Annotated in this window: 194 protein-coding genes, 1 tRNA gene, 2 pseudogenes and 3 riboswitches (1 of these 200 only partly in view); of the genes and pseudogenes, 130 read left to right on the top strand and 67 right to left on the bottom strand. The window is 73.3% G+C overall.

The features are described from left to right. Positions 1-940: the 5' portion of a LacI family DNA-binding transcriptional regulator gene (locus tag M8C17_RS06995; protein WP_252415568.1), read on the bottom strand. Its footprint begins 53 nt before the window's first position; 940 of the gene's 993 nt are visible here — the first part of the coding sequence; it begins with the start codon at positions 938-940; its stop codon lies off the left edge, out of view. A 161-nt stretch (positions 941-1101) separates the two neighbouring features. Between M8C17_RS06995 and M8C17_RS07000 the strand changes: the two genes are divergently transcribed. Further along, complete coding sequence (locus M8C17_RS07000) at positions 1102-2367, top strand: MFS transporter (protein ID WP_374557440.1); 1266 nt, start codon at positions 1102-1104, stop codon at positions 2365-2367. A 74-nt stretch (positions 2368-2441) separates the two neighbouring features. Next, a complete protein-coding gene (locus M8C17_RS07005; protein WP_252415569.1) occupies positions 2442-3338 on the top strand; it encodes an aldo/keto reductase in 897 nt (298 codons plus the stop codon). Positions 3339-3417: 79 nt separating this feature from the next. Here M8C17_RS07005 and M8C17_RS07010 read toward each other — a convergent pair whose 3' ends face one another. From M8C17_RS07010 to M8C17_RS07030, 5 genes are all read right to left on the bottom strand, one after another. Continuing rightward, entirely contained in the window at positions 3418-4101 is a 684-nt protein-coding gene (locus tag M8C17_RS07010) for a hypothetical protein (protein WP_252415570.1), read from the bottom strand. 18 nt (positions 4102-4119) lie between these two features. Next, positions 4120-6273: an RNA polymerase recycling motor ATPase HelR gene (gene helR / locus M8C17_RS07015; protein ID WP_252415571.1), complete on the bottom strand. Its 2154-nt coding sequence runs from the start codon at positions 6271-6273 to the stop codon at positions 4120-4122. A gap of 181 nt (positions 6274-6454) precedes the next feature. Continuing rightward, entirely contained in the window at positions 6455-6955 is a 501-nt protein-coding gene (locus M8C17_RS07020) for a hypothetical protein (RefSeq protein ID WP_252415572.1), read from the bottom strand. Between the two features lie 98 nt (positions 6956-7053). After that, positions 7054-7773, bottom strand: a complete 720-nt coding sequence (locus M8C17_RS07025) for a hypothetical protein (RefSeq protein ID WP_252415573.1) — start codon at positions 7771-7773, stop codon at positions 7054-7056. Beyond that, positions 7766-8347 carry an RNA polymerase sigma factor gene (locus M8C17_RS07030; RefSeq protein WP_252415574.1) on the bottom strand — a complete coding sequence of 194 codons (582 nt, stop codon included), beginning with the start codon at positions 8345-8347 and terminating at the stop codon, positions 7766-7768. The genes M8C17_RS07025 and M8C17_RS07030 overlap by 8 nt, the downstream gene beginning before the upstream one ends. Before the next feature lie 121 nt (positions 8348-8468). Here M8C17_RS07030 and M8C17_RS07035 point away from each other — a divergent pair, with 121 nt between their 5' ends. The 14 genes from M8C17_RS07035 (at position 8469) to cobA (ending at position 26902) form a co-directional block, all read left to right on the top strand. Continuing rightward, entirely contained in the window at positions 8469-8804 is a 336-nt protein-coding gene (locus tag M8C17_RS07035; RefSeq protein WP_252415575.1) for a hypothetical protein, read from the top strand. Positions 8805-9261: 457 nt separating this feature from the next. Continuing rightward, positions 9262-9391, top strand: a riboswitch (cobalamin riboswitch). A gap of 329 nt (positions 9392-9720) precedes the next feature. Continuing rightward, positions 9721-13389: a cobaltochelatase subunit CobN gene (cobN, locus tag M8C17_RS07040; RefSeq protein ID WP_252415576.1), complete on the top strand. Its 3669-nt coding sequence runs from the start codon at positions 9721-9723 to the stop codon at positions 13387-13389. Next, entirely contained in the window at positions 13386-15626 is a 2241-nt protein-coding gene (locus tag M8C17_RS07045) for a magnesium chelatase subunit D family protein (protein WP_308209374.1), read from the top strand. The genes cobN and M8C17_RS07045 overlap by 4 nt, the downstream gene beginning before the upstream one ends. 72 nt (positions 15627-15698) lie before the next feature. Next, positions 15699-16310 carry a cob(I)yrinic acid a,c-diamide adenosyltransferase gene (cobO, locus tag M8C17_RS07050; RefSeq protein WP_252415754.1) on the top strand — a complete coding sequence of 204 codons (612 nt, stop codon included), beginning with the start codon at positions 15699-15701 and terminating at the stop codon, positions 16308-16310. Further along, a complete protein-coding gene (locus M8C17_RS07055; RefSeq protein WP_374557449.1) occupies positions 16307-17665 on the top strand; it encodes a cobyrinate a,c-diamide synthase in 1359 nt (452 codons plus the stop codon). The genes cobO and M8C17_RS07055 overlap by 4 nt, the downstream gene beginning before the upstream one ends. Before the next feature lie 29 nt (positions 17666-17694). Beyond that, positions 17695-18441: a precorrin-2 C(20)-methyltransferase gene (cobI, locus tag M8C17_RS07060; protein ID WP_252415755.1), complete on the top strand. Its 747-nt coding sequence runs from the start codon at positions 17695-17697 to the stop codon at positions 18439-18441. After that, a complete protein-coding gene (gene cobM / locus M8C17_RS07065) occupies positions 18438-19283 on the top strand; it encodes a precorrin-4 C(11)-methyltransferase (protein ID WP_252415578.1) in 846 nt (281 codons plus the stop codon). The genes cobI and cobM overlap by 4 nt, the downstream gene beginning before the upstream one ends. Further along, positions 19280-20431: a cobalt-precorrin-5B (C(1))-methyltransferase gene (locus M8C17_RS07070; protein ID WP_252415579.1), complete on the top strand. Its 1152-nt coding sequence runs from the start codon at positions 19280-19282 to the stop codon at positions 20429-20431. The genes cobM and M8C17_RS07070 overlap by 4 nt, the downstream gene beginning before the upstream one ends. Then, complete coding sequence (cbiE, locus tag M8C17_RS07075) at positions 20419-21660, top strand: precorrin-6y C5,15-methyltransferase (decarboxylating) subunit CbiE (RefSeq protein ID WP_374557453.1); 1242 nt, start codon at positions 20419-20421, stop codon at positions 21658-21660. Before M8C17_RS07070 ends, cbiE begins: the two co-directional genes overlap by 13 nt. After that, on the top strand, positions 21648-23387 hold the full coding sequence (gene cobJ / locus M8C17_RS07080) for a precorrin-3B C(17)-methyltransferase (RefSeq protein ID WP_252415580.1): 1740 nt from the start codon (positions 21648-21650) through the stop codon (positions 23385-23387). Before cbiE ends, cobJ begins: the two co-directional genes overlap by 13 nt. Beyond that, complete coding sequence (locus M8C17_RS07085) at positions 23375-23572, top strand: DUF362 domain-containing protein (protein WP_252415581.1); 198 nt, start codon at positions 23375-23377, stop codon at positions 23570-23572. Before cobJ ends, M8C17_RS07085 begins: the two co-directional genes overlap by 13 nt. Further along, a complete protein-coding gene (locus tag M8C17_RS07090) occupies positions 23569-24675 on the top strand; it encodes a HoxN/HupN/NixA family nickel/cobalt transporter (protein WP_252415582.1) in 1107 nt (368 codons plus the stop codon). The genes M8C17_RS07085 and M8C17_RS07090 overlap by 4 nt, the downstream gene beginning before the upstream one ends. After that, entirely contained in the window at positions 24672-25268 is a 597-nt protein-coding gene (locus M8C17_RS07095) for a precorrin-8X methylmutase (RefSeq protein ID WP_252415583.1), read from the top strand. The genes M8C17_RS07090 and M8C17_RS07095 overlap by 4 nt, the downstream gene beginning before the upstream one ends. After that, a complete protein-coding gene (gene cobA / locus M8C17_RS07100; RefSeq protein ID WP_252415584.1) occupies positions 25265-26902 on the top strand; it encodes a uroporphyrinogen-III C-methyltransferase in 1638 nt (545 codons plus the stop codon). The genes M8C17_RS07095 and cobA overlap by 4 nt, the downstream gene beginning before the upstream one ends. Before the next feature lie 3 nt (positions 26903-26905). On the opposite strand, the gene M8C17_RS07105 is transcribed toward cobA, so the two are convergent. From M8C17_RS07105 to M8C17_RS07135, 7 genes are all read right to left on the bottom strand, one after another. After that, positions 26906-29062: an FtsX-like permease family protein gene (locus M8C17_RS07105; RefSeq protein ID WP_252415585.1), complete on the bottom strand. Its 2157-nt coding sequence runs from the start codon at positions 29060-29062 to the stop codon at positions 26906-26908. After that, positions 29059-29739 (bottom strand): ABC transporter ATP-binding protein, encoded by a 681-nt coding sequence (locus M8C17_RS07110; protein ID WP_252415586.1) that lies wholly within the window; start codon positions 29737-29739, stop codon positions 29059-29061. Before M8C17_RS07110 ends, M8C17_RS07105 begins: the two co-directional genes overlap by 4 nt. Further along, the gene (locus tag M8C17_RS07115; RefSeq protein WP_252415587.1) at positions 29736-30260 is read right to left on the bottom strand and encodes a PadR family transcriptional regulator; all 525 of its coding nucleotides are present in this window, start codon (positions 30258-30260) and stop codon (positions 29736-29738) included. Before M8C17_RS07115 ends, M8C17_RS07110 begins: the two co-directional genes overlap by 4 nt. Before the next feature lie 109 nt (positions 30261-30369). Continuing rightward, positions 30370-30732 (bottom strand): fluoride efflux transporter CrcB, encoded by a 363-nt coding sequence (gene crcB, locus M8C17_RS07120; protein ID WP_252415588.1) that lies wholly within the window; start codon positions 30730-30732, stop codon positions 30370-30372. Further along, positions 30729-31205: a CrcB family protein gene (locus M8C17_RS07125; protein ID WP_252415589.1), complete on the bottom strand. Its 477-nt coding sequence runs from the start codon at positions 31203-31205 to the stop codon at positions 30729-30731. Before M8C17_RS07125 ends, crcB begins: the two co-directional genes overlap by 4 nt. 173 nt (positions 31206-31378) lie before the next feature. Then, positions 31379-32137, bottom strand: coding sequence for a trans-aconitate 2-methyltransferase (locus tag M8C17_RS07130; RefSeq protein ID WP_252415590.1), 759 nt, complete (start codon positions 32135-32137; stop codon positions 31379-31381). Between the two features lie 153 nt (positions 32138-32290). Further along, positions 32291-33511: an MFS transporter gene (locus M8C17_RS07135; RefSeq protein ID WP_252415591.1), complete on the bottom strand. Its 1221-nt coding sequence runs from the start codon at positions 33509-33511 to the stop codon at positions 32291-32293. Between the two features lie 93 nt (positions 33512-33604). Here M8C17_RS07135 and M8C17_RS07140 point away from each other — a divergent pair, with 93 nt between their 5' ends. From M8C17_RS07140 to M8C17_RS07155, 4 genes are all read left to right on the top strand, one after another. Beyond that, positions 33605-34096, top strand: coding sequence for a MarR family winged helix-turn-helix transcriptional regulator (locus M8C17_RS07140; RefSeq protein ID WP_252415592.1), 492 nt, complete (start codon positions 33605-33607; stop codon positions 34094-34096). 82 nt (positions 34097-34178) lie between these two features. Beyond that, entirely contained in the window at positions 34179-35486 is a 1308-nt protein-coding gene (gene paaK, locus M8C17_RS07145) for a phenylacetate--CoA ligase PaaK (RefSeq protein ID WP_252415593.1), read from the top strand. A 31-nt stretch (positions 35487-35517) separates the two neighbouring features. Next, positions 35518-35901 carry a hydroxyphenylacetyl-CoA thioesterase PaaI gene (gene paaI / locus M8C17_RS07150; protein ID WP_252415756.1) on the top strand — a complete coding sequence of 128 codons (384 nt, stop codon included), beginning with the start codon at positions 35518-35520 and terminating at the stop codon, positions 35899-35901. Between the two features lie 59 nt (positions 35902-35960). Continuing rightward, the gene (locus M8C17_RS07155; RefSeq protein ID WP_252415594.1) at positions 35961-36521 is read left to right on the top strand and encodes a dienelactone hydrolase family protein; all 561 of its coding nucleotides are present in this window, start codon (positions 35961-35963) and stop codon (positions 36519-36521) included. 46 nt (positions 36522-36567) lie between these two features. Here M8C17_RS07155 and M8C17_RS07160 read toward each other — a convergent pair whose 3' ends face one another. The 3 genes from M8C17_RS07160 to M8C17_RS07175 all read right to left on the bottom strand — a co-directional run bounded on the left by M8C17_RS07160 (position 36568) and on the right by M8C17_RS07175 (position 43000). Continuing rightward, positions 36568-37260, bottom strand: coding sequence for a hemerythrin domain-containing protein (locus M8C17_RS07160; protein ID WP_252415595.1), 693 nt, complete (start codon positions 37258-37260; stop codon positions 36568-36570). Between the two features lie 91 nt (positions 37261-37351). Further along, on the bottom strand, positions 37352-40642 hold the full coding sequence (locus M8C17_RS07165) for a BTAD domain-containing putative transcriptional regulator (RefSeq protein ID WP_305884675.1): 3291 nt from the start codon (positions 40640-40642) through the stop codon (positions 37352-37354). Between the two features lie 99 nt (positions 40643-40741). Next, positions 40742-43000 (bottom strand): AAA family ATPase, encoded by a 2259-nt coding sequence (locus tag M8C17_RS07175; protein ID WP_252415596.1) that lies wholly within the window; start codon positions 42998-43000, stop codon positions 40742-40744. 196 nt (positions 43001-43196) lie between these two features. On the opposite strand from M8C17_RS07175, the gene M8C17_RS07180 reads away from it, so the two are divergent. From M8C17_RS07180 to M8C17_RS07200, 5 genes are all read left to right on the top strand, one after another. Then, positions 43197-46097: a LuxR family transcriptional regulator gene (locus tag M8C17_RS07180; RefSeq protein ID WP_252415597.1), complete on the top strand. Its 2901-nt coding sequence runs from the start codon at positions 43197-43199 to the stop codon at positions 46095-46097. 134 nt (positions 46098-46231) lie between these two features. Next, on the top strand, positions 46232-47002 hold the full coding sequence (locus tag M8C17_RS07185) for a DUF5995 family protein (RefSeq protein ID WP_252415598.1): 771 nt from the start codon (positions 46232-46234) through the stop codon (positions 47000-47002). 361 nt (positions 47003-47363) lie between these two features. Beyond that, complete coding sequence (locus M8C17_RS07190) at positions 47364-47765, top strand: hypothetical protein (RefSeq protein WP_252415599.1); 402 nt, start codon at positions 47364-47366, stop codon at positions 47763-47765. 87 nt (positions 47766-47852) lie between these two features. Further along, positions 47853-49949 carry an amino acid transporter gene (locus M8C17_RS07195; RefSeq protein ID WP_374557468.1) on the top strand — a complete coding sequence of 699 codons (2097 nt, stop codon included), beginning with the start codon at positions 47853-47855 and terminating at the stop codon, positions 49947-49949. A 180-nt stretch (positions 49950-50129) separates the two neighbouring features. Continuing rightward, positions 50130-51641 carry a hypothetical protein gene (locus M8C17_RS07200; RefSeq protein WP_252415600.1) on the top strand — a complete coding sequence of 504 codons (1512 nt, stop codon included), beginning with the start codon at positions 50130-50132 and terminating at the stop codon, positions 51639-51641. A gap of 125 nt (positions 51642-51766) precedes the next feature. Here M8C17_RS07200 and M8C17_RS07205 read toward each other — a convergent pair. Both M8C17_RS07205 and M8C17_RS07210 read right to left on the bottom strand, forming a co-directional pair. Continuing rightward, positions 51767-52678 (bottom strand): annotated as a pseudogene (locus tag M8C17_RS07205) (TIGR03557 family F420-dependent LLM class oxidoreductase); the annotation flags it as partial. A gap of 221 nt (positions 52679-52899) precedes the next feature. After that, complete coding sequence (locus M8C17_RS07210) at positions 52900-53106, bottom strand: hypothetical protein (protein WP_252415601.1); 207 nt, start codon at positions 53104-53106, stop codon at positions 52900-52902. Positions 53107-53356: 250 nt separating this feature from the next. Here M8C17_RS07210 and M8C17_RS07215 point away from each other — a divergent pair, with 250 nt between their 5' ends. Together M8C17_RS07215 and M8C17_RS07220 are read left to right on the top strand one after the other, a co-directional pair. Beyond that, a complete protein-coding gene (locus M8C17_RS07215) occupies positions 53357-54184 on the top strand; it encodes a hypothetical protein (protein ID WP_252415602.1) in 828 nt (275 codons plus the stop codon). Continuing rightward, positions 54181-54933 carry an Asp/Glu racemase gene (locus tag M8C17_RS07220; RefSeq protein ID WP_252415603.1) on the top strand — a complete coding sequence of 251 codons (753 nt, stop codon included), beginning with the start codon at positions 54181-54183 and terminating at the stop codon, positions 54931-54933. Before M8C17_RS07215 ends, M8C17_RS07220 begins: the two co-directional genes overlap by 4 nt. Before the next feature lie 46 nt (positions 54934-54979). Here the strand turns inward: M8C17_RS07220 and M8C17_RS07225 are convergent, their stop codons facing one another. The 5 genes from M8C17_RS07225 to M8C17_RS07245 form a co-directional block, all read right to left on the bottom strand. After that, the gene (locus M8C17_RS07225; RefSeq protein WP_252415604.1) at positions 54980-56224 is read right to left on the bottom strand and encodes a low temperature requirement protein A; all 1245 of its coding nucleotides are present in this window, start codon (positions 56222-56224) and stop codon (positions 54980-54982) included. A 144-nt stretch (positions 56225-56368) separates the two neighbouring features. Beyond that, on the bottom strand, positions 56369-57367 hold the full coding sequence (locus tag M8C17_RS32130) for a hypothetical protein (protein ID WP_308209376.1): 999 nt from the start codon (positions 57365-57367) through the stop codon (positions 56369-56371). 243 nt (positions 57368-57610) lie between these two features. Then, positions 57611-58960 carry an FAD-dependent monooxygenase gene (locus M8C17_RS07235; protein WP_252415605.1) on the bottom strand — a complete coding sequence of 450 codons (1350 nt, stop codon included), beginning with the start codon at positions 58958-58960 and terminating at the stop codon, positions 57611-57613. A gap of 13 nt (positions 58961-58973) precedes the next feature. Then, positions 58974-59321, bottom strand: a complete 348-nt coding sequence (locus tag M8C17_RS07240) for a TcmI family type II polyketide cyclase (RefSeq protein WP_252415606.1) — start codon at positions 59319-59321, stop codon at positions 58974-58976. 92 nt (positions 59322-59413) lie between these two features. Beyond that, positions 59414-60208, bottom strand: coding sequence for a BTAD domain-containing putative transcriptional regulator (locus tag M8C17_RS07245; protein ID WP_374557476.1), 795 nt, complete (start codon positions 60206-60208; stop codon positions 59414-59416). A gap of 447 nt (positions 60209-60655) precedes the next feature. Here M8C17_RS07245 and M8C17_RS07250 point away from each other — a divergent pair, with 447 nt between their 5' ends. The 10 genes from M8C17_RS07250 (at position 60656) to M8C17_RS07295 (ending at position 69488) form a co-directional block, all read left to right on the top strand. Beyond that, a complete protein-coding gene (locus M8C17_RS07250; protein WP_252415607.1) occupies positions 60656-60994 on the top strand; it encodes a TcmI family type II polyketide cyclase in 339 nt (112 codons plus the stop codon). Next, complete coding sequence (locus M8C17_RS07255) at positions 60991-62769, top strand: acetyl-CoA carboxylase carboxyltransferase subunit alpha (RefSeq protein ID WP_252415608.1); 1779 nt, start codon at positions 60991-60993, stop codon at positions 62767-62769. Before M8C17_RS07250 ends, M8C17_RS07255 begins: the two co-directional genes overlap by 4 nt. Positions 62770-62879: 110 nt before the next feature. Further along, positions 62880-63446: an acetyl-CoA carboxylase biotin carboxyl carrier protein gene (accB, locus tag M8C17_RS07260; RefSeq protein WP_256482307.1), complete on the top strand. Its 567-nt coding sequence runs from the start codon at positions 62880-62882 to the stop codon at positions 63444-63446. Between the two features lie 20 nt (positions 63447-63466). Then, positions 63467-64909, top strand: coding sequence for an acetyl/propionyl/methylcrotonyl-CoA carboxylase subunit alpha (locus M8C17_RS07265; RefSeq protein ID WP_252415610.1), 1443 nt, complete (start codon positions 63467-63469; stop codon positions 64907-64909). Continuing rightward, entirely contained in the window at positions 64906-65661 is a 756-nt protein-coding gene (locus M8C17_RS07270; RefSeq protein WP_252415611.1) for an SRPBCC family protein, read from the top strand. The genes M8C17_RS07265 and M8C17_RS07270 overlap by 4 nt, the downstream gene beginning before the upstream one ends. Next, positions 65654-66058 carry a cupin domain-containing protein gene (locus M8C17_RS07275; protein WP_252415612.1) on the top strand — a complete coding sequence of 135 codons (405 nt, stop codon included), beginning with the start codon at positions 65654-65656 and terminating at the stop codon, positions 66056-66058. Before M8C17_RS07270 ends, M8C17_RS07275 begins: the two co-directional genes overlap by 8 nt. Positions 66059-66233: 175 nt before the next feature. Continuing rightward, positions 66234-67511: a beta-ketoacyl synthase gene (locus M8C17_RS07280; protein WP_252415613.1), complete on the top strand. Its 1278-nt coding sequence runs from the start codon at positions 66234-66236 to the stop codon at positions 67509-67511. Continuing rightward, positions 67508-68755: a beta-ketoacyl synthase N-terminal-like domain-containing protein gene (locus tag M8C17_RS07285; RefSeq protein ID WP_252415614.1), complete on the top strand. Its 1248-nt coding sequence runs from the start codon at positions 67508-67510 to the stop codon at positions 68753-68755. The genes M8C17_RS07280 and M8C17_RS07285 overlap by 4 nt, the downstream gene beginning before the upstream one ends. Next, complete coding sequence (locus tag M8C17_RS07290; RefSeq protein WP_252415615.1) at positions 68752-69090, top strand: antibiotic biosynthesis monooxygenase; 339 nt, start codon at positions 68752-68754, stop codon at positions 69088-69090. Before M8C17_RS07285 ends, M8C17_RS07290 begins: the two co-directional genes overlap by 4 nt. Positions 69091-69299: 209 nt before the next feature. Further along, the gene (locus M8C17_RS07295) at positions 69300-69488 is read left to right on the top strand and encodes a hypothetical protein (RefSeq protein ID WP_252415616.1); all 189 of its coding nucleotides are present in this window, start codon (positions 69300-69302) and stop codon (positions 69486-69488) included. Positions 69489-69550: 62 nt separating this feature from the next. On the opposite strand, the gene M8C17_RS07300 is transcribed toward M8C17_RS07295, so the two are convergent. Further along, positions 69551-70489, bottom strand: coding sequence for an exo-alpha-sialidase (locus M8C17_RS07300; RefSeq protein ID WP_252415617.1), 939 nt, complete (start codon positions 70487-70489; stop codon positions 69551-69553). Between the two features lie 330 nt (positions 70490-70819). Here M8C17_RS07300 and M8C17_RS07305 point away from each other — a divergent pair, with 330 nt between their 5' ends. Beyond that, positions 70820-71389, top strand: coding sequence for a hypothetical protein (locus tag M8C17_RS07305; RefSeq protein WP_252415618.1), 570 nt, complete (start codon positions 70820-70822; stop codon positions 71387-71389). Positions 71390-71438: 49 nt separating this feature from the next. Here M8C17_RS07305 and M8C17_RS07310 read toward each other — a convergent pair whose 3' ends face one another. Both M8C17_RS07310 and M8C17_RS07315 read right to left on the bottom strand, forming a co-directional pair. Next, positions 71439-71846, bottom strand: a complete 408-nt coding sequence (locus M8C17_RS07310; RefSeq protein ID WP_252415619.1) for an MmcQ/YjbR family DNA-binding protein — start codon at positions 71844-71846, stop codon at positions 71439-71441. Between the two features lie 19 nt (positions 71847-71865). Further along, positions 71866-72789: an aminoglycoside phosphotransferase family protein gene (locus M8C17_RS07315; protein ID WP_252415620.1), complete on the bottom strand. Its 924-nt coding sequence runs from the start codon at positions 72787-72789 to the stop codon at positions 71866-71868. A 191-nt stretch (positions 72790-72980) separates the two neighbouring features. Between M8C17_RS07315 and M8C17_RS07320 the strand changes: the two genes are divergently transcribed. Together M8C17_RS07320 and M8C17_RS07325 are read left to right on the top strand one after the other, a co-directional pair. Beyond that, entirely contained in the window at positions 72981-74048 is a 1068-nt protein-coding gene (locus M8C17_RS07320; protein ID WP_252415621.1) for an alpha-hydroxy acid oxidase, read from the top strand. A 98-nt stretch (positions 74049-74146) separates the two neighbouring features. Further along, a complete protein-coding gene (locus tag M8C17_RS07325) occupies positions 74147-74407 on the top strand; it encodes a hypothetical protein (RefSeq protein ID WP_109820013.1) in 261 nt (86 codons plus the stop codon). Positions 74408-74519: 112 nt separating this feature from the next. Here the strand turns inward: M8C17_RS07325 and M8C17_RS07330 are convergent, their stop codons facing one another. After that, entirely contained in the window at positions 74520-75956 is a 1437-nt protein-coding gene (locus tag M8C17_RS07330) for a glycine hydroxymethyltransferase (protein ID WP_252415622.1), read from the bottom strand. 18 nt (positions 75957-75974) lie between these two features. Then, positions 75975-76064, bottom strand: a riboswitch (ZMP/ZTP riboswitch). 152 nt (positions 76065-76216) lie between these two features. On the opposite strand from M8C17_RS07330, the gene M8C17_RS07335 reads away from it, so the two are divergent. Continuing rightward, entirely contained in the window at positions 76217-77023 is an 807-nt protein-coding gene (locus M8C17_RS07335) for an SDR family oxidoreductase (protein ID WP_252415623.1), read from the top strand. A gap of 69 nt (positions 77024-77092) precedes the next feature. Here M8C17_RS07335 and M8C17_RS07340 read toward each other — a convergent pair whose 3' ends face one another. From M8C17_RS07340 to M8C17_RS07355, 4 genes are all read right to left on the bottom strand, one after another. Then, positions 77093-77593 carry a hemerythrin domain-containing protein gene (locus tag M8C17_RS07340; RefSeq protein WP_252415624.1) on the bottom strand — a complete coding sequence of 167 codons (501 nt, stop codon included), beginning with the start codon at positions 77591-77593 and terminating at the stop codon, positions 77093-77095. Between the two features lie 127 nt (positions 77594-77720). Beyond that, positions 77721-79193 carry a S8 family serine peptidase gene (locus M8C17_RS07345; RefSeq protein WP_252415625.1) on the bottom strand — a complete coding sequence of 491 codons (1473 nt, stop codon included), beginning with the start codon at positions 79191-79193 and terminating at the stop codon, positions 77721-77723. Positions 79194-79338: 145 nt separating this feature from the next. Next, positions 79339-80208, bottom strand: coding sequence for an NAD(P)H-hydrate dehydratase (locus M8C17_RS07350; protein WP_252415626.1), 870 nt, complete (start codon positions 80206-80208; stop codon positions 79339-79341). Beyond that, on the bottom strand, positions 80192-80923 hold the full coding sequence (locus M8C17_RS07355; protein ID WP_252415627.1) for a histidine phosphatase family protein: 732 nt from the start codon (positions 80921-80923) through the stop codon (positions 80192-80194). The genes M8C17_RS07350 and M8C17_RS07355 overlap by 17 nt, the downstream gene beginning before the upstream one ends. Before the next feature lie 115 nt (positions 80924-81038). Between M8C17_RS07355 and M8C17_RS07360 the strand changes: the two genes are divergently transcribed. The 3 genes from M8C17_RS07360 (at position 81039) to M8C17_RS07370 (ending at position 82853) form a co-directional block, all read left to right on the top strand. Beyond that, the gene (locus M8C17_RS07360; RefSeq protein ID WP_201749190.1) at positions 81039-81278 is read left to right on the top strand and encodes a hypothetical protein; all 240 of its coding nucleotides are present in this window, start codon (positions 81039-81041) and stop codon (positions 81276-81278) included. Between the two features lie 174 nt (positions 81279-81452). Beyond that, the gene (locus M8C17_RS07365; RefSeq protein ID WP_252415628.1) at positions 81453-81779 is read left to right on the top strand and encodes a hypothetical protein; all 327 of its coding nucleotides are present in this window, start codon (positions 81453-81455) and stop codon (positions 81777-81779) included. 102 nt (positions 81780-81881) lie between these two features. Beyond that, positions 81882-82853: a DNA polymerase domain-containing protein gene (locus tag M8C17_RS07370; RefSeq protein ID WP_252415629.1), complete on the top strand. Its 972-nt coding sequence runs from the start codon at positions 81882-81884 to the stop codon at positions 82851-82853. A gap of 30 nt (positions 82854-82883) precedes the next feature. On the opposite strand, the gene M8C17_RS07375 is transcribed toward M8C17_RS07370, so the two are convergent. Both M8C17_RS07375 and M8C17_RS07380 read right to left on the bottom strand, forming a co-directional pair. Then, positions 82884-85052 (bottom strand): acyltransferase family protein, encoded by a 2169-nt coding sequence (locus M8C17_RS07375; protein ID WP_305884679.1) that lies wholly within the window; start codon positions 85050-85052, stop codon positions 82884-82886. A gap of 57 nt (positions 85053-85109) precedes the next feature. Further along, positions 85110-85622: an Lrp/AsnC family transcriptional regulator gene (locus M8C17_RS07380; RefSeq protein ID WP_374557494.1), complete on the bottom strand. Its 513-nt coding sequence runs from the start codon at positions 85620-85622 to the stop codon at positions 85110-85112. A gap of 106 nt (positions 85623-85728) precedes the next feature. On the opposite strand from M8C17_RS07380, the gene pdhA reads away from it, so the two are divergent. The 4 genes from pdhA (at position 85729) to M8C17_RS07400 (ending at position 91082) form a co-directional block, all read left to right on the top strand. Continuing rightward, complete coding sequence (gene pdhA, locus M8C17_RS07385) at positions 85729-86895, top strand: pyruvate dehydrogenase (acetyl-transferring) E1 component subunit alpha (RefSeq protein WP_252415632.1); 1167 nt, start codon at positions 85729-85731, stop codon at positions 86893-86895. Continuing rightward, complete coding sequence (locus M8C17_RS07390) at positions 86892-87908, top strand: alpha-ketoacid dehydrogenase subunit beta (RefSeq protein ID WP_252415759.1); 1017 nt, start codon at positions 86892-86894, stop codon at positions 87906-87908. The genes pdhA and M8C17_RS07390 overlap by 4 nt, the downstream gene beginning before the upstream one ends. Beyond that, positions 87905-89287 carry a dihydrolipoamide acetyltransferase family protein gene (locus M8C17_RS07395; RefSeq protein WP_252415633.1) on the top strand — a complete coding sequence of 461 codons (1383 nt, stop codon included), beginning with the start codon at positions 87905-87907 and terminating at the stop codon, positions 89285-89287. The genes M8C17_RS07390 and M8C17_RS07395 overlap by 4 nt, the downstream gene beginning before the upstream one ends. Before the next feature lie 121 nt (positions 89288-89408). Beyond that, positions 89409-91082 (top strand): right-handed parallel beta-helix repeat-containing protein, encoded by a 1674-nt coding sequence (locus tag M8C17_RS07400; RefSeq protein ID WP_252415634.1) that lies wholly within the window; start codon positions 89409-89411, stop codon positions 91080-91082. Between the two features lie 66 nt (positions 91083-91148). Here the strand turns inward: M8C17_RS07400 and M8C17_RS07405 are convergent, their stop codons facing one another. Together M8C17_RS07405 and M8C17_RS07410 are read right to left on the bottom strand one after the other, a co-directional pair. After that, entirely contained in the window at positions 91149-93248 is a 2100-nt protein-coding gene (locus M8C17_RS07405; RefSeq protein ID WP_252415635.1) for a PQQ-dependent sugar dehydrogenase, read from the bottom strand. Positions 93249-93271: 23 nt separating this feature from the next. Next, positions 93272-94228, bottom strand: a complete 957-nt coding sequence (locus M8C17_RS07410) for a sugar phosphate isomerase/epimerase (protein WP_252415636.1) — start codon at positions 94226-94228, stop codon at positions 93272-93274. Between the two features lie 646 nt (positions 94229-94874). Here M8C17_RS07410 and M8C17_RS07415 point away from each other — a divergent pair. Continuing rightward, a complete protein-coding gene (locus tag M8C17_RS07415; protein WP_252415637.1) occupies positions 94875-96137 on the top strand; it encodes an Ig-like domain-containing protein in 1263 nt (420 codons plus the stop codon). 79 nt (positions 96138-96216) lie between these two features. On the opposite strand, the gene M8C17_RS07420 is transcribed toward M8C17_RS07415, so the two are convergent. Continuing rightward, positions 96217-97233, bottom strand: coding sequence for an SMP-30/gluconolactonase/LRE family protein (locus tag M8C17_RS07420; RefSeq protein ID WP_252415638.1), 1017 nt, complete (start codon positions 97231-97233; stop codon positions 96217-96219). 260 nt (positions 97234-97493) lie between these two features. Here M8C17_RS07420 and M8C17_RS07425 point away from each other — a divergent pair, with 260 nt between their 5' ends. Then, positions 97494-97880, top strand: coding sequence for an STAS domain-containing protein (locus M8C17_RS07425; protein ID WP_252415639.1), 387 nt, complete (start codon positions 97494-97496; stop codon positions 97878-97880). Between the two features lie 48 nt (positions 97881-97928). Here M8C17_RS07425 and M8C17_RS07430 read toward each other — a convergent pair whose 3' ends face one another. Together M8C17_RS07430 and M8C17_RS07435 are read right to left on the bottom strand one after the other, a co-directional pair. Then, the gene (locus tag M8C17_RS07430) at positions 97929-98321 is read right to left on the bottom strand and encodes an FKBP-type peptidyl-prolyl cis-trans isomerase (protein ID WP_252415640.1); all 393 of its coding nucleotides are present in this window, start codon (positions 98319-98321) and stop codon (positions 97929-97931) included. 228 nt (positions 98322-98549) lie between these two features. Beyond that, the gene (locus M8C17_RS07435; protein ID WP_252415641.1) at positions 98550-99104 is read right to left on the bottom strand and encodes a DoxX family membrane protein; all 555 of its coding nucleotides are present in this window, start codon (positions 99102-99104) and stop codon (positions 98550-98552) included. 208 nt (positions 99105-99312) lie between these two features. Here M8C17_RS07435 and M8C17_RS07440 point away from each other — a divergent pair, with 208 nt between their 5' ends. Both M8C17_RS07440 and M8C17_RS07445 read left to right on the top strand, forming a co-directional pair. Continuing rightward, positions 99313-99822, top strand: a complete 510-nt coding sequence (locus M8C17_RS07440) for a CBS domain-containing protein (protein WP_252415642.1) — start codon at positions 99313-99315, stop codon at positions 99820-99822. Then, entirely contained in the window at positions 99815-100759 is a 945-nt protein-coding gene (locus tag M8C17_RS07445) for a TerC family protein (RefSeq protein WP_308209378.1), read from the top strand. Before M8C17_RS07440 ends, M8C17_RS07445 begins: the two co-directional genes overlap by 8 nt. A gap of 10 nt (positions 100760-100769) precedes the next feature. Here the strand turns inward: M8C17_RS07445 and M8C17_RS07450 are convergent, their stop codons facing one another. From M8C17_RS07450 to M8C17_RS07465, 4 genes are read right to left on the bottom strand one after another with little or no spacing between them, the layout of a single operon-like run. After that, positions 100770-101495: a helical backbone metal receptor gene (locus M8C17_RS07450; RefSeq protein WP_252415643.1), complete on the bottom strand. Its 726-nt coding sequence runs from the start codon at positions 101493-101495 to the stop codon at positions 100770-100772. Positions 101496-101553: 58 nt separating this feature from the next. Further along, entirely contained in the window at positions 101554-102114 is a 561-nt protein-coding gene (locus tag M8C17_RS07455; RefSeq protein WP_252415644.1) for an alkaline shock response membrane anchor protein AmaP, read from the bottom strand. Continuing rightward, positions 102111-102635 (bottom strand): hypothetical protein, encoded by a 525-nt coding sequence (locus tag M8C17_RS07460; RefSeq protein WP_252415645.1) that lies wholly within the window; start codon positions 102633-102635, stop codon positions 102111-102113. The genes M8C17_RS07455 and M8C17_RS07460 overlap by 4 nt, the downstream gene beginning before the upstream one ends. Positions 102636-102637: 2 nt before the next feature. After that, positions 102638-103231 carry an Asp23/Gls24 family envelope stress response protein gene (locus tag M8C17_RS07465; RefSeq protein ID WP_252415646.1) on the bottom strand — a complete coding sequence of 198 codons (594 nt, stop codon included), beginning with the start codon at positions 103229-103231 and terminating at the stop codon, positions 102638-102640. Between the two features lie 182 nt (positions 103232-103413). On the opposite strand from M8C17_RS07465, the gene M8C17_RS07470 reads away from it, so the two are divergent. The 3 genes from M8C17_RS07470 to M8C17_RS07480 all read left to right on the top strand — a co-directional run bounded on the left by M8C17_RS07470 (position 103414) and on the right by M8C17_RS07480 (position 106843). Further along, positions 103414-104277 (top strand): phytanoyl-CoA dioxygenase family protein, encoded by an 864-nt coding sequence (locus M8C17_RS07470; RefSeq protein ID WP_252415647.1) that lies wholly within the window; start codon positions 103414-103416, stop codon positions 104275-104277. Between the two features lie 106 nt (positions 104278-104383). Continuing rightward, positions 104384-105253, top strand: coding sequence for a DUF2726 domain-containing protein (locus M8C17_RS07475; RefSeq protein ID WP_252415648.1), 870 nt, complete (start codon positions 104384-104386; stop codon positions 105251-105253). Positions 105254-105544: 291 nt separating this feature from the next. Next, the gene (locus M8C17_RS07480; protein ID WP_252415649.1) at positions 105545-106843 is read left to right on the top strand and encodes a hypothetical protein; all 1299 of its coding nucleotides are present in this window, start codon (positions 105545-105547) and stop codon (positions 106841-106843) included. Between the two features lie 171 nt (positions 106844-107014). Here M8C17_RS07480 and M8C17_RS07485 read toward each other — a convergent pair whose 3' ends face one another. After that, positions 107015-107365, bottom strand: coding sequence for an Lsr2 family protein (locus M8C17_RS07485; protein WP_252415650.1), 351 nt, complete (start codon positions 107363-107365; stop codon positions 107015-107017). Between the two features lie 152 nt (positions 107366-107517). Continuing rightward, positions 107518-108126: a response regulator transcription factor gene (locus tag M8C17_RS07490; protein WP_252415651.1), complete on the bottom strand. Its 609-nt coding sequence runs from the start codon at positions 108124-108126 to the stop codon at positions 107518-107520. Positions 108127-108359: 233 nt separating this feature from the next. Here M8C17_RS07490 and M8C17_RS07495 point away from each other — a divergent pair, with 233 nt between their 5' ends. The 6 genes from M8C17_RS07495 (at position 108360) to M8C17_RS07520 (ending at position 114373) form a co-directional block, all read left to right on the top strand. Then, positions 108360-108956 (top strand): sensor histidine kinase KdpD, encoded by a 597-nt coding sequence (locus M8C17_RS07495; protein ID WP_252415652.1) that lies wholly within the window; start codon positions 108360-108362, stop codon positions 108954-108956. Between the two features lie 84 nt (positions 108957-109040). Continuing rightward, complete coding sequence (locus tag M8C17_RS07500) at positions 109041-109910, top strand: manganese catalase family protein (protein WP_252415653.1); 870 nt, start codon at positions 109041-109043, stop codon at positions 109908-109910. Between the two features lie 67 nt (positions 109911-109977). Continuing rightward, positions 109978-111150, top strand: a complete 1173-nt coding sequence (locus M8C17_RS07505; RefSeq protein WP_252415654.1) for a putative manganese transporter — start codon at positions 109978-109980, stop codon at positions 111148-111150. 27 nt (positions 111151-111177) lie between these two features. Further along, a complete protein-coding gene (locus M8C17_RS07510) occupies positions 111178-111462 on the top strand; it encodes a hypothetical protein (RefSeq protein WP_252415655.1) in 285 nt (94 codons plus the stop codon). 38 nt (positions 111463-111500) lie between these two features. Beyond that, on the top strand, positions 111501-113831 hold the full coding sequence (lon, locus tag M8C17_RS07515) for an endopeptidase La (protein ID WP_252415656.1): 2331 nt from the start codon (positions 111501-111503) through the stop codon (positions 113829-113831). Positions 113832-113968: 137 nt separating this feature from the next. After that, on the top strand, positions 113969-114373 hold the full coding sequence (locus M8C17_RS07520) for a DoxX family protein (RefSeq protein WP_252415657.1): 405 nt from the start codon (positions 113969-113971) through the stop codon (positions 114371-114373). Positions 114374-114419: 46 nt separating this feature from the next. On the opposite strand, the gene M8C17_RS07525 is transcribed toward M8C17_RS07520, so the two are convergent. Next, the gene (locus M8C17_RS07525) at positions 114420-116147 is read right to left on the bottom strand and encodes a DEAD/DEAH box helicase (protein ID WP_252415658.1); all 1728 of its coding nucleotides are present in this window, start codon (positions 116145-116147) and stop codon (positions 114420-114422) included. Positions 116148-116222: 75 nt separating this feature from the next. Further along, on the bottom strand, positions 116223-117080 hold the full coding sequence (locus M8C17_RS07530; RefSeq protein ID WP_252415659.1) for a hypothetical protein: 858 nt from the start codon (positions 117078-117080) through the stop codon (positions 116223-116225). Positions 117081-117211: 131 nt separating this feature from the next. Between M8C17_RS07530 and M8C17_RS07535 the strand changes: the two genes are divergently transcribed. From M8C17_RS07535 to M8C17_RS07550, 4 genes are all read left to right on the top strand, one after another. Then, positions 117212-118366: a sensor histidine kinase gene (locus M8C17_RS07535; RefSeq protein WP_252415660.1), complete on the top strand. Its 1155-nt coding sequence runs from the start codon at positions 117212-117214 to the stop codon at positions 118364-118366. Beyond that, positions 118363-118968: a DNA-binding response regulator gene (locus tag M8C17_RS07540; protein WP_252415661.1), complete on the top strand. Its 606-nt coding sequence runs from the start codon at positions 118363-118365 to the stop codon at positions 118966-118968. Before M8C17_RS07535 ends, M8C17_RS07540 begins: the two co-directional genes overlap by 4 nt. A 75-nt stretch (positions 118969-119043) precedes the next feature. Then, a complete protein-coding gene (locus M8C17_RS07545) occupies positions 119044-119643 on the top strand; it encodes an SMI1/KNR4 family protein (protein WP_252415662.1) in 600 nt (199 codons plus the stop codon). 72 nt (positions 119644-119715) lie between these two features. Beyond that, a complete protein-coding gene (locus M8C17_RS07550; RefSeq protein WP_252415663.1) occupies positions 119716-120237 on the top strand; it encodes a 2'-5' RNA ligase family protein in 522 nt (173 codons plus the stop codon). Positions 120238-120350: 113 nt separating this feature from the next. Here the strand turns inward: M8C17_RS07550 and M8C17_RS07555 are convergent, their stop codons facing one another. Further along, a complete protein-coding gene (locus M8C17_RS07555; RefSeq protein WP_252415664.1) occupies positions 120351-121037 on the bottom strand; it encodes a hypothetical protein in 687 nt (228 codons plus the stop codon). Between the two features lie 209 nt (positions 121038-121246). Next, positions 121247-123232 carry a family 43 glycosylhydrolase gene (locus M8C17_RS07560; protein ID WP_252415665.1) on the bottom strand — a complete coding sequence of 662 codons (1986 nt, stop codon included), beginning with the start codon at positions 123230-123232 and terminating at the stop codon, positions 121247-121249. Between the two features lie 395 nt (positions 123233-123627). Between M8C17_RS07560 and M8C17_RS07565 the strand changes: the two genes are divergently transcribed. From M8C17_RS07565 to M8C17_RS07595, 7 genes are all read left to right on the top strand, one after another. Further along, positions 123628-124368, top strand: coding sequence for a helix-turn-helix transcriptional regulator (locus M8C17_RS07565; protein ID WP_252415666.1), 741 nt, complete (start codon positions 123628-123630; stop codon positions 124366-124368). Between the two features lie 171 nt (positions 124369-124539). Further along, positions 124540-125526 carry a cytochrome P450 gene (locus tag M8C17_RS07570; protein WP_252415667.1) on the top strand — a complete coding sequence of 329 codons (987 nt, stop codon included), beginning with the start codon at positions 124540-124542 and terminating at the stop codon, positions 125524-125526. Then, positions 125523-126320, top strand: a complete 798-nt coding sequence (locus M8C17_RS07575; protein WP_252415668.1) for an isocitrate lyase/phosphoenolpyruvate mutase family protein — start codon at positions 125523-125525, stop codon at positions 126318-126320. Before M8C17_RS07570 ends, M8C17_RS07575 begins: the two co-directional genes overlap by 4 nt. 171 nt (positions 126321-126491) lie before the next feature. Continuing rightward, entirely contained in the window at positions 126492-127460 is a 969-nt protein-coding gene (locus M8C17_RS07580; RefSeq protein WP_252415669.1) for a DUF5715 family protein, read from the top strand. 4 nt (positions 127461-127464) lie between these two features. Continuing rightward, positions 127465-129054 carry an asparagine synthetase B gene (locus M8C17_RS07585; RefSeq protein ID WP_252415670.1) on the top strand — a complete coding sequence of 530 codons (1590 nt, stop codon included), beginning with the start codon at positions 127465-127467 and terminating at the stop codon, positions 129052-129054. Between the two features lie 84 nt (positions 129055-129138). After that, the gene (locus tag M8C17_RS07590; protein WP_252415671.1) at positions 129139-129615 is read left to right on the top strand and encodes a DUF1203 domain-containing protein; all 477 of its coding nucleotides are present in this window, start codon (positions 129139-129141) and stop codon (positions 129613-129615) included. 239 nt (positions 129616-129854) lie between these two features. Beyond that, positions 129855-130853 (top strand): carcinine hydrolase/isopenicillin-N N-acyltransferase family protein, encoded by a 999-nt coding sequence (locus M8C17_RS07595; RefSeq protein ID WP_252415672.1) that lies wholly within the window; start codon positions 129855-129857, stop codon positions 130851-130853. Between the two features lie 102 nt (positions 130854-130955). Here the strand turns inward: M8C17_RS07595 and M8C17_RS07600 are convergent, their stop codons facing one another. Next, positions 130956-132398, bottom strand: a complete 1443-nt coding sequence (locus M8C17_RS07600) for an LVIVD repeat-containing protein (protein ID WP_252415673.1) — start codon at positions 132396-132398, stop codon at positions 130956-130958. Positions 132399-132537: 139 nt separating this feature from the next. On the opposite strand from M8C17_RS07600, the gene M8C17_RS07605 reads away from it, so the two are divergent. From M8C17_RS07605 to M8C17_RS07625, 5 genes are all read left to right on the top strand, one after another. Then, positions 132538-133239 (top strand): DUF305 domain-containing protein, encoded by a 702-nt coding sequence (locus tag M8C17_RS07605; protein WP_252415674.1) that lies wholly within the window; start codon positions 132538-132540, stop codon positions 133237-133239. A 94-nt stretch (positions 133240-133333) separates the two neighbouring features. Then, a complete protein-coding gene (locus M8C17_RS07610; RefSeq protein WP_252415675.1) occupies positions 133334-134542 on the top strand; it encodes a sensor histidine kinase in 1209 nt (402 codons plus the stop codon). Then, positions 134539-135204, top strand: coding sequence for a response regulator transcription factor (locus tag M8C17_RS07615; protein ID WP_252415676.1), 666 nt, complete (start codon positions 134539-134541; stop codon positions 135202-135204). Before M8C17_RS07610 ends, M8C17_RS07615 begins: the two co-directional genes overlap by 4 nt. A 146-nt stretch (positions 135205-135350) precedes the next feature. Further along, positions 135351-136190 carry an ABC transporter ATP-binding protein gene (locus tag M8C17_RS07620; RefSeq protein ID WP_252415677.1) on the top strand — a complete coding sequence of 280 codons (840 nt, stop codon included), beginning with the start codon at positions 135351-135353 and terminating at the stop codon, positions 136188-136190. A gap of 5 nt (positions 136191-136195) precedes the next feature. Then, on the top strand, positions 136196-138679 hold the full coding sequence (locus tag M8C17_RS07625) for an ABC transporter permease (protein ID WP_252415678.1): 2484 nt from the start codon (positions 136196-136198) through the stop codon (positions 138677-138679). Positions 138680-138757: 78 nt separating this feature from the next. On the opposite strand, the gene M8C17_RS07630 is transcribed toward M8C17_RS07625, so the two are convergent. Both M8C17_RS07630 and M8C17_RS07635 read right to left on the bottom strand, forming a co-directional pair. Further along, the gene (locus M8C17_RS07630) at positions 138758-140020 is read right to left on the bottom strand and encodes a nucleotide sugar dehydrogenase (RefSeq protein ID WP_252415679.1); all 1263 of its coding nucleotides are present in this window, start codon (positions 140018-140020) and stop codon (positions 138758-138760) included. Positions 140021-140144: 124 nt separating this feature from the next. Then, entirely contained in the window at positions 140145-141509 is a 1365-nt protein-coding gene (locus tag M8C17_RS07635) for a serine/threonine-protein kinase (protein ID WP_252415680.1), read from the bottom strand. A gap of 533 nt (positions 141510-142042) precedes the next feature. On the opposite strand from M8C17_RS07635, the gene M8C17_RS07640 reads away from it, so the two are divergent. The 10 genes from M8C17_RS07640 to M8C17_RS07685 all read left to right on the top strand — a co-directional run bounded on the left by M8C17_RS07640 (position 142043) and on the right by M8C17_RS07685 (position 149711). Next, complete coding sequence (locus tag M8C17_RS07640; RefSeq protein WP_252415681.1) at positions 142043-142708, top strand: RNA polymerase sigma factor; 666 nt, start codon at positions 142043-142045, stop codon at positions 142706-142708. Positions 142709-142724: 16 nt separating this feature from the next. After that, positions 142725-143462, top strand: a complete 738-nt coding sequence (locus M8C17_RS07645; RefSeq protein WP_252415682.1) for a hypothetical protein — start codon at positions 142725-142727, stop codon at positions 143460-143462. 157 nt (positions 143463-143619) lie between these two features. After that, complete coding sequence (egtA, locus tag M8C17_RS07650; protein WP_252415683.1) at positions 143620-144855, top strand: ergothioneine biosynthesis glutamate--cysteine ligase EgtA; 1236 nt, start codon at positions 143620-143622, stop codon at positions 144853-144855. Then, entirely contained in the window at positions 144852-146189 is a 1338-nt protein-coding gene (gene egtB / locus M8C17_RS07655; RefSeq protein WP_252415684.1) for an ergothioneine biosynthesis protein EgtB, read from the top strand. The genes egtA and egtB overlap by 4 nt, the downstream gene beginning before the upstream one ends. A 31-nt stretch (positions 146190-146220) precedes the next feature. Beyond that, positions 146221-146967, top strand: coding sequence for an ergothioneine biosynthesis protein EgtC (egtC, locus tag M8C17_RS07660; protein WP_252415685.1), 747 nt, complete (start codon positions 146221-146223; stop codon positions 146965-146967). A 49-nt stretch (positions 146968-147016) separates the two neighbouring features. Further along, the gene (gene egtD, locus M8C17_RS07665; protein WP_252415686.1) at positions 147017-147982 is read left to right on the top strand and encodes an L-histidine N(alpha)-methyltransferase; all 966 of its coding nucleotides are present in this window, start codon (positions 147017-147019) and stop codon (positions 147980-147982) included. Between the two features lie 216 nt (positions 147983-148198). Then, entirely contained in the window at positions 148199-148786 is a 588-nt protein-coding gene (locus M8C17_RS07670; protein WP_252415687.1) for a TMEM165/GDT1 family protein, read from the top strand. A 39-nt stretch (positions 148787-148825) separates the two neighbouring features. Beyond that, on the top strand, positions 148826-149188 hold the full coding sequence (locus M8C17_RS07675; RefSeq protein WP_252415688.1) for a DUF1622 domain-containing protein: 363 nt from the start codon (positions 148826-148828) through the stop codon (positions 149186-149188). Beyond that, entirely contained in the window at positions 149185-149517 is a 333-nt protein-coding gene (locus M8C17_RS07680) for a hypothetical protein (RefSeq protein ID WP_252415689.1), read from the top strand. The genes M8C17_RS07675 and M8C17_RS07680 overlap by 4 nt, the downstream gene beginning before the upstream one ends. After that, positions 149514-149711: a hypothetical protein gene (locus M8C17_RS07685; RefSeq protein ID WP_252415690.1), complete on the top strand. Its 198-nt coding sequence runs from the start codon at positions 149514-149516 to the stop codon at positions 149709-149711. The genes M8C17_RS07680 and M8C17_RS07685 overlap by 4 nt, the downstream gene beginning before the upstream one ends. 14 nt (positions 149712-149725) lie before the next feature. Here the strand turns inward: M8C17_RS07685 and nhaA are convergent, their stop codons facing one another. After that, on the bottom strand, positions 149726-151093 hold the full coding sequence (gene nhaA / locus M8C17_RS07690) for a Na+/H+ antiporter NhaA (protein WP_252415691.1): 1368 nt from the start codon (positions 151091-151093) through the stop codon (positions 149726-149728). A 337-nt stretch (positions 151094-151430) separates the two neighbouring features. Here nhaA and M8C17_RS07695 point away from each other — a divergent pair, with 337 nt between their 5' ends. After that, positions 151431-152891, top strand: a complete 1461-nt coding sequence (locus M8C17_RS07695; RefSeq protein ID WP_252415692.1) for a polysaccharide biosynthesis tyrosine autokinase — start codon at positions 151431-151433, stop codon at positions 152889-152891. Here the strand turns inward: M8C17_RS07695 and M8C17_RS07700 are convergent. Beyond that, positions 152872-153426 carry a low molecular weight phosphatase family protein gene (locus M8C17_RS07700; protein ID WP_252415693.1) on the bottom strand — a complete coding sequence of 185 codons (555 nt, stop codon included), beginning with the start codon at positions 153424-153426 and terminating at the stop codon, positions 152872-152874. The genes M8C17_RS07695 and M8C17_RS07700 overlap by 20 nt on opposite strands. Before the next feature lie 168 nt (positions 153427-153594). Here M8C17_RS07700 and M8C17_RS07705 point away from each other — a divergent pair, with 168 nt between their 5' ends. The 4 genes from M8C17_RS07705 (at position 153595) to M8C17_RS07720 (ending at position 159025) form a co-directional block, all read left to right on the top strand. Continuing rightward, positions 153595-154842: a glycosyltransferase family 4 protein gene (locus M8C17_RS07705; protein ID WP_252415694.1), complete on the top strand. Its 1248-nt coding sequence runs from the start codon at positions 153595-153597 to the stop codon at positions 154840-154842. Between the two features lie 100 nt (positions 154843-154942). After that, positions 154943-156730, top strand: coding sequence for a DUF4012 domain-containing protein (locus M8C17_RS07710; protein ID WP_252415695.1), 1788 nt, complete (start codon positions 154943-154945; stop codon positions 156728-156730). Between the two features lie 13 nt (positions 156731-156743). After that, the gene (locus M8C17_RS07715; protein ID WP_252415696.1) at positions 156744-157376 is read left to right on the top strand and encodes a hypothetical protein; all 633 of its coding nucleotides are present in this window, start codon (positions 156744-156746) and stop codon (positions 157374-157376) included. 1091 nt (positions 157377-158467) lie between these two features. After that, positions 158468-159025 carry a hypothetical protein gene (locus M8C17_RS07720; protein WP_252415697.1) on the top strand — a complete coding sequence of 186 codons (558 nt, stop codon included), beginning with the start codon at positions 158468-158470 and terminating at the stop codon, positions 159023-159025. A gap of 91 nt (positions 159026-159116) precedes the next feature. Here the strand turns inward: M8C17_RS07720 and M8C17_RS07725 are convergent, their stop codons facing one another. Then, positions 159117-160589, bottom strand: a complete 1473-nt coding sequence (locus M8C17_RS07725) for an MFS transporter (RefSeq protein WP_252415698.1) — start codon at positions 160587-160589, stop codon at positions 159117-159119. 55 nt (positions 160590-160644) lie between these two features. Then, on the bottom strand, positions 160645-160881 hold the full coding sequence (locus M8C17_RS07730) for a hypothetical protein (protein WP_252415699.1): 237 nt from the start codon (positions 160879-160881) through the stop codon (positions 160645-160647). Positions 160882-161036: 155 nt separating this feature from the next. Here M8C17_RS07730 and M8C17_RS07735 point away from each other — a divergent pair, with 155 nt between their 5' ends. Continuing rightward, a complete protein-coding gene (locus tag M8C17_RS07735) occupies positions 161037-162191 on the top strand; it encodes a geranylgeranyl reductase family protein (protein ID WP_252415700.1) in 1155 nt (384 codons plus the stop codon). 150 nt (positions 162192-162341) lie between these two features. Further along, the gene (locus tag M8C17_RS07740; protein WP_252415701.1) at positions 162342-162521 is read left to right on the top strand and encodes a hypothetical protein; all 180 of its coding nucleotides are present in this window, start codon (positions 162342-162344) and stop codon (positions 162519-162521) included. Positions 162522-162581: 60 nt separating this feature from the next. Here the strand turns inward: M8C17_RS07740 and M8C17_RS07745 are convergent, their stop codons facing one another. After that, entirely contained in the window at positions 162582-164375 is a 1794-nt protein-coding gene (locus M8C17_RS07745; protein ID WP_252415702.1) for a bifunctional UDP-sugar hydrolase/5'-nucleotidase, read from the bottom strand. A gap of 179 nt (positions 164376-164554) precedes the next feature. On the opposite strand from M8C17_RS07745, the pseudogene M8C17_RS07750 reads away from it, so the two are divergent. Next, positions 164555-165442 (top strand): annotated as a pseudogene (locus tag M8C17_RS07750) (SDR family oxidoreductase); the annotation flags it as partial. A gap of 39 nt (positions 165443-165481) precedes the next feature. On the opposite strand, the gene M8C17_RS07755 reads toward M8C17_RS07750, so the two are convergent. Both M8C17_RS07755 and M8C17_RS07760 read right to left on the bottom strand, forming a co-directional pair. After that, a complete protein-coding gene (locus M8C17_RS07755) occupies positions 165482-166141 on the bottom strand; it encodes a nucleotidyl transferase AbiEii/AbiGii toxin family protein (protein WP_308209384.1) in 660 nt (219 codons plus the stop codon). Further along, complete coding sequence (locus M8C17_RS07760) at positions 166138-166479, bottom strand: hypothetical protein (protein ID WP_252415762.1); 342 nt, start codon at positions 166477-166479, stop codon at positions 166138-166140. The genes M8C17_RS07755 and M8C17_RS07760 overlap by 4 nt, the downstream gene beginning before the upstream one ends. Positions 166480-167459: 980 nt before the next feature. On the opposite strand from M8C17_RS07760, the gene M8C17_RS07765 reads away from it, so the two are divergent. The 10 genes from M8C17_RS07765 to M8C17_RS07810 all read left to right on the top strand — a co-directional run bounded on the left by M8C17_RS07765 (position 167460) and on the right by M8C17_RS07810 (position 179028). After that, positions 167460-168023: a hypothetical protein gene (locus M8C17_RS07765; RefSeq protein WP_252415703.1), complete on the top strand. Its 564-nt coding sequence runs from the start codon at positions 167460-167462 to the stop codon at positions 168021-168023. Positions 168024-168397: 374 nt separating this feature from the next. Next, positions 168398-171670: a formate dehydrogenase gene (gene fdh, locus M8C17_RS07770; protein WP_252415704.1), complete on the top strand. Its 3273-nt coding sequence runs from the start codon at positions 168398-168400 to the stop codon at positions 171668-171670. Continuing rightward, positions 171663-172790, top strand: coding sequence for a 4Fe-4S dicluster domain-containing protein (locus M8C17_RS07775; RefSeq protein WP_252415763.1), 1128 nt, complete (start codon positions 171663-171665; stop codon positions 172788-172790). Before fdh ends, M8C17_RS07775 begins: the two co-directional genes overlap by 8 nt. Further along, the gene (gene nrfD / locus M8C17_RS07780) at positions 172787-173932 is read left to right on the top strand and encodes an NrfD/PsrC family molybdoenzyme membrane anchor subunit (RefSeq protein ID WP_252415705.1); all 1146 of its coding nucleotides are present in this window, start codon (positions 172787-172789) and stop codon (positions 173930-173932) included. Before M8C17_RS07775 ends, nrfD begins: the two co-directional genes overlap by 4 nt. A 13-nt stretch (positions 173933-173945) precedes the next feature. Beyond that, positions 173946-174041: transfer RNA gene (locus M8C17_RS07785), tRNA-Sec, on the top strand. 22 nt (positions 174042-174063) lie between these two features. Then, positions 174064-175368, top strand: coding sequence for an L-seryl-tRNA(Sec) selenium transferase (selA, locus tag M8C17_RS07790; protein ID WP_252415706.1), 1305 nt, complete (start codon positions 174064-174066; stop codon positions 175366-175368). Positions 175369-175370: 2 nt separating this feature from the next. Next, a complete protein-coding gene (gene selB, locus M8C17_RS07795; RefSeq protein ID WP_252415707.1) occupies positions 175371-177125 on the top strand; it encodes a selenocysteine-specific translation elongation factor in 1755 nt (584 codons plus the stop codon). Positions 177126-177192: 67 nt separating this feature from the next. Beyond that, a complete protein-coding gene (locus tag M8C17_RS07800) occupies positions 177193-177390 on the top strand; it encodes a hypothetical protein (protein WP_089022155.1) in 198 nt (65 codons plus the stop codon). A gap of 86 nt (positions 177391-177476) precedes the next feature. Then, complete coding sequence (locus M8C17_RS07805; protein WP_252415708.1) at positions 177477-178754, top strand: hemolysin family protein; 1278 nt, start codon at positions 177477-177479, stop codon at positions 178752-178754. An 88-nt stretch (positions 178755-178842) separates the two neighbouring features. After that, the gene (locus tag M8C17_RS07810) at positions 178843-179028 is read left to right on the top strand and encodes a hypothetical protein (RefSeq protein ID WP_252415767.1); all 186 of its coding nucleotides are present in this window, start codon (positions 178843-178845) and stop codon (positions 179026-179028) included. 5 nt (positions 179029-179033) lie between these two features. Here M8C17_RS07810 and M8C17_RS07815 read toward each other — a convergent pair whose 3' ends face one another. Beyond that, on the bottom strand, positions 179034-179681 hold the full coding sequence (locus tag M8C17_RS07815; RefSeq protein ID WP_252415709.1) for a hypothetical protein: 648 nt from the start codon (positions 179679-179681) through the stop codon (positions 179034-179036). Positions 179682-179814: 133 nt separating this feature from the next. On the opposite strand from M8C17_RS07815, the gene M8C17_RS07820 reads away from it, so the two are divergent. Further along, on the top strand, positions 179815-180021 hold the full coding sequence (locus tag M8C17_RS07820; protein ID WP_252415710.1) for a hypothetical protein: 207 nt from the start codon (positions 179815-179817) through the stop codon (positions 180019-180021). On the opposite strand, the gene M8C17_RS07825 is transcribed toward M8C17_RS07820, so the two are convergent. The 3 genes from M8C17_RS07825 to M8C17_RS07835 form a co-directional block, all read right to left on the bottom strand. Continuing rightward, the gene (locus tag M8C17_RS07825) at positions 180018-180494 is read right to left on the bottom strand and encodes a hypothetical protein (protein ID WP_252415711.1); all 477 of its coding nucleotides are present in this window, start codon (positions 180492-180494) and stop codon (positions 180018-180020) included. The genes M8C17_RS07820 and M8C17_RS07825 overlap by 4 nt on opposite strands. Then, on the bottom strand, positions 180491-180703 hold the full coding sequence (locus tag M8C17_RS07830) for a phosphatidylethanolamine-binding protein (RefSeq protein WP_252415712.1): 213 nt from the start codon (positions 180701-180703) through the stop codon (positions 180491-180493). The genes M8C17_RS07825 and M8C17_RS07830 overlap by 4 nt, the downstream gene beginning before the upstream one ends. Before the next feature lie 69 nt (positions 180704-180772). Beyond that, positions 180773-181654 carry a universal stress protein gene (locus M8C17_RS07835; RefSeq protein ID WP_252415713.1) on the bottom strand — a complete coding sequence of 294 codons (882 nt, stop codon included), beginning with the start codon at positions 181652-181654 and terminating at the stop codon, positions 180773-180775. A gap of 116 nt (positions 181655-181770) precedes the next feature. Here M8C17_RS07835 and M8C17_RS07840 point away from each other — a divergent pair, with 116 nt between their 5' ends. The 16 genes from M8C17_RS07840 to M8C17_RS07915 all read left to right on the top strand — a co-directional run bounded on the left by M8C17_RS07840 (position 181771) and on the right by M8C17_RS07915 (position 194577). Continuing rightward, a complete protein-coding gene (locus M8C17_RS07840; RefSeq protein WP_252415714.1) occupies positions 181771-182517 on the top strand; it encodes an SAM-dependent methyltransferase in 747 nt (248 codons plus the stop codon). Between the two features lie 82 nt (positions 182518-182599). Further along, positions 182600-183778 carry a PP2C family protein-serine/threonine phosphatase gene (locus tag M8C17_RS07845; protein WP_252415715.1) on the top strand — a complete coding sequence of 393 codons (1179 nt, stop codon included), beginning with the start codon at positions 182600-182602 and terminating at the stop codon, positions 183776-183778. 56 nt (positions 183779-183834) lie between these two features. After that, positions 183835-184299 (top strand): MarR family transcriptional regulator, encoded by a 465-nt coding sequence (locus M8C17_RS07850; RefSeq protein WP_252415716.1) that lies wholly within the window; start codon positions 183835-183837, stop codon positions 184297-184299. Positions 184300-184586: 287 nt separating this feature from the next. Next, positions 184587-185219 (top strand): CDP-alcohol phosphatidyltransferase family protein, encoded by a 633-nt coding sequence (locus M8C17_RS07855; RefSeq protein ID WP_252415717.1) that lies wholly within the window; start codon positions 184587-184589, stop codon positions 185217-185219. Continuing rightward, the gene (locus M8C17_RS07860) at positions 185216-186169 is read left to right on the top strand and encodes a DUF881 domain-containing protein (RefSeq protein WP_252415718.1); all 954 of its coding nucleotides are present in this window, start codon (positions 185216-185218) and stop codon (positions 186167-186169) included. Before M8C17_RS07855 ends, M8C17_RS07860 begins: the two co-directional genes overlap by 4 nt. Next, positions 186166-186498, top strand: a complete 333-nt coding sequence (locus M8C17_RS07865) for a small basic family protein (RefSeq protein WP_030327710.1) — start codon at positions 186166-186168, stop codon at positions 186496-186498. Before M8C17_RS07860 ends, M8C17_RS07865 begins: the two co-directional genes overlap by 4 nt. Positions 186499-186509: 11 nt before the next feature. Further along, the gene (locus tag M8C17_RS07870) at positions 186510-187496 is read left to right on the top strand and encodes a DUF881 domain-containing protein (RefSeq protein WP_252415719.1); all 987 of its coding nucleotides are present in this window, start codon (positions 186510-186512) and stop codon (positions 187494-187496) included. Between the two features lie 59 nt (positions 187497-187555). Further along, the gene (gcvH, locus tag M8C17_RS07875; protein WP_252415720.1) at positions 187556-187936 is read left to right on the top strand and encodes a glycine cleavage system protein GcvH; all 381 of its coding nucleotides are present in this window, start codon (positions 187556-187558) and stop codon (positions 187934-187936) included. 214 nt (positions 187937-188150) lie between these two features. Further along, entirely contained in the window at positions 188151-188603 is a 453-nt protein-coding gene (locus tag M8C17_RS07880; protein WP_252415721.1) for an FHA domain-containing protein, read from the top strand. A gap of 50 nt (positions 188604-188653) precedes the next feature. Continuing rightward, positions 188654-189355, top strand: a complete 702-nt coding sequence (locus M8C17_RS07885; RefSeq protein ID WP_252415764.1) for a MerR family transcriptional regulator — start codon at positions 188654-188656, stop codon at positions 189353-189355. Positions 189356-189539: 184 nt separating this feature from the next. Continuing rightward, entirely contained in the window at positions 189540-190004 is a 465-nt protein-coding gene (locus M8C17_RS07890) for a bifunctional nuclease family protein (protein WP_007460347.1), read from the top strand. A 194-nt stretch (positions 190005-190198) separates the two neighbouring features. Next, entirely contained in the window at positions 190199-190780 is a 582-nt protein-coding gene (locus tag M8C17_RS07895; RefSeq protein ID WP_252415722.1) for a MerR family transcriptional regulator, read from the top strand. Positions 190781-191145: 365 nt separating this feature from the next. Next, positions 191146-191544 (top strand): group 1 truncated hemoglobin, encoded by a 399-nt coding sequence (locus M8C17_RS07900; protein ID WP_252415723.1) that lies wholly within the window; start codon positions 191146-191148, stop codon positions 191542-191544. 2 nt (positions 191545-191546) lie between these two features. Beyond that, on the top strand, positions 191547-192725 hold the full coding sequence (locus M8C17_RS07905; RefSeq protein ID WP_252415724.1) for a globin domain-containing protein: 1179 nt from the start codon (positions 191547-191549) through the stop codon (positions 192723-192725). A 52-nt stretch (positions 192726-192777) separates the two neighbouring features. Beyond that, positions 192778-193473, top strand: coding sequence for a DivIVA domain-containing protein (locus M8C17_RS32030; protein ID WP_308209380.1), 696 nt, complete (start codon positions 192778-192780; stop codon positions 193471-193473). A 129-nt stretch (positions 193474-193602) separates the two neighbouring features. Further along, complete coding sequence (locus M8C17_RS07915; protein WP_252415725.1) at positions 193603-194577, top strand: cyclopropane-fatty-acyl-phospholipid synthase family protein; 975 nt, start codon at positions 193603-193605, stop codon at positions 194575-194577. A gap of 24 nt (positions 194578-194601) precedes the next feature. Here the strand turns inward: M8C17_RS07915 and M8C17_RS07920 are convergent, their stop codons facing one another. Next, positions 194602-194880 carry a DUF1905 domain-containing protein gene (locus tag M8C17_RS07920; protein ID WP_252415726.1) on the bottom strand — a complete coding sequence of 93 codons (279 nt, stop codon included), beginning with the start codon at positions 194878-194880 and terminating at the stop codon, positions 194602-194604. A gap of 31 nt (positions 194881-194911) precedes the next feature. Beyond that, complete coding sequence (locus M8C17_RS07925) at positions 194912-195568, bottom strand: NAD(P)H-binding protein (RefSeq protein ID WP_252415727.1); 657 nt, start codon at positions 195566-195568, stop codon at positions 194912-194914. Positions 195569-195657: 89 nt separating this feature from the next. Here M8C17_RS07925 and M8C17_RS07930 point away from each other — a divergent pair, with 89 nt between their 5' ends. Together M8C17_RS07930 and gcvP are read left to right on the top strand one after the other, a co-directional pair. Further along, on the top strand, positions 195658-196521 hold the full coding sequence (locus M8C17_RS07930; protein ID WP_252415728.1) for an NAD-dependent protein deacetylase: 864 nt from the start codon (positions 195658-195660) through the stop codon (positions 196519-196521). 60 nt (positions 196522-196581) lie between these two features. Next, a riboswitch (glycine riboswitch) is annotated at positions 196582-196680 on the top strand. Between the two features lie 68 nt (positions 196681-196748). Next, entirely contained in the window at positions 196749-199571 is a 2823-nt protein-coding gene (gcvP, locus tag M8C17_RS07935; protein ID WP_252415729.1) for an aminomethyl-transferring glycine dehydrogenase, read from the top strand. A gap of 123 nt (positions 199572-199694) precedes the next feature. On the opposite strand, the gene M8C17_RS07940 is transcribed toward gcvP, so the two are convergent. Continuing rightward, the gene (locus M8C17_RS07940; RefSeq protein WP_089000314.1) at positions 199695-199895 is read right to left on the bottom strand and encodes a DUF5999 family protein; all 201 of its coding nucleotides are present in this window, start codon (positions 199893-199895) and stop codon (positions 199695-199697) included. 123 nt (positions 199896-200018) lie between these two features. Here M8C17_RS07940 and M8C17_RS07945 point away from each other — a divergent pair, with 123 nt between their 5' ends. After that, positions 200019-201215: a chorismate-binding protein gene (locus M8C17_RS07945; protein WP_374557568.1), complete on the top strand. Its 1197-nt coding sequence runs from the start codon at positions 200019-200021 to the stop codon at positions 201213-201215. 26 nt (positions 201216-201241) lie between these two features. Next, on the top strand, positions 201242-201751 hold the full coding sequence (def, locus tag M8C17_RS07950) for a peptide deformylase (protein ID WP_252415730.1): 510 nt from the start codon (positions 201242-201244) through the stop codon (positions 201749-201751). Positions 201752-201766: 15 nt separating this feature from the next. Here def and M8C17_RS07955 read toward each other — a convergent pair whose 3' ends face one another. Continuing rightward, entirely contained in the window at positions 201767-202570 is an 804-nt protein-coding gene (locus M8C17_RS07955) for a GNAT family N-acetyltransferase (protein WP_252415731.1), read from the bottom strand. Continuing rightward, positions 202548-203321, bottom strand: coding sequence for a TSUP family transporter (locus M8C17_RS07960; RefSeq protein WP_308209382.1), 774 nt, complete (start codon positions 203319-203321; stop codon positions 202548-202550). The genes M8C17_RS07955 and M8C17_RS07960 overlap by 23 nt, the downstream gene beginning before the upstream one ends. Before the next feature lie 195 nt (positions 203322-203516). On the opposite strand from M8C17_RS07960, the gene M8C17_RS07965 reads away from it, so the two are divergent. The 4 genes from M8C17_RS07965 to M8C17_RS07980 all read left to right on the top strand — a co-directional run bounded on the left by M8C17_RS07965 (position 203517) and on the right by M8C17_RS07980 (position 208231). Next, positions 203517-204296 carry an endonuclease/exonuclease/phosphatase family protein gene (locus tag M8C17_RS07965; protein WP_252415732.1) on the top strand — a complete coding sequence of 260 codons (780 nt, stop codon included), beginning with the start codon at positions 203517-203519 and terminating at the stop codon, positions 204294-204296. A 46-nt stretch (positions 204297-204342) separates the two neighbouring features. Beyond that, positions 204343-205203, top strand: coding sequence for a carboxylesterase (locus M8C17_RS07970; protein ID WP_252415733.1), 861 nt, complete (start codon positions 204343-204345; stop codon positions 205201-205203). Further along, positions 205200-206000 carry an MBL fold metallo-hydrolase gene (locus M8C17_RS07975; protein WP_252415734.1) on the top strand — a complete coding sequence of 267 codons (801 nt, stop codon included), beginning with the start codon at positions 205200-205202 and terminating at the stop codon, positions 205998-206000. Before M8C17_RS07970 ends, M8C17_RS07975 begins: the two co-directional genes overlap by 4 nt. 152 nt (positions 206001-206152) lie before the next feature. Further along, entirely contained in the window at positions 206153-208231 is a 2079-nt protein-coding gene (locus tag M8C17_RS07980; protein ID WP_252415735.1) for a M14 family zinc carboxypeptidase, read from the top strand. Positions 208232-208251: the final 20 nt, after the last annotated feature.

The raw sequence follows: 208251 nt of genomic DNA on the forward strand, positions 1-208251 counted from the left end.
TCGGGCGCCCGTCCAGCACGGCGGTGGCCGCCGCGACGGCGATCCGGCCCACCGGGTGGCTCGCGGTGGTCAGCGCCGGGGCGGTCATGCCGGCCAGCGGGATGTCGTCGAAACCGGCCACCGCGACGTCGCCGGGCACCCGGACCCCCGAGTCGCGCAGCGCCGCGATCACCCCGAGCGCGGTCTCGTCGCTGATCGCGTAGATGGCGTCGACGTCGGGCCAGCGCCGCAACGCCTCGCCGCCCGCGGCGCGGCCGCTCGCCGCCGTGAAGTCCCCGGGCAGCACCCGCTCCGGCAGGCCGGCCTGGCGCATCAACCGGCGGTACGCCGCCACCGGGCGCTGGGAGCACGGCAGCCACCGAGGGCCGGTCACCATGGCGATCCGGCGGCGGCCCGTGGCGTACAGGTGGCGCAGCACCTCGCTGGCGCCGGTGTCGTTGTCGACGTCGAACGACGGCACGGTGGCCGAGCCGATGCCGATCGACGCGACCCGGCCCCGCAGCGACCGAGGTACGGCGTCCAGCAGGTCCGTGGTGGTGTTGACCAGCACCACGCCGCACACGCTGCCGTCCCGGGCGAGCTGGTCGAGGCTGCTCGGCTGGCCCAGCGGCAGCCAGTGCAGCGCCACGCCGATGCCGGCCGGCGCGCAGACCTGGGCCGCCGAGCCGACCACCCGGTGGACGTACGGGTCGTCCAGCACCGCCGCGCTGGTCCCCGCGACCGCCACCACCAGCCGTACGCCCCCGCCGCCGCGGACCAGCGCCCGGGCGGCCGGGTTGGGCACGTAGCCGAGCTGGTCGACGGCCGCGCCGACCCGTTCCCGGGCCGCCGGCGAGGCGAACCCGGTCCCGGCTATCACCCGCGAGGCCGTCGACCGGGACACCCCGGCGACGCGCGCGACGTCCTCCAGAGTGGCCGGTCGCTGTGTCGCTGCCGTCATGGTCCCCTCCTCGGGTCACCCGTCCGGGCGGACGAACCCCTGCCGGGAATCATCCCCCGGCCGCAGCGTCGACGGTAAGGGGCGGTGGCCGGTTGTGGTGGTAGCGCTCTCAGGTGTGCGATCGTCGCAGGAGATCACCCCGAGAAAGAGGACCTGCCCTCGTGAGCGCCCCTACCAGCCCGCCCCTCTCCCCGGACACCGTGCCCACGCCGCCACGAATCGTGCGGCTCGCCCGCAACGGCGTCGCCGTCACCTTCACCCTCAACGGGCTGGCGGTGGGCAGCTGGTTCTCCCGGGTGCCGGCGGTCCGCGAGGCGTTGGACCTCTCCGCCGGCCGGCTCGGGCTGCTGCTGCTGGCGATGAGTGTCGGCGCGCTGCTCGCCATGCCCACCTCCGGTCTCCTCGCCCAGCGCCTCGGCGCCGCCCGCACCGTCACGCTGGCCACGGTGCTCGTCGCGGTCGGCCTGACCGTGGCCGGGCTGGGCGCCACGGTGGCCGGCTCGGCCGTCGTCGTCGCGGTGGGGCTGATCGCCTTCGGATACGGCTCCGGCGCCTGCGACGTCGCGATGAACGTCGAGGCGGCGGCCGTGGAACGGCGGTTGGGGCGTACCGTCATGCCCCGCTTCCACGCGGCGTGGAGCCTCGGGTCGGTGGCTGGCGCGGCGCTCGGCGCGGGGGCGGCCCGCTTCGACGTGCCCGTCGGCGCGCACCTCGCCGGGGTGGCGGTGGTGGTGCTGACCGGCACCGCGCTCAGTGCCCGGGCGTTCCTGCCCCGGCCGGTCGTCGACGCGGCCGACCGGCCGACCGACGCCAGCCCGGCGGCTGGCCGCCGGGCGCAGCTCGCCGCGTGGCGGGAGCCACGCACCCTCCTGATCGGGCTGTTCGTGCTGGTGATGGCGTTCACCGAGGGCAGTGCCAACGACTGGCTGGCGGTCGCCTTCGTCGACGGCAGGGATCTGAGCGAGGCGGCGGGCGCGGCGGTCTTCGGCGTCTTCGTCGTCGGCATGACCCTCGGGCGCACCGCCGGCACGATCGCGCTGGACCGGTGGGGCCGGGTGCCGGTGCTCACCGGCACGATCCTGCTCGCCGTGGTCGGCGCGGGTATGGCCGTGCTGGCCGGCTCGGGGCCGGTGGCCATCGTCGGCGTCGCTCTCTGGGGGCTCGGTGCGTCGCTGGGCTTCCCGGTCGGGATGAGCGCGGCGGCCGACGAGGAGGCGCACGCGCCGGTCCGGGTCAGCGTGGTCGCGGTGATCGGCTACACCGCGTTCCTGGCCGGGCCGCCGTTGCTGGGGCTGCTCGGCGACCGGGTCGGCACGCTCCGCGCGCTGCTGGTGGTGCCGCTGCTGCTGGTGCCGACGCTGGCGCTGGTGTCGGTGCTGCGCCCGCCGCGTGCCGTCGAACCGACCCCTTCGACACACAAAATCTAACCCGGACGGCCGCCGGGCGGTATCGGGTGCGCGGCCGACTGCGCCGCGCACCCCGCACTGGCTAGGGTCGCCCGATGCCAACCGACAAGATCACCGCCGCCGCGGCGGGCAGCTGGACCCTGGGCGACCGCACGGTGCACCGGATGGGCTTCGGGTCCATGCGGATCACCGCCAACCCCGACCGCGAGCCGGCGATCGCCCTGCTGCGCCGCGCCGTGGAGCTGGGCGTCAACCACATCGACACGGCCGCCTTCTACGTCTCGCCGGGCGGCACACTGAGGGTGGGTACCGGGCCGGCCCGGTACGCCACCGAGCTGATCCGGGCGGCGCTCGCCCCGTACCCGGAGGATCTGGTGATCGCCACGAAGGTCGGCTTCGGGTACGACCCGGAGACCGGCTTCAGCGAGGCGCTCACCCCGGCGCAGCTGCGGGACCAGGTCGAGGAGAACCTGCGCCGGCTCGGCCGTGACCAGCTGGACGTGGTGAACCTGCGGCTCGGTCGGGGACCCGGCCCGGTGCCACTGGCCGAGCGGTTCGGTGCCCTGGCCGAGCTGCGCGCCGCCGGGCTGATCCGGCACCTCGGGCTCTCGAACGTCCGGCCCGAGCAGTTGGCCGAGGTGGCGGACATCGCACCGGTGGTCTGCGTGCAGAACAACTACGGGGTGGACGCCTACCGCGAGCAGGACCCGTTCGTCCGGGCCTGCGGCGAGCGGGGCATCGCCTACGTGCCCTTCTTCGCGGTGGCCGGCACCGGCCGGGAGGCGGGCGCGAGCGTCGGGCAGAGCGAGGCCGTCGAGGCCGTCGCGCGGGCCCACGGCGTCACCCCGCACCAGGTACGCCTGGCCTGGACCCTGCACCAGGGCCCGCACGTGCTGGCCATCCCCGGCACCGCCAACCCGGAACACCTCACGGCGAACATCGCCGCCGCCTCCCTGAACCTGACCCCCGAAGACCTGACCCTCCTGAACTGACGCTCCCACCCCGCAACCGCCCCGGTGATCATGAAGTTGGCGTCCTCGACGCCGGCGTGTCGCGTCGCCAACTTCATGATCAACGGGGGTGGGGGGTCAGGTGCGGAGCCAGACTCGGAGGGGTCCGAGCGGGAGGAAGCCGGCGCTGAGGGCCGGGGCGAGGTCTGGGTCGGATTCGTAGCCGAGCAGTGGCAGGCGGGGCAGGGTGGCGAGCACTGCGTGCCAGATGTCGCCGGGGTCGCCGGTGCGGGCGAACAGGTTCGACACCCCGTACGGACCGTCGCCGCTGACCACCGCGCCGTACGACGACCGCGCCCCGGTCGTCGTAGCGGGCCAGCACCCGGACCCGGGGGTCGGCCAGCAGCGCCGGTCGGAACAGTTCCCCGCCGCCGTGCGCCGTCGCCCAGGCGGCCAGCCGTTCCGGTGTCGTGACGCGGTCCAGCGGAGGGCCGCCCGGTGGGTCCGCTGACGGCCGGTGGATCCACTGCGCGTCGAAGAGCACCCGGAAGCCGTGCCCGGACAGGTCGAGGTCGGCGAAGCTGTCCTTCACCGACGCACCGGACCCAGCGTCGATCCGGGCCAGCAGCGCCCCGGCGTCCACGCCGGGGCGCAGCGTGACCGCGTCCGGGTACCAGGGTGGGGAGCGACGGGGGACCGACCAGGCGTCGGCGTCGGTCCGGCCGGTCACCCCGTGGGTGTCGCAGACGACGGCGCACCAGTCGGCGTTGTTGCGGGCCGCCGCCTCCCGCACATCCTCGGACACGCCACGCAGCCTAGGACCTCAGGAACTGGTCAGGATGACCAGTTGCTGCGTCGCCCGGGTCATGGCGACGTAGCGGTCGACCGCTCCTTCGACGCCCTCGCCGAAAGCCTCCGGATCGACGAGGACGACCAGGTCGAACTCGAGCCCCTTCGACAGCTCCGGGGTCAGCGACCGGACGCGGGACGTCGCCTCGAAGGTGGTATCGCCGATGACGCAGGCGATGCCGTCGGCGTGCTCGGCGAGCCACCTGTCGAGGATCGCGCCCAGGTCCGACGCGCATCCGTGTACGACGGGGACGCCGCTGGCGCGGATCGAGGTCGGCACGTTGGCGTCCGGGAGCACGGCCCGGATAACCGGCTCGGCCTCCGCCATGACCTCCTCAGGCGTGCGGTAGTTGATGCTCAGGGAAGCCAGGGTGACCCGGTCCAGCCCGATCCGTTCGAGCCGTTCCTGCCACGACTCGGTGAACCCGTGCCGGGCCTGGGCCCGGTCCCCGACGATGGTGAAGCTGCGGGACGGGCAGCGCAGCAGCAGCATCTGCCACTCGGCGTCGGTCAGCTCCTGAGCCTCGTCCACGACGATGTGCGCGAACGGGCCGGCGAGCTGGTCCGGCTCGGTGCTGGGCAGCGCGGCCTCGTCGACCAGGGCATCCTGGAGATCCAGTTGGCGCAGGCTCGACAGCACACCTTCACCGTCGTCGTAGGCGTGGGCCTCGATCAGGTCGTCGATGACCGTGGCCATGCGCGCGCGTTCGACGGCGACGGTGGCGTCGTGCCGACGCTGACGCCCCGACGCCTCCCGGTCGCCGAGCCGCTGCCGTGCCGCGTCCAGCAGCGGCAGGTCGGACACGGTCCAGGCCCGGGCATCGTCGCGCTGTAGCTTCCGGACCTCGTCCGCGCTGAGCCAGGGCGCGCACCTGCGCAGGTAGGCGGGTACCGACCACAGGTCTCCGACGAGGTCGGCCGCGTCGAGCAGCGGCCAGGCACGGTTGAAAGCCGCGCGCAGCTCCCCGTTCCGCTCCAGCGCTCCGCGGACCAGGTCGTCCGGCTCGTCGCCGTCGTACTTGTTGATCAGGATCGTGAGCAGTTCCTCCCAGATCTCGTCACGCGCCTCGTTGTGCGGGGTGCCGGGCCCCGGCGCCTCGAACGCCTCGGCCCAGTCGTCGGCGCTCAGCCACAGGTCCGACTCGTCGGTCGCGACCGTCATCCCCTTGGCCGGCGGCTCCTCGTAGAACCGGACGGCCGCCTCGACCACCCTCACCACATCCGCGGACGACTTGAGCCGGGCCACGTCGGGGTCGGTCTCGATCGTCGCCGCGGCGCCCTCCGCGACGAGGTCCCGCAGGGTGCAGATCTGCACCTCCTCCTCGCCGAGGCTGGGCAGGACGTCGGCGACGTAGGATAGGTAGGGCTGGTGCGGGCCGACGAACAGCACCCCGCCCCGCCGGTGACCGAGGCGAGGATCGGCGTAGAGGAGGTAGGCGGTGCGGTGCAGGGCGACGACGGTCTTGCCCGTGCCCGGACCGCCGTCGACGACGAGCGCACCGCTGGATCCGGCGCGGATGATAGCGTCCTGGTCGGCCTGGATCGTGCTGAGCACGTCGCGCATCCGGTTCGACCGGCTGCTGCCCAGGCTGGCGATGAAGGCGGACTGGTCGTCGAGCGCGGCGTGCCCCTCCAGGCCGTCCGCGGCGAACACCTCGTCCCAGTAGTCGCTGATCCGGCCGAGGGTCCAGCGATACCGGCGGCGGCTGGCCAGACCCATCGGGTTGGCATGGGTCGCGCCGAAGAACGGCCCAGCCGCGGGGGAGCGCCAGTCGAGCAACAGCCGGCGGCCCTCGCTGTCCGTGAGGCCCTGGCGTCCGACGTACACGGGCTCGGGATCGTCGGCGCTCACCATGCGTCCGAGGCACAGGTCCAGACCGAAGCGACGCAGTCGGCGCAGGCGCGCGGTCAGCCGGCGGACCTCCTGGTCCCGGTCCACCGCCTGCCGGCCCTTGCCGCTGGGCGCCTTGCGGGCGGTGTCCAGGCGGTCGGACAGGTCGGCGTACGTCTGCTCCAGGCTCTCCGCGATGGCCGCGAAGTGCTGCTCGTCGCGGGCGATCAGCGCCGCGTCGGCCTTGGGGGAGAGGTGGTCGGGAAGGGCGAACACGCTGGTGGGCGCGGGGTTCAAGGGCACTCCCAATTCGGCAGAATCTGGCGTCGGCCGGCAATTCTGCGGCACAACTGGGGTCTTGCGGCAAGGCCCCCAGTGCGATATATGTTGAGAGTGGAAGGGAGGGGTTCCTCCCTTTTTTGCATGGTCCGCTCGGCGGACGCCTCCCCGCGATGGCCTCGGCACCTGCCCGCGTCGGTCAGGGCAGCCGGTCGGCGTACACCAGATCCATCGTGTCGGTGCGGCCGGCCCAGCGGAGTTCGAGGTGCCAGCAACCCGCCCGCGGCATGTCGATGATCGATGGCCCGGGGCCGCCGGCGACCTCCCTGGTCACCCTGGTGCCGGTGCCGTCCAGCGTCGCGGTGATCACCAGGCTGGCCGGCGACGTGCTCGCTGCGGACGACGTCGCGGGGCGGGACACCCAGAGGATCTTGTTGTTCGACCCGTCCTGCCGGACCTGCGCCAGCGGGTGGGCGAACAGCACCGCCACGATGTCGCCGTTGGCGCCGAAGACGTGCGGGACGCGTGCGTCCCCGCTGAAGCCGGCGTCCGCCCAGTCGGGCAGGGGGCCCGTCTCGACCCGGGAACCGCAGCCTGTCGCTGGGCTCGCCGTGACCGTGGTGGTCGGAGCGCCGGCCGGCGTGGCCGACTGGCCGGTGCCCGTGCACCCCGCCGCCAGCAGGACGACCGATCCCAGCATGAACCTGCCCCAGAAACCCATCTCGCCCCTTCCGGAACCCGCGCTTTCTGCGTCTCACCATCAGGACACCGGCCGGGACCGCCGGGTTCCCCGTCCCGCTAGTCGAGCGATCCAGCGATCGCGATCGCTTCGAGCTTGGTGAGGTCGCCCTCAAGCCGGTAGCTCACGTCGCCCTCCTGCCAGATCAGGGTCGAGGCGGCGAGCCGGGCCGTCTCCCGGCGAACCTCTCCCGAACGGTCCACATAGGCCAGGACGTGTGGACCGCCGACCCAGATGGCGAAGTCGCCGTCGACCTGGGTCCACTCCGCTCCGGGCCGGACCGTCTGCTTGTGGAAGGCCAGGTCGAGGTGGCCGTCGAAGGCGTCGATGCGCAAGGCACCCCCGTCGTAGAGCAACGTCGCCACCCGACAGGCGCCCGTGTCGTCGGGATCGGCGACCAACACCTGCTCGGGTGGGCCGAGCTTCGCCGGGAGGCGGATCGGGAAACGCACCGCCCGTTGCGCCTCGTCCAGCGCGGCGGCCCGCTGCGAGGGCAGCGGAGACGGAGTGCCGACGGGAAGCTCGGGTGCGGACGACGTGACAACGGTGACTCCGGCGAAGCGCAGCAACCCCGCCATGGCGTCGGCGAGCGCGGCCCGCCCCGGGGGCAGCACCGCCACCAGCAGCGCGACGAGTGCCGCGGCGACATAGGCGCCCCACCGGCGTCGGCGGGGCGCGGGCGCGGTCAACTGTGCGCGTACGCGGGCGGTCACGTCGGGTGGGTCGGGCGTCTCCAGCCAGGTCGAGAGATCGCGCAGCTCCCTTTCCAGGTCACCCATGCCGGACCTCCTCCCGGTCGAGCAGACCGCGGAGCTTCGCCAGCGCCCGGGACGTCCGCGACTTGACCGTGCCCCGGGGCCACCCCAACGTCGCCACCGTCTCCTCCTCGCTGAGATCGAGGAAGAACCGGCAGACGATCACCTCACGGTCCCGCTCCGGCAGTTGGCGCAGGGCCTCCACCAGCCGCGCGCGCCGCTCCCCGGCGAGGACCGCCCCGACCGCGCCGTCCTCGGCGATCTCCGACGCAGGGTTCGCCGCCGCGGCCCGCAGGGCGAGTCCGTCCCGCCGGCTGCGGGACCGGTGCAGGTTGCGGGTCTCGTTGGCGACGATCGCCAGCAGCCAGGACCGGAAGGACGAATCACCTCGATAGCGGGACAGGCTGCGGTAACCCTTCACAAACGCCTCCTGGATGACGTCCTCGGAATCCGAGCCCGCGCCGAGCAGCACCGCCGTCCGGTACGCGGACGCGGTGTGCCGGGCGACCAGGAGGTCGTACGCCTCCAGGTCACCTGCCCGAGCGCGGCTGACGAGCACGTCGTCGTCCAGGGGGACCTCCGGTTGCATCACACTCATGACACCGCCCGGGCGCTGCGGGTTCCACCCGCGGCCCGGCCAGCTCACTCCCACCCGGCGTGCAGCGTATTGCCAGGAATCGGTGGTGCACTGGTGGGAGCGTCGAGGAGAGGGGTGGGGCATGGGCTGGTTCAGTCGACGGGCACGGGGCACCGAGGCGACCCCGACGAAGCTGGACCGGGAGGCGACCCGGGACGACCTCGCGGCGCTGGAGGCGTTCATCGCCAGCCGGCAGGGGGTGGAGTTCTACCTGGAGCCGGAGACCACCGCCACGGACACGACGGTGGTGGCGATCGCCCACGACGGCGAGTGGATCCGCCGCCGGACCGGTACTCCGCGCGCGGCGGGCGCCATCGCCCGCAAGCACGCGGTGCCGCTGTACGAGGCGGCCCGCACCGGCTACCCGGAGCGGATGCGGGTGTGGAACCGGGCGCACCCGGAGCGCCACGCGCGCTGAGCGTCGCCCGTCACACTTTCCGCGCTCGTCGGCGGGCGTCACGATCAACACGTGGCTCGCCTCCGGTCTGTCTGGCCCGCCAAAGTGCCACCCGGCCGACGAGGTGACCCAACCGTGGGCGATGACGGCGGTCGACCTCGCGGATAGATGGCGTCCGCTGGTGCGGTCGCCTCGCCGGGCCCGGTCGAACGGAGGGTCACCCGCCGTCTGGCCAGGCAGTCCCGGTGCCCGCCCGTCCTTTGCTCTGCTTCAGCGGACGCAACAGTGCGGGCGTTTTTCGTTGCGTGGGTTGAAGCAGAGCAAAGGACGAGGACATCGACCCGGAGGTCCGCCCGCCGGCGTCCTCGGCGCCCACAAATCAGCAGATCTCGATCGCCGCCACCCGCCGGTGCGGGGGGCGGGGTGCCGTTGACCGGCGGCGGACGGGTGTGGCAGCATTCGCGGCCTGACGGCAGTGAAGGAAGTCGGTGTGATTCCGACGCGGTCCCGCCACTGTCACCGGGGAGTGATCCCCCCTCGTGCGTCACGGCCGTGTGTCTGCGGTTGGAAGGCCGGGGGAGAGCGTCGATCCGGAAGCCAGGATACTTCGGCCGTCGGGACGTACCCCAGGGCGTGGACACCCGAGGAGGACCCGATGACGCATGGCGTCTCTTTCACCGACGAGCACGGTCATGACCCGCACGGCGGGCGCTCCGCCGTGCCCGCACCCGGCCGCGCCAGCGTGCGCCAGGCCGGCCGTGCGCACGGTCGCGCCGGTCACCGGCACCGCTGAGTCGCGCACACGGCGATGACCGGCTCCCGACGCCCACGTCGGTGACCCGCTCGCCGGGCCGTCGTACCGGCTGACGCCGCACCCACCCCCGCTTCGTCCAGGTCGCCCCCGTGGCGGCCGGGGCGTCACTCTCCGGAGCCTTCCGTGCGCATCCTGCTGCTCTCCACCGCCGACACCGACCTGCTGGCCGCCCGGGCCAGCGGCGCCGACTACCGGCCGGCCAACCCCGCGCGGGTCGCCGCCGACGAGGTGCCCGCCCTGCTCGACGGGGTCGACCTCGCCGTCGTACGCCTGCTCGGGGGTCGGCAGGCGTGGCCGGACGGCCTCGCCGCGGTGCTCGCGAGCGGCCTGCCGACGGTCGTCCTCGGCGGCGAGGCGGTGCCCGACGCGGAGTTGATGGCCGTCTCCTCCGTGCCGTCCGGAGTGGCCACCCAGGCGCTGGCGTACCTGGTCGAGGGCGGCCCGGACAACCTGGGCCAGTTGGCCCGGTTCCTTTCCGACACGGTGCTGCTCACCGGCGAGGGCTTCGCCCCGCCCGCGCCCACCCCGGCGTACGGGGTGCACGGCGACCACCCGGTCGACCCGGACCGGCCCACCGTGGGGATCGTCTTCTACCGGGCGCACGCGCTGGCCGGCAACACCGGCTTCGTCGACGTGCTGGCCGACGCGGTACGGGCGGCCGGCGGCAACCCGCTGCCCATCTTCTGTGGCTCGCTGCGCGGGCTGACCGCCGGTGCCGGCCCGCTCGGCCTCTTCGCCCGCTGCGACGCGCTGCTGGTCACCGTGCTCGCGGCCGGCGGCGCGGTCGCCGCGAACGCCTCCGGTGGCGGCGACGAGGACGCCTGGGACGTCGGCGCCCTGGCCGCCCTGGACGTGCCGGTCATCCAGGCGCTCTGCCTGACCAGCACCCGCGAGCAGTGGGCCGGCAGCGACGCCGGACTGTCCCCCCTGGACGCGGCGATGCAGGTGGCCATCCCCGAGTTCGACGGCCGGATCGTCACCGTGCCGTTCTCGTTCAAGCGGATCGACGCCGACGGGCTCTCGGTCTACGCCGCCGACGCCGAGCGGGCCGCCCGGGTGGCCGCCATCGCGGTGCGCCACGCCCGGCTGCGCTACGTGCCGAACGCCGACAAGCGGATCGCCGTGGTGCTCAGCTCGTACCCCACCAAGCACTCGCGGGTCGGCAACGCCGTCGGGCTGGACACCCCGGTGTCGGCGGTCCGGTTGCTCGCGGCGCTCTCCGACGCCGGCTACCACCTCGGCGACGCACCGCTTCCCGACGACGGCGACGCACTCATCCACGCGCTGATCGCCGCCGGCGGGCACGACGTGGAGTGGCTCACCCCGGAGCAGTTGGCCGCCGCCGAGGCCCGGGTGCCCGGGCAGACGTACCGGCGCTGGTTCGAGGGCATCCCGGCCGAGCTGCGGGAGCGGATGCGGGAACACTGGGGTGAGCCTCCCGGCGAGCTGTACACCGACGGCGGCGACATCGTGCTCGCCGGGCTGCGCTTCGGCAACGTGGTGCTGCTGATCCAGCCGCCGCGCGGCTTCGGGGAGAACCCGATCGCCATCTACCACGACCCGGACCTGCCGCCCAGCCACCACTACCTGGCGGCGTACCGCTGGCTGGCCGCGCCGGTCGCCGACGGAGGCTTCGGCGCGGACGCCGTCGTGCACCTGGGCAAGCACGGCACCCTGGAATGGTTGCCCGGCAAGGGCCTGGGCCTCGCCGCCGACTGCGCGCCGGACGCGGTCCTCGGCGACCTGCCGCTGGTGTACCCGTTCATCGTCAACGACCCCGGCGAGGGCACCCAGGCCAAGCGGCGGGCGCACGCCGTCGTGATCGACCACCTGGTGCCGCCGATGGCCCGCGCCGAGACCTACGGCGACCTGGCCAAGCTGGAGCAACTGCTCGACGAGTACGCCACCGTGCAGGCGCTCGACCCGGCCAAGGTGCCGACCGTGCGCGCGCAGATCTGGGACCTGGTACGCGCCGCCGAGCTGCACCACGACCTGCACGCCGAGGCCATGCCGGACGCCGACGACTTCGACGACTTCGTGCTGCACCTCGACGGCTACCTCTGCGAGGTCAAGGACGTGCAGATCCGCGACGGGCTGCACATCCTCGCCGCCGCGCCGACCGGCGAACCCCGGGTCAACCTGGTGCTCGCCGTGCTGCGCGCCCCGCAGATCTGGGGCGGCGCCCGCGCCCTGCCCGGACTGCGACAGGCGCTCGCCGCCGCGTACGCCCTCGACGAGCAGGAACTGCTCGCGTCGCCGGGACAGCGGCTGGCGCTGCCGGCGGCGCTGACCGACGTCGTGGACGGGCCGGCCGCCACCGCCGCCGACGCCGTCGACCTGATCGAGGCACTCGCCCGGCGGCTGGTCATCGGGATGGAAACCCTCGGCTGGACCGTCGGGGCCGCCGACGCGGTCGTCGAGGAGGTGACCGGCCGAGCCATCCCGGAGGCCGCCGCCGTGCTGCGCTTCGCCGCCACCGAACTGGTGCCCCGGCTGGACCGGACCACCGACGAGCTGACCAACACCCTCGGCGCCCTCGACGGCCGGTTCGTGCCGCCCGGCCCGTCCGGTTCGCCCACCCGGGGTCTGGTCAACGTGCTGCCCACCGGCCGCAACTTCTACTCCGTCGACCCGAAGGCCATTCCCAGCCGCAACGCCTGGGACGTCGGGGTGGCCCTGGCCGACTCGCTGCTGGCCCGGCACCTCGCCGACACCGGGGCGTACCCCCGCTCGGTCGGGCTGACCGTGTGGGGCACCAGCGCGATGCGGACCCAGGGCGACGACATCGCCGAGGTGCTCGCGCTGCTGGGTTGCCGGCCGGTCTGGGACGACCGGTCGCGGCGGGTCACCGGCATCGAGGTGGTGCCGACGGCCGAGTTGGGTCGACCCCGCGTCGACGTCACCGTGCGCATCTCCGGCTTCTTCCGCGACGCCTTCCCGCACGTGGTGGCGCTGCTCGACGACGCCGTCCGGCGGGTCGCCGCCCTGGACGAGCCGGACGCCGAGAACTACGTCCGGGCGCACGTCACCGCCGACCTCGCCGAGCACGGCGACGAGCGGCGGGCCACCGCCCGGATCTTCGGCTCCAAGCCGGGGGCGTACGGCGCCGGGCTGCTGCCACTGATCGACGCCCGGACCTGGCGCAGCGACGCCGACCTGGCCGAGGTGTACGCCGTCTGGGGCGGCTACGCGTACGGCCGTGGCCTCGACGGGCGGGAGGCGCGCGCGGACATGGAGCGCTCGTTCGCCCGGATCGCGGTCGCGGTGAAGAACCAGGACACCCGCGAGCACGACATCGTCGACTCCGACGACTACTTCCAGTACCACGGCGGGATGGTGGCGATGGTCCGCCACCTCACCGGTACGTCGCCGCAGGCGTACGTGGGTGACTCGGCGATGCCGCACGACGTGCGTACCCGCACCCTGGGCGAGGAGACCCGGCGGGTGTTCCGGGCCCGGGTGGTGAATCCGAAGTGGATCGCCGCGATGCGCCGGCACGGCTACAAGGGCGCGTTCGAGCTGGCGGCCACCGTGGACTACCTGTTTGGCTACGACGCCACCGCCGGGGTCGTCGACGACTGGATGTACGAGCACCTGGCCGCCGCGTACCTCTTCGACGAGACCACCCGGGAGTTCCTGGAGCGGTCCAACCCGTGGGCGCTGCGCGGCATCACCGAGCGGCTGCTCGAGGCCGCCGACCGGGGGCTGTGGGTCAAACCCGAGCCGGCCACCCTCGACCGTCTCCGCGACACGTACCTGGCCAGTGAGGGTGACCTGGAGGAGCGCGCATGACCACCTACCCGTTCAGCGCCGTGCTCGGCATGGCCGACATGCGGCTGGCCCTGCTGCTCAACGCGGTCTCCCCGGCGATCGGCGGGGTGCTGGTGCGCGGCGAGAAGGGCACCGCCAAGTCGACCGCGGTACGCGCCCTGGCCGCGCTGCTGCCTCCCGTACCCCGGGTCGTGGGTTGTCGGTTCGGTTGTGACCCGGCCGAGCCCGACCCGGCCTGTCCGGACGGCCCGCACCCGGCCGACGCCTCGGCCGAGACCCGCCCGGCTCGCCTGGTGGAGCTGCCGGTCGGCGCCGCCGAGGACCGGGTGGTCGGTTCCCTCGACCTGGAGAAGGCCCTCGGCGAGGGGGTGCGCGCCTTCGAACCGGGCCTGCTGGCCGCCGCGCACCGGGGCGTGCTCTACGTCGACGAGGTCAACCTGCTGCACGACCACCTGGTCGACCTGCTGCTGGACGCGGCGGCGATGGGCCGCAGCCACGTCGAGCGGGAGGGCGTCTCGGTCAGCCACGCGGCCCGGTTCCTGCTGGTCGGCACCATGAACCCGGAGGAGGGTGAGCTGCGCCCGCAGTTGCTCGACCGGTTCGGGCTCACCGTCGAGGTCGGTGCCAGCCGCGACCCCGCGATCCGGGTCGAGGTGGTCCGCCGCCGGCTCGCCGCCGACGCCGACCCGGCCGGCTTCGCCGCCCGCTGGGCCGACGCCGACGCCGAGATCGCCGGCCAGGTGGCCGCCGCCCGCGACCGGCTTCCCGGGGTACGCCTGCCCGACGCCAGCCTGCGCCAGATCGCCGAGGTGTGCGCGGCGTTCGACGTGGACGGGATGCGCGCCGACATCGTCACGGCCCGCACCGCGCTGGCGCACGCCGCCTGGCACGGCCGGGACCGGGTCACCATCGACGACGTCCGGGTGGCCGCGCGGCTGGCCCTGCCGCACCGCCGCCGCCGCGACCCGTTCGACACGCCGGGCCTGGACGAGAAGCGCCTCGACGAGGCGTTGCAGCGGGCCCAGGACGCGCACCCCGACGACGACCCGGACGACGGCGGCCCCACCGATCGTGGCCCGGACGACGGCGGCCCGACCGATCGTGGCCCGGACGGCGGCGGTCCACGGGACACCGGCGGCCCGGGCGGCGGTGAGGGACGCGACACGGACGAGAGCGGCCCCGACGGGAGCGGCGCGGAGGGCGACCGGGATCGGACCGACCCCGGATCAGGTCGGGCCGGGCGGTCGGCCGTCGGCGACACGGGTCCGCAGGGACAGGCCGATCCGGACGGTGGGTGGCCGCAGCGCGGGGGCGACGACGACGGCTGGGGCAGACCCGATCAGGACGGCGGCCCGCGCGGCGACGGAGGCGACGGCATGGACAGCGGGCCGGCCGACGGCTACCCGAGTCGCGGCGGGGCGCACGCCACGGCGGGCGGTCAGCCGGTGGCCGTACCCCGGGGTGGGTTGACGGCCCGCCTGCTCACCGCCCCCGGCGTGGGTGACGGGGTGCCCGGCCGGCGCTCGCGTGCCCGCACCGGGCGGGGCCGCACCACCGGGTCCCGGGTGCCGGCGGGCCGGGTGGGTGCGCTGCACCTGCCCGCGACGGTCCGCGCCGCCGCCCCGCACCAGGCGGCCCGGGGCCGGCTGACCGGCCCGCTGCGGTTGCGCCCGGACGACGTACGCGAGGCCGTCCGCGAGGGCCGTGAGGGCAACCTGGTGCTGTTCGTGGTGGACGCGAGCGGCTCGATGGGTGCCCGGCAGCGGATGACCACCGTCAAGGACGCGGTGCTGGCCCTGCTCACGGACGCGTACCAGCGGCGGGACAAGGTCGCGGTGATCGCCTTCCGGGGCGCTGGCGCGCGGACGCTGCTGCCGGCGACCTCGTCGGTGCTGGCCGCGTCGACCCGGCTGGCCGAGCTGCCCACCGGTGGGCGTACGCCCCTGGCCGAGGGGCTGCTCGCCGCCGCCGACCTGCTGCGGGTGGAGCGCCTCCGTGACCCGAAGCGCCGCCCCCTGGTCCTCATCGTCACCGACGGCCGAGCCACCGCCGGCACCCGCCCGCTCGACCGGGCGGCCGGAGCCGCGGCGGTCCTGGCGGCGACGGGCGCTCCCTGCGTCGTCGTCGACTGCGAAACGGGACCCGTCCGCCTGAACCTGGCCCGCCGCCTGGCAACCCAACTGGGCGCCCCCCACACCCTCCTGGCCGCCCTGGCCCACCCCCAGCCCCGCGATCTTGCACTTTCTGTCGCGGCATAACGGACGAAGCGCGCATATGACAGACAGAGACTGCAAGATCGCGGGAGTGCCCGCGGGATGGGGGACGTGCTGATGCCGCAGGGGAAGCCGAGCGTTGTGCCCGTCGACGGGTTGACCACCCGGCAGCGCCGCCACCGGCCGTTGTTGATGGTCCACACGGGACAGATGAAGGGGAAGTCCACGGCCGCCTTCGGGTTGGCGCTGCGGGCGTGGACCGCCGGGCTGCCGGTCGGGGTGTTCCAGTTCGTCAAGAGCGCCAAGTGGCGGGTGGGCGAGGAGAACGCCTTCCGGGCGCTTGGCGAGGTGCACGAGCGCACCGGCCAGGGCGCACCGGTGGCCTGGCACAAGATGGGCGAGGGCTGGTCCTGGATCCAGCGCGGCGCCGACGCCGACCACGCCGCCGACGCCCTGGAGGGCTGGCGGCAGATCCAGCGGGACCTGGCCGCCGAGCGCTACGGGCTGTACGTGCTGGACGAGTTCACCTACCCGATGAAGTGGGGCTGGGTGGACGTCGACGAGGTGGTGGCCACGCTGGCCGACCGTCCCGGTTTCCAGCACGTGGTGATCACCGGCCGGGACGCCGACCCGAGGCTGGTGGCCGCCGCCGACCTGGTGGCCGAGCTGACCAAGGTCAAGCACCCGATGGACGCCGGCCAGAAGGGCCAGAAGGGCATCGAGTGGTGAGCGACGTCGAGCCGTGGGCGCTGCCCCGGGTGGTGGTCGCCGCACCGGCCAGCGGTCACGGCAAGACCACCGTGGCCACCGGTCTGCTCGCCGCGCTGCGCCGCCGGGGCCTGACGGTCAGCCCGCACAAGGTCGGGCCGGACTACATCGACCCCGGCTACCACGCCCTCGCCGCCGGCCGGCCCGGCCGCAACCTCGACCCGTTCCTGGTCGGCGCGCAGCGGATCGCCCCGCTGCTGCGCCACGGCGCCACCGTCCCGACGCCCGCCGACGTGGCCGTGGTGGAGGGCGTGATGGGTCTGCACGACGGCGCCGTCGGTCGCCGCGACTACGCCTCCACCGCGCACGTGGCCCGGCTGATCGGGGCACCTGTGCTGCTGGTGCTGGACACCACCGCGCAGGGCCGCTCGGCCGCCGCGCTGACGCTGGGCATGGCCGCCTTCGACCCGGCCGTACGGATCGGCGGGGTGATCCTCAACCGGGTCGGCTCGCCCCGGCACGAGACGCTGCTGCGCGACGCGCTGGCCGAGGTGGGCGTACCGGTGCTCGGTGCGGTCACCCGGGCCGCCGAGGTGGCCGCACCGGCGCGGCACCTGGGACTGGTCCCGGTCGCCGAGCGGGCGCCCGAGTCCCTGGCGATCGTGACGGCCCTGGCCGAGCTGGTCGAGTCCACCGTGGACCTCGACGCCGTGCTCGACCTGGCCCGGACCGCCCCGCCGCTGACCGCCCCGGCGTGGAACCCCGTTGCCGCCGTCGACGGACCGGTCGGCGCGGAGCGGCCACGCGTCGCGCTCGCCGGTGGTCCGGCCTTCACCTTCTCGTACGCGGAGACCGCCGAGCTGCTCACCGCGTCCGGCGCGGACGTCGTCACCGTCGATCCGCTGCGCGATCCGGCGCTGCCCGCCGGCACCCGCGCGGTGGTCGTCGGCGGCGGCTTCCCCGAGGCGTACGCGGAGGCGCTGGCCGGCAACACCGCGCTCCGCGCCGAGCTGGCCGCCTTCGACGGGCCGATCGTGGCCGAGTGCGCCGGGCTGCTCTACCTCGGGCGGACCCTGGACGGGGTGCCCATGTGCGGCCGGCTGGACCTGACCGCCCGGATGACCGGCCGGCTCACCCTCGGCTACCGGGAGGCGGTGGCCGTCACCGACTCCCCGGTGAACCGGGCCGGCGAGCCGGTACGCGGCCACGAGTTCCACCGCACCACCACCGACCCGGGGCACGGCGACCGGCCGGCGTGGCGTTGGGACGGCGCGGAGCACGGCTTCGTCGCCGGCCGGGTGCACGCCTCCTACCTGCACACCCACTGGGCCGGGCACCCCGGTGCCGCCCGCCGACTGGTGGAGGCGTGCCGATGAGCGCCGACGGCGGTGTCGACGCCCGGGCCGTGGATGCCACGCTGACCGGGGTCGGTGTCGGGCCGGGTGACCCGGAACTGCTGACGGTCAGGGCGGTACGGGTGCTGCGCGCGGCCGATCTGGTCTTCGTACCCGTGATGGCGGACCGACCTGGGTCCGACGCCGCCGCCGGGCGGGCCGAGCGCACCGTGCGGGAGTACGTGGCGGCGGACCGGCTGCGCCGGCTGCCGTTCGCGCTGGACGACCGGGGTGGGGTGACGGCCCGCCGGGCGGCGGCCTGGGACGACGCCGCGCGAGCCGTCGTCGAGGCGATCGACATCGGCGCGCGGTCGTTGGCCTTCGCCACCATCGGCGACCCGAACGTCTACTCCACCTTCGGCTACCTGGCGCAGAGCGTCCGTGACCTGCGCCCGGCGGTGCGGGTGGCCACCGTGCCCGGTGTCACCGCGCTGCAGGAGTTGGCCGCGCGCAGCGGCACCCCGCTCTGCGAGGGACGCGAACCGCTGACCCTGCTGCCGGCCACCGCCGGACTGGCGCTCTTCGCCGACGCGCTGGCCGGGCCGGGCACCGTGGCCGTCTACAAGGGCTGGCGGCGGCACCCGGAGCTGCTCGCCGAGCTGCGCCGACAGGGCCGGCTCGCCGACGCCGTGCTCGGGCGCAGCGTGGGGCTGCCCGGCGAACGCATCGGCCCGGTCGACGACACCGACCACGACCTGCCGTACCTGTCGACGCTGCTGGTCCCGGCCCGCCGCGAGCACCGAGGAGGAAAACTGTGACCAGCGACGGCAAGGTGTGGTTCGTCGGCGCGGGCCCCGGGGCGGCGGATCTGCTGACCCTGAGGGCCGCCCGGGTGATCGCCGAGGCGGACATCGTGGTCTGGGCGGCCAGCCTGGTGCACACCGACGTGCTCGCCCACGCCCGGGCCGGCGCCGAGATCGTCGACTCCTCGCAGCTGCCGATCGAGGGGGTGCTCCCGCTCTACCGGCGCGCCGCCGAGCAGGGGCTGACCGTGGCCCGGATCCACTCCGGAGACCCGGCGCTGTGGGGCGCGGTGCAGGAGCAGCTGGACCTGTGCCGGGCGCTCGACCTGGCCGTCGAGATCGTGCCCGGGGTGTCCTCGTTCACCGCCGTCGCGGCGATCGTCGGACGGGAGCTGACCGTGCCCGAGGTGGCCCAGTCGGTGATCCTCACCCGCCTGGAGGGTGGCAAGACGCCGATGCCGCCCGGTGAGCGGGTCCGCGACTTCGCCCGACACGGCACCACGATGGCGCTGTTCCTCTCCGCCGCCCGCTCCGGGCAGGTGCAGGCCGAGCTGCTGGCCGGTGGCTACCCGGAGGACACCCCGGCCGTGGTGGCGTACCAGGCGACCTGGCCGGACGAGCTGGTGGTGCGCTGCACGGTCGGCACCCTGGAGGCGACGGTCAAGCAGCACCGACTCTGGAAGCACACGCTCTTCCTGGTCGGGCCGGCCCTCGCTGCCGAGGGCACCCGCTCGCACCTCTACCACCCCGGGCACTTCCACACCTTCCGCCGGGCCGAGCCGGCCGCCCGCGCCGAACTTCGCCGCCAGGCGGGTGCCCGTGCCGGGGGCACAGCCGCACCTGGGGACACACCGTGACGTACGCCGAGCCGCCGCTGCGCGAGCCGGACCTGCCGCGTACCGCGAAGGTCCGGCCCACCGCGCTGCGCACCGGCTGGACCACCGGCGCCTGCGCGACGGCGGCGGCCAAGGCCGCGGTCACCGCGCTGGTCACCGGCGCCACCCAGCAGGAGGTGGAGATCGGCCTGCCCGCCGGACGCCGGGTGCGCTTCCCAGTCGAACGCTGCGTGGTGACCGGCACCCCACCGGTCCGCGCCGAAGCGGTGGTGGTCAAGGACGCCGGCGACGACCCGGACGTCACCCACGGCGCCGAGCTGACCGCCACCGTCGACTGGACAGACGTACCCGGGCTCCGGCTGGCCGGCGGAGCCGGCGTCGGCACGGTCACCAAGCCGGGTCTCGGGCTCGCGGTCGGCGGCCCGGCGATCAACGACACCCCACGTCGGATGATCAGCGAGGCGGTGGCCGAGGTGGTCGACCTCAGCGAGGTCGGTGTCCGGGTGGTGATCAGTGTGCCCCGGGGCGAGATCATGGCCCGCAAGACCACCAACCGGCGGCTCGGCATCCTCGGCGGCATCTCCATCCTCGGCACCACCGGGATCGTCCGGCCCTTCTCCACCGCCTCCTGGCGGGCCAGCGTCGTGCAGGCCGTGCACGTGATGGCCGCCCAGGGCGAGCGGACCGTGGTGCTCTGCACCGGTGGGCGCACCGAACGGGCCGCCCGCGCGCTGCTGCCCGAGCTGCCCGAGGTCTGCTTCGTCGAGGTCGGCGACTTCACCGGCGCCGCCGTGACCGCCGCCGTGGGCGACGCGATGACCGGGGTGGTCTTCGTCGGGATGGCCGGCAAGCTGGCGAAGCTCGCCGCCGGCATCCTGATGACCCACTACACCCGCTCCAGAGTGGACCTCTCCCTGCTCGGCGCGGTGACCGCCGAGGCCGGTGGCGACGCGTCGCTCGTCGCCGCGGTGACCGAGGCGAACACCGGCCGGCACGCGTACGAGCTGTGGGAGGCCGCCGGACTGCTCGCCCCGGCCGGCGACCTGCTCTGCCACCGGGTCCGCCAGGTGCTGCGGCGCTTCGCGGGGCCGACAGTCACCGTGGACGTGGCGATGGTCGACTTCGCCGGCGCGCGGGTGGTCGCCTCGTCGGGTCGGTGGAACCCGTGACCCCGGTGACCGTGGTCGGCCTAGACGCCGTCGGCGCCCCGCCGCACCCCGCGCTCGCGCCGGCGCTGGCCGCCGCCGGTCTGGTGGTCGGGGCCGCCCGGCACCTGGCCGCGGTGCCCGTACCGCCCGGCGCGGCCACCGCCGCCCTCGGGCCGCTGGATCCGGCCGTACGGCGGCTGGCCGCCGCCGTCGGCGACGGTGTGCCGGCCGTGGTGCTGGCCAGCGGAGATCCGGGCCTGTTCGGCATCGTGCGACGGCTGCGCGCGGCCGGGCTGCCGTTGCGGGTCGTTCCCGCCGTGTCCAGCGTGGCCGCCGCGTTCGCCCGTGCCGGGCTGCCCTGGGACGGCGCCGCCGTGGTCACCGCGCACGGCCGTGACCCGCGACCGGCGCTGAACGCCTGCCGGGCGCTGCCGCTGGTCGCCGTGCTCACCGCGCCCGGCGCCGGCGCCGCCGAGCTGGCCGCCGGGCTGGCCGGCTGGTCCCGCCGCCTGGTCGTCGCCGAGCACCTGGGCACCGACGCCGAACGGGTCAGCGAGGTGACCCCCGAGCAGGCTGCCGTCAGGACCTGGGACGACCCGCACGTGCTGCTCAGCATCGCCGCACCCGACCCGGCCGACCCCGTCGCGCCCGCCGGGATGCGGGCCGACAACCAACCTGCCGCCGCGCCGGTCGGCGGCTGGGCACTGCCGGAGAGCCGCTACGCCCACCGCGACTCAATGATCACCAAGTCGGAGGTACGCGCCCTCGTCGTCGCCCGGCTGCGCCCCCGGCTGGGCCGCCTGGTCTGGGACATCGGCGCGGGCAGCGGCTCGGTGGGCATCGAGTGCGCGCTGCTCGGGGCGGCTGTCCTCGCCGTCGAGCAGGACCCGGAAGGTGCCGCGACGATCCGGGCCAACGCCGCCGCGCACGCCGTCGACGTCCGGCTGGTCGTCGGGCGGGCCCCGGCGGCGCTGGCCGGCCTGCCCGAGCCGGACGCGGTCTTCGTCGGCGGCGGTGGCGGGGACGTCCTCGCCGCCGTGGTGGCCGGTCTACCCGAGCGGGTGGTGCTCACCCTGGCCGCCCTGGACCGGGTCGCGCCGGCCGTCGGGCTGCTGCGCGCCGCCGGCTACACCGTCGAGGGCAGTCAACTCTCCGCCGCCCGCCTCGCCGACCTGCCCGGCGGGTCGATCCGCCTCGCGGCCACCAACCCGGTGGTCGTCCTCACCGGGGAGCGCCCGTGCACAACCTGACCTCGCACACCCGGATCGGGCTGGTCGCGGCCACCGCCGCCGGTCGGCGGCACGCCCACACCGTCGCCGCCGCCTGGCCACACGCCCGACTGGTCGAGGGGGACAGCGTCGCCGACGCGCTGCGAGACGCCTGGGGGCGGTGCGACGCCGTGGTCGCCTTCCTGGCCACCGGCGCGGTGGTACGGATCCTCGCCCCGCTGCTCGGCGACAAGCGCACCGACCCGGCCGTGGTGGTCGTCGACGAGGCGGCCCGGCACGCCGTGGCGCTGCTGGGCGGGCACGCCGGCGGTGGCAACGACCTCGCCGAAGAGATCGGGGCTCTGCTGGACGCCCGACCGGTGGTCACCACCGCCACCGACGCGGTCGACCTGCCGGGGCTGGACACCCTCGGCTGGCCGGTGGAGGGCGCGGTCGCCGCGGTGTCCCGCGCCATCCTGGACGGTGAGCCCGTCCGCCTGATCGCCGACGCCGAGTGGCCGCTGCCCGCCCTGCCACCGAACGTCCGTCCGCGGACGGCCGACGAGCGCGGCGACGCTCCGGAGGACGGGTACCGGCTGCTGGTCACGGACCGGGTCGTGCCGCTGGACGGGCGGACGGCGGTGCTACGACCGCCGTCACTGGTCGCTGGCGTCGGTGCCAGTCGGGGCGTACCCGCCGCCGAGGTGGCGGAGCTGCTGCACCGGGTGCTGGCGCGGGCCGACCTCAGCCCGGCCAGCCTGCGCTGCCTGGCCAGCGCCGACGTCAAGGCCGACGAGGCGGGCATCCTCAGCACCGCCGACGCGTGCCGCGTACCCCTGGTGACCTGGACGGCGACGGAGCTGGCGGCGGTCGACGTGCCGCATCCCAGCGAGGTGGTCCGTGCCGCGGTCGGCACGCCGAGCGTGGCGGAGGCCGCCGCCCTGCTCGGCCATGCCGGTCGGCCGGGCGACGCCGCCCTGCTCGTGCCGAAGACCGCGTCGGCGATGGCCACCGTGGCGGTGGCGAGGCACGCGCCGCGCGGCCGGCTGGCCGTCGTCGGCCTCGGCCCGGGCGCTGCCGACCTGCGCACCCCCCGCGCGGTGGCCGAGCTGCGCCGCGCCGCCGTGGTCGTCGGCCTGGACCAGTACCTCGACCAGGTCCGCGACCTGCTCCGACCGGGCACCCGGGTGCTCTCCAGCGGGCTGGGCGCGGAGGAGGCACGGGCCCGCGCCGCCGTCGCCGAGGCCGCCGCCGGGAGGGCGGTCGCGCTGGTCGGGTCCGGCGACGCCGGGGTGTACGCGATGGCCAGCCCCGCCCTGGAGTACGCCGACGAGCGCATCGACGTGGTCGGCGTCCCCGGGGTGACCGCAGCGCTGGCCGCCGGCGCGCTGCTCGGCGCCCCGCTCGGCCACGACCACGCCTACGTGAGCCTGTCGGACCTGCACACCCCGTGGGAGGTCATCGAGCGGCGGGTGACCGCCGCCGCGGAGGGTGACTTCGTGACGCTGTTCTACAACCCGCGCAGCCGCAACCGGGACTGGCAGCTCGGCGCGGCCCTGACGATCCTCGCCGAGCACCGGCCGGCGGACACCCCGGTCGGCGTGGTGCGCAACGCCAGCCGCCCCGACGAGCGCGTACACCTGGCCACCCTGGCCACCGTCGACCCGGCTCTGGTCGACATGTACAGCGTCGTGGTCGTCGGCAGCAGCGACACCCGGCTGGTCGCCGGCCGCATGGTCACGCCCCGGGGGTACCGGTGGCGATCGTGACCATCGGCGCCTGCCAGGGCTGCGGCGCCTGCCTGCTCACCTGCCCCACCCACGCGATCCGTCCGGTGGCCGGGGGTCTGACGGTCCGCGTCGACCGCTGCACCGGCTGCCTGGAGTGCCTGGAGATCTGCCCGGTGGACGCGATCCGCGTCGCCGACCCCGACGAACGTGGAGGAGTCCGATGAGTTCGACCGCCGTCAGCACCGCACCCCCGGCCGGCCGATGGAGCCGTGCCGAGCGGGCCCGCCTCGGCGGCATCGTGCTCGCCGTCGCCGTGCTGCACGTCGCCGGCTGGAGCCTGTACCTGTACTGGAACCACCAGCCCGTTGCGGCCGGCGGGCTGGCCGGAGCCGGCGCCCTCGCGTACGTGCTCGGGGTCCGGCACGCCTTCGACGCCGACCACATCGCCGCCATCGACGACACCACCCGGCTGATGCTGCTGCGCGGCCGGCGGCCGGTGGGCGTCGGGTTCTTCTTCGCCCTCGGGCACAGCGCCGTGGTGCTGCTGCTCGCCCTGATCGTCGGGCTGGCCTCGGCCAACCTCACCGGCCCCGGGCTGGAGCAGGCCCGCGAACTGGGAGCCACCATCGCGATCGTCACCGCCACCCTCTTCCTGGCGCTGGTGGCCGCGCTCAACGCGGTGGTCCTCGGCGGGTTGGCCCGGCTGTGGCGACGGCTGCGCCACGGTGACCTCGACGAGCGGGAACTGGACCTGCAACTGCTCAACCGAGGGCTGATGCAGCGCGTGCTGGGTTCCCGGGCCCGCTCGCTGGTGCGTTCCTCCTGGCACATGGCGCCGGTCGGGTTCCTCTTCGGCCTCGGCCTGGAGACGGCCAGCGAGGTGACCCTGCTGGCGCTGTCGGCCAGCACCGCCGCCTCGGGCGGGCTGCCGGTGCTGGCCCTGCTGACGCTGCCACTGCTCTTCGCCGCCGGCATGTCCGCCATGGACACCGCGGACAGCCTGCTGATGAGCCGCGCCTACTCGTGGGCGTACCGGCAGCCGGCCCGGCGGCTCTACTACAACCTGGCCACCACGGCGATGACGGTGCTGGTCGGCGCGGTGGTGGCCAGCGTCTACCTGGCCGGCCTGCTGGTCGACCACCTGGGGATGACCGCGCTGGCCGGGTACGCGGCCGTCGCCGACCACTTCGAGCAACTCGGCTACGTGGTGGTGGGGCTCTTCGTCGCCTCCTGGGTGGGTGCGGTCGCGCTGTGGAAGGTGCGCGGCTACGACCGCCGCTACGGCACCGCCGCCGTGCCCACCGAAGTGGTGGGGGAGCGGCAGTGAGCCGGGTCGTGCACCCCATCGAGGCGGAGTCTTACCGAATCCTGCGCGACCGGGTCGACCTGTCCCACCTGCCGCCGCTGAGCCGCGCGGTGACTGAGCGGGTGGTGCACGCCAGCGCCGACCTGGCGTACGTCGACGAGCTGGTCTGCGACGAGGCGGCCCTGGAGTCCGGGCTGGCCGCGCTGCGCGCCGGCGCGCCGGTGGTCACCGACGTGGCCATGGTCGCCGCCGGCATCACCCGGGCCGGCCGGGAACTGGTCTGCCCGGTCGCCGAACCGGCCGCCGCCGAACTGGGCCGGACGGCCGGGATCACCCGGTCGGCGGCGGCGGTACGGATCGCACTGGACCGCGTCGGCCCGGGCGCCGTCTGGGTGGTCGGCTGCGCGCCGACGGCGCTGGTCGAACTGCTCACCCTGGACGCCGCGCCCGCGCTGGTCGTCGGCCTGCCGGTCGGCTTCGTGGGCGCGGCCGAGTCGAAGGCGGCGCTGCGGGCCAGCGGCCTGCCCGCAGTGTCCAACGTGGGGGAGAAGGGCGGCTCGGCGGTCGCCGCCGCCGCCCTCAACGCCCTGCTCTACGTCGAGGAGATGTCATGACCGGTCTGGTCATCGTCGGGCACGGTACGCGCAGCGCGGCCGGGGTCGACCAGTTCGCCGCGCTGGTCGAGCGGGTCCGCCGACGCGGTGTCGTCGGCGACGTGGAGGGCGGCTTCATCGAGCTGTCCCGGCCGCCGCTGACCGACGCGGTGACCGCGCTGGTCGAGCGGGGGCACCGGGCGCTGGTGGCGCTGCCGCTGGTGCTCACCGCGGCCGGCCACGGCAAGGGCGACATCCCCGCCGCCATGGGACGCGAGCAGGAGCGCCACCCGGGGCTGAGCTACCGCTACGGCCGTCCACTCGGGCCGCACCCACTGCTGCACGACGCCCTCGAACAGCGCATCGACGCGGCGCTGGCCGGCGCCGACCGGGCCGGCACCTGGGTCGCGCTGATCGGCCGGGGTTCCACCGACCCGGACGCCAACGCCGAGGTGGCCAAGGTGGCCCGGCTGCTCTGGGAGGGGCGCGGCTACGCCGGCGTCGAGCCGGGGTTCATCTCCCTGGCCGAGCCGTCGGTGCCGCAGGTGCTCGACCGGCTGCGTCGGCTCGGCGCGCGGCGGATCGTGGTCGCGCCGTACTTCCTGTTCGCCGGGGTGCTGCCGGACCGGATCGTCGCCCGGTCGGCGGAGTTCGCCGCCGCCCACCCCGAGCTGGACGTGCGGGTCGCCGGCCTGATCGGCGACTGCGACGCGTTGGCCGACCTGGTGCTGGAGCGCTACGCCGAGGCGCTGGGCGGGGACATCCGGATGAACTGCGACACCTGCGCGTACCGGGTGCTGATGCCCGGTTTCGCCGACAAGGTGGGGCGCCCGCAGCGCCCGCACGACCACCCCGACGACCCGGTCGGCGGCCACCACCATCACCACGGGCACGAGCACGGCCACGAGCACCACGGGCACGGCTCGGTGGCGGTGGTCGGCGGCGGGCCGGGGCCCGACGACCTGATCACGGTACGCGGCCGGGCGCTGCTCGACGCCGCCGACGTGGTGGTCGTCGACCGCCTGGCTCCACAGGGGCTGCTCGCCGGACTGCGCCCCGACGTGCTGGTGGTCGACGCCGCCAAGGTGCCCCGTGGCCCGTCCGTGGCCCAGGAGGCGATCAACGCGGCCCTGGTGTCGCACGCTCGCGCCGGCCGGCGGGTGGTCCGGCTCAAGGGCGGCGACCCGTACGTTTTCGGACGCGGGCACGAGGAGGTGCTGGCCTGCCGGGCGGCCGGCGTACCGGTGACCGTGGTCCCCGGAGTGAGCAGCGCGTTGGCCGCGCCGGCGCTGGCCGGCGTGCCGGTGACCCACCGGGGCGTGGCGCACGACGTCACCGTCGTCTCCGGGCACCTGCCGCCCGGCCACCCCGACTCGCTGGTCGACTGGGCGGCGCTGGCTCGGGCCCGGGGCACCGTCGTGCTGCTGATGGCCGTCGACACCATCGCCAAGATCGCGTCGGTGCTGATCGAGCACGGCCGTGCCCCGGAGACTCCGGTGCTCGCCGTGCAGGACGCCGGGCAGCCCGACCAGCGGTCGGTGCCCGCCCGGTTGGACGAGATCGGCGCGGTCGCCGCCCGGGAGGACATCCGTCCGCCCGCCGTCTTCGTTCTCGGCCCGGTGGTCGCTGTCGGGACCACCGGGCCCAGGGACTGACGACTACTCGCTGCGGGCGGTCTCCGGTCCGGTGATGCGTTCCAACAGCGGCAGCGTGGAGGCGATGACGCCGAGGCAGGTGGCCAACCCGACGACGACGATCACGTAGAAGCCCGGCTGCGGCGCGACGAGCGTGTAGTCCATCTGCGCCCGCAGGAACAGGTGGGCGGCGAGGAGGCCCATGCCGATGGCGACGGCGGCGACGGCGAGCATCGGTACGGCGCTCTCCAGCGCCACCACCCGGCGCAGGACCCGCACCGGCGCGCCGCTGAGGCGCAGCAGGCTGAACGGACGCCGGCGTTCGGTGAGGCCGCCGATCACGCTGACCGCGAGGCTGCACCCGCCGAGCGCCAGGCTGGCGATGATGATGACGTTGGCCAGTTGTTCCCAGCCGCGCAGCGTGTTGGCGAACGCCGACTCGAAGTCGCCGGGCACGTTCGGCGCCACCCGGAAGGCCGGAAAGGCGGTCTCGAGGACGGTGCGCGAGCGTTCGACGGCGGCGGCGGAACCATCCGTGCCGACGACGATCGACAGCACCGGCAGCCTCTGCAGGTCGCCGAGTGGGACCGAGGCGATCGGCCAGACCCTCGTGGACGACGCCGTTTCCCGGAAGGGGATGAAGCCCATCGCCACCTCGGCGACGCTCGCGCCGTCGGCGCACCGGCCGTAGGCGCTCGGGAACTCGGTGCAGGCGACCAGGCCGGGCTCGCTGGCGCTCATCATGTCTGGGTTCTCGCGGACCGCGGCCGCGAACCGTACGCCGGTGGTGGAGCGCAGTTCGGTGAACAGCGCGTCGGGCACCGAGGGTGACTTCTCGCCGAAGTCCATGGACAGGGTTCTCGCCTCGGTCGAGCCGATCGGCGCCGGGCCGCGGTTGGCGACGATCGTGGTGATCACGCCGACGGCAACGCTCGTGACGAAGAGCGCGAGCATGATGCCGCTGATCGCCCGGAAGCCGGCCTTCGGGTTGTCGGCGAGACGGCGCGCGGCGATGAGCGTGGCGGGGCGACTGGCGTACCGGGCCATCACCCGGGCGCCGACCATCGTCAACCAGGGGCCGGCGAAGACCAGGCCGGCCATGATGAGCAGCAGGGCGGGTAGGAACACCGCGGTCTGGCCGTCGGAGGTCTCGGGCCGGTAGCCGATGGCGTAGAACAACATGGCGACACCGAGCAGGATCGGGATCAGCCGGTACGCCCGCGGTGCGCGGGGGGTGACCCTCCGGGTGACACCCAGCGGAGAGATCCGCACGCGGCGTAGCGAGACCTGGGCCGCTACCGCCGCACCGGCCGGAACGCCGAGCGCCACGAGCAGGACGTCCAGCACGCCCAGTGACATGTCGCTGGGAAAGAACGGCATGCCGGTGAACGGGATGCCCGCCATCGGGCCGCGCAGGGCGTAGAAGAGGACGAAGCCGAGGGCGGTGCCGACGACGGCCGCGGCGGTCGCCTCCGCTGCCGCGACCACCGATATTTGCTTCGGTGTCGCGCCAACCAGGCGCATGGCGGCGAAGCGCTGCTCCCTGCGGGCGGCACTGAGCCGGGTCGCGGTGCCGATGAAGATCAGCACCGGAAACAGCAGCCCACCGGCGATCACGCCCAGGATGAGGTTCACTACCGTTTCGGGGATTGCGGGAGTGTCACCGACGCTGGTGACCTGCTGGGCGAGGGGCAGCCTGGCAACCTCGTCGGGGGTGCCACCCATGACGACGAGCAGGGTGTCCGGTGAGGTCAGTGCGGCCGGGCCGACGGTGCCGAGGTCACGCCCCGGGTAGCGCTCGGCCAGTTGGTCGGCGGGATGGGCTGCCAGCAGGTTCTGCAACGAGGGCGAGGCGTAGTACTCCCCGGGGCGCGGGATGGTCGGGATGCCGACCGGGGTGGGCGCGCTCGGGCCGGTCGCGGCGACGTCGATCCGGATGATCTGCTTGCCGTGGAAGTAGTCCTCCCGGGTCGACCACCACAGGGGATCGGCGTCGCCGCCCGTCGAGGCTTGGGGATACACCGACGCGGCCCGGGTGAGCTGGGCGTTGACGGCGTTGACCCCGGCGAGGGTGGTCAGCAGCAGCCCGCTGCCGATCGCGACGGCGGCGGCGATGACGACCAGGCGGGTGAGCGCCTCACGGCCACCGGCCACGGCGAGACGGAGCCCGAAGCCGATCATGAGGCGATCCGGTCCGGCGCGTTGACGCGCCCGTCGCGGACCATGACCTCGCGGTCGGCGTACGCGGCGATCCTGGCCTCGTGGGTGACCAGGATGACCGTGGTGCCCTGCTCGCGGGCGGCGCTGACCAGCAGGTCCATGACCTGTTCGCCGGTGAGCGAGTCGAGCGCGCCGGTCGGCTCGTCGGCGAAGAGGACCTGCGGCTCGGCGACCAGGCCCCGGGCGAGGGCGACGCGTTGCGCCTGCCCGCCGGACAGCTCACCGGAGCGGCGCTGCTCCATGCCGTCCAGGCCGAGGCGTTCGAACCAGGCGTACGCCCGGCGCAGCGCCTGCGTCCGGCGCACGCCGCTGAGCAACAGCGGCAGGGCGACGTTCTCCGCCGCGGTGAGCTCGGGGACGAGCTGACCGAACTGGAACACGAAGCCGAAGCGGTCGCGCCGCAGACTGCTGCGCTCGGGCTCGGACATGGTGTCGACGCGGACCCCGTCGAAAAGGATCTCGCCGGAGTCGGGCACGAGGATGCCGGCCAGGCAGTGCAGCAGGGTGGACTTGCCCGAGCCGCTGGGACCCATGATGGCGAGGATCTCGCCCGCGTCCACGGCGATGCTGGCGCCGCGCAGCGCCGGGGTCCGGCCGAACGCGAACTCCGCGTCGCGTGCTTCGATCACGACGCTCATGGCCGCACCGCCTTCCTCAGGGCGTCCAACCGGGCGCCGGTCATCTCGATCCATCGGAGGTCCGCCTCCAGGTGGTACAGGCCGTGGTCGGCGAGCAGTGCGTCGACCAGACTGCCGCCACGCTTGATCTCGGTGAGCTCGCGCATCCGGCGCAGGTGCGCGCTGCGCTGGGTGTCCAGGTATTCGTCGGCGGGGCGGTCCAGCATCAGCGCGAGCACGACCTTGGCGAAGAGCACCGTCTGCAGGTGCGGCTCCGGGTCGACCGGCTGGGTCAGCCACTGCTCGACCTCGGTCGCGCCCAGATCGGTGATGATGTAGCGCTTGCGGTCGGGGCCGGAGCCGGGTGCGACGTCGCTGATCACCACCTTGCCGTCCCGGGCCAGTCGACTGAGGGTGGAGTAGACCTGGCCGAACGGCAGCGGCTTGCCCCGCCCGAAGAAGGCGTCGTAGTCGCGTTTCAGGTCGTACCCGTGGCTGGGCTCCCGTTCGAGGAGGCCGAGAAGGGTCAGTGGCACGCTCATGCCAGGAGACTACTCTGAGGGTATACCCCGCGTATATACCGTCGGTATCTTCTCCGCAGGCGGCCGGGCAGACGTGGGCATTCGGCATGGGGGACCGACCGCCGCGCGGTCAGCCCAGCAGGGCGCGGGCCAGGGTGTAGCCGGCGGTGGCCGCGGCGAGCCCGGCGGCGACACTGCCCGCCACGTTGGCCAGCGCGAGGAGGCGGTGCCCGCCCTGCGCCAGTCGCAGCGTCTCGTAACCGAAGGTGGAGTAGGTGGTCAGCGCGCCGCAGAATCCGGTGCCGAGCAACGCGCCGACCACCGGGCCGGCCGGCATCCCGACGAGGGCGCCGAGCAGCAGCGACCCGATCACGTTGACGGTCAGCGTGCCCCAGGGAAACGCCGAGTCGTGCCGGGACTGCACGGCCCGGTCGGTGAGGTAGCGCAGGGGCGCGCCCACGGCCGCGCCCAGGGCGATGAGCAGCACGGTCATCGGGCTGCCCTCCGTCGCAGCAGTCCGGCGGTGACGGCATCGCCCAACCCGACCGCGACGAGTGCCCCGAGCACCGTCGCGGCCAGGTACGCCAGCGCGATGCCCGGAGCGCCCGCCACCAGCGCCTGCTGGACGTCCACCGCGTAGGTGGAGAAGGTGGTGAAACCGCCGAGCACCCCGACCCCGAGGAACGGGCGGACCAGCGGACGCCCGCCGCCGAGGTGCCCGAGCACCGCCATCAGGACGCCGATCAGCAGGCAGCCGGACAGGTTGATCCCGAACGTCGCCCACGGGAAGCCCGTCGGCGGGTGCGGGGCGGCGTGTTGCAGGCCGGCCCGGGACAGCGCGCCGAGCACCCCGCCAGCCGCGATGGTGAGGAGAGTCGTGGCAGGGCGCGCGGTCAGCTCGCCCCGGTCGGCGGGAACGCGGAGGTCGACGTCGGGGTCGGTGCGCGGCTCGAATGGCTCTGACACGTGTCCTCCCCACCAGCACGGGCGTCACTGGCAGGGACCGTTGGCGAGCGGCGTCGCGGTTCTCCCGGCGCGTACGCGGGACGGCGGGCCCCACCGCCGGGAAGCCGTCCGGCTCTTCAGGCCAGCATATCGCCGTCGAACCGTGCTCCCTCAGCGCGTCACGCGACGGCAGGTCAGCGCACGGCCGCGACGGCGGCGTCGGGACCGCCACGCCACAGGGTGCCGACCTCGCCGAAGCCGGCCGCGGTCAGGGTGGCCAGGTGCCAGGAGACCGGCGGGTTCCACTCCGGGCTGTGCCCGGTCGGGTAGATGGCGTGCCGCTGTGCGACCAGGGGGGCGAGCACCGGGTCGGCACCGGCCCGCTCCCACCAGTCCGACCAGGAGGGGACCGCTCCTGCCGCGTACCGGGCGGCGCGACGGTCCCGCGCCCGGTCGAGCAGCCGCTTGGTCAGCTCGGGAAGGGTGTCGTCGGGCATGTGGTCGGCGTTGACGAAGATCCCGCCGGGCCGCAGCACGTCGCGGATCTCGCCGTAGAGCAGTCCGAGGCGGTCCGCCGGCAGCCAGTGCAGCGCGGTGGCGGTGAGCACGGCGTCGTACTCGCGATGGGGCAGCGCGGACAGCCAGTCCGGGGTGCCGAGGTCGGCGGTGACGATGGTGGCCCGGTCGGTCAGCGAGGCGCCGGCGATGGCCAGCAGTGCCGGGTCGAGGTCCACGAGGGTCACCTCGGCGGTGGGGAAGCGCGCGAGGGTTCGCAGCGAGATGGTGCCGGTGCCGCCGGCCAGGTCGAGCAGGCGCGGCGGTCGGCCGTCGAGGATCGCGTCGACGGCGTCGAGCATCGTGGTGAACCGGTGTTCCCGATCCGGCAGGTACGCCTCCTGCTGGCGGTCCCAGCTCTCCTGCCACGCCGACGCATCCGTGATGTAAGGAGTCATGCCGATCAGGCTAGTTACCACTCGCGGAGCCTGTCCAGACCTTGTTGCACATAATTTGCAATTGCTGGATGATGGCAACGCGATGATCACGGTGGCGCCGGGTCGGGTCGTCCGCCCGACCCGGCGCCACCCGCGCCAGGGGCGCGGCAGGGGTCACGCCGCGCTGCCGACCAGGTCGGAGTCGGCCGTCGTCGGCCCACTCCGGCGGGCCAGTCGGATCGCCCCGAGCAGGACGACCAGGCCAGCCAGGGTGATCGCGGCGCCGGCCCAGATCGGCGCGGTGTAACCGAGCCCGGCGGCGATGGTCACCCCGCCGATCCAGGCGCCGAACGCGTTGCCGAGGTTGAACGCCGCGATGTTCGCCCCGGAGGCGAGGGTGGGCGCCTGGTGGGCGTACCGCATGATCCGCATCTGCAGTGGCGGCACGGTAGCGAAACCGAACGCTCCCATCAGCACCAGGGAGGCGATGGTCAGCGTCTGGCTCGTCGCGGTCAGGGCGAACCCGACGAGCACCACGGTGAGCGCCGCCAGGACGGTGACCAGGGTGCGCGACAGTGACACGTCCGCCGCCCGGCCGCCGAGCAGGTTGCCGGCGAACAGCCCCACTCCGAAGAGGACCAGCAGCCACGGCACCGTGCCGGTGGCGAAGCCGCTGACCTCGGTCAGCGTGTAGGCGATGTAGGTGAACGCGCCGAACATGCCGCCGAAGCCCAGGATCGTGACCACCAGGGAGAGCCAGACCTGCGGGTGGGCGAAGGCGCGCAGTTCGCCGCGCAGCCCACCGGTCGAGGTCTGGGCGTCGGCGGTGCCACGACCGGGAACCAGCAGCGCCAGTCCGATCAGTGCGACCACCCCGATGCCGGTGATCGCCCAGAACGTCGACCGCCAGCCGAAGTGCTGGCCGAGGAAGGTGCCGAAGGGCACGCCGAGCACGTTCGCGGTGGTGAGCCCCGCGAACATCATGGCGATCGCGCCCGCGCGGCGGGCCGGTGCGACGAGCCCGGCGGCCACCACGGCGCCGATCCCGAAGAACGCGCCGTGGCAGAGCGCGGCGACGATCCGGCCGGCCATCATCACGGCGTAGTCGCCGGCGACCGCGGAGAGCAGGTTGCCGATGATGAAGAGCACCATCAGGCCGAGGAGCACCGGCTTGCGCGGCAGTCGGGTGACCGCGGCGGTGAGGGCCACCCCGCCGACGGCCACGCTGAGCGCGTAGCCGGAGATCAGCCAGCCGGCCACCGGCTCGGTGACCGCGAAGTCGGCGGCCACGTCGGGCAGCAGCCCCATGATCACGAATTCGGTGAGCCCGATGCCGAAGGCGCCGAGGGCCAGGGCGATCAGGCCGGGCGGCATGGACTTTTGGCGTACGGACATGGTCGTCCCATCGGGGAGGGGTCAGATAGCTGGCGCGTGCAACTACCCGCGCCTACAACAAGATAGTTGCACGCGCTTTATATCGGCGCAAGCGTGGTAGCCTGGGCCTTCCAGGTCACACCCGAGGAGGCCGGCATGGGCATCGCCGACGACGCGGTCGAGATCCGCGCGCAGGGCTGGCGCACCCTCGCCGCCCTGCACGGGCTGATCGAGACGTCCCTGGAGCGGGCGTTGCAGGCCGGCCACGAACTGTCCGTCGTCGAGTACACCGTGCTCGACGCGCTCTCCCGGCAGGACGGCTGGCACATGCGCATGAGCCAGCTCGCCCGCGCGGCCGCGCTCTCCGGCAGCGCCACCACCCGCCTGGTCACCCGGCTGGAGCAACGCGGCCTGCTGACCCGGATCCTCTGCGCCGACGACCGGCGCGGCATCTACACCGAGCTGACCCCGGCCGGCTCCGACCTGCTCGCCCGGGCCCGACCCACCCACGACCGGGTGCTGGCCGACGCACTGGCCCAGGCGGAGGCCACCCCCGAGCTGGCACCACTGGTCGACGCGCTGCACCGCCTGCCGACCGCCCGCTGACAGCCCCCACCCCACCATCGGTGCGGCCGGGCGTACGGTACCGGCAGCCACGCCGGGACCGTCGCGCGAAGGAGACAGGGCGATGCAGGACCGCACCCCTCGTCCGGAGGAGCTGGAGCCGATCGAGCTGGCCGGCGTCGACGAGCTGCGCACCCTCCAGCACGAACGGCTGCGCTGGTCGTTGCGGCACGCGTACGACAACGTGCCGCACTACCGCCGGGCGTTCGACGCGGCCGGGGTGCACCCCGACGACTGCCGCGACCTCACCGACCTGGCCCGCTTCCCGTTCACCGGCAAGGCGGAGCTGCGGGAGAACTACCCGTTCGGCATGTTCGCCGTACCCCGGGAGCGGGTCGCCCGTCTGCACGCCTCCTCCGGCACCACCGGCCGGCCGACGGTCGTCGGCTACACCCGCGACGACCTGCGCACCTGGGCCCGGCTGATGGCCCGGTCGATCCGGGCCTCCGGCGGCCGTCCCGGCGACCGGGTGCACGTGGCGTACGGCTACGGGCTGTTCACCGGCGGGCTCGGCGCCCACTACGGCGCGGAGGAGCTGGGCTGCACCGTCATCCCCGTCTCCGGAGGCATGACCGAACGGCAGGTCATGCTGATCCGCGACTTCGAACCCGAGGTCATCATGGTCACGCCCAGCTACATGCTGGCGATCGTGGACGAGATGCAGCGCCAGGGCGTGGACCCGCGGGCCACCTCGCTGCGGGTCGGCATCTTCGGCGCGGAGCCGTGGACCGAGGACATGCGCCGCGAGATGGAGGACCGGCTGGACATCCACGCCGTCGACATCTACGGGCTCTCCGAGGTGATGGGCCCGGGCGTGGCCACCGAGTGCGTCGAGACCAAGGACGGGCTGCACCTCTGGGAGGACCACTTCTACCCGGAGATCATCGACCCGGTCACCGGGAAGGTCCTGCCCGACGGCGAGCAGGGTGAGCTGGTGCTCACCTCGCTCACCAAGGAGGCCATGCCGGTCGTCCGGTACCGCACCCGCGACCTGACCCGCCTGCTGCCCGGCACGGCCCGCCCGATGCGCCGCATCGAGAAGATCACCGGCCGGACGGACGACATGATGATCGTGCGCGGGGTGAACATCTTCCCGACCCAGATCGAGGAGCTGATCCTGCGGACCCCGCAGCTGTCGCCGCACTTCCAGTGCGTACTCGACCGGCAGGGCCGGCTGGACACCCTGACGGTGCGGGTGGAACGGCGGGCCGAGGTCGCCGTGGACGCCGCCGAGCGGGCCGGCGCGACCCTGGTCGAGCTGGTGAAGAACACCATCGGGGTGAGCGTGGCGGTCGACGTCCTGGCCCCGGACGGGGTGGAGCGCTCGGTGGGCAAGATGCGGCGCATCGTCGACCAGCGGCGGGCCGGCTGACGTGTCGGAACAGCGCAGTCCGGCGTACGCCATGTTCGACGCCGACGCGGCCTCGCGGGGCCTCGGCATCGAGTTGGTCGAGGCCGGCGACGGTACGGCGGTGGCCCGGATGCGGGTGACCGACCAGATGCTCAACGGCCACGCCATCGCCCACGGCGGCTTCGTCTTCCTGCTCGCCGACACCGCCTTCGCGCTGGCCTGCAACAGCCACGGCCCGGTCACCGTCGCCGCCGGCGGCGAGATCACGTTCGTCCGGCCCGCCCGCGCCGGCGACCTGCTCACCGCCCACGCCACCGAGCGCACCCGGTACGGCCGCAGCGGCATCTACGACGTCACCGTCACCCGCGACGACGGCGAGGTGGTCGCGGAGTTCCGGGGACGCAGCCGCACCCCGGCCGCACCACCGTCGAGCTAGGACCCCACCGCCCCGCGTGGCCGCACCGGATGGCTGCCCACCTGGGGCAGGATGACCGGATGCGACACGTCGTGCTGTTCCACTCCGTGTACGGGCTGCGGCCCGCCGTGCGCGCCGCCGCGGACCGGCTCCGCGCCGCCGGGCACCGGGTCGTCACCCCCGACCTGTACGGCGTCCCGGCCGCCGACACCGTCGAGGAGGGCTTCGCGCTGCTCGACAAGATCGGCCAGGAGGTGGTGCTCGACCGCGCCCGGACGGCCCTGCGGGAGCTGCCGGCCGAGACCGTGCTCGCCGGCTTCTCGATGGGCGCCGGCGTCGCCGGGGCGCTGCTGGCCGAGCGCCCCGACGCCGCCGGTCTGCTCCTGCTGCACGGCACCGGCGGCGCACCGGAGTCCGTCCGGCCCGGGTTGGCGGTGCAGGTGCACCTCGCCGACCCGGACCCGTACGACGCGCCGGACGAGGTCGACGAGTGGCAGCGGGCGATGACCGACGCCGGCGCCGACCTGACGGCGTTCCGCTATCCCGGAGTGGGGCACCTGTTCACCGACCCGGACCTGGCGGAGTACGCCCCGGACGCCGCCACGGCGGCCTGGCCCCGGGTGCTGGCCTTCCTCGACTGAGCGTCGACACCTGCCGGGCCGGCACCGGATTGTCCTGCTCCGGCGCTCAGCGGGTGCCGGCGCCGATGCGCGGGGGCGTGGCGGTGCCGTGGACGCGCTTGGCGTGCGCGGCATAGACCCGGGGTGCCATGACCGGCATGAGCAGCCGAGCCGGCAGCGGGGCGTGCGCGAGCACCGCCTTGATCACCTCGGGGTCTCCCTCGTACATCGCCATGCCGAAGCTCAGCGGCAGCCGCTTCTTCGGGGTGTCGCGCAACCCGTGCTCACCGAGCTTCGCCCACTCCGCCGCGGTGACGTGCCTCTTGGCCAGCGGGAGGATCTCGGCCTCCTCCATGGCCATGTGCTCGGTGGTCACGGCGCGGAGACGCTCCAGGGCGTCAGCCAGTTCGTTTCCCTCCCGCGCCGTCCGACGCCAGTCGGGAAGCATGGCGACCACCGCCGCGTAGGCCTCCTCGATGGCGTGGTGCTGTGCCCGCATGGTGGGGACGATGGCGGTCGCCTCCGCGCCACCGCGCTCGGCGAGCAGCGGCCACAGGAACATGTCCTCGCCCTCGTGGTGCAGGTGTAGCTGCTGGCACATGAGCGCGGCGTGGGCGCCGACGACCTCCGCGCGCTTCACGTCACCCGGCCGCACGTCGCGGACGAGCTGCGGAAGCAGGCCGAACTCGCGACGGAACATGATGTGCACCATGTACATGTCGCGGACGTCGGCCATGGCTTCCTGGTGTTTCTGGTTCACGGTGACCTTTCCAAGGGCTTCAGTGGGTCGAACACGTCGATCATGTGTGCTGTGACTTGTAGGCGGCTTGGAATCCCGCAACCGGGACGAGTCAGTCGGCCAGCGCCGCCGTCGCCTCGGCGAGCCAGTGCGGCGACTCCCACCGGCGGGCCACCGTGGCCGCCAGCGTGAAGTGCCGCGCGGCCTCCTCGGTGCGGCCCAGGAGTCGGAACAGCTCCCCGAGCGTCAGCGCGACCGGCCGCACCACGGCCGCGGTGGTGGAGAAACCGGCCAGTTGGTCACGCACCGGGAGCAGTGCGTCGATCACGGGCTGCGCCAGGTCCCGTCGACCCAGCGCCACGATCACCATCGCCCTCACGGAGAGCAGCGATGACTCGAAGTAGTCGGGGCGGTAGGTGTGCCGCCCGATCGGCATGGCCCGCGCCTCGTCCACCCGTCCGCTCTCGATCAGCGCCAGCGCCAGCAGGTCGTCCACGATCGGCCCCAACAACCCGCGCACCCGACGGGTCGGCTCCAGGTGCTCGCCGAAGCGCCGCTGGCTGATCAGCAGGGTCGCCGTGGAGAAATAGTGGAAGGCCTCGGCGTGCAGCGAGCCCTGTCGCCGCATCTGCTCGGCAACCTCGTCGTAGTGTCGCCGTGCGGCGACGAAGTCACCGGCGACGTGCGCGAGGGCGCCCAGTGCGCACAGGTGGATCACCTGCGCCTCGTTCAGCTGGTACGTCTCGGCCAGCCACCCCTGTCGGGCGACACTGACGCGCAGCTCGTCCGGCTCGTTGAGCGCGGCGGCGGCATGGCCGAGCACCTGCTCGGCGACCCAACGGTAGGTCACCAACCCGTGCTCGTCGGCGAGGTCGCGCAGCTCCAGGGCCAACTCCCGACGTTGCGACGCCTCCCGCTCGTAGCTCATGGTGCGGACCCGTGCGGCCAGCCCGAGGGCGCGCAGCTCGGGGTCGTCCAGCCGCCGCGAGATCGCCAGCGCCTCCCGTCCGGCCGCCACACCCCGAGGATCGGATTCGCCGTCCAGTTCCGTAGCCAGGGCGTCGAACAGCCGGCAGCGGTCGACCGGGTCCAGGCCGTCGGCGCGCAGCAGCCGGGTGAGCAGCTCGACGACCTTGTGGTCGACGACGCCGTACTCGTGCGTCAGCCACGGGGTGGGGACTGTCCACGCGGTGAACGCCGCGACCAGCAGGTCGTCCCGGCCCGACGCGGCGGCGACGTCGATGGCCCGGGCGCGGGTCCGCTGGGCGGCGGCCACCGCACCGGCCCGAGCCTGGGCGCGCAGCAGCCGGCCGAGCAGATCGACCCGCAGAGCATCGCGGTCCCCGGCGACCGTCTCGACGGCGTCGACGGCGTTGCTGAGCAGCTCGATCGCGGCGTCGTACGCGTACCGGCGCTCGGCCAGTTCGGCGGCCCGGACGGCGTAGTCGACGGCGAGTGGCGCGGTGTCGGCAGACGCGGCACGGGCGTAGTGGTGGGCCAGCGCCGGGTAGTCGTCGGGCGCCAGCCGGCGGGTGGCGGCGGCGATCCGCGCGTGCAGGCGGGTGCGGCGCAGCTGCGGCAGATCGGTGTAGATGGTGTCGCAGACCAGTCCGTGCACGAACCGCACCCGACCCGGCGCCGGTTCGGTGAGCAGACCGGCGGCCAGCCCAGCTTCCAACGCTTGCAGGACGGTGCCCTCGTCGCCGCCGGCGGCGTCGACGAGTGTGCGCACGTCAGCCTCCCGGCCGACGGCGGCGCAGAGGCGCAGCACCGATACCGCCGCCGACGGCAAGCGGGAGAGGCGCCGGCGCAGAACGTCGCGTACCCCCTCCGGCACGTCCGAGATGGCGACGAGCGTGCCCTCGGAGGCGAGCAGCCGGGCCGACTCCCGGACGTAGAACGGGTTCCCGCCGGTCCGCTCGGCCAGCGCGGCGACCGTGTCCCGGTCGACGGTGGTCCGGGCCAGCGCGCCGAGCAGCCGTTCGACCTCCGACGTCGTCAGACCGCCCAGCTGTATCCGGTGGGGTGACCGGCGGGCCAGGACGGCCATCGTGTCGGCGAGCCGCTCGGGGTTGTCGGCGGGTCGCAGCGCCGCGACGAACAGGACGGCGCCACGGGTCATCTCGGTGACGCTGTTCAACAGGAGCAGCGTCTCGGCGTCCGCGGCGTGCAGATCGTCGAGAACGACGGCGACCGGTCGGCCGACCGCGGCGGCGTCCAACCAGGCGGCGACGGCGCGGTGCAACCGGAACCGGCCGGCGGTGACGTCGCCGCCCGGCTCGCCGTCGCCCCCGCCGAGCAGCGGGGCGAGCGCCGGCGCGAGATCGCCCGGCGGTGCCTCCGTGGCGAGCTGCCGCAGCGCCTCTACCCACGCCCAGGCCGGCGGGGCGCCCTCGACCTCGGGGCAGCGGCCGACGGTGACCAGCCAGCCGCGGGCGGTGAGTTCCTCCTGGAGCCTGGCGAGCACACTCGTCTTGCCGGCCCCGGCCTCCCCGCTGACCAGCGCGACCCGCGGTCCGCTCACCACCGCCTCGGCGGCTGCCTGCCCAAGAGCCGCCAGCTCGGCCTCCCGCCCGACGAACACCTCCTCCGACACCGATCGCTCGGCGTGGACGCGCGCCGCCGTCGCGGCCACCGGTGGGAGCAGGTCGAGACGCTGGCCCAGGATCGCGGACTCCACCTCGACCAGCGCCGGACCCGGGTCCAGGCCGAGCTGATCGGCCAGGGTCGCCCGGGCCCGCCGTAGCGCCGCGAGCGCGTCGCCCTGCCGACCGGTACGCCACAACGCCAACGCCAGCAGTCGCCAGCTCTCCTCCCGCAACGGCGCCTGCCGGGTCAGCGCCTCCGCCTCCGGCACCGCCTCGGCCGCGTCGCCGCAGCGCACGGTCACGTCGAGCAGCAGCTCCCGGGCGGCGAGACGCAGCTCCTCCAGCCGCATCACCTCGGCCTGCGCCCACGGCTCGGCAGCGAATTCGGCGTACGCGGGACCGCGCCACAGGTCGAGCCCGGTGCGCAGCAGCAGGCGTGCGCGCCCTGGGTCGGCGGAGCTGACCGTGCGCGCCTCGGCCAGCAGCGTCTCGAACCGAGCGGCGTCCACGGCGTCGGCGGGCACCCTGATGGCGTAGCCGGGCGGCACGGTGACCAGGACCCGCGCCGGTGCGCGGCGCTCGCGGCCCGGCTCCAACACGCGGCGCAGATGCGAGACGTACGCCTGGAGGGAGACGATCGCCCGGGGTGGCGCGTCACCCCGCCACAGCTCGTCGATCATCCGACCGACGGAGACGACCTCGCCTCGGGCCGCCAGGAGGAGCGCGAGCACGGCGCGTTGGCGGGGGCCGCCGAGGTCGACCGGGCCGCGTGTGTCGACCTCGACCTCTAGCGGCCCGAGCACCCGTAGCAGCATGACTGCGCCAATCCTAGTCACGCGTGTGGGCGGCTTTCCGATCCCGGCGGAGACACCCTCGTCCGATGCGGTGGCAGTTCGGCGGGCGGTGGCGGACCCTCAGGCGGCGGCCAGGCCGTCCCGCCTACGGATCAACGGTGGGCGGGGTACGGCGCGCACCGTGCCCGGTCCAGCGCCGACGCCAGCAAGCGTCCGGTGTCCGGCTGGCCTCCCAGCCATCGGGCGGATCGGCGCCGAGGGTCGGTCTCCGACCGGGGGCTGGTGCTTCGTCCGGTCCGGTGACGCCGCTGCGGCCCGCGTCGGCGCCACGTCGCCCGCCGACGCGATGGCTCGGAGCCAGCGGGAGGCCGGGGGACGGTTGGTCGGTGGAGCCAGCGCGGCCGCTGTCGGGGTGCGGACGCGCCCGCGTGACGGCGCCGGACCAGCGGGGCCGGCCGGCCGTGCCGGAGTCAGTGCCGCGAAGGCGTCGTCGAGGCGGCCGGCTCGGGCCCGAACGGCGTCGAGGCGCACGACCTCGGCGGACGGCGCGACAGAGCCACCGACCTCGGTGCCGACGTGGACCGCGGCAGGTCGGCCCGCACCGGCGGGGGAGTCGGAGTGGACGGCGTCCGGGCGGACGGTGTGGGGGCGCGGGGCGTCGGTGGCCCGGTCGGCGAAGACGGCGCGCAGGGCACGGGGCAGCCGATCGGCGGCGACCCGGCGCAGCGCGGGCGCGGCGAACGCGTACCCGCCGGCACGGTGGGGGACCAGCAGCCCGGCGGCGACGAGCACACGCAGCGCCGGTTCGGCCCGCCCGGGCGTCCAGCCGAGGGCCCGGTCCAGCGCCGTGCCGGAGACCACGCCGCCGAGGGTGGCGGCGGCCATCAGCACCGCCCGGCGTTCGCCGTCGAACCGGTCCAGCTCCGCGCCGACCGCCCGGCGCACCGGCTCCGGCAGCGGGGGCGCCGCAGGGTCCGCGCCGTCCACGATCGATGCCACGTACGCCGCCGCGTGCCCCGGCCGACCGCCCACCAGCGGCAGCAGCCGGTCCACCAGGGCCACCGGTTGCCCGGCGCGGGCCAGCAGGTGGCGCAGCAGTCGCCCGGACTGCACCGTGGCCAGCGGCCGGATCGCCACCCGTCGGGCGGGACCCGGCCGGGTGTCGGCCCACTGCGGCTGGTGCAGGGTGACGAGGGCCAGCGGCAGCCGGCGCGCCGTGGCCGCGGTGAACAGCGCGTGCAGGAACCGGCTCACGGCGGGCGCGGCCCGGTCCACGTCGTCCACGGCGACGATGAGCGGCCGATGGGCGGCCAGGCGCAGCAGCGCGTCCCGGCAGATCGCCGCGCCGGACAGCGCCTCGGCCGAGGAGTCCGGGGCGGCCAGCAGCCGTTGCAGCGCCGGCACCGCCGCCGCGACGCGGGCTGGCGGGAGCAGCGGCGTGAGGGCTTCGGTCAGCCGGTCGCGGACCGTCTCCGGGCCGTCACCGTGACGGATCCCGGCGAGGTCGCGGAGCAGCTCGGCGACCGGCGCCAGAACCTGATCGGGGTACGGCTGACAGGTTGCCACGCACCAGCGCACCGCCACGCCGTCCACCGTGGTCAGTGACCGGGTCAGCTCGTGCAGCAGCCGGCTACGGCCGCTGCCGGTCGGGCCCACCAGGGACACCCAGCGGGGGCTGTGCTCGCGGACCGCCCGGTTCAGCTGGTCATGGACGGTGGCCAGCTCGCGGCGACGGCCGATCAACGGTCCGTCGTGCCGGTCGGCACTCGGGCGAACGGGGCCGACGGCGTGCCACACCGGCATCGGGGGCATCCGGCCGCCGACGGGTACCGGCACCAGCTGGCGCTGGGCGATCAGGCCGGCGGTGGCCCGGGCGGTGGCCGCGCAGAGCGCGACGGCGCCGGGTGGCGCGTACTCCTGCAGGCGGGCAGCGGTCGTGATCACGGCGCCGCTGGCCACGCCGTGGCCGCCGCTGACCGCGACGCCCAGGTCGACCACCACCTCGCCGGTGGCCACGCCGACGCGTACCCGCAGTTTGATGCCGCCGACCAACTGCCGGCGGTCCAGCGCGGCCTGGATCTCCAGTCCGGCGCGGACCGCGCGGTAGGCGTCGAACCCGTCGGAGTGTCGCGCGCCGAAGAGGGCCATCACCGCGTCACCGACGTACTTCTCGACCACGCCGTGCCAGCGGTGCAGCACGCCGGAGACGGTGTCGAAGTAGGCCCGTTGCAGCGCCCGGACGTCCTCCGGGTCCAGCCGCTCGACCAGCGCGGTGGAACCGACGATGTCGACGAAGAGAACGGTGACCGTGCGTCTCTCCTCCGGTACCGGCCAGTGTGGGCGAGTGGTCCGCTGCGTGTCGATGACGATGGTGGTCATGGGTATCGCACCGGCCTTTCCCCTCGCGGTGATGGTTGGCGACCTCCGGAGATTGGCATTGCTGGGCCGACAGGGGATCGGCAGAACGACGTATGTCGGCCACACGCAACCTTTAGTCGCAATGTCGACGCGAGGAGTACCACAAGCGGCAGATGGCCGTAGAACGTTACGGGGGCGTGTGATTAGGCTGCGTGCCATGGCCAGCGATGTGGACACCGCCCCGCTCGTGGGCCGAGCGGAGCTGGTGCAGACGGTTCGGTCCGCGCTGCTCGGTGACGGCGCGCACGGGCAGACCGCCGCCGTCTTCCTGACCGGTGAGAGCGGCGTGGGCAAGACCCGGCTGCTCGGCGAGATCGGCGCCCGGCTGCGCGACCAGGGCGCCCTGGTGCTCACCGGCAGCTGCCTGGACATCGGCGACGCCTCCCCACTGCACCCGCTGTTGCAGGCGTTGCGGCGCTTCGACGCCGATCTGTCCACCTCGCACGCCCGCACCTCGTCGGCGGTCCGCGGGCTGTTGCAGATGTTCGCCGACGAGACCGCCGGCCCGGACGGCGCGGGCGCCCTGCTGGAGCGGGTCTCCCGTGGGTTGCACCTGATCGCCGAGGGGCGGCCGCTGGTGCTGATCCTGGATGATCTCCAGTGGGTCGACCGGAGCACCCGGCAGTTGCTGCTGTACCTGCTGGCCGGGCTCGGTGACCTTCAGCTCTCGGTGCTGGCCGCGGTGCGTGCGGAGTCGTTGCAGGGCGCGCACCCACTGCGCCGGGTCCTCACCGAGCTGCGCCGACTGCGGACGGTGCGCGTGCTCGACCTGGCCCCGCTGGACCGGCCGGACACCGAACGGCTCGCCGCCGCCGTGGTGGGCAGGCCCCTGTCCGCCGACGCGGCCGAGCAGGTGTGGCAGCGCAGCGGCGGCAACCCGTTCGTCATCGAGGAGCTGGCCCGCGACCTGCGCGACGGTCGGGACGGGCTGTCCGAGACGCTGCGGGAGATCTTCCTCGACCGGGTCGACGCGCTGCCCCAGCACGCGCACGCGGTGGTGCACGCGGTGGCCGCCGGCGTCGAGCCGGTGCAGCACTGGCTGCTGGCCCAGGTGCTCCGGCTGCCCGAGGACGAGCTGATCGAGGCGGCCCGCGCCGCGGTGGCGCACCGGCTGCTGGTCGGCGACGACGACGGCTACCGGCTGCGGCACCGCCTCGTCGCCGAGGTGCTGGCGCACGAGCTGCTACCGGCCGAGCGCTCGGGGCTGCACCGCCGCTACGCCGAGGCGCTGACCTCGGCACCGGGCGAGCTGCACCAGGCCAGGCTGGCGCACCACTGGCGGCTGGCCGGCGAGCCGGCGCGGGCACTGCCGGCTGCCGTGGCCGCCGCGCAGGAGGCCGAGCGGCTGCACGGCTACGCCGAGGCGCACCGTCACTGGTCGGTGGCGTTGCAGCTGGCCGGCGACCCGGCCTCGGTGGCGGTGGACCGGGTCGAGTTGCTCGGGCACGCCGCCGAGGCGGCCCACCACTGCGGTGAGCACGCCCGGGCGTTGGCCCTGCTGGAGGAGTTGGCCTCGGTGCAGGGTGGTGAGCCGAGCTGCGCACTGCACATCCGTCGGGCCCGCTACCTGGCCGCCGCAGGGCGCTCGGCGTTGGCCGAGGAGGAGTACCAGCGGGCGCTGGAGGCGGCGGACTGCTCACCCCGCGACCGGGCCACCGCGGCCGCCCACCTGGCCGAGCTGCTGCTGCACCTGGGCCGGTACGCCGACGCCGGCCGGCGGGCCCGGGAGGCGCTGGAGTTGGCCGCCTCGGTGGAGGGCTCCGCCACCGAGGTGGTGCTGGCCAGTGCGGCGCTCGGTTTCAGCGACGCCTACCTGGAGGACCCGGACGCCGGGCTCGCCGTGATGCGCCAGGCCCTCGACACCGCCGAGCGGGCCGGCAAGCCGGAGGATGTGGCCTGCGCGTACCTGCACCTGGCGGAGCTGCTGACCGGGCCGCTGAACATCCTCGAAGAGGGCGTGGTGGTGGCCCGGCGGGGCGCCGAGCGGGTTGCCGAGTTGGGGCTGGGCCGCACCTGGGAGACCCGGCTGCTGGCCATCGCCACCAACGGCCTGTTCCGGGTGGGCCAGTGGGCCGAGGCGGAGAAGGTGGTCGCCGCCGCACTGCGGCACCGCCCGTCCGGCGCGGACGCCGTCGAGCTGCTGCTGGCCCGGTGCCGGCTCTCGGTGGGCTACGGCGACATCACCGCCGCCGACCGGGACCTCGACGCGGTTGCCACCGTGCTGGCCGGCGGCGGCGCACGGCACGTCATCCCGCTGCTCACCCTGCGCGCCGGGCTGGCCATGTGGGAGGGCCGGCACGATGTGGCGCGGCAGGCGGTGCAGCGCGGCCTGACCGAGAGCCGCTCCGACGACGTGACGATCCTGTCCGCGCTGGTCTGGCACGGCCTGCGGGCCGAGGCGGAGGCGCACGCCAGCCGCACCGTCGCGGTCGACCCGACGGCGGTACGCCGGCTGCGGGAGACCGCCGAGCGGGTGGCCCGCAAGAGCGCGTCCGCCGCCCGGCCGGTGCGCTCGGTGGTGGACGCCTTCCTGGCGCTGTGCGCCGCCGAGGTGAGCCGCCTGGACGGCAGCGACCCGGAGCTGTGGGCCAACTCGGTGACCGAGTGGGACCGCCGCAACCACCCCTATCCCGCGGCGTACTCGCGTCTGCGCCAGGCCGAGGCGCTCCTGGCCCGGCGCAGCCGGGTGGCCACCGCCGGCAAGCTGCTGCGCGAGGCGTACGCGGTGGCGCAGGGGTTGGGCGCGGTGCCGTTGACCTCGGAGATCCGGGAACTGGCCGGGCGTGCGCGGGTGCCGCTGGAGGAGCGCGAGGCCCCCAACGGTGCCCCGGGCGCGGCGGCGGCCGAGCCGGTCGACGACGAGCTGGCGGCGCTCACCGCGCGGGAGCGGGAGGTGCTCTCCCTGGTCGCCGAGGGCCTGACCAACAGGGAGATCGGGCAGCGGCTGTTCATCAGCGAGCGGACCATCGGCGTGCACGTGTCGCACATCTTCGACAAGCTCCAGGTCCGCACCCGCGTCCAGGCCAGCGCGATCCAACTGCGCAGCCGACGCGCCTGACCGACCGCTCGGTCAGCCTTCGCGTGTGCGCGCCGGGATACGTCGTTCTACTGATCCGACGTACGGGTGTCGGCTGAAAGGCTGAGCACCGTCGACGACGGCACGGGGGTGCCGCGGACCACCATGGAGGAGAGATGACCGAACCGGTCTGGGGGCCCGTGCACCGGGACATCGTCGACCTGCTCGCCGACCACCCCGCGGACGTCCCGGCGGTGGTCGACCACCTCACCAAGCTCCAGGACCTGCTGGTGCGGCTGCCTCCGTTGGAGGAGAGCTGCCCGTTGGCCGACTTCAACAAGCTGTACCTGACCATCACCAGCAGTGTCCTGGACGGGCTGTACGACGACCGTTTCGTCGACCCGGCGTTCCTCTCCCGGTTGGACGTCGAGTTCGCCGCGCGGTACTTCGACGCGATACGACTGTGGACCGACTCCAGCCCGGGCACCCCGAAGGCCTGGTCGTGTCTGTTCGAGCGGATGCGTGGGCCGGATGCCCGTCCACTGCCCTCGGCGGCCGCCGGCGTCAACGCGCACATCAACTTCGACCTGCCGTTCGCGCTGGTGACCACGTTCGATCACCTGGAGTCGGAGCCGGTCGACGGCAGCGACCAGCACCACGACTACCTCGAGATCAACAACATCTTCGCGGACAAGATCCCCGGCCTGCGCCGGGGCTACCTGGAGCGGTGGCAGCTGCTCATCGACATGCTCAACGGTGACATCGACGACTGGTACCAGGGGGAACTGGTCGAGTACACCCGCGATGTCGCCTGGCGTAACGCGCAGAAGATCTGGCGGTGCCGGCACGACCCGGACGCCCGCGAGTGTGAGCGCACGCGGTTGGACGACAACGCCGCGGCGCTCGGCCGGCTGCTGCTCTCGCCCCTGGGGGCGTTCCTGCAGTAGCCGGGACGGGGGGTTCCCGCGCTCCGCCCCGGGGGGTGGGCGGAGCGCGGGGACGCGTCCCGTCCGCCAGCCCGCGCATCCCGTACGGCCGCCCGGGGGTTTCGGGCGGCACCGGGGGAACGGTCGGTCGGCCCGGGGGGTGTCGACCGGCTGTCACCGCCGGCCGGCCCGCCCCGGGCCGGCCGGCGGTGGGGCCGGAAGATCCGGCGATCCGGGGGTGTCGCCCGGCCCGTTGCGGGTACGCCCGCGCCATGACCGTCCTGGCCCGGCGCCGGCCCGCCGCCCGCCCCCGGCCCGCGCGGCCCGGCCCTCTGCGGCCGGGTGGCCCGGTGTCGCGACCCGTGCTCCGACCGGGTGCCGGATGACCGGCGCCGTGACGCGGTTCCCGTTCCGCTTCGACCCGGTGTTCCGCCCGGCACTGGCGCTGCTGGGCGTGCGTCCGGGTACGGCGTGGGTCGCCGTCACCGACCGGGAGCTGCTGATCCGGTACGGGCCGTGGCGGTTGCGGACCGACCGGGACAACGTGACCGGCGTCGAGGTGAGCGGCCCGTACCGCTGGTGGCGGGCGATCGGTCCGCACGTGTCGCTGGCCGACCGTGGCGTGAGCTTCGGCAGCAGCACCGCCGCCGGGGTCTGCCTGCGCTTCCGGGTGCCGGTGCGGGCCATCGCGCCCGCGGGGTGGCCCCGGCATCCGGCAGCCACGGTGACGGTCGCCGATCCCCCCGCGCTGGCCCGGTTGTTCGCTCCTCCGGACCTGCCCTGAGCAGGCCATCCGCCTGCCCGGTTCCGCCGGTCGGGTCGCTGGGCACCGCCTACCGTCGGATCAGGACCTGCGAGGGTGGGACGGGCGATGGCTGAGGAGCACCGGGGGAAACCCCGACGCGGGGGCGGGCGTCGCCACCCGCCCACCGGTCTGGACCCGGCGCTGCGCGCCGCTCGCGACCCGGCCCGCCCGCACCGGGGCGGCCGGCAGGGCGTGGTGATGCCGGAACGGGTGGCCAGCCCGGTCCGGCCGGCGGCGCCGGCCAGCCCGCTGCGCCGGTGGCTCTTCCAGCACCGGGTGCAGCCACCCGGCCCGGAGGCCACCGAGGGGCAGAGCCGGGCGCACGCGTGGTGGCAGGTGATGTGCCTGACCGGCGTGGACTACTTCTCCACCCTGTCGTACCTGCCGGGCATCGCGGCGGTCGCGGCCGGGGCGCTCTCCCCGCTGGCGACCCTGCTCATCGTCGCGCTCACCCTGTTCGGGATGCTGCCGATGTACCGCCGGGTGGCCCAGGAGAGCCCGCACGGGCAGGGCTCGGTGGCGATGCTGGAGCGGCTGCTGCCGTTCTGGCGAGGCAAGGTCTTCGTGCTCGTGCTGCTCGGTTTCGTGGCCACCTCCTGGATCATCACGATCACCCTGTCCTCGGCCGACGCGACCGTGCACCTGTTGGAGAACCCGTACCTGCCGGACGCCCTGCACGGCCCGTGGGTCCCGGTCGTGGTGACCGTGGTGCTGCTGCTCATCCTCGGTGGGGTCTTCCTGCTCGGCTTCCGCGAGGCCGTGGTGGTCGCGATCCCGTTGGTCGCGGTTTTCCTGCTGCTCAACGCGGTGATCGTGGTGGTCGCGGTGATCCGGATCGCCACCGAGCCGGCCATCGTGTCGGACTGGACCGCCGCGCTGACGGCGGAGGGTGGCGGGCCGGGCCAGGTGCTGCTCACCGCCGTGCTGGCCTTTCCGCTGCTGGTGCTGGGCCTGTCCGGGTTCGAGACCGGGGTCAGCATGATGCCGCTGGTGGCGGCCGGGGGAGTGGACTCCCAGGCCCGGCTGGCGGCCCGGATCCGCAACACGCGGCGGCTGCTCACCACCGCCGCCTTGATCATGTCGGTCTACCTGATCTCGACCACCTTCGTGACCACGGCGCTCATCCCGGCGGAGGAGTTTCAGCCGGGTGGTGCCGCGAACGGCCGGGCGCTGGCCTTCCTGGCGCACGACTCACTGGGCGAGCTGTTCGGCACCGTCTACGACGTGAGCAGCGTGCTCATCCTCTGGTTCGCCGGCGCCTCGGCGATGGCCGGCCTGATCAACATCGTGCCCCGCTACCTGCCGTCGTACGGCATGGCCCCGGAGTGGGCACGGGCGGTCCGTCCGGTGGTGATCGTCTACACCGTGGTCAGCGTCGCCATCACGATCGCCTTCCGGGCCGACGTCAACGCCCAGGCCGGGGCGTACGCCACCGGGATCCTGGCGATGATGGTCTCCGGCGCGGTGGCGGTGACCATCTCCGCGGCCCGCCGCCACCGGCGCTCGGCCGCCATCGGCTTCACCGTGCTGACCCTGGTGCTGCTGTACGCGCTGCTGGAGAACGTCATCGAGCAGCCGGACGGCATCACCATCTCCGCGCTGTTCATTCTCGGCATCATCGTGGTCTCGCTGGTCTCGCGGGTCACCCGGACCACGGAGCTGCGCGCCGTACGGATCGAGTTCGACGAGCCGGCCCGCCGGTTCATCGCCGAGTCACTGGCCCACGACGGGCAGCTGCACCTGATCGCGAACAAGCGGCAGAGCGGCTCGGTGAAGGAGTACACGGTCAAGGAGCGGGCGCAGCGCGGGATGAACCCGGTGCCCGGGGCCGCCGACGTGCTGTTCCTGGAGATCGACGTGGTCGACCCGTCGGAGTTCAGCCAGGTGCTGCGCGTGCGCGGGGTGGAGGTGGGCGGTTTCCGGGTGCTGCGTGCCGACAGTCCCGCGGCGCCCAACGCGATCGCCGCGATCCTGCTGGCCCTGCGCGACGCCACCGGGGTTCGGCCACACGCGCACTTCGAGTGGTCGGAGGGGAGCCCCATCGCGCACCTGCTGCGCTACCTCATCCTCGGTCGGGGGGACACCCCGCCGGTGGTGCGGGAGATCATTCGCCGTACCGAGCCGGATCCGCTGCGGCGTCCCGGCATCCACGTCGGCGGCTGACGGGGGTACGCGCGGCGTACGCCTGGCGAATTTGAAGGTGAATGACAGCACTATTCACGTTCACACCTTCCTGTCCGGATTGCGGATTTATCGTGACGTCTGGTGGTCGGCGGCACGTCGAGCCCCCCGCGCCCGGATCGACGCGCGGTCACGTCACGCAGGCAGGAAGGTAGGCACCTCATGTCCACGTACCGAGGAGGAGACCGCCCGGCTCGACCAAGACGGCGGTCCCGATGGTTCTTAGCCGGTGGGTTCCTGGCCGGGAGCCTCGTGGTGGGAGCGGCCGGCGCGGCCGGGGTCGCCGCCGCCGCCGACCGGGACCTCTCCCTCCCGGGCCTGGGCAGGCTGACCGCCGCCGCACGGGATGACGACGACCGGCGGGCCGACGACCGGTCCGGACCGGAGCGCGACGGTGGCGAGCAAGGCCGACCGGGCACGCCGGGCACCGGCAAGCGGGGGGTCGTGTCGGTGCCCTGCGACGCGGCGAAGCTGGTGGCGGCGCTGGTGACTGCCAACGCCGAGGGCGGCGCGGAGCTGCGGCTGGCGCCCAAGTGCCGGTACACCCTCACCGAGGCGTTCCACGAGACCGACCGGTACGACGGCGGGATCCGGGACGCGCGGGAGGCGGCCGACGCCGCCGAGACCCCGGGCGACGCTGAGGCGCCACCGCGCAACCCGGCCGACGACACGGCCGGCCTGCCGGTGATCTACCAACCCATCACGATCGACGGCGCCGGAGCCACCATCGCCCGCGATGCCCATGCCGCGGCGTTCCGCTTCTTCACCGTCCGCGACGGTGGCGAGCTGACCCTGCGCGACGTGGAGCTGCACAACGGCCGGTCGGCCATCGAGGGCGGCAGCCTGCACGTGGTGCACGGTGCCACGGCCGTCGTGGAGCGGGTCACCGTCACCCAGAGCACCTCACTGTCCCCCGAGGGCGGCGGTGGCGGGATCTTCAACGACGGCAACATGGTGGTCACCGACTCCACCTTCATCGGCAACAGCGCCGCCGGCGCCGCGGGCAAGGGCGGGGGCCTGCTCAACGGTGGCGTGTTGACGCTGAAGCGCTCCGAGTTCCACCGCAACAGCGCGAACGCCTATGGCGGAGGGCTCGGCAACTACCGGGGCGCGGCCGAGGTGGAGAGCACCTCGTTCGCGCAGAACAGCGCCGTCCAGGGCGGCGGGCTGGCCAGCTTCTCGGCCCGGACCAAGGTGTACGACACCGAGCTGCTGAACAACACCGCGCAGGTCGGCGGCGGCGCCGCGAACTCCGACGCGGTGCTGGTGATGCGCAAGATGACCATCCGCGGCAACACCTCCACGGTCAACGGCGGCGGCATCTCCAGCGTGCAGGGCCTGCTGCCGCTCGACGACAGCGTGGTCGACGGCAACACCACCCACGGCATCGGCGCCGGCATCTACGCCGCCAGGTCGAACCTGCTGGTGCGTGGCAGTGACGTGACCGGTAACGAGGCGGTCGGCGCGGCGTCCAGGGGCGGTGGCATCTACGCCACCGCGGGCTCGGTGGCGATCTTCACGAGCAAGGTCACCCGGAACGCGGCCACGGTGAAGCCGGGCGGCATCTTCGGCGAGCACGCCCAGGTCAAGATCGACGACGAGAGCGTGGTCGTCGACAACGAGCCGACCAACTGCGAGGGCAGCGCGGTGCCGATCGCGCACTGCTTCCGCTGACCGGCGACCCGCGCACCATCCCGAGCGCGGCCGGCCGCCCCGACGATCGTCGGGGCGGCCGGTGTCGTCCCGGACGACGGCGTCAGCTCGACGCGCGCAGCCGCCCGGACAGTTCGCCGGCGGTCGAGGAAGCCGTCCGGGTCGGGGCCGGCGTTCTGCAGCACGATGTGGTCGAAGCCCGCCTCGACGTACGACCGGACCTTGGCCACGTGCGGCTCCGGGTCCGGTCCGACGGCGAAGAGTTGGCGGACGTGCTTCTCCTCCACGTACGAGCTGGCCGCGTCGAAGTTGACCGGGTTGGGAAGTTCGCTCATCACCTTCCAGCCGGTGACCATCCACCGGCTGGTCTGCAGCACCGCCTGGACCGCCTGCTGCTCGTCCGTGGCCCAGGCCAGTGGCACCTCGGCGTAGCGGGGGCCCGCCCCTCCGGCGCGCCGGTAGTGCTCGACGATCGACGCCTCCGGCTCGGTGGCGAACAGCCCGTCGCCGAGCTCGGCGGCGAGCCGGGCCGACGCCTCACCGCTGGCCGCGACGGCGATCACGGGCGGATTCTCCGGCAGGTCGAAGACCCGCGCGTCCTCCAGGTGCAGGTGCCGGCCCTCGTACGACTGGTAGCCGCCCTGCCACAGCAGCCGGATGATCTCCAGCGCCTCGCGCAGCCGTTCGTGCCGGCCTCGCACGCTGGGGAAGCCCTGCCCGACCACGTGCTCGTTGAGCCGCTCGCCGGCGCCGACGCCGAGGGTGAACCGTCCGTCGGAGATCAGTGCCATGGTGGCGGCGGCCTGCGCGATGATCGCCGGGTGGTAGCGGACGGTCGGGCAGGTGACGCCGGTGGCCAGGCGCAGGGTCGTGGTCTTCGCCGCGATGGCGCCCAGGACGCTCCAGGTGAACGACGAGTGGCCCTGGACGTCGAGCCAGGGGTGGAAGTGGTCGCTCATCTCCACGAAGTCGAAACCGACCTGCTCGGCCCGGACGGCCTGCCGGATGATCTCCTGTGGCCCGTAGCCCTCCGAGGCCAGCTTGTAGCCGATCTGCATGCCACACTCCCGTGTTCCGTCCCGCGGCTGACGCCGCGTCGTTCCCGGCCTCCAAGCCGACAAACGTGACCGAGGCCGGCGAGATAGCCTCCTAGGACGGCTTAGCCGCGGTGACGCTCGTCCCGGCGCTGGCAGGGGACCCCTGCTGTGGAGGCGCGGTTCTGGTCCGGGCAGCGAACGGCCCGCGCCCCGGAGGAGGGCGCGGGCCGGGCGTCTTCGTCCTACTTGGACGGCTCGGGCAGCTTGCAGTCGACCTTCGGATTGGCGCCGATGTAGTTCAGGGGCCCGGCCACGATGGTGACCAGGATGGTGCCGGCTTCGGCGCAGTTGGTGTCGTCGCCGCTGTAGTAGCCCCGCTGGCCGCCGGCGATCGCGCCGATAATCAGCCAGATCACGACGATGACTCCGAGTATCGAGGTGCCGCGCATCGCTGCCTCCTGAGGGAATGTGGTGGATCGAGGTGCAGGCGTTGTACCCAATCCCGTCTCGCGGCTAACGGTTGCCCGTGACGACCCCCCGGGGATCGTCCGTCCGGCCGGCGCTGTCCGCCGTCGGTACGGCCCGGGATCGGCCGCCCGCATCGCCCGCGGCCGGTCGGCTATCGGATCGACGACCAACCCGGCCGCGGTGCGGGCCGCCGGACGTAGAACTGCGTCAGGCCCCCGCCGAGGAGGACTCATGGACGCCCCGACACCGCCCCTGTACATCGACCGCCCCGAGGACGTCGCGGCCGCTGCCCGCGCGTTGGCCGGTGGCGCGGTTGTCGCGGCGGCGTTCGCCAACTTCTACGTCATCGTCACCCGACCGGACGCGGCCACCGTACGCCGGGTCAACGTGGCCAAGGGCCGGCCGGTCCATCAGGTCGGCAGCATCACCACCGCGGTCGACCGGATCCCCGCGATGTTCGACTGGTCCCGGATCTCGCCCCGGTTGCCGGTCGGGCGGGTGCGGGCGCTGATGGACGCCCTCTACGGTGCCGGGCCGTTCGGTTTCCGGGGCCCGGCGGCGGACCGGCTGCCCGAGCACCTCACCCAGCTCGACCGGGGGCTGCGCACCACTCAGGTGATCGCGCCCGGGTTGACCTGCCCGTCCAACGCCTTCTTCGAGCGGGCGCTCGTCGAGACCGGATCCGACCACCTCTACATCACCTCGGCGAACCGGTCGCGGCACCTCACCGGCGCGGCCGAGGAGCCGGCGCACTGGAAGGCCGACGGTCTCGCCGCCGACTTCGCCCACCTCGACGACCTCGTGGTGCTCGCCCACCCCGACGAGGCGGCCGCCCGCGCCGCCTACCCGGGCTACCTGACGACCTCCGTGACCCTGCTGTCCTTCCACGCCCCGGAGGGCGAGCTGGAGGAGCCGCCGGTGCTCACCGTGGACCGGCACGGCTCCCTGCACCTGGACGACGTGCGTCGCGCAGCCGCGCCGCTCGGCCTCCAGGTGCGCCTCGGCCGCACCGCCGGACAGCGCCTGCGGGTCCGGGGGTACGCCGGGGCGCTGGTGTGAGCGGCTACCGGATCGGCCTGGTGGTGCCCAGTTCGAACACCACCATGGAGACCGAGATCCCGGCGATGCTGCGCCGGCGTGAGACCGTCGACCCGACGGTCCACTTCACCACCCACGCCAGCCGGGTCCGGCTGCACCAGGTGACCCCCGACGAACTGGCCCGGATGAACCGCTCGGCCGTCCGGTGCGCCGCCGAGCTCGCCGACGCGCGCTGCGACGTGCTCGCCTACGCCTGCCTGGTGGCGGTGATGTGCGAGGGCGCCGGCGCGCACGAGAGAGCCGAGCGGCGGTTGGGCCGCGCTGCCGGGCGCGCCGGTCACGAGATGCCGGTGGTGACCAGTGCGGGCGCGCTGGTCGCCGGGCTGCGCGTCCTGCGTGCCCGCCGGGTGGCGCTCATCGCGCCGTACCTGCCGCCGCTGACCGCGACCGTCGCCGCCTACCTCGCCGAGTACGGCGTGCGGGTGACCGAGGCGGTGAGCCTCAGCGAACCGGACAACGTCGCGGTCGGCCGGATCCCCGCGCAGCGCCTCGTGGAGCTGGCCGACCGGCTGGACGTGACCGACGTGGACGCCGTGGTGCTCTCCGCCTGCGTACAGCTGCCGTCGCTGGCCGCGGTGCCGCAGGTGGAGGCCCGTGTCGCCCGTCCGGTGCTCACCGCGGCCACCGCCACCGTGCACCAACTGCTCACCGGTCTGGGCGTCGAGCCGTACGTGCCGGACGCCGGTCGGCTGCTGGCCGGCACGCGCTGAGCGCAGCGGTACGCCGTTCACGTCGTCGTGCCACAGCACACCGGTTTCAGTGTGGCGGTGCGGGCTCCTCCGGCGGCCTGCCGCGACTGCGCCGGTAATCGGCGTACGCGACACCGGTCAGCACCAGCAGGGCGCCCAGGGAGGCGAAGACCGGCGGGAGGTACAGCACAGCCGGGGCGATGGTCAGCAGCGCCAGCAGGCCGCCGGGGCGGGACAGCGACACCCGGCTGAACACCTCGTACTCGAAGGCGGCCCGGCCGGCCAGGAACAGTGCGGGGCCGCCGAGGATCACCGCGAGCCAGGCCGGCGGGGTTCGCCCGGTCGGCTCGTGCAGCACCAGGTGGAACCCGGCGGCTGTCGTCACCACCCCGGCGACCATCAGCAGGTGGGTGTACGGGGCGGTGAACAGGAACTTGCTCGGCTCCCTGGACGCCTGGATGGCCACCGGCAGCAGTTCTCCGGACTTGTGCACGTAGATCCGCCAGAGCACGAGGGTGGTCAGGAACGCGACCGCGAACGAGCCGATGTTCTCCGCCTCGGAGTGCGCCAGGCTGAACATGGTGCCGATGGTCAGGATGGCATCGCCGAGGGCGATGATGAAGAACTGCTGGTAACGCTCGGAGAGGTGCTCGGCCGTGACGTTGCGCTGCTTCTCCGGCACGACCCCGAGGCCGGGCACCGGGTACGCCAGCCGGAAACCGCCGTAGTCGATGGCGAGCGCGACGGCCCAGCAGATGATCCGGGCGTCGTCGCTGACATATCCACCGATGATCCAGGGAATCGCCGACACGGCGAACCAGACGAAGATCCGCGCCGCCCTGCGCTGGGTCTCCGGATGGCGGCGCACGATGGGCATCAGGAACAACCCACGGCCGAGGTGGATCGCCACGTAGGTGGCGGCGAAGACCAGCCCTCGGGCGCCGAACGCCTCGGGGATGGCGGTGGTCATCAGCAGCGCGCCGAACATCACCGCCGTGATCAGCAGCTTGATCTCGGTGCGTTCCGGGTCGTACATGTCGGTGACCAGGGTGGTGATGGCCCAGGTCCACCAGACGGCACCCAGCAGGATCAGCGCCTCGGCGGCCCGGTGCCAGTCGAGGCCGACGACCATGCCGCGGGAGATGAGCGCGAGCGCGACGACGTACACCAGGTCGAAGAAGAGTTCGAGCAGCGTCACCCGGCGCGGGGACTCCGGGTCGCGCACCGGGGGGCGGGACCCGGGCTCCGGCGCGGCGAAGTGCACGGGTTGCTCCTGCAGGGCCGGTCGAGGTTGGCGGGCCGTTCCGGCCACCTCGACCGACGGTAACGAGCGGCCGGCAGCCGTACCCCGGATTCGTCGCGTTTTCTCCCGACCGGGTCCGCCGCCGGTCCGCCGAACGGCCGAGCCCCCGGCCGGCCGTCGGGTGGACGGCCGCCGGGGGCTCGGAGTAGGACCTCAGCCCTGGCTGCCGTCGGGCAGTACGGCGACCATCTCGTCGCCGGCGCCGGCCAGGAGGCGGGCCTGCTGCGGCCAACTGGCCAGCCCGGGCGCGGCGCGCAGGCCGGCGGCCCGGATCAGGTCGCGCAGCGCGGGCTCGTCCAGCTCGCCGAGCTGGCCGTAGGTGCGCACGCCAGCGGCCTGCAACGCGGCGGCCATCTTCGGCCCGACGCCCTGGATCCGGCGGAAGTCGTCGGCCGGGCCCGTCGGGTCGGTGTCCGCGCCGGTCGGTGGGGTGGCGGCGGTCGGACGCACCGGCGGGGTGGCGGTGGCGGTCGGGCGGACCGGCGGCGTGGCCCGCACCGGCTCCGCGTCGACGTCAGCCGGCGTCGTGTCGGCCGAGGCGGTGTCGGCCGGCGTGGTGTGGGCGGGCGTGGTGTCGGCCGGCGTGGTGTCCACCGGCGTGGCCTCGACCGGCGCGACCTCCGTCGAGGTGGCCTCGATCGGCTCGGCATCGGCGTGCGGGGCGTCGCCCAGCGGCGCGTCCGTGGGCGTGCTGTCGTCCACCGGCTGGCGGGGGGCGACGACGACCGCCGGAGCTGGCTGCTCCTGCACCGCGACCGGCGCGGGTTCCGGGTCCGTGACCGGCACCGGCGGGAGGTCGTCCGCGTCGGACCGTTCGGCGGCGGGGCCGGCGGGCGGGGCGTCGGTCAGCGCCAGGTCGCCCGGGTCGACAGTGCTCGGCGCGGAACCGTCCGGCGTGGTGATCACCGCTGCCGGCGCGCTCACCGTGTCCACCGGGGTCGGCTCGTCGAGGACCGCGGTGGGCGCCGGGTCGACGGCTGCCTCCGGCCGGGCCTCGTCGGTGGTGGCCGCCGGCGCCGGGGTGGCGACCACGGCCAGGCCAGCGACGGGATCACCGTCCACGATCGACGGAGCGTGTCCGCTGGCCCGTACGCCCTGCCGGCCGCGCAGCAACCACCCGGCGGCCAGACCCAGCAGCAGTGCCAGTACCACTATCAGCGAGTGTCCGATAGACCACGCCACGGCGAACCTCCCTATCACCTCGTCGGAAAAGTCACGAGAAAAACTCGCCGCAGCTTTGCACACGCGCGTTGACGACGACAGGCAGGATGGGTCGGCTGTGGTACGGGTGGGACGGTCGCCGCACGCGGTGCGCGGCGGGTGACGCAGCGTCGCGCGGAACACGTCGAAACCCGGGCTCGGCGCGGCGCCGGGCCCGGGTTTCTCGAACCGCGATCAGTCCTGGTCGCCCTCGTAGGTGTGGAAGTCGTCGACGAACCGGCGCCGCAGTCGGGGCACCCGGCTGGTGACCCCGAAGTAGCCACGCGCGCCGAGCAGCGCGAGCCGACCCACCACCGGCCGGTACATCCGGTCGTCGCCGCTGGTGCCGCTGCGGTTGAGTGACTCGGTGACCCGGGCGAAGCCGTACGGGACCATCGCGGCCTCGTAGTCGGCGACCGCCTGCAGCAGTGTCTTGTCGCCGGCGACGGCGCGGGTGAGCTGCTGGCAGAGCAGGCGGGCGTCGCGCAGCGCGGTGTTCGCGCCCACCCCGCGACCCGGCGTCATGGTGTGGATGGCGTCGCCGAGCAGGGTGACCGTGCTGCTCTTCCACGGCGGCACCGGCTCGGACGTGGTCACCCTGATCGGTAGGGCGCTGTCCGGGTCGCTGAGGGTCAACAGCTCCCGCAGGTGCGGGTGCCAGTTCGGGGTGAGGTCCAGGGCGACCCGCACGAGATCCTCGCCCCGGCGCTGCATGACATCCGCCGGGAAGCGGCGGGACGCGCTCCAGACGATCAGGTTGATGTTGTCGGTGGTGGTGTCGTGGGCCAGGCCGGGCCAGTCACGCAACAGGGCTGCCTCGGCGTCGTCGACGCCGGGCTTGATCGCCCGCCCGGCGTCCCACCGGAACTCCATCACGTGCAGGACACCCATCATCCCGCCCGTGCCGAAGATCAGCGAGATGCCCTGACGGACCCGTTCGGGGACGAGGTCGCGGGTGTGCGAGGTCAGCGGGATGCGGGTGGCGATGTTGATGGTGCCGGCGTCCCGGGTGACCGCGTGCGGCAGATACTGGCGGCGCACCGCCGAGTGCGTGCCGTCCGCGGCCACCAGCAGGTCCCCGGTGGCGCTGGTGCCGTCGGCGAAGTACGCGGTGACCGTACCGTCGTCGCGCTGCTCGTAGCGGACGAAGGTCCGGTCGAAGTGCACCACGTCGTCCAGGCCGGTCAGCAGCACCTGGCGCAGCGCCATCCGGGCCACCGAGTGCTCGGTGTGCACCGGGTCGGCATCCGGTCGCAGCTCGAACGAGGCGGTCTGCCGCAGCCCCTGGGTGACCACGTTGAAGTAGCGCGGCGGCCGGGCGCAGGTGGCCAGGAACGTGGCGAACAGTTCCGGTGGCAGGCACTCCCGCAGGGCCCGGCTACCGGTCGGGCCGATGCCCACCCGGTAGCCGAGCAACCCCTCGGCGCGGTGGTGGTGTCGCTCGTAGACGGCGACGCTGATCCCGGCGCGACGCAGCCCGTGCGCCAGGCACAGCCCACCGGTGCCGGCGCCGATGATCAGGACGTGCGGTGGCGGGGCGGACACGTCGGCCGTCCGCTCAGCCGGCCGGGTGCGCCGCGGGCGCCTCGGCCGCGTCCCACCGGTAGAAGCAGCCGGCGATCGCGTCCCGGGGGGAGCGCCACGTCGGCAGGTACGGCGAGGTGTGCGCGGAGAGCCGCTCGTTGACCTGCCGGAAGAGCGGGTGGTTGCGGGCCGCGGCGAGCGCGTCCGGGTCGACGTCCGAGGTCTCCATGAGGTGCACGTACAGGTCGTGCAGGCAGTACAGGGACCGGTGGGTGACACCGGTGAGACCGGGCAGTTCGGTGGCGTCGGATTCGGCGAAGATCTGCGCGACCCGCCCCTCCGCGCCCGGGATGATCCGGCTGACGATCAGTAGACGACTCATGGGACCCCTTCCGCCGGTGGCTCCCCGACCCTCGCGTCGACGGCCACGTGCTCCTGGGTGCACACCGTGCCGCAGCGCCTGTCACGTCACCGTCACGTGCGCCGGCCGACCGGTGACGGCCGGCCGGCCGCCTCCCGGCTCGCCTCGCGGATCGGGGCGAGGGTGTCGTCGAGCAGGGCGCTCATCGCCGGGCTGGGTTCCAGGCGCAGCTCCCGGCGCAACAGGTCCCGGTAGACGTAGAAGGCGTGCACGGCCTCGAACGCGTTGCCCTCGGCGAGGTGGATGCGCACCACCAGACGGTGGGGCGTCTCGCGCAGCGGCTCGGCCGCCATCGCCTCCAGCGCGGCCTCCAGCGCCTGACCGTGCCGCCCCGCGACGAGGTGCTGCCCGGCCACCTGCTCCAGCATGTGCAGGCGCAGTTGGCGCAGTCGTTCCCGGTCCAGCAGGACCCAGTCGTCGTACCAGCCGGGCAGCAGGTCGTGCCGGCCGGCGGCGAGCGCTCCGGCGGCGGTACGGGGGTCGTCGCCGTCGCGGACGCGGGCCGCCGTGCCGACCAGGTCGTCGACGTCGAGCCGGACGGCCGGGCCGAGGCGCACGGTGTCACCGGCCACGGTCATCGGGCAGCACGGGTCCTGCCGCAGCCGCCACAGGGCGGTACGCAGCGACGACAGCGCCCGCTCCTCCGAGGCGTCGGGCCAGAGCAGCCCGGCCAGCTGGCTGCGGGTGGCGCCGGGGCGCAGCCCGATCAGGGCGATGACCCGTTGCAACCCGCGCGGCACCACGACCGGCGTCGCGCCGCGCAGTAGTCGGAAACCGCCGAGCAGGTGCAGTGAGACGCCAGCGTCGGGAGGACCTCCGGCGGTCGGCACGGACGGATCAGCGGCCACGGCGGCACCCCCTGCGGAACGCTCGTCCCGACTGTCTCCTGTGTCCCGGATGGCTGCCCGTGACGCCACTGTCGACCCCGACGTCGGGGCGCGACCACGGCTGTCGGGGCGGGGCCCCGCCCGCCGGAGCCGCCGGGCTGACCACGGTGAAGATTATCAATAGCGGTCACGGTGCGTCAACGGCGGCGTGGACCTTCTATCGGTGACGGTCAACCATGAGATCGCTTCTGAACTGGTCAAACTTACACGGGGATCCGTCGGTCGAGGGCAGCGCGGCACATAGCTGATACACAGGTTGCGTCAACGCAGCGTCACCAGCGAGCGTCGCAGAACGGCCCGTCACGGTGACGCCGCCGTGACGAGGACTGACGCATCGTGTCGGCAGTCGTCCAGCGCGTCCGGGGGTCACCCGCCGCCGGCCCGGACGCCGTGGGGGGAGGCCCAGCCATGGACCGATCGCTGATCGTCGCGAAGGTGGTCCCGACCGCCGAGGAGCGGGTCGCCGAGATCTTCGCCGAGTCCGACGCGACGGAACTGCCGCGCCTGGTCGGCGTCCGGCACCGTTCGCTGTACCGCCTGCACGACCTCTACGTGCACCTGCTCGAAACCGAGCAGCCGGCGCACGGCGCGGTGGAGGCCGCCCGCGGCCATCCCGAGTTCGTCCGGGTCAGCGACCGGTTGCGGCCGTACGTCTCGCCGTACCTGCCGACCTGGCGGGAGCCGCGCGACGCGATGGCGCGCTGCTTCTACCGGTTCGACGCCGCGGACGCCGGGCGGCGGTCGTGACGGCCACCGCGCCGCGCGAGGAGCAGCTCTGGTCCCGCTGCGCCGGCTGCGCGAGCCTGCTCTACCGCAAACGCCTGCGGCGCAACCTGGACGTCTGCCCCGAGTGCGGAGAACACGCCCGGCTCGGCGCCCCCGAACGCCTCCGCCAGCTCGTGGACCCGGGATCGTTGCGCCCGCTGTCCGGGCGACTGCCCGAGGCGGACCCGATCGACTTCGTCGACGTGCTGCCGTACCCGCACCGGCTCACCGCCGCCCGGGCCAGCACCGGGCTGGCCGAGGCGGTCGTCTGCGGCACCGCCACCATCGGCGGGCACCCGGCCGTACTGGCGGTCATGGACTTCCGGTTCCTCGGCGGGAGCCTGGGCTGCGCGGTGGGCGAGCTGATCACCCGGGCGGCCGAGCGGGCGCTGGACGACCGCACCGCGCTCATCCTGGTCACCGCCTCCGGTGGGGCGCGCATGCAGGAGGGCGCGCTGTCGCTGATGCAGATGGCCACGGTCAGCCAGGCCATCGCCGCCCTGCGCGAGGCGGGTCTGCTCACCGTCAGCGTCCTCACCGACCCGACCTACGGCGGCGTGGCGGCGTCGTTCGCCACCAACACCGACCTCGTACTGGCCGAGAGCGGCGCCCGGATGGGCTTCGCCGGCCCCCGCGTGATCCGCCAGGTCACCGGACGGGCGTTGCCGGAGGGCTTCCAGACCGCCGACTTCCTGCTGCGGCACGGTCAGGTCGACATGGTGGTGCAGCGCCGGTCGCTGCGCGGACGGTTGATGGCGCTGCTGGCCGCGACCCGCGCCGCCCGTCCGGTCCGTCCACCCGTACCCCGGCAGGAGCTGGCGCCGCGCCGCGAGCGCCTGGCCGGCGCCGAGTCGGCGCCTCCGCTGGCCGGCGACGGCCGGGACGCTTTCACCGGGCCGCCGGGCACCCCCGCGCCCGGCGGCGAGCCGGGGTCGACGGCGTGTGACGCGTGGGACACCGTGCGGGTGGCCCGCCACCCCGGACGGCCGACCACTCTGGACTACCTCGACTCCGTCTTCGACGGGTTCGTGGAGCTGCACGGCGACCGGCTCGGTGCGGACTGCCCGGCGGTCGTCGGCGGCGTGGCCCGGCTGGACGGCCGGCACGTGATGGTGATCGGTCACCAGAAGGGGCACACCACCGCCGAGCTGGTCGCCCGCAACTTCGGCATGGCCAGCCCCGCCGGGCACCGCAAGGCGCTGCGGCTGATGCGCCTCGCCGCCCGACTCGGTCTGCCCGTGGTGACCCTCGTCGACACCCCCGGCGCCGACCCGGGGGTGGACGCCGAGGAGCAGGGCCAGGCGGCCGCCATCGCGGAGAACATCCTCACCCTGACCGTGCTGCCCACCCCGGTGCTGGCCGTGATCACCGGCGAGGGCGGCAGCGGCGGCGCGCTGGCACTGGCGGTCGCCGACCGGGTGCTGATGCTCCAGCACGCCGTCTACTCGGTGATCAGCCCGGAAGGCTGCGCCGCCATCCTCTGGCCGGACCGGTCCGCCGCGCCGCAGGCGGCCCGGGCGTTGCGGTTGACCGCGCCCGACCTGCGGCGGCTCGGCGTGGTCGACGAGATCGTGCCGGAGCCGGCGCCTGCCGCGCACGACGACCCGGCGGAGACCGCCCGACGGCTGCGCGCCGCGTTGCTGGCCAACCTGCTGCCGCTGCTGGACGTACCGCCCGCGATGCTGGTCCGCCTCCGCCGGCAGCGGTTCCGGCGGTTCGGCGCGGCGCGCTTCGCTGCCCGGGCGGGTGCCCGGTGACCGCCGCCGAGCGAGTGTCGTCCGCTGTGGAGGACCCTGCCGACGACGCCGCGCCCGCCGCCGGGTCGCCGGGCGCCGACCGTCGGCCGGCCGGGCACGACGGCGCGTGCCTGCACGCCGATCCAGGCGACGGGGTCCGCCCCGGGGCGGGCCACCCGGCGGAGGGGAGTCGACCCGACGACGCCGGGGCGCGCGACGAGGAGGTGCTGGCCGGGCTGCGCCGGCAGGCGCGGCAGCTGGTCGCCGAGCTGACCGGGCCGGTGCGCCGGATCCGGCTGCGCAGCGGCCCGGCGGTGCTGGAGGTGGAGTGGCACCCCGGCGAGGCGGCGCGACCGGACGTACCCCCGGCTCCGCCGCCGGATGGGGAAGCGCCGGCGTCGCCGGCCGCGACGGTGCCCGGCCCCCCGGCGGCGCTCATCCGCCCGCCGGTGCCGGGACACGCCGCGGTGCGGGCGCCCATCGTCGGCACCTTCTACCGGGCGCCGGAGCCGGGAGCGGCGCCGTTCGTCGCGGTCGGCGACCTGGTCCGCCCGGGTCAACCGGTCGCCATCGTCGAGGCGATGAAGCTCATGAACGAGGTGGTCGCCGACCGCGCCGGTCGGGTGGTCGCGATCCTCGTCGACGACGGCCAGCCGGTGGAGTACGACCAGCCGCTGGTCGAGCTGGATCCGGCCTGATGGCGCGGGTGGGGTGACCGATGTTCGAGACCATGCTGATCGCCAACCGGGGTGAGATCGCGCTGCGTGTGCTGCGGGCGTGCCGGGAGCTCGGCATCCGGACGGCGGTGGTCTACTCCGCCGCGGACGCCGACTCGGCGGCGGTCCGCCTCGCCGACCAGGCCGTCCGGATCGGGCCGGCGTCGAGCCGCCGCAGTTACCTCAACGCCGCCGCGATCGTGGAGGCGGCGCGGCAGGTGGGCGCGCAGGCCGTGCACCCCGGCTACGGTTTCCTCTCCGAGGACGCCGACTTCGCCGAGATCTGCGCCGACAACGGTCTGGTCTTCATCGGCCCGCCGCCGGCGGTGATGGCGGCGCTGGCCGACAAGTCCTCGGCCCGGGCCCTGATGAGCCGGGCTGGCCTGCCCCTGCCGCCGGGCAGCGTCCAGCCGGTGCCGAGCGCCGCCGCGGCCGCCGAGGTGGCCGACGCCATCGGCTACCCGGTGATCGTGAAGGCCGCCGCGGGCGGCGGCGGCCGGGGAATGACCGTGGTACGCGCCCCGGGCGAGCTGGCCCGGGCGTACACCCGCACCCGGGCCGCCGCTCAGGCCGCCTTCGGCGACGACCGGGTGTACGTCGAGCGGTACCTCACCGAGGCCCGGCACGTGGAGGTGCAGGTGCTCTGCGACTCCCACGGCAACGGGGTGCACCTGGGCACCCGGGACTGCTCGGTGCAGCGCCGGCACCAGAAGCTGGTCGAGGAGGCGCCCGCGCCGGCGCTGCCCGCCAGCACCCTCGACGCCATCGCGGAGACCGCGTTGCGCGGCGCGCTGGAGGTCGGCTTCGTCGGCGCCGGGACGCTGGAGTTCCTCGTCGACGCGGAGGAGCGGTTCCACTTCCTGGAGATCAACTGCCGGATCCAGGTGGAGCACCCGGTCACCGAGATGGTCACCGGAATCGACCTGGTGCACGAGCAGCTGCACATCGCCGCCGGGGTGCCGCTGCGCTGGCGGCAGGAGGAGATCCGGCTGCACGGCGTCGCGGTGGAGTGCCGGGTCAACACCGAGGATCCCGAGCGCGGCTTCGCGCCGACCCCGGGCCGGCTGGAACGGTTCGTGCCGCCCGGCGGCCCGTTCACCCGCGTCGACACCCACGCCAGCACCGGCTACCTGGTCGGTCCCTGGTACGACTCACTGCTGGCCAAGGTGGTGGTCTGGGCGCCCGACCGGGAGCTGGCGCTCAACCGGCTGGAGCGCGCCCTGGAGGAGTTCGACATCGCCGGGCCGGGCGTGCGCACCACCATTCCGTTCGTCCGGCGGGTGCTCGACGACGCCGCATTCCGCAAGGGCCGCTACACCACCGGCCTGGTCGACCGCCTGCTCGCCGCGCCAGGTCCGGCGCCCGCGCAGCGGCCGGCGGCCATCCCCGCACCGAACCCCGCTCCCGTCGCGGAGCCCGACGTATCCCACAGGAGGACCCGATGACCGTCACCCATGGTCGCCCGTTGACCGCCGAGATCACCGACATCCTGGTGGCGCACTGCGGGTTGGACGCCGACGCCGCGGCCAGGGCGCCCGCCGCGTCGCTGGAGGAGCTGGGCATGGACTCGCTCGCCCTGCTGGAGCTGTCCGCCGTCGTCGCCGACCGGTGGCAGGTGAGCATCCCCGAGCAGGCCGGCGCGCTGAGCATCCCGGCGGTGGCCGACCTGGTCGCCCGCCGCGCCGACCCGCCCGGGCACACCGAGAACGGCGTGCTCATCGACGCGCCGCTGGCACTGGTCTGGGAGATCACCAACGACGTGGCGAACTGGACGGAGCTGTTCACCGAGTACGCCGTGGTGGAGATCCTGCACCGCGACGGGCACACGGTGCGGTTCCGGCTCACCATGCACCCGGACGAGAACGGGGTCTCCTGGAGCTGGGTCAGTGAACGCACCGCCGACCCGGTGAGCCGGCAGGTCCGGGCGCACCGGGTGGAGACCGGGCCGTTCGAGTACATGCGCATCCACTGGCGCTACACCGAGGAGGCCGGCGGCACCCGGATGACCTGGACGCAGGACTTCGCCATGAAGCCGACCGCGCCGGTCGACAACGCCGCGATGACCGAGCGGATCAACACCAACAGCGCCATCCAGCTCGCGGTGATCAAGGACCGGGTGGAGCGCATCGCCCGGCAGCACGCCGACCAGGGCCGCCCGGCGGCCGGCGACGAGGCGACGGAGGCCGACGATGAGTGACCTGAGCACCCGGCCGATCGCCGCCAAGGACGTACCCGCCGACCGGCGGCGCGGCGGTGAGCTGCGGGTGCTGCTCGGCCCCCGCACCGTCGGCAGCACCTCCGGCTTCCTCGGGGTGGCCGCGCTCGCACCGGGGGAGCGGATCGCCGAGCACTACCACCCGTACAGCGAGGAGTTCCTGTATGTGGCGCGCGGGTCGATCACCGTCGACCTGGACGACCAGCCGACGCTGCTGGCCGCCGGGGAGGCGCTGTTCGTGCCCGTCAACGTGCGACACCGCCTGCGCAACACCGGCGTCGAACCGGCCGAGGTGGTCTTCCACCTGGGTCCGCTGGCCCCCCGCCCGGAGCTGGGGCACGTCGACACCGAGCTCGTCGAACAGCGAGGCGGGTCGTGAGCGCGAGGAGTGAGCCGGGTTTGCGAGCCCCGCAGTCGCGAGCCAGAGCCGGCAGGGTGAGCGCGAGGAGTGAGCCGGGTTTGCGAGCCCCGCAGTCGCGAACAATAGGCGGCAGGGTGAGCGCGAGGAGTGAGCCGGGTTTGCGAGCCCCGCGGTCGCGAGCCGAGGTGGTGTCGTGACCGGGCGCCGCACGGTGGTGACCGGCATCGGGGTGGTCGCGCCCGGCGGTGCCAGCCGGGACCGCTTCTGGAAGACCATCACCGAGGGGCGGACCGCCACGCGGCGGATCAGCTTCTTCGACCCGTCGGCGTTCCGCTCGCAGATCGCCGCCGAGTGCGACTTCGACCCGGTCGCCGCCGGGCTCACCGAGGCGGAGCAGCTCCGGGCCGACCGGTACGTGCAGTTCGCGCTGGCGTGCTCCGCCGAGGCGGTCGCCGACGCCGGGCTGGTGCTCACCGATGCCGAGCGGGACCGGGCCGGGGTGGTCCTCGGCACCGCCGTGGGCGGCACGATGGCCCTGGAGCAGGAGTACGTGGCGGTCAGCGAGCACGGCCGGCGCTGGCTGGTCGACGCGGCGCGGGGCGGCCCGTACCTCTACCAGGCCCTGGTGCCCAGCAGCCTGGCCGCCGACGTGGCCTGCCGGCACGGGCTGCACGGCCCGGCGCAGGTGGTCTCCACCGGCTGCACCTCCGGCATCGACGCCATCGGCTACGCCCACCAGATGATCGTGGACGGTGAGGCCGACATCATGCTGGCCGGCGCCGCGGACTCGCCGATCTCGCCGGTCACGGTCGCCTCGTTCGACGCGATCAAGGCGACCAGCCCGGACAACGACGACCCGGCGCACGCCTCCCGCCCGTTCGACGCCGACCGGCACGGGTTCGTGCTGGCCGAGGGCGCGGCGGTCCTGGTGCTGGAGGAGGCCGGTCACGCCCGCCGGCGCGGCGCGCACGTCTACTGCGAGGTGGCCGGGTACGCCAGCCGCAGCAACGGCTACCACATGACCGGGCTGCGCCCGGACGGGCTGGAGATGGGATTGGCCGTCAGCGACGCGCTCAAGCAGGGGCGGATCGCGCCGGAGCACGTCTCCTACATCAGCGCGCACGGCTCGGGCACCCGGCAGAACGACCGGCACGAGACGGCCGCGTTCAAGCGGGCGCTGGGCCAGGCCGCGTACCGGGTGCCGATCAGCTCGATCAAGTCGATGGTCGGGCACTCGCTCGGCGCCATCGGGTCGATCGAGATGGCCGCGTGCGCCCTCGCCATCGAGTTCGGCGTGGTGCCGCCGACGGCCAACTGGACCACCCGGGACCCGGAGTGCGACCTGGACTACGTACCGAACGAGTCGCGGGAGGTGCCGGTGGACGTGGCGCTGTCGGTGGGTAGCGGCTTCGGCGGCTTCCAGTCGGCGATGGTGTTCCGCCGACTGTCCGGGACGGTGGTGGCCCGGTGACCGCCCGGGCGGTGGTGACCGGCATCGGTGTGGTCGCGCCCAGCGGCATCGGCGCGGACGCGCACTGGCGCACCGTGCTGGCCGGCACCCGACGGACCGGGCCGATCACCCTGTTCGACCCGACCGGCTACCCGACGCGCCTCGGCGGGGAGGTGCCCGACTTCACCGCCGACTCGTACGCCGACAGCCGGCAGTTGGTGCAGACCGACCGCTGGACGCACCTGGGTTTCGCCGCCACCCGGCTGGCGCTGGCCGACGCCGGCCTGCCCGAACGGGCACCGGATCCGTACGGCTACGCGGTGACCCTGGCCAGTTCGTCCGGCGGCAACCTGTTCGGGCAGCGCGAGTTGCAGCGGCTCTGGGGCGGCTCGTCGCGCACCGTCGGGGCGTACCAGTCGATCGCCTGGTTCTACGCGGCCAGCGTCGGGCAGCTCTCCATCCATCACCAGTTCAAGGGCCCGAGCGGGGTGCTGGTCGCGGAGGCCGCCGGTGGACTGGACAGCCTGGCGCACGCCGCCCGCGCGGTGCGCCGGGGCACCCCCGTGGTGATCGCCGGCGCGACCGAGTGCCCGCTGAGCCCGTACGCGCTGGCCTGCCAGCTGCGCTCCGGCCTGCTCAGCGACGTGGCCGACCCGCAGCGGGCGTACCAGCCGTTCGACACCGCCGCCAGCGGCTACCTGCCAGCCGAGGGTGGTGCGGTGTTCGTGGTGGAGGAGCTGGGGCACGCGCTGTCGCGGGGCGCCCGGATCTACGGCGAGGTCAGCGGTTGGGGCGCCACCCACGACGCCGCGCACACCACGGCGGAGAGCGCCGGCGACCCGGCCCAGTACGCCCGGGCGATGCGGCTGGCCCTGGACCGGGCCGGCGTCGCCGCGGCCGGGATCGACGTGGTGCTGCCCGACGCCCTCGGCGTCGCCCGCTACGACCGCAGCGAGGCCGAGGCGCTGCGGGCGGTCTTCGCCGACCGGACGCCCCCGGTGACGACTCAGAAGCCGCTGACCGGGCGGGCCCATCAGGGCGGGTCGGCGCTGGACGTGGCCACCGCGCTGCTGGCCTTCGCGCACGACACGTTGCCCGCCTCCGCCGGCCCGGACGAGGTGGCCGACGGGTGCGAGCTGGACTTCCTGCGCGAGCACCGCCGGCCGCGCAGCCGGCTCGCGCTGGTGTGCGCGCGGGGCTTCGACGGTTTCAACAGCGCGCTGGTCCTGCGCGGGGCCGCGCCGGTGAGGGGAGAGACGCCATGAGCGACCAGCGGGCACGGGTGGTGTTCCTTGTGCGGGTGCCGGAGCCGCGTACCGAGCAGTTCCTCGCCGCGTACGAGGCGGTCCGGCACCTGGTGGCCGGCGGGGTGCCGGGGCATCTCGTCGACCAGGTCTGTCGTTCGTCGACGGACCCGGAGCAGTGGCTGATCACCAGCGAGTGGGCGAGCCTGGCCGACTTCGAGAGCTGGGAGCGCAGCCCCGAGCACCGGGACCTGGTGCGCCCGATGCGGGAGTGCTTCACCGACGCCCGCTCGCTGCGCTTCCACATCCACGCCGAAACCCCCACTCCGGCGCTGGCTCCGGCGCCGCCGGGATGACCGGGTCGCTCCGCTGCGTCAACCGGCGGTGACGCGCTGTCGGCATACGCGGCCGATCCTGCCCGTCGAATGGCCTGCCGGCAACCGGCCAGCCGCCCCTTTGATCCACCCATTTGCACCTGGCGATGTGTTCGGTGGGCCTCGTAGGGTTCCGCGCAGAACCCCGACAGGTGTACGTGGCGGCCATCGATGATGGGTGGTGATCGGCAGTGGCGGCAGAGAGTCCAACAGCGACGGACGCCCGACGGGCCGGCGAGGGGGTGTTCACCGGCCATCCGCCGGTTGCCTGGCGCGCCGCGCCGCCGGGGATCCCGCGCCCGCCCGACCCGTCGCCCGGCACCACCACCGGCAGGGTGGTCCGCTCGGCTGACGCGCTGCCCTCGGCGGCCACGCCGTGACCGGCCCGCTGCACCGGGTGGACGTCGCCCCCGCGCCGACCGTCCGGCGGCCGTCCGGTCGCTCAGCCGGTCAGGCTGACCTCGGCCAGGTAGACGCAGGTCCGCTCCTCGTGGGAGGAGTAGTAGCTGACCCACAGCAGGTCGTCGTGCCAGACCAGGCCGGGGTAGCTGGTGTCGCCGCCGGAGGGCAGTGCGACCAGTTCGGTCAGCTCGCCCCGCTCCGGGTCCACGGCACAGACCGAGGTGCGCACCTCGCCGTCGAGCAGGCGCAACCCCGCTAGCAGTCGCCCGTCGGGCAGCCGGAGCAGCGCCGGCCCGCCGATCTGGACACCGAGGTCGGTCCAGCTCCAGTCCCGGTACGGCGGGCTGGCGCGGCCGAGCTGGGCGGTTGCGGCGTCACCGTCGCGGCGCAGCAGGCAGATGGCGGTGCCGTCCTGGTCGAAGACCAGCCCCGACTCGTTGGGGTAGCCGCCCTCGAAGAGCGTCGGCACCCACGGCTGGAGGTCGATGCCGTTCCCGCTGCGGTAGAGCCGGGCGAACCGTGGCTTCCGGGTGGCGTAGCCGACGCCGTACATCGCGCCGTCCTGCCAGGCTGCCCGCCACACCCAGACGTCCGGCTCGCCGACCGGGACAGGGTCGCCCCAGGCGTGCCCGTCGGCGGAGAGCCAGGCCAGTGTCTGGAACGCCTTGGTGGTCTCGCCGGTTGCCCCCGCTGCCAGCAGCTGTAGCCGCCCGTCGGGCCGCGGGACGAAGCGCGGGTCGCGCAGGTCGGTCCCGGCCTGGCGGACGACCGTCGCGGACGTCCACGACCGCCCGTCGGTGGAGGTCAGCACCCGGATCACGCCGTCCTCGGAGAGGTGGGTCCGGGCCTCCCGGAAGGCGCAGAACCAGCTCCCGGCGTACCGGACCAGGTCGGTGAACGCGCTGTGCGGCGCGCTGTCGCCGATCCGGTGGACGGCGGTGACCTCGGCCGTGGTGCGGCGGGTGGATGACGACGTCATGCGCGGCGGCCTCCTGGCGCTGGGGATCGGGGCGTCCCGGGCGCCGGCCAGTGCCCGGTGCCGAGCGTCGTCCGGCCGCCCGGGCCCGGGCGCGCGGTGACGACGGCCGACGCTAGTCGCCCCTGCCGACGCCCACCCGGCCAGGAGACGAACGCGCGACGAACTTCCCGGGCGGTGCGTGACCGGCGCTGTCGGATTGATGTCGCCCGCGTGGCGGCGTCGGCGCGCTGGGCCGGCCTGGTGGCGTCCGCCGGTCACGATGGCGACGGGCCGGGGACCGGCGTCCGGTCTGCGCGCCGGGCCGTCTGCGTGGGTGGGGAGGTGTCCGGCGTGCTCAGTTCGTTCCTTCAGTCCCTGGCGACGAAACTGGTCGAGGAGATCCTCAAGCGGCTCGTCGAGTGGCTCGCGCCGAAGGCACTGCGGTCCGTGCCGCACCGGGCTTCGCCGAACTGCCCGCGCTGCGGCGGGTACGGCGTGGCCCGCTGGGCGCCCGGTAAGGTGCGGGCGCTCTTCGTGCCGTCCCTACTGGTCTTCACGTGGGGCTTCGCGGGACTTCTGCTCGGCCTGCCGCTGGTGGTACTGACAGTGGTCGGCGGGGTGTTGTCCGACGGCATCGGCGCGGTGCTGCCCGCCCTCCTCGCGCTGCTGGGCCTGCCGTTCTCCGCCACCGTGATGATCGCGGGCGCGTTGGGGCTGGCCTACTACCACAGCTACCCGCCGAAACGGTGCAACCGCTGCCACGGCCGCTGGCCGCAGCGCGACCGCGACGAGTACCTGTGGGTGACCCGGCCGGTGTTCACCTGCGCGTGCGGTCAGCGGCTACGCGTACCACGGGCCGCCGGGGCCCGACTCCGCTGCCCGCGCTGCCGCACCGAACACGCCGCCCCGGCCGACCGCTGACGCCGTCGATGGTCGCCGGCACGCAGTGGGTGCCAACCACGGGGTCGGGTCACGACCCGGTGGTCCGGACCTGCCGGGCCCGGTGGGCGGCGGCGAGGCGTTTCGGGGCTCGGGCGTACCACCCCTCGGTGATCACCTCGGTCAGCTCGGGCAGGCTGATCCGGTCGAGCCGGACCAGCACGGCCGGGTAGCCGTCGAAGTGCGGGGTGGTGAGGTAGACCGACGGGTCGTCGGCGAGCAGGGCCTCCTTGACGCCCAGGTCGGGCACCCGCACGCCGAGGAGCGGCCCGTCGGGCGCGGCGGCGCCGAGGGCGGCGAGGTCGGCACGGCGCAGCGGTCGCTCCCAGACGAACGGCTTGTCCCGCACCCGCCAGGCGGGCAGCCCGTCGTACGAGGCCCGCTCGGTGGTCTCAGGCAGCGCGAGCGCGATCCGGCGGACGTCGTCCCAGCTGGCCATGTCCACACGGTACGGGGATTCAGCGGGACACGGTGCGCTCGGCGAGCAGTTGATCGAGCACGTGGTGAGCCTCGGCGGCCTTGGCCGGCTCGGGGTTGTCCAGGGTGATCAGCGCCTTCCACAGCGCCCAGCCGCGCCCCCGCGCCCAGGTGGCCACGTCGACGTCGAGCGCGTCACGGAACGCGGCCCGGCTGGGGCCGTGCAGCAGTGTCCAGGCGATCACGGTGTCGCAGGCGGGATCGCCGACACCGCAGCAACCGAAGTCGATGACGGCGGCGAGTCGGCCGTCGCGGACCAGCAGGTTGCCGTACGCGACGTCGCCGTGGAACCAGACCGGCGGCCCGGCCCAGGTGGCGTCGAGGGCGGCCTGCCAGATGCCGGTGACCGTGTCGACGGGGAGCCGGTCGCGGTGCGTCTCGATCGCCGCCCGGGTCTCCGCGTCGTAGGTGGACAGCGGCGCGCCCCGCCAGGCGCTGTGCGGGCCGGCCGCCGGCCCGCCGGTGGCGTCGACGCTCCGCAGGGCGCGCAGGAAGCCGGCGAGGTCGGTGGCGAACCGCGTCAGGTCGTGGATCCGCTCGGGCCGGGCCGTCTGGCCGTCGATCCACCGGTAGACCGACCAGGGGTACGGGTAGCCGGCACCGGCCCGGCCGTGGGCAAGCGGCGTGGGCACCTCCAGCGGCAGCCGTGGGCCGAGCACCGGCAGCCAGCGCTGTTCCTTGGCGACCTGCAGGGCGTACCCCTCGCCGCTGGGTAGCCGCACGGTCATCGTGTCGCCCAGGTGGAAGGTGCGGTTGTCCCAGCCGCCGACCTCCACCGCGCGTACCGGCAGGTCGGCCCAGTGCGGGAACTGCTCGGCGACCAGGCGGCGGACCAGCGCCACGTCGATCCGCGCGGCCACGGCGTCGTCGGTGTCGGGTACGTCGGGCAGATGTGGTGCGTCCATCCGCCTGAGCCTGCGGGGGCCGACCGGGGCCCGCAACCGGTTTTGCTCGCACGGCAGGGGTTGGTGACGGGCGGGTTGCGGGGCCCATCATCGACAGCGGCTAGGTTCTGCACCGTCGTCGGGCGGGCGCCGGCAGCGGACGGTGCGGGGCGGCCAGACGATGACGTTTCTGTCGACCCCGAGGAGATGGCATGTCACCGGTGTCGCTCGACGACTACGCCGAGCGGGCCCGCGCGGTGCTGCCGCCGGCCGTGTGGGACTACGTCGCCGGCGGCAGCGCGGCCGAGGTGACCCTGCGCGCCAACCGGTCCGCCCTGGACCGCGTCGCGGTGCTGCCCCGGGTACTGCGCGGGGTGAGCACGGCCAACCTGGGCACCCGGCTGCTCGGCCGCCCGTACGCGATGCCCGTCGGGGTGGCGCCGATGGCGTACCAACGGCTGGTGCACCCCAACGGGGAGCTGGCGCTCGCGGCGGCGGCCGGCGCGGCCGGGGTGCCGTACCTGGCCAGCACACTGGCCAGTACGCCGATCGAGCAGGTCGCCGCCACGGGCGCCGAGGTCTGGTTCCAGCTCTACTGGCTCCGTGAGCGCGCACTGGTCCGCGATCTGCTGGACCGGGTCGTCGCGGCGGGTTGCCGAGCGCTGGTCGTCACCGTGGACGTCCCGGTGCTCGGCCGGCGCCCCCGCGACCTGCGCAACGCGTTCCGGCTGCCGGTCGAGGTGATCGCCGCGAACCTGCCCGGCGGGCGGGACGCCCTGGCGCACGCCGGCGCCCCCGGGCTGTCCGCGACCGACGCGTCGTTCGCGCCGGCGCTGGGCTGGGCGGATCTGGCCTGGCTGCGCGAGCACGTCGACCTGCCGCTGGTGGTCAAGGGGGTGCTGGACCCCCGGGACGCGGTCGAGGCGGTACGGACCGGCGCGGACGCGGTTGTCGTCTCCAACCACGGCGGCCGGCAGTTGGACGGGGCGCCGGCCAGCGTCACCATGCTGCCGGAGGTGGTCGACGCGGTCGGCGACCGCTGCCAGGTGCTGCTGGACAGCGGCATCCGCGGTGGCACCGACGTGCTGCGGGCGCTCGCATTGGGTGCCGCCGGGGTGCTGGTCGGCCGTCCGCTGCTCTGGGCGCTGGCCGTCGGCGGTGAGCCCGCCGCACGGGACGCGCTGGCGCTGCTCGCCGTCGAACTGCGCGACGCGTTGACCCTCGCCGGCTGCCCCGACCCGGCGGCGGCCGGCGAGCTGCGCACGGTCGCGGTGAGCTGAGCGGTGGCCACGACCCCGCTCGGTGTGTTGACACACCGCGTTCATCGGATGGCAAAGCGCGACGACCCGCCTGCGGCCGTCCTGGTTGGACGGTCATAATGGGCCGCATGGTTGCCTGGGAGTACGCCTTGCTCGTCCGCCGCTATCAGGGACAGGGCCGCAATTTCCACGTCTCGTTCATCTGGTACGGCCCGGACGGGTCACGGAAGGACATCACTCCCTACGGTGACACCGCCATCGCGCACCTCAACCGGGCCGGCCGGGAAGGCTGGGAGTTGGTCTCCGCCGCGGAGGACGTGAACAACGTGCAGGGCAGCACCGAGGTCCACCGCTACCACCTCAAGCGCCCCCTGGCCTGAGGCGCGACCCCACCCGCGTCGATCATGGAGTTGTGGTGGTGGACGAAAGTCGTCCACCCGCCCGTACCGGGCACCACGACTCCATGATCGACGCGACTGGGTGAGTTGAGCGTCAGGCCAGGTCGATGGCGGGGTAGAGCGGGAACGGGGTCAGCAGGTCGGTGGCCTGGCGGGCGACCTTGTCGGCCAGCGCCGGGTCGACGGTGTACTTGGCCTTCGACGGGGTGCCGTCGGCGTTGGCGCCGGCGGTGGTCTGGGTGAGCACCGTGTGGATCAGCTCCGCCGTCTGGTCCATCTCGGCGGTGCCCAGCCCCCGGGTGGTCAGCGCCGGCGTGCCGATCCGGATGCCCGAGGTGTACCAGGCCCCGTTCGGGTCCTGCGGGACCGAGTTGCGGTTGGTGACGATGCCCGAGTCCAGCAGAGCCTGCTCGGCCTGCCGGCCGGTCAGCCCGTAGCCGGACACGTCGATCAGCACGAGGTGGTTGTCGGTGCCGCCGGTGACCAGCTTCGCGCCCCGGCTCAGCAGCCCCTCCGCGAGGGCCTGCGAGTTGTCCACGATCCGAGACGCGTAGTCGGCGAAATCGGGGCGGCGGGCCTCCGCGAGGGCGACCGCCTTGGCGGCCATCACGTGCGGCAGCGGACCACCGAGCACCATGGGGCAGCCCCGGTCCACCTGGTCGGCCAGCTCCGGCTGGCAGAGCACCATGCCGCCGCGCGGGCCGCGCAGCGACTTGTGCGTGGTGGTGGTGACGATGTGCGCGTGCGGCACCGGGTCGAAGTCGCCGGTGAAGACCTTGCCTGCCACCAGGCCGGCGAAGTGCGCCATGTCGACCATGAACGTGGCGCCGACGGAGTCGGCGATCTCCCGCAGGATCCGGAAGTTCACCTTCCGGGGGTACGCCGAGTAGCCACCGACCAGGATCAGCGGCTTGAACTCGCGGGCCGCCTCGGCCACCCGGTCGTAGTCGATCAGCCCGGTCTCCGGGTCGGTGCCGTAGCTGCGCTGGTCGAACATCTTGCCGGAGATGTTCGGCCGGAAGCCGTGGGTGAGGTGGCCGCCGGCGTCCAGCGACATGCCGAGCATCCGCTGGTTGCCCAGCTCGCGGCGCAGCGCGAACCAGTCGGCCTCGGTGAGGTCGTTGACCTGGCGGACCTGCGCCTTCTTCAGCGCGGGGGACTCCACCCGGTCGGCCAGCACCGCCCAGAACGCCACCAGGTTGGCGTCGATGCCCGAGTGCGGCTGGACGTAGGCGTGCGCGGCGCCGAACAGCTCGCGGGCGTGCTCGGCGGCGAGCGCCTCCACGGTGTCGACGTTCTGGCAGCCGGCGTAGAAGCGGCGCCCGACCGTGCCCTCGGCGTACTTGTCGCTGAACCAGTTGCCCATCGCCAGCAGCGTCGCCGGGGAGGCGTAGTTCTCGCTGGCGATGAGCTTCAGGGACTCCCGCTGATCGGTCAGCTCGGCGCCGATGGCGTCGGCCACCCGCGGCTCGACGGCCCGGATCACCTCAAGGGCACTCCGGAAAGCGGTGGACTCGGCGTTGCGCGACATGCGACCTCCTACAGACGTGCGGAAGGCCCAGGCGCTCGGCAAACGTCCTCGTGACGGGGCCGCTCCCCGATGGTTCTCCATCCCCACGCGCCAGTAACGGCCCGGGCCGATCCTACCGGGTCGGCCCGGAGCGACCCGGCCGACCTCCGCACGTCGTCGCCGGCCGCGTGGTTGAGCGCTCCGCGGCAGGGCACACCGTACGAAGGCGGGTCGCGCCGGTGCGGGTGCGGCCGCCGACAGAACGAGAGGAGTCAACCACCATGACCACACCGAGTACCGCCCGGCCGCTCGCCGTGGTGACCGGAGCCTCCAGCGGGATCGGGTACGAGCTGGCCGTGCAGTTCGCCGAGCACGGCTTCGACCTGGTCGTCGCCGCCGAGGACGACGGCATCACGGCGGCGGCGGAGAAGCTGCGCCGCGACGGTGGGCCGCAGGTCCAGCCGGTCCGTGTCGACCTGGCCCGTGAGCAGGGCGTGGAGGAGCTGGCGGCGGCGGTCGCCGCGACCGGCCGTCCGGTGGAGGCGCTGGCGCTCAACGCCGGTCGGGGTGCGGGCGGGGCCTTCGTGGGCGGCACCGACCTGCGCGACGAGCTGGAGGTCGTCGATCTCAACGTGCGCTCGACGGTGCACCTGGCCAAGCGGCTGCTGCCCGGGATGGTCGAGCGGGGCGCCGGCAGGGTGTTGTTCACCTCGTCGATCGCGTCCACCATGCCGGGGCCGTTCCAGGCGGTCTACAACGCGTCGAAGTCGTTCGTGCAGTCGTTCGCCGAGGCGCTGCGCAACGAGCTGAAGGACACCGGGGTCACGGTGACCTCGCTGATGCCCGGCCCGACCGACACGGAGTTCTTCGAGCGGGCCGACATGGAGGACACCCGGGTCGGCTCGGGAAAGAAGGACGACCCGGCGAAGGTCGCCGCGCAGGCCTTCACCGGCCTGATGAAGGGCGACCAGACGATCACCGCCGGTTCGCTGATGAACAAGGTGCAGACCGCCGCCGGCAAGATCGTGCCGGACAAGCTCAAGTCCGAGCAGCACCGCCGGATGGCCGAGCCGGGCTCGGGCGACTGACGGCGGTTGCGCCCCGACACGTGACGAGGGCCCGGCGAGGTGCCGGGCCCTTCGTCGTACGCGCACCGCTCAGGCGGTCACCGCGTCGATCGCCTTCTTGATCGCCTTCGGCTCGCTGGGGGTGCGCGGCGCGTCCGCGCGCATCTCGATCATCTTCTCGCCGATCTCCTGGAGCTGCTTACGGCCGAGCCCCTCGCGCACCTTGGGGAACCACTCCTGCTCCTCCTCCTCGACGTGGTGCGTGACGTTCTCGATCAGCACCGTCGTCTTGGCGTTGAAGTGCTCGTCGTCGGCGTCCATGCTGGCAAGCTCGAAGCAGAGCAGGTCGGCCACGTGGTGTTCCTCGTACGACTCGAGGATGTCGTCCTCCAGGTCGGGCAGGAGCCGCCGGACCTCCGGGTACATCACCTCGTTCTCCAGGTAGGTGTGCACGGTCAGGGCCTCCAGGATCTGGCCCACCAACTTCTGTCGCTGACTCGCCGGCCCCTCCTCGGCATCCTGGAAGGCCTTGAACAGGCGGCGCATCTCCTTGTGGTCCTCTTTGAGCAGAACGATGGCATCGGTGGACACCGGCACGACCTCCCTGGATCTCGTCTGGTGTCGATCCCGTACCCGGGCGATGAACTGCGGAAACAGGGTTCCCCCGAACGGGTGCGGCCCGGCGCCGAAGCGCCGGGCCGCAGTGTCGTACCGCTGGTCAGCGGACCACGTCGTACGCGCTCACCATGCCCGCGCCGTAGAACCCGTTCCGCGCCCCGCCGGAGCAGGTCGCGTCGTAGGCGGCACCCAGCAGCGGGACCGGGTTGTAGACACCCTCAGGGCAGCTCCGTGCCTGGGCGGTGCGCTCCAGGAACGACGCCAGCTGGCCCGGGGACATGTCCGGGTGGGCCGAGGCCGCCAGCGCCGCGACGCCGGCGACGTGCGGGCCGGACATCGAGGTGCCCTGCTTGTAGCCCCAGCCGTTGGTCCGCGTCGCCGTGTTGAAGGTGGTGGACAGGATGCCGTCGGTCAGGGTCGACCGGGCACCCTGGGTGCGGAACCGGGTGTCACCACCCGGAGCGGTGACGTCGACGACGCCCTGGCCGTACGAGGAGTAGTAGCTCTTCTCCCCGGTCGGGCCGACCGCGGAGACGGTCACCACGCCCGGCGCCTCGGCCGGCAGGTCGAGGCAGGCGCTGTTGATGTCGCGCACCTCGGGCGTGCCGTTGTTCGGGCTGCCCGCGTCGACCGTCTTGTGCGCCAGGTCGACGTTGGAGTTGCCCGCGGAGGCGACGTTGAGCACGCCCCTGCTGTTCGAGTAGCGGATGGCCCGCTGCACGGCCTGCCACACCGGGCGCTGGCGCGCGTCGTTGCGGCAGTTGAACTCCCACGGGTCGATGTAGTAGCTGTTGTTCGTGACCTTCATGCCGTGCTCGGCGGCCCAGATGAAGCCGCAGACCGCCGCCTCGGGGTAGATGAAGCCGTCGTTGTTGACCACCTTGACGGCGGCCACCTTGACGCCCGGGGCGACGCCGGTGACGCCGACGCCGTTGATGGCGGCGGCGATGGTGCCCGCCACGTGGGTGCCGTGGTCGGAGGTGGTCGGGTTCCAGGCCGCCTCGGTGGTGTCGACGACGCCGCCGAGACAGGACGTGCTCTTGTCCTTGGCGATCTGGCTGGCCAGGTCGGGGTGACTGGAGGAGATGCCGCTGTCGAGCACGCCCACCACCACGTCGGCGCTTCCGGTGGTGACGGCGTGGGCCTGCGGCACGCCGATCATCGGCATGTCCCACTGCTGGCCGAACAGCGGCTCGGCGGTCGGGTCGCCGGTGGCGCCGGCGACGGTGGCGGCGGAGACCTCCACGGTCTCGCCCTCGTCCAGTGCGGTGCCGAGCCCGGTGGTCGCGGCCACCGACTCGACCCCGGCACCGGCCACCTCGGTGGCGAAGTCGGGGTTGGTGGAGCGGGCGACGAGCACACCGATCTGGTCGTAGCTGGCCACCACGCTGCCCTTGGCGGCGGCCACCCGGGCGGCGGCCCTGTCGTTCGCCGCGCCCTGCGGGGCGAGGACCAGGAACGTGGTGTCCGGGCCGGCAGCCGTGGCCGGCGTCAGTGCGCCGGTGACGGCGAGACCGACCCCGAGGGTCACCGCGGACGCGGCGGCCAGTGTCTTGTTGCGGAGGTTCTTCACGCGGACTCCCAGGAGCGGGGGACCAACCGGTGCCTCCCGGGCGGGGAGGGACCGGCTGAGGGCGGGCGGGATGCCCATCTCTGGTAGTCGAGCGCGGACGATCGATGTGGCGTTACACACACCCCGGCGGTTCGGGCGAAAGGTGTCAGACCGTTGCCAGGGTGCGGGGGATCTCGTCGAGCAGTTCCCGGGCCAGGAAACCGATCCGGCCGTAGCGGGGGATCAGCCGCTGGCCGCTCACCGCGTGCGCGAACGCCGCCCAGCAGGCGGCCTGCGCGGGCTCGGCCCCCCGGGAGAGCAGCCCGGCGAGCAACCCGGCGAGCACGTCGCCGCTGCCCGAGGTGCCCAGCCCCGCGTCGCCGCTCTCCTCCCGCCAACGCTGCCCGTCCGGGGTGGCCACATGCCCGTAGAGCGAGACGACGGCCTCGTACCGGGCTGCCAGCTCGGCAGCCTCGGCGTCCAGGTCGTCGCCCGGGTCCCGACCCAGCAGGTGCCCCGCCTCGGTGACGTTGGGGGTCAGGACCACCGGCCGGCCCGAGCCGACCAGCAGCTTCGGCTCGTGGCTGAGCGCGCCGAGGGCGTACGCGTCGAGCACCAGCGGGGTGCGCGGCCCGGCCGCCTCCAGGACCAGCCGGAGCAGACGGCGGGTCTCGTCGATCCCCTTCAGCCCGGGGCCGAGGGTCACCACGTCGGCCCGTGCGACCAACTCGCCGAGCTGGCCGTTCTCGTCGGCGGCGACCGCGCCGTCCGGCGTCTCCGGCAGGCCCACCACCAGCGCCTCGGGCACCTGGATGCTCAGCGTGGCGGCGGTGGAGTCGGCGGCGGCGAGCTGGAGCACCCCGGCGCCGGCGCGCAGTGCGGCGACACCGGCGAGCAGGACCGCCCCGGGCGTGAAACGGGACCCGCCGATCACCACCACGGTGCCCCGGCTCTCCTTGCCGCCGGCCGGCACCGGCAGCGCCCAGTCCCGCAGCAGCCCAGGCGTGATCACCTTCACCTCAGACCGGCTCGGCATGGACCTCGTCCTCCCTGGTCGGCTCGGCGCCCTGCTGACGCAGGTGGCCGACCTCGTTGAAGCCGTCCAGCACCAGCCGGCCCTGCCCGTCGCCGGACCAGTACGTGATCGAACAGTTGGCGATGACATGTTGGCGGGTCAACTCCATCAGCTCCGCCTCGGTCATCCCCTCCACCAGATAACGCAGCAGAAAGACCAGAGCATCGTGACCGAACAGCAGCACCCGCTGGCCCTCGTGGTCCCGGCGCAGGTCGCCGAGGAGCGTCCGCAGCCGTAACGCCACGTCGGTCCAGGCCTCCCCGCCCGGCGGCCGGTAGTAGAACTTGCCCAGCCGGGCCCGGCGCTCGGCCTCGTCCGGAAACCGCCGCCGCACCCCGTGGCCGGTCAGGCCGTCGAGGACGCCCAGCTCCCGATCGCGTAGCCGCTCGTCCCGGCTCACCGGCACCCCGGTGCCGTGCAGGGCCAGCTCGGCGGTGGAGACCGCCCGCAGGTACGGCGACACCACCGCCACGTCCGGTCGCCGGTCCGGGGGCAGCCCGGCCAGCCAGCGGCCGGTGGCCCTGGCCTGCTCCTCGCCGGTGGGGGAGAGCGGCACGTCCGCGTCCCGGTGGGAGAGCCCGATCAGTTCCTCGCCCGACGCCTCGGCGTGGGTCGCCGCCACGTTCGCGGTGCTCTCCCCGTGCCGGATGATCCAGAGCGTCGCCAGTTCCGCCATGCGGCACCCCTACCCGGCCCGGCATGCCGGTAACCGCGCCCTGGCGCGCGGGGCGTGAACGCCGTCCGGCCGGGTAAGCGCGGGCTTCGTCGAGAGCCGACAGGGGAGGTGCGCCATGGCGACCATGGCCAAGGAGCAGACCAGTCCGGTGAAGGACAAGAACTACGACCTGATCCGCGCGCTGCAGATGTCGCTGGAGAACGTGTACCGGATGGACACGTACATCGCCGACGCCGAGCAGCGTGGCGACAGTGAGCTGGCCAACTGGTTCCGGATGATCCAGGACGGCAGTCGCAAGGCTGGTGATCAGGGCAAGCAGATGCTGATGTCGCGGATGCAGCAGGAGAAGCGCTGACCGCGGTGGACACCGCCCGGGCGGAGGCGGATGCCGGTCGATGACCGGCATCCGCCGGCGCGTACCGCAACCTCCACGGCCGGTCCGGTTCGGGACAGCGCCGCGACAGTTTGATGGTGAACAATGTCCGTCCGGGGCGGCCGGACCGCCCCGAGACGGAGGGGTGGGTCGACGATGACGGTCGTCCGGGGTCTGCGGGAAGCGCTGCTGCTGTTCCTGATCGCCGCTGTTCTGGTCGCCGTCGCCGCGGCGGTGTGGGTCGCGGTCGACGGGGGCGACTACATCGGCCGGCTGGGCATCGCGTTGATGGTGGTGGGTGCGCTGTTCGGGGTGACCGGCGACCTGACGCTGAGTCGCATCGGCATGCTGGGTCCGCGGGCCACGTTCGGGGTCGCACCGGAGCGCGAGGAGGCGGGCGGAGGCCGCGTGCTCACCGGGGTCGGCATCTTCCTCTTCGTCGGGCTGCCGCTGATCCTGGTCGGCGTCCTGCTGGTCACCTGACGCCGCAGCGGTGGTCGTCGAGCGCCCGTCCCGTGCACGCCGCGCCCGCTGGTCCGCGGTCGGTGCCCGCCAGACGGTCGCCGGCGTCGTACCCTCGGGGGCGTGGCCACCGCGGCGGAGGAGATCCAGGTGGGGGAGCGGCTGGTCCGCGTCTCCAGTCCCGACAAGCCCTACTTCCCGGAACGCGGGCTGACCAAGCTCGACGTGGTCCGCTACTTCCTGGCGGTCGGCGACGGCATCCTGCGTGCCCTGCGCGACCGGCCCACCATGCTGGAACGCTGGCCGCGCGGCGTCTTCGAGGGCGCGACCATCGCCACCCGGCAGACCAACCGGGGCGACGCGTTCTACCAGAAGCGGCTGCCGGCGGGCGCGCCAGACTGGGTGCGCACCGCCCACATCACCTTTCCCAGCGGCCGCACCGCCGACGAGGTCGCTCCGAGCGAGCTGGCCGTCGTGATCTGGGCGGCCAACCTGGGCACCCTGCGCTTTCACCCGTGGCCGGTCAGCGCCACCGACGTGGAGCGCCCCGACCAACTGCGCATCGACCTCGACCCCATGCCCGGCGTCGGTTTCGACCAGGTGGTGCCGGTGGCCCAGGAGGTACGGGCGTTCCTGGCCGAGCTGGGCATGACCGGCTACCCGAAGACCACCGGTGGGCGGGGTCTGCACGTCTACCTGTCGATCGAGCCGCGGTGGAGCTTCGGCGAGTGCCGCCGGGCGGTGCTCGCGCTGGGCCGCGAGATGCAGCGCCGGCTGCCGGAGCTGGTCACCACCACCTGGTGGCGCGAGCAGCGGGACCGGCCGGTCTTCGTCGACTACAACCAGATGTCGCGCGACCACACGATGGCCTCGGCGTACTCCATCCGGCCGACGCCCCAGGCGCTGGTGTCGGCGCCGCTGGACTGGGCGGAGCTGGACGACGCCCGGCCGGAGGACTTCGACGTGCTGTCCGTGCAGACCCGGTTCGCCGATCGGGGCGACCCCCACGCCGGCCTGGACGGCGACCGGCACTCGCTGGAGCCGCTGCTGGAGCTGGCCGACCGGGAGGGCCTGGAGGCGCCACCGGAGCGCTGACCCTGCGGTCGCCCGGACCTGGTGAACAGGTCAGAGCTTGGCGATCACGGGCTTGAGCGCGGCGCCCAGTTGGGGTGCGAGGGTCGTTGAGTACGTGGCGGTCAGGTGGTGGGCGTCGCGCCAGACGAGGACGCCACCGATGACGGGCGCGCAGCGGTCCGCGGGGCAGATCCAGTCGTTGAGGTTGATCAGGTGGGCGCCGGCGAGGTCCTTGACTGCCTCCTCCTGGGCGGGTCCGCCGCCGCGTCCGGTGGCCTCGGCCCGGGGTGTGGCGCACTTCGTCAGGCGGTTCGGGTTCTTGGAGACGCACTCGGCGACGTCCTTCAGGTGCAGCGGCGTGTCCCGCAGCACCACCACCGGAACGCCGCCGGTGATCATGGTGTTCCAGGTGTTGCGCAGCTCCCGGATCAACGCGGGCTGCCTGTTCGGCACCGACGCGCCCATGACGGGGTATTCGGCATGGGTGGTGATCACGATGTCGGGGCGGTCCTCGCCGAGCAGTGCCTCCCGAACCCTCGTGTTCCACTCGGTGCAGGACGAGTAGGGCCGGTCGTTCAGGGAGATCTCCGCCGCCAGGAACGGGCAGCCGGACTTGGTGTAGGAGACGAGGCGCCAGCCGTTCGCCTCCGCCGCCGCCTGGGCGGCTGGAAGCCAGTGGTGGGCGTGTGAGTCGCCGACGAGCGCGACCTTGGTCGTCGCATCCTGCTTCCCGTAGACACAGGTCCTCGGGGTCGAGGATTCCAGCTCCACATGACAGCTCTTCGACGTCTGGGACAGCGGCGTGTCCTTGGCCGCCGTCACCGGCTCTGGTGTGATCGAGGCGACCCGGTCGACGGGCACTCCGGCGCGACTGGTGCGGGGGGCGGAGCCGAGAGCCGCAGCGCCGGGCGCGGCGGGCGGTGCCGCCTGGGTGGTGGCTCCGGGCACCTGGCCCATGATGACCGTCGACGTCGGAGCCGGGCCTGTCGTCGACGGGACGACCAGGTGGAACGCCAGGCCGGCCAGGGCGGCGGCGCCGGTGCAGACGGCCCCGACCCGCAGCGCGGCGGGTGGCCGTGCGGCGAGAGTCGGCGACCGGCGGACCGGATTCTCGATGAAGTGGTAGGTGAGCGCGGCGGGGATCGCGGACACGGCCACGACCGCCAGACCGGCGCCGACGCTCAGGTCACCGAAGTGCGCCTGCGCGGCGATGAGCAACGGCCAGTGCCACAGGTACAGCGAGTACGAGATCCCACCGATGTAGAGCAGCGGCCGGCGGCCCAGCAGGAGGGCGGGCCCGGCGCGGCCGGCGGCCGGCCCGAAGGCGATCACCGCGGCCGTGCCGAGGGTGGGTCCGAGCGCGGCGTACCCCGGAAATCCGGCCTCCGTCCTGATGAGCGCGGCCGAGGCGCAGACGGCGATCAGTCCGCCCCAGGCAAGGGGGACGGCCACCAGGCGCGACGACCGGCTGAGCCAGGTCGCGGCGACGGCGACGGCACCGCCGAGGGCCAACTCCCACATCCGGGTGGTGGTGACGTAGTACGACGACGGGTCGGTCGGCGAGACGTGCAGCGCCCAGGCGAACGAGGGGATCGCGATCAACGCCAGCCCGGACAGATAGAGGCCACGGCCGCCTCGGCCCCTCCGGCGGGCGAACCAGCCGAGGGCGATCAGCAGCAGCGGCCAGACCAGGTAGAACTGCTCCTCGACGGCGAGGGACCAGAAGTGCTGGGCGATGCTCGGCGCGTCGTTGGCGGCGACGTAGTCGAGGGACTCCCCGGCCATGCGCCAGTTCATCGCGTAACACGCGCTGGCGATGACGTCCCAGGCGGTCGTGGACCAGCGGCCCCGCGGCAGGAGGAAGTAGGTCAGCAGCAGGGTCGCGACGAGGACCGTCGCGGCGGCGGGGAGGAGACGCTTCGCCCGTCGGGCATAGAAGTCCGTGAGCGAGAGCCGCCCGCGTTGGTCGAGTTCGTGGAGCAGCAGGCCGGTGATGAGGAAGCCGGAGATCACGAAGAACACGTCCACACCGACGAAGCCGCCGGGCAGGTGACGGACCCCGGCGTGGCCGAGGAGCACCAGCAGTACGGCCACCGCCCGCATGCCTTCGATGTCGCCACGGAAGGACCGCGAGTCGCCCGAGGTGGGCTTGGGGGGTCTCGGCGGTGCAGCGGCCCTGGCCTGTGTCCACAAATCGCTCGATATAGCCACGTGGCGCATAGTACGGATGTCTTGCACCGGAACGATCTATATCAGATATTTGTCAGCGTCTTCGTGTTATGACTGTTGCCAGGGGCTCTGCGTCCCGTCGAACTCCTCGAAGACCAGCCAGGATCGTGTCGACAGCACCCCGGCGATGTGCTGCACCCGGTCCAGCACCACGTCCCGCAGGGTGGCGTTGTCCGGCGCGCGGACCAGGGCCAGCACGTCGTGCTCGCCGCTGAGCAGCGCGACGTGCTCGACGTAGCGGACCTGGGCCAGCTCCGCCGACACCTCCCGCCAGGTGTTCTGCTCGATCGTCAACGCGATGTACGCCGAGGTGCCCAGCCCGGCGGCCTCCGGCGCCACCCGGGCGTGGAACCCGGTGATCACCCCGTCGCGCACCAGCCGCTCCACCCGGGCGTACGCGTTGGTGCGGGAGATGTGGATCCGCTCGGCCAGCGTGCGCACCGAGGTCCGCCCGTCGCGGACCAACTCGTCGAGGATCCGCCGGTCCACCTCATCCAGGTGCCGAGCCGATCGTCCCGAACGGGTCGTCCGACCCGACCCGTCTCCGGCCTCCTGGCTCACCGATGCGCCGTCCGCATGCCAACCGTCCCGCCTTCTGCCTGGATCTTGAGTCAATCATCCGACAGGCGGAAGCATAGGCCCACCACACGTCCCAGGAGGTTCCGCCGTGACGACCACTCCCCAGGCGGTCCGCAGGGCATCCCCGCGCACCCGTCGAGCGGCCACCCCGCCCGACCCGGCGCGCCCGCTGCTGCCGGACGCCGAGCCGGTCCGCCTGCTCGACCCGAGCGGTAAGCCACTGCCCGCCCGCACCGACTACCCGGAGCCGCCCGCCGAGGTGCTGCGCGAGCTGTACCGGCGGATGGTGCTCGGCCGCCGGTTCGACACCCAGGCGACCGCGCTGACCAAGCAGGGCCGGCTGGCGGTCTACCCGTCCTCCCGCGGCCAGGAGGCCTGCCAGGTCGGCGCCGTCCTCGCGGTCCGCGACACCGACTGGGTCTTCCCCACCTACCGCGAGTCGATGGCGCTGGTCGCCCGCGGCATCGACCCGGTCGAGGTGCTCACCCTGCTGCGCGGCGACTGGCACTGCGGGTACGACCCTGCCGCCGTGCGGACCGCACCACAGTGCACGCCCCTGGCCACCCAGTGCGTGCACGCCGCCGGGCTGGCGCACGGTGAGGCGTACCAGGGGCGCGACACCGTGGTGCTGGCGTTCATCGGCGACGGCGCGACCAGCGAGGGCGACTTCCACGAGGGGATCAACTTCGCCGCCGTGTTCAAGGCGCCGGTCGTCTACTTCGTGCAGAACAACCGGTACGCGATCAGCGTCCCGCTGTCCCGTCAGACCGCCGCGCCGTCACTGGCGTACAAGGGCGTCGGCTACGGCGTGCCCAGCGAGCAGGTCGACGGCAACGACCCGGTGGCGGTGCTCGCCGTCCTCACCCGCGCGGTGGAGCACGCCCGCGCCGGCAAGGGACCGTTCCTCGTCGAGGCGCACACCTACCGGATGGAACCGCACACCAACGCCGACGACGCCAGCCGCTACCGCGACGGCGCCGAGGTCGACGCCTGGCGCGACCGTGACCCGGTCACCCGCCTGGAGACCTACCTGCGGGCGCGCGGGGTGCTCGACGACGCGGCGGTCGCCGAGATCGCCGAGCAGGCCGAGGCGTACGCGGCGGACCTGCGGACCCGGATGAACGAGCAGCCGACCGTCGACCCGCTGAGCCTCTTCGACCACGTCTACGCCGAGCCCACCCCGCAACTGATCGAGCAGCGCGAACAGGTTCGCGCCGAAATGGCCGCCGCACGTGACGAGGAGGGTGTCGCCTGATGGCCACCACCATGGCGAAGGCGCTCAACACGGCGCTCGCCGACGCGCTGGCCGCCGACGACCGGGTGGTCGTCTTCGGGGAGGACGTCGGCCAGCTCGGCGGCGTCTTCCGGATCACCGACGGCCTGCAGGCGAGGTTCGGCGAGGACCGTTGCTTCGACACCCCGCTCGCCGAGGCCGGCATCGTCGGTTTCGCCGTCGGCCTGGCCATGTCCGGGCTGCGGCCGGTGGTCGAGATGCAGTTCGACGCGTTCGCGTATCCGGCGTTCGAGCAGATCGCCTCGCACGTGGCGAAGCTGCGCAACCGGACGCGGGGCGCGCTGAGCGTGCCGATCGTCATCCGGGTGCCGTACGCCGGCGGGATCGGCGGGGTGGAGCACCACTGCGACTCGTCCGAGGCGTACTACGCGCACACCCCGGGGCTGAAGGTGGTCACCCCGGCGACGGTGGCCGACGCGTACTCGTTGCTGCGCGAGGCGATCGACGACCCCGACCCGGTGGTCTTCATGGAGCCCAAGAAGCTCTACTTCGCCAGTGCGGAGGCGCAGTTGCCGGCGCGTACCGAGCCGTTCGGCCGGGCTGTCGTCCGTCGTCCCGGGCGCGACGCCACCCTGGTGGCGTACGGGCCGGCGGTGCCGGTGGCGCTGGAAGCCGCCGAGGCCGCCCGCGAGGAGGGCTGGGACCTGGAGGTGGTGGACGTCCGCACCATCGTGCCGTTCGACGACGCCACCATCACCGCCTCGGTCCGCCGCACCGGCCGGTGCGTGGTGATCCAGGAGGCGCCCGGCTTCGCCGGCGTGGGCGCGGAGATCGCCGCCCGGGTGCAGGAGCGGTGCTTCCACGCGCTGCACGCCCCGGTGCTGCGGGTGGCCGGGCTGGACATTCCGTACCCGGCGCCGATGCTGGAGCACACCCACCTGCCCGGGGTGGACCGGGTGCTCGACGCGGTGGCTCGGTTGCAGTGGGACGACCAGCCGGACCCGCGCTGGTCGGTGCAGGGCAGCGCGGCATGACCACGGTCGAGCGGACGCAGGTCTTCCTCCTGCCCGACCTGGGCGAGGGGCTGAGCGAGGCCGAGATCGTCGAGTGGCGGGTCGCCGTGGGCGACATCGTCACGGTCGACCAGAGCGTGGTCGAGGTGGAGACCGCCAAGGCTGTCGTCGACGTGCCCTGCCCGTACGCCGGCCGGGTCGTCACCCTGCACGGCGCGGCGGGTGAGGTCCGCCCGGTCGGCCAGCCGCTGATCACCATCGCGCCGCTGGACGGCGGCGACGAGCCGGCCGGGCACGCCACCTACCGCGAGGAGGAGCGGGCCGGCTCCGGCAACGTGCTGATCGGGTACGGCACCGGGCACGGCGGGGCGACCCGGCGCCGGCGTCGCCCTCGGCTGGTGCTGGCTCCCGAACCGACCGAGGTCACGCCGGCCGGTGTTCCCGTCGCGGCGGCCGACGGCGCGGCGGGTGACGCCGACCGGGCCGCCAGCGGTGCCGCGGCCGGCACTGCCGCACCGGCCGCCCTGGTCATCTCGCCGATCGTGCGGCGGCTGGCCCGGGAGCGCGGCGTCGACCTGAGCACGGTTCGCGGCACCGGACCCGGTGGGGTCATCCGCCGCGCCGACGTCGAGGCGACGCTGGCCGTGCCCGCCGCCCGGCTCGCCGCCGTGCCGGACGCGCACGTCGCGCTCGCCCCGAGCGGCGACGGCGACGTGGTCGTCCCGCTCACCGGCGTCCGCAAGGTGATCGCCGACAAGCTCTCCCGCAGCAGGCGGGAGATCCCCGAGGTGACCATCTGGGTCGACGTGGACGCCACCGGGCTGCTGGAGACCAGGGCGGCGATCAACGCGGCGACGCCGGACGCGCCGGTGAGCATCCTGGCCCTGCTGGCCCGGATCTGCCTCAGTGGGCTGCGCCGGTTCCCGCAGCTCAACTCCCGGGTCGACACCGAGGCCCAGCGGATCGTCCAGTCCGCCGGGGTGCACCTGGGCATCGCCGCGCAGACCGATCGGGGCCTGCTGGTGCCGGTGCTGCGCGACGCCCAGCGCCTCACCACCGCCGAGCTGGCCGCCGAACTGGCGGCCACCACCGCGGCGGCGCGGGCGGGCACCCTGGCGCCCGCCCGGCTGACCGGTGGCACCTTCACCCTGAACAACTACGGGGTGTTCGGTGTCGACGGTTCCACGCCGATCATCAACCACCCGGAGGCGGCGCTGCTCGGGGTGGGGCGGATCGTGGACAAGCCGTGGGTGGTCGACGGGCAGTTCGCCGTCCGCAAGGTGACGCAGTTGAGCCTCACCTTCGACCACCGGGTGTGCGACGGCGGGGTGGCCGGTGGCTTCCTGCGGCACGTGGCCGACTGCGTGGAGCGGCCCGCACTCCTGATCGCCGCCGTCTGACCCGCGTTCCCGGCCCCGGCCACCGCTCCGTGCGGTGCCGGGGCTGGCGCACGTTTCCGGGACCTGTCACCGGGAAGTCGGCCCCCGCGGAGCGCACCGTCGCGTCGGAGGGAGCCGGTTCGTGGCGTACCAGGTGCTACCCAGCGCCGTCCGGGAGCGGCGGCCCGCCTCGGCCGGTGCGCCGCTCTACTGCGACGCCCAGGAGTACGGGTTGCGCGGCGACGGTCAGACCAACGACCAGCCGGCGTTGGCCGCCCTCGTGGACCGGCTCGGCGACGGTTACGCGTCGGACGGGCGTGCCCGCGTCATCTACTGCCCGCCGGGCATCTACTCGATCCGGGACGCCGGCACGGTGTGGCGCAGCGGGGTCTCGCTGGTCGGTGCCGGGCCGGCGGCGACGCGGTTCCTGCTCAGCAACGAGGGCAACCGGGCCGACCCCACCCCGTTGGCCTTCTGGACCACCGTGCAGCACGGCGCCGACCGGGACCGGCACATCGCCGACTGCACCTTCGCCGACTTCGAGATCGACGGCTCCGGGGTGGCGATGGCGGAGTACAGCTATCTGGCCAAGGGCCTCGGCCTCCAGTACGTGGTGCGCGGCGTTTTCCGCAACCTCTACATCCACCACACGGCGGCCACCGGGCTGGGCTGCGACTTCCTCCAGGACAGCCTGATCGATGGCGTGGTCGTCGTCGGCTGTGGCCGGCTGGACAACGGCGAGCAGATGGGCGGCGCCGGCATCGGGGTGGGCATCGGTGGCTGGGGCGAGGTGGAGCGGCTCACCATCGCCCACTGCACCACCCTGGCCAACGGCACCAACGGGATCTTCCTGGAGCTGCAGAAGGACTACTGGCCTCAGCCCCGCGGCTACCGCATCATCGGTTGTCACAGCCAGGGGAACCGTTTCGGCATCTCCGACTGGGGTGCGGACGGGCTGATCGTGTCCGCCTGCACGATGACCGGCAACCTGGAGGCCGGCTTCGACGTGTCGGCCCAGGGCACCTCGTCGGTGGCCGGTCGGGGCGGGCTGCTCACCGACTGCGTCATCGACGGCAACCTCCGCGACGGGGTCAGCATCGGCAACAGCTCGGGCCCGTACACCATCCGGGGCAACCGGATCAGCGGTAACGGGCGGCACGGCTACCACGGGCAGGACCTGGGGCGCGGTTACCAGGGCCCGATCCGGGACGTGACGCTGGAGAGCAACGAGTTCTGGGACAACGGGCTGGACGCAGTCCGGATCGACCACCACATGTCCGACGCCATGCTGCTCAACAACCGGATCCGCAACAACGGCCGGCAGTTCGCGCGGGCGGCCGGAGGGGCCGGCGAGACGGTCCGCTACGGCGAACGCTCCGTGGTGGACCGGGGGGCCGACTGGCCGCCCGACGGGCACCGGGGCAAGGTGCTGCGGGTCGGGCGCTCCGTGGCGGTGGTCGCGTCGAACACCGGCGACGAGCTCACCCTCGCCCCGGTCCGTCCCGACGCGCTGAGCGCCTGGAGCGGCGACATCCCGCCACCGGGCTGCCGGTACGAGCTGTCGCCGGCCCCCGAACGCCGTGCCGGCATCACCATCGACGCGGCGTTCGACACGGCCACCATCCGGGGCAACCGGATCTGGGACAACCACGAGGACCGTACGCAGACCCACGGGTTGTGGATCACCGAGCGGGGCAGCTGTGTGGACTGCCGCGTCGAGGGCAACGACCTCGCCGGCAACGCCGAGAGCGCGCTGCGGCTGGACACCCCGCCGGTGGGCGGCCGCTGGCGCGACAACCACGACAACGCCGACTGAGGCTGAGCACCGACGGGCGGCGGCGGCCGGAGTGATCCGACCGCCGCCGCCGTCATCGTGAGCTCGTCAGCCGGCCAGGCCGGCCACCGGGTCGGGGTCCAGGACCACCGTCGCCGTGGCGGTCTGCGGCGGTACGCCCGGCTCGGTCGGCGCGTCGGTGTACTCCGCGACGAAGACCGCGGTGAGGTTGTCCGCCCCGCCGTGCCCGCCGTCGACGAAGGTGGGGATCGTCCCGGAGCAGCCGGTCGCCGTGGAGAGCGGGTGCCCGTGCTCGTCGTGGCCGAGCACGTAGGTGACCTTCACCCGGGAGCAGTCCACCGGCAGATCGTCGGTGACCTTCACCTCGTATGCGACCGTCTGCCCGAACTGGAAGGGCTGCCCGGCCACCGGGGTGACGAACTCGACGATCGGCGCGGTCGGCCCGACCACCAGCGGCAGGGTCGCCGAGGCGGACCGCCCGGTGCGGTCGGTCACCTTCAGCGTCGGGGTGTACGAGCCGTTCTCCTGGAACGTCCAGGTCGGGTTGGCGTCGGTGCTGTCGACCGAGCCGTCCGCGTTGAAGTCCCACGCGTAGCGCAGCGCGTCACCGTCCGGGTCGGTGGTGCCGGCGCTGGAGAACGCGACGGTCAGCGGGGCCTGCCCGACGGTCGGGGTGCCGCTGATCTTCGGGATCGGCGTCCGGTTGCCCCGGACGAAGTCGATCCGGGACAGCTGGGCGTCGGGGTTCTCGGCGAAGTAGCCGTCGCCGTACTCGAGCACGTAGAGCGCGCCGTCCGGGCCGAACTCCATGTCCATCGGGTTGTCCACCACCAGCGACGGGACCACCGGCCGGATGTCCGTTACGTCGCCGTCCTCGTCGAGGCGGAACTCCTTGATGTAGTCCCGGGTCCACTCGTAGAACAGCGGCACGCCGTCGTAGTAGGCCGGCCACCGGGTCCGCGAGGTGCTGGTCCCGTCGTAGTCGTACGCCGGGCCGCCCATCGGCCCGATACCGCCGGTGCCCAGCTGCGGGAACTCGCCGGAGGCCGCCGACGGGTACCAGACCTGCGGCTGCTCGACCGGCGGCAGTTGCCGCTTGCCGGTGTTGTGGGGCGAGTCGTTGACCGGGCGCTTGCAGTTGAACTTCGCGCCGGACTCACCCGTGGCGAAGTCGTAGTCGCGATAGGCCATAGTCGGCGTCACGCAGTACGGCCAGCCGTAGTTCGCCGGCTTGTCGATCAGCATCCAGCGGCCGTGCCCGGCCGGCCCCCGCTCCGGGTTCGAGTTGGAGGCGTCCGGGGAGTAGTCGCCCAGGTACACGTTGTCGGTCCGCCGGTCGACGGCGAACCGGAACGCGTTGCGCAGCCCCATCGCGTAGATCTCGGGGCGGGTCTTCGCGGTGCCCGGCTTGAACAGGTTGCCGGCCGGCACCGTGTAACCGCCACCGGGCTTCACCCGGATGCGCAGCAGCTTGCCGCGCAGGTCGTTGGTGTTGGCGGAGGTGCGCTGGGCGTCGAAGGCGGGGTTGCGGTCGGCCCGCTCGTCGATCGGGATGTAGCCGTCGGAGGCGAACGGGTTGGTGTCGTCACCGGTCGACAGGTACAGGTTGCCCTTGCTGTCGAAGTCGATCTGCCCGCCGACGTGGCAGCAGATGCCCCGGTCGGTCGGCACGTCGATGATCTGCTGCTCGCTGGCGAGGTTGAGCTTCATCCCGTCCAGCTTGAACCGGGACAGCCGCAGCGCGCCCTTGAACCGCTGCCAGTCCGCCTCGGTGCCGGTCTCCGGCGCGTCCCCCTCGTTGACGCCGGGAGTCGCCGGGTCGTCCACCGGGGTGTCCATCGGCGGCGAGTAGTAGAGGTACACCCACTTGTTCTGGGCGAAGTCCGGGTCGATGGCGACCCCCTGGAGCCCTTCCTCGTCGTGCTCGTAGACGGGAATGTCGGCGGCGAGGGTGTTCAGCCCGGTGCGCGGGTCGTGGATGCGGACCTCACCGGTGCGGGAGGTGTGCAGCACCCGCAGGTCGGGCAGGACGGCGAGGCTCATCGGCTCGCCCGGGAAGTCGTTCAGTGTCACTTTCTGGAAGCTGCTGTCCGGCGGCGCGGCCGGCGCTGCGGCCGCTGCCGACGGTGGTACGGCCAGACCGGCCGTCACCAGCAGCAGGGCGGACGCGAATGCGGTCCTGTTCATCAGGTGAGTCCCCCGGGGTGGTTTCAGTACCGAAGTGAAGCGAGATAGTCGAAGCCGACGCGAGCGGTGTCCAGGGCGTCGGCGGGGGAGCGCGGCGCGGTGCCCGCGTCGTCGCGTTCCACGATGTACTCCTCGATGCCAGCTTCCCGCTCGTGGGCGAAGATCCGACCGAAGTCGATGACGCCGTCCCCAAGGTCGGCGAAGCCGCCCTCGACGTCGAGGTCCTTGACGTGCACCTGGCGGATCCGGCCGCGGTTGGCCCGGATCACGTCGACCGGGTCGTGCGCGCCCCGCCAGGTCCAGTAGAGGTCGAGTTCGAAGTGGACCAGCCGCGGGTCGGTCTGCCCGGTGAGGATGTCGAAGCCGGTCGAGCCGTCGGTCAGCGGAACGAACTCCAGCTGGTGGTTGTGGTAACCGAAGTCCAGCCCGGCGCGCTCGGCGAGCCGGCCGGCCTGGTTGAGGTCGCGGGCCAGGGCACGGTAGACGGCCGGGTCGCGGATCGGCCGCCCGGCGGCGTCCCGACCGAAGTAGGGGTGGACGATCTTCTTACAGCCCACGACGTTCGCGTCGGCGAGGGCGCGTTCCCAGGCGCTGGCGTCGAACGGCTGTGGGATGCCGGTGTGCCCGGAGGTGGCCCGCAGCCCGGCCGCGTCCAGCGCGGCCCGGAACTCCGCGGCGGTACGCCCGACGAAGCCGGCGTGCTCCACCCGCCGGTAGCCGATCCGGCGCAGCGTGTCCAGGGTGCCGGGCAGGTCGGCGGCGAGCTGGTCGCGCAGCGTGTACAGCTGGATGCTGATCCGGTCCACCGGCACGCGGCGGCGCCCGTGGGAGTGCCCTGTTGGCGCGGCGGTGGCCGGGCCGGCGAGCAGGCCCGCGGTGCCGAGGGCGGCGGCGGAGACGGTCGCGGCGCGGAGAACCCCGCGCCGGCTGAGCGGCCCGGACCCCGGTAATGGTTCCGATGGGTTCGTCTGATGATCCATGGTGGTGGTCCCTTCCTGACGGCGGGGGACGCCGTCGGCAGCGGTCGACCGGCTGCCACCTCCGGGCGCGCCGAACCGGCCGGATGCGGGATCCGGCGGGACGATGTCGGACGACGCGCGGGTGCGGCCCGGACCTGTCGGGAGCGGAAAGCGGCCACCCGGCCGGGTGACGGCAGCTGATCGACGAATGGGCAACCTTCTATCTGAATCGCGACCTTACCTTTGCCTCCGGACGAAGGCAAAGGTTCGTCCCGATCGGCAGAAGTTTCGCTCCAGCCGACAAAAGTCCGCTCCCGTGCTGCGCCACGCGCCCCGACCTCCTGCTCCTCCGGCCGGGGGCGCTCCGACACGGTCCGACCAACGCCCGTCCCGCGGCCGAGCGATTCCGGCCCGGCTGTACCGGGGCGAAAGCCGCGCAACCACGTGGAAAGGTGCGAAGACCGACGTTGCGGGCCGGGCGGGGCGCGGCCGGTCGGAGTGGTGCGGGGTGCGCAGGACGGGCCAGTCGCGCCTTTCTCCGGTCAAGCGGAACAGCATCGGAAAATGCGCCGATAAATGCGCCGCTGATTATTTCCGAATGGGATGGGCACCCCGGTCGAGGCGGCGAGAATGTGGCAGAGGGACGTCGAAAATGGGGGGACTGAACATGACGTTGAGGCGGCGATTGACGCTGTTGGCGGTAACCATCGCGGCCGCACCGCTGGCTGTGGGCGGGTGCACCGCCGACCGGGACCCGGCGGCGAGCAAGGCACACGCCGCACCGCCGGAACTCACCGTGACACCGGGGGACAAGACACGGGAGGTGCCGATCAGCGCCGAGGTGGGCACTGCGGTCAAGGGCGGCCGGGTGACCGCCGTCCGGCTCACGGACGACAAGGGCAAGCAGGTCACGGCCGAGCCGCGTGAGGATGGCTCGGGCTGGGTGCCGAGCACGCCGCTGCAACCGAAGCGGACCTACACCGCCGAGGTGACAGCGACCGGTGACTCGGGCGCCACGACGACACGCACCACCACCTTCACCACCATGGCCAAATCCACCAAACCGCAGATCACCAGCACGCTCTATTTTGTCGGCAACCGGACGTACGGCACGGCCATGCCGGTAACCGTGGCGTTCGACCCGGGCATTCCGAAAGAGGCCAGGGCGGACGTTCAGCGCCGGTTGTTCGTAAAGACGAATCCACCCCAGCCGGGTGCGTGGTCGTGGCTGGAGGACGGAAGTCAGGTCTATTACCGGGCACCCGATTTCTGGCGGCCGGGGACCACGATCAGCGTCCGGGCCGGCCTGGAGGGCCTGCCGATTGGCAAGGACCGGGTCGGTGACGCCGAGCGGACCGCGACCTCCACGATCGGGAAGCAGGTCGCGCTGGAGATCGACAACGCCACCAAGCAGATGACGGTGCTGCGCGACGGCAAGCAGGTCCGCCGGATCCCGGTGAGCCTCGGCAAGCCGAGCACACCCACCTCCAGCGGCAAGATGGTGATCATGGAGAAGCACGAGCGGACCACGTTCGACACCCGGGGCGAACCCGACGGCGGCTACGTGGTGGACGTCGACGACGCCCAGCGACTCACCTGGGGTGGCGAGTTCATCCACTCGGCTCCGTGGTCGGAGGGCGACCAGGGCAGCACCAACGTCTCGCACGGGTGCACGAACGTCGCCGCCAACGCGGCGGACTGGTTGATGGGGGTGACCCAGGTCGGCGACCTGGTCACCGTCAAGGGCACCGAGGTGCAGTTGCAGGCGGGCAACGGCTGGACGGCGTGGAACGTGAGCTGGGACGAGTTCGTCCGCGGCAGCGCCCTGCCGGTGTCGCCCTCGCTGCGGCCCGCGCCGGTCGCCCCGGCACACCCGGGCGCGGTGGCCGGCGGGTCGCCCGCACCGGCGCCCTCGGTCAGCGGTCGCTGAGACACCGCCGACGCCTCGGGGCCGGCTCGCCATCCCGGCGGGCCGGCCCCGCCGGTCTCAGGTGCCGAGGGTCGGGGCGTCAGCCCAGCGACACCCGGGCCACTCCCGGCCCGATGAGGCTGCCCAGCCAGAGGTGGTCGCCGTGCTGGCGTACCCCGGTGATCATCCAGTAGTGCCCGGCCGGGCCGTGCAGCGTACGGCGGACCGCACCCGTGTCGTCGACCAGCGCGACCAGCCCGTAGCGCTTCGGTTGCGGCTGCATCGCGTCGGGCAGCAACGCGGCGACCTGACGCAGGCGAGGGTGCGGCAGCAGCCGCTCGGCGATCGGGACCCGGGGGCTGGGCAGCGCGATCCAGTACGTCCCGTCGCCCACCGCGGAGAGGTTGTCCGGATAGGCGGGCAGGTCGGCGAGGACCCGCACCGCGCCCCCCAGTTCGACGCGGAGCAGCCGGTGGGTGGAGGTCTCCACCAGCATCAGCGCCGACTCGTCCGGGGTCAGCGCGATCCCGTTGGGGAAGTACAGCCCGTCGGTCACCACCTCGGTGCGCCCGCTTCCCGGGTGGTACGCCAGCACCCGGCCGTTGGGGCGGTGCTCCAGCAGGTCCCGCTTCCAGTGCGAGACCGGAAAGCGGTCGGAGCTGTCGGTGAAGTAGATGGTGCCGTCGCGGGCCACCGTGGCGTTGTTGGCCAGGTGCACCGGCGGTGCCGTGCCGGTGAGCTCGCGGACGGCGCCGTCGGGTGTGACCCGCAGCAACCCGCGGTACGCGTCGCAGACCACCAGCGCCTCACCGGAGGGGTCCCACTCGATGCCGAGCGGCCGGCCGCCGGTCTCGGCCAGCAACCGTGGCTGGGTGCCGGGAGGCGCGTCGGCCGGCCACCACCAGAGCCGGCCCTCCTCGTCGCCGCTGATCACCCGTCCGGTCGGGTCGACCAGCACGTCCTCCGGACCGACGGCGCCCTCGGGGAGCGGCAGCAGGTCGACCTGGTCGAGCCGGCGGTCGGTGGCGGCCCACGCGCCGGTCAGCGGGGGAGGGACGGTGGCCGGCTCGCGGACGGGCCGGATGAGCCGGGGTGGCCGGGGCCGGGGGATCAGCATCGTCCCATTCTCCACCGCCGATGCCCGCCGGCCCGGAGCGCCGCCGTGCGCGGCGTGCCGGCCGTCGGCGTCCCGGCCGCGGGCTCGCGTCCGCCGGCGGCGTGGGGTGGCCGGTGAGCCGCATCTCGCGCCGGATCGACGGGCACCCCGGCCTCCCCCCTGAGGGGGATCCGGGTGGGCTCGGGGGATGACCCTGGGCGTACCCGGAATCACTCCCTGGAGGGGCGGAAATGTCGGGGGTGGGGGCTAGATTCAGCGGTATGGGAGAGCAGAGCGACCGGTTGGACGTGCAGGTCAGCGTGGGTGACCAGGTGGTCCAGGTGCGGGTGGCCGGCGAGGTCGACATCGCCACGGTGGCCGCGTTCCGGTCCGCGCTGTGGTCCGCGCCGGCCCGCCCGGTGCTCCGGCTGGAGTTGTCGCAGTTGCGGCTGCTCTCCGCCGCCGGGGTGCGCACCCTGCTCGCCGCGCACCTGCGCGTCCGGGCGCGGGGCGGGGAGCTGGTTCTGGTCGATCCCACCCCGGTGGTGGCCCGGGTCCTGCGTGCCACCGGCCTGCACCGGGTGATGCCGGTGCTGGAGCCGGCCCGGGTGGTCGAGGCAGAGCGACGCCGGGCACCCGCGCCCCCCGACCTGGCGCTGGCCGCCTGACCGTCGGGTGGGGTCGCCGGCGTCAACCGGCGACCCCCCGAGGATCGGTCAGCGCACGCCGAGCAGGTCGACGACGAAGACGAGCGTCTCGCCGGGCTTGATGACGCCGGCGGCGCCGCGGTCGCCGTACCCGAGGTGCGGCGGGATGGTGAGGCGGCGCCGGCCGCCGACACGCATGCCGACCACGCCCTGGTCCCAGCCGGCGATGACCTGGCCGCCGCCGAGCGGGAACTCGAACGCCTCGCCCCGGTTCCAGGACGAGTCGAACTCGGCACCGGTGGAGTGCGACACGCCCACGTAGTGCACGCTGGCCAGTTGGCCCGGCTCGGCCTGCGGGCCCTCGCCCACGGTGATGTCCTCGGTCACGAGGTCGGCCGGCGGCGCACCCTCGATCGGCCCCACCTCGGGCTTGCCGGATCGGGCGCCTGCTGCCTGGTTCATGCGGGGATCTCCTGCCGTCTTGGGTGATGTGTCCGGTCACCGTCGATCCTGCCGGATCGCACCCCACCGATGTGCGGCGGACCCGCCACCTGCCCCGGGCGATCCGGCGAAACCCGCTTCCCGGCCGCGGCGCCCCGCACGCGGCGCGGCAGCCGGGCGCAGGTCGGGCAGGCACGTTTCGGCGGGCGTCACCGGTGGTGACGCCCGCCGAAGGGGCAGCGGTGTGGGTCACCGCAGCCAGGGCACCCGCCGGACGATCGGCAGCCGCGCCCAGGCCCGGCCGAGGCCCCAGGTGTCGCCGGCGTCGACCAGCGCCAGCACCGCCAGTACCGCGGCGTAGACCAGGTGGTCGTCCATGACGGGGTTGTTCTCCGGAGGCAGGACGGCGGTCCACATCAGCACCAGCAGCAGCCCGCCCGCCACGGCGGCGACGCGCATGCCGACGCCGAGCAGCAGGGCGACACCGATTCCGGCCAGTCCGATCATGAACAGCCAGTCGGCCCAGGCGGCCCCGGCGATCCCGGCGTAGAGGTCCTTGAACGGCCCGGTCGCACCGAAGGTGAGGAAGCCCTTGGTGGGGCTGCCCCCGTTGATCCAGGCGTCCTTCGTCCCGGTGGCCCGCCCGAGGCCGAAGAGCTTGTCGACGAACGCCCAGAGGAAGATCCATCCGAGCGCCAGCCGGGTGCCGGCCAGGACGTACCGGACGGCCCTCTCCCGAGGGGTGCCCACCGCCGGAGCGGTGGTCCCGGTGTTCCGCTCGATCGTCGCGGTCATGGTCTCCACGTCCCTTCTGTGCCTCGCACCGCGCTTCCCGGTGGCATCTCCATTGGACGCCGGTGGCGTTGACGGCGGCAGGGCCGACGGACCGCAACGGCACGGGACCTTGGGCCCCCCACGGCGTGGTCCGGCGACCCTGACCACCGCCGTCATCGGCTCGTAGCGTCCGACGTGGACGTGCCAGAGGAGGCTGTGATGAGGACCTGGCAGGTGGGTGACGCTGCTGGATCGCGAGCAGGTCAAGCGGCTGCCCGTGCTGGACGACCTCGGCCGGCTGGTGGGCATCGTCAGCCGCGCCGACCTGCTGCGGGTGCACCTGCGCTCGGACGCCGAGATCCGCGAGGACGTGGTGCAGGAGGTGTTGCGTCGGGTCCTCGCCGTGCGGGACGGCCTGGTCACCGTCGAGGTCCGCCACGGCGAGGTCACCCTGGCCGGTCGGCTGGACCGCCGCTCCGTCGTCGATATCGCCGGCCGGCTCGCGGCCCCAGGTCAGTGGCGTCGTTCAGGTGACCAACGCGATCGGGTACGACGCCGACGACACCGTTCCCGATCCGGCGCAGGTGATGCCGGTCGCCTGAGCGCCGCCGCCGGCCGTCACGCCGCGGCACCGACTTCCCCGGAGCACCGACGCCGGATCGGCTGCTCGCCTAGGCTCGGGAGCGGCCGGCCGGCGCGGTGGCGGGGCGGTGCACGACGGTCGACGCGGGGGGCGCCGGGTGGGTGAGGCGACGGTCGCGGTGCCGCTGTGGGCCTGGGCGGCCGTCGGCGCGGTCATCGCCGTCATGCTCGCCATCGACGTGCTTCTGCACCGCGACAACCACGTCATCGAGCTGCGTGAGGCATTGGTCTGGAGCGGCGTCTGGATCGGCGCGGGCCTGCTGTTCGGGCTGGTCGTCTGGTTCGGCCTCGGCGGCGATCCCGCCATCGCCTACTACTCCGGCTATCTGCTGGAGAAGGCGCTCTCGGTGGACAACGTCTTCGTCTTCGCCCTCCTCTTCGGCTACTTCGGGGTCCCGCCCGGCCTCCAGCACAAGGTGCTGTTCTGGGGTGTGGTGGGCGCGCTCGTGTTCCGGCTGCTGTTCATCTTCGCCGGCGCCGAGCTGCTGGACCGGCTCGCCTGGGCAGCGTTCGTGCTGGGCGCCTTCCTCGTCTGGACCGGCTGGCGGCTGGCCGTACGCGGAGAGCCCGACGTGAACCCGGAGCGCAACGTGGTGGTGCGGTTGTTCCGGCGGGTGGTACCCACCGAGCCCCGGTACCACGGCGACCGGTTCACCGCCCGGGTCGACGGTCGGCGCCGGGCCACCCTGCTGCTGGTGACGCTGGTCGCCATCGAGGCCACCGACGTGGTCTTCGCCATCGACTCGGTGGCGGCGATCCTCGCCATCACCACCAACACCTTCCTGGTCTGGACGGCCACCGCCTTCGCCGTGCTCGGGCTGCGCAGTCTCTACTTCTGCCTCGCCGGTCTGCTGCGGCACTTCGGGTACCTGCGTTACGGGCTGGCCCTGCTGCTCGCCTTCGCGGGCGTGAAGCTGATGCTGGCCGAGACGCCGGTGGGCAAGCTGCCGATCTGGCTGACCCTCGCGGTGGTGGTGCTGACCCTGGCCGTGTCGGTCGGTGCCAGCGTCCTGGTTGCCCGGCGCGGCCGCGCCACCACCTGACCCGGCGCACTCAGACGGCCGTGACCGGCCGGGACAACTGGTCGGTCAGCAGGGCGGGCGCCTCGGCCAGGGACGGGCCGTACCAGGTGAGGTGTCGTCCGGAGAGCAGGGCGCACGGTACGCCCGCAAACGCCTCCGGCCCGTCGTCGGCCGTGAACCGGTACGGCTCGTCGGGCAGCACCACCAGCTCCGGCCTCTGCTCGCGCAGGTCGGCCAGGCTCGGGCGGGGATAGCGCTCGGGCTGCTGGTCGTACGCGTTGACGACCCCTAGCCGGCGCAGGACGTCGCCGGCGAAGGTGTCGCCGCCGAGCACGACCCAAGGCCGACGCCAGACCGGGACCACCGCCCGGCGGGGCGGCGCGAGCCGGGGCGGATCCGCCCACGCCCGCCGGGCCGCCCGCAGCCAGGCCGGCTCCGCCGGCGCACCCAGCTCGGCCAGCAGCTCGCCCAGCTCGGTCAGGGCCCCCGGGACGGTACGCGGATAGGTGACGCGTACCGGTACGCCGGCGGCGCGCAGCGCCTCCGCGTCGGCGCGACGGTTCTCCTCCACGTTCAGCAGCACCAGGTCGGGCCGCAGCGCCCGGACCCGGTCCAGGTCCGGGTACTTGCTGCCGCCGACCCGGGCGACGTCCAGCCCGGCCGGGTGGCTGCACCAGTCGGTGGCACCGACGAGCACTCCGGGCAGGGTCAGCGCCACCGCCTCGGTCAGCGACGGCACCAGCGACACCACCCGCACCCGCGTACCTCCCCGTCCGCCGTCTGTCCCGGTACCGATCATGCCGGCGTGGCGCGGATCAGGGTCGGGCGGGCTCGATCCGGGCGGTCACGTCGAGGTGCGCCGGTTGGCAGTCGGCGGTCGTCGCGAACCGGCGGACCGCGGCGTGGACGTGTTCGCGTACACCGGTGGCCCGGGCGTCGGAGGTCAGGTCCATCCGGATCCACACGTCCGGGCGTGGCGGGGGACCGGTGAGCACCACCCGCGCCCGGCGGACCCCGGGGTTGCCGGTCAGGTCGCGTTCCAGCGCGTGGGCGAGCACCTCGGTGGACAGCCGGGTCCGGCCGGGGTGGTGCCCGCGGCGGCTCAGCGTGCCCCGCAACTCCTCGCCGGGCCGGCGCAGCTCCCGGCTCAGCAGGCGCTGCCCGGCGAGGGCCACCAGCACTCCGGTGACCGCGGCGGCCAGGGTGCTCCACGGCGCCGCCAGCCGCCACGCGTCCCGCAGCCCTGCGCCCAGCAGCGCCGCGTCGGGGTCGCCGCCGGGCACCTGACCGAAGCTGACGACCAGCGCGGCCGCGCCGCCCAGCACCAGGAGCAGCGCGACGATGGTCCACAGCAGTCGGTGCGCGGCGTCGCTCATGCGGGCCGCCCCTGGGGCAGCAGCCGGATCTCGATCCGGCCGGCGTCGTGTGCGACGAGCCGACCCAGCTCGTGGCGCACCGCGAACTCGACTTCGGCGCGGGCGGTCGGGTCGCCGGTGGCGCGTACCCGGGGATGCCACTGGTCGCCGCGCCGGCGGACCCGCACCCGGGCCCGGCGTACGCCCGGCACGGCGCCCGCCGCGTCGGCCAGCCGGCGCTCCACACAGCGGCGCCGCAGGTACCAGCCGTCCCGCTCGTCGACACGCAGCCGCACCGGTGTCCAGCGGCGCAACTGGGCCGCCAGGACGACCAGGCCGAGAAGGACCGACCCGCCGGCCGCCGTGCGGATCTCCCGGTCGCTCCAGCGCAGGGTGGACAGCGCGTCGTACCAGCCGGTAGGGGTGAGCAGCGGCGCCGGGCGACCCACCGTGACCAGCAGCGCCTGCACGGCCAGCAGTGTGCCGCCGACGAGCAGGGCGGCGCCCAGCAGCAGCGATGCCAGCCGGTTGGCGGTCCGCATGTTCAGGCTCCGGCCGTCCGGTCGCTGGTCCGGTCCGTCACCTCGTCGTCGGTGACGTCGACGCCGGGGACGAGCAGGTCGTCCACCGTGACGGTCACCGTCTCCACCGTGAGCCGGGTGTCGGCGGCCACCCGGTCGGCGACCGCCGCCCGGACCGCGTCGGCGACGGCGGGCACGCTGTGGCCGTACCAGGTGATCAGTCGCAGGTCGAGGCTCACGGACCGGTCGTCCAGGCGGACCGTGGCCGGGTGGGCGCCGGAGACGCCGGGCACCGCGGCGGCCGCGTCGGCAGCGATGCGCGCGATGTCCGCCGCCCCGGCCGGGCCTCGTTCCCGCCGGTCCGGAGCGGTTGGCGCAGTCGGAGCCGGTCGGGCGGGGACGCCGACACCGGGGGCGGTGGTCGGTGTCGCCGGGCGGGCGGTGGTGGGCGCCGGGGCGAGGCGATGGTGCCGTCCCGCTCGACCGGCGCGCGGTCGCCGGAGGATGGTCGGGTCGCCCGCCAGCCGGGGTCGACCGGTACGTCGAGGAGGGTCACCCGGACGCCCGCTCGCGCCCGGGCCGCTTCCGGGAAGGACCCCGAACTGCTGTCGCGACATGCTGACCTCCCGGCCGGTCCACTACCGGCGACCCGGCTGGATACACCGGGCGGGGACCTCTGGAACACCGCCGAGCTGTGATACGGGTCACAGCGCCAGGTCGGTCGCTGGCGCGGTGGTGCGCGTCTTGGCACGCTTCTACAACGTTGTAAGGATCGCTCCGCCCCCGAGGAGGCCCCCCGATGCGCGCTACCCCGGCCGCGGCACCCGCCGCCCACCCGACACCCGACGGTGACGAGGTGCCCCTCGAGGCACTCGGCGATCTCTACCGCGACGGCATCACGGCCTGCCGTGGCGCCTTCGACCCGGCCTGGGTCGAGCAGGTGGGCGAGGACGTCGCCGCCGCCTTCGAGGAGGCGCGCTCCCGCCCCGACGGAGCCGTCGGTCGTGGCCCGCAGCGCTGGTACGTGGAGATCCATCCGGAGCAGCTGCGCGGCTTCGTCGACCTGGTCACCCATCCGTGGGTGGTGTCGGTCTGCCGGGCGGTGCTCGGCCCGGAGTACGAGATCGTCGAGCTGGGCTTCGACATCCCCTTCCCCGGGGCGGCGATGCAGCCCTGGCACCGGGACTTCCCGATGCCGGAGGAGACCCGGCGACAGCGGCGCCTCACCTCGCTGGCGTTCAACCTGACCACCGTCGACACGGTGGAGGAGATGGGGCCGTTCGAGATCGCCCCCGGCACCCAGTGGGACGACGGCGCCGACTTCGACCACGCGATGTTCCCGCCCCGGGAGCGCTACGCCCGCTACCAGCAGCGGGCGGTACGCAAGTACCCGCAACGCGGAGACATCTCGGCCCGGTCGGCGCTGACCATCCACCGCGGCACCCCGAACGTCTCCCAGTCGGCCCGCCCGGTCCTCGTGCTCGGCGTGGATGCGCCCGGCGCCGGCAACGCGGCCCACCACGACATGGCCGTCACCCACGGCTACTGGGAGCGCCTGCCCGAGCTGGTCCGGGAGCACCTGCCCTGCCCGGTGGTGGAGCGGTTGGAGCCGATCCGGCAGAAGCACACCATCGAGGGCCTGGTGATGGGCGCCGCCGAGTAACGGCCACCCGCCCCCGGGGCGGTGCCGGCCGCACCGCCGAGGCGCGGGCCATGATCGACCACCTAGACTCGGCGCGGCTCGACCGACCGGCGGATGGATCAGGCAGATGACGAGCACCGTCAGCGACGATCGCGGCTGGCTGCGGGCCGTGCCCGCCGACGGCGCGCTGTTCACCCGCGCCGGCCACCACGTCTACCCTGCGCGCCGGCTCAGCGAGCTGGTCCAGGGGCGTCCGCCGGGTGTCACCGGCAGCCAGTGGAGTACGGCCAGCCGGGCCGGCTTCGACTTCGTGATCTGCGCCGTAAACACCGGCCGCCCGATCGTCGCCGTGGAGATCGGCCCTGTCGCAGCGGCCGGCTCGGCGCAGCAGCGCGCCGAACGGCTCAAGGACGCGGTGAGCGCGGCGGTGGGCCTGCCGGTGCTGCGGATCGGGTCGCCGACGCTGCGGGCGGCCGAGCACGGCCGACGTCTGGTGGAGTACGTGCTCGACGCGCGCGCCTACGCGGCCGGGGCGAGCGGTGCCGGGGGCGAGGCCGCACCGGTGGGCTTCCGGGACATCCTCGGCCGGCTGCCGGACGGTCGCACGGGACCGGTCAACGACCTCGGCGCGCTGGCCCGCGCGGCGGCCGTCGAGGCGTACGTGGGACGGCAGTTGGCCGACCCGATCGTGCGCGGGTTGCACGTGCGGTGGGCGGACGGCCCGGCGCAGGGGTGGAGCTGGGTGCACGTCCGCCCCGACGCGTGCCTGGTGGAGCGGGTCTCGGTGACCGAACACCGGTTCTCCTGCGGCATCGACACGGCCCGGCTGGCCGAGGATCTCGCCACGGTCGCCGTCGGCGAGCGGCTGCGCGCCGCCGAGATCGGCGGTCCGGAACTGCTGCCGCGTGCCCAATTGACGGCTGAGATCGTCGCGCTGAGCCAGCGCCGGCACGAGCTGGCCGGTGGCTTCGCCTTCGACCACCTCTGTGCCGACTGACCGGCACCTTTTCACCTGCTGACGCTTCTTCCCACCGGCTGCCCCTGGGGCCGCGGCAATTTTCTGTGCGCCGGTTGAACCTTCCCGGGCGCCGTCCCGTACTCCTGCGCGAATGAACAGGATCTCCCATCCGCGTCGACCGGGCGCGGGAGACGGTGCGGAAAGGGCATCGTCGGCCATCGACACGTTACGGGGTAGGTCACGGTGGTCGCCGCCGTGCCGTGCCATCTCACATCCGTCGGTCCGCCGAGGGCAGGAATCCACTACCGGATCGAGAAGGAGAGCAATTCGATGCGCAGGTCCACTCGGGCGCGCCGGTCATCCGGCAACGCGCGGAGCAAGCGTCTGCTGGCCGTTGTCGGCACGCTCGTGGTCTTTGGCGGAGTCGTCGCCGTGACTCAGATCTCGTCGGCCCAGGACCGGCGGACGAACAAGCCGCGACCGGCTGCGGGGCAGTGCGTGGAACCGAGCCCGGGCGCCACCGCGCCGACCGGCGGCGGTTCGACCACCCGGACCTGGCAGAACGGTCGGTGGGTGCGCAACCACTGGGGTGACGGACAGCAGTCGGTCACTGAGTGTGAGGACGGCAAGGACGGTACGGCCGGCACCGGCTCGGCCGTCGCCTGCCCCGACGTGACGGCGAAGCTTCCGCAGGTGCCGGACCGGGCGCGGGCCGAGGTGGACCGCAACCTCGCGCAGTTGCAGTCCCAGATCGCCGAGGCCGACCGCCGGCTGGCCGCCGAGGGCAGCAAGGGTGAAGCCTTCATCCGCACCTCGATCCTCCAGCCGCTGGCCGCGAAGCGGCGTGCGGTGCTGGACCGGATCACGACGGCCATCGACCGGGTCGGGCCTCGCCCGCAGGGTCTGGCGCAACTCGCCGAGTGCCAGGTGCAGCCGACCGGCGGCAGCAACGGTGGAAACACCGGTGGCAACAATGGTGGGAGCACGGGTGGCGGCAACACCGGTGGCGGTAACACCGGTGGCGGTAACACCGGAGGCGGCAACACCGGAGGCGGCAACAACGGTGGCAACGCTCCCGGCGCCGGGCTCGGCGTGCTGGCCAACGACTGCGACGAGAGCCAGCTCCAGCCGCACGACGGCTTCCAGAACGGCAACCGCTGCGTGAGCACCGAATTCGGTGAGGTCGGCGCGGCTGCCAACAACCCGTCGCTGCTGATCACCCAGTTCCCCGGGCAGGTCGGCCGCAACCAGGCCTTCACCCTGCGGGTCAGCACCCGCAACCTGATCCGGGACCGCTTCCTCGCGGCGGGCCAGGGCGGCTACTACGTGGAGAGCTCGCTGCTCAACGAGCAGGGTCTGGTCCGCGGGCACTTCCACACCGCCTGCCGGATGCTGGACAGCCTGACCGCTCCGCCCGAGCCGCAGGAGGTGCCCGCGTTCTTCGTCGCCACCGAGGACGGGCGCGGAAGTGCCCAGCCGGACGAGGTGACCATCCAGATCCCGGGTCTGCCGGAGTCCGGCACCGCGCAGTGTGCGGTCTGGGCCGGCGACGGCTCGCACCGGTTGCCGATGATGGAACGCGCCAACCAGACCCCGGCGTTCGACGCGGTGCGTATCGAGGTCAACTGAATCTGAGTACCGGCGGCGACCGGTCGCCCGGGGCGGACAACCCGGGTGGCCGGCCGCCGCGCCGTGTGCCTACGGCGCGTAGCGGCGGGCAGTGACCCGGCCCGAAAGACGGCTGCGGACAATCCGACGGGGCCACGCCGTTTCCGGCGGGACCCCGTCTGTCGTTCGCGATCAGCGGTTCTTGTAGGCCTCGACCACCTCGACCGGGATGCGGCCCCGTTCGGAAATCTTGTAGCCGTTCTTGACGGCCCATTCCCGGATGGCCCGGTTCTGCTCCCGATCCATTCCGGCGCCGCTGGGTCGCCCCGGCCGCCGGACTGCCCGAGTGCTGTCCACCGGGCCGCCCCGCCCGATCCGCCGACCCGCATTGATGTACGGATCCAACGCCTTGCGCAGGACGCCGGCATTCTCGTCCGAGACATCGATCGTGTAGGCCACGCCGTCGAGGCTGAACTCGACCGTACGGTCTGCCTTCCCACCGTCGAGGTCGTCGGTCAGCACCGTGATTACTTTTCTCGCCATTGCCGATTACTCCCTGTGTGTGGCGGGATGTGTCCAAAGTCTGACCCACCACCCGGGGAAACCGCAACAATATGCGCCCTTTTCATTTCGGCGCGTCGCGATTCTGTCGTCGTATAACAGCGAACGGAGCCGAATCGGGAGCTGACCGGCCTTCATTCGCCGAGCAGGCCGGCGTGGCCGGCGACGGCGGCGGCCTCCGCCCGGGTGGATACCCGCAGCTTTCGCAGCAGCGTGGCGGTCATCCGTTTCACCGTCCGCTCCGAAACGTGCAGTTCCTCGGCGATGTCGACGGTGTTGCGGCCGGCGGCGATCGCCCGCAGCAGGCGGCGTTCCTCGTCGTCGAGGTCGACCGGCGCGGCCCGCGAGGGCCGCAGCACGGCCCGCAGCAGGTCCGCCGGCAGCACCGCCCAGCCGTCGAGGATGGCCAGCAGCGGGGGCAGCAGCTCCTCCGGCTCGCTGGTCTTCGGCAGGTACCCCTCGGCACCGGCCCGCAGAGCGTCCAGTGCGGGCGCCGGGTCCGTGGAACCGGACATCGCCACCACCCGTACCCGTGGTGTCGTCCGCCGGATGGCGGCCACCGCCCGGATGCCGCCCGGCGCGGGCATGTGCAGGTCGACCAGGGCGAGGTCGGGCATGCAACGGCTGACCATGGCGGCTGCGGCGGAGGCGTCGCCGGTCGAGCCGACCACCTCGGCCCGGTTGTCGGTGCTCAACGGGAGCAGCAGTTCCAGGCCGCGAACGAAGAGGGGGTGGTCGTCCACGACGGCGAGTCGGATAGTGGGGGTGCCCGGCATGTCTGGGCCGTTCCCCAGCGGGTACCGATCATGCGGCTACGCACCGAACGAGGGGAGTCGGTTGGATGCGCGCACGTCACGGTCTGCAGGGGCTGTTGCGAGGATTGCGACGGACGGAACCCGGACCGGGTGACAGACGGCTCTCGGACGCCGATTCCGACCTGCTGCTGCGCGTGCTGTGCCACGAGTTTCGTACCCCGGTGAGCACCCTGACCTCGCTGACCCGGGCCCTGGCCGACGAGCGCCGGGAGCTGACCGGCGCCGACCGGCGCGCGATCAGCGAGCTGGCCCGCGATCAGGCGGCCCACCTGCAGAACCTGCTGCGCGACGCGACCGCCGGCACCGGTGCACTGGCACTGGCCACCCAACCGGAGCCGACGGTGCCGTTGGCCGGGATCCTGCGGGAGGCGGCCGCCCTGGTGCCGGCACACCGTCGAACGGCCCGGGCCACCATGCGCGCCGGCTCCTGCCCGGTGCCGGCCGGCCGTACCCGGCAGGTGCTGGTGAACCTGGTGCAGAACGCGCTGCGGCACGGCCCGGCCGAGGGGCAGATCGGGCTCTACGCCGCGCTGCGCGGCGACGGCCTGAGCATCCTCGTCACCGACGAGGGGCGGGTGGACGACGCGCTGCTGACCGCGGTGCGCCGGCCGGCGCCCGGCGGCGGGATGTCCGGGCTGGGGCTGTGGATCGTGCGGCAGTTGGTCGCGGTGGACGCCGGAGCCGTCCGCGTGCACCGGGTGCGCCCACGAGGCGTGGCGCTCGAGGTGCTGCTGCCGAGCTGCCGTCCGGTGGTCTGACCCCGACGGGACACGACATGGCCCGGACGGGTCAGCGGCGTGGGAACCCCCTCGTTACCAGCTTCCCGGTGTCGAGGAGGACACATGTTCAGCCACGTCAAGGACCTGCAGTTCGAGGCCAAACCGGACGGCCCGGACGCTGCGTTCGCCCGACGCCTGCAGGAGATCCTGGGCGGCAAGTGGGGCGAGATGACCGTCGCCAACCAGTACCTCTACCAGGGGTGGAACTGCCGGCTGCCCGGCAAGTACAAGGACCTGCTGCTCGACGTCGGTACCGAGGAGATGGGCCACGTCGAGATGATCGCCACGATGATCACCCGACTGCTGGAGAACGCGCCGCTGTCACTCCAGGAGGCGGCGGACGACAACCCGATGGTCGGCGCCATCTACGCCGGATCGAATCCGGCGCACTTCATCCACGGCGGCGGCGGCGCGCTGCCGGCCGACTCCAACGGAGTGCCGTGGAGCGGCGCGTTCGTCACCGCCAGCGGCAACCTGATGGCCGACTTCCAGCTCAACGTCACCGCGGAGGCGCAGGGGCGGCTCCAGGTGTCGCGGCTGTTCAACATGACCGACGACCCGGGCGTGAAGCAGATGCTGCGTTTCCTGCTGGCCCGCGACACCATGCACCAGAACATGTGGCTGGCGGCCATCGAGCAGCTCAAGGAGGACGGCCTGGAGGAGATGCCGGTGCCGGACGCCTTCCCCGACTCGAAGGAGTTCACCAAGGAGTGGAGCTACACCTACCTGGACTTCTCACCGGGCACCGACGCGTCCGAGGGCCGCTGGGCCTCCGGGCCCAGCCCGGACGGCAAGGGCGAGTTCACCTACGACCACAGCCCGCGCGCCCACGCCCCCGAACCGGTCCTGGCCCCGGGTGATCCGCGTCTGTACGGCACCAACCCCGGCATCGCCGGTGGTGTCGTGACCAAGGTCAAGAGCAAGGTCACCTGACGCCGTCCCGCCGGGCCGCTCCCATGTGGTGGGCGGCCCGGCGCCTGCCGCTCTGTGGAGGTGTGCCGTGACCGATCTCGTGCTCCGTCCGCTCGCGGACGCGTTCATGCAGGTGGGCGTCTACGTGGCCGTGCTGGTCGCGCTCTTCGGCTGGCTGCGGTGGCGCTACGGCGACCGGGCGACCGACGGCCTGACCCGGCGCCCCCGACTCGGCCCGCTGGTCGGGGCGCTGCTCGGGGTGAGCCCCGGCTGTGGCGGGGCCATCGTCCTCATGCCGCTGTACGCCCGCGGAAAGGTCTCCTTCGGTACCGTGGTCGCCGCCCTGGCGGCCACCATGGGGGACTCGTCGTGGGTGGTGCTGGCCTGGAACCCCCTGTTCGCGCTGAAGATCCACCTGCTGCTCTTCGCGGTCGGCCTCGTCACCGGGTACGTCGTGGACGCGCTCGGCATCGATCCGGCCCGGACTCCGCGCCGGAGGTCCGCCACGGACGCCCCACGCGCCGAGGTTGTTCCCGTCGGCGCGGGCCCGGCCGTCCCGGCGTTTCCGGTCGGCGCGTCCGCCCCGGCCGGCCTCGTCGCCGCCGGCGGTCCGGACCTGGCCGGCGCGCGGCGGTTGCTCGCCGGGCTGCTGCCGCGGGTACCCGCGTCCACGGCGTTCTGGGGTCTGACCACCCCGGCGTTCCTGGTCTCCGTGCCGGTGGTCTTCCAGCTGGTCGACCCCGACGCGCTCACCCGCACCCTGGGTGGGCTCGACCCGTACCTGGCGCTCGGCGTGCTCGGCACGCTGACCGCCGTGCTGATCTTCGCGTCCGGCGGGGGCCGGTTGGCCGACGACAGCCTGGAGACCGCGCAACCCCGCTCGATCCGGGCCACGATGCGGCACAGCGCGCACGAGGCGTCCTTCGTCACCGTGTGGGTGGCGGTGGCCTACGTCAGCTGGCAGATCGTCACCACCACCACCGGCTTCGACGGCTCGCAGCTGGCCGTCACCGGGCTGGTCGGTGTGCTGATCGGCGCCACGATCGGCCTCATCCCGGGATGCGCGGTGCAGATCGTCTTCACCGGGCTGTACGTCAGCGGCGGGTTGCCGCTGCCCACCCTGGTCGCCAACGCGATCAGCCAGGACGGCGACGCGCTGATCCCGCTGGCCGCCATGCGGCGGCACTCCGCGGTGCTGGCCACCGTGATCACCACGATCCCGGCCGCGGCCGTCGGCGCCGCGCTGCTCGTCCTGCTCTGACCGACCCTCCGCACCAGAAGGAGAGAGATGTCTTCCGTCGTCGCACCCTCCCGGGAGACCGGTGTGGTCCCCCTGTCCCGTACGCGGGCGAAGCTGCTGGTCTTCGCCGCGCTGACCCTGGTCGCCGCCGCCGCCGGTCTGCCCGGCCGGATCGTGGTCGCCCTAGCCGCGATCAGCCTGGCTATCCCGCTGGCCGTGGCGGTGGCCGGCGGTGGCCGTCTGGTCCGTGAGCTGCTGCTTCCCGATCGCCACCTCACCCCGGACAGTGGTCTGGGTCACACCCCGGAACAAGGGGAACGCTTTGTTACTTGAGTGAGACACGCTCAAGTCAACGCGATAGCAGGTGTTCGATGGCAACTCTTCCGGTACTTCCCCTGACCGACGCCGTGCTGCTGCCCGGCATGGTCATCCCGGTGACCCTCGACCCGACCACTCAGGCCGCGGTCGACGCAGCCCGCGCGACCGGCGACCGCAAGCTGCTCGCCGTGCCCCGCATCGACGGTGAGTACGGCCCCGTCGGCACGGTCGCCACCATCGAGAAGGTGGGCCGGCTGCCCGATGGTGAGCCCGCCGCCGTCATCCGTGGCCTGTCCCGGGCCCGGATCGGCTCCGGCGTGCCCGGCCCCGGCGCCGCCCTCTGGGTCGAGGCGACCGAACTCGACGAACCCGCCCCCGCCGGACGGGCCCGGGAACTCGCCCGCGAGTACCGCGCCCTGACGACCTCCGTGCTCCAGCAGCGTGGGGCCTGGCAGGTCATCGACGCCATGGAGCGGATGACCGACCTCTCCGAGCTGGCCGACTCGGCCGGCTACGCGCCCTGGTTGAGTCTGGAGCAGAAGACCGAACTGCTCGTCGCGCCGGATGTCACCGCCCGGCTGGAGCTGCTGGTCGGCTGGGTCAAGGAGCACCTGGCCGAGCAGGAGGTCACTGAGCAGATCAACACCGACGTCCGGGAGGGGCTGGAGAAGTCCCAGCGGGAGTTCCTGCTCCGCCAGCAGCTCGCCGCGATCCGCAAGGAGCTGGGTGAGGACGAGCCGGACGGCTCGGCCGACTACCGCTCCCGGGTCGAGGGCGCCGACCTGCCGGAGAAGGTCCGCGAGGCGGCCATGCGCGAGGTCGGCAAGCTGGAGCGGGCCAGTGACGCCTCCCCGGAGGCGGGCTGGATCCGTACCTGGCTGGACACCGTCCTCGAGATGCCCTGGGGTACGCGTACCCAGGACAACACCGACCTCGGCGAGGCCCGGGCGGTGCTCGACGCCGACCACGCCGGCCTGGCCGACGTGAAGGACCGCATCCTGGAGTACCTCGCGGTGCGCAACCGCCGGGCCGAGCGCAACCTCGGCGTGGTCGGCGGTCGCGGCTCCGGCGCGGTGCTCGCCCTCGCCGGCCCGCCCGGGGTCGGCAAGACCAGCCTCGGTGAGTCCGTCGCCCGGGCGCTCGGGCGCAACTTCGTCCGGGTCTCGCTCGGCGGCGTGCGCGACGAGGCCGAGATCCGCGGCCACCGGCGCACCTACGTCGGCGCGCTGCCCGGTCGGATCGTGCGTGCCCTGCGAGAGGCCGGCTCGATGAACCCGGTCGTGCTCCTCGACGAGGTGGACAAGCTGGCCGCCGGCTACGCCGGCGACCCCGCCGCCGCCCTGCTGGAGGTGCTCGACCCGGCCCAGAACCACACCTTCCGGGACCACTACCTGGAGGTCGACCTCGACCTGTCCGACGTGCTCTTCCTGGCCACCGCCAACGTGGTGGAGTCCATCCCCGGTCCGCTGCTGGACCGGATGGAGCTGGTCACCCTGGACGGGTACACCGAGGACGAGAAGGTCGCCATCGCCCGGGACCACCTGCTGCCACGGCAGCGGGAGCGGGCGGGGCTGACCGTCGACGAGGTGAGCATCGCCGACGATGCCCTGGCGCTGATCGCGGGGGAGTACACGCGGGAGGCCGGGGTCCGGCAACTCGAGCGTGCTCTGGCCAAGATCCTGCGCAAGGTGGCGGTGGCGCTGGCGACCGACCCGACGCCGGTGCGCGTCGACACCGGGAACCTCGCCGGCTACCTGGGCCGGCCGAAGTTCACCCCGGAGTCGGCCGAGCGCACCGCGGTGCCCGGCGTGGCCACCGGCCTCGCCGTCACGGGCGCCGGCGGGGACGTCCTCTTCATCGAGGCGACCAGCATGGAGGGCGAGCCGGGGCTGACCCTGACCGGCCAGCTCGGTGACGTGATGAAGGAGTCGGCGCACATCGCCCTCTCCTACCTGCGCTCGAACGGGCGCCGGCTCGGCATCGACCCGAACGCCCTGGCCGGACGCAGGATCCACCTGCACGTCCCGGCGGGCGCGGTGCCCAAGGACGGTCCGAGCGCCGGCATCACCATGGTGACCGCGCTCGCCTCACTGGTCACCGGCCGTCCGGTCCGCCCGGAGTTCGGGATGACCGGCGAGGTGACGCTCTCCGGGCGGGTGCTGCCAATCGGCGGGGTGAAGCAGAAGCTGCTCGCCGCGCACCGGGCGGGCCTCACCGAGGTGATCATCCCGGCGCGCAACGAGCCGGACCTGGACGACCTGCCGACCGAGGTGCGCTCGGCGCTGACCGTGCACACCCTGGCCGACGTGGCCGACGTGCTCGCCCTGGCGCTGCGCCCGGCCGACGTCGAGTCGCTGGACGGCCCGGCGCTCGCCGCGGCCTGACGCTCGACAACGAAGCCCCCGCCGTCTCCGGACGGCGGGGGCTTCGTGCTGTACGAGTCGATCGAGGAACCGTACTGTCGCGCTTGAACCCTCAACTACCTCTCCGCCGTGAGGCGGTACCCCCGGAGGAAACCCCCGTGAACGTGCTGCTCTGGATCATCCAGATCCTGCTCGCCGCCGTGTTCGCCGGCGCTGGCGCGGCCAAACTGACCCAGCCCAAGGAGAAGCTCCGCGACCGGATGGGCTGGGTCGACCCGGTCCCGCCGTCCCAGGTCAAGGCACTCGGCGCCGTCGAACTGCTGGCCGCCCTCGGGCTCGTCCTGCCCGCCCTCACCGGCATCGCCACCGTGCTCACCCCGCTGGCCGCCGTCGGGCTGGTCATCGTCATGGTCGGCGGCATCCTGGTACACGTACGCCGGGCGAAGAGCCAGGACACGGCGGACAAGCGCCGCCTCGAGACGCAGGGCGCCGTGGTCTGCGCGGTGCTGCTCGTCCTCGCCGCCGTGGTGGCGTGGGGCCGGTTCGGCCCGTACCCCCTCTGATCCTCCCGCCGGCGACCGTCGGATCCGACGGCCGCCGGCGGCACGCTCAGCGGTCGCCGCCGCGATCCCGGCGCACCGTGGCCTTGCGGCCCTTGATGGTGCTGCCGCGCAGCCCCGCGATCACCTCGTCGGCCACGCCCTGCGGCACCTCCACCAGCGAGAACCGGTCGGCGATCTCGATCGAGCCGATGTCCCGACCGCTGATCCCGGTCTCACCGGTGATCGCCCCGACCAGGTCCTGCGGGCGGACGCCAGCGCGCCGGCCCAGCCCGATGAAGACCTGGGCGGTGTTACCGCCCCCACGCGGCCGGCCGCCACCGCGCCGGTCACCGCCCCGGCCGCCGGCCTCGGGCCGACCCTCGCGCGGGCCGCGCACGGGCACCTGCGGGATCTCCTCCTCGTCGTCCGAGCCCGGCGAGGTCACCTCGTGCGCCAACTTCACGGCGGCGAGCGCGACCTCCATCAGGTCGAACTCGTCGGTCAGCGTCTCCACGATCACCCGGAACGGGTCCAGGTCGTCCTCGAGCAGGCTCTCGCGCAGCGCCCCCTGGGTCAGCTCCAGCCGGCGGGTACGCATGTCCGCCACCGTCGGGATCTTGTCGATCGTGATCCGCTGCCCGGTCACCCGCTCGATGGTCTTCAGCATCCGGTGCTCGCGCGGCTCGGCGAGGGTGATCGCCACGCCCTCCCGCCCGGCCCGACCGACCCGGCCGATCCGGTGCACGTACGACTCCGGCGCCGACGGCACGTCGTAGTTGACCACGTGGGTGAGCTGCTCGACGTCCAGCCCGCGGGCCGCCACGTCGGTGGCCACCAGCAGGTCGGCGGTGCCCGCCCGCAGCCGTCCCATCACCCGGTCGCGCTGCTCCTGGCTCATCCCGCCGTGCAGCGCCTCGGACCGGTAGCCGCGGCCGTTCATCGTCTCGGTCAGCCGGTCGACCTCCTCCCGGCTGCGGCAGAACACGATCGCGGCGGTCGGTGACTCCACGTCCAGCACGCGGCCCAGCGCGGCCGGCTTGTGCGCCCGGGTCACGATGTACGCGCTCTGCCGCACCCGGGGCGCCTCGCCGGCCACCTGCTGCTCCCGGCCGATCTCGATCCGGACCGGCTCGCGCAGGTGCTGGCGGGCCATCCCGTCGATCCGGCCCGGCATGGTGGCCGAGAAGAGCACGGTCTGGCGCTGCGCGGGGGCGTGCTCCAGGATCGCCTCGATGTCCTCGGCGAAGCCCATGTCGAGCATCTCGTCGGCCTCGTCGAGCACCACCGTGGCCAGCCCGCCCAGCCGCAGGGTGCCCCGGGCGATGTGGTCCAGAGCCCGCCCCGGGGTGGCCACCACCACGTCGACCCCGCTGTCCAGCGCCCGCAGCTGCCTCCCGATCGGCTGCCCGCCGTAGATCGGCAGCACCCGCGCGCCCAGGTCCTTGCCGTAGCGGTGGAACGCCTCGGAGACCTGCACCGCCAGCTCTCGGGTCGGCACCAGCACCAGCGCCACCGGGTCCCCGCCCTGGCGGTGTGCCGGCATCCGGTTTAGCAGCGGCAGCGCGAACGCCGCCGTCTTGCCGGTGCCGGTGGCGGCCTGACCCAGCAGGTCCCGACCCTCCAGCAGCGGTGGGATCGCCTCCCGCTGGATGGGGGTGGGCTCCTCGTAACCGAGGGCGGCCAGCGCGCCCAGCAGTTCGGCGCGCAGCCCGAGCTCCGTGAAGGCGTGCGCCTCGTCGGAGCCGTCGGGGGTGGTGTCGGTAGGTGCGTCGTGCTGTGCAGGTGCGGAACTCATGCGCCAAGCCTTTCATCACGCCGTCGCACCCGCTGCGCCGACCGGCACAACACCGCCTGCCGATGGACGGCCGGGTCAGCCGCCGGTGGTCAGGATCGCCAGGATCACGGTACCGGCCACCGCCGCGTCCAGGACCCCGCACCACTCGGCGTAGCCGCGCGGCACCACCCGACCGCTGCGGTGGTGCACCAGGTCCCACATCCCGTGGGCCAGCCAGCCGAACGCCACCAGCCACGCGGCCGTTCGTCCGCCGGCCGCGACCGCCACCAGTGTCAGCGCGACCCAGGCGGCCAGGCCGAGCAGTTGGGTGGCGAGCACGCCCGTCCCGCGCAGCGTGCCGCGGACCACGCCGATCAGCAGGTAGCCGCCGGGAAGCACCAGCATCGTCCACGGGCTGACCACGCGCGGTTCGACCCACATGTCCGCGGTCATCAGCAGCGCCAACCCGGTCGGCCAGCGTCGGGCGAGCGCCACCACGGCCGGATGCCGACGCACCGACGCCGGTGCCTCGTGCCGGTGCCGCACCGCCACCAGCACCATCGCCGGCACCATCAGCAGGTGGCCGCCGAGCAGCAGCGCGTCGCCGTCCAGCAGGTCGGCCCAGAACGGCACGAGCAGCAGCAGGAACGGGACGTACATGGCGGCGGCCATCTCACCGACGGCCCCCCAGCGGTGCGCCCGGTAGCGCATCCACACCGTCATCCCGACGGTCATGTTCGTTGCCATCACCAGGGCGGCCACGTCCGGGCGGTCCAGTGGACCGGAGAACCCCAACGCGGCGCCGACGGCGTCCCACAGCGGGGCGAGCAGCAGCATGCCGGCGACCATGGCGAGCGCCATCTCGGCGAGGTGCCGCAGCAGGCGCCGCCCACCACCGGCCGACGGCGCGACCGGCGGTACGTCCCGGACATCATCGTTCGTCAGTGTCGTCATGGAATTCACCGTGCCGGTCGGGCGCCGCCATTGGCAGGTTCGTCCGTCACCGGAAAACCGTGCGGAACGCACGGTCGAACCGTGACATCGCGCAGGGGCGGGCCTGGTGCGGGCGGTCCTAGGATCGGTCCGTGGTCAGCGTGGTGGTGTCCCCGGCGGCGGACCGGCGGCTGCGTCGCGCCCGCCAGGCGACCCTGCTGTCGTTGGCCACCGGCATCTGGGCGAGCCTGCTCCTGCCCGCGGTCGGTCTGACCCGCGAGCCGGACCGGGTACGGGTGGCGCTCGGCGCCATCGGCATCCTGGCCTTCGCGGTGACGCAGACCGCCGTGCTGTACGCCGCCGTGACGCCGTGGCTCGACCAGCGCTGGCGGCGTCGCGCCCAGGTGGGCCTGGCCGGCGTCGCGGTGCTGACCGTTCCTCTGGTGGGTCCGGTGGCGGCCGGTGTCTGGCCCACCTGGGCGTGGCTGGGCGCATCGCTGATCGGCATCGCTCCGCTGCTGGTCCGGCCGCCGGCCGCGCTGGCGGTGGCCGCCGGCGTCCTGCTGGTGGCGGTGGGGGTGGCCGGCTGGACCGGCGGTTCCGTCGTGCACCACCTGGCCGTGACCGGCGGGGTCGGGGTGGCCGTCGCCGCCGTCAACGGGTTCCAGGTCTGGTTCTGGGACCTGCTCGTGCAGGCCCGGCAGGGTCAGGCCGCCCAGGCCCGGCTGGCCGCCGCCGAGGAGCGGCTGCGCTTCGCCCGCGACGTGCATGACGTGCTGGGACACAGCCTCACCGTGATCGCGGTGAAGGCCGAGCTCGCCGCCCGGCTGGCGCCGGTCGACCCGGAGCGGGCCGGCCGGGAGGCCACTGAGGTGCAGCGGCTCGCCGCCTCGGCGTTGACCGAGGTCCGCGAGACGGTGCACGGTTACCGCGCGGTCGACCTCGGCGAACAGTTGGCCGCCGTGGCGGAGGTGCTGCGCTCCTGCGGGGTGCGCTGCACCGTGCCGCCGCCGCCGGCCGACCTGCCGCAGCGCGTTGCCACCGAACTGGCGGCGGTGCTGCGCGAGGCGGGGACGAACGTGCTGCGGCACAGCCGGGCCGACTGGTGCCGGATCCGCATCGACCGGGAGAGGGACGTGGTCAGGATGACGGTGGCCAACGACGGCGCCGACGACCGGGGCCCGGACGCGCACAGCCACGGCCTGCGTGGGCTGGCCGACCGGCTGGCCGCCACCGGCGGGGAGCTGCGGGTCCACCGTGAGGACTCGGTGTTCACCCTGGAGGCCACCGTGCCGGTGATCGCGTGATCCGCGTCCTGCTCGCCGACGACGAGGAGCTGATGCGGGTCGCCGTGGCCGCGTTGCTGGGGCTGGAGCCGGACATCGAGGTGGTGGCCCAGGCCGCCGACGGCCGGGCGGCGGTCGACGCGACGCTGGCGCACCGCCCGGATGTGGCCGTGGTGGACCTGGAGATGCCGGGCCTGGACGGCATCGCCGTCGCCGCCGAGCTGACCCGGGCGCTGCCGACCTGTGCGGTGGTGGTGCTGACCGGGCACGGCCGCCCGGGTCACCTGCGGCAGGCGTTGACCGCCGGCGCACGGGGGTTCATCCCGAAGGGATCGCCCGGCGGCGCGCTCGCCGACGTGATCCGCAGGGTGCACGGCGGCGGCCGGTACGTCGACCCGTCGCTGGCCGCCGACGCGCTGACGCTGCCAACGTGCCCGTTGACCCCCCGCGAGTTGGAGACCCTGCGGCTGGCGGAGTTCGGCGCCCCGGTGGCGGTGATCGCACGCCGGGTGCACCTGTCGACCGGCACCGTGCGCAACCACCTCTCCGCCGCGGTGCAGAAGCTCGGCGCGGCCGACCGTGCCGAGGCGGTGCGCACCGCCCGCGACAACGGCTGGCTGTGACGCCACCCCGCCCGGCGAGGATCGCGGGCTCGGTGCGGCCTCGTAGGCTCTCGGCACGTCGTCGAAGGGATTGCCGTGGAAGACCCGACGGGCATCGCAGCGTTGGCCGCGATCATGCCTGCAGATCACGGAGCGGACGAGGAGATCGACTGGTCGACAGCAGAGGCTCGGTGGGGCACGTGGTTCCCGCGCGACTACATGGCCTTCATGTCCATCTACGGCGCCGGCTCGTTCGCCGGCGTCGGCATCCTCATGCCGTTGCCCAAGCCGTACATCCAGTGGGACCCCGGGACCTTCGAGGAGGAGACGGAGAACGCCCGGGACACCTGGGACATGCTGGGCGGTCAGGAAGGTCTCGACGTCGACCCGAAACACATCCTCGCGTGGGGCGTCACCTCGGGTGCCGACATTCTGTGCTGGCTGACCACCGACCCCGACCCCGACCGGTGGCCCGTCCTGGTCTGCGGCCGACATACCCGCGACGACTTCACGCTCTTTCCCACGGGGATGGTCCAGTTCCTCCGCAGGCTGCTCCTGGACGAGTTCGAGCCCTACCCCCTCAGCATCGACCTGCGCGACGCCTCCCCGCGCTACGTGCACTGGCTCGAACGGCAGAAGCGCTGGAAGGCGGGCCTGGACCCCGACTCCGGGGTACCACGGTCAACCGGCCACTAGGTCTGCCGCGACCTGTCGTGTCTCGTGGCCACTGCCCGGTGTCACGGTCGGCGTTCCCGCTAGCGTGGGCGGGTGCGTACGGTGGAACTGGTCTGCTCGGGCGGTTTGGACGGCGAGGTCCGGGCGGTCTGGGACCGGTTGGCCGAGGCTGGTCTGCCCAGCCTGGCCCGCAACACCCATCCGACCAACCGGCCGCACCTGACCCTCGCGGCGGTGGACGAGTTCCCGCCCGGGGCTGAGCACCGCCTGGCCGAGCTGTTCGACGCCGCGCTCCCGGTGCCGGTCACGCTCGACCGCGTCGTCGTCCTCGACGGCAGTGCGCCGTTGGTCTGGCTCGTGCGACCCACGCCGGTGCTGACCGCGCTGCACGCCGCGGCCTGGGACGTGCTCGCCGACGCCGCCGGGCATCGTCCGTGGCACGCGCCGGGGGCGTGGGTGCCGCACCTGAGCCTGGCGCTGCGGTTCCGCAACGCGGACCTGCGGCTGGCCCGGGCGGTCGCCGGCGGTCAGCGGCCGACGGGTGCGTTCGTCGCGGCTCGCAGCTACGACGGCACGGCCCGGTCGGTGACGCCGCTGACCGGTCAGCGGCCCTGACATCCCGCGGCCCGTCCCATTCCCCTCAGCGGCTCGCGGAGATCTCCGAAGAGCTGCCCGACTGAGCCTCTCCCATGTCGAGGCTCAGCCAGGAACAGCAGGGACGACGATGGTCAGTTGCTGCCCCCACCGCCATCGCCGCCTCCGCCGTCGCCCCCGCCACTCAACTCGCCGCCACCACCACCGCCTGCACCGCCGGCGTAGCCGTGGCGGCCGTCGTTGAAGGGGAGATCGCCGCGAATGCCGCGTGGCTTGGGCCGCTTGCCCCACCCTCCGAGGTGTTGCAGGCAGACCAGGCCGGTACCCGGGAAGCATTCGCCACGCCCTCCGCAGTCGGCCAGGTAGCGGTTGCCATCTCGGATGCGGAGCTCCTGGTCCACCCGGAACAGCAATGGGAGACCGGTTGGGCCGCAATCCTCGTCCCGGCGGCCACAGCTCAGAGTGGCCAGCAGCAGAGGGTTGCGATTGACGGTGCCGGCGCTCGTCGCAGACCTCGGCTGGTGGTGCAGAAGGCGCCCGAACGCGGCGTCGCAGAAGGTGGCGTAGTCCCGCGCGTGCAGGGTCAGCTCCTGCCATAGATCGTCCACGACCACCGACGGCATCGAGAGCTTCGCGCTGGAGTGGCGGACGACGAGCCTGAACCACTGGCGGGTCGCGGCTTCGACCAGACGGATGTCGTCGCCGCTGAGATGGGAATGCTGATTCAGGAGACGTTCACGCCCGCTGGCAGGAAACTGCAGGTCGTCAACAGCGTGAAGTCGGTGAGCGGCGCGATCGTTCCGGAGCCTCGTCCAGATCATACGGCTACTTCTATCCGCCCGGCGTGCGAGCGCTAGGGCCCCGACTCGCCACAGTGGCGTCGCGGCCCCTTCAGAGTACGGCCGCCGGCAAGCACGGCACTCGACGCCGACAGGTGCCGGCCCCGCCGGCCTGATCCCCGGGGCGACGTCGCCGGCCCGGGGCCTCCGTCCATGCGGCGGAGCCCCCGGGCTTCTGTTCGTCGACGGCCTCAGCGGTAGAAGCGCAGGTAGTCGAACCCGGCCGTCACCGGCGGCTCGGCGCCGCCGTGCGCGACCAGCCCGATCCGGGGAGTCGTGTCGGCCGGGAAGGTCCACACCGCACCCCAGGTCCAGCTGCGGCCGTCGCGGCTGGAGCCCGCCCGGAACTCGTGCTCCCCGGTGACCGGGTCGACGTGGTGCGCCAGGCGCAGCCACGTGGTGGTGGCCGGCGTGCCGACGATGCTGCCGCCGTAGACCGGCTGGCCGGCGAAGGGCACCTCGTAGCCGTACTCCACCTGCCGGGTGTTCCAGATCGCCACCTGGGCCAACCGGGCGAACCGGTCGTCGTCCACGTAGGCGACCAGCCCGGCCTGCTGGTAGTTGCGGACCGTCTCCTCGCCCAGATCCAGCGTCACCTTCGTTTCGACGATGTAGTCGCCGCGCGGCGCGTCGCGCAGCAACACCCCCGCGGTGTTTCCGGTGCCGGTCAGGTCGGCGGCCTGCACCGGCCACCGCAGCTCACCGCCGGCGACGCTGACCGCCGGATCCTCGCGCACCCACCGCCAGTCGCCGTCGATCCCGTCGCTGAACTCGTCGGAGTACGCCGGCAGCACCGCGCCGGCCCTGGGCTCGGGTACCGCCCGCCTCGCCGGCTGGTACAGCCGGGCGACGCTGACGTTGTCGAACTCGGCCGGGCCACCCGACGCGGTCAACCCGGGTCGGCCGGCGGCCGGGCGGTCCAGCCGCAGCGACACCACGGCGAGCTGGTCACCGAGCCGGGCCTGGCTCAACTCGGCGACCAGGTTCCGGCCGCGTACCTCGACGGCCAGGTTGTGCCGGTCGGCCGGCGCGAAGCCGGCCGGCAGCGGCGCGCTGGCACGCCGGTCGCCGTCGCGGGCGACCAGCCGGCCGGCGGCCGCGTCCACCCGCACCTCGACCCGGTCGCCGAGGGTGATTCCGGCGGCGGCCGCGCCGGTCAGCCGCAGGTCGGCCTCCGCGCGGACGTCGCCGCCCACGTTGGTACGGCTGGTCAGCGCGCCGGTGCCGGTGAGTCGGCCGTCGGCGACCCGCCAGTCGCCGGAGGCGCGTCGCCAACCGGCGAGCCCGGCGGTGTCGAACCGGTCGTCGATCCGGCCGGTGGTCACCGGTGCAGGCCGGGTGCCCTCGGACGGGCCGGCGCCGGCGTTCACCGTGGGCCAGCCGTCGATCCAGTCCAGTCGGTCCAGCAGCATCGGCCGCTCGTTGATGCCGAACGCCTCGTCCAGGTACGGGTCGGCCCGGTCGATGGCGTGGTAGACGATCCAGTCCTGCCCGGACAGGTCGGTGAGGAACCCGTTGTGCCCGGTGCCGATCCACCGGTTGCCGTTCTGGGTGAGCACCGGCGTGCCGCCGGCCCGGGACGCGGTCAGCGCCACGCCGTCGCGGTCGGTGAACGGGCCGCGCGGGCCGCGGGCGCGTCCGACCTGGACGGAGTAGCCGGTGGCCGGGCCGGCGCAGCAGTTCGCGGTGGAGGCGAACAGGTAGTACCAACCGTCGTGGCGCAGCACGTAGCTGCCCTCGAACTTGTTGTCGACGGCCACCAGGGTCGGCGTGCCGACCGCGGTCAATCCGTCGGGGCTCAGTTCGGTGACCGAGATGCCGCCGTAGTAGCTGCCGTAGTAGAGGTAGCCGCGACCGTCGACGTCGGTGAACTGGCTCGGGTCGATCGTCCACAGGTAACCGCCACCGCCGCCGGGGCGCGGGGCGACGACCGGCTGCTCGGTGAAGGTCCACGGCCCGGTCGGGCTGGGGGCGGTGGCCGCGCCGATGGCGTAGTCGCTGCCCTCGGTGGAGACGGTGGTGTCGGTGACCGTCATGTACATGACCCACCGGTCGCCGAGGCGGCGCACGTCCGGCGCCCAGTACGCGGCGCCGGGTGTCGCGTACGGCGGGCGCTGGTCGGGGCCGAACGCGTCACCGACGTAGGTCCAGTCGACCAGGTCGGCCGAGCGGGCCATGGGCACCCGGTGGAACTCGCGCTCGCCCTCGCGCAGCGGGTGGTGCCGTAGGCGTACCAGAGGCCGTCGTCACCGCGGACGATGACCGGGTCGGCGAAGGTGTCGCCGACGGCGGCGGAGATCGGGTTGCGGTAGCGGGACGGGCCGTCGGAACCTGCGGCGGGCGCGGACACGATCGCGGTCAAGACCAGACCGAGCGCGGCGGCGAGCGCGCCGCCACGGCGGAGATGTCGCATGTGGACCTGCCTCGGGGAGTGGGCGGTGTGTGTCCTCGTTCTTACAACGTTGGATACAACGTTGTAAAGAGCTGGACCTCCCACCCGGGACATTGGCCAACGCCGCAGGCGGGCCGGCCCGCCTGCCGGTGCGGCGCTGGTCGGGGCGATGATGGGGCGATGAGCGCTGTCACCGAGGGCCGGGGGATGGCCGAGCTGGCCGCCCTGTTGGCCGACGGCACCCGGGCCGGCATCTGCCTCGCGCTGCTCGACGGCCGGGCCTGGACGGCCGGCGAGCTGGCCCGGCGGGCCGGGGTCGCGCCGTCCACCGCCAGCGACCACCTCACCCGGCTCGTCCGGGGCGGGTTGCTGGTCGAGGAACGGCAGGGCCGGCACCGCTACCTGCGGCTGGCCGGGCCGTCGGTGGCGCAGTTGATCGAGGGCCTGGCCGGGCACGCCCCGGCCCCACCCGCGCCGACCGGGTCGCTGCGCGCCGCCACCGCCGGTGCCGCCCTGGCGTACGCCCGGACCTGCTACGACCACCTCGCCGGACGGTTGGGTGTGCTGATGTACGACGCGTTGCTGGCCCACGGGCGGCTGGACCGGGCCAGCGGTCTGACGGTGACCCCCGACGGGTGGGCGTGGGCGGCGGGGCTGGGCGTACCGGTGGACGTGCTGCGTGCCGCGCGACGACCGGTGGTCCGCGACTGCCTGGACTGGACCGAGCGCAGGTCGCACCTGGCCGGGGCACTGGGCGCGGCAGTCTGCCGTCGCTTCGCCGAGCTGGGCTGGACCGCCCCGGGGGCCGGCCGCGCGGTCCGCCTCACCCCGACCGGCAGATCCGCCCTCGCCACGAACCTGAACATCCCCGAACACGCCCTCACCCCCGCTTCACCCCCGGCGACCAGCGGCCGCGCCTGACTGCCACACCGCCCACCGTGCCGCTGGGGCTGAGGGCGCGACAGTTCGGTGGGGGGCGAAGGGTTCCGGTTCTACGGTCTGGCGGTGACCGATTCCTGGCCTCTTGTTCCGCCCGCAGCCGGAGTACCGGCCTGTGGTCCGCCCACGCTCGGACCTGACGGCGCCTGGTGGGTGACGCGGCATGCCGACGTTCGGGCTGCGCTGTGTCACCCGGACCTGCACGTACCGGCCGTCGGCACCGGGCCACCCGGCACCCTCGCGTGGCTGCGTGCCACGGTCAGCCGGTTCAGCCCACCCGGGCTGCACGCCGAGCGGCGGTCGATCGGCGTGACCGCGCTGGCCGCGCTGGACCCGGACGACCTGCGCGACGAGGCGTCCCGGATGACCGCCGCCGCCCTGGACCGGGCCGGTGGACGCCTCGACGTCATGCGCGGACTGGCCAGGCCGGTGCCGCTGCGGGTGCTGGCCGGCCGGCTCGGCCTCACCGACCCGGTCGCCGCCGGGACGGCGGTCGGCGCGGTGGCCGCCGCGTACCACCCGGGGGTCGACCCGTCGCTGGTGCGGCGGGCCGACCGGGCGGTGGAGACGCTGCTGGCGCTCTGCCCACCGGCCCGGCCGGAGGTACGGGCGAACCTGGCCGGCCTGCTGGTCCAGGCCTGTGACGCCACCGCCGGCCTGATCGGCGCCGCCGCACACCACCTGCTCCCGCTGGCCGGCGACCGCGAGGCCGACGCCCCGCCGGGCGGGAAGCGACCGGTGGACCCACCGGCCCGGGGGGAGACGGCCGACCTGCTGGCCGAGGTATTGCGACTCGACCCGCCGGTCTGGGCCACCCGTCGGGTCACCGCCGCCGGGGTACGGCTCAGCGGACAGGACCTGCCGCCCGGCAGCCCCGTGCTGCTGCGGTTCGACGCCGCGAACCGCGATCCGCGCGCGTTCGCCGATCCGGAGGCGTTCCGGCCCGACCGGCCCGGCGCAGGGCTGCTGACCTTCGGCGCGGGGGAGCGGGGCTGCCCCGGCGACCGGCACGCACTGGCCCTGGCCACCGGGGTGCTCGACGTGCTGCGCCGCCGCTGCCGGCGTACCCCCGGCGACCTGCGCCACGAACCGCACCCGACCCTGCGCGTCCCGACGACCCTGGAGGTGACCGTCCGATGATCGACCGTCGTGCGGCGTTCCGCGCCCTGCACCACGCCAGCCGTCCTCTGCTGCTGCCGAACGCCTGGGACCACGCGTCCGCGGCGGCGCTCGCCGCGCACGGCCATCCGGCGATCGGCACCACCAGCCTCGGCGTCGCCGCGTCCGCCGGCCAACCCGACGGCGTGGCGGCCACCGGCGCGGAGACCATGGCCCTGACCGGTCGACTCGCCCGGCTGCCGGTGCTGCTCACCGTCGACGTGGAGGCCGGGTTCAGCGATGATCCGGCGGAGGTCGCCGGCTACGTGGCGGAGCTGGCCGGGCTCGGCGCTGTCGGGATCAATCTGGAGGACGGGCGGGCCGACGGCAGCCTGGCCGACCCCGAGGGCATCGCCGACAAGATCGCGGCGGTGAAGGCGGCGGTGCCGGACCTGTTCGTCAACGCCCGCACCGACACCTGGTGGCTCGGGGTGGCCGAGCCGCTGCCGCAGACCCTGGCCCGGGCTCGGGCCTACCGGGCCGCCGGCGCCGACGGGATCTTCGTGCCCGGCACCGTCGACCTGGCGACGGTGCGGGTGCTCGCCGAGCGGGTCGACGCGCCGCTGAACGTGCTGTACCAGCCGGGCGGGCCGGGTCTGGACGAGCTGGGCCGGGCCGGGGCGGCCCGCGTCAGCACCGGTTCCCTGCTGTTCCGGGCCGCGTTGGCCGCCGCGGTCGCCACCGCCGACGCGGTCCGTGCCGACGGGTTCGCCGCGCCGGCGGAGCTGCCGTCGTACGCCGAGGTGCAGGCCCTGGTGGCGACGGACGGCGACTGATCGCCCTGCCCGCCGGTGGTTCGTCCCGGCGAGCCGTGCCTGCCGGGCCTCGGCCCGGCAGGTCCCTTCGGGGTAGATAGGAGGATTGTTCGGTCCCTTCCGGGTCCTGCTGATTACGGTGTGTTCAGGGCGATGTACCCAGTGCCGTGACCGGAGAAAGGGACCCCCGTCATGCGAGTGCCCAGCCGTAGCCCGGGACAGCAGCCCGGCACGCCCGTGTCGCCCACCGCCCCGGCCCGCCGCCGACCCTCCGGAACCACCCCCCGCCGCCCTGCCGCCACCGCTCCGGACCTGGCCGCCTACCGGGAGGCCGTCGCCGAGCTGCTGGTCGAGGTCGGTGCCCTGGCCGACGCGACCAGCACCCGCGCCCGGCAGGTGCTCATCGACGAGCGGCTGCGTGAACCGGCGCTCGCCGCCGTGCTCGACGCCACCCCGCAGGGTCTGATCGGCGCGCGCGAGACCCTGCTGCTGGAGATGGCCCGCTACCAGCCGAACGAACGCACCTCGGCGCGTGACCTCACCGCGCTGGTCCGGATCTACCTGCTCTCCCGCATCGACGTGCTGTGGTGGCAGGACGCACCCACGTTCGTCACCGACGACCAGGTCAACGGCAGCAGCGACCTCGTCGACCTGGAGTGGCTGCGCCGCCGCGACCTGCTGCGCTTCCGCTACCAGGAACAGCCCTCCACCGTGCTCGGCCGGGCCGCGCGCGGGCTACGCCGCCGGCTGCGGCCGGACGCCACCCCCCGCACCGCCGGGCTGCTGTTCCGGCGCGCCCGGCGGGAGGTGGTGGCGCTGCTCAACGACATCGGACGGGAGTTCGCCGCCGCCGCACCGCCCGCCACCCCGCCACTGTGGGTGACCAGCCTGGTCCGCAGCGCCGAGCACCAGTACCGCCTGCGCCGGCTGGGGTACGCCGCCATGCTGCCCAGCGGGCACTGCCTGGGCTACTCCATGGACGTCGAACTCGCCTGGTACGAGCGCTTCGGCGCGCGGGACACCCTGGCGGAGCTGCTGCTGGCCCGGCAGGAGGCCGGCGAGCTCAACGTGATCGACGAGGGTCAGGCATGGCATCTCTGTCTCGCACCCGCCGCCCGGCGTCGGCTGCGCCGCGCGTACGAGTCCGAGATGGGGGTGTGAGCCGGTGTGCGGCATCGCGTTGAGCATCGGCCCCGAGGCCGACCCGGCAACCTTCCGGCGGATGCTCGCCGTCCTCGCCTCCCGCGGTGAGGTCACCGAGACCCGGTCCGAGAACGGGCTGCTCGCCGGCACCCGGCGGCTGCGGGTGGTGGACCGCGACCGGGCCGTGCAGCCGTGGACGTCGACCGACGAACGCTGGCTGCTCTGCTTCAACGGCGAGATCTTCAACCACCGGGAACTGCGCGCGCAGCTGACCCGGCTCGGGCAGGTGTTCCGCACCGAGAGCGACACCGAGGTGCTGCTCGCCGCCTTCCAGCAGTGGGGCGAGGCGGCGGTGACCCGGCTGCGCGGCGAGTACGCCTTCGCGGTCGTCGAGCGACCCACCGGCCGGGTGTACCTGGCCCGCGACCCGGTCGGCGTGAAGCCGCTGTACTGGTCCCGCCGACCCGGCTGCCTGCATCTCGCCTCCGAGGTGAAGGCGCTGGTCGGGCACGGCGCACCGGTCGCCGAGGTGCCGCCCGGGCACCACGGCTGGGCGGACCCGGAGGGGCACGTCCGACTGCACCCGTACGTCGACCTGCTCACCCTCGGCGACGGACTGCCGGTCGTCGACGACCCGGACGAGGCCGCCCTGCTCGTCCGTGCCGCGCTGACCGACGCCATCCGGATGCGGGTGGAGACCGACCTCACCGTCGGGGTGGTGCTCTCCGGAGGCCTGGACAGCTCGCTGACCCTGCGGCAGGTGCGGGACATGCACCCGGACTGCGTCGCCGTGACCGTCGGCGACCCGGACAGCCCCGACGTGGCGTACGCCCGGCGGCTCACCGCCGACCTGGGTGTGCCCCACGAGGTGGTCGAGCTGCGTCCGCGCGACATCCGCCTCGCCGACGTGCGGGAGGCCATCCGGATCTCCGAGCTGACCGAGTACGGCGACATCATCAACGCGGTGGTGTCGGTGCCGATCTACCGGCGGCTGCGCGACCTGGGGATCAAGGTGGTGCTCACCGGCGACGGCTCCGACGAGCTGTTCGGCGGGTACCCGATGTACCGCCAGGCCGGCCCGACCGCGTCCCGTCGGCTCTTCCTGCACCGCATCCGCAACCTGTGCCGTACGGAGTTGCAGCGGGTCGACCGGGCCGCCATGGGGCACGGGGTGGAGGCCCGCCTGCCGTTCCTCGACCTCAGCGTGGTCGAGTTGGCGATGCGGTTGCCGCTGGAGCTGAAGCTGCGCGACGGGCAGGAGAAGTGGATCGTCCGGCGGGCGTTCAGCGACGTGCTTCCCGACTACGTCCTGCGCCGGCCGAAGAACCCGATGTCGTACTCCTCGGGCCTGCACGAGCGGGTCCGGCTGTACAAGCCGCTCTTCGCCCGGCTGCACCGCTCGTTCGGCTACGACCTGCTGGAGCCGGTCCGCCGCGACTTCGACACCGTGTTGACGCGGTGCGGCAACGACCTGGACCGGGCCATCGCCGACGGGCTGACCCGCCCGGACTACACGGTGCTGGAGCACGCCCGTGACCTGGTCGGCGCGGCGAAGTGGAACGCCGCGCCGGCGGTCCGCCGGCTGGTCGGCCCCCGCCCGGCCCGCCGCTGAGCGGCTCCCCGCGCACGGAAAGCCGCCCAGCGCCAGGTCCGATCGCCGCCAGCATCCGCGCCGACGCCGGACCAGGCTGGGCGGATGACGAACAGCATCACGTTCCGCGTGCACGCCCTGCCGGCCGCGGCGCTCGACACCGTCCGCCGCACCGGCCGCGACGCCGCCGACCAACCCGTCGAGGCGCTGGCGGCCGGCGGCGGGGAGCCGCTGCGCTGCTGCCTGCGCGACGCCGAGGCAGGGGAGGCGCTGCTGCTCTTCGGTTACCCGCCGCCGGTCGCCGCCGGGCCGTACCGGGAGATCGGGCCGATCTTCGCGCACGCCGCCGTCTGCCCTGGCCCGGAAGCGCCGGGCGGCCACCCGCCGGCCTGGCGGGGGCGGCCCCAGGTGCTGCGGGCGTACGACCGGCAGGGCCGGATCTGCGGTGGCCGGTTGCACAACGGCACCGACCCGGAGGCGGTGATCGCCGAGCTGTTCGCCGACCCGGCGGTGCACCAGCTGCACAGCCGCAACGTGGTGTACGGCTGCTTCATGTTCGCCGTGGAGCGGGCGGCCGGGTGACCCGGCGCCACTGCGACCGGTCGGCGCTCAGCTCACCAGGAGCAGCGCGCCGACCGCGGTGAGCGTGCCGGTGACCGCGAGCAGGGCGCGCCGCCCGCGCTGGCCACGTCGTGGTGACCAGTCCCACCAGCGCGGGGGCACCGCGCTCCGGCCCGCCGGAGCTGGCCCGATGCGGGAACCCGACAGACCGCACCGCGCCGGTGGACAACCGTCGATCGGTCCCATAGCGTCCAACGGATATGCGGAGGACCCTGCCGGCCGCCACGACGGCCCTGCTGCTCGCCCTGACCGCCTGCACCGCCACCGGGTCGGCCGATGCGCCCAGTCCCTCGCCGGCCGGCGTGCCGAACGCCTCCCGCCAGGACGCGTCCCAGGCCGAGCGGACCATGGCCAGCCTGCGCCGGGTGGACGACCTGCCGCTGTACGAGATGACCTACGTCGGGGCGTACGACCCGACGGTGGGCACCGACGCGGCCCCGCCCAGCCCGTTCGGCTGTTCGCTCTTCGTCGCCGCGGGCGATCCGGCCCGACCGTTGTTCGCCCGCAACTTCGACTGGGACGCCAACCCGGCGCTCGTGTTGCGGACCGACCCACCGGACGGCTACGCGGCCATCTCGCTGGTCGACATCTCCTACCTCGGGGTCGGTGCCGACCCGACCGGTGACCGTCGTCTGCTCGACGCGCCGCTGCTGCCCTTCGACGGGATGAACGAGCGGGGTCTCGCGGTGGGGCTGGCCGCCGACGACGCGGCGACGGCCCGCGCCGAGCCGGGCAAGCCCACCGTCGGGTCGGTGCGGATCCTGCGGCTGGTGCTGGACGGGGCGGCCACGGTCGACGAGGCGGTGGCCGTGTTCCGCCGGCACAACCTCGACTTCGACGGTGGGCCGGCGCTGCACTACCTGGTGGCCGACGCGACCGGTGCGTCGGCGGTGATCGAGTTCGTCGACGGCGAGCTGCGGGTGGAGCGGGGCACGGGCGGTTGGCAGGCGCTGACCAACGTGCCGGTCGCCGGGGTTCCCGAGCAGCGCCGCCGCGAGGACCGCCGGTACGGGCAGATCGCCGCCGCCCTGACCGAGGCCGACGGGGTGCTGGACGCCACCGCGGCGCACCGCGTGCTCGCCTCCGTCCGGCAGGGGCACACCCGTTGGTCGGTGACGTACGGCCTGCGCAGCGGCGAGGTCCGGCTGATCACCGCCACCGGCGGGGGCGAGCGGCGCTACCGGTTGTCGATGAGCTGACACCCTCGCTCGACAGCCGCCGGACGCGGCCGGGCCCGGCCCCCACATCGGGGACCGGGCCCGGTCTCGTGCTCGGTGCCTACTCAGTTCGGTGCGTGGCGCCTACCAACCCAGGTAGCTGGGCTGGGTCTGCACGTTGAGCTCCTTGTACCGGGTCAGGTTCGCCGTCCAGGTACGCCAGTCGTTGAGCTCCAGGACGTCCAGGCCCTTGACCATGTCGTTGGAGTAGATGTGTCCGTTGTAGTAGTACGCGGACCAGGTGCCACCGCCGACGAACGTGTCGGCCGAGAGCGGACCGCGCTCCCAGAAGGCGATTTCCTTCGGGTTGGCCGAGTCGGTGAAGTCCCAGACCGAGATGCCGCCCTGGTACCACGCCTGGACCATGATGTCCCGCCCGAGCACCGGGATCAGCGAGCCGTTGTGCGCCACGCAGTTCTCGGTGTCGGCGTTGTTGCGGGGGATCTTGTAGTAGCTGCGGAAGTGCATCGTCCGGGCGTCACCGCGACCGGTGATGTCGTAGATGGCGTCCGCGCCCCGGTTCGGGCCGATGGCCTCGTTGCAGGTTGCCGCGCCGCCGCCGCCCAGTTCGTCGGTGAAGATCACCTTGGTGCCGGCGTTGTTGAACGTGGCCGAGTGCCAGAACGCGAAGTTGGTCGTGTCCCGCACTCGGTTGATCACCCGGGGCGCCTCCCGGTCGCGGATGTCCATCAGGATGCCGTCACCCATGCACGCGCCAGCGGCCAGGTCCTTGGTCGGGTAGACGGTGATGTCGTGGCAGCCGCTGGTCGCCGTCTTCTCCCGCGGGATGCCCGGGTAGCCGCCGTCTGGGAAGAGGTTCGGCATGGCGACCACGGCCGCCTCGGTCGGCTTCTTCAGCGGCACCTTGATGATGGAGATGGAGTCGTGCGGCGGCGGGCACCCGACGTATGTGTCCGACGGCCCGTACGACGAGACGTACAGGTAGACCGACTTCTTGTCCTTTGCCGGCACCAGGGTGTGGGTGTGCGAGCCGCAGGCCGTCTGCACCGACTTGAGGTAGCGCGGGTTGGCCTTGTCCTTGATGTCGAAGACCTTGATGCCCTCCCACTTCGTCTCCGACGACGGCACCGAGGTGCTGGCGCAGGAGTCGTCGCTGCGCGGCGAGTCGGTGGAGAGGAAGAGCAGGTCACCGTGGACGGAGATGTCATTCTGCGAACCCGGGCAGAGCAGCCGGGACACGACCTTCGGCGCGCTGGGCCGCGAGATGTCGTAGATGACAAAGCCGTTGTAGTTGCCGGCGAACGCGTACTTGCCCTGGAAGGCGATGTCGCTGTTGGTCGCATCCAGGGGAGCGACCTTGGGCACGTTGGCGATCTGGCGCAGGTTGGGGCTGCTCACGATCTCGTCGACGCCGGGGATGGTGTTCCCGGCGGTCGCCGGCGCGGACAGCGGCGCGACCTGAGCGCTGCTTGGCGGGGCGACGAGGACACTGGCGACGAGGAGGCCGGTCGCGGCGAGGCCAACGATCCGCAGTTGTCGTAACCGTGGCATGTGGAGTCTGGTCATCGGCGAGGCCCTTCGCAAGGGGGAGACGATGGTCGACACCTTACCGCCGGATGAAGAGCATCGATGTGAGCTGGGTCACACCGGATGGTTCTCCTCAATGGATAACATCGCGATGACCTCGACCCACAGGGAGTGGCCCATGACCAGTCGGCGCGCACGGACCCTCTCGGTCGTCACACTGGCACTCGTGCTGACGCTGGTGGCGTTCGTTCTGGTCCGCGCAGGCGGCGACCACGGGACGGACGCCGCGCAGCCGGTCTCCGCACCCGCCACCTCGACACCGGCGGCCAGCCCCGTTCCCACCGACCTGACCGTCATCGTGCCCGGCCGTCCGGGCGAGTCGGCGGCGACCCGCCCGGCCCACGAGGTCCGCGACGTCGGTCCGGCCCCGCACAACGCGCTGGACGTCATGTACGTACGAATGATGATCCCGCACCACGCGCAGGCCCTGGAGATGGCGGAACTCGCCCCCGACCGGGCCGCCGACCCGGACATCCGCGCCCTCGCCGACCGGATCCGGGCCAGCCAGGGACCGGAGATGGGCATGATGCGCGGCTGGCTGCAGACCCGCGGTCTCCCGGCGGAGGCCCAGGGGCACGACCACGCCACTATGCGGGGCATGCAGTCGCCGGAGGCGATGCGGCAGTTGGCCGCCGCCCGTGGCGCCGACTTCGACCGGCTCTTCGTGCGGATGATGACCGAACACCACGAGGGTGCCATCGAGATGGCCACCAATCTGCTCAAGGTCGGCTCCGACCTGACGCTCAGCGAGTTCGCCAACTCGGTCGCCACCGAGCAGACCGTCGAGATCGACCGGATGCGCGAGGTCCTCGGCCACTGAGCCGGCAGTTCCGGCTCCGCACACTCGGCGCCCCGGAGACGGGGCAGCTCGACAGGGACGGCGGAGGGGATCCGACCTCCGGCACGTACGCTGGGTGACCGTGAGACGCACGATGTTCGGTCGCCCGCTGCGCGGCGTCGCCTTCGACGTGGCGGTCTCCGGCGTGGTGGTGCTCTTCGGCGTGGCCGGGGCGGCCGCCCAGCCGGGTGGCTGGGCGGCCACCCTGGTCGGCGCGGGGATGGCCGTGGCGCTGCTGTTCCGCCGCTCGCGCCCGGGCGCGGTGACCGTGGTGGTCGCGGCGCTCGCGCTGGTCCAGGTGGTCGCCCAGTGGGGCCCGCTGCCCTTCGACATCGCCGTCCTGATCGCGCTCTACAGCGTCGTGAAGTACGGCAGGCGGCTGCGCGACGGGGTGCTCGCCGGTGTGGTCGCCGCCGTGGGCGTCCTGCTCGCCGCCGCCCAGACCCAGGGCGCCATCACCTGGTGGGCGACCGCGCTGTGGTACGCGCTGGTCACCGGCGCGGTCTGGCTGGTCGCGCTGAACGTGCGGACCCGCCGCCTTTACGTGCTCACCCTGGAGGACCGGGCCACCACGCTGGAACGCGAGCGGGAGGCCGAGTCACGGGCGGCGGTCGCCGAGGAACGCACCAGGATCGCCCGCGAGCTGCACGACGTGGTGGCGCACAGCATGGCGGTGATGATCGTCCAGGCCGACGGGGCGCGGTTCATGCTCGACCGCGACCCCGAGCAGGCTCGGACGGCGGTGAAGGTGGTCGCCGACACCGGCCGGCAGGCCCTGGAGGAGATGCGCCGACTGGTCGGCGTCCTGCGGGACGCGGGCCCGGCCGGCGCGGACGGTCCGGTGGTGGCCGATCCGGAGCACCGCCGGCTGGCCCTGGCCGAGCTGCCCGACCTACTGGCCCGGTTCGGCGACGCCGGGCTGCGCATCCGGCACACGATCACCGGCGAACCACCGGCGCTTCCGCCCGGGCTGGAACTGACCATCTACCGCGTGGTGCAGGAGGCGCTGACCAACGCGCTCAAGCACGCCGGCGTCGGCGCCGGCGTCGAGGTGAGCCTGACGTACGCCGCCGACGCCGTCGTGGTCACGGTGGTCGACGACGGTCGCGGCCGGCCGGTGGTCAGCCCGGCGCCGTCCGGCGGCCACGGTCTTCTCGGCATGCGGGAGCGGGTGACGGTGTACGACGGCAGCCTCACCGCCGGCGCCCGACTGGCCGGGGGCTGGCAACTCGAGGTCCGGCTGCCGCTACCGTCGGAGCCCGCAACGGAGGTGATCGCGGCATGACGATCCGGGTGGTGATCGCGGACGACCAGGCGCTGGTGCGCGCCGGGTTCCGGATGGTGCTGGACTCCCAGCCCGACCTGGAGGTCGTCGGGGAGGCCATCGACGGCGCGGACGCGCTGCGCGTGCTCGCCCGCACCGAGGCCGACGTGGTGGTGATGGACATCCGGATGCCGACCATGGACGGGGTGGAGGCGACCCGGCGGCTCTGCGCCGACCGGCCGGCGGGCAAGCCCCGGGTGCTGGTGCTGACCACCTTCGACACCGAGGCGGACGCGTTCGCCGCGCTGCAGGCCGGGGCAAGCGGCTTCCTGCTCAAGAACGTCCCGCCGGAGGAGTTGCTGGCCGCGATCCGGGTGGTGGCCGAGGGTGACTCGGTGGTGGCGCCGTCGATCACCCGGCGACTGCTGGACCGGTTCGCCGGCCAGCTCGGCGCCGGCCCGAGCGCCGACCCCCGGCTGGCGCAGCTCACCGAACGGGAGCGGGAGGTGCTGCTGCTGGTCGCGCAGGGGCTGTCCAACGCGGAGATCGCCGCCCGGGTGCACGTGGCCGAGGCGACGGTGAAGACCCACGTCGGGCGGATCCTGGCGAAGCTCCAGCTGCGCGACCGGGTCCAGGCGGTGGTCCTGGCGTACGAGAGCGGGCTGGTCACGCCCGGGGGATGACCCGGCGTACGACCTGGGTCGTACGGGCCGGCGGGCGAACCGCGACCCGGGACGCACGCAGGTCGAGCGCGCAGGTGGAGATCGACTGACCCGTCCCGGCCATAGCGTCGGAGGGGTCCGATCCGCACCTGAACCGGGGAGTCCACGTGTCCCTCGCACCTCCCGCCCACGCCGGCACCGGCGTCGCGGTCACCGCCCGTGGCCTGGAAAAGCGGTACGGCCAGGGCCCTGCCGCGGTCGTCGCCCTCGACGGTGTCGACCTCGACGTGGCCGCCGGCCGGTTCACCGCCATCATGGGCCCGTCCGGCTCCGGCAAGTCGACGCTGATGCACTGCCTGGCCGGTCTGGACCGGCCGACCGCCGGCGAGGTCGGCATCGGTGCGGCAGACCTTGGTCGGCTCGACGACCGGCGGCTCACCCTGCTGCGGCGCGACCGGGTCGGCTTCGTCTTCCAGAAGTTCAACCTGCTGCCGGCGTTGACCGCCGAGGAGAACATCGTGCTGCCGCTGGCCATCGCCGGGCGGCGGCCCGACCCGGTCTGGCTGCGGCAGGTGGTGGCGGCGGTGGGGTTGGGCGACCGGTTGCGGCACCGACCCGCCGAGCTGTCCGGGGGTCAGCAGCAGCGGGTGGCGGTGGCCCGCGCTCTCATCACCCGGCCATGGGTGATCTTCGCGGACGAACCTACCGGCAACCTGGACTCCCGCTCCGGTGCGGAGGTGCTGCGGCTGCTCCGCGAGGCCGTGGACACCCTCGGCCAGACAGTGATCATGGTGACCCACGACCCGGTCGCCGCCGCGTGGGCCGACCGGGCGGTCTTCCTGGCCGACGGTCGGCTGGTGGGCGACCTCGCCGCGCCCACCGCCGAGCAGGTGCTGGACACCCTCGCGCACCTCGATGCGGCCCGTCCGCCCGCGTCGGGTGGGCGTCCTCCGGTCACCGCCGGCCGGGGCGTGCCTACCGCTTCCACGCCGGCGCGGGGGCGGTGACCGGGATGATCCGTCTGACCCTGCGCTCGCTGCGCGCCGAGGCGCTGCGCATGCTGCTGTCCGCGCTGGCCGTCGTCCTCGGTGTCGCGTTCATCGCCGGCACGCTCATCTTCGTCGACGGGATGCGTGCCGGCGCGTACGACCGGGCCGGCACCTTCGACCGGCACACCGACCTGGCCGTCTACGCGACCGGCGACCAGCCGCTGCCCGCGAGCCTCGTCGACCGGGTCCGGGCCGTCGACGGGGTGGCCGCAGCAGCCGGGGAGCTGACCAACACCGCTGGCATCGTCGGCTCCGACGGCCGGCCGGTGCTCGGCTTCACCGTCCTCGCCGCCATCCCCACCGAAGAGGCCCTGCGCTCGTACGACGTGGTCGCCGGGCGGCTGCCCGACCGCACCGGCGAGGTGGTGCTCGACGCGCCGACGGTGGCCGAGGAGGGCTTCTCCCTCGGCGCGCCGGTCCGCATCGGCGGCAGCGGCGGCGAGGCCCGCCCGTACACCCTGGTCGGCACCGTCGACGTGGCCGGCAGCGCACGCGACGTCGGTGGTCCGTTCATCGGCCTGGTCGGGCCGGACGCGCTCGCGGTCACCGGTGAACGCGGGTACGGCCGCATCATGGTGGCGGCCGAGCCGGGCACCTCCGCAACGGCGGTGGCCGACCGGGTACGCGGCGTCGCCGGCGTCGGCACCACCGTCAAGGGCCGACAGCAGATCCTCGACGAGGCCGTCGAGGACGCGGTCCGCGACCTGAACCAGTTCACCATGCTGCTGCTGATCTTCGTGGGCGTCGCGGTTGTCGTGGCCGGCTTCGTGATCGCCAACACCTTCGCGATCGTGCTGGCACAGCGCACCCGGCGGACCGCGCTGCTGCGGCTGGTGGGTGCCACCCGGGGGCAGGTCTTCCGGGCCACGCTCCTGGAGTCGGCGGTGATCGGGATGGTGGCCTCCGCGCTCGGTGTGCTGCTCGGAGTGGCCCTCGCCGGCGGACTGCGGCTGCTGATGTCCCGGCTGGACGTGCCCGTCTCCGGCGGGCTGACCGTGGGCGGGTCGACCGTCCTGACCAGCCTGCTGCTCGGCACCGTGCTCACCGTCGCCGCCGCCCTGCTGCCGGCCTGGCGGGGCACCCGGGTCGCCCCGGTGGCCGCGCTCACCGACGCCGCGGTGCAGCCCAGCCGGGGCGCCGGTCGGCTCCGGCTGGCCATCGGCGCGGTGGTGCTGGCCGCCGGCGTCACCGCGCTGCTCGGTGCCGGCAGCGCTGGTCAGGTGCTGTTGGTGGCCATCGGCGGGGTGCTGGCCTTCTTCGGGATCGTGCTGTTCGGCCCGGTGCTCGTTCCGGCGCTGGTCCGTGCCCTCGGCTGGCCGGCCGGCCGCCTAGTCGGGGCGACCGCCACGCTGGCGGTGGCCAACGCGGTCCGCAACCCACGCCGGATCGCGGCGACCGCCACCGCCCTGGTGATCGGAATCGGGCTGGTGTCGGCGTTCGTGGTCGGCGCCCGCAGCACCAAGGACGGCATCGAGCGCAGCGTGGACGCCGAGGTGGGGACCGACTTCGTGGTCACCGGAATCGGTCAGGACCTGCCCGCCCCGCTCGCCGGTGAACTGGCCGCCCGCCCCGAACTGGGGGTCGTGCACGAGCAGCGCAGCACCGTCACCGCCGACATCGAGATCCGGGCCGCCCACCCGGCGCTGGTCGGCCGGACGCTGACCGCTGTGCTGGCCGGTGACGTCGACCGGCTCGGGCCGGGGCAGGTGCTGGTGCACCGGGAGCTGGCGCAGGCACGCGGCTGGCAGGTCGGCTCGCCGGTCGCCGTCGCCGGGCGGCCGTTCCGGGTGGCGGCGGTGGTCGCCGACGACGCAGCCGCCATGGTCGCGAGCAGCGTGCCGGCCGGCCACGTCATCGACATGGCCGACGCGGACTTCGCCGCGCTCTTTCCCGCCCAGCGGGGTCACCTCGCCGAGGTCGATCCCGCCGTCGGGGTGAGCGCGGAGCGGGCCCGCACCGCGGTCGAGGAGGTGGTGGGCCGGTACCCGACGGTCAACCTGCTGGACCAGGGCGCGTACAAGAAGATGCTCACCAGCACGGTGGACATGCTGCTCGCCTTCGTCACCGCGCTGCTCGGCCTGGCCGTGGTGATCGCCCTGGTCGGGGTGGCGAACACGCTGAGTCTCTCGGTGGTGGAGCGCACCCGGGAGAACGCGGTGCTGCGGGCGGTCGGACTGACCCGGGGTCGGATGCGGGTCATGCTCGCCGTGGAGGCGGTGCTGATGGCACTGGTCGGCGCGGTGCTCGGGGTCGGGCTGGGCACCGGGGTGAGCGCCGCGGGGATGGCCGTACTGGCCCGCCTCGGCGGTGACTTCCACGTGGTGCTGCCGCTCGGTCAGCTCGGGCTGATCCTCGGTGTGGCGGCGCTGGCCGCCCTGGTCGCCTCGGTGCTGCCGGCCCGCCGCGCACTGTCCCGGCCGGTCGTCGAGGCTCTCGGCGACCAGTGACCGCAGCGGCGCGGACGGACATCCGCCGGCCGGCCCCGCCGTCTTCCCCGGCGGCGGGACCGGCCAGCGGTGCCGGGTCTACAGACGCTCGACCATCGGGCCGGAGCAGCGGTTGCGGGTGTCGAAGACATAGCCGGCGTGCCGGACGACGAGGTCGTAGTCGAAACTGTCGTGGTCGGTGACCACGACCACCGCGTCGGCGGCCCGCACCTCCCGCTCGGTCAGGTCGACGATGGTCACCCCGGCGGGGATGTGGTGCGCCTCGGCGTACGGCTCGACCGCGTGGACCTGGGCGCCGAGGGCCTGCAACCGGCGGGCCACGTCGACCGCGGGGGAGTCCCGCATGTCACCGGTGTTCTTCTTGTACGCCAACCCGAGCAGCAGCAGCCGGGCGCCGCTGACCGCGCGGCCGGTCCTGTTCAGCCCCGCCATGATCCGCTGTGCGACGTGCTCGGGCATCTCGTGGTTGACGTCGTTGGCCAGCTCGATGAACCGGAACTGCCGGCCCAGGCGGCGCTTCACCTGCCAGGACAGGTAGCACGGGTCGATGGGCAGGCAGTGCCCGCCGACGCCGGGGCCGGGCCGGAACGGCATGAAGCCGAACGGCTTGGTCTCGGCCGCGTCGATCGCCTGCCAGACGTCGATGTCCAGGTGGTGCGAGAGCATGGTCAACTCGTTGATCAGCGCGATGTTGACCTGACGGAAGGTGTTCTCGATCAGCTTGGTCAGCTCGGCGACCTGGGTGGAGTCGACCGGTACGGTGCGCTCCACGAGACGCCGGTAGAACCCGTCCACGCGGGCCAGCGACGCCGGATCCACGCCCGAGACCACCTTCGGGGTGTTCTCCAGCCGCCAGGTCGGGTTGCCCGGGTCGATCCGCTCCGGGCTGTAGCCGAGGTGGAAGTCGCCGGGGCTCTGCAGCCCGCTGGCCGACTCCAGCAGCGGGCGCAGCAGCTCCTGAGTGGTGCCCGGGTAGGTGGTGGACTCGAGGATCACCGTGCTGCCCGGCCGCACGTACGGGCCGATGCCGATGCCGGCCTGCTCGACGAAGCTCAGGTCCGGGGTCCCGTCGCGCAGCGGGGTGGGCACGGTGATGACGCAGATGTCGAAGCCTTCGGCGTCGGTGTACTCGGTGCTGGGGTGGTACCGCCCACTGCCCAGCGCCCGACCCAGCCGGTCGGTCGGGATGTCCTCGACGAACGACTCGCCGGACGCGAGCCGCTTCACCCGGTCGGCGTCGACATCGAGGCCGACCACGTCCAGGCCCGCCTCGACGGCACGCATGGCCAGCGGCAGTCCGACGTACCCCTGGCCGATCACGACCAGCTTCTCAGCACTCACCCGGGCTCCCGCGGCAGATGGTGGAAATGACCTGCTGAGGAGCCTAGAGGGGTCTTCGACGACGTAAGTCCGTTTTGGTGATATCGGTGCTGGTGGGGTTGCGGACGCACCCCCCGGGACGGGCTCAACTGCCCGGCGGCCCTCCCGGGTCGGCCGGCGGGCTGGTGGTGGTGGGCGGCGGGTCGGACGGCGGGTCCGACGGCGGGTCCGACGGGGTGTTGGTCGGCGGCGGCGGGGTCGTGGCGCTTGTCGTCGGCGACGGAGGGCTCGCGGTCTCGCTGGGCTGTGCGGTCGGCGACGCGCTGGTCGAGGCCGACGGGGTGTTCTGCAGGGCCGGCGGCCGGTTCGGTCGGGCCGGATCCACCGTGACCTGCTCGTTGGCCGCCGGCAGGTCGACCTGACCGGTCGGCGCCACGGTCGGTGAGCTGGTCGGCAGCTTGACGGCCGGGGAGTCGCCGGTGTTCCGTGCCGCACCCAGCGCCGCGGCCAGGCCGACCAGCGCGACCAGCACAACCGCTCCCGCGCCGACCAGTGGGCCGCGTCGTCGCTGACGGCCAGCTCCCGTGCCCGCCACCGCCGCGCCGACCGGCACGTCCGTGCGCGTGCCCGGCCCGCCGTCGCGCAGGGGGACCGACGACGCCAGAGCGGTCGGCGGTTCCCCGCCGGTCACCGCTGTCCGGGCGGCCTCGGCCATCGCCGCGCCGCTGGTGAACCGCTCGAGGGGGTCCTTGGCCAGCGAACGGGACACCAGTGCGCGCACGGCCTCCGGGATCTCGTGCGGCAGCTCCGGCGGCTCGTCGTCCAGGTGCCGCACGGCGACCTGGAGCGGGTTGTCGCCGGTGAACGGCGGACCGCCGGTCAGGCAGCAGTAGGCGACGGCGCCCAGGGCGTAGATGTCGGTGGCACCGCTGACCGGCCGGCCGGCGGCCTGCTCGGGCGCCATGTAGAGCGCGGTGCCCGGCACCGCGTTGGTGCTGGTGATGCTGGTCACGTTGGTGGAGCGGGCCACCCCGAAGTCGACCAGGACGACCGTGCCGTCCTCCTGCACCAGCAGGTTGCTGGGCTTGACGTCGCGGTGCACGATGCCGCCACGGTGGGCGGCGTTCAGCGCCTGGGCGGCCTGGGCCACGATCGACATCGTCTCGGCCACGTCGAGCCGACCGGACGCCTCGATCCGCTTCGACAAAGGCTCGCCCTCGACGAACTCCATGACCAGGTAGTCGGCTCGGCCGCCGTCGGGCAGGTCGTCCTCACCGCAGTCGTAGACCTGCACGATGCCCGGGTGCCGCAGGGCCGCCATGATCCGCGCCTCGGCCCGGAACCGGGCGATGAAGTCGGGGTCGGAGACCAGCGCCGGCAGCAGGACCTTGACCGCGACCTGCCGGCCGAGGATCAGGTCGGTGCCACGCCAGACGTCGCCCATGCCGCCGGTGGCGACACGTTCGTCCAGGCGGTATCGACCGCTGAGCACGACCTCCGATGACAACACAGCATTACCGTACCCAGAGCGGCGCGCGACGGCGCGCCGCGGCTGCTCGGCCGGACCGTCGTACCCGGCGGTCCATCCGGTCTGACCTGTGTGGACCCGGTCTCTGTGTGACGAGGTGACGACACGCAGTGACAAAAGCCGACACATGTCGATCCACGCCTGCCCGTCGATGATGGTCGACGGCCCTCCGGTGCGCGCAGCGCCCGGAGGGCCGTGAGCGTTACGGCGACGCGCCGCCCCTCCGGGTTGATAATTGTCACTCTTCCGTGACACCGTGCCGACTTGTCGCCCCGGTTGGTCCCTCCTAGCGTTAGCCCGGCTCAGGCCCGCCCGGGGCAGCACGTCGAGAATCGACCATCATGGCGCTGGTCCAGACGACCCGCCCCGGCCATCTCGGCGCGGGCACGGGAGAGATCGGAAACGGCGGAGGGCGGTGCGGTGCGGGAGCTGGTCGGGCCGACGGTCCGAGCCGCGCGGAATGCCCCGGCGCAGCGGATCGGGCCGGGACGTCCCGGACGATCCGTGGTCGGCAGATGACCGGCGAGCTGTCGGAGGCGGTCACCGCGGCGCAGGCCGGAGACGAGGACGCGTTTCGCTTCCTCTACCGCAGCCTCCAGCCGGGCCTGCTGCGCTACCTGACCGCGCTGGTCGGCGCGGACGCCGAGGACGTCGCATCGGAGACCTGGCTGCAGGTGTCGCGCGACCTGCCCAGCTTCACCGGCGGTGAGTTCCGCGCCTGGACCGTGACGATCGCCCGCAACCGGGCCATGGACCACCTGCGCCGGCTGCGTCGCCGGCCGGCACTGCCGGTTCCGGTGCAGGCCCTCACCGAGCTGGCCGGCGACACCGACACCGCCGAGCGGGCCGGCGAGACGATCGGCACCGAGATGGCCCTGGCACTGATAGCCACCCTTCCTCCCCGGGAGGCCGAGGCAGTTCTCCTGCGGGCCGTGATCGGCCTGGACGCCGAGTCCGCCGGGCGGGTTCTGGGCCGCCGTGCCGGTGCCGTCCGGACCGCCGCCCATCGGGGCCTGCGGCGGCTCGCCGCACTACTGGAAAGGCAGGGCCTGGTCGCGACGCCGGCCCCTGACGAGGAGGGCGTGGCACCGCCGGTCGGTGCCGAGGCGACGCCGCCGCCCCGTCCGCGCACCGGTCGGTCCCGGCCGACGTCGCACGCCGAGCCGGCGGACGGGGGCTGACGTGAGGGGATTCCGGATGAACCCGTACCGGCGGGACCGGCGGGCCGACCGTGCCGAGACCGAGCGACTGCTCGACGCGAGCCGCGCCCAGTCGGACGCCACCTCGACCCAGGACCACGCCAGCACCCCCGCCGACCCGGTGGCCCGGCTGCTCGCCCAGGCCGCTGGCCCGACCCGTCCCGGTGAACTGGCCGGCGAGGAGGCCGCGCTGGCCGCGTTCCGGGCCGCCCGGGCCGACCCGGCGCCCACCACGGCACGCCGGCCGCACCGCCGCCGGGTGACCACCGGCGCGGTCGCCTGGATCGGCGCACTCGCGGCGACCGCCACCGCCGGCGCCGCCTTCGCCGCGGTCAACCTCGACCGGGCGCCGGAGCCGACGCCGTCGGCGCCGAGCAGTCCGTCGTCCACGCCCAGCGACGTCGGGGCGACCCCGTCCGACGACCGCACCACGCCGCCCGACCGGTCGACGCCGCCCGCTCCCCGCACCCCGTCGACCACCCCGTCGGTCACCGCCGCGCCGCCCGCCGAGGTGCCGCCCGCCGGGCAGTTGCGTGGGCTGTGCCACGCCTGGCTGGCCAAGAACCCCGAACAGCGGGAGAAGGCGTTGGACACCCCGGCCTTCGAGGAGCTGGTGACCGCCGCCGGCGGCGCCGCCGAGGTCGAGGCGTACTGCCAGCGGCTGGTGCCCGAGGCGACGCCGACCAGATCGGCGAAGGTCAAGCCGTCCCCGACCGGCCGGCCCGCCCACAACTGAGCACCCGGCCGCCGGCGCCGTTCGTTCCGCCCGCACCGGGAAATTCGTCTGTTAGACAGAGATTGGTGGCGCCGTCGACGCCCCCGACGGTGTCGGTGGGTGGGTTTACGGTGGCACAGTGTTCCGGAGCCGGCGCACGGAGAGGGGGCCCCGACCGGTGGTGACGTCACCCGAGTTGGACCGCAGCGCCATTCTGCGAGAGTCCGCCGCCGCAGGCAGGCACCTCGCCCGGATCTGCTTCAAGACCGGCCCACCCACCCGCACGGGCGTCGAACTGGAATGGACCGTGCACGACGTCGCCGATCCCGCCCGCCCGGTCGACCCGGCGAGGCTGCGGGCGGCGCTGGGGCGACACAGCCCCGTCACGCTGGACGCCACGAGCCCGGCCGAGCCGCTGCGACACGGCGGCACGGTGACGGTGGAGCCGGGCGGCCAGTTGGAGATCTCCACCCCGCCAGGCCCCTCGGTCGCCGCGTTGATCCAGGCCACCGAGGCCGACATCGCCCAGGTCACCGACCTGCTGGCCGCCGGCGGGCTGATCCTCGGTCGCAGCGGCATCGACCCGCACCGCCGGCCCCGTCCCGTGGTGGACACCCCCCGCTACCGCGCGATGCGCGGCGCCTTCGACCGGCGTGGTCCGGCCGGCCGGACGATGATGTACAGCACCGCCGGCCTGCAGGTGTGCCTCGACGCCGGCGAGCCGGACCAGGTGGCGGCGCGGTGGGCCGCAGCCCACGCGGTCGGCCCGCCACTGCTGGCCACGTTCGCCTCCGCCACCCGGCACGCCGGGCGGCGCACCGGCTGGGCCTCCGCCCGGATGGCCGCCTGGCTGGCCATCGACCCGGCCCGGACCCGACCGGTCTGGACGGCCGGCCGCGCCGACGAGGACCCGACCGCCGCGTGGATCCGGTACGTGCTCGGCGCGCCGCTGCTCTGCCTGCGTCGACACGGCCCGGACTGGACCGCGCCGCCCGGTGTCACGTTCGCCGACTGGCTTGACGGCGCGCTGCCCCGCCCACCCACCACCGACGACCTCGACTACCACGTCAGCACCCTCTTCCCGCCGGTGCGGCCACGCGGTTACCTGGAGCTGCGCTACCTGGACGCCCAGCCCGGCCGCGCCTGGCGCCTTCCGCTGGCGGTGCTGACCGCCCTGTTCGCCGACCCGGGCACCGTGCGCACGGCGTACGCCATCGGCGCGCCGGTGGCACACCGCTGGTCGAGCGCCGCCCGGCACGGCCTGGCCGACCCGGCGCTGGCCGCCGCCGCGGCGGCACTGCTCGACCTGGCCCTGACCACCCTGCCCCGGCTGGAGCTGCCGGCCGGCATCCACGACGAGATCCAGCGAGGCGTACGGCGGCGGCTGACCGCCGCGGAGAGGGGCGACCGATGACCGCGAGCACGACGGAGCACGTCGACGGGGAGCAGTTGCGCGGCAGGATCGCGGCGGAGCTGGCGCGGGCCCGGTCCCGCACGGCGCTGCTGACCGAGGTGGTCGACGACGCCGACCTGATGCGCCAGCACTCGCCGCTGATGTCGCCGCTGGTGTGGGACCTGGCGCACGTCGGCAACCAGGAGGAGCTCTGGCTGGTCCGCGACGTCGGGGGCCGCGAGCCGGTCCGGTGCGACATCGACGAGCTGTACGACGCGTTCAAGCAGCCGCGACGGGACCGCCCCGCGTTGCCCCTGCTGGCACCCGCCGAGGCGCGCGCCTACCTGGGCACCGTGCGGGACAAGGTGCACGACCTGCTCGACGCGATGACCTTCACCGAGCGGCCGCTGGTCGCCGACGGGTTCGCCTTCGGCATGATCGTCCAGCACGAACAGCAGCACGACGAGACGATGCTCGCCACCCACCAGCTGCGCTCGGGGCCGGCGGTGCTGCACGCCCCGCCTCCGCCGGAGCCGTCCGCCCCGGTCGGTGGGGAGGTTCTCGTGCCCGCCGGCCCGTTCACGATGGGCACCGACACCGACCCGTGGGCGCTGGACAACGAGCGCCCCGCGCACCGCGTCGACCTGCCCGCGTACGTCATCGACGCCGCCCCGGTCACCAACGGGCAGTACGAGACCTTTATCGCCGACGGCGGTTACTCCGAGCCCCGCTGGTGGAGCGCCGCGGGTTGGGCGCACCGGGTCCAGGAGCAGCTCAGCGCGCCGATGCACTGGCGCCGTGACGGCGACGGCTGGGTTTACCGGCGCTTCGGCCGGTGGGATCGGGTGCGCGCCGACGAGCCGGTGGTGCACGTGTGCTGGTACGAGGCGCAGGCGTACGCGGCGTGGGCGGGCAGGCGGCTGCCGACCGAGGCGGAGTGGGAGAAGGCCGCCCGCTGGGACCCGGCTACGGGGCGGTCCCGCCGCTACCCGTGGGGCGACGACGACCCGACCGACGCGCACGCCAACCTCGACCAACGTCACCTGCGGCCCGCCCCGGTGGGGGCGTACCCGGGCGGTGCCTCACCGCTGGGCGTGCACCAGCTCATCGGCGACGTCTGGGAATGGACCTCGACCACCTTCGGCGGGCATCCGGGCTTCGCGGCGTTCCCCTACCGGGAATACTCGGAGGTCTTCTTCGGCGGCGACTACCGGGTGCTGCGCGGTGGATCGTTCGGCACGGACCGGTCGGCCTGCCGGGGCACGTTCCGCAACTGGGACTATCCGATCCGACGGCAGATCTTCAGCGGTTTCCGCTGCGCCCGCGACGCCAGCCCGGACGAGTCGCACCGGTGAGCCCCGGTGGGTCGGCTGGCGGGGTCCGCTGATGTGTCGTCACCTGGCCTACCTGGGGCCGCCGGTCACGCTGGCCGAGCTGCTGTTCGAGCCCCCGCACTCGCTGGTGCGGCAGTCCTGGGCGCCTCGCGACATGCGCGGCGGCGGCACGATCAATGCCGACGGGTTCGGCGTCGGCTGGTATCCGGGTGACGGGGAGCCGGTGCGCTACCGGCGGGCGCAGCCGATCTGGAGCGACCCGACCATCGCCCAGCTCGCGGCGGTGACCCGCGCCGGCGCGGTGCTCGCCGCGGTCCGCTCGGCCACCGTCGGGATGGCGGTGCTCGACGGCGCCGCCGCGCCGTTCGCCGAGGGACGGTGGCTGTTCAGCCACAACGGGGTGGTGCGCGGCTGGCCGGACAGCGTGGTGCCGCTCGCGGCCGGGCTGCCGGTGCGCGACCTGCTCACGCTGGACGCGGCCACCGACTCGGCGCTGCTCTGGGCGCTGGTCCGGCAGCGGCTGCGCGCGGGCGCCGATCCGGCCGAGGCGGTCGCCCAGACGGTGGCGGACGTCGCCGCGGCGGCCCCCGGGTCGCGGCTCAACCTGCTGCTCACCGACGGGCACCGAATGGTCGCCAGTGTGGCGGGGCACGCGCTGTCGGTGCGCGCGGCGGCGGGCAGCGTGCTGCTCGTCTCGGAGCCGCACGACGACGACCCCGGGTGGCGGCCGGTGCCGGAGGGGCACGTGGTCACCGCCACCGCGGGCGAGGTGCGGGTGAGCCCGCTGCCGACGCGGTGAGCCGCACCGGTCGGGCACGCAACGGTTGATCGAGCAGAGAGGAACACCGATGACGGCGGAGCCGCTGGAGATCTACCTCGAGGAGCGCGACCTGGAGCGGGGTCTGCGCCAGGACGTTCGGGCCGGGCTGAGCGCGGAGCAGAAATGGCTCCCACCGAAGTGGTTCTACGACGCCCGGGGCAGCGAGCTGTTCGAGGCGATCACCCGGTTGCCCGAGTACTACCCGACCCGGGCGGAGCGGGCCGTGCTGGCCGAGCACGCGCCCGACGTCGCGGCGCTGACCGGGGCCAAGACCCTGATCGAGCTGGGCTCCGGCTCGTCGGAGAAGACGCGTCTGCTGCTGGACGCCTTCACCCGTCAGGGCGGGTTGGGCACCTTCGTTCCGCTGGACGTGTCGGTCAGCGCGCTGCTGGGCTCCACGGCGGAGATCGCCGCCGACTATCCGGGGCTGCGCGTCCGCGGCATCGTCGGGGACTTCACCCGCCAGTTGGACCGGCTGCCGACCGGCGGCCGCCGGCTGGTGGTGTTCCTCGGCGGCACCATCGGCAATCTCCTGCCCGCCGAGCGGGCCGGGTTCCTGGCCGAGATGCGCGCCGCGCTGGAGGTCAACGACTGGCTGCTGCTCGGCACCGACCTGGTGAAGGACCCGTCGGTGATCGTGCCGGCGTACGACGACGCGGCCGGGGTGACGGCGGAGTTCAACCGCAACGTGCTGCACGTGATCAACCGGGAGTTGGGCGCCGACTTCGACCCGGAGGCGTTCGACCATGTCGCCGTGTGGGACCCGGCCCACGAGTGGATCGAGATGCGGCTGCGGGCGACCCGGCCGATGCGGGTCCGGGTGCTGGACCTGACCGTCGAGTTCGCCGCGGGGGAGGACCTGCGCACCGAGGTGTCGGCGAAGTTCCGCCCGGCGGGGATCGCCGCCGAGTTGGCGACGGCGGGCTTCACCGCGACGGAGTTCTGGACCGACCCGGACGGGCTGTTCGGCGTCACGCTGGCCCAGGCCCGGTGAGCCTGTTCACCCGTCCCGGCCGGCCCGCCCGATGATCGGTTAGGCTGGTCGCGCGAAGGGGAGTAGCCCCCAATGTCGTGGTCGACATACTGGTGCGTTCCGCACCCGGCCACGCGGCCCCGGTCTCCGGGGCGGGCGAGACCTTCGACTCAGGCTGTGTAGCCGGGTCGAGGGCGCCTCTTTCCCTCCTCCCGGCGTGAAAACGGGAAGGACGTCATGGAGGGATTCTTCGCCGCGCTGGTCGTCAGCTTCGGCGTCATCTTCGTCGCGGAGCTGGGGGACAAGAGTCAGCTGATGGCGCTGACCTTCGCCACCCGGTTCCGGACGATGCCGGTGCTGATCGGCATCACCGTCGCCACGGCGGTGGTGCATCTGGCGTCGGTCGCCATCGGCACGGGTCTCGGCGCGGTGCTGCCCACCGACTGGATCTCCCTGGTGGCCGGCCTGGCGTTCCTGGGTTTCGGCGCGTGGACCCTGCGCGGTGACACGCTCACCGAGGAGGAGAAGCGCAAGGCCGAGAAGACCAGCAAGACCGCGATCGTCGCGGTGTCGGTGGCGTTCTTCCTGGCGGAGCTGGGCGACAAGACGATGCTCGCCACGATCACCCTGGCCACCAAGTACGGCTGGTTCGGCACCTGGCTCGGCTCCACGGTCGGCATGGTGGCCGCGGACGCGTTGGCCATCCTGGTCGGCCGGCTGCTCGGCCGCCGGCTGCCGGAGAAGACGATCAGGTACGGCGCGGCGGTGCTCTTCGCCATCTCCGGGCTCTGGTTGATCCTGGAGGCGGTGAGCGAGCTGACCTGATCGCCGACTACCCGCGTCGGTGACGGGTAACGGCTCCGGGTGGAGGCGGCCGAACTGCTGCGCCAGGGTGACGAGGTGCTGGTCGCCGTGGTGGAGGTCGCCGGTGCTCTGGTCATCTTCGTCGGCGCGGTCTGGGCGGCGGTGCGGTTCGTGGTCGAGGGGCTGCGACACCGCACCGCCGCGGTCTTCACCCCGATCCGGCTCTCCCTCGGCCGGTTCCTGACCCTCGGCCTGGAGTTCCAGCTGGCGGCCGACGTCCTGCGAACCGCGGTGTCCCCGTCGTTCGACCAGATCGGCCAGCTGGCCGCGATCGCCACCATCCGGACGGCGCTGAACTACTTCCTGGGCCGGGAGATCCGTCAGGAGCAGCGGCAGGTCGTCGAGGGGGAGCACCGGACGTGATCGGCGCGCTGGTGACCGCGGTGACCGCGCTGGCCCTCGTCGTCGGTGTGGTCACCGTGCTGAGCACCGGGGGAGGCCGTACCGCCATCCGGGTGCTGTTGGACCTGCTGATCGCTGCCGGTCTGCTCCGGCTCGTCGGCGATCCGGGCTGGAACGGGCTGGCCGGCGCGGCGGCGATCATCGCGCTGCGGCAGCTTCTCTGGGCGGCGCTGGGCGCCGCGCCGTCGTGGTCACGCCGACAATCCCCGCCGCCCTGCGCCGGGGACGATCACCACCTACCGTTGTCGGTACGAGGCGAAACCGGCGCGAGCGGGAGGACGACCAGATGAGCAGGCACGACGAACCGAACGAGTACGGCTTCGCCGGCGGTGCCACCGCTCCTGAGCCGCAGCCCGGCGGGAAGCCCGACGAGCAGGACCTGGCCGAGGAGGTGGCGGTGCCCGGTGACGACCTCACCGAGCCGGCGGCCGAGGCGCTGTCCGAGGAGACCGAGGAGCGCCGGCCCGCCAAACGAGGCCGCTGACCGGCCGGCGGAGGTCAGCCGTCGGCCTTCCGCTGGTAGACGTCGGGCACGCCGTCGCCGTCGGCGTCCAGCCGCTCCCGCTCCGTCACCCGGCGGTACACGGCGTTGCGGCGGGCGAGCACGGTGGCGGCCAGCCCGGCGGAGATCACCGAGCCGGCGAGCACGGCGGCCTTGACCCGGTCGTCGGCCGTGCTTCCGGCGCCGAACGCCAGGTCACCGATGAGTAGTGACACGGTGAAACCGACGCCGGCCAGCAGTGCGATTCCGAGCAGATCGGCCCAGCTGATGTCCTCGTCCAGTTGGGCGCGGGTGAACCGGGCCAGCAGGTAGGTCGATCCGAAGATGCCGATGCTCTTGCCGAACACCAGGCCGGCAACGATGGCGATCACCACGGGCTCGGTCACCAGGGCGCCCAGGTCGGTGCCACGAAGCGTGACCCCGGCCGCGAACAGCGCGAAGACCGGCACCGCGAACCCGGCCGACACCGGCCTCCAACGGTGCTCCAGGTGCTCGGCGAGCCCGCCGCCGTCGCCGTTGGCCGGCGGCCGGTCGTCGGTCGCCGGGGCGCCTGCCGGGCGGCGGCCGGCCAGGACCGGCACGGTGAAGCCGAGCAGGACACCCGCCACCGTCGCGTGCACGCCGGAGGCGTGCACGAGGGCCCAGGCGGCGACCGCGAGCGGGATCAGGGCCCACCACCAGGTACGCCCGCGCTGGACGAGCAGGGCGAAGAGCCCGATCGGCGCCAGCGCGGCGAGCAGCGGCACGGGGTGGAAGTCGGCGGTGTAGAAGACCGCGATGATGGTGATCGCGAACAGGTCGTCGACCACGGCGAGGGTGAGCAGGAAGGCGCGCAGGCCCTGGGGCAGGTGCGAGCTGACCACCGCGAGCACCGCGAGGGCGAAGGCGATGTCGGTGGCGGTGGGGATCGCCCAGCCGCGCAGCCCTTCCCCGCCCGCCGTCACCACGACCGCCACGTAGATCAGCGCGGGCATCAGCATGCCGCCGAGGGCGGCGACGACCGGCAGCGCGGCGCGCCGCGGGTCACGTAGTTCCCCGGCGACGAACTCCCGCTTGAGTTCCAGCCCCACCACGAAGAAGAAGACGGCCAGCAGGCCGTCGGCGGCCCAGGTGGCGACATCCAGGTCGAGGTGCCAGCGCGCGCCGCCGGGCCAGGGCACCCACTCGCCGAGCCGGGTGTACGAGTCGACCCACGGGGAGTTCGCCCAGATCAGCGCCAGCACGGCGCCGAGCAGCAGCAGGGCGCCACCGACTGTCTCGGTACGCAGCACGTCGGCCAGGTGGCGGGCCTCGGGCCAGGACGATCGAGTGAAGAGCCGGACCGTCGGCCGGGACCGGTCGGGGGGCGGGGTGCGGTCGGTCATCGGTGGCGCTCACCTCGGCTGTCGGGACGGCAGGAACCCACTCGCCGACCAGACTTCCCGGCACACCGTTGCCGACCCTATCCGGGCTCGGCTGTCGCGGCGACCGCAGGGGCGGTCGAACGCCGCCCGATCAGCCGTCGACTTTTCCCCGGATGTCACCGCTGCCGAATGGACGTTTGTCGGGTTGGTCATTGGGGCGCACTTGTCGCCGCTGAAAACACATAACTCCGGACATAAGCCGTATGAGCCGGTTTAATGGTTTCACGAGTTTACAGACGACCTTGGGGGTTTTCGTGAAGTTCTTTGGCGTAACCGGACCGGCACGGAGGCGCTCCTGATGGACCTGCTCCGCCACATGCGCCACGTGCGTCGGCACTGGTGGGTCGCACTGGTCACCGTCATGGTGGCCCTGGGCGTCTCGGCGTTCCTGACCGTACGGGCCCAACCCCGGTACGTCGCCTCGGTGACGTTCTTCGTCACCACCCCCAACCAGGGCGTCACCGACGCCTATCAGGGTGGGCTCTTCCTTCAGCAGCGCGTCAAGTCGTACGCCGATCTGCTCAACAGCGACCGCCTCGCGCAGAGCGTGGTGGCGGAGAACCCGGTCGGGCTCACCGCCGACGAGGTGCAGCGGCGGGTGAGTACCTCCACCGAGGCGGGCACCGTCCTGCTGCGCGCGTCGGTCACCGACACCGACCAGACCCGCGCGTTGCGGGTGACGGAGACCCTCGCCGCGAAGTTCGTCGAGCTCGTGCAGAGGGTCGAGACACCGCCCGAGGGCAAGGCGCCGATCAAGATCGAGGTGGTCAGCGGCCCCCGGGTCAGCGCCAGCCCCGTCTCACCACGGCCGGTGCAGAACCTCACTCTCGGCGGCCTGATCGGCCTGGTGCTCGGCGTCGGCCTGGCGATCCTGCGTGGCGTGGCCGACGTCCGGCTGCGCGACGCCGCTGGCCTGCAGAGGGCCACCGGCAGCCCGTTGCTCGGTGAGATCCCGTTCGAGAGCAACGCCCGCTCCGCGCCGCTGATCATCGGCGACGCCGCGACCTCGGCGCGCGCCGAGGCCGTCCGCAAGCTGCGTACCAACCTGCGCTTCGTGGACGTGCATGAGCCGGCCCGCGTCATCGCCGTGACCAGCGCACTGCAGGGCGAGGGCAAGACCACGCTCTCCTGCAACCTGGCCATCGCGCTGGCCGAGGCGGGTTGGCGCGTCCTGCTGGTCGACGCGGACCTGCGTCGTCCCAAGGTCGACGAGTACCTGGGCATGGACGCCGGGGTCGGCCTCACCGACGTGCTCGTCGGCGACGTCCAGGTCGGTGACGTGGTGCAGCGCTGGGGGGACAAGTCCCTCCTGGTGCTGCCGAGCGGCTCCGCCCCGCCGAACCCGAGCGAGCTGCTCGGCTCCAAGGCGATGGCGGACCTGCTGCTGGCCCTGCGCGAGTCGGCGGACATCGTGATCATCGACACCGCGCCGCTGCTCGCGGTGACCGACGGCGTGGTGGTGGCCGTGCAGGCCGACGGTGCGCTGCTGGTGACCCAGCAGGGCCGCACCTCGCGGACCCAGGTGGCCGCGGCGGCCCGTTCGCTGCACTCGGTCTCGGTCCGGCTGCTCGGCTGCGTGCTGAACATGGCCAAGGTCGCCAAGGCCGAGGCGTACCAGTACGAGGCCTACCGGGTGGTCGCCAACACGGCCACGCCGTCGGTGCCGACCGACCGGGCCACGTCCGCCCGGCACGGCGAGGGCACCGGGGTCAACGGCGTCAGCGACCGCACCCAGGAACTCACCCGGTTGCCCCGATGAGCGCGGCGAGGGGTCGCAGCGAACGTTCGATCTCCTCGGCGCAGCGTCGGAAGTCGGCGGCGGTCCCGCCGATCGGGTCCCGTAGGTCGTCCGCGTCCGGGGCGGCGGGTTGCAGCCGCCCCCGGGCGCGGGCGGCGGCGGCGATCGCCGCCCGCAGCGGGTCGTCGGCCATCTCGGCGGGCGGTTCGGCCGCGGCGGCCAGCCGGCCGAACTGGCGCAGGGTGAACGTCCGGTGCAGGGCGGCCGGCGCCAGAGCGGTGCAGACCGAGCGCTGGCGCCGGGTCGCGGTCAGCACCAGCGTCGCGTCGGCCAGGTACTCGGGCCGCAGCCCCCGGCTGCGGAACTCCGCCGCGTCCGCGCCGCTCTCGGCCGCGATCTCCATGGCGTACGGGTGCATGCCCAGCCCGTCCACGGCGTCGGTGCCGGCACTGGCCACGATGACCGGCCGATCGGCCAGCATCCGGCGCGCCAGGTACTCGGCCATCGGCGATCGGCACAGGTTGGCGTGGCAGACGAACAGCACGCGGTCGGCCATCGGGACCCCTCTCGTCGGTGCGGACGCGGGTGGCCGCACCGCGAGGGCGGTGCGTCGACGCCGGTGGCCGCGCAGGGAGGGGTTGTCGGAATCGTACGCGGGCCGGGTGCCCGCCCGCCGTGGTGCCGCGCCGACGGACGCCGATCCGCGGTGGACGGCGGTGGCCCCGTGAAGATCGGCATCCTGTCGTACCACTTTCCGCCCGAACCGGCGTTCATCCCCGGCAGTCTCGCCGAGGAGCTGGCCGCGCGCGGGCACGAGGTCCGGGTGCTCACCGGGTTCCCCGACTACCCCGGCGGCCACGTCTACCCAGGTTGGCGGCAGCGCTGGCACCACGAGACAAACAGCCGGCGGCTGACCGTGCGGCGGGTCCCGCGGTACTCCGGTCGCCCCGGGTCCACCGGCGTCCGGGTGGCCAGCTATCTCTCCTTCGCCGGCAGCGCGACGCTGGCCGCGCGTCGGTACCTGGGCGACGTGGACGCGCTCTACGTCTTCCAACTGCCCGCCACCACGTTCGCCACCGCCGGGGTGCTCCGGCTGCTGCCGCGGGTGCCGGCGGTGCTGCACGTCCAGGACGTCTGGGCGCGCGACGGCGCCGACGAGACGGGCGACGGGCGCTGGGCGGCGCGGATGAGCACCGCGATGGCCCGGATATTCCGGTCGGCCGCGCGGATCGCCGTTGCCGCACCGTCCATGCGGGACCTGGTGGTCGCCGCTGGCGCTGACCCGGCCCGGGTCCGGCTGGTTCTCAACTGGACCGACGAGCGGATCTTCCACCCGGCGACGCCGGGCGCGGCGGCCCGCCAGCTGGTTCGCCGGGACGCGCGGTGCGTGGTGATGCACGCCGGCACCATCGGCCCCCGGCAGGGTTTGGAGACGGCGGTACGGGCCGCCGCGGCGCTGGACCGGACGATGGAACTGGTCCTGGTCGGCTCGGGCGCGGACGAGCGGCGCGTGCGGGGGCTCGCCGCCGAGCTGGGCGCCGAGAACGTCCGCTTCCTGGAGCGGCGGTCCCCGGTCGACATGCCCGAGCTGTACGCCGCTGCCGACTACCAGCTGATCATGCTGCGCGACCTGCCGGAGTTGCGCGGCATGGTGCCCGGCAAGTTGCAGGCCGCGCTCTCCTGCGCCGCACCGGTCGTGGCCTCTGCCGGCGGGGACACCGCCGAGCTGGTCGAACGCGCTCGGGCCGGGCTCTCCTGCCCTCCGGAGGACTGGGCCGCGCTGGCCGACAGGTTCTGGTTGGCCGCGACGATCCCCCCGCCGGCACGGGCGGAGATGGGTCGCCGGGGCCGGGAGGCGTACCTGCGGGAGATGTCGTTGCCGGCCGGCGTGGACCGGGTGGAGCGGCTGCTGCACGAGGCGGCAGGTCGGGTCCCGGAGGCCGCCGCCGAACCGCGAGGCAACCTCGCGTAACGGACAACAATCGCCATAACGGTACGAGCTTCGCCGATGCGTGCTAAGAACATCAGGGATATCGGACCTTCTGTCCGATTCCGGGGAACGGGAGTGTGGTGTGACGGAGGAGAGCGAACGTCCGCGCCGACGGCGGAGCCGGTCCCGGCGCCGTCGGCGGGCCCGACTGCGCCGCGCGCTCCTGGGTGCCCTGGTGGTCGGCTCGCTGCTGCTGGCGACGGGCGGGTGGATCGGCTTCCGCGGCTGGCAGGCGCGGGCTCACCTGCTCAACGCCGCCGGACTGGCACGGGAGCTGAGCGCGCAGGTGGTCGGCGGGGACAGCGATCGTGCACTGCGGACACTCGCGGCCCTCCAGGAGCAGTCCGGCGCGGCGCGGGCCGCGACCGCCGACCCGGGTTGGCGGCTCGCTGGGCGTACCCCGATCGCCGGCGACGACGTCGACGCGGTCGGGCGGATCGCCGTGGCCATCGACGAGCTGGCCCGACAGGCGTTTCCGACGCTGCTGCGCACGGACCTGACCAGCCTGGTGCCCACCGGGGGTCGGTTGGACCTGGGCCGGCTCACCGCCGTCTCCGGCGAGCTGTCCCGGGTGGACGACTCGGTGCAGCGCACCCGCAGCGCCCTGGCCGCAGTGCCCGCCGACCGGCTGGTCAGCCAGATCCGGCAGGCACTGACCGACCTGCGGGGCGAGATCGACCGACTCGCCAGCCTCACCTCGGCCGCCGACCAGGGCGCCCGGCTGCTGCCGCCGCTGCTCGGCGCCAACGGGCCACGGCGGTACCTGCTCGTCTCGCAGAACCCCGCCGAGCTGCGCGCCACCGGTGGCATGTTCGGCGCGTACGCGATGATCGAGGCCGACAAGGGTTCGGTCCGGATGGGCAAGCAGGGCAGCAGCGCCTCCCTCGGCCAGTTCAACCCGCCGTTGAAGCTTCCCGCCGAGACCAGGGCGCTCTGGACCGACCTGCCCGGCATGTATCCCGCCGACGTCAATCTGACCCCGCACTACCCGACGGCCGCCGCGCTGTACCGGGAGATGTTCCGCCGCAAGACCGGCACCACCGTGGACGGTGTGCTCGCCGTCGACCCGGTCGTGCTGTCCTACCTGCTCAAGGCGACCGGCCCGGTGCTGGTGCCCGGCGGCGTCCCGCTGTCCAGCGAGAAGGTCGTGCAGACCCTGCTCAACGAGACCTACCAGCGGTTGGACGTCAAGCAGCAGGACACGTTCTTCGCGGCGTCCGCAGCCGCGGTGTTTGACGCCTTCTTCAAGAAGAATGTCAACCCGAAGGTGTTGTTGTCCGCATTTGACCGTGCTATCACGGAACGCCGGATATTGTTCTGGAGTGCCCGACCGGAGGAACAGCGGACAATCGGCGACAGCCGGTTGGCCGGGACGCTTCCGGAACAGGACACCGTGCCGACGGTCGGCGTGTTCCTCAACGACGGCAGCGGCGCGAAGCTCGGCTACTACCTGCGGCCGACGGCGAATCTCACGGTCGGCGAATGCCAACCCGACGGTCGCCGCGAGCTTCGGCTGCGGGTGACTCTGCGCTCGACGGCGCCGAAGTCCGGACTCAGCGAGTCGGTCCTCGGCCTCGGCATGGCCGGAGACCCGTACACCATGCGCACGTTGGTGTCGATCTTCAGCCCGGCGGGCGGGAGCGTGCTCGACGCTCGTCTCGACGGCACGGAGATCGCAATGGGCACCGGCACCGAACGCCGTCGCCAGGTCGCCACGGCCAACGTCGAGGCGAGCCCCGGAGCCGAACGGGCTCTGGAGGTCACCCTGTTGACCGCCAAGACCGGCGCCGGGCAGGCCGAGCTGTGGCTGACCCCCACCGCCAGCCCTTGGACCACCCAAGTTCATTCCGCACCAAGCTGTGACCAGTAGGAGGGAACCAATCATGCGGCTATCCCGCATCATCATGGCGCTCACGGTCGGCCTGGCCGTGGTGGCCGTGCCGACCGCGGCGGGGGCGGCACAGCCGCAGCCGCAGCCGTCGCCGACGATCACGGACACGCCTCAGCCACCGCCGTACGTGCCCGCACCCCCGTCGCTGACCGTCAACCGGCCGACGATCTTCCTCGGCGAGACGGTCGTGCTGACCGGCACCAACTTCGGTCCGAACGAGACCGTCGACATCACCGTGTCGGTCACGCCGCTGGCCGCCCCGGCTGCCGGCCAGGTGCCGGCCCGCCGCAGCGACGGCAGCACCGTGGCCATGGCTCCGGTGGCGTACCAGGCGAGTGCGCCGCTCAGCTTCACGGCGCGCACCAACTCCCAGGGCCGGTTCACCAAGAGCTACCGGCCGTCGGTGACGGGTCTGCTGACCTTCACCGCCACGGGCCGGGAGTCCGGCCGGACCGCCAGCGCCGAGCTGCGGGTGCTGCACAAGAAGCAGCCGCTGCCCGTCACCGGTGACAGCCTGGGTACGCCCATGAAGCTCGGCGGTGGCCTGGTCGGCGCCGGCGCGATCATGCTGCTGCTGACCCTGGCCTGGCGTCGCCGCCAGCGCTTCGGTGGGGCCGCGCACTGATCCGCACCACCACCGGGCAGGGCCCGGTCGCACTTCAAGCTGGCGCCCGTCGGAGCACTCCGACGGGCGCCAGCCTGTGTGCGGCTTGTTCCTGTCGTGTGCCGGGCGCTGGCCTTTGCGGGCCGGCCTCCCGGTTGTGCCGGGTGAGCGGCGGGGTGGCGGTTTGTGTGCCGGGTGCGTGGGGGGTGGGGTGGTCGCTGTCCGTCCCGGCGCGGCAAGCTCACCCCGCTCGGTGATCACCTTCCGTGCCGATATCGGCCGGGCATTTCGGTGCCCGATCCGCCGACAGTCTCGGACGCCGGATCCTGGAGGGCCTGGCCACGGTGCCTGGGCCGACGATCGGCAGGACCCGGACGACCGCGTCCTGATACCTGCCCCGGCACGGCATCTCCTGGCCTGGTGGCCGTCGTTGCGGTGGTGGCGATACCTGTGAGGCATAGATATGCCTCTGAGGTATCAGGCGTCTTGTCGAGACCGGCCGGATGTCGCCTCGTGGTGGGTGATCGACTCGGTGTCGGTGATGTCGTGGTGTCCTGGGGTGGCGATGCCCCGATGTCAGGGATACCGAGTGGATCACCACCGCAGGGGGCCGGGGGAGTGGCCTGTTGTCCGGTTCATGCCGGGTTGACCTGTGACCCGGTGCACCCGTGCGCCGGAATGGGGGCCGGCCGGGGGTGGTTACATACCCTGACGATCGCAGCACCACGGCCCGCCGCCCCGACCCCCCCGGGTTGGAATGCCAGGCCACCCCCGGTCGTTGCAGACCCCCTGAACGACGACCGCACCAGCACCCGCACGACGGGGTGCCGATGGACGGGCCACCCCCGGAATGACCCCGGCCCGGCGGTCGTTACACATCCCCGAACGACCGCACCAGCACCGCACGACAGGGTGCCAGCGGATGGGCCACCCCCGGAATGAGCCTGGCCCGGCGGTCGTTACACACAGACCCGGCGCCACGAGCCCTGCGCCCGTGAGCCGCCGAACTGACTTTCCCCGTGTTTGAGAGCGCCGGACGAGGTGCTTGCACCCCTATGCCGTTCCCCCGAGCGGCTCGATCGGGTGTCTACCCCCGTGAAGGAGCTACCCCCATGAACACGATCATCCGTAAGAGCATGCTGTCCGTTGCTGGTCTCGCGTTCGCCGGTGGTGTGTTCGCCGGTCCCATCGCCGCCCACGCCGCTGCTCCGGTCGATGCGAAGCCGGTTGCGGTTGCGGTGCAGACCGTCAAGCCGCAGGGCGAGCAGTCGCACATCGATCTGAACGATGAGCAGGTGGCGAACGTGAAGGCGATCATCGCCGCGACGAAGAAGGCGGGCCTGCCGGAGCGGGCCGCGGTCATCTCGATCGCGACGAGCCTGCAGGAGTCGAAGCTGGAGAACCTGGGCCACCTCGGCGATATGAACGATCACGACTCGCTGGGCCTGTTCCAGCAGCGGCCGAGTTCGGGTTGGGGTACTCCGGAGCAGATCACCGACCCCGACTACTCGACCACCGCGTTCCTGAAGGGTTTGAAGCAGGTTGACGGGTGGCAGGACATGCCACTGACCGACGCCGCGCAGACCGTGCAGGTATCGGCCTACCCGGACGCCTACGCCCAGTGGGAGCAGCAGGCCACCGACCTCGTCACCCAGCACTGGAACAGCTGACCCGCATAGAGCAACCCGACCGCTGGCCGGCACCCGACACGGGTGCCGGCCAGCGGCATGTCTGCACGCGGCCCGCGTACCCCTGGGGTTGTCAGTCTTGCGCGTGACCGCGAGTACGCAGGATGTCGATCAGCGCGGCGATCAGGGCGAGCGCGATGATCCCGGCGGCCAGCGTGAGTGACTGTTCGAAGGCTTTGGTCCAGTTGCCCCGGCTGTCGGCCAGCGAGGAGAAGAACATCGAACCGACGGCGGCGATGCCGGCCGCGGAACCGATCCGCTGACCGGTCTGGAGCATGCCGGCGCCGCTGCCGGCCTGGGGGACCGGCACCTGGGCGAGGGTGAGCGTCTGGTTGGGAGCGATCACCAGGCCGCTGCCGAGGCCGGCGACGAGCAGCGGGCCGGCGGTGACCCAGGGCGCCGGGGCGTCCGGAGCGAGGCGCAGCACGACCACCGTTCCGGCCAGCCCGATCACCACGGCCAGCAGGCCGATGGCCACCAGTGGCCGGCCGAAGCGGTTGACGATCCTCCCGCCCAGCACGGCGGCCGCGGCTGAGCCCAGGGCGAACGGGGTGATGGCCAGACCGGCGACGAGCGCGCTGTAGCCGAGGCCGTTCTGCAGGAACAGCGTGAAGATGAAGAAGATCGCGGTGAAGCCGCCGAAGTAGACAAGGGCGATCAGCGACCCCAGGGTGTACGACTGGAAGCTGAACAGGCGCAGGTCGAACAGCGGTTCCTGGTGCCGGGCGTACCACCGCTCCCAGAGCCCGAAGGCGACCAGCACGGCGAGACCGGCCGGTATGAGCGCCCACTTCCACGGGGTGCGCCACTGCTGCTCCTGCACCAGTGGCAGCAGGATCAGCACCACGCCGACGCCGAGCAGCAGCACGCCGACGGGGTCGAGTCTGCGCCGGGTCGGCTGGCCTTCGGGGCGGCCGGGCAGCAGCCGCCAGCCGAGGATCGCCGCGAGGATGCCGACCGGGACGTTGACGAAGAAGACCCACCGCCATCCGTGTTCCTCGCCGCCGATGGCGATGAGCAGGCCACCGAGCAGTGGCCCGACGGCGGTAGAGATGCCGATGGTGGCGCCGAGGATCCCGAAGGGGCGGGCCCGTTCCGGCCCTCGGAACAACTCCTGGATCAGCCCGATCACCTGGGGGTTCACGATTCCCGCGGCGGCGCCCTGCAACAGTCGGGCGGCGACCAGCCACGTCGGGGAGGTGGCCAGGCCGGCGAGTGCGCTGGTCGCGGTGAACAGCGCGATGCCGAAGACGAACGCGTTGCGTCGCCCGCGGGCGTCACCGAAGCGGCCGGCCGGCACGAGCACCAGGCCGAAGGTGAGCGCGTACCCCGAGAGGACCCACTGCAGGTCACTCGGGGAGGCGTGCAGCGCGCGGTCGATGGACGGCACCGCGACGTTGACGATGCTCACGTCGAGCAGCGTCATGAACGCGGCGACGAGTCCGACTCCGACGGCCTGCCAGCGTCGCCGATTCCCCGCCGCGTCGATGGGCTGCGGCGTCTGGGCCGCGCTCACCGGGACCCCCGTCGACCGTCGATCATGCATTGCTCACCGCTACCCCGGTCGGCGGGGCGGGAACCGTCGCGGGTGGTGCCCAGCGTCACGCCATCTGGCGGGCGCAGAACCGTGGACCGAAGTCGAGCCCGGCCATCGGCGAATCCTCGCGGTGCAGCAGGCCCTTCTCGGTGAGCAGATGCAGCGGGTTGTCCATCTGCTCCGGGGTCAGCCCGGACTCCTCGGCGATCAGGTCCGGGTAGGGCACCTGGCCGCGCGCCTCAAGGGCGGTCACCGCCTGGTAAACCCGTTGCTCGACCTCCGACAGTTGCACCTGCTGCATGATGTCCTCCTTCACTCGTCCGCCTCTGTGCAGACGGTTGCGCCGCGTCGGTTACCCCCTGATTGACCGAAGATGCCCACTCGATCGGGGGTCGGTGCGGTGCGCGGGAGGTGCCGTGGCGGGGTCGGCGAGCGGGGGTGCCATAGGCTGCACCGGTGATCGTCTGGGATCTCGTCGTCGTCGGCGCCGGCCCCGCCGGGCTCTCCGCGGCGCACGTCGCCGCCCGCGCCGGCCTCCGCACCCTCGTCGTCGAGCGCGCCGCGCATCCGCGGTACAAGACCTGCGGCGGTGGCCTGATCGGCACCTCGTTGGCGGCCGTGCGGGACCGGATCGAGGTGCCCGCCAACGACCGGGTGGACCGGGTGACGTTCACCCGCGACGGCCGCCGGGAGTTCACCCGCCGGCACGACAGTCCGGTGCTGACCATGGTGCGCCGCGAGGAGTTCGACGACCGGCTCCGCGCGGCGGCGGTCGCCGCGGGCGCGCAGCTGCGGGAGCGGGTCGCGGTCCGCGCGATCGAGCAGGACCCCGAGGTGGTACGTCTGCGGCTGGCCGACGGTACGACGATCGCGGCTCGCACGGTGGTCGGTGCGGACGGCTCGTCCGGGGTGACCGCACGGCACGTGGGGGTCCGGTACCGGCAGGTGGACCTGGGGTTGGAGCTGGAGGTGCCGGTGCCGCCCGACGAGCAGGAACGCTGGCGGGGGCGGCTGCTGCTGGACTGGGGTGCGATGCCGGGCTCGTACGGGTGGGTCTTTCCCAAGGGCGACAGGCTGACGGTCGGTGTGATCGCGGGCCGGGGCGCGGGGGAGGGGACCAGGGACTACCTGCGGCGGTTCGTCGACCGGTTGGGTCTGACCGGGCTGCCCGCGGAGCACGACTCGGGTCACCTGACGCGCTGCCGTGACGAGGATTCGCCGTTACGGAATGGCCGGGTGCTGGTCGTGGGGGACGCGGCCGGGCTGCTGGAGCCGTGGAGCCGGGAGGGTATCAGCTACGCGCTGCGCTCCGGCGAGCTGGCCGGAGCGGCGGTCGCCGACGGTGACCTAGCCTGGTACGAGAGGGCGGTGGCCGAGCGGCTGGTGCCGTCGATGCGGGCGGGGTTCCGGCTGCTCGACCTGTTCGTTCGCCGCCCGGAGGTGTTCCACGCCCTGCTGGCGACCCCGCAGGGCTGGCGGATGTTCGTCCAGTTCTGCCAGGGCCGGGCGAGCTTCGACGAGATGATGCGACGCCGGCCGATCCGCGCGGCGCTCGCGGTGCTGGAGCGACTGCCGAGCCCTCGTCGCCAGGCCGCCCCGACCCTGCCGTGACCTGCCGGTCCTCGCCATTCACCCAGGATCCTAGGATGCCTTACGGGTTGTGACCCCGCCGCCCGAACGTCGGACCGAATCGCGCCGACCGGACCGGTGGCGCCAGGCGCCCAGATCGCCGGACAATGACGGGGGAGCAGGGGGGTGCACATGGCCGAGCAGCCGTTCACCGATGACGAGTACGAGTTCCTGCGCCACATCCGGTTCGGGGAGTTGCCGCCCGCCGTCCGCCCCGACGAGCGGGTCGAGCTGACCGAGAGCGAAGCACGGCGTGACCAGCCCGACCCGTTGGACGACCCGGTTCACTGGAACCTGCGCCACGCCGGCTGAGAACGCGAAACGGGCCGCGGGTGTCGCCACCCGCGGCCCGCCGCGACACGAACCCGCCGGTCAGAAGACCGGCACGCCCTCGCGTACCAGCCGCCAGTTGGGCTGGAAGAAGTCGGCCGGGTCGATCGTGCCCCTGGCCTGCGCCCAGTCGATGAGCAGTTGGCGGATCTCCTGCTGCGCGTTGTAGACCTGGGTCTTCACGATGCCGGGGAAGTTGCCGCCACCGCTGCGCCGGTAGTTGTTCACCGCCATGACGAACTGCGCCTCGTCCGGCACCGGCGTGTCCGTGCCGGGCAGCACCAGCCGGGTGATCCGCTGGCCCACCGGCTTGGAGATGTCGATGTCGTAGTCCAGGCCGGAGATTACGTCGTAGTTGTAGTCCGGCACCGTCGGCGAGTCGCTGATCTGCTCGGGGTCGACGGGGGCGCCCGGCGCGAACGTCCGGAAGTACTTCGCCGAGTACTCCAGGTACGCGCGCACCTCGGCGCCGCTGAGCACGACCGCCTCGAGGGTGTTGTCGAAGACGTACAGCCCGGCGACGTCGCGGATCTTCACGTCACCGGCCGGGAAGACCGCCGTGCGGCTGAACGGCGACGCCTGCGACAGCACCGGCAGGTTGGCGTACGGCGTGCCGGCCAGCGCCGTGCTGACCGCCTCGGCCTGCACGTGGTTGATGAAGTCCAGGATCGGGGTGTCCTTGTACCGCGACTCGACGGTGGACATCTCGACCGTGGCCTGTGCCACGACCTGGTTGACGTACGCCACGGTCTTCTGGTGCTGGGCCCGCACCGCGGCGAGCACCTTCGGGTCCTCCACCACCGTGTTGGTGTTCAGCATGGTGGCGGCCTTCTTGGTGATCGTCCACCGGCCGTGCTCGCGGGCGAGGGTGAAGTCCATCCGGGTGAGCCGTTGACCCCACTTCGATGGCTCGGAGAGCAGCACCTGCGCGCCGGTCTGCTCGTTGGTGACGAACTTCTCGACCACCTCGTTGTGCGCGTGACCGAAGAGGATCGCGTCGATCCCCGGCACCTGCTGGGCGATCAGCGCCGTGGGGTTCTCGTTGGGCAGCTCCGGGCCGTAGCTGGAGGTGCCGCTGTCGCCGCCGTGCGCGGAGATCAGCACGATGTCCGCGCCCCGGGCCCGCATGATCGGCACGTACTTCGCCGCCGTGGCGATCATGTCGTCGAACCGCAGCTTGCCCTCGACGTTGCCCTTGTCCCAGATCGCCACGCCGGGGTTGGTCAGGCCGAGGATGCCGACCCGCAGGGTCGGTGCGGCGAAACCGAGGGAGACCTTCTTGATGACGTACGGCAGGAAGGCCGGCTTGCCGGTCTTCGCGTTGACGGCGTTCGCGGCGAGGGCCGGGAAGCCGAGCTGGCGGATCCACAGGTCCAGCAGCGGCAGGCCGTAGTTGAATTCGTGGTTGCCCAGCGTCACCGCGTCGTAGTCGATGACGTTCATGGCCCGGGCCATCGGGTGCTTCTCCCCGGTGGCCGTGATCGGCTCCTGCTTGGCGTAGTACGTGGCGAGCGGCGTGCCCTGGATGGTGTCGCCGGCGTCCAGCACCAGCGTCGCCTTGCCGCGCCGCTCCCGCCGGATCTGGTTGATGAGGGTGGCCAGCTTCGCCACGCCGATGTCGTTGTGCTTGCTGTCGTCGTACTCGGCGTCGCGGTAGTAGTCCCAGTTGTAGACGTTGCCGTGGGTGTCCGACGTGCCCAGGAGGGTGAGGTCCCAGGTGCGTGACCGGGCCGCGTCGGCCGCCTGCGCGGGCGCGGCGGCGATCAGCGGGGCGGTCGCCGCCGCGGCCGCGGCGGCGAGCACCTGGCGACGCGACGGGCCGGAGGGAGAGGTCATGACGTGCCTTTCCATGGGGGTGGACGCGCCTCGTGGGCGACTCGCGCACCATAACCAGCAGCAGTCACCGCCGCCACGCCAGCCCCGCCGTTCCCTGCGGTTTCCTCCCGGCGGCGTGGGGTAGGGCCGACAGGGACGATGTTCGCGGGACGACACCCGCGCTGCGCGAGGAGATGTCGGTGAGTGAGGACCAGCACACCCAGCAGGACCCGACCAGCCAGTACGGCCAGCAGTCCGGCCAGCCCGGCCAGCAGCAGTCCCCACCCGGGTCGACCGGTGACATGACGCCGAAGCCGGACCACGGCGAGGAGTCGTACCGGGGCAGCGGAAAGCTCGACGGCAGGCGGGCGCTCATCACCGGCGGTGACTCGGGGATCGGTCGGGCCGTCGCGATCGCGTTCGCTCGCGAGGGCGCCGACGTGCTCATCTCGTACCTGGGCGAGGAGGAGGACGCCGACGCCCGCGAGACCATCCGCCTGGTGGAGGACGCCGGCCGGCGGGGCATCGCGGTACGCGGTGACATCACCGACGAGGCGCACTGCCAGGAACTGGTCGACCGGGCGGTGCGCGACCTGGGCGGCATCGACATCCTGGTCAACAACGCGGCGTACCAGATGTCGCAGGACAAGGGCATCCTGGGGATCAGCACCGAGCAGTTCGACCGCGTGCTCAAGACCAACCTCTACGCGATGTTCTGGCTCTGCAAGGCCGCCATCCCACACCTGGGCGAAGGCGCGGCGATCATCAACACGGCGTCGATCCAGGCGTTCGACCCGTCGCCGCAGTTGCTGGACTACGCCACCACCAAGGCGGGGATCGCCAACTTCACCAAGGCCCTCGCCGCCGACCTGGCCGAGAAGGGCATCCGCGTCAACGCGGTGGCGCCGGGCCCGGTCTGGACGCCGCTGATCCCGGCCACGATGCCGAGGGAGAAGGTGGAGCAGTTCGGCACCGACACCCCGGAGGGTCGCCCCGGCCAGCCGGCGGAGCTGGCCCCGGCGTACGTCTTCTTCGCCTCTCAGGAGTCCAGCTACGTCACGGGCGAGATCCTGGGCGTCACCGGCGGTACGGCTCGTTTCTCCCGCGGGCTCGTTGCCGTGTCCGCGTCAGCGCGGCCAGGCGGCGAAGCGTTGCCGGACGCGCCTGACGTCGCCGGGATTCAGGCCGTAGCGCCCGAAACGCTGGTCGGACAGCCGGTCCAGGTAACGCCCGGCGGCCCGCACGTCCGCCGGATCCAACGCCGGGTCGACCTGCCGGGCCAGCACCAGCAGCTCGGTCACGTCGTAGTGCTCCAGGGCCGCCGCAACGTCGATGAAGTCACGGACCTCCCGTCGGTTGACCAACGCCGCGATCTTGTTGGCGACCAGGTCGCGGACGTCCATCACCGGGCCGAGGTCCATCACCACCGGGCTCTGCTGACGGTCGAGCCGGGCCAGACTGAGCCGGATCTGCCGCCCGTCGCGGCTCACCACGAAGTCCTTCATGTCCCGGCCGTACCCGTCGAACAGGTCGGCGAGATCACTGTCCGGGTCGGCGTCGGTGACCACGTACCCGGCCCGCTCCAACGCCGCGCGCACCCCGGCCGAGGCCGCCGCAGCGGCGCCCTCCACGTCGGCGAAGAGGTCCACGTCCTCCGTGGGACGGGCCACCAGGCCGTGCGCCGCCCAGGCCACACCCCCGCCCAGCACGAACCGGTACGGCCCGGCCGCGGCCAACGCCACCCGGGCCACCTCGCGGTAGAAGTCGTGCAGGTGTGAGGACGTCACGCCGCGCGCAGGCCGCGGTGCCGGCTCTCCCACGCCTGGCGTACGCCCCGGGGCAGGTTGAGCAGCCGCCACACCCGCCGCAGTGTCCGGCCGTGGATCAGCACGCGCAGGTCCTCGGCGCGGGTGGTCTCACGCAGAACGTTCTCGTACATCCAGAGGAGCTGGTCCGGGTCGCCGAGGTCGAAGGTGCGCTCGGCGTTCCACATCAGGCGTACCGGCAGTTCCACCACACCCCGGGTCGGGCCGCGCAGCTCGACGAGCGTGCGCGCCACCACGGCGGGGCGACCCGGGCGGGCCAGGAAGGCCACGCCGGTCGTGGTGGGGGAGACGGCCTGCATGGTGTCAGGGTAACGCCCGCTGGTGCTCGTGTCGCTCACGCCTTTCCAGTCTGGGCCGAACGCGCACCCTCAGGTGGCGCTGCTGAGTGGGTGCGGTGGCGGTTTGTGTGCCGGGTGCGTGGGGGGTGGGGTGGGGCCGCCGTGCCCGGCTCCGGGCGGTCAGGCTTGATCCCTGCGCCGGGCACGGCGGGCCCCACCCGTCGGTGGTCGCCGTCCGTCCCGGCGCGGCAGGTTCACCCCGCACTATCCGTCCTGGTGTACGCGCCGAAAGGCGGCGCCTCCGTGCTTCGTCGGTGGTCCCCGTCAGTCCTGACACCTCCGCTGGGATGGTCAGGCCGGACCGGCAGGCGGTCGCTGTCATAGGGGTGATACCTGTGAGGCATAAATATGCCTCTGAGGTATCTGGCGTCTTGTCGAGACCGGCCGGGTGTCGCCTCGTGGTGGGTGATCGACTCGTTGTCGGTGATGTCGTGGTGTCCTGGGGGGTGGGGATGCCCCGATGTCACGGATGCAGAGTGGATCACCACCGCTGGGGCCGGTGTGACGCCGGAACGGTGGGGCGACCTGACCCGGGAGTGGCCTGTTGTCCGGTTCATGCCGCGTTGACGTGTGACCCGGTGCATCCGGGCGGCGGAATGGGGGCCGGTCGGGGGTCGTTACATACCCTGACGATCGCAGCACCACGGCCCGCCGCCCCGACCCCCAGGGTTGGAATGCCAGGCCACCCCCGGTCGTTGCAGACCCCCTGAACGACGACCGCACCAGCACCCGCAGGACGGGGTGCCAGCGGATGGGCCACCCCCGGAATGACCCCGGCCCGGCGGTCGTTACACACAGACCCGGCGCCACGAGCCCTCCGCCCGTGACCCGCCGTGAGACTTTCCCCCGTGTTTGAGAAGCGCCGGACGAGGTGCTTGCACCCCTATGCCGTTCCCCCGAGCGGTGATGAGGGTGTCTACCCCCGTGAAGGAGCTACCCCCATGAACACGATCATCCGTAAGAGCATGCTGTCCGTTGCTGGTCTCGCGTTCGCCGGTGGTGTGTTCGCCGGCCCGATCGCCGCCCACGCCGCCACCCCGGTCGATGCGAAGCCGGTCGCGGTTGCCGTGCAGACCGCCAAGCCGAGCCCGCAGGGCGAGCAGTCCCGGATCACCCTGAACGACGAGCAGACCGCCAACGTGAAGGCGATCATCGCCGCGACGAAGAAGGCGGGCCTGCCCGAGCGGGCCGCGGTCATCTCGATCGCGACGAGCCTGCAGGAGTCGAAGCTGGAGAACCTGGGCCACCTCGGCGACCGCAACGACCACGACTCGCTGGGTTTGTTCCAGCAGCGACCGAGCTCGGGTTGGGGTACCCCGGAGCAGATCACCGACCCCGACTACTCGACCACCGCGTTCCTGAAGGGTTTGAAGCAGGTCGACGGGTGGCAGGACATGCCACTGACCGACGCCGCGCAGACCGTGCAGGTATCGGCGTACCCGGATGCCTACGCCCAGTGGGAGCAGCAGGCCACCGACCTCGTCGCCCAGCACTGGAACAGCTGACCCGCATAGAGCAATCTGATCGCTGGCCGGCACCCGAGAGGGGTGTCGGCCAGCGGTGTGGGTCGTAGGCTGGATGTCGCGACCGCCGGTGGCCGGGGAATGATGCCGGGCCTGGGCTGGTTGTGGACAGTGTCGGTGTGACTCAGTGTCCCCGGGCCTCACCTAATATCGCCTTCGCGGAATACCGTTCGGCTGGAGCCGCGTCGCGCCACTCGCCGAGAGGCGACCTGCACACCGACACCAGCGCCGCCCCCGGCCCACCGGCCGGGGGCGGCGCTGTCTGTGCCGGACGGTTCGGTGATCCCTCGGTTCGCGAAGCTGACTCGGTTGACCTATGTTCAGAGGGTCGCTCGCGTGGGAGGGGGTGTCGGGGGATGGGTCTGCGGACCTTCATCGAGGGTTGGCCGGTCTACCGGCAGCTGACCGGCACCGATCCGCTGGGCCGGGGCGCGGCCGCGCAGTCCGCCCGCTCGGCGGGGCTGACCGCCCGTACCGAGGATGCCGACAGTGTCGCCCGCTCGGTCTGCCCGTACTGCGCCGTGGGTTGCGGTCAGCGGGTGTTCGTCAAGGACGGCCAGGTCACCCAGATCGAGGGCGACCCGGACAGCCCGATCTCGCGGGGGCGGCTCTGCCCGAAGGGCGCGGCCAGCAAGAGCCTGGTGAACAGCCCGCTGCGGCAGACGACGGTGCGCTACCGCCGGCCGTACTCGACGCAGTGGGAGGATCTGGAGCTCGACACCGCGGTCGACATGATCGCCGACCGGATCCTCGCCGCCCGCGAGCAGACCTGGGAGGACGTCGACGCGCAGGGCCGGCCGCTGAACCGGACGCTGGGTATCTCCAGCCTGGGTGGGGCGACGCTGGACAACGAGGAGAACTACCTCATCAAGAAGTTGTTCACCGCGATGGGGGCACTCCAGATCGAGAACCAGGCCCGTATTTGACACTCCGCCACCGTCCCCGGTCTGGGGGCCAGCTTCGGTCGTGGCGGTGCGACGGACTTCCAGCAGGACATCGCCAACGCTGACGTGATCGTCATTCAGGGCTCGAACATGGCTGAGGCGCACCCGGTGGGTTTCCAGTGGGTGATGGAGGCCAAGCGGCGCGGCGCCAAGGTCTTCCACGTCGACCCGAGGTTCACCCGGACCAGCGCGCTGGCCGACTCGTACCTGCCGATCCGTGCGGGCAGTGACATCGCGCTGCTGGGCGGGGTGGTGCGGTACATCCTGGACAACGAGCTGGACTTCCGGGAGTACGTGCTCTCGTACACCAACGCGGCGACGATCGTCAGCGAGCAGTTCAGCGACACCGAGGACGGTGACGGCTTCTTCTCGGGCTTCGACCCGGAGACCGGCAGCTACGTGCAGGACAGCTGGCAGTACGAGGGGCACGAGAACTCCTCCGGCAGTGGACACACCGCCAAGGAGCGGGACTCCGCCGCCGGCCTGCGGCACGAGTCGCACGGCGCGCAGGTGGGCGGTCAGACCAGGCGGGATGAGACGTTGCAGCACCCCCGCTGCGTCTACCAGATCCTTAAGCGGCACTTCGCGCGCTACACGCCGGAGATGGTGGAGCGGGTCTGCGGTATCCCGCAGGAGAAGTTCCTCGAACTCTGTGAGGCGTGGACGGCGAACTCCGGTCGGGACCGCACCGGCATGCTGATCTACTCGGTCGGTTGGACGCAGCACAGCGTGGGCGTGCAGTACATCCGCACCGGCGCGATCATCCAACTGCTGCTCGGCAACATGGGTCGCCCCGGCGGCGGGGTGATGGCGCTGCGCGGGCACGCGAGCATCCAGGGTTCCACCGACATCCCGACGCTGTTCAACCTGCTGCCCGGCTACCTGCCGATGCCGCACCACGCCGACCACCCCACTTTCGACGAGTGGGTCGACAGCATCCGGCACCCGGGGCAGAAGGGCTTCTGGGGCAATGCCCGATCGTTCGCCGCCAGCCTGTTGAAGGCGTACTGGGGTGACGCGGCGACCGAGGAGAACGACTACTGCTATGGCTACATGCCGCGGATGACCGGCGATCACGGCACGTACCAGCAGGTGTTGAACATGATCGACGGGAAGGTCAAGGGATACTTCCTGCTCGGGCAGAACCCGGCGGTCGGGTCGGCGCACGGCCGGGCGCAGCGCCTGGGGATGGCGAACCTGGACTGGTTGGTCGTCCGGGACCTGTTCATGATCGAGAGTGCGACGTTCTGGCAGAACGGCCCCGAGGTGGCCACCGGTGAGATCGTGCCCGAGGAGTGCCGTACGGAGGTGTTCTTCCTTCCCGCCGCGTCGCACGTGGAGAAGGAGGGCAGTTTCACCCAGACCCAGCGGTTGTTGCAGTGGCGGGAGAAGGCCGTCGAGCCGCCGGGCGACGCCCGCTCGGAACTGTGGTTCTTCTACCACCTCGGTCGGAGGCTGCGCGAGAAGCTGGCCGACTCGCCGTTGCCACGCGACCGGGCGCTGCTCGACCTCACCTGGGACTACCCGACACACGGCCCGCACGCGGAGCCGAGCGCCGAGGCGGTGCTGCGCGAGATCAACGGGTACGACGTGGCGACCGGCCGACCGCTGTCGAGCTTCGGCGAGGCCCGCGCGGACGGCTCCACCGCGATCGGCTGCTGGATCTACACCGGCGTGTACGCCGACGGCGTGAACCAGGCCGCCCGGCGCAAGTCCCGCCACGAGCAGGACTGGGTGGCGGCGGAGTGGGGTTGGGCGTGGCCGGCCAACCGCCGGATCCTCTACAACCGCGCCTCCGCCGACCCCGAGGGCAGGCCGTGGAGTGAGCGCAAGAAGTACGTCTGGTGGGACCCGGAGAAGGCCGAGTGGACCGGATACGACGTGCCGGACTTCGAGAAGACCAAACCGCCGTCGTACCGGCCGCCGCCCGGGGCGTCCGGAACGGAGGGCATCGCCGGCGACGACCCGTTCATCATGCAGGGCGACGGCAAGGGCTGGCTGTACGCGCCCAGCGGAGTCCTGGACGGGCCGATGCCCACCCACTACGAGCCGGTCGAGTCGCCGGTACGCAACCCGCTCTACCGGCAGCAGGCCAACCCGACCCGCAAGATGTACGCGCATCCGGTGAACTCGGTGAACCCGAGCCCGCCGGAGGAACACAGCCAGGTCTTCCCGTACGTGTTCACGGTCAGCCGGCTCACCGAGCACCACACCGCCGGCGGAATGAGCCGGACCGTGCGCCCGCTGGCCGAGCTGCAGCCGGAGATGTTCGTCGAGGTCTCCCCGGAGCTGGCCGGCGAGGCTGGTCTGGAGCATCTCGGCTGGGCTCATCTGGTCAGTGGCCGCGCCGTCATCGAGGCGAAGGTGCTGGTGACCGACCGCCTCACCCCGCTGCGGGTGGACGGCCGGATCATCCACCAGGTCTGGCTGCCGTACCACTTCGGGTTCGAGGGACTGGTCACCGGCGACTCGGCCAACGACCTGTTCGGGATCAGCCTCGACCCGAACGTCCTGATCCAGGAGAGCAAAATCGGTACCTGCGACGTACGGCCGGGCCGTCGGCCCACCGGGCCAGCGCTGCTCGACCTGGTGGCCGAGTACCAGCGGCGCGCCGGCATCATCCCGGGTCGGAACGCCCCGGCGGTCACCACCGACAGCGATGGGGAGGGAAGCGGTGATTCCTGACCCGAACAGTCTGTACGGTCCGTTGGACCCGGCCCCGGATGCCGGTTGGTCGTCGGCGCCGCCCCGGATGGGGTTCTTCACCGACACCAGCGTCTGCATAGGCTGCAAGGCGTGCGAGGTGGCCTGCAAGGAGTGGAACGGGGTGCCCGGCTCCGGCCTTGACCTGCTGGGCATGTCGTACGACAACACGGGCGCGTTGACCGCGAACTCGTGGCGGCACGTCGCGTTCATCGAGCAGCCCCGCCCGGCAGGGCACCGCACCCCACCGTTCGCCGGGACGCCGACCGGCGCCCCGGTCAGCGCGACGTCGGCCGCCGTCGCGGCCGGCACAGGCAACCGGACCGGCACGGACCCGGGATTGCCGACGGGTGCACCGTCGGCCGCTGCCCGGATGGCCGGCGGGCCGGCCGACGTGCTCGGCGACCCGGTCGCCCCCGGTCCTGAACCGCTCCATCCTGGACAGGGACCGGGCGACACCGGCTCGGGTCCGCAGTTCCTGGGGATGCCGGGTGCGCAGCCGCCGGGGCGAGGCACCGGCGCGGAGGGACGCGCTGATTTCCGGTGGCTGATGATGTCCGACGTGTGCAAGCACTGCACCCACGCGGCGTGCCTGGACGTGTGCCCGACGGGTTCGCTGTTTCGGACCGAGTTCGGCACGGTCGTGGTGCAGGAGGACATCTGCAACGGCTGCGGCTACTGCATCTCCGCCTGCCCTTACGGCGTCATCGACCAGCGCAAGGACGACGGCCGGGCGTGGAAGTGCACACTCTGCTACGACCGGCTCGGCGCGGGGATGACGCCGGCCTGCGCGCAGGCGTGCCCGACCGAGTCGATCCAGTACGGGCCGTTGGAGGAGTTGCGGGAGCGGGCGGCCGCGCGGGTGACGACGTTGCACGAGCGGGGAGTCCCCGAGGCTCGGCTGTACGGGCACGACCCGAACGACGGCGTCGGTGGTGACGGGGCGTTCTTCCTGCTCCTCGACGAGCCCGAGGTCTACGGCCTGCCACCGGACCCGATCGTGACCACCCGCGACCTGCCCAAGATGTGGAAACGCGCCGGCCTCGCCGCGCTCGCCATGGCGGCGGCGACCGTCGCCGCGTTCGTCGGAGGTACCTCGTGAGTCCACAGCGCCCTCCGGTAGGTGACCGGTTCCGTCGCTTCCGCGACCGGCTGGCCGCCGACGGCACCGACCGCCTGGTCGCCGACGGCACCGACCGGCTGGAGACGAGCGGCGACCACTCCGGTCGGCGGGCGGGCCGGCGCGGCGGTCGTCGCGGGGGCGGCGAGGAGGTGCGGGTGCCGGAGGCCGAGTTCACGTCGTACTACGGCCGACCCGTCCTGAAGGCGCCCGTCTGGAAGTGGGACATCGCCGCGTACCTGTTCACCGGCGGGCTGGCCGCGGGTTCGTCGCTGCTCGCCGCGGGCGGGCAGCTCACCGGGCGGCCGGCACTGCGCCGGGCCGGTCGGGTCACCGCGCTGGCCGCCGTCAGCGCCAGCGCCGTCTTCCTGGTCAAGGACCTCGGCCGGCCGGCGCGCTTCCACCACATGCTGCGGGTGGCGAAGCCGACCTCGCCGATGTCGATGGGCACCTGGATCCTCACCGCCTTCGGGCCGGCCGCCGGGATCGCCGCGATCGCCGAGGCCGCCGACTGGCTGCCCCGGCACGGGCTGCTCGGGATGGCCCGCCGAGCACTGCCGCCGGTCGGTCACGCCGCCGGGTTGCTCGCCGCCGGCACCGCACCCGCGCTGGCCACGTACACCGGGGTGCTGCTCGCCGACACCGCGGTGCCGTCCTGGCACGAGGCGTACCCCGAACTGCCGGTGATCTTCGCGGGCAGCGCGCTGGCCAGCGGCGCCGGTGTGGGTCTGCTCGCCGCGCCGCCGGCGCAGGCCGGGCCGGCCCGCCGGATGGCGGTGGCCGGGGCGGCCCTGGAGCTGTTCGGCGCGCACCGCGTGGAGACCCGCCTCGGCCTGCTCAGCGAGCCCTACCGGCTGGGCCGGCCCGGTCGGCTGCTGCGCGCCGGTCGACTGTTGACCTCGGTCGGGGTGGCCGGCGCGCTGCTCGGCCGGCGCAGTCGGGTGATCGGCGGGGTCTCCGGCGCCGCGTTGCTGGCCGCGTCGGTCGCGACCCGGTTCGGGATCTTCTACGGCGGCGTCGCCTCCGCCCGCGACCCCCGGTACACGGTGGTTCCGCAACGCGAGCGGGTCGACGCCCGACGGGCGGATCTGTCACCTGACCGGGCGGCCCCGCCTGCGTTGTGATCGAATGTCCGGTGGAGGCGTTCAGGCGGCTGGTGCCCCTCCCGGTCTTCAAAACCGGAGTGGTCCGGGACCCGGGCCAGGCGGGTTCGATTCCCGTCCGTCTCCGCCAACGCGCGGCAGGAGATGACGTGATGGGCGAGGGGCCGGTGGACCCGCGACGCCGGGTGCCCCGCACCGACACCCTCCTCGCCGACCCGCGGCTCGCCGCGGCCATCGCGACACTCGGCCGCGACCGCGTCAAGGCGGTCGTCGCCGGCGCCCAGGAGCGGGCCCGGCGCGGCGAGATCAGCCCCGACGAGGTCCGTGACGCCGCCGTCGCCGCGCTGCCCGCGCCCGGCCCGCGCGCGGTGCTCAACGCCACCGGTGTCGTGCTGCACACCAACCTGGGCCGGGCGCCGCTGTCACCCACCGCGGTCGCCGCCGTCGTGGCCGCCGCCGGGCACACCGATGTGGAGCTGGACCTGACCACCGGGCGGCGTGCCCGACGGGGCCGCGACGCGCTCGACGCGCTGGCCGCCGCCGTGCCCGACGCGGGCGCCGTGCACGTGGTCAACAACGGCGCCGCCGCGCTGGTGCTGGCCGCCACCGCCCTGGCCGCCGGTCGGGAGATCGTGGTCAGCCGGGGCGAGCTGGTCGAGATCGGCGACGGCTTCCGCCTGCCCGACCTGCTGGAGAGCACCGGCGCCCGGCTGCGGGAGGTGGGCACCACCAACCGCACCAGGCTCGCCGACTACGCCGCCGCGGTCGGCCCGCACACCGGTTTCGTGCTCAAGGTCCACCCGTCGAACTTCCAGGTCACCGGCTTCACCTCGGCCACTCCGGTGCGGCAGCTGGCGACCCTCGGCGTGCCGGTGGTCGCCGACATCGGCTCGGGGCTGCTCACCGGGGATCCGCTGCTGCCCGACGAACCGGACGCGGCCAGCACCCTGCGTGCCGGCGCCGCGCTGGTTACCGCCAGCGGCGACAAACTGCTCGGCGGCCCGCAGGCCGGGCTGCTGCTCGGCGACGCCGAGTTGGTCGAGCGGCTGCGCCGCCATCCGCTGGCCCGGGCGCTGCGGGTGGACAAACTCACCCTGGCCGCGCTGGCCGCCACCCTGCACCGCCCGGACACACCGACCCGGACGGCTCTGCACGCCGACCCGGGCGTCCTGCGGCAGCGGGTGGAGCGGCTGCGCGACCTGCTCGGCGCGGACGGTCGCAAGGCGGAGGTGGTGCCGGCGATCGCCGTCGTCGGTGGCGGGGGCGCCCCCGGCGTGGAACTGGATTCCTGGGCGCTGAGCCTGCCCGAGCGGTACGCCCAGCCCCTGCGCACCGGTGACCAGCCGGTGCTCGGTCGGGTCGTGCGGGGCCGGCTGCTGCTCGACCTGCGCTGCGTGCCCGCCGACGCCGACGACGCGGTCCGGGCGGCCGTGCTGCGCGTACCCGGGGACGACTGACCGTGTTCGTCGTAGCGACCGCCGGGCACGTCGACCACGGTAAGTCGACCCTGGTCCGGGCGTTGACGGGGATGGAGCCCGACCGGTGGGCCGAGGAACGCCGCCGGGGGATGACGATCGACCTGGGCTTCGCCTGGGCGACGCTGCCGTCGGGCGGCACGGTCGCCTTCGTCGACGTACCCGGGCACGAGCGTTTCGTACCGAACATGCTGGCCGGGGTCGGACCGGTGCCGGCGGCGCTGATCGTGGTCGCCGCCGACGAGGGGTGGATGCCGCAGTCCGCCGAGCACCTGGCCGCGCTGGACGCGCTCGGCGTCGCGTACGGCCTGCTCGCGGTGACGCGCGCGGACCTGGCCGATCCCGGGCCGGCCACGGCCCGGGCGCGGGCGGAGATCGCGGCGACCAGCCTCGGCGCGGTGGAGACGGTGGCGGTCAGCGGACTGACCGGCGCCGGCCTGCCGGAGCTGCGGGCCGCCCTGGACCGGCTCGCCGCCCGACTGCCCGCCCCCACCCTGGACGATCCGGTCCGGCTCTGGGTGGACCGCAGCTTCACCGTGCGGGGCAGCGGCACGGTGGTCACCGGCACGCTCGGCGCCGGCCGTCTGCGGGTCGGCGACGAGTTGGAGCTGGCCGGAGCCGACGAACCGGTCCGGGTCCGCGGCCTGCACTCCCTCGGTCAGGCCCGGCCGGAGGCGGCGGCGGTGGCCCGGGTGGCGGTCAACCTGCGCGGCACACCCCGCGACCGGCTCGGCCGCGGCGACGCGCTGCTCACCCCGGGCCGGTTCCACCACAGTGACCTCGTCGACGTCCGGCTCACCGGCGACCCGGCGGCTGACCTGCCGGCCACCCTCACCCTGCACATCGGGTCGGCGGCGGTGCCGGCGCGGGTCCGCCCGCTCGGCCCGGACACCGTCCGGCTCCGGTTGGCCCGTCCGCTGCCGCTGCTGGTCGGCGACCGGGCGCTGCTGCGCGACCCGGGCCGGCACCACGTGGCCGGTGGGGTGCGGGTGCTGGACGTGGCGCCGCCGCCGCTGACCCGTCGGGGCGCGGCGGCCTCCCGCGCGCAGGTCCTGGCCGGCCTGGACGGTCGGCCCGACGTGGCCGGGGAGCTGCGCCGCCGCCGGCTGATCCGGGCCGGCGCGCTGCTCCGGATGGGTGTGCCGGTGCAGGCGGCCCCGGTGGCCGGTGACTGGCTGGCCGACCCCGGGCACTGGCGGCGACTCGGCGAACAGTTGATCGAGGAGGTCGCGCGCCACTCCCGGGAGCACCCGCTGGAGCCCGGCATGCCGGTGGACGCGTTGCGCCAGCGTCTCGCGCTGCCCGACCGGGTGCTGGTCGAGGCGCTGGTCCGGCCGCCGCTGCGGATCCACGCCGGCCGGGTCGGCACGGCGAGTGCCAACGCCCTGCCCGAGCCGGTGGCCCGGGCCGTGCAGCGGGTCCGCGACGAGTACGGCGACCGTCCGTTCCGCGCCCCCGAAGCGGACCGCCTCGTCGACCTCGGCCTGGGCCCCCGGGAGATCGGGGCCGCCGTGCGCGCCGGGGCGTTGCTGCGGCTGGCCGACACCGTGGTGCTGCTGCCCGACGCGCTCGACGACGCGGTGCGGGTGCTGGCCGGGCTGCCCCAACCGTTCACCCTCTCCGCGGCCCGTCAGGCGCTGGACACCACCCGCCGGGTGGCGGTGCCGCTGCTGGAACTGCTGGACCGCCGGGGCGCGACCCGTCGACTGCCGGACGACGCCCGGATCGTCGTCGGCTGAGCACGCCGTGCCGGGCTGACCCGGCCAACCGGCCACCGCACCTGCGGTGGTCACCTACGGTGACGCCATGGACCCTTCGGCGGTCTGGCGGGACCGGCAGCACCGGTGGCGGATCGAGGCGTACCGCGCCCCGGACCTGCGCTTCGCCATCTACGCGACCAACGGTCCCACCGAGTCCGCCCCGCTGTGGCTGTTCGGCATGTCGGCGCTGGCACGGTGGCTGATGACCCACGCCATCTCGCTGGACGACCTGGAGACCGACTGAGGACGGCCCGGGCGGGCGGAAACCGGACCCAGAGCCGCCCCCGCTGCGGTTGAGTGACCTGAGGCGGCGGCGGACGGGGGTACGCGATGGGCGTTCAGCTCGGGCAGTTGGCGCTGGTGGCCGTGCTGGTGCTGGTCAACGCCGCGCTGTCCGGCAGTGAGATGGCGCTGGTGACGCTGCGCGAGGGGCAGCTGCGGCGGCTGGGTCGACGGACCAGCGCCGGCAACCGCCTGGTCCAGCTCACCCATGACCCGAACCGCTACCTGGCCACCATCCAGCTCGGCATCACCCTGGCCGGGTTCCTCGCCTCGGCGGCGGCCGCGGTGTCGCTGGCCGAGCCGCTGGTCGCGCCGCTGAGCTTCCTCGGCGCGGCGGCCCGCCCCACCGCGGTGGTGCTGGTGACGGTGGTGCTGACCTTCGTCACGCTCGTGCTCGGCGAGCTGGCCCCGAAGCGGCTGGCCATGCAGCGCGCGGAGCGCTGGGCGCTGCTCAGCGCCGGCCCGCTGGACCTGCTCGCACGACTGTCCCGCCCGGCGGTCTGGCTGTTGAGCCGCACCACCGACGCGGTGGTCCGGCTGGCCGGCGGCGACCCGCGCGCCAGTCGGGAGGAGATGACCGAGGAGGAACTGCGGGAGATGCTGGTCAGCCAGCGCGGCCTGTCGTCCCAGCAGCGGGAGATCCTGACCGGCGCGTTCGACATCGCCGGGCGGACGCTGCGGGAGATCCTCGTGGCGCGGCGGGAGGTGACCACCCTTCCGGCCAGCCTCCCAGCCGACGAGGGGGTACGCGCCCTCGCGACTGCCGGCCGCTCCCGGGCGCCGGTCACCGGCCCGGGTGGGCTGGACGAGGTGATCGGCGTGGTGCACATCCGCGACCTGGTGCGGGCCGGTGCCGGGACGGTGGGGGAGCGGGTGCGGCCGCCGCTGCTGCTGCCGGTCACCCTGCCGGTCTCCGACGCGTTGCGTCAGCTGCGTCAGGAGCACCAGCAGTTGGCCCTGGTGGTCGACGAACACGGCGGCATCGACGGCATGGTCACGCTGGAGGACCTGCTGGCCGAGGTGGTCGGCGAGTTGTACGACGAGACCGACCGCGACGTGCGCGGGGTGACCCGGGAGCGGGACGGTTCACTGCTCGTGCCCGGGGACTTCCCGCTGCACGACCTGCCCGACCTGGGGGTGCGGCTGAGTTTCCCGCTGTCAAGGGAGTACACCACCGTGGCCGGGCTGGTGCTGGCGCGGCTGGGTCACCTGCCGGACAGGCCGGGGGAGACGGCGCGGGTGCCGGGCCTGACGCTGGAGGTGGTGGAGGTCGCCGACCGGGCGGTCCGCCTGGTGCGGTTGAGCGGGTTCGTCACCGACCGCTGATCCGAGTTCGCCGTCCCCGCCACCCGAACGGGGGACAATTACGCCGAATTCGCACCGCAACGGATGGGCGCCGCATACGGTGCGAGACGTGAAGGACCGAGGTTTGCGTACGTTCGTCACCGTGCTGGCCGGCCTCGCGGTGATCTACTTCGGCAGCGCCGGCCGCAGCCCCGACGAGGGTGGCGGCATCTCCGGCGGAGTGGTGGTCCTGGCGCTGCTCGCCGCGCTGCTGGTGTGGCACCTGACCCGGCCGGGCGACAAGACCGTGAAGTGAGCGCCTCAGCGCGCGGCGCGGGTGACCTCGCCGGCGGACTCCTCGCCGAGCGCCACCCTGACCAGCGCGGAGGCGAGCCGGCCGAAGTCCGGCTCGTCGACCAGCCCGGCCAGCCTGTCCGGTGAGCCCGGCAGGCCCAGCCGCTTCGCCCCGGCGAGCGCCCGACGGTCGGCGTACGGGCGCAGGTCGGACCAGACCGTCTGCGCCTCGCGCAGGTAGATGTCCGCGCCGGTGGGCCCGATGCCGGGAAACTCGGTGAGACGCCGGCGCAGCCCCGCCGGATCACCCTCGGCCTCCCGGTGCAGCCTGCGCAGGTCCCCGTGCCAGCGGTCCAGGCACAGCCGGGCGCCGGTGCCGAGCATGGTGGCCGTCCGCTCGTCGTAGCGGCGGTAGTGGCCCCGGCCCAGCGCGTCCACCCGCTGCTGCCAGCTGGCCGCCTCCATCGCCTGCGGTGTGCGGTAGCCGGCGGCGAACAGCTCGCGGGCGGCGTCCACGGCCACGCACGCCCGGATCCGGGTGCTCAGCAGGGTGGCCAGAACCAGCAGCTGGTACAGCGGCCCGGGTCGGTCCGACAGCCGGATGCCGGCCTGCTCCGCGTACGTGTCGTGGTGTCGGTCCAGCAGGACCCGCGCCACGGTTCGGTCGTCGCCCACGTCCGGTGGGTACCCGCCCGGCCGGCGGCTAGCCCTTCCGTCGGCGGCGGGTCCGGAATGCCGCCCGGTCGGGCGGGTATGCCTGTGGTGGAGGCGGTCGATGGCCGCCTGCCGTACCCGGAGGGAGACACCCGTGGTCAACCCGCAGCAGGAGGAGTTCCGGCGTAACGCCAAGGGCGCCACCAGTCAGGACAGCAAGGGGCCGAAGCCGACGGGGCACCCGCTCAACCGCGGCTCGTCCCGCGGGGACGAGGGTCGGCCGGTGCCGAAGGGCCAGGTGTCGCCGTACGGCCCGGCCGGTGAGCCGATCGCCGAGGACGACAGCGACACCCGGGCCTAACGGCCTCGACCTGACGGCCGCCGCAACCTGTTCCAGGTGGCGGCGGCCGTCAGTCCGTACGCCAGGTGCGGGATGATGTCGGAGATCCAGTCGGAACGGCGCCACGTGCGCGGATCGCTGATGCCCAGCGCGGTGATGGACCCGTCGGTCATGGTCATCACACCGGCGCCGAGCACGCCGGTGGCCATCGGCAGCGGTTGCCGCCGGCCACCGGCGTAGAGCGCGAACGCGACGCCCGCGGCGATGCCCAGCCCGTAGCCGATCAGCGGGCCGAGGCCCGAGCGGCGGTTGGCCGCCCGGTCCCCGGACCCCAGGTCCACGTGCGCGATCCCGGCCAACCGGTCCACTGTGGCCTCCGGGGTGCTGCTCGCCGGCCGCGCCCGCAGGGCCATGTCCAGGTAGCTGACCACGTTCAGCGCGGTGCTGCCGACGGCGCCCGCGATGGCGCCGTCGGCCAGGTCGACCCTCCTCATTTCGGGTCGCCCGGTTCACGCTCTCCCTTGGGGCCGTACGTGCGCTCGCCGCGCACCACGCCCCGCTGGCCGCGGTCCTCCTGCAGGATCCTGTTCGCGACCTGGTTGGCCTTGCCGTCGGGCACCCGCCGTCCGGAATCGTCGATGGCGTTACGTATCCGCGCCCGCTGCTTGTCGTACGCGTTGCTGCCCGGCCGTGGTCCTGGCATCTGCTGCCTCCTTCGTCGCCGTTGGCGTACGCGCCCGTCTACCCGTCCGGCGGCGGCCCATTCCCGGTCTCAGCGCGAGGCGCGCACGACGACGACGGGGCATTGCGCGTGGTGCAGCACCGACTGGCTCACCGACCCCAGCAGCAACCCGCTCACCTCGCCGCGCCCCTGCCCACCCACGACCACCAGTTGGGCGGAGCCGGACGCCTCGGCGAGCACGGCGCCAGCCCGGCCGTGCACCGCCCGCCGGATCAGCCGCAGCTCCGGGTGACGCTCGGTCAGTCCGGTCAGCGAACCGGCGAGCACCTCGTCCTCCGTGTCGTGCAGCCGCGCCTCGTCGTACACCAGGGGTTGCATGTCGCCGGGCCCGGTGCTGGCCGGGTGCCGGTAGGCGTGCACCGCCACCAGCGGGACGCCACGCGCCACGGCGGTCTCGGCGGCGAACTCGGCGGCGAGCGTCGACGCCGCCGAGCCGTCCATTCCGACCAGCACCGGCTCGTCGGGGCGTTCGGCGCCGCGGGCCACCAGCACCGGGCAGTCGGCGTACGCGGCGACCTGCACCGCCACCGAGCCGACCACCAGGGAGGCGAAGCCGCCCAGCCCTCGGTCGCCGAGCACGATGAGCGCGGCGGCGGGGGATTCGCCCACCAGCACCGCGGCGGCCTCACCGTCGATGATCTCGCCGGAGACCGCCAGCCCGGGTGCGGTCGCCTCGGCCTCTCGCACCGCGGCGGCGACCAGTTCCTCGGCCTGGTGGCGCAGCCCGCCACCCGGTGGCGCGTCCGGGGCGGGGGAGACGGGCACGTGCAGCAGCGGCCAGATGAACCCGTGCACCACGCGCAGCGGCCGGCGTCGGCGGGTGGCCTCCGCGGCGGCGAGGCGCACCGCGCGCAGGGACGGCTCCGAGCCGTCCACGCCGACCACCACCGCCGCGCTGTTCGCCGAGTTCACCGGCCACCTCCCGCCGCGCTCAGTATCGCGGGCGGGAACGGCTCGGCGGAGCGATACCGCCCAGGACGTCCGGGTCGGTACGCTGACGACGATCAGCCGGGGAGGGAGCGTCGTCGATGGGGGAACCGGAGCAGCCGAGCACCGCTCGCATGATCGACTACTGGCTCGGCGGGGAGCACCACTTCCCGGTCGACGTGGGTGCCGCGACCGCCTTCGAGCAGGCGTACGGGCCGTGTGCTCCGGTGTTCCGGGAACTGCGGGCCTTCCTCGGCCGGACGGTGCGGGCCATCGCCGCGCAGGGCGTGGACGGGTTCCTGGTCTTCGGCGCGGGGGTGCCGACGATGGGCAACGTGCACGAGGTCGCCTCCGAGGCCACGGTCCTCTACACCGACGTCGACCCGGTCACCATCCGGCTGGGGCAGCGCATTCTCGCGGGCAGCGACCGGGCCGGCTACGGCTACGGCGACGCCACCGACATCGGCACCGTCGACCCGGCGCAGCTGCACCGTTTCGTCCCGGGTTGGGGCCGGCGGCCGGTCGGTGTCGTGTTTTTAGGGCTCGCCGCGTTCCTCGACGACGACACGCTGACCCGCACCCTCGACGAGCTGTACGCCGCGGCGGCGCCGGGCAGCCTGCTGGCGGTGGACTTCGACACCGAGGAGCTGGCGGCTCATCCGGAGGCCCTGGCGATGATGGGGCCGGCGTTCCGGATGCGGCCGCCGTCGTCGTTCGCGCCGCTTCTGGGCCGGTGGGCGCCGACGGAGGACGGGATCGTGCCGGTCGCCCGGTGGCGGCCCGACGGTCCGCCGGCCGAGGTGCCCGACGCGTTCCACGGCGTGCTGGCGACCCGCGGCGCCGACTGACCTGCCTCGACCGCGCCGACGGGGCTGTCCGGGGGCGTCCGTATGATGCTTGCCCTGTAGCAAGTTTCTGGAGAGGACGACCATGGTGGACGCGCCGGACGTGGTGTCGCGTGCGCTGCGCGAGGCCCCGCCCGACCAGTTGGCCGAGGCCGCTGACCGGGCGATCCGCTCGGCGATGGGCGCGGTACGCACCGACGTGTTCGTCGCCGACTACCGGATCAGCGGGCTGTGGCCGGTGCTGGACCCGGACCTGCCGGCGGCGGGTTTCCTGGCCTGTCACACCATGGCGCAGCGCTGCTTCAGCAGCCAGCAGCCGGTGCGCGACTCCGCCGAGGACGGCCCGTGCCGGCTGTACCTGCCGCTGACGGTGTGGGGGGAGCGGCTCGGCGTGCTCATGATCGAGTTGCCGACGGTGCCGGGTCCGGCCGTCACGGGCGTCGCCACGGACATCGCCGGCGCCCTGGCGGTGGCGATGCGGGCCGCCGACCGGGAGACCGACCGGTACCGCAGGGCCCGCCGTCGGGAGCGGCTCAGCATGGCCGCCGAGATGCAGTGGGACCTGCTGCCCGGGCGCAGCGTGGCGCACCACGCGTTCCACCTGGCCGGTCAACTCGAACCGGCGTACACCGTGGGTGGGGACCACTTCGACTGGTCGCTGGACGGCGACCGGCTCACGCTGACGGTGCTCAACGGCGAGGGCAGCGGCCTGTCCGCGTCGCTGCTGACCGCCTTGACCGTGAACGCGATGCGCAACGCGCGGCGCTCCGGCGGTGGTCTGGTGGAGCAGGCGGAGCTGGCCTCGGACACGGTCTTCTACCAGCATCGCGGTGGCCGGCACGTGGCCACCCTGCTGCTGGAGGTGGACATCCGCACCGGGCTGGTGCGCGCCGTCGACGCCGGTTCGCCGCACATGCTGCGGCTGCGCGGCGCGGTGGTCGAGCCGGTGAAGCTGGACCAGCAGTTGCCGCTGGGCATGTTCGCCGAGACCCGGTACGAGGTGCAGGAGTTCGAGCTCGCGCCGGGTGACCGGCTCTTCGTGGTCAGCGACGGGGTGTGGGCGGCCGAGCCGGCGGGCCTGGAGCCGTACGGGCAGCGGGTGATGACCCGTTCCCTGCGCGCGACGCGGTTGCAGCCGGCGACCGAGGCGGTTGGTACGGTGATGCGCGAACTGCACGCCTACCACGAGGACTCCGATCTGCGCGACGACGCGGTCGTGGTGTGCCTTGACTGGCACGGTCCGCGTGATCGGGACGGCGGGTGAGAGTCGCCGCCGTTCCTGTGGGCGGGCACGAGCGCGACAACGGCAGGGGACATCGGGTGGAGCGACCTGCGGATCTCGCAGCGGCGATCGACGCGGCCGCCGAGGCGCTGATCGCCGTGCTCGATTCGGCCGCGTCGCGGCACCAGGTGCCGCCGACCCAGCTGCGGGTGCTGGCGTTGATCAGCAGCCGGGCGGAGACCAACGTCAACCGGCTGGCCGAGCTGCTCGACGTGGTGCCCTCCTCGGCCAGTCGACTGTGTGACCGGTTGGAGGCGACCGGTCTGCTGCGCCGGGTGGCCGACCCGAGGGACCGGCGCGAGGTGCGGTTGGTGCCGACGCCCGCCGCGGAGACCCTGTTGCGGGAGCTGGCCGAGCGGCGGCAGCGCGCGGTGCAGGTGGTGTTGGACCGGATGCCGCAGCGGGTCCAGCACGATCTGCTGGTGGCGTTGCTCGCGTTCGGCCGGGCCGCGACCCAGGTGGTCCCGGAGCAGAAGACCGACCCCGCAGCGCGTACGGCGTGAACCCTCTTCCACTAGTATCCTAGGACGCTCTACGCGTGGTGATCCACGCCACAGTGCGGCACAGCCGCACCGAAGAGCACGCGGCGGCACCCGAGCCACGGGGGAGAGCCCGATATAGTGGCACCGCACTTACCCGGCCCGTGATCATCGAGATCGCGGGCCGCATCAGGGAAGAGGCCCCGTCCCGGGGCCGCAGGGGAGCCGGCGCTGGCCGGCCCGACAGCGCGTACGACCTCCGCCGCGCCCGACGTCGGCCGGGCGTCGGAGCGTGCCGCGGAGGAGGTTCGGTGTCGCGTCGGCCGGCTCGGGAAGAGCACCCGCGGGACACCGGCGAGCAGGCTCCCGGCGACCAGGTGCTCAACGTGCCCAACCTGATCAGCTTCGGGCGGCTGCTGGGTGTGCCGCTCTTCCTCTACCTGTTCCTGGTGGCCCGCGCCGACGTGGCGGCGGTCGTGGTGCTGGCCATCGGTGGCACCACGGACTGGGTCGACGGCTGGATCGCCCGCCGCCTGCGCCAGGTGAGCCGGCTCGGGGAGCTGCTCGACCCGCTGGCCGACCGGCTCTACATCCTCGCCACGCTGCTCGCCTTCACCGCCCGGGAGGTGGTGCCGTGGCAGTTCACCGCGGCGCTGCTGGCCCGGGAGCTGTTGCTGCTCGGTTCGCTGGCGGTGCTGCGACGCTACGGGTACGGGCCGCCGCCGGTGCACTACGTGGGCAAGACCGCCACGTTCCTGCTGCTCGCGGCGTTCCCGGTGCTGTTGCTGGCCACCGAGTGGACCGGGGCGGCGACGGCGACGGCCGCGATCGGCTGGGGCCTGGCCTGGTGGGGGCTGGTGCTCTACTGGGTGGCCGGCGGGATGTACGTGGTGCAGGCCGCCCGGTTGGTGCGCGCGGCGCGCGGCCCGGGAGCGGCGGCGTGAGCGCGCCGCAGCCCGGGGACCGCCGCCCCGAGCGGGTGTACGCGCCGGACTTCCTCACCGAGCTGTTCCGTAACCCGCTGGACCCGGGGTACGCCGACGCGGCGGCGGCCCGTCGGCGGGAGGCGCCGGCGGAGCCGGCACGGGGGTGGCGGGCGTGGCGGGCGTGGTCGGCGCGCTCGGTCAGCCTGGTCGTGGTGGTGGTGCTGGGTTTCCTGTTCGCGGTCGCGTACCGGCAGACGTTGGAGGACGAGCCGGGGCGCAGCCAGGCCCGTTCGGGGTTGGTGGCGCAGATCAAGGAGCGGGAGAGCGAGACCGACCAGCTGTCCACGCGGGCGGACCAGTTGCGCGAGGAGGTCGGTCGGCAACGTGACGCGGCGTTGAGCGGGTCGGCGGCCGCCCGGCTGCGGGACCTGGAGGCGAGCACCGGCCTGGGCCGGGTGCGCGGCGACGGTGTGGTGGTGCGGCTGGCGGACGCGCCGGGTAACGCGGACGCGGTGACCGGCATGGGCGCGGGGCCGCCGCGGGTGCTCTACAGCGACCTGCAGGGGGTGGCGAACGCGTTGTGGAGTGTCGGGGCGGAGGCGATCGCCATCAACGGGCAGCGGTTGACCTCGACGTCGACGATCCGGTCGGCGGGTGAGGCGATCCTGGTGGATTTCCGGCCGGTGACCGGGCCGTACGAGGTGTCGGCGATCGGTCCGGGTTCGATGCGGCGCAAGTTCGAGGACAGCCGGAGCGCGGCGCTGATGCGGGAGGTCGCGCAGAAGACGGGCCTGTCGTTCGCTGTGCGGGAGTCCGATGACCTCACCCTGCCGGCGGCTCCGGAGCCGCAGCTACGCTACGCCAAGCCGTCGGTCAGTCCGAGCCCTTCCGCGTCGGGTGTCCGGTCCGGCAGTCCCGGGTCGTCCGGTTCTCCGGCGACCGCCAGTCCCTCCGGAGGTGGCCGATGATCGCGGTGCTGGCGTTGCTCGCCGGTGTGGTGCTCGGTGTGTGGCTCGATCCCACAGTGCCGGCGGCATTGCAGCCGTATCTGCCGATCGCGGTGGTGGCCGCGCTGGACGCGGTGTTCGGTGGGGTGCGTGCCCGGCTGGACCGGATCTTCGACGACAAGCAGTTCGTGGTGTCGTTCATCTCGAACGTGCTGGTGGCTGGTCTGATCGTGTATCTGGGTGACCAGTTGGGTGTGGGCGGGCAGTTGTCCACCGGTGTGGTGGTCGTGCTCGGGGTTCGGATCTTCGGGAACGTGGCGGCGATCCGCCGGCACCTGTTCCGGGCGTAGGTTTGACAGCGATGAGCGACGAGCAGACCGAGACGGGGACGGGGTGGCCGGAACCGGCTGGTCCGGTGCGCCCTGGTGGGCCGGCGGGTGATCCGGATCCGCGGCCGGACGCGCCGGATCCGGACGAGTTGAGCCCGTTGGCGCCGCAGGGGCCGGCGGAGCGGGAGCCGGAGGTGCCGGCCGAGGAGGCCGGGGTCGCGCCGGTCGACGACGGCTCGACGGTGGATCTGAGCGCGATGCCGCGGTCGGAGGCCCCGTCGGAGCCGGTCGAGGAGCCGGTGGCGTCGGCGAGGCTGGGTCGGGTGCGGTGGAGCACCGCCGGCGTGATGATCGTCGCGTTGTTGGCGTTGCTGGGTTTCACCCTGGTCGTGCAGTTGAAGACGACGTCGACGGATCCGACGCTGGGGGCGACGCGTCAGGAGGACCTGGTGCGGATCCTGTCGGATCTGGATGCGCGGGAGAACCGGCTGCAGCAGGACATCCGGGCGTTGGAGGACAGCCAGCGGCAGTTGCGCTCGGGTGAGCAGGGTCGCCAGGCGGCGCTGGACGAGGCGACCCGGCGGGCGGACGAGTTGGGCATCCTGGCGGGCACGTTGCCGGCGGTCGGGCCCGGGTTGACCGTGCAGTTCGAGAGCAGCGGTAAGCCGATCTCGGCGAATCGGGTGCTGGACGCGGTGCAGGAACTGCGGGGCGCGGGCGCGGAGGCGATGCAGATCTCCGGCGGTGATCGGGCGACGGTGCGGATCATCGCATCGACGTACTTCCTGGATGGGGAGAACGGTTCGTTGGTGGTGGAGGGGCGCCGGCTGGTGGGGCCGTTCACGATCACGGTGATCGGTGACCCGGCGACGATGCGTACGGCGTTGAACATTCCTGGTGGGGTGGTCGCGTCGGTCCGTGGTGACGGCGGTAACGTGACCTTTGGGGAGCGTGAGGTTGCCGAGGTTTCGGCGCTGCACGTGCCGATCAAGTTGGAACACGCCCGTCCGGTCTCCTGACCGGCGCGGCCGCGCCGGACCCGGGTGGTCCGGGGCACGATGGATGAAGGACGCGTCTGGTGATTCCTGAGGATCTGCGATACACCGCCGAGCACGAGTGGGTGTTGGGTAACGGCACCGGTTCGGTCCGGGTCGGCATCACGCACTTCGCGCAGGACGCGCTGGGTGACATCGTGTACGTGCAGTTGCCCGAGGCGGGTGCGGCGGTCGCGGCCGGCGACTCGTTGGGTGAGATCGAGTCGACCAAGAGCGTGTCGGAGATCTACGCGCCGGTGGCCGGTACGGTGGCGGCGCGCAACGAGGCGTTGGGTGACACCCCTGAGCTGATCAACACTGATCCGTATGGTGCGGGTTGGTTGGTGGAGATCACTCCGGCTGATCCGACGGCGGTGGACGGTCTGTTGACGGCCGGCGCGTACCGCGAGATCACCGAAGGCTGAGTGTGCTTGATCCGGTGCGTGGGATGTCTGCGCGCGTCCGGTTGCCCTGCATTTCGGCGCTGGCTAGGCTCGCCCAGTCGACCGAGAACCCAATAGTTGAGCGTTGTGGAATTGCCTTCCCGGGCACGGGGAGCCAGCCGCCGGGTGTTCACGTGCCCGGCGGCCAGACCCGCCATTACCCGACGCCGACCGAACAGATCCGTGAGGTGGTCCCATGACGCGCCCAGACGACGAGTTCCCCCCGCTCGACGTCACTTCGACGCTCAATCTCGGTTCGCTCGACGAAGTGCTGGAGGGGCCGGAGACCGATGTGGTGCCGAGCCGGATGTCCGGTTCGTTGCCACCCGGTATGGCGCTGCTGGTGGTTCGTCGCGGCCCGAATGCGGGTGCCCGGTTCTTGTTGGACCACGATGTGACGACCAGTGGCCGGCACCCCGACAGTGACATCTTCCTCGACGACGTGACGGTGTCGCGGCGGCACGCGGAGTTCCATCGTGACGGTGGCACGTTCACGGTGCGGGACGTGGGCAGCTTGAACGGCACGTATGTGAACCGTGAGCGGGTCGAGGCTGCGACGTTGAGCAATGGTGACGAGGTTCAGATCGGTAAGTTCCGGGTGGTGTTCATCGCCGGTCCGCGCCCGGAGGAGGAGGCCAGCCGGGGGTGAACGAGCCTGCGGCCTCCACGCCACCCGGGGCGGCCCGGTCCCAGCCGCTGATGAGCATCGGTGAGGTGCTGGGTCAGTTGCGGGTGGATTTTCCGGACACGACGATCTCGAAGCTGCGGTTCCTTGAGGCCGAGGGCCTGGTGGAGCCGCAGCGGACGGCGGCGGGCTACCGGAAGTACAGCTGGGACGATGTGGCGCGGTTGCGGTTCGTGTTGACCGCCCAGCGGGACAGGTACCTGCCGTTGCGGGTGATCCGTGAGCAGTTGGCGGAGTGGGACTCGTCCGGTGAGCAGCCGGGTCGGTCGCGGCCGGCGTTGGTCGCGGTGGGGCCTGATGGTGCGGTTCCCGGTCGTGAGTCGGCGGAGCCGGCCGAGTCGTCGCAGGTGCGGCTCGGCCGGGCGGATCTGGTGGCGCGCAGTGGGGTCGACGAGTCGACCTTGGCTGAGTTGGAGCGGCTGGGTGTGCTGGTGTCGGATCCGCCGGGGTGGTATGACGCGGATGCGTTGATCATCGCGTCCGCGGTGGCGGGGTTGGCGGCGTACGGGTTGGAGCCGCGGCACCTGCGGGGTTACCGGACGGCGGCTGATCGTGAGGTCGGGTTGTTCGCGCAGTTGGTGGCGCCGTTGGCGCGGCAGAGTGATCCGGCGGCGCGGGCGCGGGCTGCGGAGACGGCGCGGGAGTTGGTGGCGTTGTCGGAGCAGTTGCACGCGGCGTTGGTGCGGGTGGGTCTGCGTTCGACGTTGGGTCGGTGAGGTGCCCGGCGGGCGGTGGCCGAGCGGAAAGATCTCTTCCGGGAAGCGTGCCGTAGGCTTGCCGGGGTAACCCCTTCCTGGCGCGGACGTGGTGCTGTAGCGCATGGGACGGCCGTGTCGCGGTCCGTGTACCGTGCAGGGAAGGGCGCGGTGCGGCGTAGGTGACAACGACACGGAGGCGGCGGTGCGCGAGCTGAGCGTGGTCGGAGTTCGGGTGGAGCTGCCCAGCAACCAGCCGATCGTCCTGCTCAGGGAGGTCGAGGGGGACCGCTATCTGCCGATCTGGATCGGCGCGGTCGAGGCCACGGCTATCGCTTATGAGCAGCAGGGGGTCAAGCCGGCTCGGCCGTTGACTCATGATCTTCTGCGGGACGTGTTGGCGGCTTTGCAGGCGCCGTTGCAGGCGGTGGAGATCACCGAGCTCAAGGAGAACGTCTTCTACGCGGATCTGTTGATCGGCGACGGGGTGCGGGTGTCGGCGCGGCCGAGCGATTCGATCGCTCTGGCGTTGCGGGTCGGTGCGCCGATTCGTTGTGCTGAGCAGGTCCTCAGTGAAGCGGGGATCGTCATTCCTGATGAGCAGGAGGACGAGGTGGAGAAGTTCCGCGAGTTCCTGGAGCAGGTGCGTCCGGAGGACTTCGCGGGCTGAGCCCGGGCGTTCCGCGGCACCGGGTGTCACTGTGGGTGATGCCGAGGTGCGGTTGGTGATCTTTCTCGGTGGCTGCGCGGCGTGTCGCGTCGGTACCTCCGTGGTAACCCCTGAAGGTGGCTATAGGGTTGCCGTGTCGAGGGGTGCGCGTCCCGGAAACGACGCGTCGCCACACTGACGGGGAGGTTGTCCGGATGCACGAGCCGCGGGATCCCGATCCAGGTACGGAGTTGGCGTCGCCGGGTGTGGCGACTGAGGGTGACGGTTCGGTGGGCTACCGGGGTGTGACGGCGTGCACCGCGGTGGGCATCAGTTACCGGCAGCTGGACTACTGGGCGCGGACGGCGCTGGTGGTGCCGAGTGTGCGTGACGCCTCGGGTTCGGGGACGCAGCGGTTGTACTCGTTCCGGGACCTGGTGGTGTTGAAGGTCGTGAAGCGGTTGTTGGACGCGGGGGTGTCCCTGCAGAACATCCGCAAGGCGATCGAGGCGTTGCGGTCGCGTGGCGTGGAGGATCTGGCCGGGATCACGTTGATCTCCGATGGGACGACGGTGTACGAGTGCCGGTCCCCGGAGGAGGTGGTCGACCTGTTGCAGGGTGGCCAGGGCGTGTTCGGCATCGCGATCGGTGGGGCCTTCAAGGAGATCCAGGGGTCGTTGTCGCATCTGCCGGCGGAGCCGGCGGCGAGCGGCCCGGCGGAGCCGGTGGCGGCGTCCGAGTCGGATCCGGTGGGTGACGAGTTGGCGGCGCGGCGGGCGCGGCGGCGGGCTGGCTGAGCGCGCTCGTGTTGCCCCGGGTTGTCGACGCGCCCGGCTTTCGCGTTGGTTTTTCGCGGCCGCTGTGATCACTGAGGGTCAGGTTGGCGGAGCCGTGCCTGCGTTGTGAGGGCTCCCATGTCGACAGTGGTTGACGGTGGGTGTCGTCACGGTGGCGGGTTGTGGAGAGTCGGGTCGAGGGCGGTGACGCTGCGTGCCGGGTGGTTGTCGGGAATCCGATAGGGGGGCCCTGACCGGAAACCGACGACACGCTATGGTCCGTCACGGTCCTCGGTGTGTCGCCGTGGAAAGACGATGTCGCTCCGGTGGGCCAAATGCCCCTCCCGCGCCGACCCCGCGCGGCCTCCACCCTGGAAGGAACATCCGTGACGGTTACCGAAGAAACCGCCCCCGTCTCGCACTACGACCGCATCGGCGGTGGCAGCTCCGTCAAGGCGGCCGTGGAGCTGTTCTACGACAAGGTGCTCGCCGATCCGGAACTGGCGGGCTACTTCACCGATGTGGACATGCCGTCGCAGCGGCGGCACATGACGTTGATGTTGACGGTGGTGCTGGGCGGTCCGAACGAGTACGCCGGTCGTGGTCTGGCCGAGGCGCACCAGCCGTTGAACATCCCGCTGGAGCACTACGTCAAGGTCGGTGAGCACCTGACGGCGACGCTGACCGAGTTGGGCGTACCGGCGGACATCCTGGCCGACGTGCAGAAGGTGCTGGGGCAGGTGCAGGACCAGGTGGTGGCCACCGGGAACCGTCCGGGCGCCTGAGCGTGGACGCGGCCCGACTCAAGCAGAGCTGGTCTCTGGTCGCCGCGCACGGCGACCAGGTGCCGCTCTATTTCTATTCGACGTTGTTCCTGTCCCATCCCGAGACGCGGCAGATGTTCCCGACGAACATGGCCGGGCAGCGGGACCGTCTGGTGACCGCACTGGGGCACATCGTGTCCAACGTGGACCAGGTCGATGGGCTCGTGGGTTTCCTGCAGGGCCTCGGCGCTGACCACCGCAAGTTCGCGGTACGCGCCGAGCACTACCCGGCGGTGGGTGAGGCGCTGCTGGCGACGTTGCAGCACTTCCTGGCCGAGCAGTGGACCGAGGAGCTGGCCCAGGACTGGGCGGCCGCGTACGGGCTGATCGCGCAGGTGATGATGGAGGCCGCGCAGGCCGCGGAGTCGGTGAATCCGCCGTGGTGGGTCTCGGAGATCGTGTCCCATGAGCGGCGGGCGTTCGACGTGGCGGTGCTGACGGTGCGTCCGCAGTACCTGTTGCCGTTCACGCCGGGTCAGTCGATCGGGGTGTCCCATCCGTCGGTGCGGTCGTGGCGGTACTACTCGCCGGCGAACGCGCCGCGCGCGGACGGCACGTTGGAGTTGCACGTGCGGGCCGCGCCGGGTGGCGCGGTGTCCTCGCGGCTGGTGTACGGCTCGACGGTGGGTGACCGTATCCACCTGGCGGCGCCGGTGGGGGAGCGGTTGGCGTTGTGGTCGGCGGGTTCCAGTGACCTGTTGCTGCTGGCGGCGGGCACCGGCTGGGCGCCGGTGAAGGCGTTGGTGGAGCAGGTCGCCGCGGAGGGTTCCCGCCGGCGGGTGGACCTGTATGTGGGTGCCCGTTCGCGCAGCGAGTTCTACGACAGCGACGCGATCGACAAGTTGGCGTCGTCGTACCCGTGGTTGACGGTCACCTACGTGGTGGGTGCCGACGTGAACCGGCCGGGGGAGTTCCTGCAGCCGGTGGACCGGGCGTTGGCCGACGGCGACTGGCGTGCCCGGCACGTGTACGTGTGCGGGTCGGACGAGATGGTTTCGCACTCGGTGCAGGCGTTGACCCGGGCGGGTTACCACGCGGGTCAGGTGCACCATGAGGGTCTGGGTAAGCACTGGTACGGCCCGGCCTGGCGTACGGCGGTGGAGCAGTCGACCGCTGGTGACACTTCCGGAGGTGTTCGGTGAGCGCGAGGAGTGAGCTCGCGAGCCCCGCAGTCGCGAACGGAGGCGGGCAGAGGTGAGCGCGACCCCGATCAGCCGGTACGACGGGATTCAGGTCTCCGGTGGTGTGCAGGTGCGGTTGACCGCCGACCGGGTGCGGCGGTGGGAGTTCGGCACGGCGCCGTTCGCCCGGCGCGGCTACGACAACGCCGACGTGGACCGCTTCCGCGTGCAGGTCGCCGATGAGTTGGATCTGCTGGCGACGCAGTTGGCGCATCTGCGGGCGGAGAACGAGCGGCTCACCGACCGGGTGGAGCTGCACCGGCACGGGGTGATCCCGAGCACGGACGCGGCGGCGAAGGTGCCGGCGGCCAAGGAGGTGAATCTGCTCTCCGCGGCGCAGCGGGAGGCGGAGCAGATCATCGCGCAGGCGCACGACTACGCGCGGCGGGTCGCCGAGTACGCCCGGATGCAGTACGAGAGTTACATGCGGGCGGCGGCGGAGGAGGCGAAGCAGGAGGCCGAGCGGGCGGTGACGGAGTACCGCAACACGGCCGGGCCGAGCTTCGACGACACGGTGGCCACCCGTGAGGCGCTGCGGATCTTCGGCGAGATGATGGTGTCGCACATGCAGGCGGCGGCGCGGCATCTCGACGACGGTAGTGAGCAGTTGGCCCGCACGATGGACCGGATCGCGAAGGAGACGCCGGGGGCGCCGTTCGTGGGCGGTGCGGCGGGGCAGGCGGCGCTGCCGCGTCACCACCAGCGGTGAACGCCGGGTGGGGTCCGCCCGGCGGACCCCACCCGGGTGGTGTGGCGGTCGGTGGCGTCGCCGACCGGTTCGGTCGCAGCAGACTGGACGGGGTTGCGCCCCGCCGGGCCGCGCGTGGAAAGGTGTCCCATGTCTGTGTCTGCGTCTTCCTCCGGCGCCTCGCCGCATCCACACGACGGGTCGGTGGACCCGGTGGCCGCGATGGAGGCCTCGGTGTGGGCTCTGGCCGCCGTGGTCGGCACGATGCGCGACGCCCTGTCGGCGCCGCTGGCCGAGGTCCTGGCGGCGTCGCCGCAGCGCACCGCTGTGCTGGAGGCCGCCGGGCTGCTGTCGTGGGACGGCGAGGTGCCGGTTGCGCACCCGTCGCTGGTCCCCGCTGACGGGCCGACCGGGCGGAGCATGGTGCAGGCGCGGTTGAGCTCGTTGCGGCAGGCGGTCACCGCCGCGGCGCAGGACGCTTCCGCTCCGGCCGGGGGCGGCTGGTCGGAGCTGGGTGACGAGGTGTTGCTGAATCAGGGCCGGGCGTCCGCCGCGACGGGCCGCGCTCTGGCCACCCGGGTGGTCCCCGGGCTGCCGGGGCTCGCGGAGCGTCTGGACTCCGGCGGGCGTGTCCTGGACATCGGCACGGGTGTGGCGGCGCTGGCCGTTGCCCTGGCCCGGGAGCTGCCCCGGGTGTCGGTGGTGGGCATCGACATCCTCCAGCGCGCGTTGGATCTGGCCCGCGAGGAACTGGCCCAGGCGTCCGACGTCGCCGACCGGATCACCCTGCGCCACCAGGACGTGGCCGAGGTGACCGAGGTGGGCGCGTACGACCTCGTCTGGTTTCCCGCGCCGTTCGTGGCCCAGGACACCCTGGTGGCGGCTCTGCCCCGACTGGTCGAGGCGCTGCGGGCCGGCGGTTGGATCGTGGTGGGCACGAACCCGCCCGCCGGGGATCCCCTGCGGGCGGCTGTCGACCGGTGGAACGCCGTCCGCAACGGCGGCAACGCCTACGACACGGACCGAATGGCGCAGGTGCTGGCCGACGCCGGGTTGGACGACGTCCGCCGCTACCCGACCGTTCCCGGCGGACCCGTGTTGGTCGCCGCGCACCGTCCGGACTGACCCCGCGCAAAACGGCGCGGCTGGTCAGCTGAGCCGTTGGTCGAGGTGGAAGCTGACCTCGGTGCCGGCTTCGCTCTTGCCGATGAGCTTGCACAGGGCGGCTCTGATGGGCAGCCAGTGCGGGCCGGTGCCCGACGGCATGAGGGTGGCGCTGAACGGGTGGCCGTCGATCGTGCCGGTGACCTTGACGGCGCGGCGGGTGCCGAGCAGGTCGGCGGAGTCGGGCACGGTCACGTAGGTGGCGAAGGCGCCGTCCTTCTCGATGGGGGCGGTGAAGCGGTGGTCGAGTGGTTGCGGGGCCATGGCTCTCCTCGAAAGTCGGTGTGGCCGGCCGTCAGGTGGTCGTGGCCGCGACGGCGTCGGCGATCGGCGTCGGCCCGTTGACCAGTTCCAGGGTCGCGCCGGCGGTGCCGGGTTCGTCGAGCAGCGCCACGAGGACCCGGGCGACGTCGGCGCGGGTGACCGCGCCCCGCCCGGCGTGCCGGGTGAGGGTGACCTGTCCGGTGGGTGCGTCGTCGGTGAGCCGGCCGGGTCGCAGGATCGTCCAGTCCAGGTCCCGGCCGCGTAGGTCGTCCTCGGCGGCCCGTTTGGCCCGCAGGTACGCCGCCCACACCTCGTCGGTGCCGGCCGACGGTGGGGCGTCCACGCCCATGGAGGAGATCAGCAGGTAGCGGCGGACGCCCGCGCGGGTGGCGGCGTCGGCGAGCAGCGCGGCGGCGGCCCGGTCGACGGTGTCCTTGCGGGCGGCGCCGCTGCCGGGGCCGGCGCCGGCGGCGAAGACCACCGCGTCGGCGCCGTCGAGGTGCGCGGTGACGTCGGTGACGTCGGCGTGTTCCAGGTCGCAGACGACCGGTTCGGCGCCGGCGTCGCGCAGCGCGCCGGCCTGGCCGGGGTGACGGATCAGGCCGACGGCGGTGTCGCCCCGCTCGGCGAGGTCGCGTTCCAGCAGTTGGGCGATCTTGCCGTGGCCTCCGGCGATGACGACGCGCATGTGCCCAACCTACCGGCGCGGGTCGGCCGCTGAGGCCGGCGTCGGGCGGGGGTTCGGCGTCGGGCGCTGCGCTGAGGCAGCATGGAGGGGTGACGGAGAGCCTCGACGCGTTGACCTCGCTGGTGGCCGGCGGTGGGGTGGTGGTGCTCAGTGGGGCGGGCCTGTCCACCGAGTCGGGCATCCCGGACTATCGGGGGCCCAGTGGGGTGGCCCGCCGGCACACCCCGATGACGTTCCAGGCGTTCACCCGCGACCCGCTGGCGCGGCGGCGGTACTGGGCGCGCAGCCACCTGGGATGGCGGCTGATCGCCCGGGCCGCGCCGAACGCCGGGCACCATGCGGTGACCCGGCTGCAACGCGCCGGCCTGGTCGACGCGGTCATCACGCAGAACGTCGACGGGTTGCACTCGCTGGCCGGCAGCGCGCCGGTGGTCGAGCTGCACGGCCGGCTGGACGAGGTGACGTGCCTGGACTGCGGCAACCTGACCTCCCGGGAGGAGTTGGACCGTCGGCTGCGTGAGGCCAACCCGGGGTTCGTGGCCCAGGTCGCCGCCGTGAACCCCGACGGTGATGTGGATCTCCCCGACGAGCAGGTGGCCGCGTTCCGCACGGTCGATTGCGGGATCTGCGGCACGGGGATGCTGAAACCGGACGTGGTGTTCTTCGGCGAGACGGTGCCGCCGCAGCGGGTGGCGCGGTGCTTCTCGCTGGTGGAGCAGGCCCGGGCGCTGCTGGTGCTGGGCTCGTCGTTGACGGTGATGTCGGGTCGCCGGTTCGTGATCCGGGCGGCGAAACGGGGCATTCCGGTGGCGATCGTCAACCAGGGTCCGACGCGCGGTGACAGCCATGCCACCGTGTGCGTCGACGCCCCGCTGGGTGTGCTGCTGCCGGCGCTGGCCGACCGGGTGACCGGCGCGGACGCCGCGACGCTGGCGGCCCCGGCCGGGGTGTGAGCCCCCGGGGGTAGGACATCTTCCGGAAACACCGGCGCTGGTAGCGTTGACCATGCCGGTACCACCCACGTGGGAGAGACCGCCCGACAGCATCAGGGGCGGCGCCGAAGGGGCAAATCCTCCCCGGAACCTCTCAGGCAAAAGGACCTCGTGGGCAGGCACTGTGGAGTGCCCTGCGGGCGCGACAGAGGGGGAGGCCGATCCGTCGACCTCGCCCGGGAGTTCCCATGACCGCAGAGCAGTTCGCCACCCGTCACATCGGTCCCGGCCCGGACGATGAGCGCCGCATGCTGGAGGTCGTCGGGCACGGCTCGATCGACGAGCTGATGGACGCCGCGATCCCCGAGGTGATCCGCTGGCACGGCACCCTGGACCTGCCCGACCCGGCCACCGAGGCCGAGACGATCGCCGAGCTGCGCGCCCTGGCGGCCCGCAACACCGTCGCCGTGTCGATGATCGGCCTGGGCTACCACGGCACGCACACCCCGGCGGTGATCCGCCGTAACGTGCTGGAGGACCCGGCCTGGTACACGGCGTACACGCCGTACCAGCCGGAGATCAGCCAGGGCCGCCTCGAGGCGCTGCTGAACTTCCAGACCATGGTCACGGACCTGACCGGCCTGGCCACCGCGAACGCCTCCATGCTCGACGAGGGCACCGCCGCGGCGGAGGCCATGACCCTGGCCCGCCGCGCGTCCAGGAGCAAGAGCGCCGTGTACGTCGTCGACGCCGACGCCCTGCCGCAGACCATCGCGGTGATCACCAGCCGGGCGGAGCCGCTCGGCATCGACGTGCGGGTCCTCGACGTCGAGCGCGACGAGTTGCCGGCGGAGTTCTTCGGCCTGCACCTGCAGTACCCGGGGGCGTCCGGCGCGGTGCGCGACCACGCCCCGCTGGTGGCGGCGGCACACGAGCGCGGCGCCCTGGTGACCGTGGCGGCGGACCTGCTGGCGTTGGCGCTGCTGCGCGCGCCGGGGGAGATCGGCGCGGACATCGCCGCCGGCACCACCCAGCGTTTCGGCGTACCCATGGGCTTCGGTGGGCCGCACGCCGGCTACCTGGCGGTGCGGGCGGGCCTGGAGCGGATGCTGCCGGGCCGGCTGGTCGGGGTGTCCCGCGACACCGACGGCAACCCCGCCTACCGGCTGGCGTTGCAGACCCGCGAGCAGCACATCCGGCGGGAGAAGGCCACCAGCAACATCTGCACCGCGCAGGTGCTGCTCGCGGTGATGGCCGGCATGTACGCGGTGTACCACGGCCCGGACGGGCTGCGGGACATCTCGGCGCGTACCCATGAGATGGCGGCGCGGCTCGCGGCCGGGTTGCGTGCCGGCGGCGTGCGGGTCGCGGACGTCGCGTTCTTCGACACCGTCACCGCCACGGTGCCCGGGCGGGCCGGCGAGGTCGTCGCGGCGGCCGCCGAGCGGGGGGTGAACCTGCGGCTGGTCGACGCCGACCGGGTGGGTGTGTCCTGCGACGAGACGACCACCGTCGCGCACCTTCAGGCCGTGTGGGCGGCGTTCGGCGTGCCGACGTTCGGCGGCGACGGCGAGCCGGCGCTGCCGGTCGAGCTGCGCCGCACCAGTGACTTCCTCACCCACCCGGTGTTCCGCAGTCACCACTCCGAGACGGCGATGCTGCGCTACCTGCGGCGGCTGTCGGACTTCGACTACGCCCTGGACCGGGGCATGATCCCGCTGGGGTCGTGCACGATGAAGCTGAACGCGACCACGGAGATGGAGCCGGTCAGCTGGGCGGAGTTCGCGCACATCCACCCGTTCGCGCCGGACTCGCAGACCGCCGGGTACCGGGAGCTGATCGGTCAGCTGGAGTCGTGGCTGGCCGAGGTGACCGGCTACGACGCGGTCAGCGTGCAGCCCAACGCCGGATCGCAGGGTGAGCTGGCCGGGCTGCTGGCGATCCGGGCGTGGCACCGCAGCCGTGGTGAGGCGCACCGCGACGTGTGCCTGATCCCGTCCTCGGCGCACGGCACCAACGCGGCGTCGGCGGTGATGGCCGGCATGCGGGTCGTCGTGGTGGCCTGCGACGACGACGGCAACGTCGACCTCGTCGACCTGGACACGAAGATCGACAAGCACCGCGACGCCCTTGCGGCGATCATGGTGACGTACCCGTCGACGCACGGCGTGTACGAGACGGGCATCGCGTCGCTGTGCGCGAAGGTCCACGACGCCGGCGGTCAGGTCTATGTCGACGGCGCGAACCTCAACGCCCTCGTGGGGTTCGCCAAGCCGGGCAAGTTCGGCGCGGACGTGTCACACCTGAACCTGCACAAGACGTTCTGCATCCCGCACGGCGGCGGCGGGCCGGGCGTGGGTCCGGTGGCGGTGCGGGCGCACCTGGCGCCGTTCCTGCCCGGTGACCCGCTGGGCGCGCACGTCGACGCCACGCCGGCGATCTCGGCGGCGAAGTACGGGTCGGCGGGGATCCTGCCGATCCCGTGGGCGTACCTGCGGATGATGGGCGCGGCCGGCCTGACCCGGGCGACCGGGGTGGCGGTCCTCGCCGCGAACTACGTGGCGGCGCGGCTGCGCGGGCACTTCCCGGTGCTGTACGCCGGCAACAAGGGCCTGGTGGCGCACGAGTGCATCCTCGACCTGCGGCCGCTGACGAAGGCGACCGGGGTGAGCGTGGACGACGTGGCGAAGCGGCTGATCGACTACGGCTTCCACGCGCCGACGATGTCGTTCCCCGTGGCCGGGACGCTGATGGTCGAGCCGACCGAGAGCGAGGACCTGGCCGAGCTGGACCGGTTCTGCGACGCCATGATCGCCATCCGGGCGGAGATCGAGCAGGTGGGCTCGGGGCAGTGGCCGGCCGGGGACAACCCCCTGGCCAACGCGCCGCACACCGCGGCGATGGTCAGCGGTGACGAGTGGACGCACGCGTACCCGCGGTCGGTGGGCGCGTACCCGGCCGGGGTAGACCGGGCCGGGAAGTACTGGCCGCCGGTGCGGCGCATCGACGGCGCGTACGGCGACCGGAACCTGGTCTGCTCGTGCCCGTCGCCGGAGGCCTTCGAGGACTGACGACGGGCGGGCCGGGGCGGGCGGTTGGCCGCCCCGGCAACCGCGCCGACCTGGGCGGGGACGTCCCGGACCGGGGGACTAGCCTGGGTCGACGGCGGCGGTTCGGTGACGCTGAGTGGTCGATCAGGCCACGAGGGCGTGACGGGCGGGGCCGCGGTGCGGGGCGATGCTGCTGCCGTCAGGGAGCAGCTCGCCGGTGTCCTCGAAGACGATGACACCGTTGCAGAGCAGGCTCCAGCCCTGCTCAGGGAAGCAGGCGAGGACCCGGGCGGCTTCCCGGTCGGTAGCTTCAGCGGAGGGGCAGGTCGGTTGGTGCTGGCACATCGGGTTCTCCGGACTGTGGGGGCACTGTGTCATGGTTCACATGACCAGTGACGCACAGTACCAAGCGAAAGTGTCCAGCATCGAGCAGGTAGCCGCCTGGTGTACCCGAAATCCACTGAACGGATGAGGAAGGTCGGACCGTACGGCGTGGAAACGCTCCCACAGGTGCTGGTCAATGCGCCAGCGGCACCAGCCGCCTGCCGGCGCGGTCTCGTCGAACGCGCCCGCCTGCAGTGGCGCCGCACCGACGGCGGCGACCCCGCCGCGCTGGCCGAGGAGTTCCTCGCCGCACACGGCCTGCCACTGCACGACCTGGCGCAGCCCGCCGCCCAGCCACACCGCAGCACCGGCGCCTGCGGAGCGGCCCTCTACCTGTCCGCCGCCGCCGGGGCGCTGCTGGCCGGCGCACCGGACGGCGCACCCGAGCCCACCCCCGCCCTGCCCGACCTCGCCGTCGTCGTCTACGACCACGGCCCCACCCGGCCCGCACCACCCGGTCCGCCGCCGACCTGGTGGCTCGGCGAGTGGACCGAAAGCTGGACCCCCCGCCAGCACGCCGACGCCGTCGACGCCGTCCGCGCCGCCATCGGCCGCGGCGACGTCTACCAGACCAACCTCGTCGGCCACGCAGCCGCCCGCTACACCGGCGACCCGCTGCCCGCCCTGAGCCGCCTCGGCGCCCTGCCCGGCGCCCGCTACGGCGGCGTCCTCACCGGCGACGGCTGGGCCATCGGCTGCGCCTCCCCGGAGACCCTCGTCGAGGTCACCGACGGGCAGCTCACCACCAGACCCATCAAAGGCACCCGCCCGGCCACCGCCGCCGGCCGCGCCGAACTGCTCACCAGCGCCAAGGAACGCGCCGAACACATCATGATCGTCGACCTGGAACGCAACGACCTCGCCCGCATCGCCCGCACCGGCACCGTCGACGTCGACGACCTGTTCGCCGTACGCCGCTGGTGCGACCTGTGGCAGGCCGAATCCACCGTCCGCGCCACCGTCGCCGACGGCCTCGGCCTGGCCGACCTGCTACGCGCCACCTGCCCCGGCGGCTCGGTGACCGGCGCACCGAAACTCGCCGCCCTGAACCAGATCAGCGCCCTCGAACCCGTCGGCCGAGGCGCCAGCATGGGCGCGCTGGGCTGGGTCGCACCCGGCCGCGTCGACCTCGGCCTGACCATCCGCACCGCCGCCGCCGACGCCGAAAGGCTGCACACCTGGGCCGGCGGCGGCATCACCTGGGACAGCGACCCCACCGCCGAGGTCGCCGAAGCCGCCGCGAAGACCGCCCCCATCCGCGCCACCCTGGCCGGGCGCTGAACCCGCCCGGCGATACGCTGACCCGCATGACCATGCGGCCCATCCGGATCATCGGCGACCCCGTGCTGCGCACCCCGTGCGAGCCCGTCACCACCTTCGACGCCGAACTGCGCGCCCTGGTCACCGACCTCATGGACACCCTGCTCGGCGCGCCCGGCCGCGCCGGCGTCGCCGCCCCGCAGATCGGCGTCAGCGCCCAGGTGTTCGTCTACGACGCCGACGGGCACCGCGGCCACCTCATCAACCCCACCCTCGAACTGTCCGAGGAACGCCAGGACGACGAGGAGGGCTGCCTGTCCATCCCCGGCCTGTACTTCCCGACCCAGCGGGCCCTGCACGCCACCGCCCGCGGCGTCGACCAGCACGGCGAGCCGCTGACCATCGCCGGCAGCGGCTTCCTCGCCCGCGCCCTGCAACACGAGACCGACCACCTGCTCGGCAAGCTGTACGTCGACACCCTCCACGGCGACATCCGCCGCCGCGCCCTGCGCGAGATCCGCGCCGGCCGCTTCGACTCACCCAGCCGCCGCCGCTGACACCCCTACCGCCCGCTAACGGGCGGTCAGCGTGTACTCGTCATAGTCGGCGACCCGGCTGAAGCCCACCCGCTCGTACAACCGCACCGCGGCCACGTTGTCCGCCTTCACGTTCAGCGTGACGTGCTCGACGCTCTGGCGCAGCCGCGCACACAACGCCGCCACCACCGCCGCGGCCAGGCCCCGCCCGCGCCACCGCGGATCGGTCGTGACGTTGCCCAACGCCGCCACCCGGTACACCGGCGACCACACGTGCACCCCGGCCACCGCCGCCAACTCACCGCCCTCACGCACGCCCACATACTGCCCGGTGTCCACCATCCGAGGATCGAACCAGTTCTCCGGGTACGCCCGCGCGTACAGGCGGCGCAGCTGCGGCAGGTCCTCCGCGCCCAGCACCACACCCGCCGGGCGCACCGCCGCCAACCGGGCCGCATCGGTCAACGCCATCCGGTGGTGCCCCCCACCGGAATCCAACCGGAACGACCCGGCCAGGGCATCGGACAGCCCGGGGGACAGGTGCGCGTACAACCGGGCGGGCAGCACCGGCGCTACCTCGGCCAGCAACACCGCCAACGCCGCCGTGTCCGCCGGCGCCGCGAACGCCAACAGCGTCGGCGGATCCACCCCGTGATACAGCAACGCCACCTGCTCACCCCGACGGAACCACGAGGTGTACGGCCAGAAGAAGTCGTCCAGGTCACCCAACTGGTAGGCGTGCAGCACCGGATCACGCCCCAGCAGGTCCGCCAGGACGGCCCGGTCGTGCTCGGCGCGTACCGCCATCAGCGCGGACTCACCGGGCCAGCCACTGGTCATGCCCCAGCTTCGCGACCAACGCCACCACCACCACGAGCAGCACCACCCGCACGAACCCCGACCCGCGGCGCAACGCCATCCGCGCACCCACCACCGCGCCGGCGATGTTGCACACCGCCATGCCCGCACCCAACAGCCACCACACGTGCCCGGTCACCCCGAACACCACCAGCGCACCCAGGTTGGTACCCGCGTTGACGACCTTCGCCATCGCCGACCCGTGCACGAAGTCCGCGCCCACCAGCGCCGTGAACGCCAACACCAGGAACGTGCCCGTACCCGGACCGATCAACCCGTCGTACAGGGCGATACCGACACCCGCCAACACGACCGCCGCCGCCACCCGCAGCGGAGTCCGCCGCTGCGGCATCGCCACCACCCCCAACCGGGGACGCAGCAGCACGAACACCGCCACCGACAACAGCACCACCAGCACCACCGGCCGGTACGCCGACGCCGGCACCGCACCGGCCAGCGCGGCACCCACCCCCGCGCTGAGCACCGCCAGACCCGCCGCCGGCCCCGTCACCCGCCAGTCGATCTTCGTCCGTCGGGCGTACGTCGCCGCCGCCGTGGCGGTCCCGAAGATCGCCGCGAGCTTGTTGGTGCCCAACGCGGTGGCCACCGGAAGGCCCGGCGCGGCCACCAGCAACGCCGGCAGCAACAGCAACCCACCGCCACCGACCACAGCGTCGACCCAACCGGCCATCGCGGCGGCGGCGAGCAGGGTGGTCAGCGATACGGGGTCCACGGCCGGCCATTCTCCCCACCCCGACCCGCCCACCCACCACCGGAGTGGCCAGCCTCACCCGACCCCAGCCACGTCAACGACCCCGCGCCCGCCTCAACCACACCCCCAACGCACCCATCGCCACGAACACCAGCACGGAACACAGCAGCACCTTGACCACCCGGCAACCCTGCCACGGGGACGTAGGGTGCAGGAGTGCGCCTGGCCACCTTCAACCTGCTGCACGGACGATCCCTCACCGACGGGCTCGTCGACCCCGACCGACTCACCGCAGCCGTCGCCGCCCTCGACGCCGACGTCCTGGCGCTGCAGGAGGTCGACCGCGACCAGAGCCGCAGCGGCAACCTCGACCTCACCGCCATCGCCGCCCGCGCCCTGGACGCACCCCACCACCGCTTCGCCGCCGCCGTCGTCGGCACCCCCGGCGAACGATTCCGGCCCCTGACCCACGACGACGACGGCCACGGCGAACCCTGCTACGGCATCGGGCTCATCAGCCGCCTGCCGGTGCGCAGCTGGCAGGTCACCCGCCTCAAACCCGCACCCGTACGCTCCCCGGTCTACGTCCCCGGCCCCGGCGGCGGCCTCATCCTGCTGCACGACGAACCCCGCGTCGTGCTCGCCGCCGTCCTGGACACCCCGCACGGCCCACTCACCGTCGCCGCGACCCACCTGTCCTTCGTCCCCGGCTGGAACGCCCGCCAGCTACGCCAGACCATCCGCGCCCTACGCGCGCTACCCGGACCCCGCGTCCTGCTCGGCGACCTCAACCTGCCCGCCGGCGCGGCCCGCCTCATCTCCGGCTGGCGCCCCCTGGGCCGCCGCCCGACCTACCCCGCCGGGCAACCCCGCGTGCAACTCGACCACATCCTCGCCGACCGGCAGGCCCTCAACCAGCTCCCACCGGTACGGGCCGTCACCGCGCCGCTGTCCACCATCTCCGACCACCGACCCCTGCTGGTCGACCTCGGCTGAACCTGCCAGCCCGGATCGCCCCACCCGGGTGGTCCCGGTGTCTAGGGTGAGCACACCGCACCGCCGCCGTTCCGCCATCTCCGCCTTCGACACCACGGAGCTGACCATGAGCGACACACCGGACACCATCGTCCTCATCCACGGGTTCTGGGTCACCCCCCGCAGCTGGGAGAACTGGGTCACGCACTACCAGGACAAGGGCTTCCGCGTCCTCACCCCGGCCTACCCCGGGCTGGAGGTCGAGGTCGAGGCCCTCAACGCCGACCCCAGCCCCCTGGAGACGCTCACCGCGCCGCAGATCATCGAACACCTCTCCACCGTGGTCGGAGCGCTGCCCACACCACCCATCCTCATGGGCCACTCCGCCGGCGGGGCCTTCACCCAGGTGCTGCTCGACCGGGGCTACGGCACGTCCGCGGTCGTCCTCAACTCAGCGCCCACCGAAGGCGTCAAGGTGATCCCGTTCTCGCAGCTGCGATCGACCTTCCCGGTGCTGCGAAACCCGGCGAACCGGCACCGCGCCGTCGGCCTGACCTTCGAGCAGTGGCACTACGCCTTCACCAACACCTTCGACGAGCACGAGTCCCGCGCCCTGTACGAGCGCTACGCCATCCCCGCCGCGGGCGGCATCCTCTGGGACAGCGTGCTGGCCAACCTGCTGCCCGGCCCACAGGACATCGCGGTCAACTACCACAACGACCAGCGCGCGCCACTGCTGTTCATCTCCGGCTCCGAGGACCACATCATGCCGCCGAGCGTGCAGCAGTCCAACGCCCGGCACTACAAGGGCGACACCGTCACCGAGGTCGAACTCCACGACGGGTACGCGCACCTGCTGCCCGCCCAGCAGGGCTGGCAGGACATCGCCGACCACGCCCTGGACTGGGCCCTACGGCACGCCCGGTGAGCACCGTGGAGCCGCTGCGGATCACCCACATCGGCGGCCCCACCACGCTGATCGAAATCGGCGGTTGGCGGCTGCTCACCGACCCCACCTTCGACCCACCCGGCCGGCGCTACACCTTCGGGTGGGGCACCTCCTCCCGCAAGCTCACCGGCCCGGCGGTCCGAGCCGCCGACCTCGGCCCGATCGACGCGGTACTACTCACCCACGACCACCACGGCGACAACCTCGACGACGCCGGCCGCGCGTTGCTCGCCGACGTCGACACCGTGCTCACCACCGTCGCCGGGGCGCGCCGGCTCGGCCGCGGCGCGCAGGGACTGCGCGCCTGGCAGACCACCCAGCTCACACGCTCCGGACGCCCGACGATCCAGGTGACCGCGACACCCTGCCGACACGGCCCACCCCTGAGCACACCGATCGTCGGCGACGTCGTCGGCTTCGCCCTGCGCTGGCCCGACCAGCGACACGGCGCACTGTGGATCACCGGCGACACCGTCCTGCACCACGGCGTACGCCAGGTGGCCACCCGCATCCCGGTCGGCACCGTGCTGCTGCATCTCGGCGGCGTACGGTTCCCGATCACCGGGCCGCTGCGCTACTCGATGACCGCCCGACGAGCCGTCCAGCTCTGCGCCGCGCTACGACCACACACCACCCTCCCGGTGCACTACGAGGGCTGGCAGCACTTCCAGGAACCCCGCGACGTGATCGAGCAGGCGTTCGCCACCGCACCGGCCGCCGTCCGCGACACCCTCCGCTGGTTGCCGCTCGGCAAACCCATCACGATCACCGCATAACAGCAGGCACCGGGGGAGAGCGGCACCCCCAGCCGCAAGATTCCCTCAAGATCATTGCATCGACGAACTCCGACGATCATGCTGATCGAAACCCGCGCCACGGTCCACCAGTCGGAGGCCACATGAGACGCCAGCGATCCATCCTCATAGCCGTGTCCACACTCCTCGCGGTCACCCTCACCACCGCCCCCGCCCCCGCCAGCGCCCAGAGCGCCGCGCTACCCAACCAGGTCGCCAACCTCACCGTCCGCCAGGCCGACGGGTACGCCACCCTCGCCTGGCAACCCGTCGACGGCGCCACCGACTACCAGATCGAACGCACCGCCGTCGACGCCAACGGCACCCCCACCGGCGCACCGACCATCGTCGGCATCTGGCGCCCCAACCGCCAGATCAACCAGGAGTCACCCACCTTCGCCGACTCCGGATTCAACCCCGGCGACACGTTCCAGTGGCGGGTACGCGCCCGCGCCGGCACCACCGAACAGCCCTACTCCGACCCGGTCGTCGCCACCACCACCGCACCGTGGGGCAACCCCGGAAACCCCGGCGAGCAGCTGCGCACCCAGTGGGAGACCACCCACGCCGCGCAGTACACCAGCGACACCGACGAGTACGCCTACACCGCCGCCATCGACGCCCTCAGCGACCGCGTCCGCGTCGTCGAGCTCGGCCGCACCCTGCAGAACCGACCCATCAACATGATGGTCATCGGCAGCCCCACCCCGCCGGCCACCCCGGCCGCCGTCGCCGCCACCGCACCCGTTGCCATCAACTGCAACGTGCACGGCAACGAACCCGGCGACCGCGAAGCCTGCCTCATCATGGCCCGGCAACTCGCCTTCAGCACCGACCCCCGCATCACCGACCTGCTCAGCCACACCACCGTCCTGATCGTCCCCACCATCAACGGCGACGGCCGGGCCAACAACACCCGCGGCAACTCCACCGGCCAGGACCTCAACCGCGACTACTCGCTCATCCGCCAACCCGAGACCGCCGCGTACATCAAGATGGTCCGCGACTACCGACCCGTCGCCGGCTACGACGGCCACGAGTTCGGCAACTCCCGCGCCGGTGACCTGCCGATGCTCCCGCCCCGACACCAGAACGTCGCCCAGCCCATCTTCGACCAGTCCCAGGACATGATCGAAGGCCACATGTACGCCAAGGGCGCCGAAGCCGGCTGGTGGGCCTGCCCCTACGGCTGCGAAGGCGGCGGCAACGTCGGCCTCAGCGAGGAAACCATCCTGCGCAACACCCTCGGCCTCAAGAACGTCGCCAACTCCCTGCTGGAACTGCGCAGCTCCGGCGGACAGACCCGACCCGACGAGGGCAACACCGCCAACAACCGGCGCCGCAAGACCTACTCCGCGCTGTGGACCTTCCACCAGTTCCTCGACTACCACCGCGCCGACCGCGGCGACATCCTCACCGCCCGCGCCGAGGCCATCGAGATCCAGGCCGCCAACACCGGCCGCCTCGTCTTCCGCGGCTCCCGACCCATCCCCGCCCACCCGGCGCCGCACCCCGGCGACAGCCCCCCGCCGCTCGACGCACCCCGCGCCGACCTCATCCTCGACAACGCACCCTGCGCCTACAAGCTCACCGAGGAGCAGTACAACGGCCCCCGCACCGACGGACCGGGTGGCGTCGGCACCACCGTCGCGCAGCGCATCGCCGCCCACGGCTGGAAGGTCATCAAGACCAGCGACGGCTACTACGTCCCCCTCAACCAGCCCGAACGCGGCCTCATCCCGCTGCTCCTCGACACCAAGGGCGTGGAGAAGCTGACCGACGGCGAACGCATCTACCCGACCCTCACCGGCCGGCGCAACGGACCACTGGTCGTCTCCGGCTTCACCTGCGCCGCCGACGCCACCATCAACGGCCCGGTCACCGTCCGCGCGGGCGCGGCACTCGTCGCGACCGGAACGACCATCAGCGGACCGGTCAACGCCACCGGCGCCGCCGGCGTCGTCCTCGCCGACGCCACCGTCAACGGACCGGTCCGGATCGCGAACACCACCGACGCGATCTCCATCATCGACGTCACCATCGCCGGCCCGGTCGACCTGTCCGGCAACACCACCGGCACCGACGCACCCCTGCTGGTCGGCAACACCATCCGAGGGCCGCTCAGCTGCACCGGCAACAACCCCGCACCGATCAACCTCGGCGTCGCCAACACCGTGCACGGACCGCGCAGCACCCAGTGCGCGGCACTGTGACCGTCGACTGACCACCGTGC

The organism is Micromonospora sp. RHAY321 (genome assembly GCF_023896955.1).
Classification (GTDB): Bacteria; Actinomycetota; Actinomycetes; order Mycobacteriales; family Micromonosporaceae; genus Micromonospora.

Coding starts and splice junctions, on each gene's coding strand:
- M8C17_RS07020 (WP_252415572.1), bottom strand. CDS start 6,955: ATGCTGGGATCGGTCGTCCTGCTGGCGGCGGGGTGCACGGGCACCGGC.
- M8C17_RS07800 (WP_089022155.1), top strand. CDS start 177,193: ATGGACCCTTCGGCGGTCTGGCGGGACCGGCAGCACCGGTGGCGGATC.
- paaI (WP_252415756.1), top strand. CDS start 35,518: ATGTTCGACGCCGACGCGGCCTCGCGGGGCCTCGGCATCGAGTTGGTC.
- M8C17_RS07615 (WP_252415676.1), top strand. CDS start 134,539: ATGACGATCCGGGTGGTGATCGCGGACGACCAGGCGCTGGTGCGCGCC.
- M8C17_RS07925 (WP_252415727.1), bottom strand. CDS start 195,568: ATGCGCGTCGTCATCGCCGGAGGCCACGGCAAGATCGCCCAACTGCTG.
- nhaA (WP_252415691.1), bottom strand. CDS start 151,093: ATGACCGACCGCACCCCGCCCCCCGACCGGTCCCGGCCGACGGTCCGG.
- M8C17_RS07475 (WP_252415648.1), top strand. CDS start 104,384: ATGACGAGCACCGTCAGCGACGATCGCGGCTGGCTGCGGGCCGTGCCC.
- M8C17_RS07335 (WP_252415623.1), top strand. CDS start 76,217: ATGACCACACCGAGTACCGCCCGGCCGCTCGCCGTGGTGACCGGAGCC.
- M8C17_RS07805 (WP_252415708.1), top strand. CDS start 177,477: ATGGGCGTTCAGCTCGGGCAGTTGGCGCTGGTGGCCGTGCTGGTGCTG.
- M8C17_RS07420 (WP_252415638.1), bottom strand. CDS start 97,233: ATGCTGATCCCCCGGCCCCGGCCACCCCGGCTCATCCGGCCCGTCCGC.
- crcB (WP_252415588.1), bottom strand. CDS start 30,732: ATGACCGTGCTGCTCATCGCCCTGGGCGCGGCCGTGGGCGCGCCCCTG.
- M8C17_RS07325 (WP_109820013.1), top strand. CDS start 74,147: ATGGGCCGCATGGTTGCCTGGGAGTACGCCTTGCTCGTCCGCCGCTAT.
- M8C17_RS07365 (WP_252415628.1), top strand. CDS start 81,453: ATGACGGTCGTCCGGGGTCTGCGGGAAGCGCTGCTGCTGTTCCTGATC.
- M8C17_RS07760 (WP_252415762.1), bottom strand. CDS start 166,479: ATGCAGGCCGTCTCCCCCACCACGACCGGCGTGGCCTTCCTGGCCCGC.
- M8C17_RS07510 (WP_252415655.1), top strand. CDS start 111,178: ATGTCTTCCGTCGTCGCACCCTCCCGGGAGACCGGTGTGGTCCCCCTG.
- egtC (WP_252415685.1), top strand. CDS start 146,221: ATGTGTCGTCACCTGGCCTACCTGGGGCCGCCGGTCACGCTGGCCGAG.
- M8C17_RS07005 (WP_252415569.1), top strand. CDS start 2,442: ATGCCAACCGACAAGATCACCGCCGCCGCGGCGGGCAGCTGGACCCTG.
- M8C17_RS07730 (WP_252415699.1), bottom strand. CDS start 160,881: ATGCAGCAGGTGCAACTGTCGGAGGTCGAGCAACGGGTTTACCAGGCG.
- selA (WP_252415706.1), top strand. CDS start 174,064: ATGGGCGAGGGGCCGGTGGACCCGCGACGCCGGGTGCCCCGCACCGAC.
- M8C17_RS07460 (WP_252415645.1), bottom strand. CDS start 102,635: ATGCGGACCGCCAACCGGCTGGCATCGCTGCTGCTGGGCGCCGCCCTG.
- M8C17_RS07525 (WP_252415658.1), bottom strand. CDS start 116,147: ATGAGTTCCGCACCTGCACAGCACGACGCACCTACCGACACCACCCCC.
- M8C17_RS07165 (WP_305884675.1), bottom strand. CDS start 40,642: ATGCTGCTACGGGTGCTCGGGCCGCTAGAGGTCGAGGTCGACACACGC.
- M8C17_RS07565 (WP_252415666.1), top strand. CDS start 123,628: ATGAGCGCTGTCACCGAGGGCCGGGGGATGGCCGAGCTGGCCGCCCTG.
- M8C17_RS07940 (WP_089000314.1), bottom strand. CDS start 199,895: ATGTGCCAGCACCAACCGACCTGCCCCTCCGCTGAAGCTACCGACCGG.
- M8C17_RS07030 (WP_252415574.1), bottom strand. CDS start 8,347: ATGAGTGTGATGCAACCGGAGGTCCCCCTGGACGACGACGTGCTCGTC.
- M8C17_RS07600 (WP_252415673.1), bottom strand. CDS start 132,398: ATGACCAGACTCCACATGCCACGGTTACGACAACTGCGGATCGTTGGC.
- M8C17_RS07210 (WP_252415601.1), bottom strand. CDS start 53,106: ATGCGCGGCACCTCGATACTCGGAGTCATCGTCGTGATCTGGCTGATT.
- M8C17_RS07845 (WP_252415715.1), top strand. CDS start 182,600: ATGGTGGACGCGCCGGACGTGGTGTCGCGTGCGCTGCGCGAGGCCCCG.
- cobA (WP_252415584.1), top strand. CDS start 25,265: ATGACCGGTCTGGTCATCGTCGGGCACGGTACGCGCAGCGCGGCCGGG.
- M8C17_RS07115 (WP_252415587.1), bottom strand. CDS start 30,260: ATGAGCGTGCCACTGACCCTTCTCGGCCTCCTCGAACGGGAGCCCAGC.
- M8C17_RS07315 (WP_252415620.1), bottom strand. CDS start 72,789: ATGGACGCACCACATCTGCCCGACGTACCCGACACCGACGACGCCGTG.
- M8C17_RS07765 (WP_252415703.1), top strand. CDS start 167,460: ATGAACACGATCATCCGTAAGAGCATGCTGTCCGTTGCTGGTCTCGCG.
- M8C17_RS07425 (WP_252415639.1), top strand. CDS start 97,494: ATGGGAGAGCAGAGCGACCGGTTGGACGTGCAGGTCAGCGTGGGTGAC.
- M8C17_RS07580 (WP_252415669.1), top strand. CDS start 126,492: ATGCGAGTGCCCAGCCGTAGCCCGGGACAGCAGCCCGGCACGCCCGTG.
- M8C17_RS07410 (WP_252415636.1), bottom strand. CDS start 94,228: ATGGATCATCAGACGAACCCATCGGAACCATTACCGGGGTCCGGGCCG.
- M8C17_RS07560 (WP_252415665.1), bottom strand. CDS start 123,232: ATGGCCCGCTCGGCCGACCTGGTCGACTGGACCTACGTCGGTGACGCG.
- M8C17_RS07720 (WP_252415697.1), top strand. CDS start 158,468: ATGAACACGATCATCCGTAAGAGCATGCTGTCCGTTGCTGGTCTCGCG.
- M8C17_RS07740 (WP_252415701.1), top strand. CDS start 162,342: ATGGCCGAGCAGCCGTTCACCGATGACGAGTACGAGTTCCTGCGCCAC.
- M8C17_RS07360 (WP_201749190.1), top strand. CDS start 81,039: ATGGCGACCATGGCCAAGGAGCAGACCAGTCCGGTGAAGGACAAGAAC.
- M8C17_RS07555 (WP_252415664.1), bottom strand. CDS start 121,037: ATGATCTGGACGAGGCTCCGGAACGATCGCGCCGCTCACCGACTTCAC.
- M8C17_RS07250 (WP_252415607.1), top strand. CDS start 60,656: ATGGACCGATCGCTGATCGTCGCGAAGGTGGTCCCGACCGCCGAGGAG.
- M8C17_RS07300 (WP_252415617.1), bottom strand. CDS start 70,489: ATGACGTCGTCATCCACCCGCCGCACCACGGCCGAGGTCACCGCCGTC.
- M8C17_RS07265 (WP_252415610.1), top strand. CDS start 63,467: ATGTTCGAGACCATGCTGATCGCCAACCGGGGTGAGATCGCGCTGCGT.
- M8C17_RS07920 (WP_252415726.1), bottom strand. CDS start 194,880: ATGGCCCCGCAACCACTCGACCACCGCTTCACCGCCCCCATCGAGAAG.
- M8C17_RS07685 (WP_252415690.1), top strand. CDS start 149,514: ATGAGCAGGCACGACGAACCGAACGAGTACGGCTTCGCCGGCGGTGCC.
- M8C17_RS07200 (WP_252415600.1), top strand. CDS start 50,130: ATGTCCACGTACCGAGGAGGAGACCGCCCGGCTCGACCAAGACGGCGG.
- M8C17_RS07590 (WP_252415671.1), top strand. CDS start 129,139: ATGACGAACAGCATCACGTTCCGCGTGCACGCCCTGCCGGCCGCGGCG.
- M8C17_RS07700 (WP_252415693.1), bottom strand. CDS start 153,426: ATGGCCGACCGCGTGCTGTTCGTCTGCCACGCCAACCTGTGCCGATCG.
- M8C17_RS07320 (WP_252415621.1), top strand. CDS start 72,981: ATGTCACCGGTGTCGCTCGACGACTACGCCGAGCGGGCCCGCGCGGTG.
- M8C17_RS07190 (WP_252415599.1), top strand. CDS start 47,364: ATGACCGGCGCCGTGACGCGGTTCCCGTTCCGCTTCGACCCGGTGTTC.
- M8C17_RS07625 (WP_252415678.1), top strand. CDS start 136,196: ATGATCCGTCTGACCCTGCGCTCGCTGCGCGCCGAGGCGCTGCGCATG.
- M8C17_RS07175 (WP_252415596.1), bottom strand. CDS start 43,000: ATGACCACCATCGTCATCGACACGCAGCGGACCACTCGCCCACACTGG.
- M8C17_RS07470 (WP_252415647.1), top strand. CDS start 103,414: ATGCGCGCTACCCCGGCCGCGGCACCCGCCGCCCACCCGACACCCGAC.
- M8C17_RS07395 (WP_252415633.1), top strand. CDS start 87,905: ATGACCACGGTCGAGCGGACGCAGGTCTTCCTCCTGCCCGACCTGGGC.
- M8C17_RS07595 (WP_252415672.1), top strand. CDS start 129,855: ATGCGGAGGACCCTGCCGGCCGCCACGACGGCCCTGCTGCTCGCCCTG.
- M8C17_RS07185 (WP_252415598.1), top strand. CDS start 46,232: ATGACCGAACCGGTCTGGGGGCCCGTGCACCGGGACATCGTCGACCTG.
- M8C17_RS07895 (WP_252415722.1), top strand. CDS start 190,199: ATGCACGAGCCGCGGGATCCCGATCCAGGTACGGAGTTGGCGTCGCCG.
- M8C17_RS07955 (WP_252415731.1), bottom strand. CDS start 202,570: ATGACCAGTGGCTGGCCCGGTGAGTCCGCGCTGATGGCGGTACGCGCC.
- M8C17_RS07530 (WP_252415659.1), bottom strand. CDS start 117,080: ATGACGACACTGACGAACGATGATGTCCGGGACGTACCGCCGGTCGCG.
- M8C17_RS07880 (WP_252415721.1), top strand. CDS start 188,151: ATGACGCGCCCAGACGACGAGTTCCCCCCGCTCGACGTCACTTCGACG.
- M8C17_RS07135 (WP_252415591.1), bottom strand. CDS start 33,511: ATGTCCGTACGCCAAAAGTCCATGCCGCCCGGCCTGATCGCCCTGGCC.
- M8C17_RS07715 (WP_252415696.1), top strand. CDS start 156,744: ATGCGGCTATCCCGCATCATCATGGCGCTCACGGTCGGCCTGGCCGTG.
- M8C17_RS07290 (WP_252415615.1), top strand. CDS start 68,752: ATGAGCGACCAGCGGGCACGGGTGGTGTTCCTTGTGCGGGTGCCGGAG.
- M8C17_RS07090 (WP_252415582.1), top strand. CDS start 23,569: ATGAGTTCGACCGCCGTCAGCACCGCACCCCCGGCCGGCCGATGGAGC.
- egtB (WP_252415684.1), top strand. CDS start 144,852: ATGACCGCGAGCACGACGGAGCACGTCGACGGGGAGCAGTTGCGCGGC.
- M8C17_RS07110 (WP_252415586.1), bottom strand. CDS start 29,739: ATGAGCGTCGTGATCGAAGCACGCGACGCGGAGTTCGCGTTCGGCCGG.
- M8C17_RS07350 (WP_252415626.1), bottom strand. CDS start 80,208: ATGCCGAGCCGGTCTGAGGTGAAGGTGATCACGCCTGGGCTGCTGCGG.
- M8C17_RS07695 (WP_252415692.1), top strand. CDS start 151,431: ATGGACCTGCTCCGCCACATGCGCCACGTGCGTCGGCACTGGTGGGTC.
- M8C17_RS07455 (WP_252415644.1), bottom strand. CDS start 102,114: ATGAGCGACGCCGCGCACCGACTGCTGTGGACCATCGTCGCGCTGCTC.
- M8C17_RS07035 (WP_252415575.1), top strand. CDS start 8,469: ATGGGCTGGTTCAGTCGACGGGCACGGGGCACCGAGGCGACCCCGACG.
- M8C17_RS07485 (WP_252415650.1), bottom strand. CDS start 107,365: ATGGCGAGAAAAGTAATCACGGTGCTGACCGACGACCTCGACGGTGGG.
- M8C17_RS07465 (WP_252415646.1), bottom strand. CDS start 103,231: ATGTCGCGACAGCAGTTCGGGGTCCTTCCCGGAAGCGGCCCGGGCGCG.
- M8C17_RS07130 (WP_252415590.1), bottom strand. CDS start 32,137: ATGACTCCTTACATCACGGATGCGTCGGCGTGGCAGGAGAGCTGGGAC.
- M8C17_RS07155 (WP_252415594.1), top strand. CDS start 35,961: ATGCGACACGTCGTGCTGTTCCACTCCGTGTACGGGCTGCGGCCCGCC.
- M8C17_RS07840 (WP_252415714.1), top strand. CDS start 181,771: ATGGGGGAACCGGAGCAGCCGAGCACCGCTCGCATGATCGACTACTGG.
- M8C17_RS07275 (WP_252415612.1), top strand. CDS start 65,654: ATGAGTGACCTGAGCACCCGGCCGATCGCCGCCAAGGACGTACCCGCC.
- M8C17_RS07640 (WP_252415681.1), top strand. CDS start 142,043: ATGACCGGCGAGCTGTCGGAGGCGGTCACCGCGGCGCAGGCCGGAGAC.
- M8C17_RS07830 (WP_252415712.1), bottom strand. CDS start 180,703: ATGCCAGGACCACGGCCGGGCAGCAACGCGTACGACAAGCAGCGGGCG.
- M8C17_RS07355 (WP_252415627.1), bottom strand. CDS start 80,923: ATGGCGGAACTGGCGACGCTCTGGATCATCCGGCACGGGGAGAGCACC.
- paaK (WP_252415593.1), top strand. CDS start 34,179: ATGCAGGACCGCACCCCTCGTCCGGAGGAGCTGGAGCCGATCGAGCTG.
- cobO (WP_252415754.1), top strand. CDS start 15,699: ATGCCGCAGGGGAAGCCGAGCGTTGTGCCCGTCGACGGGTTGACCACC.
- M8C17_RS07870 (WP_252415719.1), top strand. CDS start 186,510: ATGAGCGACGAGCAGACCGAGACGGGGACGGGGTGGCCGGAACCGGCT.
- M8C17_RS07180 (WP_252415597.1), top strand. CDS start 43,197: ATGGCCAGCGATGTGGACACCGCCCCGCTCGTGGGCCGAGCGGAGCTG.
- M8C17_RS07045 (WP_308209374.1), top strand. CDS start 13,386: ATGACCACCTACCCGTTCAGCGCCGTGCTCGGCATGGCCGACATGCGG.
- M8C17_RS07195 (WP_374557468.1), top strand. CDS start 47,853: ATGGCTGAGGAGCACCGGGGGAAACCCCGACGCGGGGGCGGGCGTCGC.
- M8C17_RS07945 (WP_374557568.1), top strand. CDS start 200,019: ATGAGGAAGGTCGGACCGTACGGCGTGGAAACGCTCCCACAGGTGCTG.
- M8C17_RS07670 (WP_252415687.1), top strand. CDS start 148,199: ATGGAGGGATTCTTCGCCGCGCTGGTCGTCAGCTTCGGCGTCATCTTC.
- M8C17_RS07330 (WP_252415622.1), bottom strand. CDS start 75,956: ATGTCGCGCAACGCCGAGTCCACCGCTTTCCGGAGTGCCCTTGAGGTG.
- M8C17_RS07310 (WP_252415619.1), bottom strand. CDS start 71,846: ATGGCCAGCTGGGACGACGTCCGCCGGATCGCGCTCGCGCTGCCTGAG.
- M8C17_RS07575 (WP_252415668.1), top strand. CDS start 125,523: ATGATCGACCGTCGTGCGGCGTTCCGCGCCCTGCACCACGCCAGCCGT.
- M8C17_RS07215 (WP_252415602.1), top strand. CDS start 53,357: ATGGACGCCCCGACACCGCCCCTGTACATCGACCGCCCCGAGGACGTC.
- M8C17_RS07915 (WP_252415725.1), top strand. CDS start 193,603: ATGTCTGTGTCTGCGTCTTCCTCCGGCGCCTCGCCGCATCCACACGAC.
- M8C17_RS07645 (WP_252415682.1), top strand. CDS start 142,725: ATGAACCCGTACCGGCGGGACCGGCGGGCCGACCGTGCCGAGACCGAG.
- M8C17_RS07500 (WP_252415653.1), top strand. CDS start 109,041: ATGTTCAGCCACGTCAAGGACCTGCAGTTCGAGGCCAAACCGGACGGC.
- M8C17_RS07025 (WP_252415573.1), bottom strand. CDS start 7,773: ATGGGTGACCTGGAAAGGGAGCTGCGCGATCTCTCGACCTGGCTGGAG.
- M8C17_RS07825 (WP_252415711.1), bottom strand. CDS start 180,494: ATGAGGAGGGTCGACCTGGCCGACGGCGCCATCGCGGGCGCCGTCGGC.
- lon (WP_252415656.1), top strand. CDS start 111,501: ATGGCAACTCTTCCGGTACTTCCCCTGACCGACGCCGTGCTGCTGCCC.
- M8C17_RS07480 (WP_252415649.1), top strand. CDS start 105,545: ATGCGCAGGTCCACTCGGGCGCGCCGGTCATCCGGCAACGCGCGGAGC.
- M8C17_RS07375 (WP_305884679.1), bottom strand. CDS start 85,052: ATGCGCCACGTGGCTATATCGAGCGATTTGTGGACACAGGCCAGGGCC.
- def (WP_252415730.1), top strand. CDS start 201,242: ATGACCATGCGGCCCATCCGGATCATCGGCGACCCCGTGCTGCGCACC.
- M8C17_RS07105 (WP_252415585.1), bottom strand. CDS start 29,062: ATGATCGGCTTCGGGCTCCGTCTCGCCGTGGCCGGTGGCCGTGAGGCG.
- M8C17_RS07430 (WP_252415640.1), bottom strand. CDS start 98,321: ATGAACCAGGCAGCAGGCGCCCGATCCGGCAAGCCCGAGGTGGGGCCG.
- egtD (WP_252415686.1), top strand. CDS start 147,017: ATGACGGCGGAGCCGCTGGAGATCTACCTCGAGGAGCGCGACCTGGAG.
- M8C17_RS07725 (WP_252415698.1), bottom strand. CDS start 160,589: ATGCATGATCGACGGTCGACGGGGGTCCCGGTGAGCGCGGCCCAGACG.
- M8C17_RS07415 (WP_252415637.1), top strand. CDS start 94,875: ATGACGTTGAGGCGGCGATTGACGCTGTTGGCGGTAACCATCGCGGCC.
- M8C17_RS07605 (WP_252415674.1), top strand. CDS start 132,538: ATGACCAGTCGGCGCGCACGGACCCTCTCGGTCGTCACACTGGCACTC.
- M8C17_RS07885 (WP_252415764.1), top strand. CDS start 188,654: ATGAGCATCGGTGAGGTGCTGGGTCAGTTGCGGGTGGATTTTCCGGAC.
- M8C17_RS07270 (WP_252415611.1), top strand. CDS start 64,906: ATGACCGTCACCCATGGTCGCCCGTTGACCGCCGAGATCACCGACATC.
- M8C17_RS07405 (WP_252415635.1), bottom strand. CDS start 93,248: ATGAACAGGACCGCATTCGCGTCCGCCCTGCTGCTGGTGACGGCCGGT.
- gcvP (WP_252415729.1), top strand. CDS start 196,749: ATGACCGCAGAGCAGTTCGCCACCCGTCACATCGGTCCCGGCCCGGAC.
- M8C17_RS07745 (WP_252415702.1), bottom strand. CDS start 164,375: ATGACCTCTCCCTCCGGCCCGTCGCGTCGCCAGGTGCTCGCCGCCGCG.
- M8C17_RS07865 (WP_030327710.1), top strand. CDS start 186,166: ATGATCGCGGTGCTGGCGTTGCTCGCCGGTGTGGTGCTCGGTGTGTGG.
- M8C17_RS07240 (WP_252415606.1), bottom strand. CDS start 59,321: ATGAGTCGTCTACTGATCGTCAGCCGGATCATCCCGGGCGCGGAGGGG.